This is a genomic window from Wolbachia endosymbiont (group A) of Urophora cardui (assembly GCF_964028435.1).
GTDB lineage: Bacteria > Pseudomonadota > Alphaproteobacteria > Rickettsiales > Anaplasmataceae > Wolbachia.
This window is the reverse complement of record NZ_OZ034774.1, coordinates 1-230,686: the sequence shown is the minus strand read 5'-3', so window position 1 is coordinate 230,686 and position 230,686 is coordinate 1. Positions and strand designations below refer to the sequence as shown.

202 protein-coding genes, 5 tRNA genes, 4 other RNA genes, 21 pseudogenes and 1 riboswitch (1 of these 233 cut by a window edge) are annotated in these 230,686 nt (G+C 35.2%); of the genes and pseudogenes, 117 read left to right on the top strand and 115 right to left on the bottom strand.

Annotated elements, in window-relative coordinates; translation table 11 throughout:
- The 5 genes in view from ABWU38_RS01160 to ABWU38_RS01140 are tightly spaced (at most 33 nt apart) and all read right to left on the bottom strand, a layout consistent with a single transcriptional unit that may run on beyond the window.
- Positions 1-1,106: the start of a type IV secretion system protein gene (locus ABWU38_RS01160; protein WP_265045102.1), read on the bottom strand. It extends 1,888 nt beyond the left edge of the window; only the first 1,106 of its 2,994 coding nucleotides appear in the window; its start codon is at positions 1,104-1,106; the stop codon falls past the left edge of the window.
- Positions 1,103-3,502 (bottom strand): type IV secretion system protein, encoded by a 2,400-nt coding sequence (locus ABWU38_RS01155; RefSeq protein ID WP_353272329.1) that lies wholly within the window; start codon positions 3,500-3,502, stop codon positions 1,103-1,105. The genes ABWU38_RS01160 and ABWU38_RS01155 overlap by 4 nt, the downstream gene beginning before the upstream one ends.
- 33 nt (positions 3,503-3,535) lie before the next feature.
- The gene (locus tag ABWU38_RS01150; RefSeq protein WP_353272328.1) at positions 3,536-6,088 is read right to left on the bottom strand and encodes a type IV secretion system protein; all 2,553 of its coding nucleotides are present in this window, start codon (positions 6,086-6,088) and stop codon (positions 3,536-3,538) included.
- On the bottom strand, positions 6,081-8,486 hold the full coding sequence (locus tag ABWU38_RS01145) for a VirB4 family type IV secretion/conjugal transfer ATPase (protein ID WP_264688467.1): 2,406 nt from the start codon (positions 8,484-8,486) through the stop codon (positions 6,081-6,083). The genes ABWU38_RS01150 and ABWU38_RS01145 overlap by 8 nt, the downstream gene beginning before the upstream one ends.
- Positions 8,487-8,495: 9 nt before the next feature.
- Positions 8,496-8,792, bottom strand: coding sequence for a type IV secretion system protein VirB3 (locus ABWU38_RS01140; protein WP_253307377.1), 297 nt, complete (start codon positions 8,790-8,792; stop codon positions 8,496-8,498).
- A gap of 116 nt (positions 8,793-8,908) precedes the next feature.
- Between ABWU38_RS01140 and ABWU38_RS01135 the strand changes: the two genes are divergently transcribed.
- Positions 8,909-10,444 carry a lysine--tRNA ligase gene (locus tag ABWU38_RS01135; protein ID WP_265016662.1) on the top strand — a complete coding sequence of 512 codons (1,536 nt, stop codon included), beginning with the start codon at positions 8,909-8,911 and terminating at the stop codon, positions 10,442-10,444.
- Between the two features lie 33 nt (positions 10,445-10,477).
- Here ABWU38_RS01135 and ABWU38_RS01130 read toward each other — a convergent pair whose 3' ends face one another.
- Together ABWU38_RS01130 and ABWU38_RS01125 are read right to left on the bottom strand one after the other, a co-directional pair.
- Complete coding sequence (locus tag ABWU38_RS01130; protein WP_253309168.1) at positions 10,478-11,074, bottom strand: RDD family protein; 597 nt, start codon at positions 11,072-11,074, stop codon at positions 10,478-10,480.
- A gap of 24 nt (positions 11,075-11,098) precedes the next feature.
- Positions 11,099-11,181, bottom strand: a tRNA-Leu gene (locus ABWU38_RS01125).
- Positions 11,182-11,288: 107 nt separating this feature from the next.
- Here ABWU38_RS01125 and ABWU38_RS01120 point away from each other — a divergent pair.
- Positions 11,289-12,740: a replicative DNA helicase gene (locus ABWU38_RS01120; RefSeq protein ID WP_253309169.1), complete on the top strand. Its 1,452-nt coding sequence runs from the start codon at positions 11,289-11,291 to the stop codon at positions 12,738-12,740.
- A gap of 124 nt (positions 12,741-12,864) precedes the next feature.
- On the top strand, positions 12,865-14,349 hold the full coding sequence (locus ABWU38_RS01115; RefSeq protein WP_265016661.1) for a hypothetical protein: 1,485 nt from the start codon (positions 12,865-12,867) through the stop codon (positions 14,347-14,349).
- Here ABWU38_RS01115 and metG read toward each other — a convergent pair.
- Positions 14,346-15,923, bottom strand: coding sequence for a methionine--tRNA ligase (gene metG / locus ABWU38_RS01110; RefSeq protein WP_353272327.1), 1,578 nt, complete (start codon positions 15,921-15,923; stop codon positions 14,346-14,348). The two genes, ABWU38_RS01115 and metG, sit on opposite strands and share 4 nt — an antisense overlap.
- 139 nt (positions 15,924-16,062) lie before the next feature.
- Between metG and ABWU38_RS01105 the strand changes: the two genes are divergently transcribed.
- On the top strand, positions 16,063-16,533 hold the full coding sequence (locus tag ABWU38_RS01105; RefSeq protein WP_264687938.1) for a TrbC/VirB2 family protein: 471 nt from the start codon (positions 16,063-16,065) through the stop codon (positions 16,531-16,533).
- Positions 16,534-16,558: 25 nt separating this feature from the next.
- Here ABWU38_RS01105 and ubiG read toward each other — a convergent pair whose 3' ends face one another.
- Positions 16,559-17,728: a bifunctional 2-polyprenyl-6-hydroxyphenol methylase/3-demethylubiquinol 3-O-methyltransferase UbiG gene (ubiG, locus tag ABWU38_RS01100; RefSeq protein ID WP_253309173.1), complete on the bottom strand. Its 1,170-nt coding sequence runs from the start codon at positions 17,726-17,728 to the stop codon at positions 16,559-16,561.
- 175 nt (positions 17,729-17,903) lie between these two features.
- Here ubiG and dnaG point away from each other — a divergent pair, with 175 nt between their 5' ends.
- Together dnaG and ABWU38_RS01090 are read left to right on the top strand one after the other, a co-directional pair.
- Entirely contained in the window at positions 17,904-19,652 is a 1,749-nt protein-coding gene (gene dnaG / locus ABWU38_RS01095; protein ID WP_353272326.1) for a DNA primase, read from the top strand.
- 184 nt (positions 19,653-19,836) lie between these two features.
- Positions 19,837-20,919: an efflux RND transporter periplasmic adaptor subunit gene (locus tag ABWU38_RS01090; protein WP_264687940.1), complete on the top strand. Its 1,083-nt coding sequence runs from the start codon at positions 19,837-19,839 to the stop codon at positions 20,917-20,919.
- Between the two features lie 73 nt (positions 20,920-20,992).
- Here the strand turns inward: ABWU38_RS01090 and grxD are convergent, their stop codons facing one another.
- The 3 genes from grxD to ABWU38_RS01075 form a co-directional block, all read right to left on the bottom strand.
- Entirely contained in the window at positions 20,993-21,316 is a 324-nt protein-coding gene (gene grxD, locus ABWU38_RS01085) for a Grx4 family monothiol glutaredoxin (RefSeq protein ID WP_164224629.1), read from the bottom strand.
- Between the two features lie 15 nt (positions 21,317-21,331).
- Entirely contained in the window at positions 21,332-21,550 is a 219-nt protein-coding gene (locus ABWU38_RS01080) for a BolA/IbaG family iron-sulfur metabolism protein (protein WP_253309175.1), read from the bottom strand.
- A gap of 78 nt (positions 21,551-21,628) precedes the next feature.
- The gene (locus ABWU38_RS01075; protein ID WP_253309176.1) at positions 21,629-22,951 is read right to left on the bottom strand and encodes a malic enzyme-like NAD(P)-binding protein; all 1,323 of its coding nucleotides are present in this window, start codon (positions 22,949-22,951) and stop codon (positions 21,629-21,631) included.
- Positions 22,952-23,077: 126 nt separating this feature from the next.
- On the opposite strand from ABWU38_RS01075, the gene pgsA reads away from it, so the two are divergent.
- The 11 genes from pgsA to ABWU38_RS01020 all read left to right on the top strand — a co-directional run bounded on the left by pgsA (position 23,078) and on the right by ABWU38_RS01020 (position 35,349).
- On the top strand, positions 23,078-23,620 hold the full coding sequence (gene pgsA / locus ABWU38_RS01070; protein WP_253309177.1) for a CDP-diacylglycerol--glycerol-3-phosphate 3-phosphatidyltransferase: 543 nt from the start codon (positions 23,078-23,080) through the stop codon (positions 23,618-23,620).
- Between the two features lie 100 nt (positions 23,621-23,720).
- Positions 23,721-24,719: a hypothetical protein gene (locus tag ABWU38_RS01065; protein ID WP_353272325.1), complete on the top strand. Its 999-nt coding sequence runs from the start codon at positions 23,721-23,723 to the stop codon at positions 24,717-24,719.
- Positions 24,720-24,779: 60 nt separating this feature from the next.
- A complete protein-coding gene (locus ABWU38_RS01060) occupies positions 24,780-25,487 on the top strand; it encodes an outer membrane protein assembly factor BamD (RefSeq protein ID WP_253309179.1) in 708 nt (235 codons plus the stop codon).
- Positions 25,488-25,546: 59 nt separating this feature from the next.
- Positions 25,547-26,287: a YebC/PmpR family DNA-binding transcriptional regulator gene (locus ABWU38_RS01055; protein WP_253309949.1), complete on the top strand. Its 741-nt coding sequence runs from the start codon at positions 25,547-25,549 to the stop codon at positions 26,285-26,287.
- Complete coding sequence (locus ABWU38_RS01050; RefSeq protein WP_253309180.1) at positions 26,284-27,222, top strand: M23 family metallopeptidase; 939 nt, start codon at positions 26,284-26,286, stop codon at positions 27,220-27,222. Before ABWU38_RS01055 ends, ABWU38_RS01050 begins: the two co-directional genes overlap by 4 nt.
- 7 nt (positions 27,223-27,229) lie before the next feature.
- Positions 27,230-28,075: an SPFH domain-containing protein gene (locus ABWU38_RS01045; protein WP_264688468.1), complete on the top strand. Its 846-nt coding sequence runs from the start codon at positions 27,230-27,232 to the stop codon at positions 28,073-28,075.
- Between the two features lie 76 nt (positions 28,076-28,151).
- A riboswitch (TPP riboswitch) is annotated at positions 28,152-28,254 on the top strand.
- Positions 28,243-28,485 carry a SemiSWEET family sugar transporter gene (locus ABWU38_RS01040; protein ID WP_253309181.1) on the top strand — a complete coding sequence of 81 codons (243 nt, stop codon included), beginning with the start codon at positions 28,243-28,245 and terminating at the stop codon, positions 28,483-28,485. Its footprint overlaps the riboswitch before it by 12 nt.
- A gap of 13 nt (positions 28,486-28,498) precedes the next feature.
- Positions 28,499-29,188 carry a thiamine diphosphokinase gene (locus ABWU38_RS01035; protein WP_353272324.1) on the top strand — a complete coding sequence of 230 codons (690 nt, stop codon included), beginning with the start codon at positions 28,499-28,501 and terminating at the stop codon, positions 29,186-29,188.
- A 1,310-nt stretch (positions 29,189-30,498) separates the two neighbouring features.
- Positions 30,499-31,902 (top strand): malonyl-CoA decarboxylase, encoded by a 1,404-nt coding sequence (locus tag ABWU38_RS01030; protein WP_264687944.1) that lies wholly within the window; start codon positions 30,499-30,501, stop codon positions 31,900-31,902.
- 79 nt (positions 31,903-31,981) lie between these two features.
- Positions 31,982-33,778 (top strand): translation elongation factor 4, encoded by a 1,797-nt coding sequence (lepA, locus tag ABWU38_RS01025; protein ID WP_353272323.1) that lies wholly within the window; start codon positions 31,982-31,984, stop codon positions 33,776-33,778.
- Positions 33,779-35,007: 1,229 nt separating this feature from the next.
- On the top strand, positions 35,008-35,349 hold the full coding sequence (locus tag ABWU38_RS01020; RefSeq protein WP_253309185.1) for a TrbC/VirB2 family protein: 342 nt from the start codon (positions 35,008-35,010) through the stop codon (positions 35,347-35,349).
- 43 nt (positions 35,350-35,392) lie between these two features.
- Here the strand turns inward: ABWU38_RS01020 and ABWU38_RS01015 are convergent, their stop codons facing one another.
- Positions 35,393-36,406, bottom strand: a complete 1,014-nt coding sequence (locus tag ABWU38_RS01015; protein ID WP_253309186.1) for a pyruvate dehydrogenase complex E1 component subunit beta — start codon at positions 36,404-36,406, stop codon at positions 35,393-35,395.
- A gap of 114 nt (positions 36,407-36,520) precedes the next feature.
- Between ABWU38_RS01015 and ABWU38_RS01010 the strand changes: the two genes are divergently transcribed.
- The gene (locus ABWU38_RS01010; protein WP_353272322.1) at positions 36,521-36,658 is read left to right on the top strand and encodes a hypothetical protein; all 138 of its coding nucleotides are present in this window, start codon (positions 36,521-36,523) and stop codon (positions 36,656-36,658) included.
- Positions 36,659-36,744: 86 nt separating this feature from the next.
- The gene (locus ABWU38_RS01005; RefSeq protein WP_353272271.1) at positions 36,745-37,704 is read left to right on the top strand and encodes an IS5 family transposase; all 960 of its coding nucleotides are present in this window, start codon (positions 36,745-36,747) and stop codon (positions 37,702-37,704) included.
- 131 nt (positions 37,705-37,835) lie between these two features.
- On the opposite strand, the gene ABWU38_RS01000 is transcribed toward ABWU38_RS01005, so the two are convergent.
- Entirely contained in the window at positions 37,836-37,958 is a 123-nt protein-coding gene (locus ABWU38_RS01000) for a hypothetical protein (protein ID WP_264687946.1), read from the bottom strand.
- A 292-nt stretch (positions 37,959-38,250) separates the two neighbouring features.
- Between ABWU38_RS01000 and topA the strand changes: the two genes are divergently transcribed.
- Positions 38,251-40,701 carry a type I DNA topoisomerase gene (topA, locus tag ABWU38_RS00995; protein ID WP_253309187.1) on the top strand — a complete coding sequence of 817 codons (2,451 nt, stop codon included), beginning with the start codon at positions 38,251-38,253 and terminating at the stop codon, positions 40,699-40,701.
- A 164-nt stretch (positions 40,702-40,865) separates the two neighbouring features.
- Here the strand turns inward: topA and ABWU38_RS00990 are convergent, their stop codons facing one another.
- Complete coding sequence (locus tag ABWU38_RS00990; RefSeq protein ID WP_265017441.1) at positions 40,866-41,693, bottom strand: rhodanese-related sulfurtransferase; 828 nt, start codon at positions 41,691-41,693, stop codon at positions 40,866-40,868.
- 129 nt (positions 41,694-41,822) lie between these two features.
- Between ABWU38_RS00990 and ABWU38_RS00985 the strand changes: the two genes are divergently transcribed.
- Entirely contained in the window at positions 41,823-43,421 is a 1,599-nt protein-coding gene (locus ABWU38_RS00985; protein ID WP_264687949.1) for an ABC transporter permease, read from the top strand.
- 10 nt (positions 43,422-43,431) lie between these two features.
- On the opposite strand, the pseudogene ABWU38_RS00980 reads toward ABWU38_RS00985, so the two are convergent.
- The 4 genes and pseudogenes from ABWU38_RS00980 to apaG form a co-directional block, all read right to left on the bottom strand.
- Positions 43,432-43,590: pseudogene (locus ABWU38_RS00980) on the bottom strand (transposase); the annotation flags it as partial.
- A 101-nt stretch (positions 43,591-43,691) separates the two neighbouring features.
- Entirely contained in the window at positions 43,692-45,485 is a 1,794-nt protein-coding gene (locus ABWU38_RS00975) for a reverse transcriptase/maturase family protein (RefSeq protein ID WP_253309139.1), read from the bottom strand.
- Positions 45,486-45,894: 409 nt separating this feature from the next.
- Entirely contained in the window at positions 45,895-46,761 is an 867-nt protein-coding gene (locus ABWU38_RS00970; RefSeq protein WP_353272321.1) for an Rpn family recombination-promoting nuclease/putative transposase, read from the bottom strand.
- Positions 46,762-47,092: 331 nt separating this feature from the next.
- Positions 47,093-47,494 carry a Co2+/Mg2+ efflux protein ApaG gene (apaG, locus tag ABWU38_RS00965; protein ID WP_353272320.1) on the bottom strand — a complete coding sequence of 134 codons (402 nt, stop codon included), beginning with the start codon at positions 47,492-47,494 and terminating at the stop codon, positions 47,093-47,095.
- A gap of 96 nt (positions 47,495-47,590) precedes the next feature.
- Between apaG and ABWU38_RS00960 the strand changes: the two genes are divergently transcribed.
- Complete coding sequence (locus ABWU38_RS00960; RefSeq protein ID WP_253309191.1) at positions 47,591-48,655, top strand: 5-(carboxyamino)imidazole ribonucleotide synthase; 1,065 nt, start codon at positions 47,591-47,593, stop codon at positions 48,653-48,655.
- A 714-nt stretch (positions 48,656-49,369) separates the two neighbouring features.
- Here the strand turns inward: ABWU38_RS00960 and ABWU38_RS00955 are convergent.
- From ABWU38_RS00955 to ABWU38_RS00935, 5 genes and pseudogenes are all read right to left on the bottom strand, one after another.
- Positions 49,370-49,516: pseudogene (locus ABWU38_RS00955) on the bottom strand (DnaJ domain-containing protein); the annotation flags it as partial.
- 122 nt (positions 49,517-49,638) lie between these two features.
- Positions 49,639-49,761, bottom strand: a complete 123-nt coding sequence (locus tag ABWU38_RS00950; RefSeq protein ID WP_265016654.1) for a hypothetical protein — start codon at positions 49,759-49,761, stop codon at positions 49,639-49,641.
- Positions 49,762-50,534: 773 nt separating this feature from the next.
- The gene (gene mutS, locus ABWU38_RS00945) at positions 50,535-53,048 is read right to left on the bottom strand and encodes a DNA mismatch repair protein MutS (RefSeq protein ID WP_253309115.1); all 2,514 of its coding nucleotides are present in this window, start codon (positions 53,046-53,048) and stop codon (positions 50,535-50,537) included.
- Between the two features lie 932 nt (positions 53,049-53,980).
- The gene (locus ABWU38_RS00940) at positions 53,981-54,790 is read right to left on the bottom strand and encodes an ankyrin repeat domain-containing protein (protein WP_264732319.1); all 810 of its coding nucleotides are present in this window, start codon (positions 54,788-54,790) and stop codon (positions 53,981-53,983) included.
- Positions 54,791-54,976: 186 nt separating this feature from the next.
- Positions 54,977-55,975, bottom strand: coding sequence for a Fic family protein (locus ABWU38_RS00935; RefSeq protein ID WP_353272319.1), 999 nt, complete (start codon positions 55,973-55,975; stop codon positions 54,977-54,979).
- Here ABWU38_RS00935 and ABWU38_RS00930 point away from each other — a divergent pair.
- Positions 55,961-56,095 (top strand): hypothetical protein, encoded by a 135-nt coding sequence (locus ABWU38_RS00930; RefSeq protein WP_353272318.1) that lies wholly within the window; start codon positions 55,961-55,963, stop codon positions 56,093-56,095. The two genes, ABWU38_RS00935 and ABWU38_RS00930, sit on opposite strands and share 15 nt — an antisense overlap.
- A 142-nt stretch (positions 56,096-56,237) precedes the next feature.
- On the opposite strand, the gene ABWU38_RS00925 is transcribed toward ABWU38_RS00930, so the two are convergent.
- A complete protein-coding gene (locus ABWU38_RS00925; RefSeq protein WP_353272317.1) occupies positions 56,238-56,402 on the bottom strand; it encodes a hypothetical protein in 165 nt (54 codons plus the stop codon).
- A gap of 334 nt (positions 56,403-56,736) precedes the next feature.
- Between ABWU38_RS00925 and ABWU38_RS00920 the strand changes: the two genes are divergently transcribed.
- From ABWU38_RS00920 to ABWU38_RS00905, 4 genes are all read left to right on the top strand, one after another.
- Entirely contained in the window at positions 56,737-57,423 is a 687-nt protein-coding gene (locus tag ABWU38_RS00920; RefSeq protein ID WP_253309112.1) for a TerC family protein, read from the top strand.
- Positions 57,424-57,568: 145 nt separating this feature from the next.
- Positions 57,569-57,823: a DUF1016 N-terminal domain-containing protein gene (locus tag ABWU38_RS00915; RefSeq protein ID WP_264688114.1), complete on the top strand. Its 255-nt coding sequence runs from the start codon at positions 57,569-57,571 to the stop codon at positions 57,821-57,823.
- A 16-nt stretch (positions 57,824-57,839) separates the two neighbouring features.
- Positions 57,840-60,356, top strand: a complete 2,517-nt coding sequence (locus ABWU38_RS00910) for a J domain-containing protein (protein ID WP_265045486.1) — start codon at positions 57,840-57,842, stop codon at positions 60,354-60,356.
- 371 nt (positions 60,357-60,727) lie between these two features.
- On the top strand, positions 60,728-61,465 hold the full coding sequence (locus ABWU38_RS00905; RefSeq protein WP_264688116.1) for a latrotoxin-related protein: 738 nt from the start codon (positions 60,728-60,730) through the stop codon (positions 61,463-61,465).
- Positions 61,466-61,546: 81 nt separating this feature from the next.
- Here the strand turns inward: ABWU38_RS00905 and ABWU38_RS00900 are convergent.
- The 4 genes and pseudogenes from ABWU38_RS00900 to ABWU38_RS00885 all read right to left on the bottom strand — a co-directional run.
- Positions 61,547-61,699 (bottom strand): annotated as a pseudogene (locus ABWU38_RS00900) (transposase); the annotation flags it as partial.
- Positions 61,700-61,747: 48 nt separating this feature from the next.
- The gene (locus tag ABWU38_RS00895) at positions 61,748-62,707 is read right to left on the bottom strand and encodes an IS5 family transposase (RefSeq protein ID WP_353272271.1); all 960 of its coding nucleotides are present in this window, start codon (positions 62,705-62,707) and stop codon (positions 61,748-61,750) included.
- 437 nt (positions 62,708-63,144) lie between these two features.
- Complete coding sequence (locus ABWU38_RS00890; protein WP_151808084.1) at positions 63,145-64,095, bottom strand: IS110 family transposase; 951 nt, start codon at positions 64,093-64,095, stop codon at positions 63,145-63,147.
- A 217-nt stretch (positions 64,096-64,312) separates the two neighbouring features.
- The gene (locus ABWU38_RS00885; RefSeq protein ID WP_353272316.1) at positions 64,313-65,176 is read right to left on the bottom strand and encodes a recombinase family protein; all 864 of its coding nucleotides are present in this window, start codon (positions 65,174-65,176) and stop codon (positions 64,313-64,315) included.
- 361 nt (positions 65,177-65,537) lie between these two features.
- On the opposite strand from ABWU38_RS00885, the gene ABWU38_RS00880 reads away from it, so the two are divergent.
- Entirely contained in the window at positions 65,538-66,086 is a 549-nt protein-coding gene (locus ABWU38_RS00880) for a hypothetical protein (RefSeq protein ID WP_353272315.1), read from the top strand.
- A gap of 742 nt (positions 66,087-66,828) precedes the next feature.
- On the top strand, positions 66,829-69,675 hold the full coding sequence (locus ABWU38_RS00875) for an ankyrin repeat domain-containing protein (RefSeq protein ID WP_353272314.1): 2,847 nt from the start codon (positions 66,829-66,831) through the stop codon (positions 69,673-69,675).
- 72 nt (positions 69,676-69,747) lie between these two features.
- On the opposite strand, the gene thyX is transcribed toward ABWU38_RS00875, so the two are convergent.
- The 4 genes from thyX to acpP form a co-directional block, all read right to left on the bottom strand.
- Positions 69,748-70,602 (bottom strand): FAD-dependent thymidylate synthase, encoded by an 855-nt coding sequence (gene thyX, locus ABWU38_RS00870; protein WP_265017404.1) that lies wholly within the window; start codon positions 70,600-70,602, stop codon positions 69,748-69,750.
- 9 nt (positions 70,603-70,611) lie between these two features.
- Complete coding sequence (murA, locus tag ABWU38_RS00865) at positions 70,612-71,889, bottom strand: UDP-N-acetylglucosamine 1-carboxyvinyltransferase (protein WP_353272313.1); 1,278 nt, start codon at positions 71,887-71,889, stop codon at positions 70,612-70,614.
- Positions 71,890-72,011: 122 nt separating this feature from the next.
- Positions 72,012-73,280: a beta-ketoacyl-ACP synthase II gene (gene fabF / locus ABWU38_RS00860; protein WP_253309221.1), complete on the bottom strand. Its 1,269-nt coding sequence runs from the start codon at positions 73,278-73,280 to the stop codon at positions 72,012-72,014.
- A 13-nt stretch (positions 73,281-73,293) separates the two neighbouring features.
- Entirely contained in the window at positions 73,294-73,554 is a 261-nt protein-coding gene (gene acpP / locus ABWU38_RS00855; protein WP_341811841.1) for an acyl carrier protein, read from the bottom strand.
- A gap of 145 nt (positions 73,555-73,699) precedes the next feature.
- Here acpP and ABWU38_RS00850 point away from each other — a divergent pair, with 145 nt between their 5' ends.
- Both ABWU38_RS00850 and ABWU38_RS00845 read left to right on the top strand, forming a co-directional pair.
- Positions 73,700-74,491 carry a polyprenyl synthetase family protein gene (locus ABWU38_RS00850; RefSeq protein WP_253309222.1) on the top strand — a complete coding sequence of 264 codons (792 nt, stop codon included), beginning with the start codon at positions 73,700-73,702 and terminating at the stop codon, positions 74,489-74,491.
- Positions 74,484-75,425, top strand: a complete 942-nt coding sequence (locus tag ABWU38_RS00845; RefSeq protein WP_353272312.1) for an FKBP-type peptidyl-prolyl cis-trans isomerase — start codon at positions 74,484-74,486, stop codon at positions 75,423-75,425. Before ABWU38_RS00850 ends, ABWU38_RS00845 begins: the two co-directional genes overlap by 8 nt.
- Before the next feature lie 68 nt (positions 75,426-75,493).
- Here the strand turns inward: ABWU38_RS00845 and hslU are convergent, their stop codons facing one another.
- Entirely contained in the window at positions 75,494-76,984 is a 1,491-nt protein-coding gene (gene hslU, locus ABWU38_RS00840) for an ATP-dependent protease ATPase subunit HslU (RefSeq protein WP_353272311.1), read from the bottom strand.
- Position 76,985: 1 nt separating this feature from the next.
- Positions 76,986-77,540 (bottom strand): ATP-dependent protease subunit HslV, encoded by a 555-nt coding sequence (hslV, locus tag ABWU38_RS00835; protein WP_353272310.1) that lies wholly within the window; start codon positions 77,538-77,540, stop codon positions 76,986-76,988.
- A 127-nt stretch (positions 77,541-77,667) separates the two neighbouring features.
- Here hslV and gshA point away from each other — a divergent pair, with 127 nt between their 5' ends.
- The gene (gene gshA / locus ABWU38_RS00830; protein WP_253309225.1) at positions 77,668-78,828 is read left to right on the top strand and encodes a glutamate--cysteine ligase; all 1,161 of its coding nucleotides are present in this window, start codon (positions 77,668-77,670) and stop codon (positions 78,826-78,828) included.
- A gap of 3 nt (positions 78,829-78,831) precedes the next feature.
- Here gshA and ABWU38_RS00825 read toward each other — a convergent pair whose 3' ends face one another.
- The 3 genes from ABWU38_RS00825 to ABWU38_RS00815 form a co-directional block, all read right to left on the bottom strand.
- Complete coding sequence (locus tag ABWU38_RS00825) at positions 78,832-79,653, bottom strand: hypothetical protein (protein ID WP_253309226.1); 822 nt, start codon at positions 79,651-79,653, stop codon at positions 78,832-78,834.
- A gap of 63 nt (positions 79,654-79,716) precedes the next feature.
- Complete coding sequence (gene hemH / locus ABWU38_RS00820; RefSeq protein WP_353272309.1) at positions 79,717-80,649, bottom strand: ferrochelatase; 933 nt, start codon at positions 80,647-80,649, stop codon at positions 79,717-79,719.
- Positions 80,650-81,510 carry a hypothetical protein gene (locus ABWU38_RS00815; protein ID WP_264687749.1) on the bottom strand — a complete coding sequence of 287 codons (861 nt, stop codon included), beginning with the start codon at positions 81,508-81,510 and terminating at the stop codon, positions 80,650-80,652.
- A gap of 113 nt (positions 81,511-81,623) precedes the next feature.
- Between ABWU38_RS00815 and ndk the strand changes: the two genes are divergently transcribed.
- Positions 81,624-82,043 (top strand): nucleoside-diphosphate kinase, encoded by a 420-nt coding sequence (ndk, locus tag ABWU38_RS00810; protein ID WP_253309229.1) that lies wholly within the window; start codon positions 81,624-81,626, stop codon positions 82,041-82,043.
- 932 nt (positions 82,044-82,975) lie between these two features.
- Positions 82,976-83,125 (top strand): annotated as a pseudogene (locus tag ABWU38_RS08385) (DnaJ domain-containing protein); the annotation flags it as partial.
- Positions 83,126-83,918: 793 nt separating this feature from the next.
- On the opposite strand, the gene ABWU38_RS00800 reads toward ABWU38_RS08385, so the two are convergent.
- Both ABWU38_RS00800 and ABWU38_RS00795 read right to left on the bottom strand, forming a co-directional pair.
- Complete coding sequence (locus ABWU38_RS00800) at positions 83,919-85,208, bottom strand: bifunctional folylpolyglutamate synthase/dihydrofolate synthase (protein ID WP_353272308.1); 1,290 nt, start codon at positions 85,206-85,208, stop codon at positions 83,919-83,921.
- Positions 85,205-85,795: a phospholipid-binding protein MlaC gene (locus tag ABWU38_RS00795; RefSeq protein WP_353272307.1), complete on the bottom strand. Its 591-nt coding sequence runs from the start codon at positions 85,793-85,795 to the stop codon at positions 85,205-85,207. Before ABWU38_RS00795 ends, ABWU38_RS00800 begins: the two co-directional genes overlap by 4 nt.
- Positions 85,796-85,904: 109 nt before the next feature.
- Between ABWU38_RS00795 and ssrS the strand changes: the two genes are divergently transcribed.
- The 3 genes from ssrS (at position 85,905) to ABWU38_RS00780 (ending at position 87,299) form a co-directional block, all read left to right on the top strand.
- Positions 85,905-86,066, top strand: a non-coding RNA gene (ssrS, locus tag ABWU38_RS00790) — 6S RNA.
- A gap of 19 nt (positions 86,067-86,085) precedes the next feature.
- Positions 86,086-86,547, top strand: coding sequence for a type II toxin-antitoxin system RatA family toxin (locus ABWU38_RS00785; RefSeq protein ID WP_253309233.1), 462 nt, complete (start codon positions 86,086-86,088; stop codon positions 86,545-86,547).
- A 53-nt stretch (positions 86,548-86,600) separates the two neighbouring features.
- The gene (locus ABWU38_RS00780) at positions 86,601-87,299 is read left to right on the top strand and encodes a DsbA family protein (protein WP_253309234.1); all 699 of its coding nucleotides are present in this window, start codon (positions 86,601-86,603) and stop codon (positions 87,297-87,299) included.
- A 29-nt stretch (positions 87,300-87,328) separates the two neighbouring features.
- Here the strand turns inward: ABWU38_RS00780 and ABWU38_RS00775 are convergent, their stop codons facing one another.
- The gene (locus tag ABWU38_RS00775; protein WP_253309235.1) at positions 87,329-87,607 is read right to left on the bottom strand and encodes a DUF2671 domain-containing protein; all 279 of its coding nucleotides are present in this window, start codon (positions 87,605-87,607) and stop codon (positions 87,329-87,331) included.
- Positions 87,608-87,865: 258 nt separating this feature from the next.
- On the opposite strand from ABWU38_RS00775, the gene ABWU38_RS00770 reads away from it, so the two are divergent.
- Positions 87,866-88,513 carry an O-methyltransferase gene (locus ABWU38_RS00770; protein ID WP_253309236.1) on the top strand — a complete coding sequence of 216 codons (648 nt, stop codon included), beginning with the start codon at positions 87,866-87,868 and terminating at the stop codon, positions 88,511-88,513.
- 1 nt (position 88,514) lies between these two features.
- Here the strand turns inward: ABWU38_RS00770 and ABWU38_RS00765 are convergent, their stop codons facing one another.
- Positions 88,515-89,168, bottom strand: coding sequence for a glutathione S-transferase family protein (locus tag ABWU38_RS00765; protein ID WP_064125276.1), 654 nt, complete (start codon positions 89,166-89,168; stop codon positions 88,515-88,517).
- A gap of 222 nt (positions 89,169-89,390) precedes the next feature.
- Between ABWU38_RS00765 and ffs the strand changes: the two genes are divergently transcribed.
- From ffs to ABWU38_RS00730, 7 genes are all read left to right on the top strand, one after another.
- Positions 89,391-89,480, top strand: an RNA gene (gene ffs, locus ABWU38_RS00760) — signal recognition particle sRNA small type.
- 20 nt (positions 89,481-89,500) lie between these two features.
- Positions 89,501-90,985, top strand: coding sequence for a DNA polymerase III subunit gamma/tau (dnaX, locus tag ABWU38_RS00755; protein WP_265016627.1), 1,485 nt, complete (start codon positions 89,501-89,503; stop codon positions 90,983-90,985).
- A gap of 21 nt (positions 90,986-91,006) precedes the next feature.
- Positions 91,007-91,321, top strand: a complete 315-nt coding sequence (locus ABWU38_RS00750) for a YbaB/EbfC family nucleoid-associated protein (protein ID WP_064125278.1) — start codon at positions 91,007-91,009, stop codon at positions 91,319-91,321.
- 862 nt (positions 91,322-92,183) lie between these two features.
- Positions 92,184-92,855 carry a P44/Msp2 family outer membrane protein gene (locus ABWU38_RS00745; protein WP_253309239.1) on the top strand — a complete coding sequence of 224 codons (672 nt, stop codon included), beginning with the start codon at positions 92,184-92,186 and terminating at the stop codon, positions 92,853-92,855.
- 141 nt (positions 92,856-92,996) lie between these two features.
- Entirely contained in the window at positions 92,997-93,155 is a 159-nt protein-coding gene (locus ABWU38_RS00740; protein ID WP_253309240.1) for a hypothetical protein, read from the top strand.
- A 271-nt stretch (positions 93,156-93,426) separates the two neighbouring features.
- Positions 93,427-94,662, top strand: a complete 1,236-nt coding sequence (mtaB, locus tag ABWU38_RS00735; RefSeq protein ID WP_353272306.1) for a tRNA (N(6)-L-threonylcarbamoyladenosine(37)-C(2))-methylthiotransferase MtaB — start codon at positions 93,427-93,429, stop codon at positions 94,660-94,662.
- A gap of 66 nt (positions 94,663-94,728) precedes the next feature.
- Positions 94,729-95,664: an outer membrane protein gene (locus tag ABWU38_RS00730; protein ID WP_253309242.1), complete on the top strand. Its 936-nt coding sequence runs from the start codon at positions 94,729-94,731 to the stop codon at positions 95,662-95,664.
- A 7-nt stretch (positions 95,665-95,671) separates the two neighbouring features.
- On the opposite strand, the gene ABWU38_RS00725 is transcribed toward ABWU38_RS00730, so the two are convergent.
- The gene (locus ABWU38_RS00725; protein ID WP_353272305.1) at positions 95,672-97,186 is read right to left on the bottom strand and encodes a secretion system protein; all 1,515 of its coding nucleotides are present in this window, start codon (positions 97,184-97,186) and stop codon (positions 95,672-95,674) included.
- A gap of 297 nt (positions 97,187-97,483) precedes the next feature.
- Entirely contained in the window at positions 97,484-98,857 is a 1,374-nt protein-coding gene (locus tag ABWU38_RS00720) for an ankyrin repeat domain-containing protein (RefSeq protein ID WP_264731602.1), read from the bottom strand.
- 657 nt (positions 98,858-99,514) lie between these two features.
- Between ABWU38_RS00720 and ABWU38_RS00715 the strand changes: the two genes are divergently transcribed.
- Positions 99,515-99,643 (top strand): hypothetical protein, encoded by a 129-nt coding sequence (locus ABWU38_RS00715; RefSeq protein ID WP_353272304.1) that lies wholly within the window; start codon positions 99,515-99,517, stop codon positions 99,641-99,643.
- A 166-nt stretch (positions 99,644-99,809) separates the two neighbouring features.
- Here ABWU38_RS00715 and ABWU38_RS00710 read toward each other — a convergent pair whose 3' ends face one another.
- From ABWU38_RS00710 to ABWU38_RS00700, 3 genes are all read right to left on the bottom strand, one after another.
- Positions 99,810-100,883 carry a hypothetical protein gene (locus ABWU38_RS00710; RefSeq protein WP_353272303.1) on the bottom strand — a complete coding sequence of 358 codons (1,074 nt, stop codon included), beginning with the start codon at positions 100,881-100,883 and terminating at the stop codon, positions 99,810-99,812.
- 126 nt (positions 100,884-101,009) lie between these two features.
- Complete coding sequence (locus ABWU38_RS00705; protein ID WP_264687761.1) at positions 101,010-102,566, bottom strand: penicillin-binding transpeptidase domain-containing protein; 1,557 nt, start codon at positions 102,564-102,566, stop codon at positions 101,010-101,012.
- On the bottom strand, positions 102,521-103,360 hold the full coding sequence (locus ABWU38_RS00700) for a polysaccharide deacetylase family protein (protein ID WP_265016630.1): 840 nt from the start codon (positions 103,358-103,360) through the stop codon (positions 102,521-102,523). The genes ABWU38_RS00705 and ABWU38_RS00700 overlap by 46 nt, the downstream gene beginning before the upstream one ends.
- 125 nt (positions 103,361-103,485) lie before the next feature.
- Between ABWU38_RS00700 and ABWU38_RS00695 the strand changes: the two are divergent.
- From ABWU38_RS00695 to ABWU38_RS00665, 7 genes and pseudogenes are all read left to right on the top strand, one after another.
- A pseudogene (locus tag ABWU38_RS00695) lies at positions 103,486-104,151 on the top strand (magnesium chelatase domain-containing protein); the annotation flags it as partial.
- A 327-nt stretch (positions 104,152-104,478) separates the two neighbouring features.
- Positions 104,479-105,327, top strand: a pseudogene (locus tag ABWU38_RS00690) (YifB family Mg chelatase-like AAA ATPase); the annotation flags it as partial.
- 84 nt (positions 105,328-105,411) lie between these two features.
- Positions 105,412-105,864: a hypothetical protein gene (locus tag ABWU38_RS00685; protein WP_353272302.1), complete on the top strand. Its 453-nt coding sequence runs from the start codon at positions 105,412-105,414 to the stop codon at positions 105,862-105,864.
- Positions 105,865-106,102: 238 nt separating this feature from the next.
- Positions 106,103-107,299, top strand: a complete 1,197-nt coding sequence (ftsZ, locus tag ABWU38_RS00680) for a cell division protein FtsZ (RefSeq protein WP_253309308.1) — start codon at positions 106,103-106,105, stop codon at positions 107,297-107,299.
- Positions 107,299-107,697 carry an EVE domain-containing protein gene (locus ABWU38_RS00675; RefSeq protein ID WP_253309309.1) on the top strand — a complete coding sequence of 133 codons (399 nt, stop codon included), beginning with the start codon at positions 107,299-107,301 and terminating at the stop codon, positions 107,695-107,697. Before ftsZ ends, ABWU38_RS00675 begins: the two co-directional genes overlap by 1 nt.
- On the top strand, positions 107,691-108,143 hold the full coding sequence (gene ybeY, locus ABWU38_RS00670) for an rRNA maturation RNase YbeY (RefSeq protein ID WP_253309310.1): 453 nt from the start codon (positions 107,691-107,693) through the stop codon (positions 108,141-108,143). Before ABWU38_RS00675 ends, ybeY begins: the two co-directional genes overlap by 7 nt.
- Before the next feature lie 86 nt (positions 108,144-108,229).
- On the top strand, positions 108,230-109,018 hold the full coding sequence (locus ABWU38_RS00665; RefSeq protein WP_353272301.1) for a succinate dehydrogenase iron-sulfur subunit: 789 nt from the start codon (positions 108,230-108,232) through the stop codon (positions 109,016-109,018).
- 3 nt (positions 109,019-109,021) lie between these two features.
- Here ABWU38_RS00665 and ABWU38_RS00660 read toward each other — a convergent pair whose 3' ends face one another.
- The 4 genes from ABWU38_RS00660 to ABWU38_RS00645 are packed head-to-tail and all read right to left on the bottom strand — an operon-like array spanning position 109,022 to position 112,455.
- Positions 109,022-110,158 carry a hypothetical protein gene (locus tag ABWU38_RS00660; RefSeq protein ID WP_353272300.1) on the bottom strand — a complete coding sequence of 379 codons (1,137 nt, stop codon included), beginning with the start codon at positions 110,156-110,158 and terminating at the stop codon, positions 109,022-109,024.
- 42 nt (positions 110,159-110,200) lie between these two features.
- Positions 110,201-110,980, bottom strand: a complete 780-nt coding sequence (locus ABWU38_RS00655; protein WP_253309312.1) for a GNAT family N-acetyltransferase — start codon at positions 110,978-110,980, stop codon at positions 110,201-110,203.
- Positions 110,970-111,452 carry a phosphatidylglycerophosphatase A gene (locus ABWU38_RS00650; RefSeq protein WP_265016633.1) on the bottom strand — a complete coding sequence of 161 codons (483 nt, stop codon included), beginning with the start codon at positions 111,450-111,452 and terminating at the stop codon, positions 110,970-110,972. The genes ABWU38_RS00655 and ABWU38_RS00650 overlap by 11 nt, the downstream gene beginning before the upstream one ends.
- 19 nt (positions 111,453-111,471) lie before the next feature.
- Positions 111,472-112,455: an NAD(P)H-dependent glycerol-3-phosphate dehydrogenase gene (locus ABWU38_RS00645; protein WP_253309313.1), complete on the bottom strand. Its 984-nt coding sequence runs from the start codon at positions 112,453-112,455 to the stop codon at positions 111,472-111,474.
- Positions 112,456-112,780: 325 nt separating this feature from the next.
- Between ABWU38_RS00645 and ABWU38_RS00640 the strand changes: the two genes are divergently transcribed.
- Positions 112,781-113,551 (top strand): response regulator transcription factor, encoded by a 771-nt coding sequence (locus ABWU38_RS00640; RefSeq protein ID WP_096616586.1) that lies wholly within the window; start codon positions 112,781-112,783, stop codon positions 113,549-113,551.
- A gap of 48 nt (positions 113,552-113,599) precedes the next feature.
- Here the strand turns inward: ABWU38_RS00640 and rnpB are convergent.
- The 3 genes from rnpB to ABWU38_RS00625 form a co-directional block, all read right to left on the bottom strand.
- An RNA gene (gene rnpB / locus ABWU38_RS00635) (RNase P RNA component class A) lies at positions 113,600-113,947 on the bottom strand.
- A 157-nt stretch (positions 113,948-114,104) separates the two neighbouring features.
- Entirely contained in the window at positions 114,105-116,375 is a 2,271-nt protein-coding gene (locus tag ABWU38_RS00630; RefSeq protein ID WP_353272299.1) for a hypothetical protein, read from the bottom strand.
- A 261-nt stretch (positions 116,376-116,636) separates the two neighbouring features.
- Positions 116,637-117,086, bottom strand: coding sequence for a hypothetical protein (locus ABWU38_RS00625; RefSeq protein ID WP_265016635.1), 450 nt, complete (start codon positions 117,084-117,086; stop codon positions 116,637-116,639).
- A 342-nt stretch (positions 117,087-117,428) separates the two neighbouring features.
- Here ABWU38_RS00625 and nuoE point away from each other — a divergent pair, with 342 nt between their 5' ends.
- From nuoE to ABWU38_RS00605, 4 genes are all read left to right on the top strand, one after another.
- Positions 117,429-117,929, top strand: coding sequence for an NADH-quinone oxidoreductase subunit NuoE (gene nuoE, locus ABWU38_RS00620; protein WP_253309317.1), 501 nt, complete (start codon positions 117,429-117,431; stop codon positions 117,927-117,929).
- The gene (tgt, locus tag ABWU38_RS00615; protein WP_253309318.1) at positions 117,930-119,141 is read left to right on the top strand and encodes a tRNA guanosine(34) transglycosylase Tgt; all 1,212 of its coding nucleotides are present in this window, start codon (positions 117,930-117,932) and stop codon (positions 119,139-119,141) included.
- 143 nt (positions 119,142-119,284) lie between these two features.
- On the top strand, positions 119,285-120,355 hold the full coding sequence (locus ABWU38_RS00610) for a hypothetical protein (RefSeq protein WP_353272298.1): 1,071 nt from the start codon (positions 119,285-119,287) through the stop codon (positions 120,353-120,355).
- 2 nt (positions 120,356-120,357) lie between these two features.
- On the top strand, positions 120,358-121,131 hold the full coding sequence (locus tag ABWU38_RS00605) for a hypothetical protein (protein WP_353272297.1): 774 nt from the start codon (positions 120,358-120,360) through the stop codon (positions 121,129-121,131).
- A gap of 44 nt (positions 121,132-121,175) precedes the next feature.
- Here the strand turns inward: ABWU38_RS00605 and ABWU38_RS00600 are convergent.
- Positions 121,176-121,721: pseudogene (locus ABWU38_RS00600) on the bottom strand (IS256-like element ISWpi15 family transposase); the annotation flags it as partial.
- A 223-nt stretch (positions 121,722-121,944) separates the two neighbouring features.
- Here ABWU38_RS00600 and ABWU38_RS00595 point away from each other — a divergent pair.
- Positions 121,945-122,960, top strand: a pseudogene (locus ABWU38_RS00595) (IS110 family transposase).
- 641 nt (positions 122,961-123,601) lie between these two features.
- On the opposite strand, the gene ABWU38_RS00590 reads toward ABWU38_RS00595, so the two are convergent.
- The 3 genes from ABWU38_RS00590 to ABWU38_RS00580 all read right to left on the bottom strand — a co-directional run bounded on the left by ABWU38_RS00590 (position 123,602) and on the right by ABWU38_RS00580 (position 125,926).
- The gene (locus ABWU38_RS00590; RefSeq protein WP_373457563.1) at positions 123,602-124,357 is read right to left on the bottom strand and encodes a cytochrome c1; all 756 of its coding nucleotides are present in this window, start codon (positions 124,355-124,357) and stop codon (positions 123,602-123,604) included.
- Positions 124,358-124,362: 5 nt separating this feature from the next.
- Positions 124,363-125,586, bottom strand: a complete 1,224-nt coding sequence (locus ABWU38_RS00585; RefSeq protein WP_265016691.1) for a cytochrome b — start codon at positions 125,584-125,586, stop codon at positions 124,363-124,365.
- Between the two features lie 88 nt (positions 125,587-125,674).
- Positions 125,675-125,926 carry a DnaJ domain-containing protein gene (locus tag ABWU38_RS00580; RefSeq protein ID WP_264329184.1) on the bottom strand — a complete coding sequence of 84 codons (252 nt, stop codon included), beginning with the start codon at positions 125,924-125,926 and terminating at the stop codon, positions 125,675-125,677.
- A 169-nt stretch (positions 125,927-126,095) separates the two neighbouring features.
- Here ABWU38_RS00580 and ABWU38_RS00575 point away from each other — a divergent pair, with 169 nt between their 5' ends.
- Together ABWU38_RS00575 and hisS are read left to right on the top strand one after the other, a co-directional pair.
- Positions 126,096-126,668, top strand: a complete 573-nt coding sequence (locus tag ABWU38_RS00575; protein ID WP_253309984.1) for a NifU family protein — start codon at positions 126,096-126,098, stop codon at positions 126,666-126,668.
- Positions 126,665-127,891: a histidine--tRNA ligase gene (hisS, locus tag ABWU38_RS00570; protein WP_253309703.1), complete on the top strand. Its 1,227-nt coding sequence runs from the start codon at positions 126,665-126,667 to the stop codon at positions 127,889-127,891. The genes ABWU38_RS00575 and hisS overlap by 4 nt, the downstream gene beginning before the upstream one ends.
- Before the next feature lie 20 nt (positions 127,892-127,911).
- On the opposite strand, the gene surE is transcribed toward hisS, so the two are convergent.
- From surE to rseP, 8 genes are all read right to left on the bottom strand, one after another.
- On the bottom strand, positions 127,912-128,664 hold the full coding sequence (gene surE, locus ABWU38_RS00565) for a 5'/3'-nucleotidase SurE (protein ID WP_353272296.1): 753 nt from the start codon (positions 128,662-128,664) through the stop codon (positions 127,912-127,914).
- Positions 128,665-129,510: 846 nt separating this feature from the next.
- Complete coding sequence (gene ffh / locus ABWU38_RS00560; protein ID WP_353272295.1) at positions 129,511-130,854, bottom strand: signal recognition particle protein; 1,344 nt, start codon at positions 130,852-130,854, stop codon at positions 129,511-129,513.
- Positions 130,839-132,398, bottom strand: coding sequence for a proton-conducting transporter membrane subunit (locus ABWU38_RS00555; protein WP_265016690.1), 1,560 nt, complete (start codon positions 132,396-132,398; stop codon positions 130,839-130,841). The genes ffh and ABWU38_RS00555 overlap by 16 nt, the downstream gene beginning before the upstream one ends.
- Positions 132,399-132,701: 303 nt before the next feature.
- On the bottom strand, positions 132,702-135,545 hold the full coding sequence (locus ABWU38_RS00550) for an FAD-dependent oxidoreductase (RefSeq protein ID WP_265017471.1): 2,844 nt from the start codon (positions 135,543-135,545) through the stop codon (positions 132,702-132,704).
- A gap of 29 nt (positions 135,546-135,574) precedes the next feature.
- Positions 135,575-136,015, bottom strand: a complete 441-nt coding sequence (gene fabZ / locus ABWU38_RS00545; protein WP_353272294.1) for a 3-hydroxyacyl-ACP dehydratase FabZ — start codon at positions 136,013-136,015, stop codon at positions 135,575-135,577.
- Positions 136,016-136,019: 4 nt separating this feature from the next.
- Positions 136,020-136,571 carry an OmpH family outer membrane protein gene (locus ABWU38_RS00540; protein WP_253309600.1) on the bottom strand — a complete coding sequence of 184 codons (552 nt, stop codon included), beginning with the start codon at positions 136,569-136,571 and terminating at the stop codon, positions 136,020-136,022.
- Complete coding sequence (gene bamA / locus ABWU38_RS00535; protein ID WP_253309599.1) at positions 136,572-138,908, bottom strand: outer membrane protein assembly factor BamA; 2,337 nt, start codon at positions 138,906-138,908, stop codon at positions 136,572-136,574.
- A gap of 7 nt (positions 138,909-138,915) precedes the next feature.
- A complete protein-coding gene (gene rseP, locus ABWU38_RS00530) occupies positions 138,916-140,034 on the bottom strand; it encodes an RIP metalloprotease RseP (protein WP_253309598.1) in 1,119 nt (372 codons plus the stop codon).
- A 100-nt stretch (positions 140,035-140,134) separates the two neighbouring features.
- Between rseP and ABWU38_RS00525 the strand changes: the two genes are divergently transcribed.
- Positions 140,135-140,413, top strand: coding sequence for a succinate dehydrogenase assembly factor 2 (locus ABWU38_RS00525; protein ID WP_182158663.1), 279 nt, complete (start codon positions 140,135-140,137; stop codon positions 140,411-140,413).
- On the opposite strand, the gene ABWU38_RS00520 is transcribed toward ABWU38_RS00525, so the two are convergent.
- The 3 genes from ABWU38_RS00520 to ABWU38_RS00510 all read right to left on the bottom strand — a co-directional run bounded on the left by ABWU38_RS00520 (position 140,388) and on the right by ABWU38_RS00510 (position 142,747).
- Positions 140,388-140,714 (bottom strand): cell division protein ZapA, encoded by a 327-nt coding sequence (locus tag ABWU38_RS00520; RefSeq protein WP_182183710.1) that lies wholly within the window; start codon positions 140,712-140,714, stop codon positions 140,388-140,390. The genes ABWU38_RS00525 and ABWU38_RS00520 overlap by 26 nt on opposite strands.
- Before the next feature lie 72 nt (positions 140,715-140,786).
- Positions 140,787-141,065 (bottom strand): HU family DNA-binding protein, encoded by a 279-nt coding sequence (locus ABWU38_RS00515; protein WP_010963035.1) that lies wholly within the window; start codon positions 141,063-141,065, stop codon positions 140,787-140,789.
- Positions 141,066-141,094: 29 nt separating this feature from the next.
- On the bottom strand, positions 141,095-142,747 hold the full coding sequence (locus tag ABWU38_RS00510; RefSeq protein ID WP_353272293.1) for a 30S ribosomal protein S1: 1,653 nt from the start codon (positions 142,745-142,747) through the stop codon (positions 141,095-141,097).
- A 147-nt stretch (positions 142,748-142,894) separates the two neighbouring features.
- Between ABWU38_RS00510 and trmB the strand changes: the two genes are divergently transcribed.
- Positions 142,895-143,560, top strand: coding sequence for a tRNA (guanosine(46)-N7)-methyltransferase TrmB (gene trmB / locus ABWU38_RS00505; RefSeq protein WP_253309594.1), 666 nt, complete (start codon positions 142,895-142,897; stop codon positions 143,558-143,560).
- 1,144 nt (positions 143,561-144,704) lie between these two features.
- Here trmB and ABWU38_RS00500 read toward each other — a convergent pair.
- The 8 genes from ABWU38_RS00500 to ABWU38_RS00465 all read right to left on the bottom strand — a co-directional run bounded on the left by ABWU38_RS00500 (position 144,705) and on the right by ABWU38_RS00465 (position 149,544).
- Positions 144,705-145,433 carry a putative folate metabolism gamma-glutamate ligase gene (locus ABWU38_RS00500; RefSeq protein ID WP_353272292.1) on the bottom strand — a complete coding sequence of 243 codons (729 nt, stop codon included), beginning with the start codon at positions 145,431-145,433 and terminating at the stop codon, positions 144,705-144,707.
- A 1-nt stretch (position 145,434) separates the two neighbouring features.
- The gene (locus ABWU38_RS00495; protein WP_264687902.1) at positions 145,435-145,914 is read right to left on the bottom strand and encodes a dihydrofolate reductase; all 480 of its coding nucleotides are present in this window, start codon (positions 145,912-145,914) and stop codon (positions 145,435-145,437) included.
- The gene (gene folP / locus ABWU38_RS00490; RefSeq protein WP_253309582.1) at positions 145,911-147,191 is read right to left on the bottom strand and encodes a dihydropteroate synthase; all 1,281 of its coding nucleotides are present in this window, start codon (positions 147,189-147,191) and stop codon (positions 145,911-145,913) included. The genes ABWU38_RS00495 and folP overlap by 4 nt, the downstream gene beginning before the upstream one ends.
- Complete coding sequence (locus tag ABWU38_RS00485) at positions 147,191-147,586, bottom strand: dihydroneopterin aldolase (protein WP_253309583.1); 396 nt, start codon at positions 147,584-147,586, stop codon at positions 147,191-147,193. The genes folP and ABWU38_RS00485 overlap by 1 nt, the downstream gene beginning before the upstream one ends.
- Before the next feature lie 31 nt (positions 147,587-147,617).
- Positions 147,618-148,277: a CADD family putative folate metabolism protein gene (locus ABWU38_RS00480; RefSeq protein WP_253309584.1), complete on the bottom strand. Its 660-nt coding sequence runs from the start codon at positions 148,275-148,277 to the stop codon at positions 147,618-147,620.
- Between the two features lie 78 nt (positions 148,278-148,355).
- Positions 148,356-148,432: transfer RNA gene (locus ABWU38_RS00475), tRNA-Ile, on the bottom strand.
- Positions 148,433-148,474: 42 nt separating this feature from the next.
- On the bottom strand, positions 148,475-148,798 hold the full coding sequence (trxA, locus tag ABWU38_RS00470; protein ID WP_253309585.1) for a thioredoxin: 324 nt from the start codon (positions 148,796-148,798) through the stop codon (positions 148,475-148,477).
- Between the two features lie 125 nt (positions 148,799-148,923).
- Positions 148,924-149,544: a ribonuclease D gene (locus ABWU38_RS00465; RefSeq protein WP_264687899.1), complete on the bottom strand. Its 621-nt coding sequence runs from the start codon at positions 149,542-149,544 to the stop codon at positions 148,924-148,926.
- Between the two features lie 180 nt (positions 149,545-149,724).
- Between ABWU38_RS00465 and ABWU38_RS00460 the strand changes: the two genes are divergently transcribed.
- The 6 genes and pseudogenes from ABWU38_RS00460 (at position 149,725) to ABWU38_RS00435 (ending at position 153,989) form a co-directional block, all read left to right on the top strand.
- A tRNA-Gly gene (locus ABWU38_RS00460) sits at positions 149,725-149,797 on the top strand.
- Positions 149,798-150,121: 324 nt separating this feature from the next.
- Positions 150,122-150,307 carry a hypothetical protein gene (locus ABWU38_RS00455; protein ID WP_265017467.1) on the top strand — a complete coding sequence of 62 codons (186 nt, stop codon included), beginning with the start codon at positions 150,122-150,124 and terminating at the stop codon, positions 150,305-150,307.
- 154 nt (positions 150,308-150,461) lie between these two features.
- A complete protein-coding gene (locus ABWU38_RS00450) occupies positions 150,462-151,358 on the top strand; it encodes an ankyrin repeat domain-containing protein (protein WP_353272291.1) in 897 nt (298 codons plus the stop codon).
- Positions 151,359-151,570: 212 nt separating this feature from the next.
- Complete coding sequence (locus ABWU38_RS00445) at positions 151,571-151,933, top strand: hypothetical protein (protein ID WP_353272290.1); 363 nt, start codon at positions 151,571-151,573, stop codon at positions 151,931-151,933.
- A 359-nt stretch (positions 151,934-152,292) separates the two neighbouring features.
- The gene (era, locus tag ABWU38_RS00440) at positions 152,293-153,177 is read left to right on the top strand and encodes a GTPase Era (protein ID WP_353272289.1); all 885 of its coding nucleotides are present in this window, start codon (positions 152,293-152,295) and stop codon (positions 153,175-153,177) included.
- Positions 153,170-153,989 (top strand): annotated as a pseudogene (locus ABWU38_RS00435) (3'-5' exonuclease). Before era ends, ABWU38_RS00435 begins: the two are co-directional and overlap by 8 nt.
- A 43-nt stretch (positions 153,990-154,032) precedes the next feature.
- Here ABWU38_RS00435 and ABWU38_RS00430 read toward each other — a convergent pair.
- A complete protein-coding gene (locus ABWU38_RS00430; protein WP_265016682.1) occupies positions 154,033-155,373 on the bottom strand; it encodes a lipase family protein in 1,341 nt (446 codons plus the stop codon).
- Positions 155,374-155,710: 337 nt separating this feature from the next.
- Between ABWU38_RS00430 and ABWU38_RS00425 the strand changes: the two genes are divergently transcribed.
- The 4 genes from ABWU38_RS00425 (at position 155,711) to ABWU38_RS00410 (ending at position 159,217) form a co-directional block, all read left to right on the top strand.
- Positions 155,711-157,723, top strand: a complete 2,013-nt coding sequence (locus ABWU38_RS00425; protein WP_353272288.1) for a porin — start codon at positions 155,711-155,713, stop codon at positions 157,721-157,723.
- Between the two features lie 127 nt (positions 157,724-157,850).
- On the top strand, positions 157,851-158,141 hold the full coding sequence (locus ABWU38_RS00420) for a GIY-YIG nuclease family protein (RefSeq protein ID WP_253309591.1): 291 nt from the start codon (positions 157,851-157,853) through the stop codon (positions 158,139-158,141).
- 151 nt (positions 158,142-158,292) lie between these two features.
- Positions 158,293-159,099, top strand: a complete 807-nt coding sequence (locus ABWU38_RS00415) for a DUF2163 domain-containing protein (RefSeq protein ID WP_264687893.1) — start codon at positions 158,293-158,295, stop codon at positions 159,097-159,099.
- Between the two features lie 31 nt (positions 159,100-159,130).
- Positions 159,131-159,217: transfer RNA gene (locus ABWU38_RS00410), tRNA-Ser, on the top strand.
- A gap of 260 nt (positions 159,218-159,477) precedes the next feature.
- On the opposite strand, the gene ABWU38_RS00405 is transcribed toward ABWU38_RS00410, so the two are convergent.
- Positions 159,478-160,521: a class I SAM-dependent methyltransferase gene (locus ABWU38_RS00405; protein ID WP_253309925.1), complete on the bottom strand. Its 1,044-nt coding sequence runs from the start codon at positions 160,519-160,521 to the stop codon at positions 159,478-159,480.
- Between the two features lie 101 nt (positions 160,522-160,622).
- Here ABWU38_RS00405 and ABWU38_RS00400 point away from each other — a divergent pair, with 101 nt between their 5' ends.
- A complete protein-coding gene (locus ABWU38_RS00400) occupies positions 160,623-160,994 on the top strand; it encodes a hypothetical protein (RefSeq protein ID WP_353273101.1) in 372 nt (123 codons plus the stop codon).
- Entirely contained in the window at positions 160,995-161,279 is a 285-nt protein-coding gene (locus tag ABWU38_RS00395; RefSeq protein WP_007549418.1) for a DUF2610 domain-containing protein, read from the top strand.
- Between the two features lie 6 nt (positions 161,280-161,285).
- On the opposite strand, the gene dapD is transcribed toward ABWU38_RS00395, so the two are convergent.
- Positions 161,286-162,116, bottom strand: a complete 831-nt coding sequence (gene dapD / locus ABWU38_RS00390) for a 2,3,4,5-tetrahydropyridine-2,6-dicarboxylate N-succinyltransferase (protein WP_253309923.1) — start codon at positions 162,114-162,116, stop codon at positions 161,286-161,288.
- Between the two features lie 73 nt (positions 162,117-162,189).
- Here dapD and ABWU38_RS00385 point away from each other — a divergent pair, with 73 nt between their 5' ends.
- Entirely contained in the window at positions 162,190-162,618 is a 429-nt protein-coding gene (locus tag ABWU38_RS00385; protein WP_341822958.1) for an MJ0042-type zinc finger domain-containing protein, read from the top strand.
- Positions 162,619-162,735: 117 nt separating this feature from the next.
- Positions 162,736-163,416, top strand: a complete 681-nt coding sequence (rpe, locus tag ABWU38_RS00380) for a ribulose-phosphate 3-epimerase (protein WP_353272287.1) — start codon at positions 162,736-162,738, stop codon at positions 163,414-163,416.
- Positions 163,417-163,618: 202 nt separating this feature from the next.
- Here rpe and pnp read toward each other — a convergent pair whose 3' ends face one another.
- The 3 genes from pnp to truB are packed head-to-tail and all read right to left on the bottom strand — an operon-like array spanning position 163,619 to position 167,127.
- Entirely contained in the window at positions 163,619-165,892 is a 2,274-nt protein-coding gene (gene pnp, locus ABWU38_RS00375; RefSeq protein WP_353272286.1) for a polyribonucleotide nucleotidyltransferase, read from the bottom strand.
- Between the two features lie 14 nt (positions 165,893-165,906).
- The gene (rpsO, locus tag ABWU38_RS00370) at positions 165,907-166,179 is read right to left on the bottom strand and encodes a 30S ribosomal protein S15 (RefSeq protein ID WP_353272285.1); all 273 of its coding nucleotides are present in this window, start codon (positions 166,177-166,179) and stop codon (positions 165,907-165,909) included.
- Between the two features lie 12 nt (positions 166,180-166,191).
- Complete coding sequence (gene truB, locus ABWU38_RS00365; RefSeq protein ID WP_353272812.1) at positions 166,192-167,127, bottom strand: tRNA pseudouridine(55) synthase TruB; 936 nt, start codon at positions 167,125-167,127, stop codon at positions 166,192-166,194.
- 133 nt (positions 167,128-167,260) lie between these two features.
- On the opposite strand from truB, the gene ABWU38_RS00360 reads away from it, so the two are divergent.
- Positions 167,261-167,980, top strand: coding sequence for a hypothetical protein (locus ABWU38_RS00360; RefSeq protein WP_353272284.1), 720 nt, complete (start codon positions 167,261-167,263; stop codon positions 167,978-167,980).
- 57 nt (positions 167,981-168,037) lie between these two features.
- Here ABWU38_RS00360 and ribD read toward each other — a convergent pair whose 3' ends face one another.
- Together ribD and ABWU38_RS00350 are read right to left on the bottom strand one after the other, a co-directional pair.
- A complete protein-coding gene (ribD, locus tag ABWU38_RS00355) occupies positions 168,038-169,288 on the bottom strand; it encodes a bifunctional diaminohydroxyphosphoribosylaminopyrimidine deaminase/5-amino-6-(5-phosphoribosylamino)uracil reductase RibD (protein WP_353272283.1) in 1,251 nt (416 codons plus the stop codon).
- Entirely contained in the window at positions 169,288-170,469 is a 1,182-nt protein-coding gene (locus ABWU38_RS00350; protein ID WP_264687883.1) for a deoxyguanosinetriphosphate triphosphohydrolase, read from the bottom strand. The genes ribD and ABWU38_RS00350 overlap by 1 nt, the downstream gene beginning before the upstream one ends.
- A gap of 47 nt (positions 170,470-170,516) precedes the next feature.
- Here ABWU38_RS00350 and ABWU38_RS00345 point away from each other — a divergent pair, with 47 nt between their 5' ends.
- Together ABWU38_RS00345 and ABWU38_RS00340 are read left to right on the top strand one after the other, a co-directional pair.
- Positions 170,517-170,978 (top strand): HesB/IscA family protein, encoded by a 462-nt coding sequence (locus ABWU38_RS00345; RefSeq protein ID WP_353272282.1) that lies wholly within the window; start codon positions 170,517-170,519, stop codon positions 170,976-170,978.
- A gap of 39 nt (positions 170,979-171,017) precedes the next feature.
- On the top strand, positions 171,018-171,692 hold the full coding sequence (locus tag ABWU38_RS00340) for an ABC transporter ATP-binding protein (protein WP_253309781.1): 675 nt from the start codon (positions 171,018-171,020) through the stop codon (positions 171,690-171,692).
- A gap of 246 nt (positions 171,693-171,938) precedes the next feature.
- On the opposite strand, the gene ABWU38_RS00330 is transcribed toward ABWU38_RS00340, so the two are convergent.
- Positions 171,939-172,637, bottom strand: a complete 699-nt coding sequence (locus ABWU38_RS00330) for an alpha/beta hydrolase (RefSeq protein WP_353272281.1) — start codon at positions 172,635-172,637, stop codon at positions 171,939-171,941.
- A 155-nt stretch (positions 172,638-172,792) separates the two neighbouring features.
- Between ABWU38_RS00330 and ABWU38_RS00325 the strand changes: the two genes are divergently transcribed.
- Together ABWU38_RS00325 and ABWU38_RS00320 are read left to right on the top strand one after the other, a co-directional pair.
- On the top strand, positions 172,793-173,929 hold the full coding sequence (locus ABWU38_RS00325) for a cysteine desulfurase family protein (RefSeq protein WP_353272280.1): 1,137 nt from the start codon (positions 172,793-172,795) through the stop codon (positions 173,927-173,929).
- A gap of 698 nt (positions 173,930-174,627) precedes the next feature.
- Positions 174,628-174,919, top strand: a pseudogene (locus ABWU38_RS00320) (IS4 family transposase); the annotation flags it as partial.
- Positions 174,920-175,000: 81 nt separating this feature from the next.
- Here the strand turns inward: ABWU38_RS00320 and fumC are convergent.
- The 11 genes from fumC to ssrA form a co-directional block, all read right to left on the bottom strand.
- On the bottom strand, positions 175,001-176,395 hold the full coding sequence (gene fumC, locus ABWU38_RS00315) for a class II fumarate hydratase (protein WP_253309912.1): 1,395 nt from the start codon (positions 176,393-176,395) through the stop codon (positions 175,001-175,003).
- Positions 176,396-176,737: 342 nt separating this feature from the next.
- On the bottom strand, positions 176,738-177,079 hold the full coding sequence (locus ABWU38_RS00310) for a hypothetical protein (RefSeq protein ID WP_264687880.1): 342 nt from the start codon (positions 177,077-177,079) through the stop codon (positions 176,738-176,740).
- A 111-nt stretch (positions 177,080-177,190) separates the two neighbouring features.
- Entirely contained in the window at positions 177,191-178,471 is a 1,281-nt protein-coding gene (gene ispG, locus ABWU38_RS00305) for a flavodoxin-dependent (E)-4-hydroxy-3-methylbut-2-enyl-diphosphate synthase (protein ID WP_264687879.1), read from the bottom strand.
- Between the two features lie 25 nt (positions 178,472-178,496).
- A complete protein-coding gene (locus ABWU38_RS00300; RefSeq protein WP_253309909.1) occupies positions 178,497-179,117 on the bottom strand; it encodes a TRP75-related protein in 621 nt (206 codons plus the stop codon).
- A gap of 196 nt (positions 179,118-179,313) precedes the next feature.
- Positions 179,314-179,838: a GAS domain-containing protein gene (locus tag ABWU38_RS00295; RefSeq protein WP_253309908.1), complete on the bottom strand. Its 525-nt coding sequence runs from the start codon at positions 179,836-179,838 to the stop codon at positions 179,314-179,316.
- 154 nt (positions 179,839-179,992) lie between these two features.
- Complete coding sequence (locus ABWU38_RS00290) at positions 179,993-182,116, bottom strand: FtsK/SpoIIIE family DNA translocase (RefSeq protein WP_253309907.1); 2,124 nt, start codon at positions 182,114-182,116, stop codon at positions 179,993-179,995.
- Positions 182,117-182,395: a YggT family protein gene (locus tag ABWU38_RS00285; RefSeq protein ID WP_006279515.1), complete on the bottom strand. Its 279-nt coding sequence runs from the start codon at positions 182,393-182,395 to the stop codon at positions 182,117-182,119.
- Between the two features lie 142 nt (positions 182,396-182,537).
- On the bottom strand, positions 182,538-182,849 hold the full coding sequence (locus ABWU38_RS00280; RefSeq protein WP_264687877.1) for a type II toxin-antitoxin system RelE family toxin: 312 nt from the start codon (positions 182,847-182,849) through the stop codon (positions 182,538-182,540).
- On the bottom strand, positions 182,830-183,051 hold the full coding sequence (locus ABWU38_RS00275) for a hypothetical protein (RefSeq protein WP_353272279.1): 222 nt from the start codon (positions 183,049-183,051) through the stop codon (positions 182,830-182,832). Before ABWU38_RS00275 ends, ABWU38_RS00280 begins: the two co-directional genes overlap by 20 nt.
- Positions 183,052-183,265: 214 nt before the next feature.
- Positions 183,266-183,703: a ClpXP protease specificity-enhancing factor SspB gene (locus ABWU38_RS00270; protein WP_265016675.1), complete on the bottom strand. Its 438-nt coding sequence runs from the start codon at positions 183,701-183,703 to the stop codon at positions 183,266-183,268.
- 22 nt (positions 183,704-183,725) lie between these two features.
- Positions 183,726-184,061: a transfer-messenger RNA gene (gene ssrA, locus ABWU38_RS00265) on the bottom strand.
- 311 nt (positions 184,062-184,372) lie between these two features.
- Here ssrA and ABWU38_RS08380 point away from each other — a divergent pair.
- Positions 184,373-184,560, top strand: a pseudogene (locus tag ABWU38_RS08380) (hypothetical protein); the annotation flags it as partial.
- 125 nt (positions 184,561-184,685) lie between these two features.
- Here ABWU38_RS08380 and ABWU38_RS00260 read toward each other — a convergent pair.
- On the bottom strand, positions 184,686-185,327 hold the full coding sequence (locus tag ABWU38_RS00260) for a hypothetical protein (protein WP_353272278.1): 642 nt from the start codon (positions 185,325-185,327) through the stop codon (positions 184,686-184,688).
- A gap of 211 nt (positions 185,328-185,538) precedes the next feature.
- On the opposite strand from ABWU38_RS00260, the gene ABWU38_RS00255 reads away from it, so the two are divergent.
- Positions 185,539-185,736, top strand: a complete 198-nt coding sequence (locus tag ABWU38_RS00255) for a hypothetical protein (RefSeq protein ID WP_253309883.1) — start codon at positions 185,539-185,541, stop codon at positions 185,734-185,736.
- A gap of 347 nt (positions 185,737-186,083) precedes the next feature.
- On the opposite strand, the gene ABWU38_RS00250 is transcribed toward ABWU38_RS00255, so the two are convergent.
- Positions 186,084-186,608, bottom strand: coding sequence for a hypothetical protein (locus ABWU38_RS00250; RefSeq protein ID WP_353272277.1), 525 nt, complete (start codon positions 186,606-186,608; stop codon positions 186,084-186,086).
- 9 nt (positions 186,609-186,617) lie between these two features.
- The gene (locus ABWU38_RS00245; protein ID WP_353272276.1) at positions 186,618-187,517 is read right to left on the bottom strand and encodes a DnaJ domain-containing protein; all 900 of its coding nucleotides are present in this window, start codon (positions 187,515-187,517) and stop codon (positions 186,618-186,620) included.
- Positions 187,518-187,617: 100 nt separating this feature from the next.
- Here ABWU38_RS00245 and priA point away from each other — a divergent pair, with 100 nt between their 5' ends.
- A complete protein-coding gene (gene priA / locus ABWU38_RS00240; protein WP_353272275.1) occupies positions 187,618-189,621 on the top strand; it encodes a primosomal protein N' in 2,004 nt (667 codons plus the stop codon).
- 9 nt (positions 189,622-189,630) lie between these two features.
- Here the strand turns inward: priA and petA are convergent, their stop codons facing one another.
- From petA to ABWU38_RS00220, 4 genes are all read right to left on the bottom strand, one after another.
- Positions 189,631-190,230 carry a ubiquinol-cytochrome c reductase iron-sulfur subunit gene (petA, locus tag ABWU38_RS00235; protein ID WP_353272274.1) on the bottom strand — a complete coding sequence of 200 codons (600 nt, stop codon included), beginning with the start codon at positions 190,228-190,230 and terminating at the stop codon, positions 189,631-189,633.
- Positions 190,231-190,316: 86 nt separating this feature from the next.
- Positions 190,317-193,025, bottom strand: a complete 2,709-nt coding sequence (gene gyrA, locus ABWU38_RS00230; protein ID WP_353272273.1) for a DNA gyrase subunit A — start codon at positions 193,023-193,025, stop codon at positions 190,317-190,319.
- A gap of 52 nt (positions 193,026-193,077) precedes the next feature.
- Positions 193,078-193,150: transfer RNA gene (locus ABWU38_RS00225), tRNA-Val, on the bottom strand.
- Positions 193,151-193,231: 81 nt separating this feature from the next.
- A complete protein-coding gene (locus tag ABWU38_RS00220; RefSeq protein WP_353272272.1) occupies positions 193,232-194,107 on the bottom strand; it encodes a tetratricopeptide repeat protein in 876 nt (291 codons plus the stop codon).
- Positions 194,108-194,281: 174 nt separating this feature from the next.
- Here ABWU38_RS00220 and ABWU38_RS00215 point away from each other — a divergent pair, with 174 nt between their 5' ends.
- Positions 194,282-195,241 carry an IS5 family transposase gene (locus tag ABWU38_RS00215; RefSeq protein ID WP_353272271.1) on the top strand — a complete coding sequence of 320 codons (960 nt, stop codon included), beginning with the start codon at positions 194,282-194,284 and terminating at the stop codon, positions 195,239-195,241.
- A gap of 453 nt (positions 195,242-195,694) precedes the next feature.
- Positions 195,695-196,710 (top strand): annotated as a pseudogene (locus ABWU38_RS00210) (IS110 family transposase).
- Positions 196,711-196,781: 71 nt separating this feature from the next.
- On the opposite strand, the gene ABWU38_RS00205 reads toward ABWU38_RS00210, so the two are convergent.
- The 3 genes and pseudogenes from ABWU38_RS00205 to ABWU38_RS00195 all read right to left on the bottom strand — a co-directional run.
- A complete protein-coding gene (locus tag ABWU38_RS00205) occupies positions 196,782-197,732 on the bottom strand; it encodes an IS481 family transposase (RefSeq protein WP_353272270.1) in 951 nt (316 codons plus the stop codon).
- 64 nt (positions 197,733-197,796) lie between these two features.
- A pseudogene (locus ABWU38_RS00200) lies at positions 197,797-198,330 on the bottom strand (ankyrin repeat domain-containing protein); the annotation flags it as partial.
- A gap of 168 nt (positions 198,331-198,498) precedes the next feature.
- Positions 198,499-198,867 (bottom strand): annotated as a pseudogene (locus tag ABWU38_RS00195) (phage tail protein); the annotation flags it as partial.
- A 221-nt stretch (positions 198,868-199,088) separates the two neighbouring features.
- On the opposite strand from ABWU38_RS00195, the gene ABWU38_RS00190 reads away from it, so the two are divergent.
- The 4 genes from ABWU38_RS00190 to ABWU38_RS00175 all read left to right on the top strand — a co-directional run bounded on the left by ABWU38_RS00190 (position 199,089) and on the right by ABWU38_RS00175 (position 201,692).
- Positions 199,089-200,039, top strand: coding sequence for an IS110 family transposase (locus tag ABWU38_RS00190; RefSeq protein ID WP_151808084.1), 951 nt, complete (start codon positions 199,089-199,091; stop codon positions 200,037-200,039).
- A gap of 370 nt (positions 200,040-200,409) precedes the next feature.
- Entirely contained in the window at positions 200,410-200,901 is a 492-nt protein-coding gene (locus ABWU38_RS00185) for a helix-turn-helix domain-containing protein (RefSeq protein ID WP_353272269.1), read from the top strand.
- 303 nt (positions 200,902-201,204) lie between these two features.
- The gene (locus tag ABWU38_RS00180; RefSeq protein ID WP_253309216.1) at positions 201,205-201,426 is read left to right on the top strand and encodes a hypothetical protein; all 222 of its coding nucleotides are present in this window, start codon (positions 201,205-201,207) and stop codon (positions 201,424-201,426) included.
- Positions 201,417-201,692, top strand: coding sequence for a type II toxin-antitoxin system RelE family toxin (locus tag ABWU38_RS00175; RefSeq protein WP_353272268.1), 276 nt, complete (start codon positions 201,417-201,419; stop codon positions 201,690-201,692). Before ABWU38_RS00180 ends, ABWU38_RS00175 begins: the two co-directional genes overlap by 10 nt.
- Positions 201,693-201,735: 43 nt before the next feature.
- Here ABWU38_RS00175 and ABWU38_RS00170 read toward each other — a convergent pair whose 3' ends face one another.
- Positions 201,736-202,239, bottom strand: coding sequence for a hypothetical protein (locus tag ABWU38_RS00170; RefSeq protein WP_253309214.1), 504 nt, complete (start codon positions 202,237-202,239; stop codon positions 201,736-201,738).
- A gap of 408 nt (positions 202,240-202,647) precedes the next feature.
- Between ABWU38_RS00170 and ABWU38_RS00165 the strand changes: the two are divergent.
- The 4 pseudogenes from ABWU38_RS00165 to ABWU38_RS00150 form a co-directional block, all read left to right on the top strand.
- Positions 202,648-202,925 (top strand): annotated as a pseudogene (locus tag ABWU38_RS00165) (IS630 family transposase); the annotation flags it as partial.
- A gap of 267 nt (positions 202,926-203,192) precedes the next feature.
- Positions 203,193-204,522, top strand: a pseudogene (locus ABWU38_RS00160) (IS110 family transposase).
- 14 nt (positions 204,523-204,536) lie between these two features.
- Positions 204,537-204,700, top strand: a pseudogene (locus tag ABWU38_RS00155) (helix-turn-helix domain-containing protein); the annotation flags it as partial.
- Positions 204,701-204,924: 224 nt separating this feature from the next.
- Positions 204,925-206,155 (top strand): annotated as a pseudogene (locus ABWU38_RS00150) (IS256 family transposase).
- An 85-nt stretch (positions 206,156-206,240) separates the two neighbouring features.
- Here ABWU38_RS00150 and ABWU38_RS00145 read toward each other — a convergent pair.
- Both ABWU38_RS00145 and hemE read right to left on the bottom strand, forming a co-directional pair.
- Complete coding sequence (locus ABWU38_RS00145) at positions 206,241-207,434, bottom strand: pyridoxal phosphate-dependent aminotransferase (RefSeq protein ID WP_264687845.1); 1,194 nt, start codon at positions 207,432-207,434, stop codon at positions 206,241-206,243.
- 69 nt (positions 207,435-207,503) lie between these two features.
- Positions 207,504-208,520, bottom strand: a complete 1,017-nt coding sequence (gene hemE, locus ABWU38_RS00140) for a uroporphyrinogen decarboxylase (protein ID WP_264687846.1) — start codon at positions 208,518-208,520, stop codon at positions 207,504-207,506.
- A 402-nt stretch (positions 208,521-208,922) separates the two neighbouring features.
- Here hemE and ABWU38_RS00135 point away from each other — a divergent pair, with 402 nt between their 5' ends.
- Entirely contained in the window at positions 208,923-209,741 is an 819-nt protein-coding gene (locus ABWU38_RS00135) for a transporter associated domain-containing protein (RefSeq protein WP_353272267.1), read from the top strand.
- 434 nt (positions 209,742-210,175) lie between these two features.
- Here ABWU38_RS00135 and ABWU38_RS08375 read toward each other — a convergent pair.
- A pseudogene (locus tag ABWU38_RS08375) lies at positions 210,176-210,466 on the bottom strand (hypothetical protein); the annotation flags it as partial.
- Positions 210,467-210,599: 133 nt separating this feature from the next.
- On the opposite strand from ABWU38_RS08375, the gene purM reads away from it, so the two are divergent.
- On the top strand, positions 210,600-211,637 hold the full coding sequence (gene purM, locus ABWU38_RS00125) for a phosphoribosylformylglycinamidine cyclo-ligase (protein WP_353272266.1): 1,038 nt from the start codon (positions 210,600-210,602) through the stop codon (positions 211,635-211,637).
- On the opposite strand, the gene purC is transcribed toward purM, so the two are convergent.
- The gene (gene purC / locus ABWU38_RS00120; protein ID WP_253307224.1) at positions 211,634-212,356 is read right to left on the bottom strand and encodes a phosphoribosylaminoimidazolesuccinocarboxamide synthase; all 723 of its coding nucleotides are present in this window, start codon (positions 212,354-212,356) and stop codon (positions 211,634-211,636) included. The genes purM and purC overlap by 4 nt on opposite strands.
- Positions 212,357-212,430: 74 nt before the next feature.
- Here purC and trmD point away from each other — a divergent pair, with 74 nt between their 5' ends.
- The 11 genes and pseudogenes from trmD to ABWU38_RS00065 form a co-directional block, all read left to right on the top strand.
- Positions 212,431-213,141: a tRNA (guanosine(37)-N1)-methyltransferase TrmD gene (gene trmD, locus ABWU38_RS00115; RefSeq protein ID WP_264328690.1), complete on the top strand. Its 711-nt coding sequence runs from the start codon at positions 212,431-212,433 to the stop codon at positions 213,139-213,141.
- On the top strand, positions 213,125-213,502 hold the full coding sequence (gene rplS, locus ABWU38_RS00110) for a 50S ribosomal protein L19 (protein WP_253307222.1): 378 nt from the start codon (positions 213,125-213,127) through the stop codon (positions 213,500-213,502). Before trmD ends, rplS begins: the two co-directional genes overlap by 17 nt.
- 249 nt (positions 213,503-213,751) lie before the next feature.
- On the top strand, positions 213,752-215,002 hold the full coding sequence (locus tag ABWU38_RS00105) for a PstA family ABC transporter permease (protein ID WP_253307221.1): 1,251 nt from the start codon (positions 213,752-213,754) through the stop codon (positions 215,000-215,002).
- 6 nt (positions 215,003-215,008) lie between these two features.
- Positions 215,009-215,806 carry a phosphoribosylformylglycinamidine synthase subunit PurQ gene (locus tag ABWU38_RS00100; RefSeq protein WP_264687850.1) on the top strand — a complete coding sequence of 266 codons (798 nt, stop codon included), beginning with the start codon at positions 215,009-215,011 and terminating at the stop codon, positions 215,804-215,806.
- Between the two features lie 703 nt (positions 215,807-216,509).
- Positions 216,510-216,686, top strand: coding sequence for a hypothetical protein (locus tag ABWU38_RS00095; protein WP_264687851.1), 177 nt, complete (start codon positions 216,510-216,512; stop codon positions 216,684-216,686).
- Positions 216,680-216,997 (top strand): recombinase family protein, encoded by a 318-nt coding sequence (locus ABWU38_RS00090; protein ID WP_264687852.1) that lies wholly within the window; start codon positions 216,680-216,682, stop codon positions 216,995-216,997. The genes ABWU38_RS00095 and ABWU38_RS00090 overlap by 7 nt, the downstream gene beginning before the upstream one ends.
- 345 nt (positions 216,998-217,342) lie before the next feature.
- Positions 217,343-217,954, top strand: a pseudogene (locus ABWU38_RS00085) (terminase gpA endonuclease subunit); the annotation flags it as partial.
- Positions 217,954-218,187, top strand: coding sequence for a hypothetical protein (locus ABWU38_RS00080; protein WP_353272265.1), 234 nt, complete (start codon positions 217,954-217,956; stop codon positions 218,185-218,187). The pseudogene ABWU38_RS00085 and the gene ABWU38_RS00080, both read left to right, overlap by 1 nt.
- Before the next feature lie 40 nt (positions 218,188-218,227).
- Positions 218,228-218,485 carry a hypothetical protein gene (locus ABWU38_RS00075; RefSeq protein WP_264688165.1) on the top strand — a complete coding sequence of 86 codons (258 nt, stop codon included), beginning with the start codon at positions 218,228-218,230 and terminating at the stop codon, positions 218,483-218,485.
- Entirely contained in the window at positions 218,482-218,742 is a 261-nt protein-coding gene (locus tag ABWU38_RS00070; RefSeq protein WP_253303276.1) for a type II toxin-antitoxin system RelE family toxin, read from the top strand. The genes ABWU38_RS00075 and ABWU38_RS00070 overlap by 4 nt, the downstream gene beginning before the upstream one ends.
- Before the next feature lie 80 nt (positions 218,743-218,822).
- Positions 218,823-219,525 (top strand): annotated as a pseudogene (locus tag ABWU38_RS00065) (transposase); the annotation flags it as partial.
- A 1,092-nt stretch (positions 219,526-220,617) separates the two neighbouring features.
- Here ABWU38_RS00065 and ABWU38_RS00060 read toward each other — a convergent pair.
- Both ABWU38_RS00060 and ABWU38_RS00055 read right to left on the bottom strand, forming a co-directional pair.
- On the bottom strand, positions 220,618-221,028 hold the full coding sequence (locus tag ABWU38_RS00060) for a DUF1284 domain-containing protein (RefSeq protein WP_353272264.1): 411 nt from the start codon (positions 221,026-221,028) through the stop codon (positions 220,618-220,620).
- Positions 221,025-221,552, bottom strand: a complete 528-nt coding sequence (locus tag ABWU38_RS00055) for a biotin transporter BioY (RefSeq protein ID WP_264687867.1) — start codon at positions 221,550-221,552, stop codon at positions 221,025-221,027. The genes ABWU38_RS00060 and ABWU38_RS00055 overlap by 4 nt, the downstream gene beginning before the upstream one ends.
- An 81-nt stretch (positions 221,553-221,633) precedes the next feature.
- Here ABWU38_RS00055 and ABWU38_RS00050 point away from each other — a divergent pair, with 81 nt between their 5' ends.
- The 7 genes from ABWU38_RS00050 to dnaN all read left to right on the top strand — a co-directional run bounded on the left by ABWU38_RS00050 (position 221,634) and on the right by dnaN (position 227,801).
- On the top strand, positions 221,634-222,221 hold the full coding sequence (locus ABWU38_RS00050) for a nitroreductase family protein (protein ID WP_353272263.1): 588 nt from the start codon (positions 221,634-221,636) through the stop codon (positions 222,219-222,221).
- Positions 222,202-222,990, top strand: coding sequence for a diaminopimelate epimerase (dapF, locus tag ABWU38_RS00045; RefSeq protein WP_253309959.1), 789 nt, complete (start codon positions 222,202-222,204; stop codon positions 222,988-222,990). Before ABWU38_RS00050 ends, dapF begins: the two co-directional genes overlap by 20 nt.
- A gap of 972 nt (positions 222,991-223,962) precedes the next feature.
- On the top strand, positions 223,963-224,088 hold the full coding sequence (locus tag ABWU38_RS00040) for a hypothetical protein (RefSeq protein ID WP_264732015.1): 126 nt from the start codon (positions 223,963-223,965) through the stop codon (positions 224,086-224,088).
- Between the two features lie 494 nt (positions 224,089-224,582).
- Positions 224,583-224,834 (top strand): hypothetical protein, encoded by a 252-nt coding sequence (locus ABWU38_RS00035; protein ID WP_253309417.1) that lies wholly within the window; start codon positions 224,583-224,585, stop codon positions 224,832-224,834.
- A gap of 305 nt (positions 224,835-225,139) precedes the next feature.
- Positions 225,140-226,033 (top strand): RNA polymerase factor sigma-32, encoded by an 894-nt coding sequence (locus tag ABWU38_RS00030; RefSeq protein WP_253309418.1) that lies wholly within the window; start codon positions 225,140-225,142, stop codon positions 226,031-226,033.
- Complete coding sequence (locus tag ABWU38_RS00025) at positions 226,026-226,523, top strand: invasion associated locus B family protein (RefSeq protein ID WP_353272262.1); 498 nt, start codon at positions 226,026-226,028, stop codon at positions 226,521-226,523. Before ABWU38_RS00030 ends, ABWU38_RS00025 begins: the two co-directional genes overlap by 8 nt.
- 123 nt (positions 226,524-226,646) lie before the next feature.
- Positions 226,647-227,801: a DNA polymerase III subunit beta gene (gene dnaN, locus ABWU38_RS00020; protein WP_353272261.1), complete on the top strand. Its 1,155-nt coding sequence runs from the start codon at positions 226,647-226,649 to the stop codon at positions 227,799-227,801.
- An 88-nt stretch (positions 227,802-227,889) separates the two neighbouring features.
- Here the strand turns inward: dnaN and truA are convergent, their stop codons facing one another.
- A complete protein-coding gene (gene truA, locus ABWU38_RS00015; RefSeq protein ID WP_096617503.1) occupies positions 227,890-228,627 on the bottom strand; it encodes a tRNA pseudouridine(38-40) synthase TruA in 738 nt (245 codons plus the stop codon).
- Between the two features lie 141 nt (positions 228,628-228,768).
- On the opposite strand from truA, the gene recA reads away from it, so the two are divergent.
- A complete protein-coding gene (gene recA / locus ABWU38_RS00010; RefSeq protein WP_264687864.1) occupies positions 228,769-229,836 on the top strand; it encodes a recombinase RecA in 1,068 nt (355 codons plus the stop codon).
- Positions 229,837-230,000: 164 nt separating this feature from the next.
- On the top strand, positions 230,001-230,686 hold a 686-nt coding region (locus ABWU38_RS00005; protein ID WP_353272811.1), incomplete at its 3' end, for a phosphatidylserine decarboxylase.

Here is a 230,686-nt window from a genome sequence, read left to right as displayed (position 1 = left end):
ATATCTTCTTCAGTGTTTGATGTAAAATCAACGTTAATCTGCATGGGACCCCCTTTATTTTCTTCTATCCTCTTAAGCTTATCTTCAACTCCTTTAAGGTGAGAATACATGTCACATTTATTTCCTTTATCATATTTGCTATACCTTATAGAAGAGACACAGTTCCGTTCTTTGTCTTTATATGTATAATTCCATATACCCTTCTCGGTATAGCACACGTTCTGATAGTAACAATTAAGCTCATAAGAGCTGTACTTTTTCACCTCGTTAGAATCGCAGTTTTTTCCATCACATAATTCGTTCAATCCTATTTTAGCGCGGCGTAAATCGAGTAGCGAGCCATATATCCATGGTTCGTTGTCTTGAATATAACCTTTATTAAAATGTACCTTATTATCATATGGGGTGTAACCATTGCCAACTAGCACTTTGCTTTCCTTTGCTTTTGTTTTATCAAGAGGTAAAAATTGTATTTCATTTTTTGTACCATCTTTACCATCACAAAAAAACTCTCCCCCCTGATGTACTTCACTCACTGTAGCTTTCTTATATACAGTTTCCTTACGGTCATTTTCTACAGCTTTATAACAATTATCATCAAAATTGATGCCTTTCCCTTCTGGATTGTCATAATCAATTGTTATTTTTCTGGGAACTAAGCTAAAGCTTAACCTGTCACCAGGACTTACTTTTATTCCAGTGTCTACATAACGTCTATTGCTGCCAAATTCTTTACCGCCGCACAATTCGTTTTCATTTACGCCATAATTATTAGGCACATCGTTAATATTTGCAGCTTTACTATAATTTGGTTCTGAGCCATCAGCACAAAAGCTAGCTGGCACAAGTACTTTCCTTGGATTTTTGTCTTCTTTAAAAGGGCAAAAATTTACTGATCCATCGAGGGTGAATTTGATTTCCTCACCCTTGCTAATTATCTGACCAGAATCAACCCAATGAATTTTAACTCCTTCATCTGCTTTATGAACTGGAACATCCACATTAACGCTGGTGTTTCTGCTCTGCAACCCAGGCTCAACACACTCCATAGTACAACCAGTGATTGCAAGACACAGTATCAATAATAGTGATCTTTTACTTATCATTGCTGTCTTCCTGGTTGTGGTATCTGAGGCGTTGACCTTTGAGTCCCTTGTGGTATTTGAGGTCTTGACGCACCTGACTGTTGAAAAGTACCTCCTCCTCTTCTTTGAACGCTTTGTTCATCTAACCCTACTGTTCCCATTAAGCTTTGTTGATATTCTTTTCCAGGTTCGTTTTGCACATAAGCACCAAACAACGAGTCAGATATTGCCGAAGAAGCTTTAACTAAAGCTTTCATAGCGTGTCCCAAAATAACAAAAGCCATCATAGCGGTAATATTAGGTGTATATTTGGAAGCATAACCATAGAAGATACAAGGGTTAAAAATCTTTAGGTTAATACTAAGTATACACGTAGAGCAGACTTCAAAATCAAATACTGAATATATGATATAATCCATAACCTGACTTATCAGTGATATAAAAATTAAAAGCACTACTGGATGAATCGCAAATCTTGCTAAATTTTTAACCCAGTTGTGAAACATCTGCCTAGTATACGCAAATAAAAGACAAATAATAAAAATAGGTGCTAAAGAAAGCAATAACGCAACTATTGCTATAGATGTAATAAAAGAAAATAAGGCATTAAAAATAGATAAGCTCACTGTGATTAAACCCCAAATCACCAAGCAAAAAGATACAATGCCCAAAGGGCCAGAAAATATAAGAGATACTATTAACAATACTGAATGCGATGACAGAAATCTATTTAACGGCAAATCAAGAAACTCAAAAACATTTGAAGTAGTGCCTCTGAAATTTGCTATTTCTATTAACTGTTTTGGGGTGTTAATAAAAATAGAAAATGCATTGTTATAAAAAAAATTCCAACTGCTGTCCTGCAGCAGCTGGGTAATAACTCCTATCTTTACGCATATAATTAGAAACTCATATATAGAAATATGAGTTAATCCAAAAAAGTAGTAAAGGGTATATAAGATTATGTATAATACTAACAGCGATATTATCGTAGATCTAATGATATTTGTTTTGCTTGATTTTAGAAAACTTTCGTAAAGATGCTTTACAGGACTAGTATCAGAGTGAATCGCGTTGGAGTCTTTATAGCTGGAACCAAAAAATGCAGTTTTTACTTTTTCGTCAAAAAAATTATAGATTGCACTAAAAGTTCTTGTAGGTGGCTCTTTAGTTGTTAGGTTAATGCTAAACTGACCTTCATTTTTGTAATCGCAGCCATGGTCTCTTATTCCGTAATATATGGTGCCTGTTTTGTCTTTTAACTTTTCTTTTAAGCTTTCCATGTATTGAACGTCATGAACTTGGCTAATATCCACAGATATATCCGCTTGGTCTTCACCAGGCTTATGGTCAGGGAATTTATCAGAAACACGTATATATAAGTTATTTTTTAGGCTATGGTTCTTTGTTACTCTTATGTTGAAACCACCTTTGTCATTTCTATCGTAGCAGTGCTCGTCATTTCTACTACATAAACTAAAAGTTAAACTTGGTGTTCGATGGTATTTTTCTATCTTATAATCACAGTTAGTACATATGCCACCTGTTGGAATGTATTCAAAATCTTCACCATCCATGTGAATTTTCAAAAGTGTAATGCCAGTTTTTATCTGTTTTTCTTTTAGTATTTTACTAATAGCTTCAACATCAGACCGGGATATCTCACCTTCTACACTATTGTATTCAATATATGCGCAACCTTTGTTTCCGCTGCCGGAAGGAAATTTACATATACGTCCGCAGAGTAAATTCAAAATGCGCGTATCTATTTCGCTTGCGCTGCTATCTGAAAGGCTCCTACAGTCTATATTTTCTCCTTGTTTTATAGAATTGATGATATTTTTAATCTTTTTTTCATCTTGATCTAACTTCGAAAACCAGTACTCTTTTCCATTCAACCATTGCGCATCGCCTATTATATATTTATTAGGACATATTCCATCTTGAATACTACCTTGACATTCTTCTTGATTTAAAACATGTGCAAAATGTTCCGTTTCTTGCTCGCTACACTTTTCATCGATTTTCACATACCTGATTTTTGTCTCACTCTCTTTATCTTTACACACTTTACTTCCAATAACACTAAAGCTTATCGTATCGTCTTTTTTAAGTGCAAATGGTAATGTAACGTCATTTCTCCCAGGCCTAATTGCAAAATCTGCATACTGCTTAGGACAAAAATTAACCTTACTAGGCACTATATTAATCTCTGTTACGCTTCTTATCCCATCTGAGATGTAAACACCAGAATCAACCCACTTCTGCTCTGTTGACACTATATCTAGTTTTTCACGCAAACCTGATAAATTTTCTGGCTTAATACAGTGATCCTCCCCGCATCCAGACAATAAAAAAAGTACCACAAAACTTATGCATAGCTTACCCAAGTTTTGGTTACTTAAACGTTTAAGCATCTGTTACTTACCTTAACTAGCATCACCGCCACCTTAGTTAATCTTTTCGCTGGAACCTTTACCACTATCTCCACCTCCTCCACCAGCACCACCTCTTGCCTTCTTGACAGCCGCAGCAGCAGCTTGACCAACACCTCCAGCAGCGGCTTTGGCAGCAGATAAAGCTTTGCCCACCATTTGTCCAGGTGTACTACCAGAACCGAGTAATGCTCTATGGTTACCAGCAAGTTCAGCAGCCATGTTAGGAAGAATGTTTAAAAAGTGGTAAAAGAGGAATAACACTAGACACAACTTTAATAACTCTCCGATGAGAGAGCTGCCAAACTCCATGTATTTAAAGTAGAATAGACCAAGTATGTTGCTCTTTTTAAAGCTATAATTTTGCATCATACATGCAAGAGTAGTTTCATTTTTATCACATTCACCATCCTTCAATTTGAACCACTGTTTTTTCTTACTATCTGAGGTTTCTGCTTGTTTCTTTTCATATAGCTTATCCGATTCAAATTTCAAATTTTTAAAATATATTTTATCACATGCTATGAACATAAAGGACAAAAACGCAAAAAGGATAACCGGGTATAAGCTATAGGTAATCAACTCTTTCACCCAGCCGTCAAAATATCCTTTGGTGTGTTGGAATAAAACCATAGGAATAAACAAAGGTGATAGAATAACAATTACACTTAAAGCAACTAGAGATAAAATAAATACATAGCACAGCCACAAAATAACCATCATCATCAGAACGGCCATAAATATACAGACAAGAGCTACTAAAATTTGTCCACCAGCGAAAATAATACCAATCACCGAACCTGCAACTAACAAGACAGGAGCAGCACCAAGCAAGACTGCTAACGTTGCAACACCTCCAGTACCAATTTTGCCACCAATTCCATCTAAAGGGGCACCTAAATAAAATAAAATTCTACAATCAAGCCTATCCCAAGGTGCAAGATAACTGTAAGATACCTTCTTTCCTTCACGAGTATATTCATAATCTGTACCTGCTTTATAATTACATATGCCTTTACTTTCAGATGACGCTTTTAGCACTATCTCTGACAAACCATTTGAGAGACGAGTTAATTCTCCATAATAATGAGACATGGTACTGCCTGTTGTGAAGTAAATCACTAAAGCGAATTTAATAATCAACATGTACATTTCTTGTGGGCTGCGAACTCCACCAGACATAGCTTTTATAGAGAACAGTATTAAAGCTAAAACCAAAACAGCAGTTACAGTGTTTTTCAACCTCTTTTGTGCTACAGATAAGAAACTGCCCTTGTTATGTCCATCTTTATCTTTAAGTGGGCTGCCACTTGAATCAATACCTGCAACTAAATTATCTAACGATTCCTTAATGCATTGCACTATCATAGAAGTGATGGGAATAGGAGCTAATGATTTACTTCCTGCCTGATTATAGCAAGCTTTAGAGACATACGAGCTAAAACAGCCAGCATTATCATAACCTACAAAAATTTTCCCCCCTTGTCCGTTGAGTCCTTTTTCTTTAGATCTGATAATAGTTTTATAGTCATCATTATTACCAATAGAAACTTTTTCCTCTCCTGTACCATCTTTATTTTTGAATGTCATCATAGATTTTTCACACATAGGAGCAAGTGGGTCAGGTGGCAATTCCGTGCACCCCATATCAACCCCTTGCGGCCAAGGAGTCATTTCGATACCAAGCATGCTCACACTTCCCAGCTCCACACACAACCTGCCCATTTTTCTTACTGCTTTAAATGTTGACCCATGTATGGTTTCGCTTTGCCCAGCTTTAAGAACTTTACATTTCAGCTCACCATCGACCGTCGGGGACCATGACCCATCTACATATCCAGTATCTTTTTCCCTTACATCAAAGTCTATGTATCCAGGTTTTTCTCTGGAATCAAAGTCTTTCTTGTTAAAAAGATTACCAAAAGTTAAAGGATTTCGATGACATATTTCTATATATTCACTGTATTGCACACCGTTTTTTGGCCAGTAATAACTTTCTGTACTCTCCTGAACGTTAGAATTTAAGGCTTCTTTTTCTGCTCTTTTCCCGTCATAGTCTTTTTTGTTCACGTCTTCCCGAGCTTTATCTTGCAAACAAGAAAAATATTCATCTTCTGTTTGGTAATTTTTATTGGTGCAGCCACTATAACCTGTGTCTTCTTTAAAATTTTTGTATTTTCCATCATGACCACGTGCAACTGGGTGTTTAACAAAACTATGTTCACAAACAACAAGCCCCCCTATTGCTTTCCAGACTCCAACAATTGCAGCTATCATTCCAACAATAACAAGAGCGGTAAACAAACCAGCAGAAGAGACGATTAAGATAATGCCAGTAAATATTGCGCCAACAGCAATCGCTATTCCAGCAAGTGCTGCAGCTGTTTTAAACGCCCCACAATCAGGATTAGAGGCACGACTGAAGCTGCCAGTGGAATTAAATCTGCTAACAAATTCTGTCTTGTCAGTACCACTTACTCCATCTGCAAGCACTGGATATGAGAGTAAAAAGTCTATATTTAGTAAAAATATCGCAATTAATAGCAATGACAGCTTAGTCTTAAACATTTTTTACCTTCTGATAAAATATAGGCAACCATACTTTTGGGTTGTCCCCAACTTCATTTAATATATCGTGTAACAATAGAACACTTTCTGCACGTCCGGATAATACGTTGATTATATCATCTAAGTCTTTTAAGTCTATTCTAGCTACCACAGCATTAACTCCTTGTTTCACCAAAAAGAATCTAGTACTCGGATCTGTGTGCTTAATTAATATATATTCACGTTCAGTTAACATAAAAACATCCCGATAGACACTAGTAGCTTTCAGATTTGGTAAAAAAATCTGTGTCGCTGTTTGTTGTACAAGCGTATCGCTAATAGCACTTTTACTTGCATCCTCAACACTCTGAGTAGCAAAAATCACAAAAGCATTTAGTTTTCTCAGTACCTTCAACCAGTCTTTTATCTTGGGTGCAAAAACTGGATTATCTATTAATGCCCATGCCTCATCAAGAACGATAATAGATGGAGTGCCATCAAGAGATATACTAATCCTATGAAATAAATAAATCAATACTGGTCCAAGGGCAACAGGATCTTTGAGCAAGCTAGCCATCTCAAAACCAAATACTCTTGCTCGTGAAAAATCTAGCAAATCTTCTTTATTGTCAAATATTGCAGCATGAGAACCATTATCATGCCACATAGATATTGCCCCAGCTAGAGTATCAGGACCTGCAAGTCCTAAAAACGGTACAAGGTTTCTCAAGAACCTGTCTTCTTTTCTTAATTTAAAATTTCCTTCAATTGCATCATTAATTCGTGCAATATCTTCTGAAGTAAATTTATCATTATATACCGAAATTAAAGACTTTATCCACTCCATTAAAAATGTTCTATTATCAGAGGTGTCATCAAGTTGCAAAGGATTAAAATTTGTTTTAGTTCTTGGTTCTATTACAGTATAGATACCACCAAGTGCTCTTAAGAAAATCTCTGCACCGCGATCTTTGTCAAAAAAGAATATCCTTGGAGAAAATTTTATCGCTTGAGCACATAAGAAATTCATTAAAACAGTTTTACCAGCACCAGTTGGGCCAATTATCATAGTGTGTCCAACATCCCTTATATGAAAGTTGAAAAAAAATGGAGTACCAGATGTCGTGTCGAAAACTGTAACGGCATCTCCCCAGTGGTTATTGAATTTATTACCAGTAGGATAATTATGTTGAGATGCAAATCCAGCCAAATTAAGACTACTTATTGTAGCTTTTCTCACTATATAATCGAAATTACCAGGAATTTGCGCCCAAAATGCTGGTTCAAGGTTAACTCTCTCACGGACAGGGTAAACACCGCAATTAGAAAGCTCTGATTCTACCAACGACAGAGCGTTATCCAATGATTTAGGACTTTTTTCTATACATAAAATAGTCAGGTGATGTTGACCAAATGCAATCTTACCACTCATTGCGTCATCAAGCGCTTGAGAAATTTCTGCTATTTGAGAAATAGCTTTATCTGCAGACTGTATCATTCGATTTTGCTGTATCTGCATTTTTCCAATCGCCATTTGCCTGTTTATAAATTGAAAAGATTGCGTAATTATAAACTCGTAAGGAAGTTGTAAAAACGAATCAAGCATTCCTGCAGAAGTATGATTTCCATATTCTTTGATACTAACTACTCCAGCATATTTACTCTCATTATGAGTCACAACCTGTATCATCTTACGGCCAAAGAATAACCTATGTACTGGTAAGTATCTTGATATTTCAGTTCTTAGCGGAAAAAGCGTATTTGTAACGAAGCCACAATTTACGATTCTAGATAGAAACTCCATTATTTCGCAGAACAAACCATCTGGAGTTTCTTTTACTCCAAGAATTTTAGGCGAATAATTTCTAAGGCTTGTCACTACACGATTTGTCGTTTCCTCTAAATCTTCATACGTGGCACGCATATCACTTTCCCAAGCATGTTTTGAAGTTACATGTCCGAATTTTTTTAGTAGATATGACAAAAATTCTACTCCTTTTGTGTCTGCTCTACGGATAATCGTAATGTATAGGTCATTAATAAATGATTGCCTTGTTGCGTGTTTTTCTCTCCATTTTAGATTTACGTGATTAGCGAAAAAATTCGGCAAACCTTGACTTGCAAATTCATCAGAAAAAATATTTTTTTTACGTCTGATAGTATGAAAATACAAACTAAATGCCGGAGATGAAATGCTTCTGAGCATCTGATTCCTGATATTATTTTGTATTACTAAATCCTCGTCATCGGCGGTTTCAAATGCAAAGCCACTTAGTTTTATAACCTTAACCAACCAATTTTCTTTTGTCATCAAGGTTGTGCTATTCCAATAGCAAGAATAAGGAATAAATTCAGCAGCGTGAACTTCCCTGCTCAGAGTAGATTTACTCTTTGATTGAATAGCCCTAAACCTCAGCATCACACAACATTAAGCAATATCATAAGAATTGGCTCCATGATAAAAACGATTTAAACATTTCGAGCACTTTCCTAATTTTACCATAAATAATTCAATAAACAAAGGTTCTTTTGCAGAAGCTATATAGCCAAGTCCATGTATACCTGGTAACATTAAAAGAATCACTCTCAAATCATTTGAATTAATGAAAATTAGCAGGCAAATCAGGACGTTTAATATTGCAAACATATAACTCACACCAAAGAGCATTGCAGGTCTTGTAAGACCTTTAAATAATTGATCTGTTTGTATACTACCTGTGGACATATCTTTAACCTTCTAATAATAGCTCTAACACTAATACTATATCATTATATTAAAAATCCATTGAAACTAGTAGCACTTTAAGTTAAGATACATTGATTAATAATTTAACCCAGATAATGACAAGTTGGCCATTTCAAGAAGCAGAAAAAATATTGCAAGAGTTTCCTAATAAAAAAGAAATAATATTTGAAACTGGTTATGGACCCTCTGGTTTACCCCACATAGGAACCTTTGGAGAGGTTTTCCGCACTACAGTTGTTGTAAATGCATTAAAAAAAATAGCTCCTGGTATAAAAACCAAAATCATTGCAGTTTCAGATGATATGGATGGTTTGCGAAAAATACCAGATAATGTGCCAAATCAAGAGATGCTAAGGGAGCACTTAAATAAACCATTGACTATGATACCCGATCCATTTGGCACTCATGAGAGTTATGGTCATCACATGAATTCGTTGTTGTGTAAATTTCTTGATTTGTTTGAATTTGAATACGAATTTAGGAGTGCAACAGAGTGTTATAAATCTGGCGTTTACGATGAAAAACTTTTACTCCTGCTGAAAAATTATGATAAAGTGATGGACGTAATGCTTCCATCATTTCGGGAAGAAAGGCAGCAGACTTACAGTCCATTCTTGCCGATATGCCCAAAAACTTCCCAAGTTTTACAAGTTCCAGTAATTGAAACAAATACAGATAAAGGAACAATCACGTATGAAGACCCAAACGGGGAAAAAATAGAAGTTCCAGTGACAAAAGGAAAATGTAAACTGCAATGGAAACCTGATTGGGGAATGAGGTGGGCCGCATTTGGAGTAAATTATGAAGCTCACGGAAAAGATTTAACTCCATCTGCTGTGCTTTCAAGTCAAATATGTGAAATACTTGGAGAAAAGCCACCACTTCTGTTTTGCTACGAGCTTTTCCTTGATAAAGAAGGAAAGAAAATATCAAAATCAAGAGGAAATGGCATTTCGATTGAAGAGTGGCTAACTTACGCACCAACGGAGAGTTTATCACTGTATATTTTTCAGAGTCCTAAAAAAGCTAAACGTTTATATTTTGATGTGATACCAAAATCAACCGATGAGTATCTAGAGTTTGTAAGGTGCTATAATGAGAGTAAAGAAAAAGATATAAATAATCCTGCATGGCATATTCATCAAGGTGAAGTTCCCAGTATAGAAACTTCAGGTATAAATTTTACGCTACTTTTAAACCTAGCGGCGGCTTGTAACGCTGAAAACAAAGAGATTCTCTGGGGTTTTATATCCACTTATGCACCAAGCGTCACACCAGAAAATAATAAAATGCTTGATAGACTTTCAGACTTTGCAGTAAAGTATTACCACGATTTTATCAAACCAACAAAATCATATAAAACTCCAAATGCAAAAGAGAAAGAAGCGTTACTAGATTTGAAGGACACTTTACATTCTCTATCTACAACTGTTACTGCTGAAGAAATTCAATCTCAGGTATTTTCTATTGGAAAAAAATATGATTATACCAACTTACGTGACTGGTTTCAGCTATTATATGAAACGTTACTTGGCCAAAAAACCGGTCCAAGAATGGGATCTTTCATAAAGCTTTATGGAATAGATAATACGATTTCTCTCATAGAAAGCGCTACTAAATGTATACTGTAGAGTTTACCTTCTTTCATTTGAGCTCTTTAGTTTTTAGTTCTGCCTTCTAAGGCTTTTACTCGTGACAACCACTGTGCCTGCGATCTTGTCGTGCCAAGTTTGACAGCGTTTGTTGAAATTTGACCATAAAAAGCCCAAGAATAATGGTGCAGCTGACAATATAAAGGAAAAAAATCTCTTTGTTGCTTGTCTTAGGGTCATCTTTTCGAAAGTTTGTGCATCCACAACTCTAAGCCCAAGTAATAGTTTTCCAGGTGTAGCAGCAAACCTTACCCACATATATGTTACATAGCAAAAGAGCATAATGCATTGGACTATTTGATTTAGGATTTGTAATTTTATAAGTCTACTCTGCGTTGTCTTTTCTTCTGCAGACAGTGGCGCTTGCATTTGGTATTTTGCAGCAATTTGACTTAATATTTTGCTATCCTCTGAGTTCATAAAGAGCTTATTTAAGGCTTGGCTGCAAAACTGCAAGAACAAAACGATAATAATCAAATCAAGCAATACTGATATATAGCGCCTAAGTCCTGTTACATAACATATCCCATTTTCATCTTTCTTTACCTTTTGAATAACATTTATAGAAGAAAAAATAGAAAATAAACGATTAAAAAATTTATGTAACATATATATACTTTCCAATATTTAACGTGCCCCTGGCCGGACTTGAACCAGCATGCTTTTGCAAGCAACAGATTTTGAGTCTGCCGTGTCTACCATTCCACCACAGGGGCATTAAGTTTTAATGCTATAGGCAACACGGAATTAGTCAAATTTTATATGTCTTTCAAACGAGGACTAAATATTCTACAATAATCAACAGTTACTCTCAAAACTTAAAATGAATGAATTAGCTAGTCTCCTCAGTTCAAGAAGTGTAGATAAGGAAATATGTAAATTACCGCATAATTTAGAAGCTGAACAGATGCTTATTGGTGCAATGATTCGTGATAATAGAATCTGTGATGCAGTTGAAGACACAATCACAGCAGAAAATTTCTATGATCCATTACATCAAAGTATTTTTACGCAGATATCCAAAACCAGGAAACACGGTATAGTTGCCAATGAACTAAGCCTCAAAATGTTTTTTGAGAACGACCAAGCGTTTACCGAGTGTGGTGGGGTAGAGTACTTAGCAAAGCTTGCAGCAAAGGCAAGTATTGCACTTGATATCTATAGTTTGACTAGAATAATCCGTGATACTTACTTAAGGAGATGTTTAATTAAGCTCGGGCAAGAAATAGTTGGTGATAGCTACAACTACGATATTGAAAATCCTGCACAGGCGCAAATTGAACAAGCAATGACAAAATTGTTCAACTTAGCAGTAAAAAAACAAGGTGAGAAAACATATATAAAACTTGCAAGTTCAATTAAAGACGTAGTTGAGAAGATCAGCACACTGAAAAATAATCCAGAAGCGCTGGGCGTTACAACCGGACTTCAAGATCTAAATCAGCTTCTTGGTGGCCTACAAAAATCTGATTTATTAATTTTAGCTGCAAGGCCTTCTATGGGTAAAACAGCACTGGCGCTAAACATCGCACTTAATGCTTGTAAGATGTTGCAAAAAAGAGCAGATAAACAACATTATGTAGCGTTTTTCTCACTTGAAATGTCAGCAGAACAATTAACCGCAAGGCTGATCACTATAGATTCAGGGATTAGTTATTATAAGGCATTAACCGGGAGAATTAGTGATTTTGAATTGCATGAATTTATCAATGCTAGTACAGAATTATCTGAACTGCCTTTCATCATAGATGACACCCCTGCGCTATCAATTAGTGCCCTTCGCACCAGAATACGCTTGCTGTATCAATTATATAATGTAGAAGTGGTATTCATTGATTATTTGCAGCTAATCAGAGGAACAACAAAAAGAAGTAATGAAAATAGAGTACAAGAAATCTCGGAAGTGACGCAGGGTTTGAAAGCAATTGCAAAAGAGCTGAATATTCCCGTTGTTGCACTATCTCAGCTCTCTCGTTCTGTTGAGCAGAGAGACGACAAAAAACCACAACTTTCTGATTTGCGTGATTCAGGAAGCATAGAGCAGGATGCAGATATAGTGATGTTCCTCTATAGAGAGGAATATTATGAATTGAGAAAGCAACCAAGTGAAGGAAGCAATAAACATCGAGAGTGGCAAGAAAAAATGGAAAAAATTAGAAATATTGCAGAGCTTGTTATTGCAAAGCAGAGAAATGGGCCAATTGGCAGTGTGAAGCTATATTTTGACTCTAACAGAGGTTCGTTTAAAGATTACACGGAGAGGCATAGTGTGTAGCTTGGCAGCAATCTTCTTGTTCCCAAGTTCATCAATTGTTTTTTTATGTAAAAAGTTAGCTTGACAACTTCCTTTAAATCCTTTTATATGGTATTATATTTTACAATACGTGAGGAATAATCATATGAGTAAAAACAATTTACCCTATTATATAGCTGGAACTCTGGCTGCTTTAACTTTATTAGCATCTGGAGTGTTTGCTGCAGCTCCTTATATTGGTTTCTTAGCTCCTGTTGCAGCATTAAGTGTTGGCCTGCCATTTATTATTGGTGGTGCTGTATTTTCTGCTGTAGCTATGGCACTTTCGTATAAAGCAATTAGTAAGAATAAAACTATTTCTGAGAAAGATGTTCAACTGACTGAGAAAGTAGAAGAAATATCTAAAAAAGATGCTCAACTAGCTAAAGAAGAAGATAAAGTACAGGCTCAAAAGCAAACAATTTCTGGGCAAAATGACCAACTGACTAAAAAAGAAGCGGAAGTAAAAGCTAAAGAGGAGGAAAATTCTAAGCAAAAAATTGAAATTAATAAAAAAAATGAGGAGATTGATAATCAAAAAAAAGAAATAGAAGAACTTAAACACAAGAAAACTTTTGTTCCGCAAGCAATGAAGAATATCAAAGAAGCATCTCAAGAAGTATTTGCATATGTAGCAGAAGCCTACAGTAGTGGGCGCGTTCATAGTACTATTAAGCAGCGCCGTAGTGATGTTGCGAATGACTTAAAAAATGTCGTAGGTAGTGCGAAAAATGCTTATGGCACATCAGTTGAGTATGTAAAAGGGAAATTTAATAGTGCTGGAAATAAATTAAAAAATGTTTATGGTACATCAGTTGAGTATACAAAAGGAGCACTTAACAGCGTTGGAAGCAGCTTGTACAGTAGATTTCATGGTACTAAGGTTTCTAGTTCGGAAGAGCAGTTTAAGCGTGAAGATGGATCTAAACCTAGTATGCAAGAACTAACTAGTTTGGATTACTTAGATCTTGCAGTTTCTTCCAGTGAGCAAAAGCAACGAGCTAATAGTTTGGATTATTTAAATATTGATAACGACGTTCCTAAGCAACCTGATCATTTAAGTATTGATGCTGCTAAAAGGTATTTAATGAGTCTTTCTGAGGATCAGGAGATATTTTATGATGCAGAATCTGGTGGTGAAAAAGATACTGAGACTTCTAGCCTGAAAGAGCAGTTAGATGAAAACAGTAAAGCAAAAGTTCCGTCAAGAATTTCTGATTTATGTGAGTCAGTAAAAGGAAAGTTTACCAGCTTTTGGAGTGGGGTACAAAGTATTTATAGTAAGAATGTTTATAATAGTTGTGCACTAGGTACTGATCTGTTGCATGCTCAACATAAAAACACCTTGGCTAATGTACCACAAGAAGAGGTTGTAAATAAAGAAGCTCAAAAGCCAGAAGAGCAAGCAGACCAAAAGCCAAATCTTCAAAGGGACAACAGCATAAACAATACGGAAGAAGGCGGTAAAAATAAAAGGAGTGGAGCCGCAAGAAGAAAAAGAAAACAAGCACGAGTAGAACAACCTATAGTGTATACAGTTACAACAAGTAATAAATATGATGTGTTGCTACCTGAATGCTTCCTTAGTTAAACATCAACCCTCAAAAAAACCGGCGTAGGTTTAGGCAGCGTAATGCCTGAACTTACGCACGTATCGCACAAAGATTTTAAACCTCGTTGCTCTTTCGGAATTTGCAATTGATCGAGTATCATTTCCGCTGACCTCGGGACAATTGGCTGCAATAAAGTGCCAATTATCCTGATGTATTCCAGTAGCTTATAAATTACTAAGTTCATGCGCTCTCTGTCAGTTTTGCTTAGTGTCCAGGGTGCACTTTTATCTATATAAGCATTGGCTTCAGAAGAGATGTTGATGATTAGAAGTATGATATAGTTAAACTCATACTTTGATAGGTGATTCATCACCTGATCGAGTATAGCTTTGCAACCTGGAAGACTTTCTTCACCTTTAAGTAGGCTTTGATCGATTGTTGGTACAATTCCAGAACATTGCTTGTGTAAAAATGAAATTGTTCTTTGTACTAAATTGCCTATATTGTTTGCAAGTTCTGAGTTTATGCGGCTGATCATGTTTTTCTTACTAAAGTTGCCATCCTGGCCAAAACTTGCTTCTCGAAGGAGAAAATAGCGTAGTTGATCAACACCAAACTCTTGAGCGAGGCCAATTGGATCTATGACATTACCAAGAGACTTGGATATTTTTTCTCCTTCGTTTAGCCACCAACCATGAACTGCAATTTGTTTTGGCAGTGGCAAATCTGCTGCAAGGAGAATCGCTGGCCAATACACAGCATGAAAGCGCAATATGTCTTTGCCGATTACATGAACGTTGAAAGAGTTGTCAGCTAGGTTTGCAGTGCTTGACACTGGAATCTGTATTTCTGGTTCTGCCCAAAACTTCTTATATTCTTCACCTTCAGTACTAGGGAAACCTATTGATGTAAGATAATTGGTTAATGCATCTATCCAGACATAGATTACGTGTTTGTCATTACCTGGTACTTTTATTCCCCAGTTAAAACTAGTGCGAGAGATTGAGAGGTCAATGAGCCCTGATCTTACAAACGATACCACTTCATTTTTTCTGCTCTCAGGAAAGATAAAATTTGGCTGATTTTCATATAGTTCTAGTAATTTATCCTGCCAATTCGACAAACGAAAAAAGTAGCTCTCTTCTTTTACCCATTCAACCTCAGCACCTGTTGGTGCTTTGCCATCTATCAGCTCTGATTCCTGATAAAATGCTTCATCACGAACTGAATACCAACCCGAATAGGAATCCAAATATATTTGTCCTCTCTCTTCAAGCCTATTCCATAAAGCTACCACTGCTTTTTCATGACGTTCCTCCGTAGTGCGAATAAAATCGTCATACTCAAAATTCATGAACTTAGCTAATTCTTTAAATGAAACACTCACTTCATCTGTAAATTCTTTTGGCTGCATTTCCTTTGCTTTAGCTGCTTTTTCTATTTTTTGTCCATGTTCATCTGTACCGGTGGTAAATTTGACATTTTTCCCAGCTAGTTTCATGAACCTTGCCACCACGTCACACAAGAGAGAAGTGTATGCATGACCGATATGCGGCTTATCGTTTACGTAATATATTGGCGTGGTGATGTAAAAACTCTCAAATCGATCCATGGTTTAGCATTTTGATAAAAATCAACTGAGTTAATTATAGTATTAAAAAGGCAGTAATAAATAAATATTGATTGGGTTAAGCATAATTTTTGAAAAAAGCTATTTACTGAAATTTTATTAAAATAAGAAACAATCAGGTATGATTATTGAAAGAACAATGGGAAATTTTCTTGTAATTCTATTTATAGTTTTCTATGCATTTGATGCACACGCTGATGGAGCAACAGATGTAATGTGTAATGTAATAGGTTACGTTCATGGAATAGGTGGACCAATGATTACAGTAGTAGTAATTGGTACAAGCTTGCTTGCAATATTTGGAAGAATGCCTTGGCCTTCACTTTTCTCACTTGGTATGTTTGTTGCTGTGTTTTTTGGTGCACCTAAAATTGCAACAGCGATAACAGAAAAAAACGTTTGTAATTTTCTTGAAGATCAAATGCCGGTTCGTTGTCCTTATAAAGGTCAAACGTTGGTTCAAGGAAAGTGTGTTGCTGCTCCTGGATATGAACGTGTAGGTACAAGTTATTCTTGTCGTCGCGGTTGGGCGCTAACTAATAAAGGCTACTGTATAAAAGCTGGCCAAGATCCTTCAAAGTATTGGAAGTGAAAATGGTGCTTTTATAGAGTTAAATCTAACTACTCATCAAACCACAAAGTATATAATTAATATCCACACCTTTAGTTAAATTCCACTCACGCTTTATTACGTTGTACTCCATGCCAGCCATGTTTTGCAGCGTTACATTATTTTCTCTTAAGTGATTTGCAATTTCTGACGGCTTGAGAAATTTATTCCAATTATGCGTACCCTTAGGCAGCCAATTTAATATGTACTCTGCGCCGACTATTGCAAGACAGAAGGATTTGATAGTTCTATTTATTGTGGATATAAAGATTAGCCCTTCTGGTTTCAGCAATTCTATTGCTCTTCTCATAAAGAATTCTAAATTATCTACATGCTCGACTACTTCCATCAGCAGAACCACGTCGTACTTCTTGTCATTGCTTAGCTCTTCAATGCTGGTGTGCATATATTCTACATTAAGCCCTACTTTTTTCGCATGTGACTGTGCCACTTTGATGTTTTCTTCACATACATCTATTCCCACAACGTTAATGCCAACGCGTGCCATTGACTCTGACAAAATGCCACCACCGCATCCAACATCAAGCAATGATAATTCTTTCAAATTGCATTTTTTTAACTCTTTTATTTTCTCAATAATGTAAGATACTCTAACAGGATTCATCATGTGCAATGGTTTGAATTTGCCGTTCTCATCCCACCACTGGCCTGCCATTTTAGCGAATTTTGATATTTCATCTTCGTTATAAGTTTTTGTTTTTTTTTTCTTAGAGGTTATATTACTGAGTTTATCAAGGCGTTTTTTATGTCTGCTTTCTTTTGAAAATTCTGTTTCGAGGAATTGTTTGACTATGTCTTTTGCTAATCCACTCGCAGTAAACCCTGCACCAAGACACAGTACATTTGCGTTGCCATGCTCGCGAGCTAATTTTGCGATCTCAACACTGTTACATAAAGCAGCGTAGATTCCTTCAAAACGATTTGCCACAGTACTCATGCCCAAACCTGTACCACAAATTAATATCCCATAATTTGCTTTTTTGCTTGTTATATCTTCTACAACTTTAACAGCATAGTCTGGGTAATCTACACACTTTTGCTTAGCAGTGCAGCCTTGATCTACCGCTGTGTAACCCAGGGTTTCCAGGTAGGATTTTATTTCTGATTTTAATTCATAACCAGCATGATCTGAGGCAATTGATATTATATCTGACATATAAAAAGTTGATCTTGCATAACTTAAGGATATTTATATGGGTAATTTATTTTGATCTTTCTGTCAAGCCGTTTTAATACTCCTGATCTTTCGGGAGTCCTAAAGCTTGAAATAAATTTCGAGTCAGATGTGTATAAATTCTATATAATTTTTATCCTACTACTAATTCAATAAGATGGATCACATAGATATTATAAAATCAAAATTATTATTATCTGACATAGTAGGTAAAAAAGTCAGGCTAACAAAAAGAGGAGATAGTTTTGTTGGGCTCTGTCCATTTCATAACGAAAAAACCCCATCTTTTTCGGTGAGCAATACTAAGGGGTTATATTACTGTTTTGGTTGTTCAGCTAGTGGTGATGCATTTGAATTTATTTCACAAACTGAAGGATTAAGCTTTAAAGAAGCATTGGAAAGATTAGCATCGGTTACAGGTGTTGAACTGCCCAAAAGTCTTAGTATTACAAAAGGGGACAATAAACTATTTTTAGCGCTTGATTTAGCTGCAAATTGGTTTGCACAAAAAAATCAGGGCATTGTAGATTATTTAAAGCAGCGCAAGATTTTACCTGAAATCATAGATAAATTTAAGATAGGTTATGCACCAAGCTCTGGTTTGAAAGAGTATTTAAACTCTTCAGGTATTGAAGACAAAATTTTAATTGATATTGGATTAGTAAACAAAAATTTTCATGATTATTTTTATGACCGGCTGATATTTCCTATATACAACATTGCAGGAAGAGTTATTGGTTTTGGCGGACGTGCGCTGAGTTCTGAGCAACAGCCAAAATATTTAAATAGCCCAGAGAGTCAGCTCTTCAAGAAGAGGGAGAATTTATACGGATTAAACTTTGCTTTAAGCGAAATACGTAAAAAACAGCACATATTTGTTGTTGAAGGATATATGGACACTATAGCGCTACATCAAGCGGGAATTAGTAATGCAGTTGCTCCACTTGGTACCGCAATTTCTGCAGAACAGATAAAAAACCTGTGGAGATTTGCTAAAGAAATCTCCATCTGTATGGATGGCGATAATGCCGGATATCGTGCTGCTACACGAGTTGCGGAACTTGCTCTGCCAATATTAGAGCCTGGATACACGTTAAAGTTTGTGACTTTGCCGAGTAATAAAGATCCATACGATATATGTAACGAACTGGCATACAAGAAAGAAGACGTGTTGACTGCTCTTGACCATTCAACAAAACTGCATTCTGAATATTTATGGCGTCACATAATCGATAGCAACTTTCAAAATTATGAAAAACTTGCTCCGGAAAAATATTCAATTCTTGAGCACAAGTTCATGGAATATGTAAATACTATTAGCAACAGCAGTATTAGAAGGTATTATAGAGATTATTTTTACAATAAGGCTAGTGAACTAAGAAGTAGCTTCAAAAAACAGATTTTTAATAGTAAAACTAGAGCAACAAAAGGTGAGTATCTTCATAACAAATCTCCAGAGCTAATTGAGGCAGAGCAAAATCAGGCCATAATTTTGCGTATAGCCGTAGAATTTCCTGAAATCTTGAACCTTCCTATATTTTTTGAGCAATTTTCTCATTTTGAATTTACTAATGAGATGAAAAGATTACAACAGCGTGTAATTGATGTAATAAGTAACAAAAGCAAACTTGGTAAAGAGGCTTTGTTACAAGAATTGAAACAGTTTGACGTTATAAAGTATGTATTTGAAAAAACTAGTGTACTAAAGAGCCAACTGAACGAGAGAAAATCTGCAGAAATTGTGTGGAATAATATAGTGTTACTAAAAGAATTAAATGCGTTACGAAAAGAAAGAACCGAAGCGAGGCTGAGCGGTAATCTTGACTTAGAGGAAAGGTTGATAGAACAAATAGAGCAAATAGAAAGTAATATACAAGAAATGCAAATGGAGTTTATTGAAAAGTAGGCTGCTACAGTTAATTATTTTTAGGTTGTTTGTCATTCTGCTGCTTTTTAACGGAATTTATACTGCCTCTTAGCAATAAAAAACTTACTTATTGTAGGAAAATCTTGTGTTTGTTCTCATATAAAACTATTTATGGAGTGACAATGGTGCATGTATTATACTTACATTTTTGATTCGAAAATTTATGCAGTTGTTTCTAACAAAATTAGTCAACAAATTCTATTGTTTAAAGATGAGAAATAAAGTAATCATCATTTCTAGTATTGCTTTTATTCTACTGTTTTTTATCAGCAGTGCATTTTTAAAAAAAGATCAGGCGGTTCATAGTGATAATGCAACTAGTAGCTTTTCAGTAAAAACTCAAGAATGTGCGCCGCAAAACCGCACTATATATTTAAATTTTTCTGGTACAGTAAATCCCTTACATAGAGCTAGCCTTGTCTCAAAAATAAGTGGTAAGATTATTGCTATTTATTTACCTGATGGTGAAAAGGTAAAAAGAGATGATGTAGTGTTAAAGATAGAAGATTATGACAGGATTGAGCAATCTCAGAAAGCCAAAGCTTTATTAAAGCAGCGTGAAATTGAGTATGATTCCTCTCACAAACTGAATAAAACAGGCTATGGAGCACAAATACAAGTAGAAGCAGCTTTTACTGCGTTACAAAGTGCAAAAGCTGACCTAAAAAGGCTAGAATTGGATTTAGAAAATACTGCAGTCAAATCTCCTATAGATGGTTATATTGATAAAATCAATGCAAACGAAGGGGATTTTGTTAATGCTGGGCAAAAAATAGCTGACGTGGTTGATTTCGATCAAATTCTTGTGGTGTTATACGTTTCGGAAAATGAAGTAAATAAAATAGAGCTAGGCAGCACAGCTCAAATTAGTTTACTGGACGGAAAAGAATTGGCAGGTGAAGTAAGTTTTATTAGTAAAATTGCTGAGCCTAAAACTGGGTCTTATAGGGTAGAGGTAAAGGTAATTAATAATAAAATGATATCCTTGCAGGGACTAACTGCCAACGTAAGACTACCTTCAGGCGAAAGATTTGCATATAAAGTTCCTTCTTCAGCCCTGAGCTTAAGTGACGAGGGTGCTCTTGGAATAAAGATTGTTGATGACAATAATTATGTAATATTTGTACCAATAGAAATTGTTGATCATGAGAGCGATGGGGTTTGGATAGTAGCAAATAACGAAGGTAAACCCATAAAGTTAATAGTATTGGGCCACCTATTTGTTAAGCCTGGTGATAAGGTTTAAGACATAAGATCCTTTTTCATAGCTTATACTACGTTATACCAATCCCAGCGTCTGGGCACTGGTTTCTTGGTACTTATTCCGCAATAATTTTTTTTTCCTTCAATAAATTTTGCAGTTCGCCTTTTTCGTACATCTCGCGAGTGATGTCGCAACCACCGATAAACTCTTCCTTTATATATAATTGTGGAATTGTTGGCCAATCAGAAAACTTTTTTATAGATTCACGTATTTCATCATTCTCCAACACGTTAATATACTTAAACTTCACGTTCAATTTTTTTAGGATTGACACGACGAGTCCAGAGAATCCGCATTGAGGAAAATCAGAAGTGCCTTTCATGTACAACACCACATCATTTTCCGCTATATCTTTTTTTATTTGTTCAAAACTGCTCATAAATTCACCTTATTTTTAAGTATTAGTTTCCAGTTGCAAGGCGTGTATAGACTGACCTTCCAGAGCTTTATATACCATTTTATGCTGTTCTATTTTTGTCTTTCCAAGAAAGCGCTTGGAGGTTATTTTTAAATGATAATGATCATCATCTCCAGCAAGGTCCTGAACCTTTATATCAGCGTCGGGGAACGATTGTTTGATGATCCTTTCTAATTCGTGAATTGCAATAGTCATTGATTTGCTTTAAATTACAATACTTTCATTATAAATCTAAAACGACTGGGTGCAATTGAATTATTGATTATATGGTTACTAATATTGTGAAGACAGTAGATTCAGCGTGTTAAGTGTACTAGCAAGGCGAGATTTCAATTGATTTTCATATTTACTCCAATCTTGTATTGCCTTTCTTGCAATACCTGAATCAACTGCGGCTTTTGCAACAGCAGGAGATACTATAGAAATTAATCTTGGGTCAAATGGAGTAGGTATTATATATTCACGTCCATAGCTCATTTTACGACCGCCATAGGCTGCAGATATCTCGTCAGACACTGGCTCACGGGCAAGCTTTGCTATTGCATCTGCAGCTGCAATTTTCATCTCATCATTTATTGTTGTTGCATGTACATCAAGCGCTCCTCTGAATATATAAGGAAATCCCATTACGTTGTTGACTTGATTGTTGTAATCTGACCTGCCAGTTGCGATTATTGCATCTGGCCTCACAGATTTTGCAAACTCAGGCCTTACTTCTGGATCGGGGTTGGCGAGAGCGAAAATAATCGGGTCTTTGCCCATACTCTTTAACATCTCTTCATTTAACACATCTTTTGCAGATAATCCGATGAATACATCAGCGCCTTTTATTGTATCAAGTAGAGAACGTTCGGAAGTATCAATTGCATATTTTTCCTTCCACTCATTCATGTCCTCGTTTCTACCTTTGTATATTACTCCTTGCTTATCACACAGCACTATATTTTTAGCGCCCATGGACTTTAGTATTTCTAAACATGCAATACCGGCTGCTCCAGCACCATTCATAATGATCTTAACGTCCTCTAATTTCTTTCCGACAATATCAAGAGCATTTTCTATACCAGCTGCAACAACCACTGCAGTTCCATGCTGGTCATCATGGAACACTGGAATATCCATCAGTTCATTCAGACGTTTCTCTATTATAAAACAATCGGGAGATCTTATATCCTCTAAATTTATCCCCCCCCAACTTGGCCCAAGGTACCTTACTGCATTGATGAAATCTTCTATATTTTCTGTACCAACTTCTATATCAACTGCATCAATATCAGCAAAACGCTTAAATAAAACAGCTTTGCCTTCCATGACAGGTTTTGCAGCAAGAGGACCGATATTACCAAGCCCAAGCACTGCAGTGCCATTTGAAATGACAGCTACAAAATTGCTTTTTGCCGTATAATCATAAACAACCTCAGGATTTTTAGCTATTTCAAGGCACGGAGCTGCAACGCCAGGAGAATAAGCAAGTGACAAATCATACTGGGTAGATAAAGGTTTTGTTGGCATGATTGAAATTTTACCAGGGTTACCACCTCTACTGTGATACTTAAGTGCCTCTTGTTTTGTGGTATTATCTAAATCATCGTTCATTCTTATATTTTAAGCTTGTAATTTTTAAGTATATGGAGTTTTTATAAATGTTCAATTGTAAACTATTAGCTTGTGAACTCTGTTGTACTTCTGTATAAGTTTACCTATTACGTAAGATGATATTACATGCTTAAGAAAAACGTGCCTAATTTGCTTACAATTTCTCGTGCACTTGCAATACCAGCAATAATATTAAGTTTTTATATAGAAAATAAATATGCAGGCCTGATAACAATATCAATCTTTGTGTTTGCGTGCATTACGGATTTTTTTGATGGTTACTTGGCGCGTGCGTGGAAAGTCCAATCAAAGTTTGGCAAGCTATTTGATCCAATTGCTGATAAATTAATAGTGGTTTCAACGATAATTATGCTAGTTTATAAGCAGAAGATAAATGATTTTACAATAGTACCATCGATTATCATCATCTGTAGGGAAATATTAGTTTCGGGTTTACGGGAGTTCCTTATAGCTATAAATGTTAGTCTACCTGTAAGCAAAGCTGGCAAAATTAAAACATTTTTGCAGATGGTTGCTGTAGTAGCGCTAATAATGAACGATTACGACACAACTCAATATATAGGTGCAATTTGTTTATGGGTTGCAGCTATTATAACTATGTGGTCAGGCTATAATTATATCCTAGCCGGCATCAAACAGGTTGACTGAATTTCTTGAGAAACAGTTAATATACAAAAGTAGTTAATACTTTCATAATATTGACTGAATAGTTAAAATCCTGTATAATATATTAGTTAATAGGGTTTATATGACTGATAACTTTAAGACTACGTTTTCTCCTGAAGATTTTTTTGGGGATTTTTGGCCGACAGTTGATAAGGAAGTCAAAAAAGAAAGGTCAGAACAAGAGTCATTAACACTAAAAGAAGAAGCAGAAAAAAAGAAGAAGCTTGAACAGGAGTTATTAATGCTAAAAGTAGGAGAAGCAGAAAAAAAGAAGAAGCTTGAACAAGAGCTATTAACACTAAAAAAAAGAGAGCTATATAGACAATGTGTATCATTGGTAACAATGGTTCCATTTGCATTATTTATGGCTATTGAACTGGAAAAAATATGTAGCGATCAGGTATTACTTGGCGTGATAAGTGGCGCGCTAAGCCACACTATATTACCTTCTATGGTCCTATCTCTTATTTGTACGCTATATTTAATTTACAATAATAGGAAAATAGCACAAAAAGAACGAGAGTTGGAGAATATTGAAAATGGAGAGGAAGTAAAGGAAAAAGAGCACAATATTTCTGATATAGGTCAGTGTTTGATCTATATTGAGGCTATAACAACTGCACTGATTATTGTAGGTATGATAATGGGTGAAACATCTTCACTTGAAGCAGCAGAGGATGCAATTTTATTTCTTGCCAATGCAATTGCTTTTCTTGTAACTCTTGTTTCTTATATTGATGAGCATGAAAAAAATAAGAAAAAGGAAACAGAAAAATCTAATCTTGATGAAAAATCTAGCAAGAAAACTAGCAATATGTCTGTAGCCGGATTGGCGCTTGCTGGTTCTTCTATATTTTTAATAAGAAGGATAATGTTAATGGCATTAGCATCGTCCTTAAATCCTGCTGTTGGGCCTACTTTAGGCTTGATAGGTATTGCACTTTTTATGGTTGTACAGATATTAACTACACATTCCTACAGCAAAACGCTGAAAGATCCAAAAGTGGAAGGACAAGGTAAATCGAGGAATGCAGGTAGTTCTGACCGTAGTTATAAAGAGGAAGGGCCGGCTATTGCCTAAGAAATTTATTTATTTAAGTAATATTTAGGTCTATACTTTATTTTGATCGAAAAAAATCTTATGTATAAGACTTTAATCACGTGCTTTATTTTCCTAATTTGCTCCTTTACACAATCGTATGCGGATGATCTTGAAAAAACTGAAGCTGAACTATATGAGGAAGCAGTTGAACTTTTTGACCAGAAAAAATATAAACAAGCTATTAGGGCATTTCAAAAGATAGAAGATTTGTACCCTTTCTCTTATTGGGCAAGGAAAGCAAAATTATTATCTGGGGTTTCTCACTATAATATGGGTAACTACAGTAGTGCTGCAAGTGATATGGATGATTATATATACGTTTATTCAAATGGTGAAGATTTGCCATATGTGTATTACTTAAGAGTACTATCTTATTACATGCAAATTAACAAAGTGCAGCTCGGGCAACAAGTTGCATATAAAACTTTAGAGCTAGCTACAGAGTACATTAATCTCTTTCCAGGCAGCGAATATGTAGACGAGATGAAGGAAAAAGCAAAGCTGATCACAGAGCATATATCAACAAAAGAGTACTCTATCGGTAAGTTTTACCTGAGGCGTGGTGAATATTTAGCAGCAATTAAGCGTTTCCAGAATATAGCAAGCTATAAGGATTCTAAATATTTTTCTAAGTCTATTAACTATTTAATAGCAGCCCATTCAGCTCTTGGCCTTGACTTAGAAGCTGAGCAGTATGAAAGTATGTTATTAGCAGAAAACCTGCAAGATGCCAAGCCAGAGGCTTGAAAATTTGCTTTAGCTTTTTCTATGCTTTGATATATAATTAGGTTTTTAACTATTTGAATATGGCTGGTCATTCACAATTTTCAAATATAAAACATCGGAAAGGCACTCAGGATGCAAAGCGCTCTCAAAAATTTACGAAGCTGATTAGAGAAATAACAGTTGCTGCAAAGCAAGGGCTACCCGATCCCGAACTCAACCCGCGCCTTCGCTCTGCTATATTTGCTGCACGCAAGGAAAATCTACCAAAAGATAAAATAGAAACAGCAATAAAAAATGCAACTGGTAACGTTGCTGGAGAAAATTATGAGGAAATCCAATATGAAGGTCATGGGCCTTCTGGCACTGCACTTATTGTCCATGCCTTGACTAATAACCGCAACCGTACTGCTTCTGAGGTACGTTATATATTTTCTCGCAAGGGTGGAAACTTGGGAGAAACAGGAAGTGTTAGTTACCTTTTCGATCATGTAGGCTTAATCGTCTATAAAGCAGAGGGTGTGAATTTTGATGATTTATTTAATTATGGGATCGAGTTAGAAGTATTGAATGTTGAGGAAAATGACAAAGAAGGATTACACGTTATAACTTGTGAAATAAAAGATTTTGGTAAAGTACGCGATGCCTTTTATGCAAAATTCGGAGAACCAGAACTCGCTCGTCTTTCGTGGCAACCAAAGGATCTAGTTGAAATTAGCGATAAAGAGTTGATCGATAAATTATCCACATTGGTTGAAGAATTAGAAGATAATGATGATGTACAGTATGTTGAAGGTAATTTTACTTTTGTTGATAAGCTATGAGGCTGGTAATATTTGTATTGCTTTGTATTTTACCAGCATATGCTACTGAAACATCAACAGATCTTGCACAGCCATTCCAGCATGGAATCAGAAAAAAAAAAGCTACTTTGACGACAGAAAGTGATGGAAAGTTGTTATTCATATCTAGTGACATAAAATCCTCTTTTTTTGACACGGAAGGGTTGGCGCCAAATACAGTGGTAAAATTGATCAACATATATAAAGATTTTGGTGTTGATTTTAAAAAAGACATTGTGCCGAAGAGTAAATTGGAGGTTCTTTTTGAGAGATCGCTCAGTAATCAGAAGACTGAAGAAAAGATTTTATATGCTTCACTGACAATAAACAAGAAAGCTATTAGTTTATATCATTATAAATCGCAAGACGGCAAAGAAAGGTATTTTAATAAAGAAGGAATAAGCTTAAAAAATGGCGAAATTTTTGCAAATCCTTTAAATGGAGATTATCGCATATCCTCAAAATTTGGCAATAGAAAGCATCCTGTTCGCGGTAAAATTGCTTTTCACAAAGGAGTGGATTATGCAGCTAAGCTTGGCACTCCCATATACGCTGCTGCAGAGGGTGTGGTAGAATATATAGGAAAGAATGGTGGCTATGGAAATTACATCAAAATAAAACACAAAAATGAATATTCAACCTGTTATGCGCATATAAGTAGATTTAGTGGCGATATAAAGTTAGGCTCTAAAGTAAAACAGGGGCAGGTCATTGCCTATGTTGGTAGCACTGGTGTTGCAACAGGACCCCATTTACATTACGAAGTTATATATAACGGCAAACACATCGATCCGCTTACGATAGCGCATGAAACTGAAGTAAAATTGCCTGATCATGAATTAAGAGAGTTTAAACTATTTGTAAATAAGATAAATAAAACGATCAACAGAGAGGGTTCAAGTGAAAAAGAAGTTTAAAGACAATATGGATAAGAATACGATAAACGATAGAAATTTAAGTCAACTCCGGTTTTTTCCTGTACTAATAGCGCTAGGATTAATTTTATCGCTGCTTTTTTTTGCATATGACAGCACAATTGCGCTTGGAGTTGCTGCTGTTTCAATTTTGACTTTTCTTCAAGGATTTTTTATTAATGACCCTAATGAAGCAAGAGTGATAGAGTTTTTTGGTCATTATATTGGAACTTATTTTAAGTCTGGAATATGTGTAACGCTTCCCTTTTCAAGCAAATATATAGTTTCCCTAAAATTTCAAAATATCAACACAGAAAAAATAAAAGTGAATGATGCAAATGGAAGTCCAATAGAGATTTCTGCAGTAATTGTTTGGAGAGTAAACAGCCCTGCAAAGGCGTATTATAATGTTAACAACTATCACGAATTTGTTTTTGTACAAAGTGACTCAGTAATAAGAGAATTAGCAAGCAATTATCCGTATGATAGCGAAAGCGATGAGGAATCTTTACGTAAAAATTCTGATAAAATTTCAGATGAATTGCGGTCAATGTTACAACAAAGATTAGATATTGCAGGAATTGAGATTACAGAAGCAAGAATATCGCATTTGGCGTATTCGTCCGAGATTGCACAAGCAATGTTAAGGCGTCAACAAGCACATGCTATCACTTCGGCAAGAAGGCATATAGTGCAAAATGCAATAGGAATTGTCGAGGAAGTAATAGCTCATTTTGAAAAAAACAAAAGCTTACAATTAGATGGCAAGCAAAAGGTTCAATTGATAAATAATTTGTTGGTTGCCCTAATCTCTGAGCAAGATGCACAACCGACGATTAGTTTGGATAATAATTAGCATAGAAGCCGATTGGGTTTCATGAATGCAAGTCACTATTAATTTCTTGATTAATAGACTAAATGATGTTATAAATTACACGCATTAGGGGTGCTCTAGAAAAGCTGAGAGTACATAAAGTACAACCCTTTGAACCTGATATTGTTAAAGCAAGCGTAGGAAAATGTATGTATATAAATATTGAAGAATGCTTCGGCTTCATTGCGTTAATTGCATCTCTAATTGGATTATCACCTCAAGTATATAAAGCATATATCACTAAAGTTACTCGTGATGTATCGATGCTAATGTTAGTAAACTATCTTATTTGTTCATTGTCTTGGATTGGCTATGGTCTTTACCAGAGCTCAATTTTTGTGGTGCTTAGCAATATTGCTGGATTAGTGATTAGCATAATATCAATTATTTAAAAATGTTACTACGATGCAAAACCTGCACCATGATCATGTGCTGCACTGCAGTACACAACAACAATATCGTTCTATTGTAGTGCTAAATGGAGAAATACCGAGCTCATCGTTTTTTAAACGAGATATACCTATTATTGCTGTAGATGGAGGAGCAAACAAGCTTCTATCAATTGGCGTAAAACCTGATCTTGTAGTAGGAGATTTGGGTAGCGTAAATCTGGATTTACGTGCTAATTTGAATACGATATATCTACCTGATCAAGATTATTGCGACTTTTCTAAAGCAATGGCTCACTTAAAAACAGTAAAGTTATTGCCATCAATAGTAACGGGTATTACTGGAGGAGCAATTGATCACATACTACAGAATATTAACATTTTTCTAAGTACGGGCAGTATCTTTTACACACCTTCACCTCCCATGGTAGGTTACATCCTACAAAAAAGTATTACCCATTTTTCTTTGCCGAAAGATACTAAAATATCTTTACTTGGTATACCGAGAGCTCAAATATCAACCAAAGGATTAAAATGGGAACTGCATCTTAGCAACCTTGCTTTTCCAGGAAAGAATTCTTGCTTTAATCGAAGTTTAGGCAGTAAGTTATCTATAGAAGTACACAGTGGTATATGTTTGGCGATGGTTTATTTAGAAGCAGTAGATGATGCTGCAAGACATCATGTGCGTCAAGTTAAGAAGTAAATAGACTTCTTGCATAACCCAAACTAAGTAGAAAAAAGGTATCATCCAAGTAGCTAACACTGGTTCCTTTATGACGTGTCATTCCAGTGTCAGCTACTTGAATGACAGCAGTCCTACGTCATACCGCCGCGGTATCTCTAGATCCCGCTAACAAGCAGCGGGATGACGAATTGCTTAACCGTCATACCGCCACGAACCGTCATACCGCGATTCATTCGCGGTATCTCTTAGCATAGATCCCGCTAACACGTAGCGGGATGACGAGGTTATCGTCATGCCACCGCGAACCGTCATGGCTTTGTTGCATCGCTAGCTATGATGGATTAAAGATAAAAAAGATGGAGAATATCAGTAGCTTATTATTCTGGTATTTATAACAAGAACGGTCAGTGAATACCTAAATTTGAGTAAAAGAAATTTCACTACCACTCACTAATCCGGCTAAAATTCAAGAATTTCAATGCTTTAGCTATTTTCAATAGAATTAAGTTTATTAATATAAATAATAAATTACTATTCTTAAATTTGATCAGATTGATTGCAAAAAAACAAGATTTTCAATAGGTTGCTTATAATCCTAGCTATAGTTAGCCTTTCATAAGTAGCGATGCAACAAAGCCAACCGTCATTCCGCCGCAGACCGTCATACCGCGATTCATTCGCGGTATCTCATCCGCTAACACGTAGCGGGATACTTGACCTTTACAGGGATGACGGTTGTCGTTCAGCTACAAATATTAAGAAATTTACCAAGCGGAAAAAAAGGCAAAAGAAGCCCCGTGGTGCGAGTTTTGACTCTATATTACTGTAAGTGGCGCTGTAATAATGTGCTAACGCTTAAAATAAGCGCGATTTGGCTGAATGTAGAAAAAATTTAAAAGACATGCAGCCGCTATAATTTTATGTAATCCGCCAAAAATACCCTAAGTTTTTTACTGAATTTTGTCATTGAGCCTGCAGGTCAAAAACAAGTTTTGAGTCATAAACACCCTTATTATCATAATAAGGGGGCTGGCGGAGTTTGTCAAGGAAGTTTTTTGTTTCTACTGAATGACAGTTGTGGCTTGGGAGGTAGTGCAAGAAGTCTATTGTATTACTGAATTATTAATAATTCAGTAATAGTGCCTGCTATGTAGCTAAAATTTTCCTTTAACTTAAGCTATATGTAGCTAAAATAACTTGGGTTTACCGACGATTTGACAAACGACAAATTCGTCATCACGCTGCTTGTTAGCGGGATCTAGAGATACCGCGGAGGTATGACGTAGGGAAACCTGACTTGCATTAGCCATGTATAATAAAGGGAATCTATGACAAAAGAATCATTGGTAAAAACTGATATAGTGAAAGTTGAAGACAAAAAAGCGGTAAGAAGCTTTTTTAAAATACTAGGTGGAGTGGCAGATGCTGTAAGATCGTGGATTGGTAACATCGGTCCTGATTTAAGCAACAGTCGCGATATCGATAGTTTAGTCTTGAAGATGAACGAGTGCTTAAACCCAAAGGGAGGAGAGGTTTCAGCACGTAAGAACGCTGTATCTCTTGGTAACCTGTACTTGAGCTTATCAGAGAAAGGTAAAATAAAATTTCTACAAACCCTGGCAGAAAAATTTAATCCGAATAAAGCGGAAATAGATGAGAAAATTAAAGAGTATAAGAAAAACCAAGATCCCGAGTTAAACTATAAATTTGAACAGGATTTAATAAAAATTCTTGAATCACCGCGTTCTAAAATATTGAAGCAATTTATTTCTCTACCAGAAGGCCTCAAGTTTATTGTTGATATGCGTTCTGATGTGCTTAAGCTAAAGAACCAATATAGAAGCTTGAATCCACTAGAGAATGAATTAAAAAATATACTCTATACTTGGGTTGATGTTGATCTACTCGATCTTCGTCAAATCACCTGGGATTCACCTGCATCATTGCTAGAAAAACTTATAAAATATGAAGCTGTGCATAAAATTTCCTCTTGGGATGACTTAAAAAACAGACTAGATTCTGATCGTCTCTGTTTTGCTTTCTTTCATTACAAAATACCAAACGAACCTCTAATTTTTGTAGAGGTTGCATTGGTGAATAAGATTGCAGATAGCATTCAACACCTTTTAGATGAATCAGTACCTTCAAGTGATCCAAGTAGTGCAAGCACTGCTATATTCTACTCAATATCAAATACTCAAGCAGGGTTATCTGGAATCAGCCTTGGTAATTTTTTGATCAAAAGGGTTGTAGAAAAGCTATCGCAAGAGTTTAAAAGTATAAAAACATACGCAACTCTTTCTCCAATACCTGGCTTTACGAAATGGCTAAAAAACAATCTAAACCAAGATGTCACTTTATTGGGCAAACTAAATATAAAACAATCTAGTGCAGAAATTTTAGAAAGTGCAGAGCAATTAAAAACTAACGTTGAATGTACAAATGAAACTAAACAATGCATGCTTAAACTGTGTACATATTATTTACTAAAAGTGAATAATAGTAATGGAAATGCTTATGATCCGGTGGCACATTTTCATTTAAGCAATGGCGCATCAATAAAACAATTAAACTGGATGGCGGATACTTCTGAAAAGGGTATTAGTCAGTCGGCTGGAATGATGGTGAATTATCTGTATGAGTTGCCTAAAATAGATAACAATCATGAAAACTATATGGTTAATAAAGTGATTTCCTGCTCGAAAAAAGTGTCGTCTATGTTGAAGGAGTAAATAGTCTCTTAATAAATAATTGCCCTCACAACACTTAAAATGTAAAATAGTTTTACTAATTAAGTATAGTAGGCCATAAATGAACAACATAAGAAATTTTGCAATAATAGCGCATATAGACCACGGTAAGTCAACGCTTGCTGACCGTTTAATAGAGAAATGTAACGGCCTTGAAGCAAGAGAAATGATCAATCAAATACTCGATTCAATGGATATAGAGCGTGAACGTGGCATTACAATTAAAGCACAGACGGTAAAACTCAATTATACGGCAAACGACGGTAATCAATATTGCCTAAATCTCATGGACACCCCAGGTCACGTTGATTTTTCTTATGAGGTAAGTCGAAGCTTAGCTGCATGTGAAGGTTCACTTTTAGTGGTAGATAGTAGCCAGGGTGTTGAAGCTCAGACTCTTGCAAATGTATATAAAGCTATTGACAACAATCATGAAATAATAGTTGTACTCAATAAAGTTGATCTCCCTGCTGCAGATCCAGAAAAGGTAAAACTCCAGGTTGAGGAAGTAATTGGCATTGACGCAAGTGAGTCAGTTTTAATATCAGCCAAGACTGGTCTTGGAATAAGGGATGTATTAGAAGCTATAGTGACAAAACTTCCAGCTCCTCAAGGTGATGTGAATGCTCCACTACAGGCAATTTTAGTTGATAGTTGGTATGACACTTATTTGGGAGTAGAAATTTTAGTACGAATTAAAAATGGAGTGCTAAAAAAGGGCATGAAGATTGTTATGATGTCTAATAACTCTACATACCAAGTGGACAATATCGGTATTTTTACTCCTAAAAAAGTAATGACAGGTGAACTCTCAGCAGGTGAAGTTGGTTTTATCACTGCTTCAATGAAGGAAGTTGCAGACTGTAGAGTGGGAGACACTATTACTGAAGAGAAAAGACCGTGCAGCAAGGCATTGCCTGGTTTTAAAGAAGTGCACCCTGTGGTATTTTGTAGTATTTTTCCTAATAAAACGGACGACTTTAAATATTTAAGAGAAGCACTGGAAAAATTACATTTGAATGATGCAAGTTTTACTTTTGAAGCAGAAACTTCAAATGCGCTAGGCTATGGATTTCGTTGTGGTTTTTTGGGAATATTGCATCTTGAAGTTATTCAAGAAAGGCTCGAGAGAGAATTTGATTTAGATCTAACAGCAACTGCACCGAGTGTTATATATAAGGTTACAACGCAAGGTGGTGAAGTTCTGAGCATTCATAATCCTAGTGACATGCCAGATCCAACAAAGATTGAAATGGTAGAAGAGCCGTGGATTACTGCAACTATAATGGTCCCTGACCAATATTTAGGTGAGATTCTATCATTATGTGAAGAGAGGAGGGGAGAACAGGAAGATTTATCTTACATTGGTAACACAACAACAGCATTGTTAAGATATAAGTTACCACTGTCTGAAGTTGTTTTTGACTTTTATGATCGATTAAAATCAATTTCCAAGGGGTATGCAAGTTTGGATTGGGAAATTTCCAGCTATCTGGTAAGCCAAATAGATAAATTAAGCTTTTTAATTAATGGAGAGCCCGTAGATGCACTGGCTTGTATCGCTCACAAAAGCAGAGCAGAAAAAAGGGGGCGTGAAATATGCACACGCTTGAAGGATCTAATACCACGTCAGCAATATAAAATCGCGATTCAAGCGGCAGTGGGCGGGAAAATTATTGCCAGAGAAACGATTAATCCATATAGAAAAGATGTAACAGCTAAACTCTATGGTGGAGATGTAACGCGAAGAATGAAACTACTTGAAAAGCAAAAGAAGGGTAAAAAAAGGTTGCATTCTATAGGGAACGTAAATATTCCACAGAATGCTTTTATTCAAGCTTTGAAGATAAGTGATTGATCTTAAAAGACTTCTTGTATAGTTTTTGGCAACAACCGTTAGAAACGAAAAAACTTACTTGACAAACTCCGCCAGCCTCCTTATCATGGTACTGGAGGTATTCAGTTATCTTCATCTGTGCAGATTAAACAGCAAGAAAACAACGTATTGGCGTCTTATTTTTAATTTTTTGCACTATGTGCACCTTATGTCTTCACAACATTTCTGGGTTTTTACCTATATAAGCTGAAACGCGCTTATAAGTCGTTTAAGACAGTATAGTACGCCAATTTGCAGGATTAGAGAGTGACAACTAGCTAACACGGGGTTTCTTTTGCCTTTTTTTCTGCTTAGTAAATTTCTTAACGTTTACAATTTTGTTATAAAAGTAGCTAAATTGGAGCGTTGAGAGTAAAAAACGCCAATTTATAAAGTTAATATAGATAATTAGCCAACCATGGGGTTCCTTTTGCCTTTTTTTTCGTTTGGTAAATTTCTCAAACATTTATGGCTAAAGTAATTTAGGTTCACCGACAACCGTCATCCCGCTACGTGTTAGCGGCTAAGAGATACCGTGAATAAATCACGGTATGACGTAGGATTGCTGTCATCCTGCTGCGTGTTAGCGGATGAGATACCGCGGCGGTATGACGGTCTGCGGCGGTATGACGGTTCGTGGTGGCATCTCGTCATCCCGCTACTTGTTAGCGGCTAAGAGATACCGTGAATAAATCACGGTATGACGTAGGATTGCTGTCATCCCGCTGCTTGTTAGCGGTATCTAGAGATACCGCGGCGGTATGACGGTTCGTGGCGGTATGACGGTTCGCGGTGGCATCTCGTCATCCCGCTACTTGTTAGCGGGATCTATGCTAAGAGATACCGCGAATGAATCGCGGTATGACGAGGGAGAACAGTTGCTACTTGTTAGCGCCGTGGCGGTATTACGGTTAAGCAATTCGTCATCCCGCTACGTGTTAGCGGGATCTAGAGATACCGCGGCGGTATGACATAGGACTGCTGTCATTCCAGCGCGTGACGCTGGAATCTAGAAAAAAGAAAACGGATCCCAGTGTCTGGGCACTGGGATGACATCGTTTACTATGTGATATCGTGCCATATTACAATGTTCGTGCAGTTGTGTGTCAACTACTTTTGTGGCACCGTTTGTTATTCAATCTTTATGCTAGCTTTACTAAAAATTATAGTATTTTAGGTATAATTGCAATATCTAAATTTAAGGTATAGGGATGAACCCTAGGAAAGTTTTTAATATTCTTTTTATAGTATTATTTATTTCTTTTTCTCATGTTGGGAGTGCTGCCGCTGACACTAATGCTGATACAACTGCTCAAGTAATATGTAATATTATTGGCTACGTTTGGGGAATAGGTGGACCGCTTATGACCGTAGTGATAATAGGTGCAGCTTTGCTTGCGATATTTGGTAGAATGCCATGGCCAGCTCTTTTTGCACTCGGTATATTTTGTGCTGTATTTTTCGGTGCTAAAACTATTGTGACAAAAGTAATGGGTGGTATAGGTGGAAATACTTCTTTGATGGACCAATGTGGAGTGGACAAACAGAAATAAATTCCGATAACATTTTGCCAGTAAATTGCTTTTATATATTGTATTAGAAGTTAAAAATTATTTTTTTTCTAAAACAGACCTGATGCACGGCTTCAACTATATCTTCCACTTGTGGTAATGCTTTTTTTTCTAGATTTGCAGCGTAAGGTAAGGGGATGTCCTTGCCAGTTACGCGCATAACTGGAGCATCAAGGTAGTCAAATCCTTGTTCCATAACAACGGCTGACAGCTCTGCTCCTATTCCTGCAAATGGCCATCCTTCTTCTACACTAACTAACCTATTAGTCTTCTGAATAGAGTTAATAACAGTTTGAGTGTCAAGTGGTCTTAAGGTTCTGAGGTCAATAACTTCAGCTTCTATACCTTCACCTGAAAGTAAATCTGCTGCGTTTAAAGCATCCATTAATTTCAGTGAGAAAGCAGTGATAGTTACATCCTTTCCTTCCCGTATAACAGCAGCCTTGCCTATCTCAAGTAGATAATCTTTATTTGACAGCTCAGAGTCAGAAACTTCATGTTCATGTCCGTAAGCTATTTCGTTTTCTAGAAATATTACCGGACTCAGGTCACGAATTGCAGCTTTAAGCAGACCTCTGCAATCGGAGGCAAAGTAAGGTGCTATCACTTTTAATCCCGGTATATGCGAATACCAAGATGCAAAGCATTGAGAGTGTTGTGCAGCAACTCTTGCTGCAGCACCATTTGGCCCACGAAATACTATGGGGCATCCAAGTTGTCCACCTGACATATAATTTGTTTTTGCTGCAGAATTCACGATTTGGTCGATAGCCTGCATAGAAAAATTAAAAGTCATAAATTCGACAATTGGCTTTAATCCAGCGAATGCTGCTCCAACAGCAAGGCCAGCAAATCCATGTTCGGTAATAGGCGTATCAACCACTCTATTTTCTCCAAACTCTTTCAGTAATCCTTTTGTTACTTTATAGGCACCATCATACTCTGCAACTTCTTCACCGATGATCAACACGTCAGGGTCGTTTTGCATTTCTTCTCTGATCGCTGTGCATAAAGCTTCTCTTACACTTAAGGTTGCCATTTATAAACTTTTATAGACTTTAACTAAAGTAACTATATCAGAATTACTAGGAAGCGTACAAATTAAGTTTTACAAACTGACCTTACCCAGATGATATGAATAAGTATTACTTGGTTGAAAGCAAGAGAAGATAATAACTTCTCAGAGTGGATAGGTGGCAGTTCTTTTGAGGCACTGTCTGCTCTTACATGGAGTGTAGGAAGAAGACCTCATGACCCAGATTGGCTTTGTTGCATAGCTAGTGTTGGTTGAGGTTATTGTAAGAAGAAAAGCTTTTTAATATATGGCTACTAACGCATTTTGTTGTAAAATAGGCATTTTTCAAACAAGTACAACTTATGCCACAAAAAATGAGAGTAAGTAACCAAAGAGAATATAACGAGTTTCTCAAAAAAAGAGGAAATGTTTTTCATTTTGTTAATCAAGCCATAGAAAATTGGTATGAAAATAGTCCAAAAGTTGCAGGTGGCAATAACACTTATAGTGATAAAGTTGTAATTTTAATACACATAATAGTTCATCTTTTTAGAATTGGCTTGAGACAAGCTGTAGGTTTTGTAAAAGGTTATATGGTACAAATAGGCAAAAAACTTAAGATTATCAGCTATACACAAGCTTCCAGAAGATTTAAAAAGCTTAATTTGAAGATTGATGACCATAGAAGCAATAAAGATGATCTGGAAAATGTTGAAATTGCCGTAGATAGCACTAGAGTTAGTATCTACAATAAGAACGGTGGGCATAGTAAGCTTAATATTCGAAAAAGAAAATACAGTGGTTATGGTCAAGTAAGAAAATTACATGTTGTTTTAAACATAAATGATAAGAAAGCAATAAGCATGAACTACACTAGTGGTGTTGCTGTAGACTATTTGCCGGTCTGCGATATGTTAGAAGAAGTCAGTGATAAATATAACATTTGTTCTATTCGAGCAGATGCGGCTTATGATATAAAAAGTGTGTATAAAGAATGCAGAAAATACAATATTGTGCCTATTATTCGCCCTAGGAAGGATACTAAAATTTGTTTAGCTGACTACTTATCAGAAAGAAACAAGTATATTAGTAGAATTAGGTCATATGAGAATTATGAAGATGGTATTAATGAATGGAAGAAAAAAGTTAAGTATGGAGCACGGTCTTATATTGAAGTCTTTTTCTATAGGTTGAAGCAAATATTTGGGTTTGGCTTGAAAAATAAATCAGAGGTAAATCGTGAAAAAGAGCTGTTAATTAAGTGCTACTTATTGAACAAATTTACTGATATAGGTATGGCTAAATTTAAATTAGCTGCGTAAATTCACTGTGATTTACATGCCTATCAGTGCTATGCAACAAAGCCACCCAGATTCTGCCACCGATGAGGCTCAGTCACCTTTTGATAGCCTGAAGATGGCTTTATGTTTCCTGTTTCTTTTTTCCTTTTCCTCTATAAATATATTGTTTTTATATTCAGTTTAAATATTTCACTAATTCTTTTTATCGTCATTGTTTTTTCATCAACTGCTTTGAGAACTCGTTCTCTGAGGTCTTCACTATATGGGCTTGGCATTTTTCATCTCTTTAATATGCCATTATAACTTATTCTATCCTTCAGGTAAACCTTTCTTGGGTTAGCTATAGCAGTGGGAATAGCAGTTGGAGCTTATTGTCTGGTTGCTGCTGCAATCATATACTATTGTAATAGACCTTCAAATTCACTTGAAAATAGCAAGGTCTAAGGGTTTTCTGGAAACCATGAACAACCTACTCTGTAAAATTCACAAGACCTATTAAAATATTTTTTTACTTTTCATCGTATATTTCTCAACATATTATCTTTAAATACTAAAATAATTAACAATATGGCATTATTAATAGTTGAATCACCTGCGAAAGCAAAGACAATAGGCAAATATTTAAGTAAAGAGTTCAAAGTAGCTGCATCCTTTGGACATGTGAGGGATCTTCCAGCAAAAAACGGTTCTGTCGATCCGGATAATGATTTTGCTATAAAGTATGAAACCATTGAAAAAGCAGAAAAGTATATAAAAGAGTTAGTAAAAGCAGCGAGTAAAGCATCAGATATATATCTTGCAACAGACCCAGACAGAGAAGGGGAAGCAATGGCTTGGCATGTGATAGAGACATTAAAAGAAAAGAAAGCAATCAGTAATGAAAACAACATTTATAGAGTAGTCTTTAATGAGATAACAAAGAGAGCAGTTCAAGAAGCAATAAAGAATCCACGTGAAATTAATATGGACTTAGTGCGCGCACAGCAAACACGCAGAGCTTTGGATTATCTAGTTGGATTTAGCTTGTCACCGCTGCTGTGGACAAAATTGTCGGGAAGCAAATCTGCGGGGCGAGTTCAATCTGTTGCATTAAAGCTTATATGCGAACGAGAAGATGAAATCAGTAAGTTTATAACACAGGAGTATTGGAGCATAAAGGCAGAAATGCAAAATAGCAAAGATGAGGCTTTTTTTGCTATGCTGAGTCACTATGACAATAAGAAGCTAGAAAAATTTGATATTAAAAATGAAGAAGAAGCAAAGAACTTAGTCAGGGAGATTGAATCAAGGCAATATGCTGTAAGCACAGTAGAACGCAAGCAAGTTAAGAGAAATCCGCTTCCTCCATTTATTACCTCTACTCTACAGCAAGATGCAGTGAATAAGCTGTATTTTAATGTGAAAAATGTTATGCGCATAGCGCAAAATTTATATGAAGGTATCGATATTGGTGGTGAAACTGTAGGGTTGATAACTTACATGCGTACAGATGGGTTTCATATTGCAGATGAGGCTATAAACTCAATTAGAGGGTCAATTAAGTCGTTATATGGTGATAAATATTTACCACAGTCTCCTCGTAAATATGTAAAAAAGGTCAAAAATGCTCAAGAAGCACATGAAGCAATTCGTCCAACTGATATCAATAGAACGCCGGGTAGTATTAAGGATTACTTAACGCCAGAGCAATTTAAATTGTACGATTTAATCTGGAAAAGAACCATTGCAAGTCAAATGGAATCGGCGATTCTTGATCAAGTGGTAGTTGAAATTAGTTCTACTGATCAGAAAGTGATTCTGCGAGCAAGTGGATCAAGTATATTCTTTGATGGTTTTTATAAAGTCTATCAAGATAACATGGAAGCCGAAAATGAAGGCCTGCTACCTGCCATGAAGGAAGGGGAAGCGTGTAAGCTGATTTCAGTTGAGCCAAAACAGCATTTCACTCAACCGCCACCTCGTTATAGTGAAGCAAGTATCGTTAAAAAAATGGAGGAAATCGGTATAGGCCGTCCATCAACTTATGCGACAATTATTTCGGTATTGCAGGATCGTGAGTATGTTACACTGGATAATAAAAGATTTATTCCAAGCAGTCGTGGTAAGATCGTTACCATATTTTTAGAAACTTTTTTTCAGCGTTGTGTAGAGTATGATTTCACAGCACAAATGGAAGAAAAGCTTGATTTAATCTCAAATGGACATGCAGATTGGAAAAAAGAATTGAGCCACTTTTGGGTGCCATTTTTTGGTCATGTAAATTCTGTCAAGCAAATGACACATGATGAAGTTTTCAGCGGCATTCACGATTTGGTAGTTAATTGGTTTTGTTCAGAGGAAGGAAAAGAAGAAATAGGTAAGAAATGCCCTGCTTGCTCTGATGGTATATTAAAATTGAACTTTGGGCGAGCAGGAGTGTTCCTTGGATGCTCTAACTATCCTGAATGCAACCATACAAAAGAAATTACAGGTAGTAATGACAATTTAGAATATCCAAAAAGTTTAGGTGTAGATGATATAACAGGCCAAGAGGTAGTAATTAAAAAAGGTCCTTTTGGGCTTTACCTTGAGTTTAATAGTGAGTCCAAAAAGAAAAAAACAGTTTCCATACCAAAGGATCTAAATGTTAATGATATTGATCTGAATACCGCTACTCAGTTACTTTCCTTGCCAAAAGTAATCGGAGAACACCCTGAGACCGGAAAGGAAATAAAAATAGGCCTTGGACGATTTGGGTACTATATTTTTTATGATGGTAGATATTTTTCTCTTAAAAAAAGCTCTAAAGAGGTGCTGAATACAGAATTGAGCGAAGCTGTACAAATTATTGCAAACAGTCCACGCAAAGAGTTAAAATCTCTCGGGGTTAATGAAAAAGGAAAAGAAGTTTTCATCTGCAACGGTAGGTACGGATTCTATATAAAATGCGATAGAACAAACGTTGCTTTGGGTAAGAATGCAGATATTGAAAGCATAGATTTGAAGAAGGCTTTAGAGTTGATTAAGGGTAAGAAATAGACTTCTTGCATAACCATATGCTCTTTATTGTCATTCCAGCGCGCGACGCTGGAATCTAGAAAAAAAGAACCTGGATGCCAGTGTCTGGGCACTGGCATGACACCCTTTCTGGTAGAGGTTGCTCTCAAATCACAACGTGCATACAACTGCAGCGGCATGATGTTTTATTTATTATAGCTATAACACTGAAGTTTACAATCAGAACAAACCACTTGGCCACGTGGAACTGACTTCAGCTTGTCCGTTGAAACTTGATTTGAGCAGAATATACATTTTATTGTGTTGCTTGGAGTAAGTGAGTTGTCAACAGTAATTCTATCATCAAAAACAAAACACTCACCTTCCCAATTACCATTTTTATTATAAGTTTTTTCAAGGTAAGAAAGAATGCCGCCTTTCAGGTGGTATACATTGTTAAATCCAAGATTTTTCATGTACGCTGTTGATTTTTCGCATCTAATCCCACCAGTGCAGTACATAGCTACTTTCAGGTCTTTACTCTCAGAGAAAGACTTTGCCCACTCAGGAAAATCGCGAAAACGCTGAGTATGTGGATTGATTGCATTTTTAAACTTGCCTAATTTCACTTCATACTCATTTCGTGTATCTATTACTAAAACGTCAGGTTGAGAAGTAAAATCATCCCAATGCTCTGGATCAACATATTTACCCTTAAGGGAAATATCAAGATTGCCTACACCAAGATTCACAATCTCTCTTTTTAATTTTACCTTCATCTTGCTAAATGGTTGATATTCTGCTGCACTCTCTTTCCATGTAAGGTCCCTTAGCCTATAATCAGAACGTAGAAAATCGAATATTTTATCAATCGCGTTTCTTTCACCAGATACGGTTGCATTAATACCCTCTTCTGCAAGGAGTATAGTACCCTTTAATTCAATGTTGTCGCATGCAGTTTTTATTTCGTCTTTCATGTCATAATAATTAGAGAGTTCTACAAAGTGATAGAAAGTTGCAATGACGAAGCTCATGATTATTCACTTATCAACTAAAAACATGATATACAAAATTATAAAGATATTCAATAGTACGGCTGTTAATTACTGGATATCTTCAGTTTTTACATATAACATTTTAATATCAAATATAGATCCAAATTAATGTTTTTGAGAGTATTTAAAAATATATTCTTATTTTTAGTAAGTATATTATTCGTCTGTCCTATACTATCGTTAATATCGATTCTATTTACAGAATCAGCAAATTCTGGATGGGTAATCAGCACACTTTTCCCTGAATATATACTGAGTACGCTAATTTTGATGATAGGAGTGGGGGGGATATCCTTCATATTTGGAGTGATTCCAGCATGGCTCACCACATTTTTTTCATTTCCTGGAAGTAAAATTTTTGAGATTGCTTTGTTCTTTCCGATATCGATTCCTGGATATATAGTAGCGTTCGTCTATGTAAATACACTAGAATTTTCAGGTCCGGTGCAGAGCTCATTAAGAGACATTTTAGAGTGGAGCAAAGGTGACTATTGGTTTCCTGAAATAAAATCCCTAGGTGGTGGAATATTAGTAATGGGATTTAGTTTATATCCATACGTTTATATGCTAGTCCGCTCAAGTCTAAAGAATGTTAGTAACTCAGTCACTATTGCGTCAACACTTGGGTTCTCCTCATTACAGAGCCTGTTTTCTGTCATCATACCTTCCATACGTCCATCAATTATAGCTGGGTTGTCCTTGGTACTAATGGAGGTAATTACGGATTTCGGCACACCACAGTTTCTTGCTATCGATACTTTTACGACAGGAATATATCGCACCTGGTTTTTACTGCATGATAAATATTCAACTACTGTTTTAGCAGTTGCAGAATTGATTTTCGTTGCAACACTAATAGCTATCGAAAAGAAACTACAAAAAAAAGGAATATCTTACTCTTCAATCAACGCTAATGCAGATTATCACAACAAACGGAGTGTAAGTGGCACTATACCATTGATCTTTGCTTATCTTATGTGTGTATTGCCGATATTAATAGGTTTTATTTTGCCAATGATTCCGCTCATATATTGGAGCATAGAGAAGGGGTTTTTCATATACGAAGCAAGGTTCTATAATATAATAGCAAATAGCGTTAGTTTATCATTTATCACCGCATTAATCTCAATTAGCATTGCAATAATGATTGGATATACGGCGCGTAAAAGTAAGGTAATCAATAATGTAGCACGTCTCATTTCTTTAGGCTACGCAATTCCAAATGCAATTATCGCAATTAGCATAATAATATTTTTAAGCAGAATATCTTCTTTCATTACTCAATATATTGTGGAAATTAGCTTGGTAGGAACTATTGGCGCATTAGTTTACTCATATTTATTTCGTTTTTTTGCTATATCTTTCAAGGCGGTAGAATCAGGGCTCAAAAAAACACCAAATGAAATTGAGTGGACTGCATATACCATGGGTCATGGGCCTATTTCCACATGTTTGAATGTTCATATCCCTCTCATCAAGAAGAGTATATTATCGGGATTTTTGCTCGTATTTATGGATACTATCAAGGAGCTCACAGCAACACTCATTATAAGACCATTTAGTTTTGAAACTATATCAACTAGAATATATGAACTTGTAAGCGATGAGCGCTATAGAGAAGCTGCCCCATTTTCGTTGATAATAGTTATAATAGGCTTAATCTCTACAATAACCTTATTTACACTTGATGATAAGGATAAAAAATAAACGTAACCGTTCACAGATTTCCACTTAATTCTTCAATCTCACTAATAGAAAGGCCAGTAAACTTGACAATAGTGTTGACATCAACATTATTAGCCAGCATTGCTTTTGCGACTTCAATTTTCCCTTCAATTTTCCCTTCAATTTTTCCTTTCTCTATACCTTTTTGTATAGTAGAGTGGGCAGCCAGCGAGTTACTTGTTAAGTACTTTTCCAACAACCCCTCTCCGAACCACGCATGATCGTTTCCGTATCACGTGGCTCTCCAATAATCTAACGTTTTAAGGAGTCACCATCATATTTTCCATATTGGATTTTCTTATGGCATTCATGACAAACAACAAGAGTCTTCCTCTGTCGTTCAATCATTCTCTTTTTCCATTTCGGTAGCTCAGTATTACGTTTACCTAGCAAATCAGCAAGTTTACGTACGTGATGTACTTCAATCTGCTCTTGTGATTTACATAATTCACAAGTTTGTGCCAATAGTCTTTGCTCTATTTCACTACGCTTATTCCATATTGGTATAAGGTTATCACTTATACTTACCCATTTATTCCATTTTAGTGACACAGCACCAAAGTGTGTAATTAATGGTATCTTTGATGGTAAACGATCTACTCTGACTTGGATGACTTTTCGTTTTTCACCTTCGTCGTTTTCAATCATTGCACCAAATTTTCTATAAATTTTCCTGCAAGTTGTTTTGTATTTAGATGCTAAAGTCTTTACTAATGATACTTCCATCACATACTTCAAATAACTTAGTGTGTGAAGGTTGTAGGCCATTTTGTAATATTGTACAATTCCTCGATATTCAGTTTGATACTGAGCAACAATACTGTAAGCTGTATCAAGTGTACGTTGAGGTAAATGTATAGGCTTTCCACAACGCATATATTCAGAACACTTTTTCTGCTTTATATGATGTGGTACACGTAACCCAATACTACCGTTAATACATCGTTGTGTCCGATGATCATGTTTATCATCTGCATGCAAGACGTGTATTTTATAACCTAAAAAATTGGCTTTGCTATCACACGCGTGTGTAATAAGCGTTTTATCTTCATTAAGCATAAGTTTGAGCTCCTCATTGAGGAATTTAGCAATCTCATTTTTAATTTGTTCAGCTTCATTTTTTGGTCCTGCAAACCCTACCAGAATATCATCAGCATACCTAACATACCAAAGACGTCGATAATTTAGATCACAAGAATCCTTAGATGGCATACCCTGCACTAATTGACGCAGTTGTTTTGCTTGATCCCAGTTCCCTTGTTTTCTCATCATCGATACTTGCATGGTTAACCTTAAATATTTTGGATTTGTCTTTCTTCGCTTACCTCGGTTATTTGCTGGTATTAGTATATGTTCCACATGTTTATCTAACCGATCGAGTAATATGTTACTCAAAATTGGACCAATAATAGAACCTTGTGGTACCCCACTATGACTCTTATTGTACTTCCAATTTTCCATATATCCTGCTTTTAGCAGTCGATTGATTAGCTGAATAAAACGGTTATCTTGGAAGCTTTCACTCAGTATTTTCAACAACATAGTATGATCAATTGAGTCATAACATGCACTGAGATCTCCCTCTATAAACCATTTTGTACCTCTGCCTTTTTGCATTACTGCTCTTAATGCAGTGTGGCATCCACGCTTTGGTCGAAATCCATGTGAACATTCACTAAATTTAGGCTCATAGTAGGCTTCCAATATTAATCGGATTACTTCTTGAAGTAACTTATTTGACCATGTTGGCAATCCTAACGGCCTGCGTTTACCACTCTTCTTTAAAATATAGATACGTTTTACTGGTGTCCACCGATATCGCTCATAGCGTAAATCCTCTATGATTTTATCGATTTTCTCCAAAGACATACCATCAACTGTTTCAGTTGTCACACCTTCTGTCATAGCACCTTTATTACGACAAAGTTTGCCATACGCTCGAAGGTAAAGATCACGCTGATAAAGTAGGCGATATACGTTTTTAACCGGCAAATTTCTTTGTCCACGTTCACGTATAATGTTAAGTATTGTTTCAGCTTTCCGCATCTTGCGTACCTCCCAATTTCAACATTCAATTATCTGTCACCCTTTGCCCTGTATGTGGCTTTCCCACGCTCCCCGGTGATTCGTTACTTTCACGACTACTACGATGACTCCGTAACCATAGAACTCGCGTTCCTTAGGTCATCCCATGTTCCGTCACTAAGAACTGTTCTAGATCAACTTAGGTTTTCCATTCATCCTCTTAAATAAGTTCACTACTTATCGTTCTACAGCCAGAATGTCACACAAACGAAAGTTTAATCTGTGCTTACCGTAGACATGGGGTTTTAAATGCGATACCCATGGATGTGAAGTCCCACCCCTGAAGATTAGAATTCAAGCAGTTTAGCTTTAACCATATTGATCAGGTGTTGCAAGCCGTTATCTTACACATCTTCAGATAACTCTCGCTTTACATACATGCTCTTGTCCTCCTTCCCTTTCGGGTTAAAGTTAGTTGTTCACCTCGAGGCCATTTATTCTGAACCCCGCTTAGCTCTGCTAAGTATTTCTTAATGCGTACCACGGCGCACCCTTTCTCTTCAGCAAGATCAAGTCTGTATTCAAGAATGGCTTCTTCTTTCCGTAGATCCATTATTCTTTCTTCGTAAGCTACTAAATCTTTTTCGTTCCAACGAAACTTGTCTAATTCATCATATGCTAGCTTTATTATTGGCGCTTTTTCTGCAATTTTCTTTAGATCTTCATCTGTCGTTTCTTCAGCATATTTAAAGAAAAATAGCCAACGATCTACTATGCTTTCTAGCTGTTCTACTTTGCTTTTTGTAAATTTAGGTAACTCAATAAAGACAAATTGAAAATCTTTTAAGTAATGGCCGTTGGTTTTTATATCACGTATATTATGAGTAGAGATATAACCAACTTCTTCAGGAAGTAAGTTACAATTGGAAATAGCAATAAAGAAGACTTTCTTTAAATCAATGTAGTTGCCAGATTTATCTAATTGTCTTGAGTAGGCTTTAGCGGCATATAATTGAGCGCGTTTTTCGAAGCCCTTGTCTCTAGCGAGCTGCATTTCTGCTATATATCTATTTCCATGAGAATCCTTGCAGAGAACATCAACAATACTTTGTTTATCAGAGGCAACTTCGGGATCCATAATAGTGCTAAGAAACTCAACTTCTTGTATTGCATTTATCTCAGTAAACCCTAAAATATCGTTCAAAAAGTGGATCAGGATATTCTTATTTTTTTCCGTTCCAAAGATTTTTTTGAAACACAAATCATTGCGAGGATCGAGAAATTTTGAAAGAGCCATGGCAAAAATGCTTGAAAATATTAATAATTATACACTATTATTAACAATTATTCAACCATATTTTTGAAGATAGCTATAGCTATGCTGCCGCGGTATCTCTTAGCATAGATCCCGCTAACAAGTAGCGGGATGACGAGGTTATCGTCATGCCGCCGCGGCGCTAACTAGTAGCGGAATGACGGTTTTTCAAATTGTCGGTAAATCTAAGTCAGTTTAGCTATAGGCAGCAATTTCCTGTATTTATTTTAAATTGAAGAAAGCTCAAATGAAAGATCATGTTTTGCTAAAAATCACAGAATACAGTCTGGTTACAAATAAACTATTTTGATAGTTAATGGGGTCTAGTTTTGACGTATGGACTATCCAAAGAAAAGGGTGGTATCATAACCTCAAAAATTTTTATTCTTTCTTCATTCAGAAATTCATACTTACCCTGCATTATTCCTGACGGTGCATTTAAGTATGTTCCACTTGTGTATTTAAATACCTCTCCAGATTTTATCACAGGTTGTTCTCCGATAACACCAACTCCGGCAATTTCATTTATTTTTCCCTTATAATCTATTATTTGCCAATGACGACTTAATAATTGAATAGTTGATTGGCTTTTGTTTTTTATCTTAACGTTATACATCCATATATAGCAATTTTCATAAGGAATGGATTGCTCTTCAATATAAATTGGTAAAACTGTAACTTCAACAAAGTTGGTAGTTAGTGTGTACTCTATCATTATAGAATATTCATGATAAAAAGATAGTATTTTAATTATATACTTTTTTCATAGATTTTTCAAGTATACTTTAATTAGGAAATATCAATTTATAGTATGAACGAACCAGATGCGCTTAGCAAAAAAGTAATAGGAATAATAGGTGGTGGACAATTAGGTAAAATGACTGCTATCGCTGCAACAAAACTTGGACAAAAAACACATGTTTTTGCCAGTGCTAAGGACGATCCGGCTTGCTCTGTTGCTGATGATTTCACAATAGCAGATTTCTCTGATAAGAAAGCGCTTGAATCTTTTGCACAGAGTGTGGATTTGGTCACTATTGAGTCTGAAAATATTCCATGTAGTGCAATTGATATCGATGTAAATTTTTATCCGGGTAAAAAAGCGTTACACATTGCGCAAAATAGGCTTAGAGAGAAAGATTTCATTAGAAGCTTGAGTATAAAAACTGCTGAATACAAAAGTATACAAAATTATAATGAGCTACTGAAAAGCAGTAGAACTTTTGGCTATCCAACAAGGCTGAAAACAACAGAAATGGGTTACGATGGAAAAGGGCAATATGTGCTTGAGAATGATTCTGAAGTGAAGCAATTTGCTTCCTTTGATTGGAATACAGAGTACATTCTTGAAGCAAGTGTTGATTTACTGAAAGAGGTTTCAATAGTCATTGCAAGAGATAAAAACGGTAAAGTAGCTTTTTTTCCTATAGCAGAAAATTACCACGTTGATGGAATACTTGATACTTCAACAGTGCCAGCTAAAATAGATAGCAAATTAACTCAAGAGGTACAACGAGCTGCAAAGAAAATAGCAAATGCGCTCGATGTAATAGGAATTCTGGCTATTGAATTTTTTGTTACTAAAGATAACGAATTGTTAGTTAATGAACTAGCTCCAAGACCTCACAATTCTTGCCACTGGAGCTTGGATGCATGTAACGTTAGTCAATTTGAACAGCTGGTTAGGATAATATGCGGGCTACCTATGCAGGAAGTAGTATTACGCTTTCCTTGTATGACGAAAAATATAATAGGTAACGATATATATGATTCTCATAAGTATTTGAGCAACGAAAAAGCTAGTTTAACCATATATGGAAAAAAAGAGGTTAGAGATAAGCGTAAAATGGGACATGTCAATATAGATTTAAGTTAATAGTTTTTCTACGTCATTCTGCCACAACTGTACGAACATTGTGATATGATGAGATGTTACATAGTAAACGGTGTCACTCTAGCACGTATTTGTACGAACATTGTTATTTGAGCACACCAGGAAGGATGTCATTCAAGTAGCCCCTTTGTTGTCATCTGAGTAGCCCCTTTCTCGTCATCCCGCTACGTGTTAGCGGGATCTCATTTCACTTTATGAGGGTGTCATCCAAGTAGCTGACACTGGTTTCCATCCAAGTAGCCCCTCTTGTCATCCCAGTGTCAAGCACTTGGATCCAAGATTGGATACTGAGTTGGTGAGTATAAAAGTGTTGTGTTATGGCTAACGCTGACTGGCTTTGTTGCATCGCTACTTATGAAAGGCTAACTATAGCTAGGATTATAAGCAACCTATTGAAAATCTTGTTTTTTTGCAATCAATCTGATCAAATTTAAGAATAGTAATTTATTATTTATATTAATAAACTTAATTCTATTGAAAATAGCTAAAGCATTGAAATTCTTGAATTTTAGCCGGATTAGTGAGTGGTAGTGAAATTTCTTTTACTCAAATTTAGGTATTCACTGACCGTTCTTGTTATAAATACCAGAATAATAAGCTACTGATATTCTCCATCTTTTTTATCTTTAATCCATCATAGCTAGCGATGCAACAAAGCCATTCGGACTCAGATAAAATACCACCACCACGTTGCTTTTCTGACAATTCTCGATATCTTTCTTTTTTTTTAGGTGGGAGTTTATCAGGATGATATTTCAGTGCTAATTTTTTATAAGCTTTGTTTATTTCTTCCGGAGTAGCATCTTTATTTACTTCTAGTATTTCATAGTAGTTCCTAGCCATATATACCCCAACTCACAAATAATATATATTAGCATCATATGACATAAAAATCAAGTGAACTCACCCAGGAAAAGTAGAGATGTAGACAATGCTGGAATTTCTATATACTATAGCTTCCTACTTCATACCGCCACGGCGCTAACAAGCAGCGGGATGACGGTTGTCAGGCTAGTACCTTCTCCTGTCATCCCAGTACCTTCTTCTGTCATCCCAGTGCCTTCTTCTGTCATCCAAGTAGCTAACACTGGGATCTCATTTTACTTTATGACGGTGTCGTCCTAATACCTTCCCCTGTCATCCAAGTAGCTAACACTGGGATCTCATTTTACTTTATGATGATGTTATGAAAGTAGCTGACACTGGGATCCAGAAGACTTAATTTCAACCAAATAATAAAGGCTAGATCCCAGTGTCTAGGCACTGGGATGACACCTGTAGCCCTACGTCATACCGCGATTCATTCGCGGTATCTCTTAACATAGATCCCGCTAACACGTAGCGGGATGACGGTTATCGGTGAACCTAAGTTACTTTAGCTATAAACATTAAGAAATTTACCAAACGAAAAAAAAGGCAAAAGAAGCCCTAGTCATTGTCTATTTTCAGTATTGGCGTTTTTTAAGTCTTAAACACTGCAATTTAGCTGCTTTTAAATGCAACTCACCTACACCGCAAGTGTTTAAGAAATTTACCAAGCAGGAAAAAAGGCAAAGAAAACCCAGAGTAGCTAGTATTCAAATTCTCCCTTGTCAATTTGACGTTTTTTGCTGTCTTAAACGCTTTGTAAGCGCGTTTCGGCTTATATAGGTAAAAACCTAAAAATTTTTAAAGACATGCGATGCACGTAGTGCGAAAAATTAAACATGAGACGCCAAATACCCTAAGTTTTTTGTCATTAACCTGCACAGATTGCGAAGATAAATAAATAGCTTCACTATCATGACGTGTATAACAATGTTACAAAAAATAATATCATAGGGTTCTCTCTACTTTTTCTGGGTAAGATCAGAATTTCCTCTTAAGCCTTTAGCTCCTCAAATACTTCACTTGCTCTATTTAAAACAGAATCAGGAAAACCAGCAAGTTTTGCTACATGTATTCCATATGACTCATCTGCAATGCCTTCAATTACTTCATGTAGAAAGATAACCTCTCCGTTCCACTCTCTTATTTTTACACAAAAACATTTCACGTTCTTCAAGTATTTGCTTACTTTAGTTAATTCATGATAATGAGTTGCAAAAATGGCGCGGCACTTATTTACATTGTGAATATGTTCAATCACCGCCTGAGCAATAGATAAGCCATCATACACTCCTGTGCCCCTACCAATTTCATCAAGTATCACCAAGGAACGATCTGTTGCCTGATTTACTATCGTTGCTGTTTCGATCATCTCTACCATGAAGGTAGAATAACCAGCTGTTATATTATCTGTTGCACCAACCCTGCTAAATATCTTGTCAATCACTCCAATATGCGCACTCTCTGCTGGCACAAATGACCCCATGTGAGCTAAAACTGCAATGAGAGCGTTTTGCCTCAAGAAAGTGCTTTTTCCAGCCATATTAGGACCAGTAATTAGATGTATACCAGCTAAATTGATGCTATTTGCAATGAATTTATCGTTAACTTCAACCACTGGATGTCTTCCATTGCGAATATTGAACTCTTTACTGTCATCGATAATGGGTTTTACGTAATTATTTTGCACTGCAAGCTCCGCAAAAGTGGCTCTAATATCAAGTTTTGCCAAAGCATTTGCAGCAAGAGCAATTTTTTCAGATTCTTTAGCGACTTCACTACACAGTTCACTAAAAATTTTCACTTCTAAGCTGATTGCAGCATCACGTGCCGTAAGAATTTTATTTTCTAGTTCTTTCAATTCATTAGTAGTGTAGCGCATGCTATTTGCTAAGCTTTGCCTATGAATAAATATGTCCGAAGTTATTTTGTGATTTGCTGACACTTCAACGTAATAACCAAGTATATTGTTGTGTAATATTTTGAGTGCGGCAATGCCAGTTAGGTCGCGATAAGACTCACGGAGCTTAGTTACCAACTTGTTACTGTTGTTCAATATATAAGATAACTCAGATAATTCTGAGTTGTATTTTGGATTGATAAATCCTCCTTCTTTCACGGAACTGAGGTTATTATCAAGTATAGCGCTGTTTAGAAGCTCGAATAGATCTTTATGATTACCAAGACTTTTATGTATTGTGCTTAGTTCACTCTCGTCTGATTTTACTGTCATTCCAGCGCGTGACGCTGGAATCTGCATCTGGATTCCAGTGTCAGCTACTTGGATGACATATTGTTGTGGGAGAGATCCATTTTCACCTGATTCAATTTTACATAAGAACTCAGACAACTCTAAAGTTTTTTCTAGGCCTATTTTTAATAGGTTCATATCCTTTGGTGAACCACGCCCTAGTATTAAGCGCGATAAAGACCTCTCAATATCTGGAATGTTAGATAATATTTCTCGTATTTTTCTGCGTGGCTCATGATTATTTACAAAAAATTGAGCGGTGCTGAGCCTCAAATTGATTGCCTTGGAGCAAGCAAGTGGTGAAGCGAGCATTTGTTTGAGCAGGCGTCCACCAGAGGCTGTAACTGTGTGATCAATAACTGAAATTAGTGAACCTTTCTTTTCACCAAATTGAGTTGAAAACAACTCAAGATTTCTCCTTGCTGAAGCATCAATAAGCATGAAATTTTGTTGCTTATAGGTTTTTGGGAATTCAAGCCTTGGAATGGAGCCCCTTTGTGTTACTCTGACATATTCAAGCAGTGCACCGCACGCCATGATTTCTACTTTGCTGAAATTTCCTATACTCCCAAGTTCCCTGATTTTATAAAACTCGCATAACGTTCTGTGAGATTTACTATACTCAAAAAAACTCTGTGCGTGTTGTGTAATTGATATTTTATAATTTTTTAAAATCGATCTAATTTTTTCGTCCTCAGTGAATTTTTCAGAAATTAATAATTCTCTTGGTGATATACGCAATAAATCACTATCTAGAGCTTTCAAATTCGTTAAAGTGTGAAAAAATTTTCCCGTTGATAATTCAAGCCAACTAATAGCATATTCGTCATTTTGTTCAACTATGGATGCGAGATAATTATTGCTTTTATCCTCCAGTAGCGAATCTTCTATAATTGTACCTGGAGTTACAACTCGTACTACATCACGTTTTACTATGGATTTATAGCCCCTCTTTTTTGCTTCATCAGCAGTTTCTAATTGGTCACAGATTGCTACTTTGAATCCTAAATCTATTAGCTTGTGTAGGTAAGATTCGCTACTGTGTGCTGGCACTCCACACATTGGTATTTCTTGCCCATTTGAATTGCCCCTCTTGGTTAGCACTATATTCAGCAATTTCGCAGCTTTAATAGCATCATCGAAAAACAACTCATAAAAATCTCCTAGCCTATAAAATAGCAGATGATCCTTGTATTGAGCTTTCAGGTTCAAATATTGCTCCATCACAGGGGTGTTTTTTTCTCTTACGAAGCTCATAATATTTTTTAATATATTGTATTGGTAATAAATTCAATGTTATTATAGATTATATTGCACATGTGAATAACATAAATTTTAGATAGGTGTATAGAGGGGAAAATTTAAAACAATTAAATTTCTTGGATCCAAGTAGTCAGGACACTTGGATGACACCCTCCTTGTATGTATTATAGCTAAAGTGACTTACGACAATTTGAAAAACGACAAATTCGTCATTCCGCTACTAGTTAGCGGAATCTATACCGCGCATAGCTGTACGAACATTCATTTTTGAAGGTAAATTGCACAGCAAATGGTGTCATTCCAGTGCTTGACACTGGAATCCAGCTTCTATGCAACCTCATCAAAAACATTCATTTAGTGTAAGATCAGCTACTTTCCATGCTAGTTTGCTTGTGAACAAGCAAACTTTTCTGGATCCCAGTGTCAAGCACTGGGATGACATCATAGGGGCGCTGGGATGACACCCTCCTTGTGTGTATTATAGCTAAAGTGACTTACGACAATTTGAAAAACGACACATTCGTCAGGCTTTGTTGCATCGCTAGCTATGATGGATTAAAGATAAAAAAGATGGAGAATATCAGTAGCTTATTATTCTGGTATTTATAACAAGAACGGTCAGTGAATACCTAAATTTGAGTAAAAGAAATTTCACTACCACTCACTAATCCGGCTAAAATTCAAGAATTTCAATGCTTTAGCTATTTTCAATAGAATTAAGTTTATTAATATAAATAATAAATTACTATTCTTAAATTTGATCAGATTGATTGCAAAAAAACAAGATTTTCAATAGGTTGCTTATAATCCTAGCTATAGTTAGCCTTTCATAAGTAGCGATGCAACAAAGCCATTCGTCATTCCGCTACTAGTTAGCGGAATCTATACCGCGAATGAATCGCGGTATGACGTGTTGCTTGGGTCAGCTATACGTAGGTTGTGGCCCTTCTTTTTGCACCATCAACAGATATTTCAGAGCTAACAGTGCTAATAGTTTTTTCTATCGCTTTAGCCTGTTCATAGTCTTGACTCAAAAAATACATGGCTAGCCCAACAGCTATACTAGCAACAAGAACAGGTGCTATCATTACACCTAGTATCATACCACCAGAAAGACTTACTGCAACACACACACCAGCTCCAAGTACAACACCAAGAAAACCACCAATTATTACGCCAGGCACCAAACTGCCTATCATAGCGCTTTCTTTTTTCGTATTAGCTTGTTCTTTCATACTTTTAATAAGCACTTTTTTTGTTTCTCCTTGAGCTAAATCTAAAGGAATTTTATTATCCGCGTTTTGTATCAAAGGATTTGCACTATATGTAACAAGAAGGGTGATTATTTCTTCAGTTTTCTTACCTATAACTGCATGATGTAGTAATGTATTTCCCTTTTCATCTTTAAAGTTTATATGAGTACGAAGTTCCTCATCTAGATTTCTTATTGGGTTGTTTTTTGCATATATCCTAGGTTTTATTGCTCTATCTAAGCATTGTATCACTTGTTCTAGTGATTGCTCGCCAGGATTTTGTATAAAATGAAGCAGAATTTCGTGTACTATTGCTTCCTTTGTAGTTTTTTGGTATCGTAAAGCACATGCAAATGTGTCTTTATTAATAGTTATTTCTTTGTTTTGTTTAAGGAAATCTTTTAACTTTCCAACTCTATTTATACTGTGATTTTCGCTAGCAATTATCGATTGTAAAGTTTTTCTGTTATCGTCACCAGTCATGCTATCCTCCTTGATTTGATTGCATTACTCATTAATAAATAATATAATAAATCCTGCTAAAAGTCAAGCAATTAATTAATAAGTTAATATAATTCTCCAAAAAGGAGCTCCTTACTTTTTGTTCAGCATGTCCATTGGATCAGACTCTTTAAGCTTGCTGTTTGCTGAATTTATTCATCACAATAGCTACAATGTGCTATCGAAGTTCTCTGTAATCTTAGTTGGTTCTTCTAGAATATTCAAAATATCAGTTGCACAATAAACCCGATCTCTCTTTCCTTGAGAAGTTTGTGAAACGATGCCTAAATCTTCAAGCTTTACGATTGCTCTTTGGGCTGTTGTAAATACGACACCTAAGTTTTCAACCACTTTCCTTATAGTAAAGTAAGGGTTTACAGCGAGATACCTTACAATACCACTCGCAACTCCCTCAGTTTTAGAACTAACTTCAGTTTGCCAATTTGCAATCAAAATGTTAATTCGTTCTGCTCTTGACAATGCATCCAATGATTGCAGTACTACACCATTTAAGAAATAAGAGAACCAATCATGCCACGTGCCTCTGTTGCTTATATTGTAAAGTTGGTCATAATACTCACTTTTTGTAGCTTCAAAAAATGCACTTAAGTATAACAGAGGTAATGGTAATAATTTTCTTTCGATCAGAAGTAATGTTATTAATAAACGTCCAATACGTCCATTGCCGTCCAAGAATGGGTGAATCGCTTTAAATTGATAATGACATAGAGCTATATGTATAAGTGGGGGTAATGTTCTATCATGTAAAAATTTTTCAAAAGAGTCCAAGCAACCCATCAATTCACCTGGCATTGGTGGCACATATTTTGCTGTGTCTATTGTACATCCTGGGCTTCCAATCCAATTTTGCACTCGGCGAAATTCTCCTGGAGTTGCGTGAGAACCTCTTACACCTTGCATAAGTTTTCCGTGAATTTCTTTAACCAACTGAAGCGACAGTGGAAAAGATTGTAAACGTTTTAGTCCATAATCGAGCGCTGATATATAATTGCGTACTTCTTGTAAATCATCGGGATTGCGATCTACATTAGCACCTGCTTCTTGAGCCAAAATTTCACCAAGAGTTGCTTGAGTTCCCTCGATTCTACTTGAAAGAACTGCTTCACGTGCTATAAAGGGTCGTATGAGAAGATGAGGGTTAGGCAATTTAGCTCCTTCCCTGGATGGCTTTGTTGCATCGCTACTTATGAAAGGCTAACTATAGCTAGGATTATAAGCAACCTATTGAAAATCTTGTTTTTTTGCAATCAATCTGATCAAATTTAAGAATAGTAATTTATTATTTATATTAATAAACTTAATTCTATTGAAAATAGCTAAAGCATTGAAATTCTTGAATTTTAGCCGGATTAGTGAGTGGTAGTGAAATTTCTTTTACTCAAATTTAGGTATTCACTGACCGTTCTTGTTATAAATACCAGAATAATAAGCTACTGATATTCTCCATCTTTTTTATCTTTAATCCATCATAGCTAGCGATGCAACAAAGCCCCCTGGATAACATACCCAAAATATGATCTGCTCTGGAAAGACTATTAACTAAATCATTGTCCCATTCAAATTTTGGTGGCAAGGGGTTAGGTATAAATGCCTGATAACCAGCGAATACTTTGCCTGATGGTGATCCTTTAATATATATTCATTCAACCTAGTACACTATTTTTATAGTATATATTATTTTCAAATAAAGTCAAAAATGAAAATAAGGCTTTATCTTATTTGCGTGCATGAAAATAAGAAACTCTCTTATTGTCGATTTTGCTCAAAAACAAAAATAGAAGAAGCTGCTGAACTTTATATTAGCAGTTATCCTGTTTTTCTGGAGAGCTGCTATAAAACTTCTGAGTGAAGTCACTTAATTTTTACACATCTATTGTAGAGTAAGAAGAGCCGAATTTGGGACAAAAATGCTAGCTGATGCTTGGACTTTACTGACACTTACACTACTTGAAACTATACTTAGTGTAGACAATTTAATCTTTATTTCTCTAGCAATAGATAAGGTACCAAATGCGCTGAGAGAAAGAGTGCGCCTTATGGGCCTTGGATTAGCGCTATTAATGCGTTTTGTAATACTATTTTTTACATCATCTATATTGTCAATGCAAAAACCTATATTTCACACTGCATCGCTAAATATTTCAGCAAGGGATTTACTTATGATCGCAGGGGGATTATTCCTTATTGTTAAAAGCTCTATGGAGTTATGGGATGACATCTTTGTATGTAAGAAAAATAAAAAGAAAGCAAACGTTAAATCAAAATTTTTTTTAGTTGTGCTACAAATTATATTAATAGATTTAGTTTTTTCAGTTGATTCGATATTAACTGCTATAGCATTAACTTATAACATGATAATAATTGCTACAGCATTTACATTTTCCATGCTAGCAATGCTGTTTTTATCAAGTTATACCGCCCAGTTAATCAAATCTAACCCAGGTTTAAAAGTAATTGCTATCTTATTTATTTTACTTGTCGGTGTGTACCTCATACTTCATGGATTTCATATAGAATTACCAAAAGGATATTTGTATTCTTCATTTATGTTTGCACTGCTTGTGGAAGTTATAAGCAAAATAAAGAAAACGTAGTGTGTAGACATAGCCTCACTCAAGCGAGATTTTCCTGTGGATTTAAGGTAATAAGAGGAAGTAGTAATGTTTTTTCGGGGCGAAAGTAACCTCTTGCATACATAAGTTTTTGTGCCATAATGGTTCTTTATTGAAAATAGCGTTGATGGATATCACTACTAGCTTATTAGGGGATATTAGTAATTTAATAGATAGAGCAAAGAATCATCTTGCTACACATTTCAATTCTACTCTAGTATTGTTAAATTGGGAAATTGGCTTCAGAATTGGTCAAGATATCTTAAAGCACAAACGTGCAGACTATGGCAAACGAATCATCTCCCAACTTGCAAAAGAACTTCAGATTAAATATGGACGTGGGTTTGATAGAGCTTCATTGTTTCGGATGGTGCAAATATAGGAATGGGGAGAAATTGATGAAACATGCATCCAGTTTGCCTGAGTGGCAAAAAAATGTTGTTGAGTTCTTATCTAGTCGTAGAAAGTATCGGTTATTTGGATGGGAGTTTGGTCCAATTTTATTTGATGAGTTATATAGGATAAGGGATTATCGCACAGACTATATAAGAGTTGGAGCTTTTTTCACTCCTATAGTTGCTTTTTCTGCTGGGCTTGTTTCATTTGTATCAACACGCAGGGTATATCTTGCTGCAGTAGTAACTTCTAGCCTAATAGTACTAGGGATTATAACTACACTTGCCGTTGACTATCAAATGACAAAAAGAAAGGCTGGGGTGGTAAGCCAAGAGGATTGTGTTAAATTGCTGAAAGCACTAGAGAGAATGCCGCAGTATTGGTGGTGGCCATGGAGTAAACAGATAGAGGATATTACGATCACTGAAGAACAAATAAATAGAGCAGTGAACTACAATGATTACTCGATTGCTTCACGCTTAATCTATTCCTTATTTACTAACGTTGCGTTGCATCAACTTTACGTTGCAAGGCTAAGTTATCTTTATAGTTATCATAAACTTGGAGGGAAAATGGTATTAGGGTTTGATATAATAGGTTCATGTAAAAAATTACTACAAAGCAACAATCTTATTTCTAGTGATGAAAAAGTACCTGAAACTGCACAGGAAGCATATAGGGAAGAAAATAGGTTAGAAGAGGCAAGTAGGATTGATAAATTAGTCAGGACCATATGTAGAGTTGATAACAAAGAATTGAGTTTAAGTCAGGCACTTGATTTATTGCAAAAAAAGTGGATGCCATTTTATCTTGATAAAAGCTTGGGTGGAGTGAGAAAAAAAACAAAGAGTGAAGAGGAACATAACAAATATTTTGAAAGTCTTATTAAACAATTTAGGAACTTATCATTAAAGCACCATCCAGACAAGGGAAAAGTTAAAGATGAAGAAATGCAAAAAATAATTAACCAGACTACAAAAGCTCTGAGGAATATACATTCATACATCATGCAGGATGAGACGTTTATTCTCAATAAAGACTGTTACTTATTGTATGGAATGTATAACCGCATACCATTAAGCACATTAAGTAGTGATGAAAAAGATATATCTAGAGTAGTAAAGGTGTCGTCCATAGATGGAATGTCTGCTTTGTTTGAGTTGAGTCGCTTGGCTGATCAGGAAGAAGAATTTTTGATGAGGGCAAGAAATAGGTACTTAAAAGATGCAAAGGCATCTGTTGAATTCCTTTGTGAAAAGTTGTTGGCAATAAAGAACATAACATATAAAGAAATTGAGTCTTTAAGCAACGTTATAGAAGTAAGATGGAAGGAGTTTGATAGTGCTTATAATGGGTATGTGGAGGAATATTATAAACGTTGGGTAGATTACTTAGAGTCTTTGAATGCTCGTTGTGAAAAATCTGAGTTGCTTGAGGTAATAAAGGAAGCAGTAGAAAAGTTCTTAAAAGAGAGCAAGGAACAATATGAAATGCTAGTAGGGCAATCTTATGGCGTGAATCCAGATGAGAATTTTGTACTACCTATGTTAGACTATTTTACTTTGATGGAAGCATACTATAAGTTTGCTACTAAACTACTTAAGGACAAAAAGAATTGCTATAGTCTTCAGGGTTATCGTTTCGACTCAGATGCTCTTGATAAGATAAGTTCCATACTGAAAGAAAGTAAAGATAGCAAGGAAGTTTTGAAAGAAAAAAGCAAAGAAGAGGTAGAGGGTGAATCATCGCATGAAGAGAGAATAGAGAAGAAAAATCAATTATCTTATAAAGATAACATAAAGGAGGATAAGTTATCCTACAGAGAATTACTATTTCATACAAGAGCTATGGTAAATTCCTATGTTAAGAATGATGATAATGAATTAAATGAAGAGGTAAAGAGATCCTATAAGGAATCGAAGGTAGGTAAAGTACCGACTAAAGAAGAAATAGGAAATGTAATAGTATTCATGTTAAAACGCTTAGAGGAATTATTGAGTAATAGATTTCAAAGCAAGAAAACAGCTTTCCAAAGGCAAAGAGAAGAATCTAAGCAATTGAAAGAAGAACGAGAGAAATCAGAAGAAGAATTAAGACAAGCAAAACACAAAGCAGAACTTACTGAGGAGGTAAGTGATCTTTTTACGAAAAGGTTATCTGACTTCAACATGGATAGTAAATTAGGGAAAGCAATATTGAAAGATCAAAGAAAGATTAAACGGAAGATTGTGAAGTGTATTATGGAGTACAACTTTTCTCTAGAGCAGGTGCTAGGTGCAATAATGGAAGGAATAAAGTTTAATGAAGAACGAGTTGTAAGAGAAGGCGCTGTTAGTGATGAATTGATAGAAGTAGTTATAAGAAACTTTTTGACTATTAATGAAATAGTTGAAGAAATGGTAGAGAAGGTAGTAATAGAAGTTGATAACAGTACTGTTTTGCAAGATATGCAGGCGCCAAGCTCTGTATTTAACAATGTAACTAATGAACCAATTGCAGGACCTTCTTGTAGGAGATAAGAGTTTTAAAGTTTGTGAAAAACTTGGATTTGTGGCTATTATTTTGTATGCTCTTTTTATCATAAAAAGTATTACTTTTATAAAAACACAAGTCCCTTTAGCGTCACAAAAAATTTGTTCATTTACTTTTCCAAAAATCACAAAAAAGTACCTACCTTTGTGAGAACAATTTAAATAAAAGCAGCGTTGTGAAAATAAAAACGCAAAATTGTTGCAACAAAGCCAAACAAATTAGTTCATATCTAAATGTGGCAAAAGTAGGTTAATATAGCTGACTTTATAGTATAGTAGAATTATTATATAGAAAAGTTCGAACGTATTGTTTGGTAAAGGAAAGAAACTACAAAACAATTCAAGTAGCAAACTCTTCGATGGAAGTAGAGAATGGGAACCGTAGCCGTCGTTCTATCAATCAACCTTATTTAAAACCACTTTTGTTCCAGATCCGAGGTTGGTTTGTAAACATAATGAGTCGATTATCTTTTCAAAGCGTTTCCAACAAGCAGACTCTATTATCAGCGCCTTTAGTAAATAAAGAATTTGTAAAAGGAATTGACGATAAAACTAAAGTGGTGCCAGACATTAGAAGCATTTCAGCACAATCTGATATAAATGGAAGAATACTATTAGCTGATATGTTGCTGGCCAAGAGAGGTAAAAGACAAATGTATACTTCTTCAGCAGATAAACAGATTTCTTTGCAAGAGGCACAAGGCTATTCATTAAATATCGTAGATAAGTTTGAAGCAGAACTAAAACAAGCAGCTTTTCGTTGTGGTATATCGGTACAACAATTAAAAATTAATTTTCAAGAAGTACAATTAAGTGTACTTAAGAAAGTCATAGCGGGAAACTATCATGAAATCTCAGGTATGCTGTACTCATATGCAGAAAAAGCTTGTCCAGCATTAGAGCAAAAGGAGAAATTCTCAATGTCTTTTAAAGGTAAAATCGAGCAAATGTTGCAGAAAGAAATGATGCCTTTACTGGACAAAGCAAATGTTGATCCTTCATCAGTAAGTACTAATAAAGCTGTAGCTCTATCTGGTCCTAGAACCAATTTAAATAACGTATCAATTACAACTAATTCTACTGAATTGATCAGATAGAGCCTGAGTGAAGGAAGGAGCAGGTGTTTGCATTTTTTGTGGCTACTTGCTCCTACTGTTTCTCTAACTAATGTTGATTGATCAGAAAGTCTGTTTGATTTCGTCAAGGGAAAGTCCGGTGATTTCAGCTATAACATCTATAGAGACAACGGCCTTAAGTGAATTTTTTGCCACTGCTATTTTAGCTTTCATTTCACCTTTTTCTTCGCCAATTAGGATGCCTTTTTCATGTCCGATTGGCTTTGTTGCATAGCACTGATAGGCATGTAAATCACAGTGAATTTACGCAGCTAATTTAAATTTAGCCATACCTATATCAGTAAATTTGTTCAATAAGTAGCACTTAATTAACAGCTCTTTTTCACGATTTACCTCTGATTTATTTTTCAAGCCAAACCCAAATATTTGCTTCAACCTATAGAAAAAGACTTCAATATAAGACCGTGCTCCATACTTAACTTTTTTCTTCCATTCATTAATACCATCTTCATAATTCTCATATGACCTAATTCTACTAATATACTTGTTTCTTTCTGATAAGTAGTCAGCTAAACAAATTTTAGTATCCTTCCTAGGGCGAATAATAGGCACAATATTGTATTTTCTGCATTCTTTATACACACTTTTTATATCATAAGCCGCATCTGCTCGAATAGAACAAATGTTATATTTATCACTGACTTCTTCTAACATATCGCAGACCGGCAAATAGTCTACAGCAACACCACTAGTGTAGTTCATGCTTATTGCTTTCTTATCATTTATGTTTAAAACAACATGTAATTTTCTTACTTGACCATAACCACTGTATTTTCTTTTTCGAATATTAAGCTTACTATGCCCACCGTTCTTATTGTAGATACTAACTCTAGTGCTATCTACGGCAATTTCAACATTTTCCAGATCATCTTTATTGCTTCTATGGTCATCAATCTTCAAATTAAGCTTTTTAAATCTTCTGGAAGCTTGTGTATAGCTGATAATCTTAAGTTTTTTGCCTATTTGTACCATATAACCTTTTACAAAACCTACAGCTTGTCTCAAGCCAATTCTAAAAAGATGAACTATTATGTGTATTAAAATTACAACTTTATCACTATAAGTGTTATTGCCACCTGCAACTTTTGGACTATTTTCATACCAATTTTCTATGGCTTGATTAACAAAATGAAAAACATTTCCTCTTTTTTTGAGAAACTCGTTATATTCTCTTTGGTTACTTACTCTCATTTTTTGTGGCATAAGTTGTACTTGTTTGAAAAATGCCTATTTTACAACAAAATGCGTTAGTAGCCATATATTAAAAAGCTTTTCTTCTTACAATAACCTCAACCAACACTAGCTATGCAACAAAGCCATTCGGAACAGCAGTTTGGGAATTGTGAGGGGTTCTAAACCCACAACTATACGAACATTGCAATTTCAGATTCCAGTGCCTTGACTACAAATGTTCGTATCAACTATGTTTTTTAAAATTTCTTCAATTTTGTTTTATTACAACTTTTTATTGTAATTCTACAATTCTACTCAATCATGAGGGGTATTTTGGTAATTAAAAACCTATTCATTATAGAAAAAGAATTTTATATCAAACAGCCATCACAGCAATTCCTGCTTAGATTTTGTGGTTAGTGAATATGTGCTTTAAATTTGTGTGGACGCACATATTCACTGTAGATTCAAATAGTATGTAGGCTCATTGCTTCTTTCAGTCTCGCATTAGCAATCACTATGATTTTACGCATTAGAGCTGTCATAGCCACCATCTTCTTTTTACCTTTACCAACAAGCTTGGAATAGAAGGTACCAAGCGCAGACTTAGACCTTGAAGCAGCCATTGCAGCTGTAAAAAGCTTTTCACGAACGTTGCTTCTACCACCTGTTATTCTTCGGTAACCAATAGTTTTTCCACTTTCTTTTGGATGAGGTGCAACTCCAGCAAGACTTGCAACTTCTCCTCTACCTAAGTAGCCAAGTTCCGGCATTAGACATAGAAAATCTTGAGATAATTTTGGACCTATTCCTGGAACTGTTCTAAGAATTTTTTGGCGCTTCTGTAACTCTAGATTCTCATCAATAATTTTTTGTATAGTATTGTTGAGTTCATTTACCTGACTGTTGAAAAATTCAATGGTTTTTTGACAACTTTCTTTTATATGATCGTTTTCAGGTGCTGCAAGCCTACATTTCTCTTGAGCTCTCATTTTTGTAATGTCATCACGACGTTGACAAAGTGCAGCTAAGGTTGTTTGTTCTTTTGACATAGGCACAAATAGAGATAGAGTACTATAGCGTTCAAACCCATATTGAGCAAGGGCTCTTGCATCTGATTGATCAGACTTTGCTAAAGTTCCATGAGATAGGACAAAGCTTTTTACTTTGCGAGTATTAGCTCGATGTACAGCAATATTCATGTCAATAAGAAAATGTGATAAACCAAGCTCATATTTTCCTGTATTTTCTAAAGTCACTAAAGAATTAGGTAGGATATCTGAAAATTTTTGAAACATTCGTTGCCAACCAGCAGTATCATTGTCAAATTCGACAGCGCTCTTCTGTTTGTGAACTGCAACAACATTTTTAAATTTTCCGATGTCAATGCCAATAAAATTTTGATAAGACGTAATCATAATAACCTCGATAGTTTTAATTGATTTAAGATTGTAAACGGGTGCATATTTATGTCCCACACAACTATTCAAACATATCGAGAGATGGGCTAGTGTACCTTGATCCGAACGGTTGTAATACCAATAGTTGGTCGGTCGCACACGCCCGTGATAGCCCTATTTTCTTATAAAGATAGGACTATCTTCCCTCTTATCTTCTTTATATCATATTTTTAACTTACAATAATTGAGGAGTCGGTTTACTTGGATACTGACGTTCAAATGTAATTTCCGCTTGCTTGAGTTCATTCAATGCCTGTTCCCAACGTCTTTCAAGTTCTGCAGCTACAAGACGATTGTCAGGATCAACTTGATTAAATTGTCGTTCTGCCAATCTTACTTGGTATCTTAAGCGTTCTAATTGTTGTAAATGAGCTTTATTAATTTCTTGTTCAGATTGTAGCTGCGAGTTAATAGCCTTAGTATAAGCATCTAGCTCAATTTGACTAAGTGCTGCAAAAAATTTAGGAACTACTTCATTATCAATAATATCAGCCGGTAAAAACTGACATGAAGGGGAAAGATCACGTTGGTGTTGGTAACTGCATTTATAATGGTTTCCTCCTTTATACTGTACTATCATTTTGTGTCCACATTCTCCACAATAGATTATTCCATGTAATAATGCTGCACCTGGTCTAGCTATCCCACGTGTTCTACAGCGACGGTAGTCCGCATGATTATCTTTAAGTATGATCTGAATCTTTGTAAAGGTTTCCCAATCTATGTAAGCTGGGTATTTATCTTTAATTAGAACTTTCCATTCTTCCATTGGTAGTCTTTTTGTTGTTTTATTAGCAGAAGATAGTTTGTGACGCGTAGTACAAGAACGACCATAAGCAAATGCTCCAGCATAAGCAGGGTTTTTGAGCATTGAGATAATTGCGTCAAAAGTTGGCTTTTTCCAATGCACTTCTTTAAAATTGTCATACCTAGGAATGGTAAGTTGGTTATTGTTGGACACTAATAATATGTTTTCTAAAATTTCTGATTTGAGACATTGCGGCATTTTTTTCCACACTCTATTTGGGTTACATGGCATAATTTATACTCCTTTGCTAAAGAAACAAATTCGTATAATGAATCCCATGTTAATTTACTTGTGAGAAAATCTTGCTTACTGGCTAAGTTGGTAGCAAGAAACGGGATACGCAGAATTATGTTATTACGATGAATAACAAATACATTACTACTACAATGGGCTCTTGAACTGATAAAGGATATAGGAAAAGTTCTGCCAAATAGCGGATGAGTTGGATCTGTAACTGTAATCTCTTTTTGGTTGTTGAATGGGGTATTAAGGTGGTTGATCGTGGAACATACCACCACGCTGTGCTAAGACAACACTGGGTTTTATATTTCATGTGGCGTTTGCCCTCGGTAATAATCCAAGGGCAAAGTTTATGTATATTACGCACCAAAGAGATTTGATGCGTGAAAAAATCAATGAACTGCACATTGTCCTTGAGTCTCCATTTTACCGTCAAGTCTTTCCAAACGTAAAAGTAGTTGGTCGCAAAAGTACGCGAGTAATTAGAACTAAAGAAGGAGGTTTTGTTAATGGCTTTTCAATATCAGGGCATGTAACAGGTACAGGAGCTGGGGATAGTTCTCTTGATTTTGATGAAGGTCGAAAGTACGGTGGTTGCATTATCCTTGATGATTTACATGATGCAAGCTGCGCTTATAGTCGGGTATCGCTGATCAGTGCCTGTCAAAAGTTTGAACAATGCATAACTTCAAGGCGTAATACTGCTGATACGCCATTTTTAGTGATTGGTCAAAGGATCAGTGTTTACGACATATTTGGTTATTTAGAGAAAAAATCAGAGCGACAGTTTGAGAAGATCATAATACCTGCAGTACTTGAAGATGGCACGAGTATTGATGAGAATAGATTGCCAATGCAGGAACTTAGGATCAAGGAAAAAGCAGATACCGTCACGGAATAATTAACCGTCATACCGCGATTCATTCGCGGTATCTCTTAGCATAGATCCCGCTAACACGTAGCGGGATGACGATTGTCGATGAACCTAAGTTACTTTAGCTATAAACATTAAGAAATTTACTAAACGAAGAAAAAAGGCAAAAGAAACCCCGTTGGTGGTTGGCTATTTACTATGTACTAAAATATCGGCGTTTTTTTATTCTAAAACGCTTGATTAAGAGCGATTTAGCTGCTTTTAACTTGCAACTAACCTAAATTATAAACGTTAAGAAATTTACTGAGCGGAAAAAAAGGCAAAGAAACCCCGTAGTAGCTAGCATTCAAATTCTCCCTTGTCAATTTGACGTTTTTTGCTGTCTTAAACGCTTTGTAAGCGCGTTTCGGCTTTTATAGGTAAAAACCCAGAAATTTTTAAAGACATGCGATGCACGTAGTGCGAAAAATTAAACATGAGACGCCAAATACCCTAAGTTTTTTGTCATTAACCTGCACAGATTGCGAAGATAAATAAATAGCTTCAGTTTCATGATAAGGGGGCTGGCGGAGTTTGTAAAGTAATTTTTCGTAGCTCTCATGACTTAAAAAGCTGGATTCCAGCTTCACGCGCTGAAATGACAGATTACTGTTACCTTATCTAGATACAGAAAAAAAAATCTTAATACTTAACACATTTTTCATAGTACACACCGTATGATTGATAAATAAAATAATGAATAGATTTACATAATGTTTGGAGGCTACCAATGGTCAACGACAAGATTACTTTGAACTTTGAGATAGAAAAAGGCGAACCTATAGATCGATACTACTTTTCTGCACGTATGAGGCTTACAGATGAAAGCAAAAATCTTTTGCGTGAGAAGCTTGGCAGTACAATTCAATTCGATAACCTAGATGATCACTTCAATCTTAACCATGAGAATTTTTATATCTACTACAATAAATATAGTGAGCACAATGGTAGAAGTGAGCTATACGTTAGGGATGATAACGGTAGATATTTAACTTCCAATCTTCCACTTAATCACTATGGATTCTCAATGGAACTATCATCTGATGGGGCGTCAATAGCAGATTATGGCTTTTATCCTCTTTATGCAATCTATAACCCAAATCACTATGATAAGGCAAAGGAAAAAGTATTTGATGATCACGGTGAATTGTCACCAATTGCATCAAATATGTTAGATAATTTTTTAAGCAACACAAATAGCTTAACCACACAAGAGATGTTTTTACAGTTGCAAAATGGAGCTACTGAAAAAGAGGAGAAATTGATAAGAGAGAAAAGACAAGCAGAAGAAGAATTAGATCAAAAGAATGAGAAATTAAAGGAGTTCATAGAAAAAGGTGAAATTACCTTGTTTAAAGTGGTAAAAGGTAATGACATAGGTAACGGGCGTTCAGAAGTAGTTTTACAGTTTACTGCAGAAGGTAAGGGGACAAATGAAATTACCCTTGATTCCGAAAAATTCTATATAGCAGATTATGAAGATAGTGAATTCTTGCATTGTGTTAGCTCTGATTATGACATGCTACTTGATTATGAAAATTTATTTTTCGCGCTCAATCAAAGCTTCTACTCAGACTTTGAAAGTGGGTTTTATTCAGCAGACAGCACTGATCCCTATAATTACGCTAAATATTCAAAGGAACCATATTTGAGTGGTGATCAGCTATCTGAAAAATTATCTCATGAGTTGGAGAAAGATAGTAACCAGATAGATGCAGAAGTTATGTTTAGTGATCAACCTATGAACGAAGAAGTTACAGTGAAAAGTGAAGTCAAATCTAGAAAGAAAAGGGCAGTTGAAGAAGATAATGCAGAAGATACTATAGGAAACATAAATGAAACAAATGAGGTAACCGGTGCGACGCGTTTGCACTCTGCTTCTTTATCAGGGGATTTGAATGAAGTTATCGAACTTGTAGAACATAGCGCAAATATTGACGCGAAAGATAAAGCCGGACAAACACCGCTACATCATGCTATTAAATCAGGAAATACAGAAATAGCAAAATATCTTATCGATCAAGGTGCAAATCTCAATTCTCAAGATATTTATTACGAAGGAACTGATTACTCTTGTTTTAAGACACCTTTGCACTATGCCATAAAATCGGGAAACATGGAAATAGTTGAATACTTAGTGGAACATGGTGCAAATCCTAATATTCCAGATGCTCACAATCTCAGGCCGCTCGACTATGCTATAAAGAACACAGCTTTAGTAAAATATCTTGTGGACAATGGTGCAGATATTAATGTACGTAATCCGATATTCCATTTTGTTAAGCTAGGTGACCTGGATATGGTGGAATATTTAGCTCAACATGGTGCAGATCTTAATGTCAAAAACACCTCTGCTCAAACACTACTACATTATGCTATTGAACTCAAACATACAGAGATAGCTAAATACTTAATAGATCACAATGTAGATATTAATACTCGAGATATTAGTTCTGGTAAATCTCCATTACATTTTGCTATGAGTATAAAAAACATGGAAGTGGCTAAATATCTAATAAAGCATGGTGCAGATGTTAATGTTAAAGATAGTTACGGTTTAGCACCTTTACACTTTGCTGTTAATTTAGGAAATCAAGAGATATTAGAATATTTAATAAAGAATAATGCAAATATTGAGGTTCGAGATAGTGAAGGCTGGACACCACTTATTCATGCAGTAAGGCATGGGCAATTGGACAAAGTAAAGTACCTGATAGAGAATGGAGCTGATGTTGATATTTGTGGTAATGAAGGATGGACGCTATTTGAGCATGCTGAACAATGGATAGATGATAGAAGAATATTAAAGGATGTAATCAATAATGATAGAAAATATGCAGATGCTGCAAGTTGGGAAAAGACTGGAAAAGATATGCTTGATTACCTTAAGGGAGTTACAAAAAATACTATACAGGAAGAAGAATCTAACTATATAGATCAAATGCAAGCAGATGATAGCAGCAGTTATGTTGAAGATCAACCAGCTTTGCAAAGCAATCGTGACGGTTATGCTGACATGGAAAAAGCTCTGCAGGAGAAATTGCATGGAGATGAAATACGCAAGCAAAGTAATGAGAAAGCTCAAAAAGATATGGAAACAAGAAAAGTCACTGTGGAAACTGACAGTAGCAATAATAAAATTGAAAAACAAGCAAAACCAATAGAAGACGAACAAGAAACTGTTATGGCAAGTGTGATAGAAAATATGGATAAAAATTCTGATAGTGAAGCAGAAGATTCTAACAGTATTGCAAATGCACAACATCCCTTAAAAATAAGGACAGGAAGTCCTCTTGAGGTGGGAAAGTATGAGGTGGAGCTGCAAGTGACATATGATGATATAAAGAATTTTTATGATACCGTACGTGGTAAATATCATGCTGGTGATGGATATAACTACGAGCAAGTAATGGTTTTATATAATGAAATTGTTAGGCCAGCATCGCAGCATTATGATAAACCATTTACCCTGCCTAAGGCATACATAACAGATGGTCATCTATTTGTTCAAAATAAAGATTTTGGAACTTTGGATGATTTTAATGAGATGTTCTATAGAAGTGATGAGTTAATGTGATGTAAAAAGCAAGATTCAATTTGGTGAACGAGAGTTAACTGACAGAGGAGATTGACACGTATGCCTTTATCTTTAAGATTGTTTATCAAGTATAGACATCAGCTCGTCCCATTCTCTTTTACCAATATTACTTTCTTCTCTAGTAACGTTTTCCCCTTTAATTAATTTGCGAATTATTTCTAGACCAGTTCTTGAAATACAAGCTGATTCTAGGCAATATTCAACAAAGGCATTGTAGGCCAATGGGACCCATTTTTTTATTATATCCAGCATAACTTCTGCATAAACTCTGATTTCATATTGGGCATGCTTATCAGCTCTAAGCTTCAAAAAATGAAGGAGGTTATGCAGATCTATTTTCCAATAAAATTGCGTGTAGTAATTAAGCGTTAGATTAGTTCGGGCAATTTCTCTTGCAAGCCCCTGCTCAATAAATTTTTCATAATGAGAATATACTAAATTAGAGTCGTTTGTTAGAGAATCTATTATTTCCTTTGAGGTATCCGGATCAAAAGCTTCACCGCTACCTTGTTTATTATTATCAGATTGTTTTGCAATCTGTTCTGGTTTTGGTATATAAAATTCATTGTCAAGTATTGAATATCTTGCCGAATATTCATTCACATTTGCAGTTCTATGCCTTATCCATTGCCTTGCAACAAAAATTGGAAGTTTCACGTGAAACTTAATTTCACACATTTCAAATGGAGTTGTATGATGATGTCTCATTAAATACTTTATAAGTGCTTCATCCTGACTTATCTGTTTTGTTCCCTTGCCATAAGAAACACGAGCAGCTTGAACTATAGCGCTATCAGAGCCCATATAATCCACTACTCGAATAAATCCATGGTCTAATACCTTATGTTCTTCATATAAGATTTCATCTATTTCTTTTACTGTAGTTCGTTTAGTTGCTTCATTCATAAAATATCCTCAAGATGAAATGGAAATATCAGCTTCACATGAATTGAGTTTTTCGTGCATTGCTTCATATCCTCTCCATAAATGATGCGAATTATTTATTGTAGTTTCTCCACCAGCTACCAAAGAAGCAAGTACCAAAGCTGCTGTTGACCTTAAGTCAGTGGCACACAGATTAGCTCCAGATAAGCTTTTTATTCCACTTATAGTAGCTTTGCTTTTCTCGATGCTGATATTAGCGCCTAACTTTCTCAATTCATCTGCATGTGCAAATCTGTTTTCAAAAATGTTCTCTTCAATTACTGATATCCCATCAGCGATGCACATTGCAGACATCAGTTGTGGTTGCATATCACTGGGAAAGTTGGGGTATGGATCTGTTGCAATGTTAGCAGACCTAATAGAGCAATTTTTTCTGGAAATCATAACCCCCTCATTATATAGTTCAACATTAGCCCCTATAGCCTTCAATTCATTCACAATACATCTTATATCAGATAGACTTATTCCTTCTAACTCCAACTTACCACCGGTTATTATAGCAGCTAGTGCATAGGTGCCTGCTTCTATGCGATCTGGTATTATTTTATGAACACATCCATTTAATTCTTCAACTCCTGTTATTGTGATCCTTGTATCACTAATCTCAATATTAGCACCCATTTTCTTTAGGAACTCTATTAAATCAAGAACTTCCGGCTCCGTTGCAGCATTGTTTATTATTGTCACTCCTTCTGCAAGTGTTGCTGCCATTATTACATTTTCTGTTGCACCAACGCTTATTTTCTCAAGTATAACTTCTTTTCCTTGTAGCTTTCCTTTCACTGTTGCAATTATATTACAGCCTTCAACTTCAATTTTAGCTCCCATTTCTTCTAATGCTTTGATATGCATATCAACGGGACGCTTTCCGATATTGCATCCACCAGGAAAGACTGTTGTGATTTTACCAAATCTACTGAGAATTGGACCTAGCATTAAAAGAGATGCTCGCAGCTTACTTGCAGTTTCGTGTGACATTACGTGATTGTTGATATTACTGCAATCAATTTCCAAAGTATGATTTGCTTTATAATCTTTATTGCGTGTAAAATTCACTTTCGCTCCAAGACTCTCAAGCAGCTTAGACATTAGATGCACATCAATTAAATCAGGTACATTATGCAAAATTACCGAGAAGCTACTCAATAGACTTGCTGCCATTATTGGTAAAACAGCATTTTTTGAGCCATTAATCTTGATTTTTCCGACCAGAGGTTTATGGTTACTACTTACTAATATTTTGTGCATTTAATTAAGCTAGATCTTACCAAATAAGTATAGTAAATCGACAGTAAAAGGCAAATTACAGATAATATAGCTATCACAGATCATAATGTTCGTACATTTTAGCTATTTAGCAGCAAAATTGATTACACTTGTCCAAAGATGAGCGATGCATTAGTGCCACCAAAACCAAACGAATTAGAAAGTGCATATTGAATTTTATGCTCCTGAGCTTTAAACGGTACAAAATTTAAATCACATCCTTCTGAAGGTTTATGTAAATTTAAGGTTGGCGGAATAATTCCATTATTTAACGCAAGAATACTGAATATTGCTTCAACGCTCCCTGCAGCACCAAGTAAATGTCCTATAGAAGATTTAGTTGAAGAAACAGGTATTTTATAAACGTAGTCACCAAATAACTGTTTCATTGCTATTACTTCAATTTTATCTCCAAGTGGCGTTGAAGTTCCATGTGCATTGATATATCCTACTTGATTTGGATTAATTTGCGCACTTTTTAAGGCAAGCTGCATTGCCTTAAATGCGCCTCTTCCTTCTGGATGTGGTGCTGTAATGTGGTGCGCATCTCCTGTGAGTCCGTACCCAACCAGTTCTGCATGTATTTTTGCCCCCCTTTTTTTTGCATGTTCGTATTCCTCCAGCACCAATATACCTGCTCCTTCACCCATAACAAAACCATCGCGTTCTGCATCCCATGGCCTTGAAGCTTCTTCCGGTTTATCATTGAATTTAGTTGATAATGCCTTCATAGACGCAAAACCTGCAATTCCAACTCTACACAGTGCACTTTCTGCTCCACCTGCAATCATAATATCCGCTTCACCAAGTTTTATAGTTCTTGCTGAATTTATGATTGCATGCGCACCTGTTGCACATGCGGTTACTGCTGAATCGTTTGGACCTGTAAATTCGTATTTAATAGAAATATGGCCAGATATCAAATTTATTAGACTTGCAGGGACAAAAAATGGACTGACACGTCTGGGCCCTTTTTCCTGCATGGTAATAACATTTTCCTGAATTGACGGAAGACCACCTATACCAGAGCCAATAGTTACGCCAACACGTTCTCTATCTACTTTTGAATCTTCTAAAGATGAATCTTCCACAGCTTGAATCGCTGCTGCAATGCCGTAATGAATAAAACGATCCGTTCTTTTTAGATCTTTTTCAAAAATATAACCTACAGGATTAAAGTAATTCTCAATGTTATCGGATTGCACAGGCACCTGCCCTGCAACCTTGCAAGCAAGATCAGAAGAGTCAAATCTATCTGTATTGATTGCTTTTATGCCAGACTCGCCTTTTATCAGCCTTGACCAAGTGTTGTCAACATCTGCCGCTAGTGGAGTGATTAAACCAACACCAGTGACTACTACTCTTCTGCTCATTTAACACTAACTATTAGCCTTTTTTACTATTAATGTACTCAACTATTTGCTCCATAGTTTCCATTTTTTGTGCGTCTTCATCTGGAATTTCTATTCCGAACTCTTCTTCTGCTGCCATGATGATTTCAACTGCATCTAAACTGTCTGCACCATGCTCCGAAAGCTTTGAAGAGCTGTTGAATTTCTCTACATCCTTACTAATGTGCTCTAGTATAATCTTTTTCACTTTCTCTTCTATGTCTTCTCTAGTGCTCTTTGCTAGTTCGCTATTCACATTTCTTACCAAAAAAATAACCTATTCTTTGATGTTATAAAAAATTTTTATGTTTGCAATATCTTTTATAACTGGTAAACTACAGCAAAGTTTTCTACTGCCCTAGCTGGCTAGCGTTACGTGCTAAACAATTAACAATTCAAAAATGCTAGACGAAACAACAAAAAATTTGCTTATTGTAGAAGTAAATAAACTTTTACCAGAAAATAGCGAGAATAAGCTTATATCAGCTATGCGTTATATACTCCTTGCTCCTGCAAAACATATACGCTCCTTTTTAGTCGTAGCTTCATCGCGAGTGTTTAACGCGGAAGCTAAAAAAGTAATATCAGTTGCTGCAGCAATTGAATTTGTTCATGCTTACTCTCTAATTCACGATGATTTACCGTGCATGGACAACAGTGATACTCGCAGAAGCCAGCTAAGCTGCCATAAAAAATTTGATGAAGCAACAGCAGTGCTTGCCGGAGATGCACTACTTACTCTGGCTTTTGAGGTATTGTCTTCGTTAAATGAGAAATGCTGTGAAATCATGAAAGTTCTTTCTCAGGCAATAGGAATTAGGGGAATGGTAGGAGGACAGATTTTAGATATTGGTGCAGATTTTAACAAAATAAAAGAAATTCATTTGATGAAAACCGCAAAACTATTTGCAGCTTCATGTGAAATAGGTGCTATAATAGGGAATGCTACAGATAAGCAACGTAAAGCGTTATATAACTACGGGATAAACCTAGGGCTTATCTTTCAAGCTAAGGATGATATTGAAGATTACGAACAAGATAAAACAAATAATCTAATGTCTGTACTTGGTAAAAGTGAAGTAGAGGACTATATAGACGCCCTCTTTAAACAAGGCTTGGATAATTTGAGTGCGCTTTCAGGGGATACTAATTATTTATATGATTTATTGAATCAAGTAAAGAAAGATGGTTAGAAAAATTATATTACAAATGCTTATTTCCATAGTAATGATTCTCACTTTAACCTCTGCTTTTATGTTTACTATTGTCTATATAAACAAAGGTAAACCGGGAAAAAAGGACAAGCTTTATGAGATAAGTGCCACGCATAGTGGTTTGATACAGACAATAGCACATTATCTAGTGAAGCCAATACTTGAATCAGCACTCGACCGCTATATTGAAAAGCATGGGCTAACAGAATATTTAGAAGAAATGACGCAGCAAAAGGAAGAAGATTCGATAAATTTTTATGAAATTACTGAAGGCAGTGGCAGCAAGGCTTTCTGTGGCATGGAAGTCCTATTGCAAATATATAAAATTTCTAATAATAACTCAGCAACACTCCCTAGCAAAGTTTCTGATGTTACTTTGAAAATAGGTCAAGATGACCTAAAAGAAGTGGGTTTAGGGGTGATAGGTATGAAAGAAGGCGGAGAGCGTGTAGTTACTATTGCCAATGATAACAAAATGAATTTTAATTCTTATTACGTCAAACTGATCGAAGTAAAGGATAAATATCCCGACTCAGTGAATAATCTGATGGTTTTTAATGACTTAATTAACAAGACTGGAAAACAAGTAAGGTGCGGTGATGAGATATCAGTTAAATATAGCGTAAAGGAGCATAATGGGGAATATATAGTCAAAGATCAAACAGTGCAATTTAGGGTTGGCGATAAAAAAATACCACTTGCTATAGAGCTTGGAGTTGTGGGAATGAGAGCTGGTAATAAAAGAACTATTCTTTCTCCGCCTGACCTTTTGACTATTACTGACGATATGTTAATAAAAGACATAGATTATGATGAAGAAAATATCTCAATAATTGACTTAAGCTTAGATATTAAGCAAGAGGTCGCAGCACACCATTCTACTGTTGAAAAACAGCCTAAAGAATATAGCTGAAATTTTAGGCTTACTGGCTGACCTTCTGAACACTCTCTATACTACTTAAAGTAGGCTTTTTGTTTTTCCTAAAGTATAAACTTAGATAAATCAAGCTGCTTCGAAATTGACTCAAGTTTATCTTTTACATACTTGCTGTCTATAATGAATTTTTCGCTATTTTTCTCAGAAGCAATGAAACTTATTTCATCTAAAAGCTTCTCCATGATAGTGTGAAGCCTTCTTGCGCCTATATTTTCCACTTGCCTATTAACTGTAAACGCTATTTCAGCTATGGTTTTTATACCATCATCAGTGAACTCAAGCATCACATTTTCTGTTTTCATTAAAGCTATGTACTGCTTTAACAAACTAGATTCTGGTTCCTTTAATATTCTTATTAAATCCTCTTGAGTAAGTGCCTTAAGTTCTACCCTGATCGGTAATCTGCCCTGTAATTCCGGTAAGAGGTCAGATGGTTTAGACTGATGAAAAGCACCAGATGCAATAAATAATATATAGTCTGTTTTTACATGGCCATACTTAGTTGTAACAGTTGTTCCTTCAAGTAGTGGTAACAGATCGCGTTGCACTCCTTCTCTGTTTACTTCACCTTTTACTTCTGTACGCGCTGCAATTTTGTCTATTTCATCCAAAAATACTATACCGTCATTACTAACAAGATCAATGGCTTCTTTGATTATCTTATCTTCATCGATTAGCCTTTCACTTTCTTCATTAATTAATATTTCACGCGCTTCTTTTACCTTCACCGTAATAGTTTTTGTTTTTTTGCTCCCGTTAAACATCTTGCCCACTATTTCTGTTACATTCATCACACCAACTTGCCCACCTGGCATGCCTGGTATATCGAAAGTAGGTAACATACTCTTGCTCTCTCTGACGTTAATAGAAACTTCTCCGTCCTCAAACTCTTTATTCCTCAACCTTTCTCTAAAAATTTTTTTACTCTCTTCGGTTGCATTTTCGCCTACCATAGAGGTTACTATTGTTTTCTCAGCTAAAATTAAAGCCTTGTTAGCTAAGGCTTTACGGGCTTTCTCTTTAACTAAAACTATTGCTGCATCAACTAAATCGCGTATTATCGAATCAACGTCACGTCCAACGTATCCTATTTCAGTAAACTTCGTTGCCTCAATTTTTATGAACGGTGCACCGGCAAGTTTTGCTAAGCGGCGAGCTATTTCAGTTTTACCAACCCCTGTATGACCGATCATCAATATATTCTTAGGTATGATTTCATCACGCAATGGAAATGGAACCTGATTGCGACGCCAACGATTTCTGAGCGCAATAGCAACAGCACGCTTTGCATCATCCTGTCCGATTATGAATCTATCTAATTCTTTAACTATCTTCTGTGGTGGCAGGTCATCTAACAAAACTTGAGTACTGTCATTAACTTGAATATCGCTGTCATTTGAATCAAAACCACTCTTAGTATCTTTATAGAGGTCATTTTTTTCATCATAGGTGTCACTACTACAAGGCCGCCCTTCTGAAAGGGTTATAGGCTGATTGGAAAAATTAGTGCACAAAGTTTTTTGCTTGGAAGACATATCACTCCTCTATCTTTTCAATAACTACATTATGATTTGTATAAACACATATATCGCCAGCTATCTTCATAGCCTTTTTTGCAATCTCTTCTATTGATATTCCTTTAATGTCAATTAAAGCTCTTGCTGCAGATAGAGCAAAATTTCCCCCAGAGCCAATAGCTGCGATTCCATCTTCAGGTTCAAGAACATCACCTGTTCCCGTAATTACTAATGAAATAGATTTATCTGCAACAATCATCATAGCCTCTAATTTTCTTAGATATTTATCCATTCTCCAGTCTTTTGCAAGTTCAACACATGCTCTCATTAATTGCCCTGGGTGCTTGTCAAGTTTAGATTCTAGTCTTTCAAAGAGAGTAAATGCATCGGCTGTTGCTCCAGCAAAACCGGCAATTACAGAATCACCAGAAAGACGCCTAACTTTTTTTGCTCCGGATTTTATAACAGTGTGGCCCAGTGAAACCTGTCCATCACCTATTACTACTACGCTTTTATCTTTTCTAATTGACAGTATAGTAGTTCCATACATTTTATTGTTATCGTATTGAATCATTTTTCTATTACTTTAAATAAGAATCTCATTATACTTTAATCTTTACTTTAATCTTTAGTCAAATTTGCTAAATATGTTTAATTATAGCTTATAATATAATACCTTCCTTATAACATTTAAAGTGTAGATGCAAAACATAATTCACCCAGATTTGGAAAAAAGTATAAATAATTGGTTTGAGGCAAAATTTAACGGCCTTACATTGCCATTTTATAGCTCTATAGATCTTAGAAACTCCAGCTACAAAATTGCCCCAGTGGACGCTAATTTATTTCCTGCAGGGTTCAACAATCTAAGTGAGACATCAAGAGCAACAGCAGCAAAACTAATAAAAAGTTATTTTGAAACAAAACAATATAAAAAGACTCTTATAATACCGGAGAATTACACACGAAATAAAATGTATATAGAAAACGTATTTGTTATAGAGAAAGTACTGCAGCTCGCAGGTTTTGAAACTAGAATTGGCCTCTTTCACAACGAAGCATATAATTTAATAGAACCATATGAAACTATCGTGAAAGAAAACTCTCTGCTAAAGACAACTTCAGGATTTGTGCCTGATGTTATTATACTGAATCGTGATATGACGAGCCACATTCCAGACACGCTAAAAGACGTAAAGCAAGATATAGTACCAAGCCCACTATACGGTTGGCATAGCAGACAGAAATTTAAGTATTTTGAAATCTATCAAGAATTAGCGTCCGAATTTTGTAGCGAATTTAAAATGGACCCATGGCTTATTTCTGTGCTTACAGAAAGCTGTAATGGAGTTGACTTTAATGATGATTCATCACTAGGAGCAGTAGCGACTAAAGTTGACCAAATATTATCTCTAGTGCAAAAAAAGTATGAGGAATATGAAATAAAAACACAACCTTACGTTTTTATCAAAGCAAGCAATGGCACATATGGGATGGGCATTATAACAGCAACAAGTGGAGAGGAAATATTAAATCTCAATAAAAAAAAGCGTCATAAAATGAAAAAGATAAAAGAAGGAATAGCAATCAATAGCGTTATTATACAAGAAGGTGTACCAACCATTGACATATTTAAAAGCAGTTCTGCAGAACCGCTGATATACTATATAGGAGATACTCCAACATGTTACTTATACCGATGTAATAGCAGGAAAGATGTATATTCTAGCTTGAATGCCACTGACTGTGAGTTTCATGATGTTAGCCAGGTTGTGGAAGGTAAAATTCTGTCACTTTGGAGTATTGTTGGCAAATTAGCAGTACTAGCGTTGGCAGTAGAAATAAAATCTTTTCACCTCTAACCCTTACATTCCCACAGCGTTGCCATCGGGCAGATCATTATCATCATTACCGGGCTGAATATGGTTATGGCCAGCATTATCAAGTTCAGTGGAAGGATCATCATTGACAGGTTGTTGAAACAATTTGTCAAGCTGAACTGCCAGAAATACTGCACTATATATTATGCTAACTGTTACGCTTAAGTTGAAATTATAGATTATACCATTACCTAAGTTTATTGGTATGGTTGCAGTCTCCATTCTTTTTAATATGAAGTTTAACAAACCTAATGACAAAGTTAATGTGCTGATAATAAGGTCCTTCTTACACTTAGCAGACTTTTCAGGATCCTTATTATCTAGGTATTTTCTCCATGAATAATAGTAGCTTATAGGTTCTGAAATAAACAGAAATAGGATCGTTGATGTTAAGTGAATGTGACTTATTACGTCTCCATTACCCCTAGTAAAAAAATGGATGACTTTCAACATCATCAATGCTTCTATGATGCTGCTTGCAAGATTAGCCGATTTACCCACAACTTTTGCCAGCTCTTTTTTACTCTCAGGGTTTCTGTAATCCTTAATTAGATCCTGTAGAGTAAATGCAGAATGGGCAATATATAGAATAGATGTCGGAAACTTTACTAGTCGAGCAACATTCCGTATAAGAAAGATATTGGATCTATTATTGTCAATGAACTCGCAGCAAAATTGCAGTGAAATCTTACACAATAGGGCTGTTAAACCTGTTGTGATGCAGATTACCTTCCTGAAATCATGATCATAAATATCATGCACCTTTTGTGCGAGTATGTTAGATTTCTTTTTTAGCTTGTTTGGCATGAAATAGTTAACAAAATAATAACTCCCTTTTATTCTATCACATAAAAGCCTTGAAGAAAAGCCCTATAAATCAGCTAAGCATTTTATAAACAAGGAATCAATACTGAGAGTTGGTACGCGAAAATAATATCCATCCTTGATAATTGCTTTATATTCTATATCAAGTTCAACTAGAGTTTCTGAATGCTCAGAAACAAAAGATATAGGTGATAAAACTACAGGTACACCATCAGCTTTTGTACGTGATAGCTCACTTTCAGTGCTTGGCTCTAGCCATTTTACAGGACCAATCTTACTCTGATAACATATTGACCAATCTAAGTTATTGATAGCTAACTTTTCTACTATTAACTCTACGCTTCTTTCTACCTGTGAAGCGTAAGGGTCGCCTTTTTTAATAACGCTAAGGGGCAAGCTATGAGCTGAAAATAGGACTCTTGGCTTACCAATCCTGCTGGCTAATTTGTAGTACTTGGCTATCAAGTTAGTATGAGCCTCAATAAAGTTTTCATTGTCATAATAATGATGAATTATTTTTGTATTGCATTTTAGGCCATGCTTTTTAGCATTTTTTTGCCAATTTTCGATGGATGACAAAGTTGTGGTAGTTGAATATTGAGGGTATAGTGGCAGCAAAATTACTTCATCAGGATCAAACTGTTTTACACTTTTAACAACTTCGTCAGCAAATGGATGCCAATAGCGCATGCAAATGAATACCTTGTGTACATGGTTTCTATCTTTATTTAATTTTAGTTCTAAAGCATTAGCTTGCATTTTTGTATTCTCCAGAATTGGCGATTTACCTCCGATTTCCTCGTATATTTTTCGTGCAGTATTTTCTCGTTTCGCAGATATAAACTTTGCTAAAAGAAACCGAAAGGGATTCGGTAGATTGATTATTCTCCTGTCATAAAAAAGGTTGAATAAAAAAGGACGGACCGCATTTAGTGAATCAGGCCCGCCAAGATTAAATAAGATAACTGCCTTTTTCACCTACGCACTACTACAACAAGTTACTTCTGGGGTGCCTATAAAATTAGCTACACACTCATCAAATTTAGTTATAGGCACTAAATTTCTTACACTGGCATACAATAAGTGGCCTGATCTCTTCAGGTTACTCTTGGTGGATGTGAAGTTCCAATCGAAAAATGTATCGACAAAAAGACTTGGTACCGTTTCAAGAAGTTCAACAGCAGCTAAAGATAGCATTATACAACTTTGCAGGACATTCAGAAGAACCTTGAGGGGAAAAAGTAAAACTTTAACGAAAAGAGAGGTGCTACTTGTTTCATCCAGTGGTCGCCCTGAGTTAGGCGAATTATACTCAATATGCTTTCTATTTTGATCAAAGATAGGAAATTTTATAGTATCTTTCTTAAATTGCCCATCTATTTCTTGTGTACTATGTTTGGTCCATTTTTCTAGTGACCACTCACGCACGTGAAAAGTTCTTACAAAAAAGCATGTTGTAACCATCAATGCAGCACATATAAGCGCACACTGCATAAGACTTATACTACCTACCATAGCTGGCAGCGCAAAACAAACAAATGGCACTATGATAGCCATTTCAAGAAATGGAATAGTGTTTCTTTTCATTGCAAAGGCAGCGCCTTTTTTTAGCTCCGTGTATTGATTATTACTTTTTCCTTGCTTTTGTAGAATATGGTCACACATACCATATTCTAAATAACTTAAAAAAGCCAAATTAAAAGTTAAAAACCCTTTTGCTCCACAAAAAATTGACGATTTCAAGTTATTGACCAATTTTTTAGCAGTAGATTCAGTTTCAACCAGTTGTTTGGTAGTAGATTCAGGTTTTTCATTAGTTTTTTTACAACAAGTATGCATACAATACTCCCTTGATGGTTTATTCTTAACTATAAATAAAAAACTGCTTTTATCAAATCAAAATTTACAATAAAATAAATCTATAAATATACTATTTTATATAAGGAGATAATATGGCAATTGAGAGAACACTTTCGATATTAAAACCTGATGCAGTAAAAAATAATATTACAGGCAAGATAAATTCATACATTGAAAGCTCTGGGCTCAAAATTATAGCACAAAAAATGATGTTACTGACAAAAAAACAAGCAGAGCTGTTTTATGAAATTCATAAAGATAGGTCTTTTTTTGGGGAATTGGTAGAGTTTATGACTTCTGGTCCTGTGATAGTTCAAGTTTTAGTTGGTGAAAATGCAGTAAGTAAATACAGACAAATCATGGGAGCTACCGATCCAAAGCAGGCAGATAAAGGTACAATCAGGGGTGATTTTGCTGATGACATTAGTGAAAATAGAGTTCACGGCTCGGATAGTCTAGAAAATGCTCGTAAGGAGATAGCTTTCTTTTTTGCTGAACGTGAGTTGGTGTAGTCAAATCAGATTTTCCTATATATAACTAAATTTTCTGGATCCTATGTCAAGCATACATCTGTACGAACGTTGTAATTAACAGGTGGCAAATCCAAGTAGCTGACAACATAGAAACGAAAAAATTCCTTGACAAACTCCGCCAGCCCTCTTATCATGGTACTGAAGGTATTCAGTTATCTTCATCTGTGCAGATTAAACAGCAAAAAAACAACGTAGTTGGCGTCTTATTTTTAATTTTTTGCACTATGTGCATCCTATGTCTTCACAACATTTCTAGGTTTTTGCCTATATAAGCTGAAACGCGCTTATAAGTCGTTTAAGACAGTATAGTACGCCAATTTGCAGGATTAGGGAGTGAACACTAATTACCACGGGATTTCTTTGCCTTTTTTTTCGTTTGGTAAATTTCTTAAATATTTATAGCTAAACGACAACCGTCATCCCGCTACTTGTTAGCGGCTGAGATACCGCGGCGGTATGACGGTTCGCGGCAGCATGACGACAAATTCGTCATTCCGCTGCTTGTTAGCGGCTAAGAGATACCGCGAATGAATCGCGGTATGACGGTTCGCGGTGGCATCTCGTCATCCCGCTACTTGTTAGCGGGATCTAGAGATACCGCGGCGTTATGACGTAGAAGCTATACTTTTATACTCACCAACTCAGTTTGCTTGCTTACAAGTAAACTGCAACCCTAAATGTTGGAGCACTGTCGTACACTAAGCGCTGTAATGACAATTTTAGTCGCTTCATACACTTATCATGCTAGTCATAACAGAAATAATTTTTACCAGAGATATTTATGAAATAATTGACATAGTTTGGAAATATGTATATTATAGAACATTAATAGTTAGTTAATTTGTAGGTGTAATATGGCTAGAAAGATTTTGAATGAAAATGAGTATCACGCTTTTAAGCGGTTGTTTTTAATGTTTGGTATTCAGAAGAAGGATGTGGTAAATTCTGGCATTGAGAATATTAATAAAAAGTTTAGTGAACAATATCGTAAATTATCGTTAAAATATCACCCAGATAAAAACCCAAACAATAAAGAAGCGGAGGAGAAATTTAAGGTTATTGCATTAAATAAGCCATTTTTTGAAGAATTTATAATAGAGCCGTTGGAGAAAGGTCTCAATAAAAGAAATAATTTAATAAAAGAATTACGCGGTAAGTTGTGGAGTCGCAGTTATGAAGAATTGCAAAAATACTTAGATGATAAGCACAGAAATAAACTCTATAATAAGCAGCAGTCAATTAACAATAATGTAACTGCTTATTCAAAATATTCTTCTTATTCACATCTCTTAGGAAGTCCTTTAGTATTCTTCACATCAATTGCATTTTTAATCATTAATGGTATTTCTTGTAATGTACCAATAGCAGTAGGTTTTCTTGCTCCCTTGTTAGCAGGATTTATTTTGAGTTCAGCTATCAAGAGCATTTATACTAGAAATGGAAAAGAGTTTAATAATCAGACTAATATTTTATTATTGTTTTACTTTGACCAAGAATGCGAAAATTTTTCAAAGAGTGATAGGACTAAATTAAAGTGGCTAAAAAATTCATTTATTTTGAGCAACATAATCTGTACATCTTTAATGTTTTTCGGTGTGGGATTAGATTTAGTTGCCAACGGCTTTGGTATAACTAACTCTATGATGTTATCCGGCTTATTACTTTCATTACCATTCAAGCTTTTAATTGTTACTTCACCTGTTTTCAATGCTGCAAGTAATTATATTCTCAAAAAGAGGAGCAATTTAAAGGTGATGGTCCACTTGTAGAAGTTGATGACGAACAACCAAGCAGTACTATGAGCAATCAAAGTTATTTCCCCATCGGTCAGTTAATGCTCACATATCATCAAAGTTAGTTATTCTCCATAGCGAAGTCTCTAGCTAGGAACAATGAGCCACAGATTAGTATGGTTTTGATGTTTCGGATAGAGGCTTTTAATATGTGATTTGATATTGCATCGCCAATTGATTCACATTCAACTGCTTTTATTCCTATGTTATTGGCTTTTTCCCTAATCAAATTTGTATTTGTTGCTTTAGGTTCAGACTTAACACAAACCGCACATAGTAGCTTGATATATGGCTTTAAGTGCTCTAAGAACTCTGCCACATTTCTGTTACGAGTAACACCAAAAATTATATAGATACCTTCAGCAAAATTATCTTTTACCCACTGAGATAGCACTCTAGCACCGTCATTATTGTGCGCACCATCTAAAAATAATTGCCAATCTTTCGGTAGTAGGGAAATTAAATTACCCTCTTTTATTAGCTCTAGTCGTGCAGGCCAGTAGGTACGCTGTAAACCTGAAGTGATATCCTCTTCTCCAATATCAAATCCATATTTTCCACTTAAAATACTACATGCTGCAATGGCGTTTCCTGCATTGATTATTTGGTGTTCACCCTTCAGAGATGGCAAAGGAAATTCTATTGATTGAATAGCTGATTGGAAAACCATTTTGTTGTTCTTTTTTTTGCAATTCCATTCAAGACCTCCTCTATATAGAGGAGATTTCTTATTTATTGCATGGAATTCTAGTGTACTCATCACAGACTTTTCTTGTGGTGCTATTACGCAAGGAACATTAGGTTTCATTATTCCAGCCTTTTCACCTGCTATAATTTCTACAGTAGGGCCAAGATATTCTGTATGATCAAGGGCAATGGAAGTAATTATTGTTAAAATCGGACTATCTATAACATTTGTTGCATCAAGTCTTCCGCCCATACCTACTTCAACTAAAGTAATATCGGCTTTATGACGAGAAAAAGCTAAAAAAGCTGCAATAGTTGCAGCTTCAAACAGAGTGATAGGTTGTTCTGCAATCACGGCACGGCATTCTTCTAATAAGCTATATAATTCATTATCGTCGATATAACTGCCTGCAATAACTATTCTTTCATTAAAATTCACCAAATGTGGAGAAGTGTATGCATGGACCTTATACCCTGCTGCTTGCATTATATATCTTATAAATGCTAGTGTTGAGCCTTTCCCGTTAGTCCCAGCTATATAAATTACGGGAGGCATTTTTTTCTCAGGATTGTCCAATTTATTTAGAAAGCTTTTTATGCGATCAAGAGAAAAATCCTTTGGTCTACTACCAAGCGGTTTAGGCCAATGAGGCATATATATCATGGATTGTTATTGCATTTTAATTCAGCTATAACGCTTGCTATGCCATGCGTGTCGATTTTTTCACTAAATTGAGAACGTTGATTAATAGCAATACTTATTCCACTCATTACAACATCACTTATCAAGAAAGAACTGTTATTTTTAGTAACTTTAAAATCAATATTTGTAAATTCTTTATCACCGTAAGAAAATCTTGTACCAATTAAGCAAGTTTCATCGTCAACTGCTTTTGTACTCATTATGATCATTTCACTATCATGCATGTATTTATATAAAATTTTAACGCACAAACGCGTAAGATACACTTCATACTCTCTTAAAAAATCTTCTTTTTCTTTTTGTTTAACTAAAGCCCAATGTTTTCCTATAACGAATTGCGATATTCCTTTGAGGTTAACATTATTCTGAATGACCTCCTGAAGCTTTTCGTGTACATGCCCTAGGTTTTTTCTATTTCCTTTTGTAGATATACCATCCACTTGTTGCTTCATAGTATGCACAAAAATTTTGTGATCTGTACAACTAGTGTAAGCTCTTGAAGAAATTGCAATAAAAACAATAATGATTAAAACTTTAGTAATGTTCATAAGATAAACTATAATACTTAAAATGCAAAATTTAATAAAGATTAAATAATAATCGCTGACTTTAATATACCTATAGACATGCCCTGTGTAAATCATCTATAATTCAAGTAAGGGTCTGTGCTATGCGTTATGAGTTAAGTTAAATTTCCCGAGCGATAATTTCTAGAAAAGGGAATTGCCTCTGCTGGTTTCGTTGAAACTAATATGCGATGCCCACCTTAACTTCAGGTCTCAGGAATCTACTAAGGCTGACGGTAGATACGGATCCTTTTTTGATTGGTACTAAATTTATGCTTCATCAATGCAGAGAACAAGGTACCTTCCTATGTTCGCCTAATGAAGTATTCCAAATTGTAATTGATGTTGAAAGGTATCCTGATTTTGTTCCTTGGTGCAAAGCCGTTTATATAAAAGAAAAAATTGACAACCAAATGGTTGTGGATCTTCTCGCAGTTTTTCATGGAATTAAAGGAAAGTACACATCAGAAGTAACCTTTCTTTCTCCAAGTGGAACAAATGAAGGTTGGATAAAAGCTGTATCATCAAATGGAATATTTAAACATCTATACAATGAATGGCAATTCATTCCCATAGATGAAAATAAAACTATGGTAAAGTTTTATATAGAGTTTAAGTTTAAGTCCAACTCATTTTCCACTTTATTAAACTCAGTATATAAATATACACAGAGTAAAATAATTGCTGCATTTAAAGATAGGGCTGAAAGCCTTGCTAAACAAAAGTTATCTTGACATTATTAATATAAATATGTAATTTTTTTAGTAAGTTAAGTGTTTGTATTGTAATGATTTTCAGACTATTGTTTTTACTAATTCTTATGAGTGTTAATTCTTATGCAGTTGTTAAATCCAGTAACCAACATATTCAAAAAGAAACTAATGAAATAACATCAAAGGAGTTACTATCACTATTACCTGATGATAAATTATTAGGAGATCCAAAAGCACCAATTCTAATGATAGAATATGCTTCATTAACTTGCTATCACTGCTCTCTTTTTCATAAGAATGTTTTTCCTAAAATTAAAGAGAAATATATAGACACAGGTAAGATGTTATATATATTTCGTCATTTTCCTTTGGATTACAGAGGGCTAAAGGCTGCAATGCTAAGTCATTGCTACGAAAAACAAGAAGACTACTTTAATTTTAACAAAGCTGTTTTTAACTCAATAGATTCGTGGAATTACTACAATTTAAGTGATTTGACTTTACTACAAAGAATTGCTGCACTAAGCAACTTAAAGCAAGATGCATTTAACCAATGCATTAATGATAAGAAAATTATGGATAAAATCGTAAATGATAAATCACTGGCAATCAATAAACTTGGTATCACAGCCACTCCAATATTTTTCATCAAGCTTAACGATGATGGTAAGTCATATATAGAGCATAATAAAGTTAAACATGAAGGGTATAAAGAGCTGAAATATCTTACTGATGTGATAGATAAATTATATGGAAAAGCTATAGTGAAGTAATACCACTGTAGCTTACCATATAAAAGACTCTATGCTGAGTCATTGTTTTTCACTACTGTTTGTTGTTTTTTACGCTCAAACTCTCTTTTTTTACTGTGCCAAGTGTAGTAATACATAGCGATTTTATTCTCTATTAATACTATTGTCCCATCATAAAACTGAACCATATCCATAACTTTTCTCTGAGCTTCATTAAAACGTTCTTTATACTTTTCACGATAAGCTGGATTATGTAGTAACATAACCCCTTCATTCTTGTTAGATTTTTTGTTTAACGTTTCAACTTCACTAGCAATAGTATAAGACATATAACCCCCTCTAATTGATTATAAAAATTATATTTTAAAAAGAGAAATGCGCATAAACAATCCCTTTAATTCTAGTATAATAAACAATCGATTATTATACTAGTTAACCATAGTACGATATATAATAATTTTTGTCACTTAAAATTTTATACTATGAAATAATAACTTAAAATAAATGTTTTTATTATTTTAAACTATATTATTATATTTATAAACTGTGTATGAATTAAGCTTCCCTAATTTATAATATAAAACGTAATGCGTAATAATTTTAGTATAAAATTATCATATATAAGAAATCTATTTGCAAAAGAATATAAAAAAATAGAAGAATATTGTATTCTTGAAAAAAAGCAACATATTCAGATTGGCCCTGAAGAAGGAAAGCTATTAAGTTTATTTATAAAAATCCATAAAATCAAAAGTATTGTTGAGATTGGCACGTTATACGGTTATTCGTCGATTTGCATGGCAAAAGCTCTACTGAAAGACGGTCATATATATACAATAGAAAATAATCCTCAACACTCAAGAATAGCAAAAAAAAATTTTAGTGCTTTTAATCTAAGTGATAAAATTACTCTAATAGAAGGTGATGCACTGGAAAAAATTAATGAATTATCAGCAAAGGCACCATTTGACATGATATTCATCGATGCTGACAAAAGTAGTTATCCTAAGTATTTAGATTGGGCAGAGTCATACATTAAACAAGATGGGCTAATCGTTGCAGATAACACTCTATTATTTAATACAGTATTTTTAGAATCGCCTCCAAAAGAAGTATCAGAAAAATCATGGCATGCTATGAGGGAGTTTAATAATAGATTATCAGATGAAAAGAAATATTTCTCTATATTGATTCCAACTGATGAAGGAATGACTGTAGCTTTAAAGCTAACATAAGTTAAAAATCAAGGTCAGCGTAATGTTTAGGAGGGGTTAAACCGGAAACTCTCTCTAATAATATCTCACGAAAACAAGGCTTTGATTTAACAATGGAGTACCATTCTTTTAAAATTTTACTTTTTTCCCATGGAAAACTACTTACATAATCCATTACGGAAATATGCGATGCTAAAGCAATATCAGCCAAAGTGAACTTATCAGTTGCAAGCCAAACGTTCTTGTTAATTAAGTGTTCGATGTATTCCATATGGCAAGGCAGGTTATGCTGAGCTGCATGAAGAAATCTAGAGTCAGGGCTGCGGTTAGTAATTACTTTTTCATTCATAATATACTTAGTAACTTCATTGTAAAATTTGTTGTCAAACCAATTGATTAGAGCGCGTATTTTAGACTTAATAATAGTGGATGAACCAAGTAATTTGACGTCGCTATTGTAAGTCTCTTCTATATATTCACAAATGGCATTACTATCCGCTATTACAAAGTTATTATCTATTAATACTGGTACTTGCCCAGTTGGATTGATCTCCATAAATTCATTCCGTTTTTCCCACGGATTTTCATACACTAGATCGCAGCCTAATTTTTTTTCTTTTAGAAAAGTTCTAACTTTTCGTGAAAATGGACAAAGAGGAAAATGATATAAAATCATAATATTCCTCTTTTGTTATCCCAGTACCTATAGGTTGTTATTCCAGTGTGTGACACTGAAATCCACATCTTTTTTCTCTGGATCCAAGTTGGAATGACAAGAGAAGAGTATTTTAGGTAACAGTTGTTTACTCCAAAGTAATGTTGCAAAAGGTCTAACATATAAATTATAAGACTAATATAGGATATACCTTGCTAAATAAAAAAAAAAGTATAATATTTTATAAGGTATGCAGGCAAAAACTCTGTAATTTGGTCAGATCAGAAATGAAGCAGCCATATCAGAACCTTTTTGGGTTGCATACCTATTTCTTATTTGTTTTATCAGAGGCTATGAATATAGCATTAAAACATCGTCCTAGTAGCTTTAAAGATCTAGTAGGTCAAGATATATTAGTGCGTGTATTAGAAAATGCTTTTATTTTAAACAAAATCCCACAGTCTATACTGCTCTCTGGTAGTAGTGGAGTTGGTAAAACCACCACTGCAAGGATAATAGCTTTATGTTTGAATTGTTCCCTGGGGCCAATTTTTGAACCTTGCGGATCATGTGAAAATTGTCTAGCAATAAAAAATTCAAGCCATCCAGATGTGATTGAAATTGATGCAGCAAGTCACACTAGCATTGACGATGTTAAAGTAATCCTGGGAGATATTTGCTATTCACCTATAAGCTCTAAATTCAAAGTCTACATTATAGATGAAGTACACATGTTATCCAGCAGTGCATTTAACGCATTACTTAAAACCCTAGAAGAGCCACCCTCTAGTGTAAAATTCATTTTAGCAACTACAGAAATAAAAAAGATACCAATAACTATTATTGCACGTTGTCAAAGATTTGATTTACACAACATTCCTGTAGCTAAAATAGTAGAACGTTTAAATGATGTTGCACAAAAAGAGAGTTATTCCATTGAAAAGGGGGCATTAGAGTTAATTGCACGACATTCTGGAAATTCAATGCGTAACGCCTTGTTTTTGATGAATCAAGCAGTGCTATATAGCAAAGATGGTGCAATATCCACTAAAAATGTGATAGACATACTTGGCCTAGTGGATAAAGATATTATATTCGATCTATTAGGAGCAATATTAGAAGGTGATTTACAGAAAGCTCTATCAGTGTTTGACAAGGCGATAAAAACAGCAAACCCACTTAGTATTTTTGAAGGTCTATTGCAAACAATTCAGTTAGTATGCCGTTTTTTGATTACAAAAGAAATTGATAATGCAGTTACAGAGTATGAAAAGAACAGGATAAAAGATTTAAGTATAAAGAAGTCTTTAATATTTTTTTCGAGATTGTGGAAGGTGTTGCTTAAAGGTATTCAAGATATAAAAACTTCAACATGCAACGATGTTGCTGCTGAAATGATGTTAATTAGCCTCTGTTATCTTTCTGATCTGCCTTCTCCGGAACAAGTGGTCAAAAAAATTCTTTCGCAGAATGCACAGCAGGGAAATACGCATAGTATAGGAAATGAACAGCAACAAAATTATGATTTTGACAAAGTTTTGCAACTATTAAGGCGGAGTAACCAAATTTATCTTTACAAACAACTGTGTAATAATCTACAATTAATAGATTGTAAACCTGGATATTTAAAATTAAAAGCTGTATCTAAGTTGGATAGTAATTTTTGCAATGATTTAAAAAATTACTTAAACCAGGTGACTCAGCAGGAGTGGGTTATTACAGTTGATACGGGTTATATAAATAGGGAAGTGAGTAATTTAAATTATGCACCTGCAGTTAAGGATATACTTGATACATTTAAAGGTGCAAAAGTAGTTAATATAGAAAATAAGGAGTAAGTTGTGGATTTTAGTCAAATAATGAAACAAGCGCAAGAGATGCAAAAAAAGCTTGCAGAAGCTCAAGAAAAATATGTTGGGAAAGAGTTTCAAGGTATTTCTGGTGGTGGCAAAGTTTCTGTATTAGTGGAAGTCATAAAAATAGGTAGCTATAAAGCTAAAAAGGTGAACATAGACTTAGAACTTATGAGAAATGAGGAAAAAGATATAGTAGAGGATTTAGTAACAGCAGCGTTTAATGATGCCGTTAAAAAAGCAGAAGAAGATATGGCAAATGCAACTTCTGATCTTGCAGGTATGATGGGTTTACCACCTGGGTTTAAACTTCCTTTTTGAATTTACTACTGAAGTTTCTTTTGGTGTAAGTATTTCTTTTTTAATATTTCTAACGCCAGTACTTCTTCATATAATGCACCTATAGCTAGCACAGCCCTACGTCATACCGCGGTTCATTCGCGGTATCTCATCCGCTAACATGTAGCGGGATGATGAGGTTATCGTCTGCTGCCACGAACCGTCATACCGCGATTCATTCGCGGTATCTCAGCCGCTAACACGTGGCGGAATGACAGCAGTCCTACGTCATACCGTCACGGTATCTCTAGATCCCGCTAACACGTAGCGGGATGACGGTTGTCAGGCTAGTACCTTCCCCTGTCATTCCAGTGCCCTGACTACTTGGATCCAGGAAACTTAACTTTAATGAACGTGTCAAGTAGGCTGCATAATAAGGACTAGATTCCAGTGTCAAGCACTGGAATGACATGGTGAGGCGTCATCCTGCTGCTCCTTTCTTGTCATCCCGCGCGGAATAATTAACCGTCATACCGCGATTCATTCGCGGTATCTCAGCTGCTAACACGTAGCGGAATGACAGCAAGTCCTACTCACGGTATCTCTAGATCCCGCTAACACGTGGCGGAATGACAGCAGTCCTACGTCATACCGTCACGGTATCTCATCCGCTAACAAGCAGCGGAATGACGAGGTCTTTCGATAGTAAATCTTACCTATGTTAGCTATACCAAAAAATCAAAAGTCGTGTAACTCTATTTATTCATTAATAAAATCTTTGTCTTCTCCTAAAAATTAGTTAAAATGTAGAATATTTTGTGTTATTAAGTTAGCACTTGACTTAACTTTAGTTGTTACTTAGACTGCTAAAGTGGAATTTTAATTTTTTTTTACGAGGACAATTATGCATTATAAAAAGTTTTTTTCAGCAGCCGCTTTAGCAACGTTGCTAAGTTTATCAAACTCTGCTTTCTCAGATCCTGTTGGTCCAATAAGTGATGAAGAAACTAGCTACTACGTTCGTTTGCAATACAACGGTGAAATTTTACCTCTTTTCACAAAAGTTGATGGTATTGCACATAAATCAGGCAAAGACAATAATAGTCCCTTAAAAGCATCTTTTATAGCTGGCGGTGGTGCGTTTGGTTATAAAATGGACGACATCAGGGTTGACGTTGAAGGACTTTACTCATGGTTGAATAAAGATGCAGATGTAGTAGGTGATACAGTTGCAGAAAGCTTAACAGCAATTTCAGGATTAGTTAACGTTTATTACGATGTAGCGATTGAAGACATGCCTATCACTCCATATGTTGGTGTTGGTGTTGGTGCAGCGTATATTAGCACACCTTTGGCAACTGCTGTGAGTAGTCAAAATGGTAAATTTGCTTTTGCTGGTCAAGCAAGAGCTGGTGTTAGTTACGATGTAACTCCAGAAGTCAAACTTTACGCTGGAGCTCGCTATTTCGGTTCTTATGGTGCTAACTTTGATAAAACTGACAAAGACGGCAAAGGGGAACTCAAAGTTCTTTACAGCACTGTTGGTGCAGAAGCTGGAGTAGCGTTTAATTTCTAGTCTATCTCAATCTTGTTATCCCAGTGGGTTTTTTCTTGTCATTCAAGTAGCATGACACTGGGGTGGCTTTGTTGCATAGCGTTCAGAAAAACTAGTGATTACTGACTAAATTCATTATAAAATGACGATTTAAGGATAAATATGCCACAAAAAATGAGAGTCAGTAACCAAAACGAATATAACAAGTTTCTAGAAAAAAGAGGAAATATTTTTCATGATATCAACGAAGCCATAGAAAATTGGTATGAAATTGGGCCAAAATGCAGGGTGGCAACAATATTTACAGCAACAAAGTGGTAATTTTGATACATATAATAACCCATCTGTTCAGAATAGGTTTGAGACAAACAGTCGGGTTTATAAAATGATATTTGCAACGTAATTGGTATGCCTAAATTTAAAATAGTCGCATAAAATTATTTACTCTGGAAAAAACTTACGTTGCTATGCAACAAAGCCATCCCAGTGTCTGCTGCTTGCATAGCATTTATCTACCAAAACAATCGTCATGCAAGAGACTTTGCTTGGATGTGTGATATAATTTAAATTGTAAGGTCTAAAAAATACTAGCATGAATGAAGTGATAACATTTGGTTGTCGTCTAAATTTTTACGAGAGTGAGTTAATCAAAGAAGCATTAAAAAAAGCAGAAAGAAAAAATGTTGTTGTGGTACATAGCTGTGCAGTGACAAACGAAGCAGAACGCCAAGTAAAGCAAAAAATACGTAAGATCTATAAAAACGACCCAAGTAAAGAAATTATCGTAGTTGGTTGTGCTGTTCAGTTGGATCCAGAAGTTTACAGTAGCATTCCTGGTGTAAGTAAAGTGCTCGGTAATCAAGATAAGCTAAAAGCTGAAAATTACTTACTAAATGACGATAAAATCTTAGTCAGTGATAACCAAGTAAACAAATCAGAACCTGTTCTAATTAATGGATTTGAAGATAAATCAAGGGCATTTATTGAAATTCAAAATGGTTGTAATCATAGCTGCACATTTTGCTCAATTACTGAGGCAAGAGGGAATAATCAATCTGTGCCAATAAACAGTATTATAGAGCAAATTAGGATCTTTGTAGAAAATGGATATCAAGAAGTAGTGTTTACAGGTGTTGATATTACTGACTTTGGTACAGATTTGTTTGCCAAGCCATCACTTGGTTCAATGATTAGGAGAGTTTTAAAAGATATACCAGAGTTGAAGAGGCTAAGACTTTCCTCTATCGATGTTGCTGAAGTTGACGACGAATTAATGGATTTAATAGCTAATGAGTCAAGACTTATGCCTCATTTACATTTGAGTCTACAATCTGGTAATAATTTAATACTAAAGAGAATGAAGCGTCGTCACAACAGAGAACAAGTAATAGAATTTTGTCATAAAATGAAGAGCTTGAGGCCTAATATAGCATTTGGCGCTGATATTATTGCTGGATTTCCAACAGAAACTGATGAAATGTTTCAGGATACAGTTGATTTACTGAAAAAAACAAATATAGTTTACCTACATGCTTTTCCATATTCAGAGCGGAAGAATACACCTGCTGCACGAATGCCACAAGTACCAGAGAATGTGCGTAAAGAACGAGTAAAAAATTTAAGAGAAATGAATAGAGAAATGATGAGTAGCTTTTATCAATCTTTGATAGGCACTGAACAAAGTGTTCTGGTTGAGCAAAATAATGTCGGTAGAACAGAAAATTTTGCATTAGTAAAGCTTGAATCAAAAGCTCAAGCCAAGAGTATTGTGAAAATTAATGTTAAAGGAGTGGAAAATAATTATCTAATTGGAAATATTCTTTCTTAATTTTTGTACATTAAAGAAATATATGATATAGTAGTTATACTATAAATGATAATTATGGGTTCATTTGTGATAACTAAAATATCTATTACTTTATTTTTGATTTTCATTCCATGTGTCTATTTTTTTATTACTTATATTAGTAATACACACATTGAGCAAGTACAACTCTTAAAACTAGAAACGGACAATAATGAAGATGTAATGCATTCTGAAGAGGTTACTGAGAAAAAAATACTAATAAATGATTTAAAATATCAAGAACTTGAAAGTAGTCCTACTGAACAACCTTCTATTCTCCAAGTAGCTGATCAGAAAAATATGTGGTCACGTATTGCAGATCAAGCTGATAATGAGCAGCCTACAAAAGAAAAATCAAAAAAACTTGATTTTTATGTTAGTGCTAACGGTGGTAAGGTATACCATGATAATTCAGAAACATTTGTAAAGGGTATAAAGGCAATAGGGGAGAGAGTCCTAACTTTAGTTGAAAGTCATTATGGTTTTATGATAAAAAATATAGTGGCAAATGAAATTAAAAGCATAAAAGAATTTAATGGTAAAATTGATTTCCAATGGGTTAACAGCATATCTTTAGGTTACTATGCTGGAGAAAATGGCCGAGTTGATTTTGAAGCCATGTATTCTAGAGCCAATATTGAAAATAGTAATTCTCCTCTGGTATTTGATAAATCAGCAAGTATATTTGCGTTTTTGTTAAACTTATATTATAATCCCAGCTTTCAGGATACGCAATTTGCTCCATACATCGGCCTTGGTATAGGACCAACAGTTTTTAGATTAAAAAGAATTAATGGATCACCCCAAAGTTCAATGCCACTTAATGTTCCTTGGTTTGCTTATCAAATAAAGCTTGGTATTAACTATTCAATAATCCCAGAAGTCAAAACCTTTCTCGGCTATCGTTACTTTAGCGTTCCGATACCTGTTGCAGATGACATATCCACTCATAATATTGAAGTTGGTTTGATATTTAATTTTTAGTAGTGATTTAATATATATATAAATTCTTATCTTTTCTATCTAACAAACCAAATGTTGGTACGATTGTTGCTTTTAAAAAAATGACAGTTTCTACTGTTCTAATGTTATTCGCTAGCCTTTTTGACTTCTGATGTAATGTAGCTTTAAAGCTTTGCTTATCTTCCCTATGTTCTATAAGCCCGCCGATTACCATAATTTCACCGCTCTTAATTTTTAACATAGAGTTCATTTCTCTGATTTCAACAATTGGAATGTCGCTATTTAATTTCATTTTACTCTGCTGTGCGATGTACTCTATATCTGGATCTTTAATGTAGCCGTTAATTCTTGATAAAGTTGGATGTATATCCATGAATATTTCACTAGTATCAATGTTAATGCTTGGGTGGATTATTAGCACAACACCTATTGGAACACTATTCATCTTGGTAATTAAGGTCTGATTAGAATTTCTAGTATCTTTTTGTATGTCGGAAGTAAAATAAATATGGTTTTTAGTAAATGAAATCATCGCTTGCTGATTATTTATAGCATGTACTCTGAGGCTTGAAATTACAGTTGAAGTGCCAAATTTGTCTAAATTTCTTATTAAATCTCCTAGATCACTCGCACCAAAGTTCATTGCTAGGTTAATAATGGAGTTATCTTGATTTATTATAGACTTAGTTCCATCGCGTAAGTCATTTAAGTTTATACCAGAAAGATATTTGTCATCTAACACAACTTCAACTATTTTTGCCTCTATCATTACTTGAGAAGACGCTAATTTCTTAACCTTATTAATATATTCTTCAACAGCTTTATGGATATCTTTTCTAGCATTCAAAATAATAACACCAGCTTCTCTGTTGGATGAAAGGAATTCGCCATCATCCACCCCGTTAACATCCATTATTGCATTCAAGCCTTTTTCTAATGAATTCCATAAGTCACTACTGTATTGAGACTTCATAACATTGTTAAAGTCCCTATCAGTGTGACTTCCATCACTGTTAGTAATATTGTTACTAATGACGAAACTGCTTTGAGCAGAATGTTGAATATTAATGAAGTCTGCGTAATAATTTTGCGCGTATGGCAAGTCCTGCTCAATTCTAATTACACCATTGCTTGTTGAGTAACGCAATTTGGCGCTATTTGCTATACTCTGAATTACTTCATTTATATTCTTATCTTTTAGCTTTAAAATAATATTACCTGATATTTTTGGGTCTATATCCAAGTTAACGTCAGAAAGTTTTCCTATCTCAATCAGCAAATCTTTTACTGATACTTCTTCACTAACATTAATAGAAATAAGCTGATTACTGATTGTGAGATCGGGAAACTCTATTGGTAAAGGCATAATTTCTGGTATTGCCGGTTCATTAATCTCCAAAGAGGTGTTGTATTGCTGCAACGAATAATCGTGCTCACCTATATCATGATGATCTTCGTTGCCTATATTAGTGAGATGTTGCTTAGTAGGCAGGTGTGTGCAAGAAATAATGAAGAGGAGTATTAAGCATTTAAAAATAGCCATTAGAACAGCATATAGATCTATACTAATAGATTTCTATAAAAATATTAAAAATGTATTTAATTTCGTTTTCATCGAGCAGATAATTGTCATATATTAGCTTGACCTACACTGGCTATAGCTAAACTGACTTAGATTTACCGACGATTTGAAAAACCGTCATCCCGCTACGTGTTAGCGGGATCTAGAGATACCGTGACGGTATGACGGTTCGCGGCGGTATAGTAACTCGTCATTCCGCTACTCGTTAGCGCCGTGGCGGTATAGCTATATATGTTTTTTTGTACGCCCCTCTTGTACTTAAATGTAGAGTAAGTTTTCCAGCATAGCCTTAGTTTTTTTATATATTTTACTTCTTTCTCTATATTTAATAATAGGCTTAAAAATAAATGGTAAGCCTATAATTGTTAAGCTTAGAGCTAGGGTTGAAAGTATACAACAGGCTTTGTGTTTACTATGTAGCTCTTTCAGGTAAAGCATCAAAAATCTACAAAATTTTTTGTAATTTTCTTCGATGTTTTTTTTGCTATGAGCCTTGCTAATGAATATATCTATTGCGGTATGACCGTTATTACACTTAATGTTAAGGTCTGCACCTTTTTCTGTTAACAGCTGAGCTATATCAAAATAATCCTTTTGAACAGCAAGATGTAGAGGTGCAAAACCTTGTTGCTCACAAATGTTCATATTGGCTCTAACTTCCAATAACATTTTCACAATTTTTGTATGGCCTTTTTTAACTGCCAGTAGCAAGGGAGTTCTGTTACATTTAGTAACAGCATTAATGTTTACCTTAAGCTTCAATAAGAGCTTAACTGTTTTAGTGTTACCATTATGGCTAGCTTTATGCAGCCTGGCGTTGCCATTAAAATCTTGATCATTTGCATCTATTCCTTTTGATACAAGAAATGTTACCATTTTTCTATTATTATGCTCAATAGCGCAATCTAATGCATCAAAACCATGGTTGTTTTTTGTGCAAAAAAACTCTTTAAGTTTAATTTCATCGTTACTTGCTTGCTGTCTTTTTGCAATAAGTTTAACTATTTGCATTTTGTTGTTATACGCTGCTAGGAAAAGCGTAGTGTTATTTTCTGCATCTTTGGCTTCTATATTTGCACCTTTCTTTATCAGATATTCTATAATTTCTGCTCTGCTGTCATAATGTGCAGTGCATTGATAGATAGTTAAAAACAAAGGAGTGCGAAAATTGTTATCTTCACATTCGAGATTTGCTCCGCTATCAATTAAAATTTGGACGCTTTTTTTAGAACCGTATAGTGAAGCTATATGAAGAGGAGTATAGCCCTCTTTGGCGTCTTTTTCATTAATTTTTGCGCCTTTTGTTATCAAAAAATCTATTAATTCCGTGTCATCTTGTAGTGCAGCAAGGTGCAGTGGAGTGAATCCATTTTTATCCTTGGAATTGATTGTCAGTTGATTAACAAAAAGTTTAGCAATTTTCTTGTGTCCATGCATAATGGCGTAATGCAGTGGGTTTCTATTTTCGTTGTCTACGACATTAAAATCAGCTTCGTGCTCTAGCAATGATTTTACTCCAACTAAATCGCCTTCTTTTGTGAACTTATGCAAGAGAGTGATTCCACTTGCATCTTTTGAGTTAATATCAAATCCATTTTCTACTAATTGGTTTATATCTTCCTCACGCGCCATATCACTTAAGTCTCTAATTGAACCCTTTTCGCGTTAATAATACTCCTACTTGATTAAGTTTAAATGAATCTGTGAGAAATGGCTAGGATACTATGCATTCTTGCATAACAAACTTTTGGCAGCGCGTTGGATGAAACAAAAAAACCACTTGACAAACTCCGCCAGCCCCCTTATTATGACAATAAGGGTATTTATGACTCAAAACTTGTTTTTGACCTGCAGGCTCAATGACAAAATTCAGTAAAAAACTTAGGGTATTTTTTGGCGGATTACATAAAATTATAGCGGCTGCATGTCTTTTAAATTTTTTCTACATTCAGCCAAACCGCGCTTAAACTAAGCGTCAGCACATTATTACAGCGCCACTTACAGTAATATAGAGTCAAAACTCGCTACTCGGGGCTTCTTTTGCCTTTTTTTTCATTTGGTAAATTTCTTAAATATTTGTAGCTAAAAGAGCCCAAGAGAGGTGTCATTCCAGTGCTCCTTTTTTTGTCATCCCAGTGCTCAGACATTGGGATCTAGCTAAGTTGGTGAGTATAAAAGTAGCCGTTTTATGTTAAAATACAACGTTTTGATGATTATGAAAAGGCTGGATTCCAGTGTCACGCACTGGAATGACAAGAAGAGGGCACTGGGATCTAGCTAAGTTAGTGAGTGAAAAGTAGCCGTTTTATGTTAAAATACAACGTTTTGATGATTATGAAAAGGCTGGATTCCAGTGTCACGCACTGGAATGACAAAAAAAGGAGCACTGGAATGACAAGAAAGGAGCTACTCGGATGACAGGAGAAAGGGGCACTGGAATGATACTATTATAGAGTGAACCAGTGTCTGGGCACTGCCGTCATAAAGGAACCAGTGTCAGCTACTTGGATGACACCATCCTTTTTTCTGGATCCCAGTGGGCTTTGTTGTATAGCTACTTATGAAGAGGGCAAATGGAAGAAATTCATTTGCCCTCAAACTGTGCCTTGCGATCCTTAAAAGGAAGAGTAGATAGATCTTTCACCTCACTATTCACCTCAGTCACTGTTGTTGCAGGAGGAGCTTGAGGTCCTGTTTGTAAATTAGCAGGCTTAGGAGGTATTGGTGGCTTTTCTGTATTTGGTTGGTGGCTTGGCAAAGCTGCAATTTTAGGATATTGTTGATCCACATCATCAGATCTATAACCACTCTCGGGAGTGCTTGTTCCTTTTTCATCGTCTGATTGGTGGTTTGGAGGTGTTTGATGTTCATCTTCCCATTCACTATTAAGTGTACGATTTTGATCGTCATCTTCGTCATCACTATCACTCGAATAATTTGCTTTAAATCGAGACTGAAGCTTTTTGGACAAAACATCTATAAGATTTTTTGGTTGCACATCTTCCAGTTTATTTAACCTCTCTTTCTCCCTCTTGTCAGACTCTTTCTTGTTCGTGAGTTTTGTTCCTTTTTTTATTGCCTTAAGCAAATCATTATTAGCTTTAGGCATACTAGGACCACCAGTTTCCTTTAGTTTTACATTCTTTATCCCTGCGAACATATCATCATCCTTGGTTTGCATCGTAAGCTTGGGAGCTGGTGCACCACTTGCTTGATTCAATTGCTCAGGAGTTGGCATAGGAGGAGGAGGTGGTGGTGGAGTACCAGTTAATGGAGGAATTGCTACACCAAGTGTTAGCTGATGTTGTGAAAGAGTAGGCGTACTTGACTTATTCTTCAGATCAGTACCATTTTCACACACAGATTTTTTTGTTGGTTCTGGAAATTCAGTATGTTGTTGGTCAGACTGATCAAATTCTTTTCCACTCAGATCTATTTTTTTCTCATTACCAGCTATAGAAATGGCCCGTTTAATAAGATATATCACTGAAGCCAATGCAACAACCGTAGAAACAGCAAAAATTGCTAAAGGAACTGCTGCAATGGCACCAGAACCAGAAATTGCTGTAATAACATAAGGAAGATATTGACCAGCTGTGAAACTAAATGCAGATAATGATAAAACAGCAATTAAAGGACCAAGATTTGATGTACGCATTTTTTACTTCACTTGTTAATGATAATTTAATAATAACTAGATTATCATCATTCGTCAATAGTTTATGACTAAATTAATGTTTATATTAAGATAATACACGACAAGTAATAGCCATAATATTTATAGTTACTTTTCAAGCATGTATTGAAATATCTCATTAGCCATAGCAACATCTTGGCGCGGGGCTTTGCCGTGTTCTATAAACACAGAGATTGCGTAGCGCGGGTTATGGTAAGGACCATAAGCGATAAATAACTTATGACTTTCACCCTTAGAGTTTATCTCTGGTGTACCGGTTTTGCCGGCAATTTGTATGCTGCTTAGCCCTTTTCTATAGTTAGAATTCACCACGTCAAACATAGCTTTTCGAATTATGCTAAAATGCTCATAATCTACATCAATGTCAGGGAAATTTTGCACTGTATTACTCATTTCAATGTGGGGAATTACCTCTTTTCCTGTTGCAATCCTCGCTGCAAGAACTGCAAGCTGCAGTGGTGTTGTAAGCAAATACCCTTGTCCTATAACTAAGTTGATAGTGTCACCTAAATACCACTGCGAATATAGTTTTCGTGCGCGCCAATCTCTATCGGGCAACAATCCCGGAGCTTCTTCCTTAAACGTTCCAATCAGCGACCCACCGCCAATACCAAATTTTCTGGCCATTTCCACCAGAGAGTCTACACTTATTTTTTTTCCTATGTTATAAAAGTAAGTGTTGCATGATAATGCCATTGCCTCATTTAAAGATACATACCCATGGACTTTGCTTTTCAGGCAACGAAATTTCCGCTCACCTATTTTCATATAGCCCTTACACGAGAATTTCTCTTCTGGTATTATTATCCCGTCTTTTAAACCCGCAAGCGCAACTATTACTTTAAATATTGAACCAGGTGGAATTTGATACGACAATGCACGATTCACAAGTGGTAATGAAGGAGTATTCAAGCTTTCCCAAGTCTCATTTGATAGTCTGCTAGCAAAAAGATTATTATCGTAAGAAGGTGAATTATATAGTGCTAAAATTTCTCCGTTACTTACATCAATTACCACTGCGGAGCCTTGGTGATCTTTAAATACCTTTGCGATTTTCTCTTGCAGATTAATATCAATTGTTAGCTGTATATCTTGTCCGTCTTGTTGTGGTATGCTTGATAATTCTTTTATGACGCGTTTTTTAGAATTTATTTCCTGCTCAGATTTTCCTGACTTGCCTTTCAATATATGATCATATGTATATTCAATACCGCTGATTCCTACTTCGTTTATGCCTTGCTGTCTTTTTGTATATCCAATTACATGAGAACATATTGAACCAAACGGGTAATAACGTTTATAAAGAGCAGTTACTTTTGTTTCTGACGATCTTGCTATTTTAGACTCGACTTCTGATAATGTTTGCAAATCGACCTCCTCACCAGAAGTTTTTTGCCCATCAAACAGAACAACATACGAAATTTTGTTTACCGCAAGTTCAGTGCTATTCCTATCTAAAATTTTGCCCCGCTGAGGCATAATAGTAGCGACTCTTATTCTATTACTATTAGATAGTGCTTCGTACTTTTGTCTGTTTCGTATTTGTAAATTATATAACCTATAGCTAAAAATAGCGGAAATGGTAAGCTGAATACCACCTAATATGAATGCTCTGCGGTTAAAGACTTTGTTTTTTGTCCACATAACATTCCTTCAAAACGCACTTTTTCCCCCTCTTTTATTGTTACACTTCTGGCTTTTACCGTATTACAAACCCTTTCCTCCCACTCACTTAAGGTAACAAACTTGTAACCCGATTTTTTTAGTATTTTAATAATATGAGGTAAAGCTTCAATTGTGTTTGATCTGTTATTGTGATCATGAAACAGTATAACTGCTCCATTATGTACATTACTTAAAACTCTTTCAACTAAAGCTTCTGGTTTATCACCTTGCCAATCTAGCGAATCAACTGTCCATAATATTGAATACATATTTAATTGATCAGTATTTTCAATCAGATTATCGTCATGACATCCATATGGCGGGCGAAACCATTTTACATCTTGTTTTATTGCATTTTTAATTGCTGTATTTGTCTTTTCCAATTCTTGCAATTGTTCCTCACTTGAAAGTGATGTCAACTTCCTATGCGACCAAGAGTGATTGCCTAACTCATGACCTGCTTCATGGATTTTCTTTACTATCTCATATGTTTTTTTATTTATACGTTCACCAAGCACAAAAAACGTTGCTTTTGCTTCATAGCTTTCCAGAACATTAATAATATCGTTTACTCTATTGTTGGAAGGCCCATCATCAAACGTAAGCGCAACAAACTTATCGTCGTTATTCAACAATTTTTTTATATTACTTAAATTTCTATATGATAGATCCAGATTACAACTGAGCCCACAGTATGGTAAATTAAAATTACAATCACCACAGAAAACCGCGCTTGAGTATAGCAAAAGAAAAGTTATTATCCTTATAAACATTTTGTAATCAGCAAAGTGATAGGATACTATGCACTTTTTTGCTAAGTTAAGCCATCTTTAATTGCTGTAGCCTTTACTTCATCACTTCTTTAATATATTATATTAATAATTTTATATAATATATTATGATTGCAAATATAAATACCGTTGCGCTTCAGGGAATTAGCACAGTAAATGTCAATGCACAAATTCATATGGCAAATGGTATTCCAGCTTTTAATATTGTTGGATTGCCGGATAAAACTGTTGCGGAATCCAAAGAGCGCATCAGAGCAGCGTTAAATTCAATCAATCTACTACTACCTCCAAAAAGAATTACAGTTAATCTCTCCCCTGCGGATTTGCTGAAAGAAGGCAGTCATTATGACTTGGCTATCGCTATTGGACTACTTGTTGTAATGAATGTGATACCAGTTGAAAAAGTTCAGTCTTATATAATTATGGGTGAACTGGCTCTTGATGGCAGAGTTATTCCAGTTTCAGGAGTGCTGCCAACAGCAATTAATGCAAAAAAGGCAAATAAAGGAGTAATTTGCCCAAGGGGAAATGGAGTAGAGGCTTCATGGGTAAAGAATGTTTCAATTCTAGCTATAGAGAAATTAACTGATATTATCAGACACTTTAAGGGTGAGCAATTAATTCAGCCAGTAATTTTTAATTATAGTGATGCACCCAAAGAAAAAAGATTGGTTCCCGATATGAAGGATATCAAAGGCCAAGTTGTTGCAAAAAGAGCAGCTGAAATTGCAGCAGCAGGTGGGCATAATATGCTTCTTGTTGGCCCTCCTGGTAGGCTTTGTTGCATCGCTACTTATGAAAGGCTAACTATAGCTAGAATTATAAGCAACCTATTGAAAATCTTGTTTTTTTGCAATCAATCTGATCAAATTTAAGAATAGTAATTTATTATTTATATTAATAAACTTAATTCTATTGAAAATAGCTAAAGCATTGAAATTCTTGAATTTTAGCCGGATTAGTGAGTGGTAGTGAAATTTCTTTTACTCAAATTTAGGTATTCACTGACCGTTCTTGTTATAAATACCAGAATAATAAGCTACTGATATTCTCCATCTTTTTTATCTTTAATCCATCATAGCTAGCGATGCAACAAAGCCCCTGGTACTGGAAAATCAATGCTTGCTAAGCGCTTTATAGGATTGCTGCCTGATTTGACCGAACAGGAGATGATTGATGTTAATATTATTTCCAGCATAACAAAAACTGGTAATGAAATATTCAAAGTAACTCGCCCCTTTCGTGAACCTCATCATTCATGCTCTATGCCAGCAATGATAGGGGGAGGAAAGAATGCAAAACCTGGAGAAATCACTATGGCTCACAATGGCGTGTTATTCCTTGATGAGCTACCTGAATTTCCAAGACTTGTGCTTGATTCTCTGCGCCAACCACTTGAAGATAGAAAAGTTACCGTTGCAAGGGCAAATGCTCACATAACCTACCCTGCAAATTTTCAACTGATTGCTGCGATGAACCCCTGCAGATGTGGTTACTTGGGGGATGCAAGTAGATCGTGCAACAAAGCTCCAAAGTGTGGCACAGATTACAAAAACAAAATATCAGGACCATTGCTTGATAGAATAGACATATGCATTGAAATGCCAAACGTTAGCATACTCTCTCCTGAAATCTCTGTGGAGGGAGAAAGTACTAAAATCATAAGAGAAAGAGTGATAGCAGCAAGAAAATTTCAAACTGAGCGTTATAGTAAATTGAATGTTCGTTGTAACGCAGAAGTAAGCGGTGAAGCATTTAATAAATTTACTGAACCAGATCAGGCAGGGTTAGAATTGCTAAAATACGTACTGAAAGAAAATTACATTTCCAATCGAGGCTACACACGCGTATTAAAAGTTGCAAGAACCATTGCAGATCTTGCAAAAAGTGAAGAAGTAAAAAGAGCACACATTGCTGAAGCGCTGAATTACAGAATAAGGATATATTAAAAAATTAGTTTACTTGACAGACAATTTGTTTCATTATATACTGCCCTTAATGAAATTTTAACATTCTATTTAAGGAGTAGAGTTATGGCATTAAAAGAATATAATTACGAACAAGAACATAGTGTTTTTCACGCTATTTTAGAGGGATATAAAAACCCTGATAATGGACACTGGGGAGTTACAGGTGCTGCTGGTGGGCTTGGTCAGTATATTAAGGATAATAAGTTAAGAACAGCATTATTTCCGGTTGCAGTTGCAAGTGTTGTCTTTACAGCAATGCATATGAAAGCAGGCTTTGTTAGTGCAGCAGAAGCTTCTGGGTTTCTTGCTAAGACTGCCAGCTACTTTGTTGGGACAAATCAAGCAATAGCTGCTTCATTACCTGGATTTATCGGAACAGGTGTTGCTGGTCAGATAGTTGCAGGTGCCATAATGACAATTGCTGCAGCTGCTGTTCTTTATGGAACATATCAAGTTGCCTCAAAATTAAAAGATGTTGTGGTTGAAGCATCGAACAAAGCAGAAAAAGGTGTATAATAACTTCAACAAAACAAAAAGGGATAGGTCTCTGTCCCTTTTTATAAACATTTTTTATTTTTTTGAAGTAATATCATCCAAAAATCTAGTAATTATAAAATAGCACTTATTAGTATAAATATTAAGAATAAGTAAATCCCGTTTACTGTTTACGCCTATAGAAGTGAAAAGTATTTGCATATTATTAAAAAAGCGGTAACTTACTATCAAGTGAATTCGCTAAATTTGAGTAATTTAAATGTCTATTGATCTTAGTCTGCCGGAGTTACCTATATTACACCCAAGGATTACCGTTGTGGGAGTGGGTGGTGCTGGTGGAAATGCTGTGAATAACATGATCCAATCTAATTTGCAAGGAGTGAATTTTGTTGTCGCAAATACCGACGCTCAAGCACTAGAAAAGTCGTTATGTGATAAAAAAATTCAGCTTGGCATTAATTTAACTAAGGGTCTTGGTGCTGGTGCTTTGCCTGATGTTGGGAAAGGTGCAGCAGAAGAATCAATCGATGAAATTATGGAGCATATAAAAGATAGTCATATGCTTTTCATCACAGCAGGAATGGGCGGTGGTACCGGAACCGGTGCAGCACCGGTAATTGCAAAAGCAGCCAGAGAAGCAAGAGCTGCAGTTAAGGATAGAGCGCCAAAAGAAAAAAAGATATTGACTGTTGGAGTTGTAACTAAACCGTTCGGTTTTGAAGGTGTGCGCCGCATGCGCATTGCAGAGCTTGGACTTGAAGAACTGCAAAAATACGTGGATACACTTATTGTCATTCCAAATCAGAATTTATTTAGAATTGCAAATGAAAAAACTACATTTTCTGATGCATTTAAACTTGCTGATAATGTTCTGCATATTGGCATCAGAGGAGTAACTGACTTGATGGTCATGCCAGGGCTTATTAATCTTGACTTCGCTGATATAGAAACAGTAATGAGCGAGATGGGCAAAGCGATGATCGGCACCGGAGAGGCAGAAGGAGAAGATAGAGCAATTAGTGCTGCGGAAGCTGCAATATCCAATCCATTGCTTGACAATGTATCAATGAAAGGTGCGCAAGGAATATTAATTAACATTACTGGTGGCGGAGATATGACTCTGTTTGAAGTTGATGCTGCAGCCAATAGAGTGCGTGAAGAAGTAGATGAAAATGCAAATATAATATTTGGTGCTACTTTTGATCAAGCGATGGAGGGAAGAGTTAGAGTTTCTGTTCTTGCAACTGGCATTGATGGTCGCAATAATAAGTCAGAAACTTCACCTATAAGTCAGAGCGAAGACTCAGAGAAAGAGAAATTTAAGTGGCCCTATAGTCACAGTGAAAGTACGCAAGACAAAACACTGGAAACAAAACCAACTGAACAGGTAAGCGAAGGAGCTAAATGGGGCAGCAATGTTTATGATATACCGGCTTATTTAAGAAGAAAAAAATAATGCAACTTTGGCTACTCAAGTCAGAGCCAAGTGAATATTCATGGCAAAAAATGGAAAAGGAGCAGGTAGTTGAGTGGGATGGCGTGCGCAATTATCAAGCTCAAAATTACATGAAAATTATGAAAGTAAGCGATCTTGCGTTTTTTTATCATACAGGTAAAGAGAAAGCAATACTTGGAATCGTTGAAGTATTTAAAGAGTATTATCATATTAATGATCCCAAGTTCGGATTAGTGAATGTAAAGTTTTTGAAACCTTTAAATAACCAAGTAACGTTAAATAATATAAAACAAAACCCACTTTTGAAAAATATGTCTATATTAAAACAACCACGTTTATCAATTGCCCCAGTTTCGGAAATTGAATGGAATGAAGTAATAAGGATGAGTGAATGTTAGAAGTAAATATTCTTGACAAGAAATGGTGCAGCATTATAGAAAATCCTAAAAATTTTGTATTAGGTGTCATCAATGCTTCTCTAAAAGAATTAAAAATAGACCACTATAAACCAAATATATCAATAGCTCTGGCTGATGATGATTTGCTACATCAACTTAATTTAAAATTTAGAGAAATGGATAAGCCAACTAACGTACTATCATTTCCGTGTGAACAATTGTCTAATGAGTGCGATTTAGGAGACATAGCAATTTCAATAGACACAATAAAAAGAGAATCGCATGAGTATTGTATACCTATTCTTGCTCACATTGCACACATGTTAGTGCATGGATTACTGCATTTACTTGGTCATGATCACCAAAAAAAAGATGAAGAAATTATAATGAAAAATCTAGAAAGAGAAATTTTAGCTTCGCTTGGCTACAATATGTGCGCGATTTAAAAGGAATTTAATAAAAATATAGTAGATGATAATAAAATATGTTATCTACAAAGGGTTTTAGCTATAAACAATAAAAGGTAAGTGATATGGTTCAGTTTTCTTTGCCAAAGAATTCTAAAATTAATCAAAAGGGCAAAATTTATCCTATTCCTGCTAGAGCAAAAAACATCAGAAGATTTCAAATTTACCGTTGGTCTGCTGATGACGAGAAAAACCCTAGAATAGACACATTTTTTATTGATATGGATAGTTGTAGCCCTATGGTACTTGATGCATTAATAAAAATAAAGGATGAAATAGATTCGACTTTAACTTTCAGACGTTCTTGTAGAGAAGGCATATGTGGATCTTGTGCCATGAATATTGACGGAACCAATACTCTTGCATGTACTAGATCTATACACGATATAAAAGGTGATGTAAAAATATATCCATTACCTCACATGTATGTGATAAAGGACCTAGTCTCGGACTTGAGCCAATTTTATGAGCAATACAAATCAATTAAACCTTGGTTACAAGCAGATAAGCCTGCCCTACCAAATAAAGAATACTCTCAATCTCCTGAAGATAGAAAAAAATTAGATGGCTTGTCCGACTGTATATTATGTGCTTGCTGTTCGACTGGTTGCCCAAGCTACTGGTGGAATAGTGATAAATTTTTAGGACCAGCAATACTATTACAAGCCTACAGATGGATTGCTGACAGCCGTGATAATAAGACAGGTGAAAGACTTGATGTTTTAAACGACCCATTCAAGTTGTATCGTTGTCATACAATAATGAATTGCACAAAAACTTGTCCTAAAGGACTTAATCCAGCAAGAGCAATAGCGAAAGTAAAACAGCTCATGGTAGAGAAAGAAGGAGTTTAAGTATCATCTTTTGCATTCTTCGTAAGAGAACAGCAAACCTTCCGAAGCGTAGGGTATTGTTAATACCCTGAACGCTTTTCCATTCGTGAAATGCATCGTATCATCATACGATGCAAATAATTTTTTGAATAACTCATGTCTTTGGTTACTAATAGTTTGAAAATCCTCTTTTTCTAAAAGCTTTTTAGATTCGAAGAGGTAAAGCATAACTTCATGATAAGTTGGGTAAGATGCCAAAAATTTTGGGTCAAATTGAAAGGTTTTTATGAAAGCATTATTATAAAATTTTAGCTTTTGATTCTTACTATATATTACTATAGCAACCGGCAACCTCTCAAGCAAATTTTTCTGTGTAGCTAAATAACTGTTTAATTCAGTATATAATTTCTCTGCATCACTAACATCTTTCCCATACATTACTATGCTACCAGAACCTTGTATTGGAATTTTAACAAAATCGAAAACCTTAGATTCGTTCTTGTAAGTTACGACATGCCTTCCTGGTTTTGTGCTATGAGCGCTACTGGTAATAGCAAATTTCTTAGAGCCATCTACATATTTATCATAAAACAAATTATAGAATTCTACCTTTCTATTCTTGTTATATTTTAGTATTGGAAATGGTAAAGAGTTGAAAACATTTTTATAGCTCTCCACTTCTTGTGTAAGCTTACTATTTTCTAGCTCAAGTCCGTGAGCTTTTATTTTACAGTCTGAGACATTCCTTATCCATAACAGCACACCAATCACATTGTTAGAATCATCTATTATGCTTCTACCATAACATATGCAATAAACCTCACTGTCTTTTGACTTTAAATCTAGAGTAAAAGATTTATTTATTTCCTTTGCCTCAGCAAAATTTTTAATTAAACTTTCTGATTGCTCAAAAAAATTCACAAACTCATTAAATGAGTAAAAAACAGTATTAAGCAAAATTAGTAAGTTGGGAGAGAACTTTTCTATACGCTTTTTTGCATCCCAAATATAAAACCCATCATTCACAGTATCAATTAAATTATTTATGATAACATTTCGATGTTGTAAGTTCTTAATCTTATTACTAATTTTTAATTTAGAATAAGAGAGAAAGAATAATATTAGAATCGATATTAAAACCACTTCATACAAAAAAAACATAGCACTTCTAAAACAGATGTAAAAACTTGTAACCGCTCAGAATTATGCTGAAGAGTTATATAAGTAAAGATTGCCTAACATCTGAAAGCCCAATCTCTTATAAAGGTTTACAGAAGGTTTCATACAATGTGCTACTATATATTTGCATTCAAGCTGTTTAGCTATCTTTATTCTTTCTAAAACCATTTGGGTACCTATTCCACGATTCCTGTAAATTGGTAAAACTCCATCACTATAAAAACCAGCTACACTGTCTTGAACATAAAGACCGCATGTCCCAATAATTTCACTATTTAGTGTTACAAGAAAAAATCTTAATCTTGAGTTTTTATCATCATAATTTGATAATCCGCGAAAAAATGTGCTGACAATTCCAACGCCATGATAAAAAATTTTAGAAGTGTGTAAATCTAACTGTTCTAAGAGGTCGCTACCATTTACAGCATTTAACCTCAAGTTTGGAATAACATCAGCAGGTAAAAAGTAATTTTTCATATTAAGTAAAGCTTTTTTTGGTGTGCTAACGTGTTTTATTTCACACTTTTCTAAAATATCTCTTATTTTCATATGTGAATTTATTACCCATGTTGCTTCTATATCTCTTGTTCTGAGATAATCTAGAGTTTTTTGTATAGAAAGCTCGGTACATTGATCTCCACAGAACACAAAATTAAATAATGACTCCCTAGTACCATTTATTGTAAATGTAACGTTATCAAATTCATCGTGTACTTCCCACTCAGATAAATTCGCTGTGTACAGTATATAATCCTTTAAATTTTGAACAATTAAGCTTGAATAATAAATTTTTTTATCCTGCATACATCAACAATAAACAATAAAAGGCTCCTATAAGAACACAGGCTAAAATTGCAGCTATAATGTCATCTAGCATAACACCTAAAGGACCTTTGGTATTTTTATCGATCAAATTTATAGGCCACGTTTTTATTATATCAAAAAACCTAAAAGAAAAAAAGCACAACAACAATGAAGAGCAATTCATCTCTTGGCTTAACAATATCGAAACTAAAAGTATTGTCAGCAATTGACCAACTACTTCGTCAATTACTACCTCTTTTGGATCACATGAAGTCTTGTAGTGTTTTATATAATTGCCTATAGACCATAGTCCAATCAAAAATAAAAAAAAAATAATTGCTGCACCTAAAATTCTGTCACTCAGTATCACAGGAACAATTGGATAAGAAGCTAAGCTGCCTATGGTACCTGGCATTTTTTTTACTGTGCCAGACAGCCACCATGTTGATATCAATTTATATAAAAATTTCACAATACACCAAAGTACAAAACTAATTTACAAGAACAGAAATAGTATCCTCTATAGAGGCGCTTTCATACAATAATCTATAGACCGCTTCACATATAGGCATTTTTATCTTTAGCTTTCTTGCTAAATTAAATATGGGCTCAGCAGTGCTAAAACCTTCAATCACTGACTTGCCTTCTGACAAAATCTGCTGAACATTAAAGCCATTGTCACTATTACCTATTTTAAACCCAAAAGATAGGTTTCTTGAATTCAAGGATGTGCATGTCATAATTAGGTCACCCAGACATGCCGGTCCAAGTAGTGTATTTATATCCACATTACCGTTACCAACTTTTGCTGAGTATAAAGCCTTAATTTCGCTTACACTTTTCGTAATCAATGCTGCATGAGCATTAAACCCAAGTTTACTACCTAGAACAATCCCACACGCTATAGCAAAAACGTTCTTTAACGCTGCACAAACCTGTATCCCTATAACATCGCTACTAAGGCGTAATTTAACATTTTCTTGCTGTAGTTCTGATACTAGCTTTGAACCCAATATGTTATTTCGGCATGCAAGAACCATTGAATAGGGCAATTTTCTTGCAACTTCTACAGCAAAACTAGGGCCTGAAAAAATAGCAATAGGATTGTTAGGTAAAACTTCATTTACTATTTCACTAGGTAATTTTAATGTAGACTTTTCTATTCCCTTACAAGCTAAAATTATTGCTACATCTTTTTTCAGATTACAATTATGCAATTGCTGACATACCTCCCTCAGAGATTGAGTGGGAACAGCGAGGATTGTTACTGAAGCATTAATTGTGTCTTCAATAGCCAATTTTACTGACACATTATCAGAAATTCGACAACCGGGTAGCTTGTCACTTTCTCTTTTCCCGTTGATTGATTCAAATGTAGTTTCATTGCGAGTCCACAAAATCACATCTTTCTTACTACTGAGTGAAATTGCGATTGCTGTACCCCATGCACCAGCACCTAAAATTGATATTGCCACACAATATTCCTGAAAGTATTACTTATACTTTAAAACAGTAGGATAAGTAAATTAAAAATATAACACAGACATATAGAATAGTTAAATATTTATTAACCGAAGTATTCTTTTAATAATAGTAACTTTAATTCAATATTTACTAAAAATATTATTACTACCATGGTATATCTATTATATTTTAGATCTATTTATATAACTTTGGAACAATATATTTATTATTAATTAATAAGTGTAATTTTGATCATTTGTTAATAAAGATTTGATTTATTACTTTCCTTAGTTATATATATTACTAAAATTATAAATTATTTATGGGGTGTAAAATATGCGTATATTATTAATCGAAGATGATCAAGTAAGTGCAAAGACTGTGGTTAATGCCTTAACTTCTGATGGACACTTCTGTGACGTTGTTACTTCTGCACAAGATTATAACAATAATATGGTTTCCTCAAACGGAGATTACTATGACCTAGTTATTTTAGATATACACTTGCCTGGTGATATTGACGGATATGATATATTGTTAAGACTAAGAAGTGCAAAAATCAAAGTTCCTGTCTTAATACTTTCATGTATATCCGCTGTCAATCACAAAGCTAAAGGGCTTGGGTATGGTGCAGATGATTACTTAACCAAGCCATTTCATAAAAGCGAGTTATTAGCTCGAATTAAGGCCATAGTGCGTCGTACTAAAGGCCATCCTGAATCGGTGATAAAGATTGGTAATATAAATATCAATTTTGATCACAGGATTGTTGAGGTGAAAGGTAAAACGGTTCACCTTACTAATAAAGAGTATTCTATGATAGAATTGCTAGCACTGCGTAAAGGAACAGTACTAACAAAAGAAATGTTCTTAAATCATCTTTACAATGGCTTGGATGAACCTTCAGATAACAAGATAGTTGATGTTTTTATGTGCAAATTACGTAAGAAACTTGAAAGTGCAAATGATGGAAAAAGCCACATAGAAACCGTTTGGGGCAGAGGGTATGTTCTGAAAGAGTATATTGATGATGAAGAATATTCTAATGTTAATGTAGGCGAAAGTAGTGATGGCTATCAAGCAGAACAAGTGAAGGACAACGCATGAAATGCCTACACTTAAATATAGCATGGCTTATATCGCACGTATCATGTGACGCCTAGGTGAAATATAAGCCGAGTTCTGTTTATGTAGCTATCTATCTGGAGTAAATGTTACCATTTACCTCATGCGATTTACCCGAGTAGATATGAGAAAAACATAAAATCTACTTCTATTTAATCTTGCTCCTAGTGTTGGTTACTCGACTACCAATGTTGCCATTGCCATGGTGTGCTCTTACCACACCTTTTCACCCTTACCTAAATATTTTAGGCGGTAATTTTCTGTAGCCCTATAACTGGAGTTACCTCCGGCGGGCGTTACCCGTCACTATTTTTCCTTGGAGCCCGGACTTTCCTCTGCTATGTTTATCACATAACAGCAGCTACTTATTTCACCCAGGAATTATACTTTAACATGAAAATCACAAAAGCAAAAGACAATTTCCTAACAGTCTACATATTAAAAACATTCAGACAAATAGCTAAAGGTGATATTCCGGCACATCATCGCTATCCCAAGATAAGCTTTTTTCACTTTTAGACTCCGCTTCAGTCAGTCAAGAGCTTAGTCCACCGCCTGAAGACGATGAGCTACTTCTTGACCTACTACTACTTTCTACCGATATACTGTCTAGCATTGTTTCAGATTGATACGTAGTTTGTATAGATATGTTATTATCACTGCTTGTTCTGCTATGGGTGAAAAAAATTTCTTCATTGCTGCTATTTGAATGCGATTCCAAATTAGCTAATTCTAACACATGAGCAGCATTATAATAACCGTGATATTTCTTAATACATTTATATGCTATAAATCCTATAATTCCAGCAATACCTATTGTTCCAATCAAAGATCCTCCTATCATTCCTGCCCTATTAGACCCTATAGCAAGTTGAGTAGGCTGTGGTGAAGAAGTAGGTTGAGGAAGTAAAGTCGTGGTAAATATAGGAGTTGTTGACTCTTTTGTTCTAGTACTTGGTATACTAAATACTGTTTGTATAGTTTTCTCTGAGTTTATTATTGGCACACTAGTTGACGTTGTAGCAACCGTGGTCACTTGTGAAGTAGTAGTTGTTTTTGCTACTGTTGTTGGCTTCACTGTTACTGTACTTGTTTGAGTCGTTGACTCCGTTGAAGGTTTATTCATTGTAGAAGTAGGTGTAACGGCTTCTGTTGTTGGCTCCATTGTTACTGTACTTGTTCGAGTCGTTGAAGGTTTACTCATTGTAGAAGTAGGTGTAACGGCTTCTGTTGTTGGCTCCATTGTTACTGTACTTGTTCGAGTCGTTGAAGGTTTACTCATTGTAGAAGTAGGTGTAACGGCTTCTGTTGTTGGCTCCACTGTTACTGTACTTGTTTGAGTCGTTGACTCCGTTGAAGGTTTATTCATTGTAGAAGTAGGTGCAACGGCTTCTGTTGTTGGCTCCACTGTTACTGTACTTGTTTGAGTCGTTGACTCTGTTGAAGGTTTACTTATTGTAGAAGTAGGTGCAACGGTAGTTGATGCTTCTGTTGTTAATTTGGTAGTCTTTACAGTGTCGGTTTCTGTTGTGCTAGTAATTGCAGCAGTCAGCGTTTTCTTAGAAGTCACAACCGTTTCTGTAATAGTTACAGGAGCCACGGTACTACTAGAAGTGATATCAGGTGTCAATCGACCGTTAATGATATCAACAAAATCACTGAGAGTTTTGATACTACTTGCCGGTATTATTGTTACCTTAGAAGGTTTTTCAAATCTTTGATGATTGAAAATTGCGATGTTTTCTTCACTTATTGCAGTTACAATAAAACTGTCTTGACCATTGTCTTTAACGTACAATTGCTCTATAGAATCTGCAAATTCGCAAATAGTAAAGTTCGATTTTGATCCATTCTTAACAAGACTTGTTAAATGTAACGTTTGTTTATCAGACAACCGGTCTTCTGCAAGAAAGGCAACTAGATCATTGCCTTCAGTTCGTTTCACATACTGTAAAAAGCTTATTTCATATTCTCTGGAAAGAGATAGTGCTTTATTATCTATCTGACATCTCTTACTAAGCAAACATTCATCTTTCTTGCCACTTTTTAGATCCTTAACCACTTTAGCCATATCGAACTTAAAAATATTTGTTCTTACTTCTTGATTTTCAATACTATTTTTTCTCACTTGCGAATAAAGTATCGTATTTTCATCTAGTACTAATTGCCCTGGATTATCAAATTTGAATAATTTTCTTTCTATAAGACCGTTTTTTTCACGCAAAACCTTAAATTTTCCATTTGTGTCTGATTGTAAATACCAAGAAACTAAAGTTTGATCCTTTAAGTTATGAGCAATTACAAGAACATTACCATTACCAACTTTTACTGCTTTTGGTTGAAAGTAGCTATTGTCTTCATTTGCAAGACTATCTCTATTAATGTTCTTGTATAATTTTACTTTTCCTACGTATTCAACTAAGGGAACATTAATTGAATGCTTGATTTCGTAAGTGTTGAATGTTAAGCCTTTGATGCATTTTTCTTTTTTGTTAATTTCTTCTGTAGGAAAGATAACTCCAACTTTATCTGTTTCAGCTGAATCTTCTATTAATGTGAGAGACAATTGACCTTTGAATTCATTTACTACGCTGACATTTGTACCCCATTCGTATGTTTTTGATTGATATAATGGACTAATAAGTAATTTTACTTTACTGCTCCCATTACCATTATCTTGATAGCTAAGTCCATAAGCGACTCCATCTCCTTCAATCAACCCTACGTTTGCTGGGTTAAAACCTACCGCTTCTTTAACTTCCGGTGTATTTGAGTTGATCCCGAGCAATCTTCCTAATATAGACATAATTTTATTTAAAATATTAATAAAATGCTATTATGATTACTCCTGTGTGTTAATGTCAATGAAAATTTTAACTAAAATTAAAAAATTAACGTCTTTATTTTATACTAAAAAGTAAGTATAGGCTCGAAAATGGCTAAGAAGTTTTATAGATGAAAGGAAGGTAGAGTTCTCAAAACCCTATAATCTATATTTAAAGGTAAATTTTTATTCGTTATGTCTTATGCAGATTCCGCTAACAAGTAGCGGAATCTTAAGTTTTGGCTAAATTTCTTTTTTACTCCCTAATAGGGCTTCTGCCTTTAGCTCATCTATAATTGTTTGAACCTCAGGAAGCTCCTTATGTTTTTCGTGATCTGATACATATTCTCCCTTTTTGTTGGAGGCTTTATATTCATGTTCTTGATAAAGTGAGTATAGAAATCCAACTCCAAAGATAACAATTGCTGCAAGTGCCATGTATTCAAGTGGTTTTTGCACTTTTTCTCTTAGATCGAAATATCGAGATAGCAGAATGAGAGCACAAGATCCTATTACTACTGCACCAGAACCAATTTTGTTGTACATGAAATACTTTTCATTGTAACTTTGTTCGTAATTTCTGTAAATAGTTGTGGCATGCTTTTGAAGATTTTCTTTATCTAGTGATGTGAGAAAATTTTTAAATTTCTCTTCACCAGTTTCTTTTATCCATAAATTTAATTGTTTACTCATAGTTTAACCTCATATTAATAAATATAGTTTATCATACACAACATTTATAATAAATGTCAAGGATAGTGTATTTATAAATAATATACTATAATTTCTTAAGCATTTTTTTAAAGTAGTTAGCTGTAGCTAAAATAATTGAGATTTACTAAAACAAACTTATGAAACAATTGAAGTTAGAGCATGATCAGATTTTTTAACTGGATCCTATGGCCAAGCCAAAAGAATTTACAAGTTGGGCAGTATGGGTAGTATGATACTGCAAAATGCTATTTCTCAAAAAACCAACAATTGCAATCATTGGTTCTACAGGTATAATCTGTAAAGTTTACACGAGTCTCATGAATGATAGAAAAAAAAGAGCAGTTTAGTTTTACATCAGAAAACCTTAAGAAAGCGGAAAAGTTTATAGAGATGTATCCCAAAGGTAGAGAAGGTAGTGCTGTCATGCCTTTACTATACCTGGTTCAAGAGCAATGCGGATGGGTTTCTGAATCTGCTATGCGTTATGTTGCTGATATGCTGCATATTCCACATATTCGTGTATATGAAGTGGCAAATTTTTACACCATGTATAATTTAAAACCAGTAGGCAAATATCTAATACAAATTTGTAGAACAACTCCTTGCTGGTTGTGCAATAGTGAAGAAGTTTTAAATACCTTTAAAAAAAAACTTGGAATCAATATCGGTGAGACTACTAAAGATAATTTGTTCACTTTAAAAGAAGTTGAATGCCTAGGTGCATGCGTTAATGCTCCCGTTGTGCAGATCAATAATGACTTCTATGAAAATCTTACTCCTGAGAAAGTAGAAAACATCATAACAGAACTTTCAGGCAAATAGATGAAAGAAGAATTTGCATTCAAGATAATCAAGCAATCAGGTTCTGCAAAAGTTGGAACAATTAAAACTCCAAATGGAAGCGTAGAAACACCAGCTTTTATATTCTGTGCAACAAAAGCTGCAATTAAAGCTGCAGATATCGAGAGAATTAGTGAAGCAGGTACTCAGATAATACTTTCCAACACCTATCACCTAATGCTCCAACCAGGGGAAGATACCGTAGCAAAACTTGGTGGTTTGCACAAGATGATGGGATGGAGTGGACCAATGCTCACTGATTCTGGTGGATACCAGATATTTAGCTTAGGGCACGGATCAGTTTCGGAAGAGATAAAAGGAATAAGAAAAAAACAAAAAACTCTGATCAAAATTAATGAGGATGGGGCAATTTTTCGTTCTTACATTAATGGTAAAACTTATTGCTTGACTCCTGAAAAGTCTATACAAATTCAACAGAAACTAGGTGCAGATTTAGTCTTAGATGAATGTACTCCATTTCACATAAGCAAAGAATACACAGCAAAATCAATGCTCATGAGCCACAAATGGGCTGAACGTTCTTTAAATGAATTTGAAAAAAACAATAATGGCAAGCAGGCACTGTATGGAATTAGTCAAGGCGGAGTATATCAAGATTTACGTAGAGAAAGTTGTAATTTTATTAACGATTTGCCATTTTTTGGTCAAGCAATAGGTGGATCACTTGGTCAAAGTAAAGAGCAGATGTACGATGTAGTTTCTTTCACTATGGACCATCTGAAAAAAGATAGGCCTACTCATTTGCTTGGTATTGGTGGAATTGTGGACATCTTTCGCGGAGTTAGTCTTGGAATTGATACGTTTGATTGCGTGCATCCAACCCGTTTAGCAAGGCATGGTGGTGCGCTTATTAAAGTAAAAAATAGAGATTCTATTTCTTCAAAGTGCAAAGAGCATATTAATTTGCGAAATCAACAATTCGAGCTGGACAATAACCCAATTGAAAGTGACTGCTTATGTTTTACCTGCAGAAAGCATTCAAGAGCTTATATACACCATTTACTGAAAGCTAAAGAGCTCCTGGCTTACACACTCGTTACCATTCATAACGTTTTCTTCATGAATAAGTTAATGGCATCTATAAGGCAGGCAATATTGGATGATAGGCTAGATCAAGAGAAAAATAATTGGATTAGTGAAATACCATTGCACTTTGATTTGGCCTCTCTTTAAGTCTTTTCTTTATGCCGTTGATTTTTACTTCTTGTTATATTTACTTTATTTATCACACTATTAATTAGAAAGGTTATAATAAATAATTAATCTATTAATGTTAGTCTCTACCCATATGATTTGTAAGGATTAGAGGTGAAGATATGGCTAAAGGAAATAATACCCTATTAATATTTGATTTTGATAACACTATTACTAATGGACACATGCATAATATTTTCTCCGGTAAACACTCCGGGTTCAAAAAAAGTGATTTCAATTCTGGTGCAGAATATGCAGTGAACGATACTGATATAGGAAATTTTCTAAAGAATACAGGCGGAGTAAAAAATAAGGAGACATTAAAATCTGTGTTGCAATCTGCACTTTCAAATGGAGTGAAAGTTAATATCGCATCGTATACAGGATATTCAGACGCTGTGAGAAGGGTTGTAGAGAATCATTTGGGTTTATCTAAAGAACAAGCAGGCGGTATTTCTGTATTTGGTGGGTTTCCAGGAGATTATGATAATGAGCTTCCAAAAGGTCTCAAAGAACAAAAAAATCAAGTTGGAAAAAATTTACACATCTGTAAGGCAATTGTGGAGTATAAGGATAAACATGGTGAGTTGCCAAAAACTGTCATGCTAGTTGATGATGATGTAAAAAATATTCAAAAGATTAATGAGTTTGTTGCATCAATGAGTAAAAGAGAGGAATGGCTTGAAAAAAATGGGCTGAGTATTGAAGAGATACAAAAAATCAAATTTGAAGGTGTGCGAGTACCTAAAGAGGATAAAAATGTTGGTTATCTAGGAAAGGTACAAAAGTTTATCAATACCAGTTTGATACAAGAACCAAATTATGAAAACTCAAGGGAACAAGAATCGCTATATGCTAAGATTAATAAAAGCACTGTTTCCTTAGAGAAAGAAATGGAGACAATTAAGTCTGTTCTTATTAACAATGGTTATAAATTAAGGAAAGAAGTACATAGTGTTCAAGACTTGTTTAAAGAGGAGGCGATAAGGGCACTCAAAGAGCAAGGCTATGGTGTGAGCAATAAGGACAGAAAAGAAATTGTTGTCAAAGGGAGTAAGCAAATAGATATTCAAAAGGTTCAGGAGATAATAAAAGATGCTTCGGATCGAGTAATAGAGGGATTTAAGGCATCAAAAATAGTGCCAGAGGAAAAGTATTATACCAAAATTTTGAAGATATTAAGAGTGCATTAAAAGTGCAAGCAAAGCCTATACATAAGAGTGCATCACCATCACTTCCTCAAAAAAGGAAATCAAGTGATGGTATGGTTACTGATGGTGAGAATAAAAAACAAGTATACACTGAGACTATCTCCTTAGCACAGGAATTTAAAGCAATCAAAGCTTTTTTTAAAGATTGTATTCAAGAGGTAATAAATGCTATTTGCAATTTATTTAGAAGAGAAGTGGCAACAAAAATTGAAGGGCAGGGCTATAATGTAAGTAGTAAGCAAGGAAGTAGTGAAATTACTGTCAAAGGAAGTAAGCCAATAGATGCTTCAAGAATAAACAAAGATATTATTGTCGAGTCCTTAGCTCAAATAATCGAGAAAAAAGAGAAAATCAAAGATCTTAACAATAATTATAAAGGTGATCAGCTAGGGCGAGAGATATCGAAATTATTGAACGCTGGTTTGCAAAAGGAAAATATAAACTCAAACTATAATGATGGAGAGCCTATATTCCAGACTCGTGAAGAGGCATCGAATTATCCTCCGCAAAAGAAAGACATAAACTCAAACTCTGTGAGAGGAAACTATAATGATGGAGAACCTACACATCAAACCGTTCAAGAAGCATGGAACTATCATCAGCAAAAGAAAAATAAAAACTTGAATCCTGCAAGCAGCACTACACCTCAAGGTCAAGCATCATCATCTCCTCCTAGAAGCAATATAAAAGAAGCGTGTAGTTCACAGCACATTGCTTCAATTGTAAAGCAGCCAAATCAATATAACAGAATACACTAAGCTTTAAGCAGGGAGTGTTAAATAAACTGTGTCAAACCGCATTTTTAGTTCAACTCAATTTTCAATCTGCCAGGAAAGAAAACATCAAGTTGAGAGATAGTTAATGCCCAATCATGTACAGGCATCGTCCACTTTTCCTCTGCCTTCTTTATAGCACAATATACCTGCTTATACAAGGCATTTATGCTGGTAAATGAGCCTTTGGTCTTAGTGAATTTCCTAATTTGCCTATGTAGCCCCTCTATGGGATTGGTGGTGTAGATTATCCTCCTAACTGGACCAGAATACTTAAAATAACCAGACAAGTTTTCCCAATTATTCTGCCAAGATTTTATAACCATAGGGTACTTTGTGCCCCATTTTTCATCTAATTCCAACAGATAATTCTCGGCAATTTCCTTGCTTGAAGCTTGATATACCTTCTTTAAATCGCTCAAAAAACTCTTCGCATCTTTACTGGCCACATACTTCAGTGAGTTGCGTATCTGATGCACTATACACATCTGCACTTCCGCATTAGGAAAGACACTGTTTATAGCTGCAGGAAAGCTTTTCAGCCCATCAACGCAGGCAATAAGGATATCTTCTACTTGTATCTTGTCAAAAGCATCTAATGTTTTAAGCTTAAGCATTAGGTGGAGAAGGGAGGAACTCTGTGCTTCTTCTTAGATATAAAATCTGTAGAGGAGATAAGAATTCCCTTCTCAAAAGTATAGGCTGGACGGTATCGTAGAAAGACCTGAATGGTTCTAATTCTGTATTCACAAGACTAGCCTTACTTTTCATTTTTAATGGTAACGTATGGGGTTATATATGATCAACAACTTTTTGGGCATAGATATATCAAAAGATCGCTTTGATGTTTTTCTCTCATTTATAAGCAAAAAAGGAAAGCGTGAAACTAGAAAAAGAAGCTTTAAGAACGATGGTTTCAAAGTCTACTGAATTTTCTACACAAACATAATGTAGAAAAAGTAAAAACCTGCATGGAATCTACTGGTTGTTATAGCGAAGCACTGGCTGAATTTCTACACAATGCTGGACATTTTGTAAGTGTTGTAAATCCTTATTGCATAAAATCTTATGCAAGGAGTAAGCTGATACGACAAAAGAATGATCAGACCGATGCAGAAGTTATTGCTGATTATTGCCAAAGACAGGAACCTTCTAGTTGGACACCACCTTCTCCTGAAATGAAAAAATTAAAACATCTTTATCGTTGCTCAGTTGCGTTAAAAGATGAGTTAACATTAGTAAATAACCACTTAGAAAAAAAAGAGAGACTGCCTAAAGAAGTTGCAAATGCTTGGGAAGACCTTGCAATGAATATAGCTCAAAAAATAGAAACAATAAAAAACTCCGTACGTGAACTATTAAATCAACACAAAGAATTGTTGGAAAATTTTCAACTTCTATTGACTATTCCAGGCATAGGAGAAGAATCAGCAATAGCTATTTTAGCTGAAGTTTCTGATATAGAGGTTTTTAGAGATGCCAGGCAATTGGCAGCATATACAGGAGTTATACCACGAAATATGACGTCAGGTTCCTCTGTATATGCCAAACCCAGATTAAGTAAATCCGGTTCACAAACATTACGTAAGGCACTTTTCTTTCCTGCCATAGTAGCTAAGAATCACAATCCTATCATTATGAGCTTTTGCCAAAGATTAAAGGAAAAGGGTAAGCATAATATGGCCATCGTTGGTGCTGCAATGCGTAAGCTACTCCATATCATTTTCGGTATTCTGACATCCAAAAGTGCTTTTGATCCTAACCATATCAAAAACTACAGGGCTAGGAGGTTGACTGAAGGTTTAGTACTTTAAAATCAAAAATGCTTCCTATCATCTATCTTATGTAAAGTGGTATCTTACACAAATTTATTGAATGTTGTTGGTTAGTGGATATGTTGATAAGTAAACTTCATCTGTTTTGTGCGTATAAAACTAATTTACTTATCAACATATCCACTAACTATAATCTGTGTACTGTTACACAATTGGAAGTATTTTTTGATTTTATGATGCAACTTGGGAAATTTTTATAATTTTTTTGTTGACTAACAAGACGGTATCTCCTGTCATCCGAGTAGCTGACACTGGGATCCAGGAATTTTAATTGTAAGTAATGCATTGGGTTTGGTGAGTATGGGTTTTGCGTTATAAAATGAAGCACTTTTGGTGAATTTGTAAAGAAAAATAAAGACATGAGGTGCACATAGTGCAAAAAATTAAGCATGATTTACGCCAAATACATTAAGTTTTTTTGTCATTAATCCACTGTAGAGATTGCGAAGATAAATAAATAGCTTCAGTGTTATGATAAGGGGGCTGGCGGAGTTTGTCAAGTAAGTTTTTCGTTTCTATGTTGTCAGCTACTTGCATGACACCTCTGGGCACTGCCGTCATAAAGGAACCAGTGTTAGCTACTTGGATGACAACCATTGTATTTGAGGCAAAATTGACTATCACTTCTTTTTATAGAGCTTGCTCCAAATTCTATTGTTAGTTAATACAAAAAACACTGTTAAAATTATAAAATACGCCACTACTTTTAATCCAAGTTTATGCCGGCGCTCTAATTCTGGCTCTGCTGCCCATTGTAAAAAATTTATCACATCATACGCCATATTTTCAACTGTGGCTTGTCTTGCACCATCATATTCCACCATTCCTTCAGAAAGTGGTGGCGCCATAGCTAACCTGCCTGTTGAAAAGTAAGGGTTGAAGTATAAATCATTTTCATCGTGCTCGCCGTTTTGATAGCCTGTTAACAGTGAATAGACATAATTTGCACCATCATGCCTTGCTTTAATAATTAACGATAAGTCTGGTGGAACTGCACCATTATTGCTTGCTGCAGCTGCTTCTTTTGTATCAAAAGGTGCAATAAAATAATCCGAAGGTACTCCAGGTCTATCGAACATTTCACCCAAATCGTTCGGACCATCTTTAACTTGATAAGAAGCTGCAATCTGTTTTATATCTTCTTCAGAAAAACCAACATCTTGCAAATTACGAAATGCTATCCTATTCATTGAATGACAAGCAGCACAGACTTCTTTATACACTTTATAGCCTCGTTGAATTGACTCTCTATCGAAAGATCCGGTAATTCCATCAAATTTCCAGTCCATTTTTTTATTTGGTGATGGCTTGAATTCTTCTGCATACACAAAATTAGCAAAAAACAATATGCAAAGTATAGCTAACATACTTCTCATCAGCATTACTTCATCTCCGGCACAGAATCACTTAAGGTTTTTGGTGGTTCTTTTGGCTTTTCATATTTACTAAGCAGTGGTAAAATTATTACAAAATATGCAAAATAATAAAGAGTGGATAGCCTACTCATAGTGATGTAAGGCTCTTTCACCTCTTGTCCTCCAAGCCAGGCAAGAAGTGCAAAATTTATTGCGAAAACCCAAAAAAATTTTTTGAACACTGGGCGATAAGCACCACTTTTAACTTTTGATTTATCAAGCCAAGGTAACAAAAACCAAACTAAAATAGACGCAAACATGGTAAGCACACCAGTAAGTTTATCTGGAATTGAACGTAGCATTGCATAAAAAGGTAAAAAGTACCACTCTGGCACTATATGTACCGGAGTGACCATAGAATCAGCTTCTATATAATTGTCTGGATGTCCAAGATAATTAGGAGCATAGAAAACAAATGCAAACAAAACTACAAAAAACAGACCAAAAGTTATGCAATCCTTGACTATATAATAAGGATAGAGAGGAATGGTATCCTTATCTGATTTTACCTCCACTCCACTTGGGTTACCAGAGCCAAACCTATGCAGAGCTATCACATGAAGCATAGCTAAAGCAATAATAATGAAAGGCAGAAGATAATGCAGAGCAAAAAAACGGTTAAGTGTTGGATTATCAACGGAAAAACCACCCCATAACCATATAACTATTTTATTGCCAATTAAAGGTATAGCTGAAAATAAGTTGGTTATGACTGTTGCACCCCAGAAACTCATTTGTCCCCAAGGCAATACATATCCCATAAAGGCAGTTGCCATCATTGCAAAAAATATAAATATACCAACAAACCACACCATCTCTCGTGGCCTCTTGTAAGATCCGTAATATAATCCACGCATTATATGAACATAGACTACCATAAAGAAGAGCGATGCTCCAACAGCGTGAGTGTAGCGTATTAACCACCCGTAATTCACATCTCGCATTATGCGCTCTACACTATTAAACGCATAATCAACATGCGGAGTGTAGTGCATAGCAAGAAATATACCTGTTATTATTTGTAAAATTAGCGCTATACCAGCCAAAGAGCCAAAGTTCCAAGCATAATTTAAGTTTTTTGGCACTTGGTAAGAAGCAGTGTGTTTCAAAAAAGAAAATATAGGCAATCTATATTCTATCCACCCTAATATGCCTTTTTCTTCTTCTATCGTTGTTTTTTTTTTCTGCATAACTTAAAGCTTTCTCTACCTTTAACTCGTTTTATTGTAGCAACTTATCCTTTACACACAAATAAAAAGTTTAAAGCGATATTAATTACTACCTCTTCAGCAACCTATCACGTGCCGCATTTAATTTCTGTGCAAAATACTCTGAGCCTCCTTTATCTGGATGAACTAATTTCATTAAATTTTGATATGCTTTATTAATTTCATTTTGACTTGCCTCAGGATTCAGCCCCAGTATCTTTAATGCCTCATCTTTGGACATGTTATCACCAGTGTAATTTTCAGTATAACTTCTACTGCTATTAAATTCGTTCAAAAACTTACTCAATATAGAGTTCATCATGAAACTTATGTTATTTTTTTTTGTCAGGAAAAGAAAAAATACAACAACGCTAGGCAAAACAAATGTAACTACTATGAATACTAAAAAAAGAAAAAAGATGAATGACATGTATATTTTTTTATCATTTTATGATTAAATAGTAACAATTATAATTGTCATGGTAAATAACATGTTCATCCAGATTGAAGAAACACCAAATCCAAACACACTGAAATTTCTCCCTGGATTTGCAATTCTAAACGAAGGAGAAACGGCTGATTTTTCAAATGCAGATGAAATAAAAAACTCCAAGCTAGCAGCAAATCTTTTTCAAATAGAACATGTGGTAAGAGTGTTTTTTGGTCATGATTTTATTTCAGTAACAAAATTGGGTGGAATTAATTGGGATACATTAAAAGTAGAAATTTTAACTACAATCATGGATCACTTTACTTCAGGTGGAAGAGCACTAGATAAAGAAGGAGTAAATGATAATAATATACCGGATGAAGAATTTTTTGATAAAAATGATATAGAAATTGTAAATAGAATAAAAGAATTGATGGAAAGTTATATCAAACCTGCAGTTGCTCAAGATGGTGGCGATATCAAATTTCGTGGCTATAAAGACGGGATAGTCTATGTTGAGTTACAAGGAGCTTGCTCTGGATGCCCAAGTGCTGCAATTACTTTAAAGCAAGGAGTGCAGAATATGCTGAGCTACCACATACCAGAGGTTGCAGGTATAGAGACCACACTATGACTAATCAAACGGTTAGAGGAACAAAAGATCTCCTGTTTGATGAATGGTACAAGTTTAAACACATAGAGCAAACAACAAGCAGAATCTCAAGTCTATATGGCTTTTTGCCTGCTCAAACTCCGATATTTGAATATACGGAAGTTTTCACAAAGACTTTAGGTGATAGCTCAGACATCATCACTAAAGAGATGTACACCTTTAATGATAAAGGGGGAAAGAGCATAACTTTACGTCCTGAGTTCACTGCAGCGGTTGTTAGGCTATTAATTGAAAAAAAACTGCAAACGCCGATAAAATTATTTTCAACAGGGCCTGCATTTCGTTACGAAAGACCGCAAAAGGGAAGACAGAGGCAATTTCATCAGATAAATTTTGAGGTTTTTGGTGTAGAAGATTCAAAAGCCGATGTTGAATTGATATCACTCGCTCAGCACTTACTAACTGAATTTAGCATCAATAAAAATGTAAAGCTGGAAATCAACTCTTTAGGTGATAGTGAAACAATAACTAAGTATAGAGAAGCTTTGATCTTATACTTTACAAAGTATCAAAACGATCTATCAGAAGATAGCAAAAATAGGTTGATCAAAAATCCACTCAGAATACTGGATTCTAAGGATGAGAAAGATAGATTAATAATTTCTGATGCGCCTAAAATCAGTGATCACTATACAAAAGAATCTTCATATTTCTTTGACCAGGTGTTAAATGGACTGCAAGCTCTTGGCATACCTTACACTGTAAATAGCAAATTAGTTCGAGGTCTAGACTATTATTGTCACACAGTATTTGAATTTGTCACAGAAGATTTAGGTGCACAAGGGGCAGTTTTTGCCGGTGGAAGATACGATAATTTAGTATCTTCAGTAGGTGGAAAACACACTCCAGCGATAGGATTTGCAGGAGGTATTGAACGCATAATGGAGTTAATCAATTATTCTCCGAAAGAAGAGCGACCTATTTACCTAATTCCGATCGGCAGAGAGGCTGATGAACATGCTCTAACACTTGCGAATGAATTGCGCAGAAATGGTTTATATGTAGTCTACGAATATAGCGGAGCACTTAAAAACCGAATGAAAAAAGCAAATCAAGCAAATGCTAAAGCTGCTTTAATCTTTGGCGATGAAGAATTGAGTAGTAAAACTTTAAAGATCAAAAACATGGATACAGGTGAAGAAAAAATAATTGCTCGCGATAACACAATAGAAAACATCAATTAAGAGCAATGCAAATGTTTTTCTTAGTCAGCTATAGAAGAAAATTCGTCTGCACAAGAATTTTTCATAGCATTCAATGTATCATAATCTGTAAAATCTAATTTTACTGGTGTGATAGTAATAAATCCTTTTTTTATTTTATTTACACTACCACTGCCTGAGTGCTCTCGAGACCAATTTAAGCTAAAAAAGCCATTCGAATTTTCAGTAAAAGTTAAATCCCCATCAATGTTATATTCACCTTGTTCAGCAAATTCTACTCCTTTTACTTTTTCCGTAGCAGGAAAATTTACACTCATCACTATGTTTTTAGGCCAACCAACCTTAACTAGCTTGGCAATAACCTTTGGTGCAAAAACCTTTGTATTGTGCCAGTCTATTTTATCATGATAAACTTGGCTCAGCGCAATAGAAGGTATAGACCTTGCAGCACCTTCCATTACAGCACCAATTGTTCCTGAATAACAAATATCGTCCCCGACATTTGATCCAATATTTACTCCGGACAATATTAAGTCTGGTTTTTTATTCATAACTTTATTTAGCGCAATAATGACACAATCTGCAGGAGTACCAGACACACTAAATTCCCTTTCACTATGTTGGTTTATTCCAATAGATTGTTTCACTGGATAATCAAGAGATCTTGCAGCCCCGCTTCTATCAGTATCTGGTGCCACTATCCATATTTCTGACGCAAAATTCCGTGCAATCTCTTTGAGTAATTTTATTCCTTCACTTCCAAAGCCATCATCGTTTGTTATCAATATTATCATATACAATACTCAGCTATACAGTTCCAAATTATGTAAATCACTGGCTGTAAATAAACTCATGAGGCTTTAAGTTTCTTTGCATAACTATGAACTGTAACAAAGAACCTGCTGTAAATCAATAGATTTCTTGCACAGGCTATAACTGTCATTACAATAGAAACGAAAAAACCTACTTGACAAACTCCGCCAGCCCCCTTATCATGGTACTGAAGGTATTCAGTTATCTTCATCTGTGCAGATTAAACAGCAAGAAAACAACGTAGTTGGCGTCTTATTTTTAATTTTTTGCACTATGTGCACCTTATGTCTTCACAATATTTCTAGGTTTTTACCTATATAAGCTGAAACGCGCTTATAAGTCGTTTAAGACAGTATAGTACGCCAATTTGCAGGATTAGAGAGTGAACACTAATTACCACGGGGTTTCTTTTGCCTTTTTTTCTGCTTAGTAAATTTCTTAAACATTTATGACTAAAGGTTAGTTGCATTAAAAAGCAGCTGAGTCGCGGTTATTAAACGTTTAAAACATAAAAAAACGCCAATACTGAAAATAGACAATGACTAGGGCTTCTTTTGCCTTTTTTTTTGTTTGGTAAATTTCTTAAATATTTATGGCTAAACGACAACCGTCATCCCGCTACGTGTTAGCGGGATCTCTTGTTAGCGGCTGAGATACCGCGAATGAATCGCGGTATGACATGTTGCTTGGATCAGCTATAGTATTTCTTAAAATTAATAATAAATTTCTTGGCTAGCAAGAAGCTGTAAATTTTTTTGCGAGACCTAAGCCGCTTTTGATATAGCTAAAGGTTTACTGACAATCGTCTCATTCCACTACCTGCTGACTTACTTTCTGCTTAGCATATCCATCAAATCAGATTCTTTGAGTTTACTATGGTCAACTTTACTGAACTTATTTACCACAGAGCTCATTTGATTATACTGCTTAATCAGAAGATTAACTTCAGTTACACTTGTTCCGGACCCCTTAGAAATTCTAAGTCTTCTTTTGCCATTTAAAATATCTGGATTTTGCCTTTCTTTTTCGGTCATTGAGTTTATGATGGCTATATATTTTTTCACTTTATTGTCATCTGGCACACTGCTACTTAGCTTTTTTGTGAATGAACTAGGGATGAATTTCATTATGTTGCTAATGCCATCCATTTTACTCAGAGTTTTTAACATTCCCACTAGGTCGTTTAGGTCGAATTTACCCTTTTTTACTTTCTTTTGTAACTTATCAATTTCTTCCTGACCAACAATCTCAGCAGCTTTTTCAACCAATGAGACAACATCACCCATGCTAAGTATCCTTTTTGCAATTCTATCGGGATAAAAATCATCGAGGTCACTTAATTTTTCACCACAAGCAATAAATTTAATTGGACAATCGGTGATCATTTTCATAGAAAGAGCAGCACCACCACGTGCATCACCATCAACGCGGGTGAGAATAATGCCGGTTACACCTATTACCTCATTGAATGATTTGGCAATGTTGACCGCATCCTGGCCTATCATTGCGTCGGCTACTAAAATAACTTCTGCAGGTGAAGCTATTTCCTTTACGGCTTTCAACTCATTCATCATATTATTGTCAATATGAAGCCTGCCTGCGGTGTCTAGTATTAATACATCATAATTATCGTTCTTTGCTGCTGCCAGTGCCCTTTTTGTAATTGCAATAGGCCCCTCATTTATTACTGTAGGTAAAGTTTGTACGTCTATCTGTTTACCCAGCACCTCAAGTTGTTTTTGGGCAGCCGGCCTATAAATGTCTAAAGAGGCAAGCATCACTTTTTTCTTTTGCTTTTTTAGCTTTAAAGCAAGCTTTCCTGAGGTAGTTGTTTTACCTGCACCTTGTAAGCCCACCATCATAATCACAGCAGGGGGTTTAACTGCTAGATTTAAGTCACTTTTCCCTGATCCGAGAACTGCAACTAAATTATCCTGCACAATTTTAATTATCATTTGTGCTGGAGAAACACTTTTTATGACTTTTTCCCCAATCACTTTATCTTTAATGTCGTTGATGAATTTTTTTGTAACTTCAAGTGAAACGTCAGCTTCAATTAAGGCTATGCGTATTTCACGCATGGCAAGATTAAAATCATCTTCAGAAATGATCGACTTTCCTCTTAGTTTACTAAATACAGAATTTAAACTTTCAGTTAACGATTTAAACATAATAGCGTTAGTAGAATACTCATTAAAAAGAGAGAAGAAGCTGAAACAAAACTCACTGAGTTATAACCCAGCACTTCTTTAAGTTTAGTAATATTATTAAAGTATAAACTAGTAAGTGAATTAGTCAAGTTTTGCACTACGCTGGCAAATATTTCTCTAGTTTTAGAGACTAACTGATTGAACAGCAAGACAATATAGGGTATGAAAGCTCTAAAAGTCCAATCAACATCCATTTTAAAATTTATTCTCGGGTAAAATAACTTGCGTAAAGGAATAAACAATAAAGTGGTACATAATAACAAATTAAATTGCGACAAAATATTTTTTGTGTTGTACACAAAATCGAAAATCGAAGATTTATTGTAAATAGGTAAGTAAGGATTGCCAGTGATTACGCATATAAATGCTAAAATGATCATAGTCATTTTGCTCCCCCTCTCTGCTAAAGGTTTTGACTTACTTTTTGCAATAAATAAGTAATAAAGAAACTTTAGCCCCACGCTTAAATGAAGCAGCAAATTTAGAACCTTATATAAATTTTTATACCCTTTTAAGGCAACAGTGTTCATTTCAATTTCAGCTGTGATATATGATTTACTGATAAATCCAGCGGTTCCAGGAAATGCAGCCATTGTAAGTATTGCGATTATAGCACACATGCCTTCCACTGACATCAGTTTACCTACTCCATTAAAACTAATTGTTTTTGTTCGTGAAATAATCGAATTGCTGACCACAAACAATAATGATTGATAAACAAGAGAGAAGATTATATGCAGTATCAAAATTGGTATTGCCTTTTCCGAAGGGCTGAGTAAACCTCCTGCAATAATCAGCAAGCCCATTTGTCCTACAATATTATAGCATAAAAATCTACGAATATTTTGCTCAAGAGAAGCAAATATAATGCTGTAAATTGCAGTGATGGCGCCTACAAGCGCTAATATTTCAGTACAATCTTGCCATAGGTTATAAGTGTGTAAAAGCATCACTAAAAAAGAGACTTTAGTGGTAAATAAAGAGAGATATGTAGTGCCATGTAGCGATGCAGCAGGATATGCATCAACAACCCAAAACGAAAAAGGGAAACAAGCGCAGTTTATCAATAAACCTAAAATTATCAGGTTAGTACTTTGCAGTGCCAATCCTGCTGTTAATATAACTCCAACGAAAAAGTGTACACAAGCGTACCTTATTGCAGGTCCACTATCTCTACAGCCAGCTGCGATAGTAAAAAATGCACTGACGGTCATTAATTCACAGAATATTATAACCAATATCATATGTTCAGATAAAACTGCATAAAGTGAACTAATAGTGTAAGCAGCAAAAGATAGCATCTCTGAAAAAGTCAAATTTTGTGCTGGTAGAACAGCTAAAAATGCAACTGATAAAAAAGATATTAGTATGATACGAAAAGATAAATCAAAATCTAGAATTGGGAGAGACCAATTTACTGCAATGCTCAAATTTTCAGGTAATTTTAGGACTATAACTATTAATATAGTCAGTAGGAGTAACAGTGACGATTTACAAAGTTGCACAATAATTTAAACCAATATGGTTTATGCTATCTCAATATATGAATAAAATCAATTTGCATATTAACCACTAATTAAACTAATTATCATATAATTATATCAGAGTTTAGAGGGTTATAGAGAAACCGGTCAGATTAGGTTTTTAATCTAATCTGACCGATAGCTTTAATAGTGAGGTAAGCTTTAATATAGCATTCTTAATTCACAATGCTACACTCGTGCATAATTTATTTTTAATTTGTGCACGAGCGTTAGTAAGTTATTTACTTTTTGAAATAAAATTTGGCATCACTTTAATATCCAGACTTAGTAAACCTCAGTTGGGCTTCCAGTTGGACCCATAAGAATTACTTGTTCACCTTCTTTAAAACATTTACATAAATTAGTGGAACCGCCAGTTTCAAGCACAATAGTGGAAATAATTCCTTTTTTTTTGTCTACTTCAGTGCCGGTTACGGCTATACCTTCCATAGCAAGGTTTGTATTATTGGCTTTTCTGCTATTGGTTTCAAAATTTTGCAACCTAAAGAATTGTCCAGGTTTAAAATTCTTTGCCGCAAGTGGTGCTTTGATCACTATTTCCACAACTTTGTCTGTTAAATATTGAACTTTTATAACCTTTGCAGTGAATTGCTCTTTGATTTTATTGAAAAATTCTTTGTTAGCCAGATCTTCAACGCTTGACCACGCATTTTTTTTCTGGATCTCAGTGTCAGCTACTTGGATGACATCTTTTTTGGTGAAAGTTACTCTTACATTACAACATTCATACAATTGTGCATATGACTCCGAGATTCTAGCTGGAGTGACAGAAACGAAGCTATTAACTCTATTCAAAAGCTGGGAAATAATAGGGTAGCCGTTCTTAGCACTTGCCATAGCTTTCACGACGCTGCCGCTATACGAAGGATGAAGATCACCAAAAAAGCTAATTGTTTTATTGCCTTGCTTATATACTAATATTCTGTCTTTATTCTGCATCTTAGGAGAAAATATTGGATCTATTTCTTTTCCTGATGAATTCAAATGAGTAAAATACCCATTGCTTAATTTAAAATGCTTTTTATCTTCTGTTGCAATAACTGTATTTGGCTCAGTACCTGCTGCTATAAAAATAGAACGTGCTTTCATGCATTTGATTTCGCCGGATTTTGTGTCTATTAGTTTTATTGATTCAGCATGATTATATTTATCCGTCACAACTTCAACTGGCTCTAAGTTTTCAATAAAGTAAATCCCTTCTGACAGTGCATTTTGCACCTCTTCGCTATTTAATCGATAACTTGGCGAATCTTTTAGCTCTTTTCTATATACAACTTTCACTCCCCCCAAACTCTGCATTAACTCTAATATTTTTATTTCTCTACTCTCTTTTTTTGCTAACTTTTGCTTTTCTCGGATCAATTGTGCGTGCGATATAAACTCATTCGCAATTTCGCGCTCTTCCTCTGTCCAATCTTTTTCAACATAGTCTTTTCCATATTTACCAACTAATACCTCGTAACGAAGAAGAAATTTTTCTACTTGAATTGGATAATACGCTAAAGCTTCAGTAGCAGTGTCAATTGCAGTAAGCCCAGCCCCTATTACAACTATCGGCATACGAACTTGCAGATTTGCTATAGAATCAAATTTAAGAGCGCCAGTCAGTTGTAACGACATAAGAAAGTCAGATGCCATACGCACTCCACGAGCTAGCATATTCTTTATTTTTATCATTCGAGGCTTACCTGAGCCAAGCGCCAAGGCGATGTGATCAAAACCTAGATTGAAGCTATCTTTCACGGTAATTGTGCCACCAAAACGAATGCCGCCATAAATTGCAAAATTTTCACGTCTTTCTAGTAATAACCTGATAATTTTTAAGTAATTTTTATCCCACCTAGAAGTAATGCCATATTCTGCCACTCCACCAAACCCACCTGCCGTGCGTTCACTCAATTTTTCGTGTTCAAAATCTTTAATTAGCTGGAAATTATCGATTAAAGGTTCAATCTTTAGTCCATCAATGGCGATAACGTTATGCCCATCATTCAACAAATGATGAGCTAAATTAAAACCAGCAGGACCAAGGCCTACAACTAGAACGTTTTTTCCGGTGTTTTCCCTTGGCAATGAACGCTGAAAATTTAAAGGATTCCAACGGCTGAGCAGAGAATATATTTCAAATCCGTACGGTAAACTAAGCACATCATCCAAAATCCTTGTTTCAATCATTGGCACATTCACGGGTTCTTGTTTCTGATATATGCACGAGTTCATGCAGTCATTGCATATTCTGTGCCCAGTAGCCGCACATAATGGGTTATCTATCATCACAATTGCAAGGCTTGCTATGCTGTAACCTTCGCTTTTCACCAGATTCATTTCTGATATTTTCTGTTCTAGTGGACAGCCATGCAGCTCAACTTTTAGTGGGGACTGTTTAAAAGTATTGTCGTTATTAATTAGCCCCTTTGAGCAGCTGTCCTTATTTTGCTTGTGACAGAATATGCAGTAGTGAGCGTTATCTAATGCTTTGTTCAAACTCACCTTTTTGCTTGTTAGATCAAAACCATATCGTCTTTTTACTTCATTTGAATACAGCACTTCAACTTTGTCTACTTCTTTTTTAGAAAATGGTATGAGATTTTCATGGTCAATTTTCCTATGGATACTAAAGAGTATACTCCGTTTATTTTTTACTCTCCACACTGCATATTGTGCCGCAAGTTCTATTTCTTCTTTGTGATTTTCTTTATCTTCAAACCAATGCATCACCTGCTCGGCAAAATTTTTTTCTGTTGTTGGCAAAGTGAGAAAATGACTTAGTTTGTTAGTAATATCTATATTCGCCACATTAATGTATTTCTTCAATGCGTAGCGTTGGACAAATAACCTTTTGCATTTATATATCACAGCAAAGTCATTGTGTTTTTTCTTTAGCTCTTCTATTTCTTTTTCAATGTTGAAAAGTTTTGCAATAAACTCGTCAAATAAATATGAGAGGTCTATTATTAACTGGCTATCACCAATCTGATTTTTCCTTGCTTCAATTAATGAACAAAACAAGCTTTCATCACATGATTTAATATAATTCAAAAATGTCTCATCCAATTTTATTAATCCACTGCGAGTATATAAATTTGAAAATGAGATATTAAGCTGCATTATATAGTATGCACACTGTCTTTTGTATATTACGTATTTTGTAGCATAGCTAAAATCGTTGCTTCTGCAACCTTTTCTTCACCAACACACGCAATACACTCAAATTTACATGCACTTAAACGTGCGTTTTTAACATTAGCTTGCAGAATCAGTGTGTCCCCTGGAGTGACTGGCTTTCTGAATTTTGCATTTTCAATAGACATAAAGTAAATAGCTTTGTTTTCTATTGTACCTTGACTTTCTTTACCAAGAACACATATAGCAGATGCTTGAGCTAGCGATTCAATTATCAAGACTCCTGGCATTATTGGATGACCATGGAAATGACCAATAAAAAATGGCTCATTAAAAGTCACATTTTTGATTGCTTTTATACTTTTACCAGGATCACACTCTATAACCCTATCTACTAAGAGAAACGGATAAGAATGTGGTAGTATTTTTATAATATCACTGATATTAAATTGCATAAGCCTACTCAATGCCTTTTAAAGCAAATTCAGGTATTTCCTTGTTTATATTGTTTAATACCATATCCGATAAATCAACTTCATCCATAGAGTATAAAACTTGTTTCTTTTTTGAAATAAATAGTACTAAATCTATGTTGTTTTTTTCTGCCGTTTTTTTAGCAACTTCTTTTATCTTGTTAAAAACACTCTCTACTGCATCTCTATAACTTTCTTCTAAATACAACATTTTTTCAGCGTAAGCATCTCTAGCATTTACAGTATGCTTATTAAACTGTTCTGTCTTTTCCTTTTTTGCTTCTTCTGACAAAAGTTCAAATTCTTCTTTTGATGGCTTAAGTTTTTCTAACTCACTTTCAAATTCTTGTTGTAATCTAGAATTCTGCTCCTTTATTTGTTGTTGTATGTTTCGCAGAGCAAGAGATTCATTGATAACTTTATCACTATCAATAATGGCAGCCTTTGTGTTCTGAGGTTGATATCCTGCAAACTTATACCCCACAAATAAGGAAATAATTAAGGCAATAACTGATATAAATAACTGTATATATTTCATTCAAATCCCCGCTTCAATAGAAAACTTAACATTTGGTGATGGTATTATATCATAAGATTCCTTTACTAAAGGAAACCCAAAATCTAATCTAAGTCTACCAAAAGGAGAAGGCATTGAAAAGCCAAAACCTGGTGACACTCTTATAAGCTTACTATCATTATATGGATCTTTATATTTCTCATTTTTATCATCTAAGCCAAAAAGTGTTGCATAGTCAACAAATAATGAGCCTTTGATACCAGCATAGTCATATAGTTTGGGTAGTGGAAAATCTACTTGCTGTGTTAAATTAAAATAAGTTTTGCCTCCCAATGAGCTTTTATTTTTGTCTTCTGCTCTTGGTCCAATGCCGGAAAGGTCAAACCCTCTAATCTCATTACCCCCTTTAAAAAAGTGCTGGCCAATGTTTAGATCTTCATCGGTATAAGAAAAAATATGACCTGCTGCCATCTTAAAGCGTAGTATTATGCTATCGTCAATTTTACTTAATATAGGATGCGTGTAAAAAGACAAGAACTCAGATTTTAGGAAGTTTACATTCCCTCCCAATCCTGAAATATCCTGACTTAAGCGCAGTAAATACCCTTCTTTTGGAGTATAGAGGTTATCCAGTTTATTATACGCTAATGTGTATCCTACTGATGAAATCTGATGTTCACCTTCTTGCCCCTTTATTATATCAGAGATGTCATTGTCTTTTCCATCCTTATTATCCATATGTATACGGTTATACTTGTAAGAGTAGCGAATGGAATTAGTTAAGTTTTCTATAACTTTGTATGATAATTTTGTTGAAAACCCCATGTCACAACTGTCGAAGCTAGTGTGTGGTTTATCTTGTTTTTCATAAAATACGCCCACACCTAGTGATGTATCAGAATCGTTAAAATTATTTTCAACAACCTCTACATTAGTAGAAAGTGAATATTGATTTTTCTCAAGAGCAAAAGAGAGCTCTTTACCACTACCAAATAAATTACGATCTGTGAAATCAGTTTTTACAAATGCTCCACCAGGAAAGGACATACCTCCTGCTAAAGATAATGAAGCAGTTCTTTTTTCTTTAACATTTAAGTCAAGATTTACTGCATTGTCATTAACTGCGTAACTATTTACTTTCACTGTTTCAAAAAAATCACTACTAATTAGTTTTTTACGTGATTTTTGAATCTCAGATATATTGTATGCATCACCTTCTGCAACACTTAGCTTACTTCTGATCACTTTATCTAAAGTGCGATCGTTACCATCAATTGTAATTTGATTTATATAAATCTTTTTACCCGGCAGCACTCTGTAGGTCACATCTACAACATTGTCACGTTGTGCATACTCTGGATTAACTTTTGCAAATATATATCCTTTCTCATTTAAATACTTGTTTATTTTTTCTACTGTATTATTAATTTTAACTCTATTAAATATCTTATCGTTTTCCTCTGTTATAAAGTCCAATATTTCTTCTTTTAGGCTTAAATCCTGAATTTCAGTTTCAATATTAACCTCATTATTTCCAAACAAATATTGCTGTCCTTCGTCAATCAAAAAAGTCAATTCTATCTGATTGTTATTATCAATCTCAACAATCGGTTGAATATTATTTTGAATATATCCCTTAGACGAATAAAAACGATCGAGCAATTCTGTGTTAATCAATAAATATTGTGGTGAATAACGAGTTCCGCCCTTAAACATGGCTCTAAATAACTTACTAAATATGTCATTACTATGCACTTTAATAGCTTGCTCTAGCTCGTTTTCAGAAAAGTTTTTGTTACCTATAAATCTTATATCCTTAATTTTAGAGGTTTTACCTTCTTTTATTTTAAAAATTAGATTGACCCTATTACTATCAAGCTTATTCAGCTCATATGCAACGTTAACACCAACCTTACCGTTATTTCTATAAGTAGTGATTAAATTCATTAAATCGTTTTGCAATTTTGTTTCAGTGAAAATAGTTAGCGATTTTGATTGAATTACATTATTTAGCAGCTCTTTGCTGTTAAATAATTTATTACCCTTTAATATTATCTTGTTAATTAGTGGATTTTCTTGAATTTTTACTACTAAATTTTTTTTATCATCGATATAAGCGTTAACACTAGCAAACAACTTTGTTTTATATAAACCTTTTATAATCGAATCTATATCATCGTCGTCTACATAGCTACCAGGTTCTAACTTTATATAAAACCCTATTGTTTGATTGCTTACTCGCTCATTGCCAATGCATTTGATATCTTTTATCTGTACTTTTTCCTTATTTTCTAAAGCAACAAGTAGAGCGGGAAAGGAGATAAAAATTACTATTAGTATGTAAAATAGCTTTTTCATATTTATTTTAAAAAAGACTCCTAATATCATTCGAAATTGCAATTGCCATCAGCAAGAACAAAATGAAAGCACCAAAGGTAGCCTCATATTTTTGATATTTCAAACTTAAATCTCTACGTATAACTGCTTCTATAATATAACGAAATAAATGCCCACCATCCAGTAGCGGAATTGGTAGCAAGTTAATCGCAGCTAAATTAGCTGAAATAATTGCCATGAGATACACAACCATAATAAATCCTTTTTTGGCTGATTGCCCTGAATATTTTGCAATTTTTATTGGTCCACCTATTTCACTTGCACTTCTCTTACCAACGATAATTTGAAAGATAGCTTTGATCGTTAAGCACATAGTGTGGTAAGTTTCACTTACTGATAAGCTCACAGCCCCAAGAAAAGATGACTGCTTTAATGTATTGACTGAAATAATCCCTATAGTTTCTCTTTCTATTATGTTGCCAAAAACATCTCTACTCTCAATTGTCAATGGAGTCAGGCTAGTTCTACGCTCCTCATTATTTCTGCTATATTTAATTTCCATTCTCGTCTTGGGGTGCGACATTATCACACGTGAAATATCTTCAAAGTATTTTATTTTATGTTCATTGATTTGTGTAATAGTGTCACCTGGTAATAGGCCAGCTTGTTTGGCTGCACTTCCTTCAATTACATCCCTAATCACCGGTGGAGTGCGGTAATAACCTGCCGTGCTAAAAAATATTGTAAAAGCTATAACAGCAAGTATCATATTTGCAAAAGGTCCTGCAAAAACCACTGCTGCTTTTTTATACCGCGGTTTTGTATGAAATGAATACAACTTTTCTTCTTCAGTTAATTCTTTTTGATCAGCTGGGACACTCGCTGCATTAGTATCCCCTAACATTTTAACATAACCACCCAATGGAACAGCGCTTAGTTTCCATCTAGTTCCAGACTTATCGTTAAAACCAAAAATTTCAGGACCAAAACCTATAGAAAAAGATTCAACTTTAACTTTGCATGCTTTGGCAACAACATAATGCCCATATTCATGCACAAACACTATAACAGAAATGATTAAGGCAAATGACAAAAAACAATATATTCCATCGCTAAATTGATGAATAAGATTAGAAATTAATTCCACCTGTATATTTAGATCTTAAACAAATGTTAAGTATATTAAAACGCGCCTCGCTTGACAAGTATTTAGTTTAACTTTTAAATTAAAAAAAAGTTTAATTGTAATGACAGATACCTCACTACTCAGAAGAAAATTGATGTATAGAAGCTGGCATAGGGGTTGCAAAGAAACCGATATACTTTTAGGGCATTTCGCATTGAAATATCTTGATAAATTTTCCTTGAGCGAACTAATCGAATACGAAAAAATAGTTGATCTTGATGATTACGAATTATATTGTTACATAACTCGTAAGACAAACCTCCCTCCTGGCTTAAATAGTCAGATAGTCAATTTAATTGCTTGCTTTATTGAAGCTAATCCTTTATGCACTCAAGATTAGTGATAATCTTATTTACCTTATCTAGTACCTCAATATATTCTATTCTTTTCTCGTTTCTATACTTTTCGCGCTCTTGATTTGCTTCATCCAACCGCTTTGTTAATTCTAAAATTTTATCCTCAAGAATTAGCGCTGCAAGTAAGAAATTTAATGCATCCGAACCCTTACCTCCAGTTTTTTGAGATACAGAACCAACTAGCTTGTCAAAACTATTAGCAAGACGTAATAAATGGCTCTTTTTCCCACTTTCGCAAGATATTTTGTATGTGTTATTACGTATAACTATTTCTACTACTTGCATATGGTGCTAAAAATTTCTATCGTACAGTATAAACTCAAACCCCTACTTTCATCTTATTTATGGTATAAATTTTTATTCATTTATCAAATCAGATAATTTTTTACTGCTACGAAAATATGTTTTAAAGTATTGATTCTTTGTAAACTTCTGTAACATTAAATGGCTTGTTTCTTTCAAGTTATAACTTCTAACTGAAAAAGAACCAAACCCCCTAATTTCAACTCTATTATGATGCTTCAATGTGCTTGAAAGTATCCCAAAAAATCTATCAACTATAGCTGCTATAACAATCTTATCTAAAAAAGGATGTCTTTTTGCTACCCTCGCTATTATATCAGACTTTGTTGCCATTTATATGAAGCCAAAATAAGTAAACCTTATCACTTAGCAGATAATACTATGTTATATTCTTCAACACCCAATACTTCAACTTCTATTTTTTCTGATATAGAGAACTTTTTATTTTCCGGTAAATGCTCTTGATCTATTAGAAGGGTTACATCGTTCTCAACTTCAACGACCAGTCCATTATCTTCTCTCTTACCTACAATAACCTGTATTTTATCGCCTACCTTAACTTTCTTTATCAGTTCTTCAAGAGGATCATACTCTATTTGTTTTATTCCAAGATAAATTCTTGCCCGATTCACGTTAGCCCTTATTACTTTTGCTTCTATTTTATCACCTACATTATACTTCTTTATCTCATCTGAGCTATTTTTAGACCAACTTAAATCTTTCACATATATTGTCCCTTCTACGTTCTCATCTATTTCAGAATCATTGAAAGCAACAGATACATATGAGCCGGTATTATTCTTCACTTCACCAGAAACAATAGAACCAGGAGGATATTTCTTGATAAATACTTGCCAAGGGTTGTCTACACACCTTTTCATGCTTAAACTCATCCTACTCTTAGCAATGTCAATACTGAGAATTTTTACATATACTTCTTGTCCCCTTGTTACAAGACTACTAACTGGTAAATTACTCTTAACCCAAGTTATTTCTGACGAGTGCACTAAACCTTCAATTCCAGGTCTAAGCTCAACAAACAATCCATAATCTTCTATGCTTGTTACATAACCCTTATGCACACTATCAACTGGATATTTTGACTCTGCATCTTGCCAAGGGCTATCTTCTAGCTGCTTCACACCCAAGGAAATTTTAGCATTTTCCTTATCTATTTTTATAATTTTAACTTTTATAGTCTGGCCACAAGCAAAAACTGCAGATGGATGACTCACTCTACTCCAAGAGATATCTGTAATATGTAGCAATCCATCTATAACTCCCACTACATCTGATTCATGAATACCGACAAATACACCGTAATGAGTGATGCTTTTTATTTTTCCTTCTATTATATCGCCTTCATTTAAAGATTCTAAAAATTTAATTTTTTCACCAGCGTGCAATTTTTCTAACACCAGCTTTCTTGATACTACAATATTACCTTGCTTCTTATCCATTTTAAGCACGATGAACTTTTGTTCAGTTTCAATAAGGTGCTTCGCGTCTTTTACTTGCTTCAAATCCACATGACTCAGCGGTAAAAAAGCGCTTATTCCGTCACCAAGATCAACAATAAAACCACATTTAATTGAGAGTTTAATAACTCCGCTTACTTCAGCTCTTGTAACTGTATCTTCTTCCAACTTATTCCATTTCTCGTCTCTAATTGCTTTTTCACGGCTAAGAACAACATTACCATGATAATCTTCAATTCTTTCCACATAAACTCTAATTTTCGAGCCAATAATGATCTCATCATTACAACCGAGTTCCTTGATCAGAATTCTCCCGTCAGACTTTAAACCAATATCAACCACAACGTCGTTAGGGTTTATTCTTGTAATTACACCTTCTACCACATCTCCTTCTTTAATTTTGTTAACAAAAGAATCTTCAAACAAGGCATTATCTTGATCCTCAAATTGGCCTTGACATATCTCTTCTATAAACTTGTTTGATGATAGCTTTCTGATAGTAACCGGTAGATTTACAACTGGATCATTATTATTCATGCAATGTGACCTTTAATTTAAACTTTATTAGAACTCATATATTATATAATATTAATAATTATTGACAAGTAATTTTTCGTTAATTCATTTCGAGAATTGTTTAAGCTATATAAAATATAGTGAGAAAATTATATATGTATCAAGAATATGCTATTTAAGAATAGCAAGTGGATTAGATCGTTCTCCAGAAGGTCCAGGTTAAAACCGGATGTTGATGAAATATTGGAAAAATATTCTATTCAAAACAGCAAGGAATCTATAGAGAAGATTGTAAATTCACGAAAAAGAATATGGGTAGAAATAGGCTTTGGCAACGGTGAAAATATGCTTTACCAGGTGCTCAATGAACCTGATCTATTATTTATAGGATGTGAGCCCTACTTAAAGGGGGTTTCTCGCTTGCTAACAAACATAGAAATACAAAACATAAAAAACATTTTAATATGGACAGAAGATGCAAGAGAATTGATTGCAAATTTTCCTGACAACAGTGTTGAAAGATTCTTTATTCTCTTTCCAGATCCATGGCCAAAAAGAAGTCACAATAAAAGACGATTAATTAATACGGAATTTTTAAATTTATTAGCAAAAAAAATACTTATAACAGGGGAAATATTCATTGCAACCGATCATCAGGACTATGCAGAGTGGATAGCATCACATATAAAGCAGTGTAACTCTTTAATCTATAGGGAAGACGATTTCACAAGTTATACTCTTACAAAATACCACAAAAGAGCGCTCAAAGATCAGCGTAAAGTAAGGTTCTTTAAAGTAAGTGTTATTAATAATTTGCAGACTATGGATCAATAGAGTTTTTGCATATCTCTTTTACGTTAACTATAGATTAAAAATAATAAAAAAAGAGGGAGAAATAGAGTAAATTCCTTTAACTACTTCTCCTTATGAAGGAATAGACTTCTTGCATAACCCAAACTAATACCAATTCTCATTGTTGACCAGTCAAATAGGAGACATTGGTATGACTACTTGGATCCAGCCTTTCCATCCAAGACGGCAGTGCCCTGACTACTTGAATCCAGAAAAAAGAATGGTGTCATGAAAGTAGCTGACACTGGCTTCCATCCAAGAGGGTGTCATCCAAGTAGCCCTTTGTTGTCATCCGAGTAGCCCCTTTCTCGTCATGCCGCCGCGAACCGTCATACCGTCACGGTATCTCTTAGCCGCTAACAAGCAGCGGGATGACGAGTTACTATACCGCCGCGGTATCTCTTAGCCGCTAATAAGCAGCGGGATGACGAGCTTATCGTTATGCCGCCGCGAACCGTCATACCGTCACGGTATCTCTTAGCATAGATCCCGCTAACACGTAGCGGGATGACGAGCTTATCGTCATGCCGCCACGAACCGTCATACCGCGATTCATTCGCGGTATCTCGGCATAGATTCCGCTAACACGTAGCGGTATGACGGTTGTCGTTTAACTATAAATATTAAGAAATTTACCAAACAAAAAAAAGGCAAAAGAAGCCCTAGTCATTGTCTACTTTCAGTATTGGCGTTTTTTAAGTCTTAAACACTGCAATTTAGCTGCTTTTAAATGCAACTCACCTTTGTTTAAATGTTTAAGAAATTTACTAAGCAGAAAAAAAGGCAAAAGAAACCCCGTGTTAGCTAGTTGTCACTCTCTAATCCTGCAAATTGGCGTACTATACTGTCTTAAACGACTTATAAGCGCGTTTCAGCTTATATAGGTAAAAACCCAGAAATGTTGTGAAGACATAAGGTGCACATAGTGCAAAAAATTAAAAATAAGACGCCAACTACGTTGTTTTCTTGCTGTTTAATCTGCACAGATGAAGATAACTGAATACCTTCACTATCATAATAAGGGGGCTGGCGAAGGGTGTCAAGTAAGTTTTTTCGTTTCTATTCCCAATAAAAGTTCGTTATATGGTTATGCAAGAAGTCTAATAGCAGATTTTTAAGTTTCTCTTTAACTCTTTAACCAGCGGGCTCCCATGAGGAGAGGAGAGTAAAGATCTTTTTTCATAGATATCTTAACACTTTTTTCTTCTTTTGTAGTTGGCGGACGAGTAAGAAAGTGAACCTTTGGTGCACCACTAATTATTGCCATTGGTGTTTGCTCTGCCCCTTCTCCCATAACTAAAACAGCAGATGTTGCCAGTGCATCAAGAAGATTGACTTGTGTTACTTGCAGTGATTGATTATAAAGATCTGGCTTGCCTATATAGGAATAAAGTGGTTCAAATCCACACCAACCAAGAGCAACGCCCGTAATCCCACGACGCATAGGTGTTACATTACTATCTGTAATCAAAATACCAAGATGTTTTATGCAGTGTTTTGTCTTGAGATAATTCCATATTGACAGAGCTGTTTTCTGAACATCTTTTGGATATAGAATATATACCTCATTACCATTTGATTCATCAATACCAGCAGATGGAATTAAGATATTATCTTTAATCGTTAAACAGATACTGTGAGCCACATCAACAACTGCATCAGCTTCCCTTTTGATTAGCTCTTCTTTAGAACAAGCAGTTTTGCAAACCACTTGTTTTTGACAAATGGAAATGCTTTTTGATGTGATAGCAAGAACAACTTCCTCTTTTAACAAATTTGAAACATAGCGATCAAGAACTGCTTCTAATAACTCGCCGCATTCAATACGATGGGTGTAAATTGCTTCAACATGCATATTAACGTGTTAGCCTGCATATAGTATAATCTTTTGTTTGAGCAAGAGCGGTTTTATACCATCCATCAAGAAGTGTTAAGTTGAAATATACATCACCTTTATAAAGTCTGTGAATTTCTGTTATGATAAACTCTGAGATTAGATCATACTCCAAAAAAAGGTGCGCTATTTGTGCTCCACCAATCATAAAGACTTTAGAACTACTTTGGATTGACAAAAACTCTTGCATAGAAGAAATAATAGTGCACTTTATACCTCTATTAAAACAAGAACTTAACTTGTTACGAGAAAAAACAACAGGGATACGATCCTTCAATATGTTTTGGGGTACTATTTCAAATGTTTTTCTTCCCATAACAATAACTTGTTTGTCAGTCACCTGACGAAAATGATCTAACTCACTTGGATAATGCCAGGGCAATCCATTATTTATTCCAATTACCCCCTTGGGATCAACAGCCATAATTCCGATAACTATCATCCCTGTAAAGCAGCTTGAGCTGCAAAAAATCGCATGTGATCACGCACATTATGCACTCGAAGGAAATCAACCTTGTTGTGCAATGCAGATGATAAAGCAATTGTTTCTAAATCTCGGTTAAAGACAGGTTCTGTAGAAAAAGAAGAAATAAATGACTTTCTAGAATGGCCAACCAGAACTTTGCAGCCAAAATTTTGTAACGTTTCTATACTGCGTAAAATCTGGATATTCTGGTACATAGATTTGCCAAAACCAATACCAGGATCAATAATGATCGAGCTTTGATCAAAACCTAGAGCTAGTAATCTATTAATGTTCCTTTCTGCCCAATTATTTATGTTATCAATTGGATCAATGTCACTTGGGATAATGTTGTCTCTATGTGGTGGTATGGAAAGTGAGTGCATAATAACGATGCCACATCCACTGCTAGCAATTGCTTTTAAGGTATTATCATCTAGATCTCCCTTCTGATCGTTTACCCAGGCAATGTTGTAGTGCTCCAAAACGTTCAAAATAACATCTGGCCAGAAACTATCAATGCTGACTTTAATATCGCCAGCTTTCATATAATCGCTAAGATTATCAAGTACTGGCTTTAGACGTGCATACTCTTCCTCTGGGATCTGCATTAAAGATCCAGGTCTTGTTGATTGAGCACCAAGTTCAACTATGCTTGCACCATCTGATAACAGCCGCAGTGCCTGCTTGGTTGCTTGATCTGAATCATAATAAAGACCACCATCTGAAAATGAATCAGGAGTAATATTGACAATACCTACAAGCTCTGGCGAAAGCGTAAAACTCCTTAAAAAGCAATCCTTAATGTTAGGGTTAACAGTACCAAACGTTTTGTTAACTACTGCCATGGGGCTCAGCATTGCCATCAAGTGAAGCAAAAATGGTCTGTTTATCAATTCTGGGTGAGGAATTCTAAGGTAGGGTGTATCGAGCGTTAGATCATCCCATAACAAAATATCCAAATCAATAACGCGAGGTGCCCACTTTTCATAGACCTGCGAACGGCCAATATCACACTCAATTTGTTTTAGACCTTTTAATAGCTCTTCGGGAGAAGAAGAACAACTTCCATAGACAATCATGTTGAGAAATGGCTTATCCCACTCAGGTGGAGCACCGTTTGGTAAAATGGCCTTAGTTTCTAGAATGATCGAAGACTTTAAATCTTTAAAATAGCGTTCCTTTAGTAACTGAGCAGCCCTTTGTAAATGGGAAAAGCGATTTCCTATATTTGAGCCAATAGAAATATAGATCATTAGTTATCTTCCTGTTCTTGTAATGTATTACAATAAGTAAAGAGAACACCTCCATGCACACCGGGAACGGGTGGTGCAACTTTGTGAGTAGTCACTCTTATGGAAGAAATAATATGTTTTTTTTGCACCAAAAGATTATTAATGGCTCTGTATATATCATGGGTTAAGTGCTCGATTAAATTGAATTGCTTGCTTTGAACGAGAGATTGAATACTCTGAACTACCTCCAAGTAGCATATAGTATCCTCAAGCCGGTCAGTTGTAAGTCCTAAAGGGGGGGATTTAAAGGTAAAATCAATATTAACACTAACTAATTGAGAATGAAACTTCTCTTCTGCACTACATCCTAAATGAACCCAAAGCCGCAGGTCAGATATAAGAAGATTACATTGCATTTTAATATCACTGAGTTTAATCTACTTACAATTAATGACACACACTAGCGTTCATCATCCCGTCAAGAAAACCCCACAAGAGTTTTGCTCCTTTTTTAGCGCCTTGCATGGCTTTCTCTTGCTCTTCTTCGCTTAAGTCTGCAATAAGATTTGCACATTCCTCAGAATGCCATTCATCAGCATGCATATGAACCGTAAAAAATTGAAGAGAACGCTCATCACTTATTGAATAGTGTTTTTTTAAACCTTCAATTTTAGACTTAGAAACCTCTGGAGTTTGACGTTCATAAGCATAAAGTGCACCCAAACCGGAAGCAAAGTCTGATCGTACAATATCAAAGTAACCATCAACTAACTCCTGTGTCTCTTTAATCTGTGCATCCTTATGGAGATCAGACCGTGTTACACCAAGCCCTTCAGCAAAACGTTTCCATAACTCTGGGTGATTTTCATCACCTTGTTCTTCTTCTATCAAATTACCAAGCAAAACCTGTCGCATTTTTAGATCTGGGCACAAAAAATGTATACCACTGATATAACGAGGAAACGCAGCAACGTGGTGATAATATTCTTTAGCATAGGTTTGTAAAGCTTGCAAGCTTAAGCTTCCTGTATTCCATGATTGGTAGAATGGATGATTTAGTAAGTGCAACTCATCTAACTTATTATTCAAAGATTTAGTAAATTCCATTATTTCCTCTATTATATCAACATATAATTCATATACTATAGTTTTCTCATTGTTACGATCATGCTAAGATCAACACAATGGTGGGATTGGTAGGACTCGAACCTACGACCAATTCGTTATGAGCGAACTGCTCTAACCGACTGAGCTACAATCCCTTTTATCAATATTTATAATACACACAAAAGCAAATTTGTCTATTAGCTTATTTCACTATCAACCCAACTTAGCAAATCATTTGTTGCACCAATTTTGCGTGCAATTTCCTTACCATCTTGAAATATGATTAAAGTGGGTATAGATTGCACTCCATACTTACTTGGCACTTCAGTCCCTTCATCTATGTCGAACTTGCAGATCTTAATCTTGCCTTTTCTGTCTTTAGCCAACTGTTCAATACGCGGCATTAGACTTTTACATGGCCCACACCATTCTGCCCAAAAGTCTATCAGAACAAACCCTTTATAGTCAGTGACTTCAGATTTGAAATTTTGATCATTTACTGATATAATGTCATCACTCATAAAATACCTAAACTTAGAACGATTGCTTGTAAAATATAGCGCATCAATCAACAGTTAATCAACTAAATTCTTCTGAAAAATTGCCCTAAAGTGTCTTGCACAAACAAAAAACTTCTCACAAATGGTTATATCTGATGATTAAAGATATCCACGTTTTCCCAACCCATTAAGTCTAACTCAATGCGAGTAGGAAGAAATTCAAAGCACTTTTGGGCCAATTCTTTTCTATTTTCACGTTCCAACATTAAATCTAGCTTTTCCTTTATCTTATGGAGATACAAAACATCAGATGCAGCATAATTTTTTTGTTTGTCTGTCAAATTTTCATTTCCCCAATCAGAAGATTGCTGCTGCTTATTTAATTTGGTATCAAGTAGTTCTAAGCACAATTCTTTTAAGCTATGATTATCTGTGTAAGTGCGAACTAAACGTGAAGCTATTTTTGTGCAATAGCACGGAAGTGCCCAAATTTCCAAGTAATAACGTATTATGCTTACATCAAATCGCGCGAAGTGAAATATTTTAGTTATATTTTTATCCTCTAATATTTTTCTCAAATTTGGCGCTGTGTAATCGTTCTTGAGTTGAACTAAGTGAACGTTGCCATCATTAAAAGAGAGCTGCACAAGGCATAATCTATCTCTGCTATGAAGTAGCCCCATTGCCTCGGTATCAACAGCTATAGAACTTATATCATCTGGTATTGAACTAGCTGGCAAGTCGTCTTTATATAAAAATATTCCCATAAAATTAATACATTTTTTGGCACAATTGAAAACCTATGATAATCAAAAATGAGCCTTAAGTATACGAAAAGATCATAGAAGGAACCACGCAAATTTATGGGCTCTCACATTTTTCGTGTACACGGGGTTTACAAATCGCTGTATATGCCTATAATTAAGTAAATTTAGGTTAATTTAATTGCGGGAGTAGCTCAGTTGGTAGAGCGCAACCTTGCCAAGGTTGAGGTCGAGGGTTCGAACCCCTTCTCCCGCTCTTTACTTTCAAAATCATTTCGTCAAAAATCCCTTGACATATTTCGCCAGCGCCCTTATTATGACAATAAGGGTATTTATGACTCAAAACTTGTTTTTGACCTGCAGGCTCAATGACAAAATTCAGTAAAAAACTTAGGGTATTTATTGGCGGATTACATAAAATTACAGCGGCTGCATGTCTTTTTTATTTTTTCTACATTCAGCCAAATCGCGCTTATTTTAAGCGTTAGCACATTATTACAGCGCCACTTACAGTAATATAGAGTCAAAACTCGCTACTCGGGGCTTCTTTTGCCTTTTTTTTCATTTGGTAAATTTCTTAATGTTTATAGCTCAAAGAGAGGTGTCATTCCAGCACTTGATGCTGGAATCCAGGAATTTTATCAAGTATAAAAGTTATGTTAAAATGCACCATTTATGGAAAACTAGATCCCAGTGTCTGGGCACTGGGATGACGAGAAAGGAGCACTGGAATGACATCATAGGGGCCGCTGGGATGACATCATAGGGGCGCTGGGATGACACCCTTTCCTAGATGGAGATAAATTACAATGTTTGTACAGTTATGGGATTGCGCAGTGGATGCAGTTTAACATAAAAAGCTTTGCTTTTTGAAATTTTGGGTTATACTTAGCTTAAGATATTCCAGTAGGAGGTTTATTGTGAATAGAAAGGAAGCTTTAAAAATATTAGGCTTTAGTCCAAGTGATAATCCAAGTGAATACGAAATTAGAAAAGCATATAGAAAATTAGCTCTTGAATATCATCCTGATAAACATTCAGGTGAGAGTAAGGATGTGCAAAAACAAAACGAGGAGAAATTTAAAGAATTAGGTGTTGCATATAACCTTTTCACTGGAAAAGATACGGAAGAAGTTACAAAACTGACTGATGAAAATTTAGATGAAATTAATTCTCCTGAAGATTTAAAGTTTTATCTATATGAGGCTATCTCAGAGGGAAATACAGCATTTCTGAAAAAACTTTTTTCCAAGTTCAAGAGCAGTAAAGATGGAAAATTTGGTGATTATATTAATGATAATATATATGCCTATCCAGCACTGATACTTGCTATAAAAGAAGGAGGGAACATTGAAATTATAAAGCTATTCTTGGAAAATGGTGCTAATTGTGACACGCAGGACAAACAAGGTTGTACTGCGTTACACAAGGCCTGTAATAAATGTTATAATGAAATCATAGAATTACTCCTGGAGCGTGGTGCTGACCCTAATAAAAGAGATCAAGAAGGTAAATCACCACTTCATTATGCTATTTATAGTTGTTGTGGCATTGCTCGTCATAAAGCTGTGGAATTACTTTTGGGTAAAGGCGCTCATCTTAATATGCAAGATAATCAAGGTAAGGCACCACTGCACTATTTGTGCAGTGGACATTTTTTCGGCGGTAGCGTTGAAATTGCGAAATTACTTCTAAAAAAAGGGGCCGATCCAGGTTGGCTTTGTTGCATCGTTACTTATGAAAGGCTAACTATAGCTAGGATTATAAGCAACCTATTGAAAATCTTGTTTTTTTGCAATCAATCTGATCAAATTTAAGAATAGTAATTTATTATTTATATTAATAAACTTAATTCTATTGAAAATAGCTAAAGCATTGAAATTCTTGAATTTTAGCCGGATTAGTGAGTGGTAGTGAAATTTCTTTTACTCAAATTTAGGTATTCACTGACCGTTCTTGTTATAAATACCAGAATAATAAGCTACTGATATTCTCCATCTTTTTTATCTTTAATCCATCATAGCTAGCGATGCAACAAAGCCATCCAGGTTTGAAGGATAAAGATGGCAAAAAACCAGTGGACTGTGTTGCTGGTGCTAGCAGTGATGCTGGAGAAATGTTTGGTGCTATTAATTATGAGAAAGCATTCTGGATTGGGTGTGCTACGCTATTAACTACAGCAGGTAGTATTGCCTTGATTTCTGGGGTTGCAGACGCGTACATAGGTAAAGTTTGGTGTTCTACTCTTGCAGTAGGTATGGCTGCTGTTGCATTATGTAGTGCGTGCTGTGCAATAAAAATTATGTTCTTTTCAAGACCCTCAACTGAGTTTACTGAAGCTAGGGCAGAGTTTCTTAATAGTCAATCACCAAATCCAGCAGGTGCAGCTTAATAATTATAGCTAAAGTAATCTAGGTTTACCGTCATTCCGCTACTTGTTAGCGGAATCTATGCTGGGATACCGCGAATGAATCGCGGTATGACGGTTAAGTAATTCGTCATCCCGCTACGTGTTAGCGGCTAAGAGATACCACGGCGGTATGACGTAGAATTGCTGTCATCCCGCTGCTTGTTAGCGGATGAAATACCGTGACAGTATGACGGTTCGCGGCGGTATGACGTAGGATTGCTGTCATTCCGCTACGTGTTAGCGGGATCTAGAGATACCGTGACGGTATGACGTAGGGGTTGCCGAGAACTTGTCATTCCAGTGCTTGACACTGGCATCCAGTTTTCTTTATAATTTCCTTTGTGAAAGAACAAAAGTGCTTATTTGTAACCATAGCTGGCTTACCAAATGCTGGGAAGTCTACATTAATTAACAGCATCATAGGCAAGAAAATTGCAATTGTTACACCCAAAGTGCAAACAACAAGGACGCAAATAAGGGGTATTGCAACATGCAACAACACACAAATTGTCTTTACTGACTCCCCAGGAATTTTCTCAGCAGAAACAAAACTTGAAAAAGCTTTAGTCAAATCTGCATGGTCAGCAATCAAGGGTGATGACATCACTTTGTTACTTGTTGATGTAAGCAATTATTTGAAAAATATAGAAAGAATTAAGACTATATTTACGTGGCTGCAGCGCACAAAAGGCAGATGCATTTTGGTTATCAATAAAACTGATTTGGTAAAAAGGCCAGAACTCAAGATGGCGCATGAGCATCTGAATTTGCTTTATAAATTTGAAAAAGTTTTTACGATATCAGCATTAAAGAATGATGGACTTTCTGATTTGATGAATTACTTGTCTGAAGTTGCACCGGTGAGCCCTTGGTTTTATGAAGAAGATCAAATAACCGATTCCTCGACAAATTTTTTATCAGCAGAAATTACGAGAGAAAAATTATTCTTGAACTTGCGTGAAGAATTGCCATACTCTACAGCTGTTATAACTGAACAATTTGAGGAAAAAAAAGATAAGAGTTTAGTCATCAAACAGATCATATTCGTGTTGAAAGATAGTCATAAAAAAATAGTGCTAGGGAAAGATGGCAGTAATATTAAAAAAATTAATATCGAAGCACGTGCTGAACTAGAAAAATTATTTGAGTGCAAGGTTCACCTCTTTTTGTTCGTAAAAGTGCGACCTTGGATCGACCGTCCTGAGGAGTATATAGGCAATGCTTAATTCTTTGTTAGTATTTGATATTGAAACTATACCAGATGTAAATTCCTGCAAAAATTTACTCAATATTAGTGATGATAGTAGTGTAGAAGAGAAAAGGGATGCATTAACAAAATACCACCTGGAAATAACAAACGGGCAAAACTCTTTTCTGCGTCAGCCCTTCCACCAAATTGTAGTTATCAGTTTTTTACTTTGCAATATAAGCCACCAGAGCGGTTATGAGGTGTTCACACTGCAAGAAATAAGATCTGGAGGCACACTAAATTCCAGTGAAAAGGAGCTAGTGAAAGGATTTTTTAACTACATATCAGAGAAAAAGCCAAGATTAGTTTCGTTCAACGGACGCACTTTTGATATACCAGTACTGAAGTATCGTGCTATGGTCCATGGCATTCAAGCAGAATACTTTCATAAAGCTGGTGATAAGTGGAATAGTTACAATCAGAGATATAGTAGTGATTGGCATTGTGACTTACTTGAAACCCTCTCTGATTTTGGAGCCTCTGCAAGAGTAAAAATGAACGAAGTTTGTGCAGCATTTAACCTTCCTGGCAAGATTGGAGTTGATGGGTCACAAGTTATGGGCTTATATGATAGCGGCAAGATACAAGAGATTCGAGATTATTGTGAAACAGATGTGATTAACACTTATTTGATTTACTTGAGGTTCATGCATCATCAGGGAAGGATTACTACTGAAAGCTACAACAAAAGCGTGGAAGAGCTGCTTTTAGAGTGCGAAAAAAAAGAACATCTAAAAAAATTTAAAGAGGAATGGTTGTGGTGGAAATTTTTATATTGAATTTAAATGAATAGATGTTATGGAGCAATCTAATAATTGCTCCATAGTAATAGTTATAAACTCCTTGCAGTAGACAAGTAATTCTCATATGCTATCTTGCTTTGCACAACTTCTGCTTGTTCAATCTGAGAAGAATTTTTATTTTTTACTTCTTCGAAAAAATTTGACCCACCAAAAATATAATTTACTGCATTGGCAGCGTAATATTGAGCATTACCTAAAACTGCAGAGTTAATTCGATTTAATATCCTAACAGGATAGTAAAAGAGAGATACGTTATTATTTGATCGAAAATCACTTTCATCCATCCTATAAACGGCCTCATGATAACCATCTATTCCATGCAAATAACTTACTAGACTAGAATATCTTTCTGGTGTCGATACTCTTAATTGTGCACCTACGTGAGCATAACCAAACGAACCAGGGCACAATGCTGGCACTGGATCTCGCTGATGGTGAGTGACCCTTATGGTTTTTTCCTGAAGAGCGTCATTATAAATTTCACTGGCAGTCAGGTCAAAAACCCTTGGATCAGCAAAAGTTGCAACATGAACATCTTCAGCGCCTTCTGTTTTGTTGAGGCATAAAGCAGCTATCTTAGCAATAGCTCCTCCCATACTGTGACCTGTGAGATTGATTTTAAAATCTTTGATTTCTGATCCTTGTTTTTCAGCATGAGATTTCAAAATGCCATAAAGATTAGGCCATGAATCTGTAAATGAATTATAAAAACCACGATGAATTCTTCCACCGTCAGGTAAAAGTTCTGAAGTAGTAAAAGATGCATTTAGATCAGTGATTGCATCATTTAAGCCACGAGTACCGTGGTAAGCTATTGTTATTTCTTCACCTTTTATGAAAACATACCCAGCATCTTCTTCGAAACTATTACCAAATGGAATGATTTTATAACCTTCGCTAAAAAGTTCAGCTCTAGTTTTATACATTTTTTTAAATTCAAAAATAATATCCTCAGAAGGATTAGTTTCTTTGTGCATTCTCCCATCTGCTTCAATAGCTATAAAATCTTCCTCACTTACATTTTTACAAGTTAATATATGATGTTTTTTTTCATCTAACTTGTCGTCACTATCACCATAGCTTATTTTACAGAAATTACTCATTTCCAATAATTTCTCTTTATCAAACCCTGCAATTTCTGCGATACTTTCATCTATCTGGTAAGCAGAAGGTAAAGAATGTGGTTCATTTGGGTCAGCAGGATTTATAAATTCATAATCTTCAATGATCTCAAACTCATCATCCACCTTATATTTGCCGTTATCTGCTAAGATGGAGCTTGATTGTTCAACATCACCTAATTGTGAATCTATACTACTTGCACTAGTACCTGTGGTGCTAAACCAATTGCGTAAAAAACTAAAATCCATAACTACCTCAATCTACTATCAGCTAAACAATTTATTTAACTATAATGTAGATTGATATTATTGTCAATAGTATTTTCTATAATCTTTCTATTGCTAGAATAAAAAAATTTTACTTCCATAGAATAAATAGTAGAGTTATAATGCACTAGCAAGCAAAAAATATTAACCTTTGTGCTAAATTTTGGTTAATATAAACGTTAGGCATATTAAAAAAGTTGTTTTTAAGGTGTTGCACTTTACTTTTGTTTTCGCTATAAGATTGCTTTAAGTTGAATTTTCAACATTTTTATATATTTACATTTAAGACAATGATTTCGAAATTTTTTGGGGGCACTTCATGAAAAAATCTATTTATACTAGAACTGCTCTAGTTTCTTTATTAACTTTATGTTCTTTCAGCAGTTTTGCAGCTGACTTTCCTGATGAGAGTATGAAGGAAATAAAAAAGCAAGAGAGCACAAAAACTTCTGGAAAAACAGAAGTTATGAAAACATCAAATAAAAAACTGAAAGAAAAGATGGACAGAATATGTAATGCTGATCCAAGAAAAAAAGCTGAAGAGCTTAAGAAAAAAGAGGAGCTAAGATTAGCAGCCGAGCAGAAGAAAAAAGAGGAGATCAGGCTAGCAAATGAGAAAAAAGCAAAGCTTATAGAGGATTCAAAAGCGAAAGCTCTAAATGCTAAGAATTCTAATATAGAAAAAGGTAAAGTTTCAAAAACTAAGGCTTCTAAAACTAAGAATGCTAAAATTAAAGCTAAAGATGTAAAGAAGGATGTAAAAGTTGTTAACAAAAATACAGAGGAAAAAGGTAAGGCAAGTCCTGTTGTTTCAGTTGGTGGAGTTGATATTATCGACACCAACCAAGGAAAAGATGGCTTAAGAATAACTTTTGGTGGTGTTGTTGATGCTCAAAGCTATGGCAAAGCAGGGCCAAGTGGTGAAGAGTATAAACGTTACAACGTTATGCCAAACAGATCTATAGAGTATTATACTGCCCCTCAGGATAAGATACAAGGAGCAAATCCCGTATTCCCTAGTGGAATAGGAAATATTGGTGATTACAGCAACGATATGGGTATGACTGCTGATGCGATATTACACCTCAGAGCAGAAAATAAAAATGAAGATTTAGGTCTTCTTTATGGTGCTGACGTGCAATTTCACGTCCCAGTTACAGAAGGCAAAGGGGCTTCACAGGGTGTTTACGCTGCAAGGAGCAGGAGTGCACATGTATTTTTAAATTCAAAACATGGTGATCTAAAGCTTGGTTATCAATTTGGTCCTGAGGCTCTGATGAGACTTGATGCAACAAGAATTGCAACTGTTGACGGAGCTGCAGATAGTGACTGGTTCAGAAAAGTGAACTTAGAAGGAAGCGCTGCGAGCTTTCCATTTTATGTAACACCACGTCTTTACACTGAAAGTTTTTCGAGTGAAAGTGAAAAATTCTCTTTCCGCATGGCAGGGAAATACAACAAAGATGTTATGACTACACTGCCATTTAGAGTTGCTTACTACTCACCAAATTATATGGGCGCAAGATTTGGTATCAGCTACTCACCTCGTTATGATAGTAGCTTGTTTACTGTAAAAGAAACAGTTCCTTTCAAGGATAGTACAGATAATGATAAAATAAAACATAAGGAAGAGATAAAACATGTCGGTCCAGACTATGAGCACATAATAAGTGCTGGTGCATCATATGAATATGACTTTGATAAATATAAGGTGAAAGTTAAAACTTCTGCAGTTGGTGAGTATGGTCAAGCGAAAAAACCAAGTAAAGATAAGCATCTTTATAAGGAATTTGTAGAGTACAATGACCTTATGGGTGTTAATTTGGGTGTAAGCGCTGATTATAAGATTAATGAGGATCAAGGCATAAAATTTGCTGCCTCTTTTGCATATCTGGGCAAATCTGGTCAACCAAAAGGTATTGAAATACTGACAAAAGATGCTAATAATAAAATTGAAAAATATGAACTGCTTCCTGATGCTAACAAAAGAATGGAAGGGCTGAAAGCTCAATTTGGTGAAGATAGTATGGACACCATGTATTGGACTGTAGGAGCTGGCTATCAATATGAGAATATCTACACAAGTTTGACGTACTTTGGTAGCAGAATGAATGATGGAGATATGCTTCACGATGGCGCACTTGGCATTCAATATGATCTATCTCCTGCATGCAGTAAGAGCAAATTTGTTCCTTACGCAGCTCTCCATTATTTTATGACTAACGAGAAACAAAACGCAAATCATAAGATTACAAAAGCAGGTAGTACCACAGAAGAGGCACCTTCTAACCAAGGAATTCTCCTTCTTACTGGTGTGAAGTTTTCTTTCTAACCAGCTAGTACACACCACAATTTAATGTGGTGTGTATCTTATTTGTTAGTGTTTATTTGTCAATCAAATAAACATATAGTGTCCTCTCTCCTGTCATCCCAGTGCGTGACACTGGGATCTAAGTTATATGCAAAATTATTACGTTTACATACTTGCAAGCAAGAATAATCGAACTTTATATACAGGTATAACATCAAATCTGATTAAACGAATCTGGGAACATAAGAGTAAAGTTATTTCTGGCTTTACATCAAAATACAATGTACATAAATTAGTTCATTTTGAAGAATTTCAAGATATAAATTCAGCTCTTAATAGAGAAAGACTGTTAAAAAGTTGGAAAAGAAAATGGAAGACTGATTTGATCGAAAAAGAAAATCCAAATTGGGTAGATTTATATGATAACATAGTCAGGTAAAATTAGATCCCAGTGTCACGCACTGGGATGACACCCTATGGTTACTGGAATGACACTCTATAGCTACTCAGATGACGGGAAAAGAACACACTGGCTTATCTACTAGCCGTATAGCTACTTTCAAATTCAATCAATTAAACAGGAGGCCCCTATGCAAACCACACTAAAAAATCATTTAGCTGGAGAATTACTTACCACTGCTACGTGCTGGAAATTAACGCTTGCAGGTGGAGAAGTAATGGGATTCACTGACTATGATGAAGATTTAAATATTAATAATATACTCTATAAATCTTCAAGTGGATTTACAGCCAGTAGTATAATATTAAACAGCGATTTAAAAACTGATAATCTAGAAATTGAAGGGATATTAAATAGTGGTGATATTAAAGAAGAAGATGTTTTATCAGGAAAGTACGACTTTGCAAATATTGAAATATTTCTTGTGAATTATAAAGACTTGACCCAGGGAACAATGAATCTACATTCAGGAACTTTTGGTAAAGTGACATTAAGTAGTGGAAGATTTATTGTTGAAATTAGAGGGCTCTCAGCAAAGCTTGAGAGAAGCATAGCAGAATTATACTCTCCTGCATGCAGAGCACAATTTTGCGATGATAAATGCAAAGCCGATACTAAAAAATTTAGTAAAATAAGTACAATCACTAAAGTAATAGACGAAAGAAGATTTGAAGACACGAATTTAGCTGAGAGTGATGAATATTATAAGCACGGAGTAGTAAAATTCTTTGGCTCAACAGCATTTGAAGGTGTAGTAAAAGAATATAAAAATAAAGTAGTTACGTTGTTTACTTCGCCTCCATACCAAATTTCTGCTGGGGATAAATATTCAATACTCGCAGGTTGCGATAAAACATTTCCAACTTGCAGAAGCAAGTTTAACAATACTGTAAATTTTCGTGGTGAACCCTATATACCAGGTTTTTATATTGTTTAGCAGCACAATTTTCAATATTATGAATATGCATGGAAAGGTGGCTGAGTGGTCTAAAGCACACGCTTGGAAAGCGTGCACATATGAAAATATGTCGGGGGTTCGAATCCCCCCTTTTCCGCATATTACTTCTAGAATGGTATAAAACCCTCGGTCGCGCGCGCAACTCTATTCCTATAGTGAGTAGCTCCCTCTTATCTCATTTATATCATATTTTTAACTTACCCAATAACATAAATTACTTTAGCTATGCTATAGCTAAAGTGACTTAGGTTTACCTACAATTTGAAAAACAACAAATTCGTCATTCCGCTACTAGTTAGCGGCTGAGATACCGCGAATGAATCGCGGTATTACGTAGGGAAACCTTTCTTGGGCTAGCTATATCAATAGCATTGCTTTAAAAAGAGTGCCCATATTTTCAGTCAACCTTAAGAATTCACTAAAGATCCTATTCCTTTGTTCATCACTTGCGCTTTTCATTAAAGCCTGGGTTCTTTCTTTTATGCCAAAAAGATATAAAAATTCTCTTTGAGTTAAAATCTCGCAATCTACGTGTTTTAATGAATCTTTTAATGCTTGAAAGTTCACAAGTGCAGTAATATCACTATTACCAACATTCTCAAGAAAATTAGCATACTTATGTTGTTTTATCGATTGCAAAGTGCTCTTATACGCGGGGTATACATAACCGTAATCTATAATCAAAGCAGCTCCTTTATTATTATGTATCTTCTTCTCAAGTTTTTTTAATATTTCAACCCCAGTTGAACATATTTCCACCACTGCACCATCGAAACTCCCTGTCATGCAAGTAGCTGACACTGGAATCCATGATTCTTTTTTTCTGGATTCCAGTGTCACGCACTGGCATGACACCAAGAGACTGCCATCATCTTGTTTTGTCACCCTATTTTCATACCACCCCTCATCACGATATACAAACTGATCTATCGGAAGAGCGTCAAAGAACTCATTTGCTAAAAAAATGGTTGGTTGTTCTGGTAGGTTGTCAATATCTTTGTGCCAATTAACACCTAAGCCTTTTAATTTTTCCTTTTGTATCTTCCGTAAAGTAGGGCTTATTTCAACTAAGTGGATCAACATTGAATTAAAAAAGCTGCTGTATTTTTTAGTGACTCTTATTATATCGTGAATGAGTGTTCCTTTGCCTGGCCCAAGTTCAACTAGAGAAAATTTTGATGGCTTTCCTAATTTTTCCCATGTATGCATTATCCAAACTGCAATTACTTCACCAAATAATTGGCTGATCTCAGGTGCAGTAGTAAAATCACCATCCTTACCAAGTGGTAATCTACTCGTATAATAGCCGTATTTTTCATGGTACAAAACGGCATTCATGAAATCACTGATGGATATTGATCCTTGACTTTTGTCAATTAATTCGTGTATATAAGTGAGCATGTTATTAATAAATGTTTAACTATAGCGTGCCATAATATAAAATAGTAGAGTATTTATATATATAGTATAAACTTAAGTTTGTGAGTAATAGTGCTTCAGTTATGGACGACAAAAACACCGATTATGTTGCCCTTATACCTCAAGATGATAGTATTGAATACAAATTTGAAGAAGCTGTCAATTTTATAGAAAACAAGGTTATAAATGCTGATGGACTAACTTTAGCGGAAGTGTTTCAAGTGCTAGTTCAAATGCTAGATGGTGATCTAGAATTGGTAAAAAAAGTACTAGCATATGCTAATATTATGGCAAAGCATGGAATGAAGGTAGCAAAAGAGTCGCAATTAAGCAGAGCTGATGTTCGCCGAGCTTTGGAAGGTAAAGAAAGTGTTGTCAATAGACAAGATTTTATAAAGAAACCACCTCTTCCACCTGCTATAAAATCGACCAAAAAGAAAAGTAGAGGTCTTTAGATGGCTGAATCTATAAAAAAATTTACTGTACAATGTGACTTCAAAGGACAAAGTTCACCTTTTGCAATATATATAGGAAATCCAAAAAGTGATGCTCATCCAATTCATCATCAAGATTCCTGGCTTGTAAAAGAACGTGGAGGGAATATCCCTAATAAAGTAAAAGAAAGTCTACAAAAATTATATAAACTATCTCAAGAAAATGGAGTCTCTTTCTCAGAGTTATGTGCGTATGCCATTACTGTGGTTAGTAATAATGATAAAAAAAGTGACGACAAGCAGTGAAATAGTTTAATCCCTCAATATTTCATTTATAGAGGTTTTCGATCTCGTCTTTTCATCCACTTTTTTTACTATAACTGCACAATAGGTTGAAATGTTATTTTTAGATGGAATAGACCCTGGTACCACTACAGAATAAGGTGGCACTTCGCCATAAAATACCTCGCTAGTTTCTCTATCAATAATCTTTGTTGATGCTCCAATAAACACACCCATGCCAAGGACTGATCCTTCTCTCACTACCACACCCTCGGCTACCTCGCTACGTGCTCCAATAAAGCAATTATCTTCTATAATGACAGGTGAAGCTTGAATAGGCTCAAGGACTCCACCTATTCCCACTCCACCGGAAATATGGCAGTTTTTTCCTATTTGCGCACAGCTACCAATCGTTGACCAGGTATCTATCATTGTTCCTGAATCAACATATGCACCAACGTTGATAAAACTTGGCATTAGAACAACATTTGTACCTATATAAGCAGATCGGCGGACAAAACACCCAGGAACTGCTCTAATTTTTAACTGGCGAAATTTCTCCTCATTCCATTCACTAAATTTGTTACCGATCTTGTCAAACCAGCAATTGGTATTGTCTATTATTTTGTTTTCTTCAGTGAGAAAATGTAATAATATTGCCTGCTTTATCCACTTATGTACTACCCATTCTCCACTTGATAGCTTTTCTGCTACTCTAATTTTGCCACTATCAAGGAGCTCAATTACCTCTTTAATTGCTATTCTTGCTGTTTCCTTTAGGTTACAGTCATTAAATTTTTCTCTATTTTTCCAAATATTTTCTATCTCACTTTGTGTTTTTTTTAGTTGCAAACCTTCCATTTGTTATATATATTAATATTAAATTTATAGCTCTGTATCATTTGAGCTTGTTACCACTTTATATGTAAGTGCTATGAAAATACAATGTAATAGTTGTACTAAAACTTACTTAGTATCTTCTGAGCAAATTGGTGCATTTGGAAGAAAGGTAAAGTGTATGAACTGCAATCATATATGGCATGAACATCTAGAAGAAGCGTCAAACAAATCGCACTCTGCTAATATACAGGAAAAAAAAATTAGTGGAAGGAATTTTTTACAAAATCTAGCATTTACCACTCTAGCTTTTGCAACAGCTACAGGGTTATGCGTCGTAATTGCTAATGGCATCTTTCCTAGAGAGATGAACAAAGCATACAAAACGATCAGTTCATATAAGGATTCAATAAGCTATAAATTAGGGTACAAAAAAGAACAAACAGAAAATCCAAATGTAAAAAAACTTGTTGTAAATAAGTTTTATCAAGACTACCTTTTTTTATCTAATTTAAGATCTAGTTAAATAGGCATAAATCATCGCCGATATCGGTATCCAGTTCCTATAGCTACTCAGATGATGCAAATAGTATTAGGGTGACAGAGTCTTAAAAATAAGTTATTTTTTAGTAAAAAACAGCTCATGAGTATTAAAATTGCACCTTCTATACTTTCAGCAGACTTTGCAAAATTAGGAGAAGAAGTAAGAAAAATTAGCGATTTAGGTGTAGATTACATACACATAGACGTTATGGATGGGAATTTCGTTCCAAATATTACAATTGGTCCTAGCGTTGTCTCTGCAATACGTAAATATAGCAATCTTCCTTTTGATGTGCATTTAATGGTCAAATCTCCTGGTAACCACATTGAAAGCTTTATAAATGCTGGTGCTGATATTATCACTGTACATGCAGAAGCAGAGATACACCTTGAGAGGTTGATAAGAAAGATAAAGTCATACAAAAATGTAAACGACGCAAAAAAAACGATTCAAGCTGGAGTCTCAATTGTTCCTTCAACTTCCCCAAGTGTGCTTGAATACATAATACATAAGCTAGATATTGTGCTGATTATGACAGTCAACCCTGGCTTTGGAGGGCAGGAATTTATTCATTCACAGTTGAACAAGATATCTACTATAAAAAAAATGATACAGGAGCGTAATCTTAAAACACAAATTTCAGTAGATGGTGGAATTAACTTTTCTAACGCAACTGATATAATAAAAGCAGGTGCTGATATTTTAGTTGCGGGATCGGCGATATTCAAGGCTGAAGATATTAAGAAGGCCGTAAATGATCTTAAAAATCCATCGTGGTAATCCTATATAGCTAGTGCAGCCCTACGTCATACCGCGATTCATTCGCGGTATCTCAGCCGCTAACACGTAGCGGAATGTTGGCAAACCTAAGATCTTTAGCTAGTTAACACAAATTATTTCTATTATCTACCAATTTGAAAAAGTCTCTGGTCCAAGTAGTCAAGCTACTTGGATGACAAGAGGTAACGCAAGAAGTTTACTTTTAATAAAAGCCTGATGATGAATCATTATTACCAAATTTCGGCTTATTTCTGTTGCTGAAACCAGAACGAGGACGAGAAGGCTTCTTATGGTAACTTCCTCCAGGTTTTCTATTAAATGAATTATTGTAATAATTATCCCTGTCATTTGGACCATCTTTCCTTTCCTCGTTGTAAAGCTCACCTTCAAAAAACTCTCCCGTCTCTTGATCAACTCGACGTCTTGACAACTTTGGACACCCACCTTTTTCGAAGTCAATTACTAGTGCTTTGAAAGTATCATCTTGTTTAAGTATGCTCTCTATAGAATCTATGTGTTCATTAGCTACTTCACTTATGTGCATTTTTCCTTTTCTGCCATTAAGAAATTCAAGCTCTACAATAGACTTCTCTATTTTTACAACTTTGACATCAACTATAGAACCTTGTTCTAGTTCTGTTATTGAATCAATCATCATACTCTTTGCAATTTCAGCTTCAGTGCCACTCGTGGCAAAAACAGAAACTTTACCATCATCTCCTATTTCAATTTTTGCATTACTTCTTTCACACACACTGCGTATATTTTTTCCTTTAGCACCAATAGCTGCAGAAATTTTGTCTTTATCTATGTAAAATGATAACATCCTTGGTGCATGGTCTTTGACGTCATCACTGTGTTCTGAAATCACTGCATTCATTTTTTCTAAAATATGTAATCTTCCAGCTTTTGCCTGTTCTAAAGATTTTTCAACAATTTCAAAGCTTATACCAGAAATTTTCATATCCATTTGTAGTGCCGTAACCCCTTCACTAGTTCCTGCTACTTTAAAGTCCATATCACCAAGATAATCTTCATCACCCAATATATCGGAAAGTATCACATACTCGTCTTTATCTTTAATAAGGCCCATAGCAACTCCAGCAACAGGGGCCTTTATTGGCACACCCGTATCCATTAAAGCAAGAGAAGTCCCACAAACTGTTGCCATAGAAGAAGAACCATCAGACTCCAAAATTTCGGACACTACTCTTATTGTATAAGGAAATTCAGATTTATCGGGTAAAACAGGATGAATTGCTTTCCAAGCAAGTTTGCCATGACCGATTTCTCTTCTTCCTGGTGCACGTACAGCAGAAGTTTCTCCAACAGCAAATGAGGGAAAGTTATAATGCAACATGAAATGCTCACGTCTATCCCCTTCAATATCATCCACAATTTGCTCATCTTGAGTAGTACCAAGAGCAGTAACAACCAATGCCTGAGTGTTGCCTCTTGTAAACAGCGCAGAACCGTGAGTTCTGGACAGAATATCAACTTCAACTTCTATCTGACGTATCTCATCATGCTTACGACCGTCTATCCTTACACCTTTCTTCCTAATTATTTCACGTACTAAAGATCTTTCAAAGTTTTTTACTGCATACGTAATTAACTTTTCATCTTTTCCAGTCTCTTTAAGAGTATTCAATATATTCTCTCTGACCGCTTCTAGAGCTTGAACTCGCTCTTGTTTTACTGTTTGCGAATATGCTTTTTCAAAATCTTTACCGTATTTTTCGAGCTCTTGTGTTATATCTGATGTATCAACAGGAGCAAAGCTTTCAGGCTTATTGCCAACTGTATCAGCAAACTCTTTTATGAGCTTAATGACAGGTTTAAGGTGTTCATGGCCAAATTTTATTGCATTAAAAACATTTTCTTCAGAGAGCTCTTTCACTTCTGACTCAACCATTAAAATCGAATTTTCATCACCAGACAAAAACAGATCCAAGCTGCTTGCTTTCATCTCTTGAACAGAAGGGTTGAGTATATAGTTATTATTTTCATCACAACCAACTATCACTCCAGCTATAGTAAAGTGAAAAGGAACACCAGAAATCGCAAGAGCTGCAACAGCACCAATCAATGCTGGCACTTCAGGAGGATTGACTGTATCATAAGTTAATAGATTACACATCACACTAATTTCATCATGAAATCCTTCTGGAAAGAGTGGCCTTACACTCCTATCTATTACTCTTGAGATTAAAGTTTCTCTATCAGATGGCTTGCCTTCCCTTTTAAAAAAACCACCAGGGATCTTACCCATGGCATAGCTTTTTGCGATAAACTGCACATTTAAAGGTAGGAAATCAACGCTTTCTTCCTTCTTTTTACGTACAACAGTTACTAAAACAGAAGTATCACCGTAATTTACAACTACTGAACCATGAGCTTGGCGTGCTATTTTTCCTGTTTCTAAAGATAAGGTACGACCACCCCACTCTATAGATTTTTTTATAATTTTAAACATACTAAATTCCTCGATTATTTTCTAATGCCTAACTCCTCTATTAATTCCTGGTAGGCTTCATTACCAAATTTACGCTTTATATAATTTAAGTGCTTGCGTCTTCTACCTATCAATATAAGTAAACCACGCTTAGAGTGATGGTCATGCTTGTGCACTTTAAAATGCTCAGTTAAGTTACTGATCCTCTCGGTCAAAATTGCACATTGTACAAAAGATGAACCTGTATCATCCTCTTTAATCGCATATATATTTATCAAACTCTTTTTCTTTTCGGATGTTATCGACATCTAAACCTCATTTTAAATATTAAAAACACGAATAGGTTTCACACAACCATAAATAAAACTGCAGATTGCAATAGGTACACTACCCACTATCGTACAACAAATATCATAATTCTTTAAATTACGCAAGTTATTTAATACAACTTCCTGACCTTTTCTGATTTTCCCCGCATCTTCTGGGGAAATTTCAATTTTGAACATCGATTTTAAAGCCGATTCAATGGGAATGATGAAACTTTTTGCATTACTCCCTGTACCTTTTATTACTCCAGTATCACCTTTTGTTATCGGAGAGTAAGTTATTGTGTTTCTTTCAGCGAGCTGTTCAATTGTCACTGATTCGTTTTCTCTAAAGTCACCTACCATAGTTCTTCTTAATTTCGTAATGTGTCCAAAACAATTTAATGCAATGCCAAGATCCCGAGCAATTGATCTCACATATACACCACTACCGCACATCATAGAAAAATTTGCACTATTATTTATGGTGTCCACAGATATCAATTTCAGCTCATGTATTTTGACTTGTCGGGGTTTTATATTTACCTTTTGCCCACTTCTTGCCAATTTATACGCCCTTGCTCCTTTAATTTTTATTGCTGAAAATTGAGGAGGAGTCTGCTTGATCTCACCAATAAAATTTTTAATTGCACAATTTATTTGATTATATTCGGGTTTTATATCGCTAGTTCTAATGATATCACCACCCAAATCATCCGTTGTTCTTTGTTCGCCCCATTTTATTGTAAAATCGTATGCCTTTAAGTCACAAGATAAATACGGTACAGTTTTTGTTGCCTCGCCAAGAGCAATTGGCAACACACCTGAAGCTAAAGGATCAAGTGTTCCCAGATGACCAGCTTTCTTAATTCCAAAGATCTTTTTAACTTGGGTTACAGCTTGTGCAGAACTAATTCCTATTGGTTTATCGAGATTCAGCCAGCCGTGTATCATATGTGAATTATATACAGCTGATGACAGTTTAGGAAGCAGCTTGAAATATATACTTTAAATAATAATGTAAAAAATAGCTTGACTAACATGCATCTATTAACACATACTTAATCCTTTTAAGGGGACTATTATGACTATAAATACAAATAAAAGCATATTGAAGTGGGAAAACACTGCACATATAACAAAAATGAGTATTGAAGGTTTAGTTGCACTTGCATCTTTAGCGGGAACAATAACGGCAATATTAATTGCTACTAAAGTAATTGCTGGACCTGCATCTTTAGCACTTGTTGCTAGCCCTGCTGGAATTGCAGTTCTATTTATTGCCGCTGTATATTTTGCCGCAGCAGCTTATGCTTCATATCAGCAAATGCAGAAGAATGAAGAAATAGGAGTGAACGGTACAAATGGTAAGGATGGTAAAGATGCAAACTTTGCTACTCTTGTCAAAGATGTGGTAAAGAGTGGTACGATTGTTGAAGAAACAGTTAAAAAAGACGGCGGTAACGATGTTCAGCAATTATTCCTGACACTTCCAATTGCTGATTACAAAGAACTAGCAAAAAATAATGAACCAGTTCACATATTATTAGCAGATGGGAAAGTTGTTAAGCTTGCACACGTAGCTCCTGAAAATAATGCTACTGAATATAAGGTGCAAATAACTAAAGTTGCTGAAAAAACAACTGTTGCTGACATGAAAGCAGCGTTAGGTATGACTACTGATTCTAAGCCATCAAAAGTTGCGGTGAGTAATGAAGCTTTGGAAGCTTTAAAAGGTAAAGTAGCAACTAACTTAGCAGATGTTGCATTAGAAAATGCTATATCAAACGCTAAAAAAGTTTAAAGTTAATGAAAGAAGAGGTAGAGGTGGTTCTGCCTCTTTTTTTTCATTTGAGAAGAGTTACGGTAATCTATCCCACATCTCAACTACATCCTTACTAAACTCTATTATCTCTACTTTTTTAAATTGGTAACAGTTGTTGGTGGATTGAATTCCTAAATTCCCTATAAAGGGGATGGCATCATTACCTAAAATTTTACCACTGCGGCAGATTATCAGCCTGTCGATTAAACTATGCTTCAGTAGCTCTGTGATTAACACTCCTCCACCTTCAACTAATAGCCTTGTTATACCAATTTCTGAAACAAGTTTTGATGCCATGTCTTTTAGGCAGACTTTATCGATAATGTCAGGCTCCGATGTCATTCCAGCGCGTGACGCTGGAATCCAGTTTTCATTATGCAATTGCTTGAAGTTTTCTGGATCCCAGTGTCTGGGCACTGGGATGACAGGAGAAGGCGTTAGAATGACAGGAGAGTGTGTTGGGGTGACATCTGGAATAACAGGAGGTTTGTGATTTGAATTGACTATCAAATAATTAATGTTTTTTATTTTTCTCTCTATTTCTCTGTTTGTAATCACCCAAGTTATTATTTTATCTGCAGTCTTTGCAATATTATGCTCTTCCTGCAATTTTTCCTGGCTATCAATAATTAGCCTTATTGGCGATCTACTTCCGAGTTCTGGTAATCTGCAAGTTAAGAGTGGATTATCGTTAATAAGAGTATTGCTGCCAATCATAATTGCATCATATTTTGCTCTGAGCTCATGCACCCAATTTCTCGTATCTTCACTTGTTATCCATTTGCTATCGCCTGTAAATGTTGCGATTTTTCCGTCAAGAGTTGTTGCAATTTTGCAAGCTATAAATGGTCTATGAAATTCTTTAGTGGTGAAAAAACCGACATTCAGTTCTTCTGCCTCTTTTTGCATAATACCTTGCTCAACTTCAATTCCTGCTTCTTTCAGAGCTTTAATGCCTCCACCTGAAACTCTGCTATCTGGGTCAATAGTTGCAATTACTACCCTTTTTATTCCAGCTCTTATGATTTCCGCAGTACATGGTCCTGTAACTCCAAAGTGGCAACATGGCTCGAGCGTGATATACATAGTTGCACCATGGGTTAAACCTTCTGCACTTTGCAAAGCAACCACTTCTGCATGTGGGCGCCCACCTACTCCTGTATATCCCTCACCAATGATTATACCATCTTTTACAATAACACACCCGACAGTAGGATTTGACGCAACATTCCCAAGATTTTTTTCTGCAAGCCTTAATGCAATTGACATGAAATGATCATCAGTCATTAGAAAGAAGTCATTTCATATGAAGTGTCGAATATTCTCCTGTGCTCATGTATAGCAAATCTATCTGTCATTCCCGAGATATAGTCGCATATTACTATTGAACGCTGGGATTCACAAGCAAGTTTGCTCCACTCTGTGGGAAGTAATCTTGGATTTTCATAAAAACATTGAAAAAGTTCCTGTATTATGCGTTTCGCTTTGTTCATCGTTCTACTCAGTTTATAGCTTCTGTATATTTTCTCCATGTTGAATCTTTTCATTTCTTTTGTAGCATTCGCAACTTCTGGTGAAAATGTGACTAGCATTTTATTTAGACTTCTTACGTCTTCTACACTTTTTATTTTATGATCTTCAATATTTCTTTCAGTCTGAGAAACAACATCACTTATCATAGTTCCTATAGTTCCACTCAGTGATTCATGTATGAGTTTGCTCTGAGGTAATTCTGAATATCTGCTCCTTATGTCTTTAAACATTTTTTCAATTAAAGGAACATTCAGCAAATCTTCGATGGTTACTAAATTTGCTCTGAGTGCATCATCAAGATCGTGAACACTGTAAGCAATATCATCGGCAATTGAAGCAACTTGCGCTTCAATGCTTGAAAATTCCTCAAGTTTTAGATCATATTTTTCATTATATTCTAATAACAGCTGATTATTTGTAGAAGACTCCGCGTTTTGACCAAGCAAGGGACCATTATGTTTTGCAACCCCTTCAATCACCTCCCAACTTAGATTCATACCATCAAAATCAGCATGTTTTTGTTCAAGATAAGTTAAAATTCTTATAGCTTGAACATTATGATCAAATTCATACTTCTCACTATCAACTTGAACTAGAGCATCCTCACCTGTGTGACCAAATGGGGGATGACCAAGGTCATGTGCAAGCGCTATGCATTCAGTGATGTCCTCATCTAAGCTGAGCCTGCGTGCGATGGATCTTGCAATTTGTGCAACTTCAAGGCTATGAGTCAGCCGAGTGCGATAGTAATCGTGCTCGTAATTGATAAAAACTTGTGTTTTGTACCCCAATTTCCTAAACGCATTAGAGTGAACAATGCGATCCCTATCACGCTGAAAGCAGCTGCGATTCTCATCTTCTGGCTCTTTGAAGTATCTCCCTTTTGTTTTGCTTGGAAAGCATGCATAACTTAATAGAAAATTATTGTTTGACATGTAAAATTTCTACTATAATAAATTATCAATAATAAACGGTGGTTACTATGTCAACAAATTACAACATCAACTTAACTGATAATGCACTAAAAAAAATCCACTTTCTTGCAGAGCAGGAAGGGGATAAGAGTTCCGTTTTGCGGGTTGCAGTTTCAGGCGGTGGATGTTCTGGCTTCAAATACAATTTTCTTATGGATCAAATGAATAAAAATCTATCTTTGGATGATGAAGATGATGATTACGATGATGAGTTTGATGACGAAGACGAAGATGATGACTATGAAGAAAGCGAGGACTATAGAAGCCACTCCAATTTTAGCGAAAAAGGTAAAGATATAGTAATTAATGATGAAAATGGAAACCCTGTATTAATGGTTGATAATTGTTCAGCAAAATTTTTAAATAACTCAGTTATAGATTATACTGAGGATCTCAATGGTTCTGGTTTTCAAATAAAGAATACCCTTGCTAAGTCTCAATGTGGTTGTGGTAACAGTTTTTCGGTTTAATTATTACCAAAATTTAGATGCCTTCTGGGTCTTTTAAACATGGGTGATAATGTAGCTCTAGAACTAACTTCTGTAGATAAAAGCTTCAAGGACAATTCTGCTGTTGTAAAAGACATCAACCTAAGTGTCACAAGAGGGCAAGTAGTAGCGCTGATTGGCAATTCAGGTGCAGGAAAAACAACTATATTGCAAATCGCAGGCTTGTTGGACAAGCCAACTTCAGGTATAGTTACGATAGATGGAATAAATTGCACACAAGCCAATAATAAGCATAAAACCCATGTAAGAAGAAATTTTCTTAGTTTTGTTTATCAATTTCACTATTTGTTACAAGAGTTATCGGTGTTGGAAAATATTATGCTTCCTCAACTTATTGCAGGAAAAAGCAAAGCTGAAGCAAAAAAAAATTCGCAAGCAATGTTGGAAAAATTTGGTTTGGAAAACAAAGCAAGTAGCATGGTATCTGAAGTTTCGGGTGGGGAAAGGCAGAGAGTTGCAATTGCAAGAAGCATTGTAAATTCTCCAAAGCTTTTACTTGCAGATGAGCCAACAGGAAATTTAGATCCAACAAATTCTTTTAACGTGTTTTTACTGCTACATTCATACGTAAAGGAAAATAACAGCTCTATGCTTATAGTAACGCACAATCATCTCCTTGCAGAAAAGGCAGACTGCATTTTCCAATTGAGAGATCGATCATTAGTGAAGTTGTGAATAGGAAAAATAGCACAATTTAAAACTACCTATGCCTTATACTTATCTAACCAATGATCATTAACAGAGTACAACTCGCATGAAACGCTTTCATTGCTTTTTATACACGGACTTTTTAACTTACGCTGTTTACTTAGGGAACACCCCGATAACATAAACACAGCTAAAACAAAAAATAATAGCTTTTTAAACATAACAAAACCTTTTCATTTATATTACTACACTCATTTCTCTTGTTTGTAAAGGTTAGGCATATTCTTTTACCCTTACCTCTTTTTTGACCTTTTGAGAAGAAATAGCTGCACTGTTTAAGCGCAGTTTTATATAACCATCTACGATTTGAGTCACTTCCTCTTCTTTATCCCTTAGAAAGTGATTAGTATCGTCTATTATATGGTATTTCATGTGATCACTTTTTACTGAATTTATTAACCTTTTTGCTAATTCTGTTACATCGCTTTCTTCTGAGATTGTATCGTTACTGCTTTGTATTATAAGCCCAGAAACTGGACAGGGAGAAAGAAAAGAAAAATCGTACTTAGTTACCGGAAGAGAAAGAGCAATAAAACCCACTATCTCAGGGCGACGCATTGTTAGCTGCATAGCCACCCATGCTCCAAAAGAAAAACCAGCGATCCAAATTGGAACGTTGCTAGGATTATGTTCCTGAAGCCAATCAATAGCTACCGCAGCGTCAGTTAATTCTCCTATACCCTTATCAAAAGTTCCGGTAGATTTTCCCACACCACGAAAGTTAATTTTCAATGCAGAAAAATTGTTATCGATAAAAGACGTATATATAACATGTACAATTTTACTACCCATATTACCACCATATTGAGGGTGATGATGTAAAACCAGCACAACCGGCGCGTTGGCATCTTTGCTTTGGTGGTATTCACCTTCTATCTTTCTTGTTGCATTATTCAAAAAAACTTCTACCACGGTAACTCCTAATAAAAACCTGCTTGACAGGTATTGATGACATGAATTATTAATTATGTATTAATTTCGCTGTTTTTGCAATAAATTTTTTATCGTGTTAAAGCTAACGTACATAGTTATGGCTATAGTTGATGGTAAACTTATTTAAGTGACAGATGAGTCCATTCTCTTTAGAAAATAGTGGTTACGTATATGCTGATTACAATGCAACTGCTCCAATTAGTGAGAATGTAAAAAAAAGTATATTTGAGGTCTTGTTAAAACAAACGCTCAATCCATCATCACTACATAAAAGAGGACAAGAAGCGAGGAAGATTCTTCAGGATGCAAGAGATAACATACGTGATGCTCTTGGTGTTCCAAGTGATAAAGAAATAGTTTTTACGTCTGGTGCGACTGAAGCGAATAACCTTGTTATGAGAGGAATAGCAGGCTATCTGCATGTAATTTCAGCTATAGAGCATCCTTCAATTCTTAATTCTGCATGTAATCCATATATAATACCCGTTAATCAGGAGGGCATTGTTGACTTTTTAGAGCTAGAAAAAATTCTAAGCGAACTTAAAGGAAACAAAGCAATAGTTTCAGTTATGATGGCAAATAACGAAACCGGAGTTATTCAGCCTGTTAAGGAAATAGCTGAAATAGCACACAAATTTGGAGCAATTTGCCACACTGACACTGCTCAAAGTGTTGGAAAAATTAAAGTTAATATGGAAGATTTAGGAGTGGATTTACTCACTTTATCCGCCCATAAATTTGGCGGTATAGCAGGCAGTGGAGTTTTAATATTCAATAAAGAACTTGCGATAGAACCTATTATAATAGGTGGTGGACAAGAGAAGGGATTTCGTGGTGGTACGGAAAATATTGTTGCGATTGCAGGCCTTTCTGCTGCACTGCAAAATATTCCAGACCTTCTATTAAAAATGGATGAAGTAAAGGAGCTACGTGATCAATTAGAGTGTGAATTATTAAATCTTGCCAGTGATATAAGAATCTTCGGTAAAAACTCTAAGAGGCTGCCAAACACAAGTTTTATTTATATGCCAGGAGTAAAGAGTGATGTGCAGCTCATGCATTTTGACTTGAATCATATTGCAGTTAGTAATGGTTCTGCATGTTCTTCTGGAAAAGTTGAGCCTTCCCATGTTTTGCTTGCAATGGGGGCAACAAAAGAGCAAGCAGAGTGTTCAATTAGAATCAGTATAGGTCCAGAAACTAAACCACAAGACATAAAAAAAATAGTGGATTGTTGGTATAATATCTACAAGAAGAACACCTTGGTATAGATAATACGTGGTATCATGCAGGGAGCTATAAATTAGATGTAAAAACTTACTTGACACCCTTCGCCAGCCCCCTTATCATAACAGTGAAGCTATTTATTTATCTTCGCAATCTCTGCAGTGGATTAATGACAAAAAACTTAATGTATTTGGCGTAAATCATGCTTAATTTTTGCACTATGTGCACCTCATGTCTTTATAAAACTTCTAGGTTTCTACCTATATAAGCTGAAACGCGCTTATAAAGCGTTTAAGACAGTAAAAGACGTCAAATAGACAAGGGAGAATTTGAATACTAGCTACCCTGGGGTTTTTTTGCCTTTTTTTTCCGCTCAGTAAATTTCTTAACGTTTATAATTTAGGTTAATCGCATTTAAAAGCGGCTGAATCGTAGCGTTTAGAATAAAAAACGCCAATATTTTGAAGTACATATAAATAACTAGTCACCAACGGGGCTTCTTTTGCCTTTTTTTTCGTTTGGTAAATTTCTTAATATTTATGGCTTAGGTTAGTTACAAATTAAGAGCAATATTCACGGAAATGGTGTCATTCCAGTGCTTGACACTGGGCACTTTAGACAATGTTACAAAAATAATATCATAGAATTCAATAGGATAATTCCTGGTGTACAGTCCCAGAGTGTGATGGTATGATAAAATATGAGAAAACAATACCATCAAAGGAGGAATTATGGGACCATACACCTAGAGGCTGTATTACAAGAATTTTGGGCGAACTTAGTTATGTGTAATATATTATCGCTTCATATGTGTGATGCACAAGGGCCTTGGAACCCAGATCAAATTACTGAGTATCGTTTAAATTTTTCAGTTTTGTTTGGTGTAATGAGCAGAAACTCTATCAAGTACTTATTGCACCAAAAAACTTTCAAGCCCTTTTTAAGCATGCGTGCTAAAGTTAAAATTCGACCAGGGCAGCCACAATAAGGTAGATAAGCCCAAACGCCATCATGTTTTTAGGAGAGTTTGCTAATGGAGGCTCTTAAGTTGACGCCATTGGCTGAACGGATACCTCTTAACTTGACGCGTATGGTTTATTTAACACTCCCAACGGTTACAAATAATTCACCATTTCTTCTGGTTTCACTATCCTTTCAAACTCCTCCTCAGTGAGCAGTTGAAGTTTTGCTGCTGCTTCTTTTAGAGTGATATTTTCTTTATAAGCAAGCTTCGCTATTTTTGCTGCATTGTCATACCCTATATGCGTATTTAATATAGTGACCAACATTAACGACTGATTCAGTAAATCTTTTATCCTCTCTTCATTTGCCTTAATACCAACTACACATTTTTCTGTAAAATTTAAACTTGCATCAGCTAAAAGTCTTATAGACTGCAAAACATTGTAAATTATCACTGGCTTAAACACATTCAATTCAAAATGACCGTTTGAACCACTAATGGTCACAGCAACATGATTTCCCATAACTTGAGTGCACACCATAGTTACTGCTTCACACTGAGTTGGATTCACTTTACCTGGCATAATTGAAGAACCAGGCTCATTTTCCGGTAACATTATTTCCCCAATTCCACATCTTGGACCAGAACCAAGCAACCTTATATCATTTGCAATTTTCATTAAACTGACTGCTACTGTATTGAGTGTTCCACTGAGCTCAACTAAAGCATCGTTTGCTGCTAGCGCTTCAAATTTATTGCCTGCTGAAGTAAATGGAAGATTAGTAATTTCTGCAACTTTGCTTGAAAAACCTTCAGCAAAACCCTTTTTAGTATTGAGTCCTGTGCCAACCGCAGTGCCACCTTGTGCAAGCTCGTATATACCACTTAAAGTTAATTTTACTCTCTCTATCCCCTTTTTAATCTGGGCTGCATAGCCAGAAAACTCCTGTCCCAGTGTTAGGGGCGTTGCATCTTGTAAGTGAGTACGTCCTACTTTTATTATATTTTTAAATTCCTGAACCTTATTATCCAGCACCTTATGCAATTTTTCAAGATTTGGAATAAGCAAGCAGTTTATTTGCTCTGCTGCTGCTATATGCATTGCTGTTGGAAAGGTGTCATTTGATGACTGACCATAATTCACATGGTCGTTTGGATGTATCGGAGATTTACTACCCAAATTACCACCTAAAATCTCTATTGCGCGATTGCTGATCACTTCATTCATATTCATATTAGTCTGCGTTCCGGATCCGGTTTGCCAAACAACAAGCGGAAATTCATTATTAAATTTGCCATCTATTACTTCCCTTGCGGCTGCGCAGATTGCGTCCCCTACCTTATTATCTATGCTACCCTGCTTCATGTTAACACGTGCTGCTGCAAGTTTTACTATTGCTAATGCTTTAATCAGAGGCTCTGGCATTTTTTCTGTGCCAATCTTAAAATTTTCTAAAGAACGTTGAGTCTGCGCTCCCCAGTAATGTTCACTTGGTACTTTTACTTCCCCTAAGCTGTCTGATTCTATTCTCGTTTTTCTATCCATATTTTCCTTCTTAGCGTCATGCAAACTGGTTCACTACATAATTTTTTCATGTCTACTTCTTGGTTAATTAAATCATACTAGATCCAAGTAGTCAAGTGTGACCTTACCCAGAAAAAGTAGAGAGAAAGTTAAGACGTTTTTGGAGTAAAATAAAACGTTTTTTCAAAATATGGCAAATAGTTTATTCTCTTTGTAAAAAACATTCCAAACTTTCTCTCCACTTTTTCTGGGTAAGGTCAGTTCAGCTATAGGCAGCAGTTTTCTGTATTTACTTTAAATTGAAGAAAGCTCAAATGAAAGATCGTGTTTTGCTAAAAATCACAGAATGCAGTCTGGTTACAATTATTTATCACTAGTGCCTAAAGTGATCTCCTTTATCCTCTCATCTGCTAGTATTTTTAATTCCTCACCGTATCTATAATAATTTCGCTTTATAACGTGTAACTCATCAGCAGAAGAAGAATCTAATTTAGGGTAATATTCGTAATCGCAATTTTCTTCGATGTCCTCAATGCTTATAGATGATGCTAAAAGTGGAAATAGAATTAATAGTAAAGTTAGTAGGATTCTTGTACACCACGTCCTGGGTAGCGCGTGACCAGAGAAAAAAAGATATGGATCCAAGTAGTCAGGGCACTGGGATGACAGAAGATAGTGCAAGAAATTTCGTAAAAAGCTTTTCATACCAACTATTTAAACTCAATTGTGTTATAAATATATTAATAGCGAAAAAAGAAAAACAAGGTTTAATTTTCTTTTTTATTTGCGATTTATCTATTAATTAACCGTGAAAGGTTACGTGTAATGCTCCTTCACATAATTATCAATAATTACCTTAAATTCTTCAGAGACATTATCACCTTGTAAAGTTTTGAAATATTTGCCGTCTTTGTAGACTGCTGAAACAGGTTTTTCTCCATATCCAGGCAAGCTGATTCCCAAATTTGCGTGTTTGCTTTCTCCAGGACCATTTACTATGCATCCCATAACAGCAATGCTCATATGCTCTACACCTGGATTTTTTTTCTTCCACATCGGCATATGAGTTTTTATATAGCCATTCACCTCTTCAGTTAATATACGAAAACGATCGCTACTCGTGCGCCCACAACCAGGACATGAATTAACCTGAGGGTTAAAGTGTCGCAAGCCTATAGACTGCAATATTTCCTGACACACCACCACTTCATTAGTACGCGATTCACCAGGACGTTGAGTCAAAGAAGCCCGTATTGTATCTCCAATGCCATTTTGCAATAAATAAGTAAGCCCTGCTGCGGTATTTACCACACCTTTATTGCCCATACCAGCTTCAGTTAAACCCAAATGTAGTGCATAATTGGAAGATTTTGCAAGTGCCATATAAACTAAAATTAAATCTTGTACTTTGCTAACTTTACATGAAATGATTATTTTGTTTGAATTTAGACCAATTTCTTCAGCTTTTTTTGCACTATCAAGAGCAGACATTACAAGTGCTTTGCGCAGTATAACGTCAGAAGGCCTTGAATTACTAAGCGAAGAGTTTTCATCCATCAATTTTTGCAAAAGGTATTTATCAAGACTACCCCAATTTACTCCAATTCTAACCGGAAGATTGTGCATTATTGCATACTCTATAACCCTTTCAAACTTCTCATCACGTTTGTCGCCAAAGCCTATATTGCCTGGGTTTATCCTAATTTTACCCAGCATTTTGATGTTGTCTGGATAATCTTGAACTAATTTATCTAGCTCATACTGACCACATCCTACCAATATTTTACCGTCAAAACCTTCTTTATTTATCTCTTCTACTATATAAGGTATTGCCCTTGCTACTTCCTCTGAATTCAAGGCAATTCGCACCAATTCTGAACCTGTACGCGCTAGTTCTGTTATCTCTTTTGCATAATGTTTTGCGCTACTTTTTATATTATCAGAATCTATATGCACGCCAAGCGCCATAGATTGTACAACTATAGGATTATTTCCACCTATCTTTACTTTTCCAACTTCCACAACATGAGTTTTGTGCCTGGAAATCGGCAATAATTCATATGCATCATCATTCAATATCAGGTCTTTATCTAGCATATTATTAATGGCCAATATTGTGATACTATTTTACTGTGTCAGCTACGCTGCCAAATGAACTCGAACCATTCAAACTATAAGCATCTACGTTATCCAAATTAGCAATAGAATCATGTGAGCACGTTTTTCTTGATGGATTTTCTTTTATAGTGACATTTATAGGAGAAACTTTTTTTTCTCGTGTTGAAGTAACTTTCTTCCCTTCTTGTTGTTCACTTTCATGCTGCTCGCTTTCATACTGGGAAACTGGCTCTTGATCTATAAATACAGCACCCTTTAAACGTGCGATATTAATACCATGCTGATTTATCATAGCGCTCTCTTCATCGTCGACTATGCACGCTTCCATGTCATTTGGCTCATTATCAAGACTAGCAATTTTTTTCTCTTTTAATTTTTTGATTAGATCTTCTTTATTTATAGCTCGATCTTGTGACTTTTTTTTCTTGAGCAATTCCCTACGCTTCTCATACAGTTTATATGACTCAGCAAAATCCTCATCTGTATGAAAGTTTGCACCACCAGGGTTACCAGGAGGTATGTATCTCTTACTGAGCTTAGATTTAGCTTCAGCACTATGCACAGTAAAAAAGCTAGAAACCAAAAACATTAATATAAACAAAACTTTAGAAAAAACCCTAAGCATATGGTGCTATAGTAAATATCGTGTTTTAAAAGATAGCAATTAACAAACTTTAAGTAAACCAGAATCTTTACTAACTTTACAATACAAATATTTTTCTAAAAAGTGATATACTTACTATCAAAAACCTACATAGGCTAAGAGAAGAGTAAGGTGCTACAAGTTGCGTAACACCTTCTCAAGAAGAGTGTTATGCAACTTAGTCTGGCATTTGCATATGCTTCTTTTCATTGCCATCGATAGCATCTACATTATTAAGTTTTGCGTCTGGTGTATCTTTAGACAAGTTCTTTTCTTTCTCCCTTTCACACTTAACTCCCTGATAGATACAGAATGCAACAAAAGAAGTTATCGCTATTGCGGCAACAGCACTGACTATGGCACAAATTAGTAGTGTTTTTTCTTGATCTGCTACTGCTTCTGTGAGTGTTTCCACTTTTTCTTCTAAACCTGTGAAGTTTTCTTGCAAGCCTGTAAACTTTTCTTGCAAACCATTGAATTTATCTGATAGATCTGTTGACAAACCGTCAAATTTACCTGACAACTCTGTAAATCTTTCTGATAAACCACCGAATTTATCTGACAGTTCTGTTACTTGTTCTGGCAAACCTTTGAAGTTTCCTAATAGCTTCTCTAGTTCTTCTACTTGTTCCTGCAATTTTGTTATGTCTGTTATGTCATTGCCAGACAAACTATACCAAGCATTACTCAAAATATTTGACATTTTTACCCCCTAATTAATTAATATATTACTATTGTACGTTCTCAGTACTTAAATTAGTATTAAATCAATTGTCATTATGTATTGATCTTTTAATAATTTTGTTTTACTTGCTTTTTGAAAGTGCAAAAACTTAAGTTAATGTATTACAAGGTTGCTATTCAACCAATATCTCTCTCTTTCCTGAGTAATTTGGAGAGCTGACAATTCCTTCTTTTTCCATTCTTTCAACAATATTTGCAGCTCTGTTATAGCCTATTCTAAGTTGTCGCTGAATGTAACTGGTTGAAACTTTTTGATCTCTTTGAATGATGGCCACTGCTTGATTGTAGAGGTCGTTTTCTTCATCCTCTGTTTCACCTTCTGATTCCACAGAAGAATTTTCATCTTCTTTGGTGATTTCCTCCATATAATTTGGCTCACCTTGCATTTTTAGATGATCAACTATATCTTGCACCTCATTATCACTTACAAATGGGCCGTGAACTCGAATGATCTTACCACCAGAGGCCATATAGAGCATATCACCCATACCGAGCAATTGTTCAGCTCCTTGTTCGCCAAGTATTGTACGGCTATCTATCTTAGAAGTAACAGCAAAACTGATTCTCGTTGGAAAGTTCGCCTTTATCACACCTGTGATCACATCCACAGATGGGCGTTGTGTTGCCATTATGATGTGTATTCCTGCAGCACGAGCCATCTGAGCTAAACGTTGAATAGAGCACTCTATCTCTTTGCCAGCAACAAGCATCAAATCTGCCATTTCATCCACGATCACTACAATATACGGAAATGTCTCCATCTTGATTGGTATTTTTTCAAACAAAGGTTTGCCTGTTGTTGAGTTAAAGCCAATCTGCACAACGCGCTCCAATTCTATTCCACTATTCATCGCTTCTGTGATTTTTTGGTTATAGTTTATTACATTGCGTACATTTAAATACGACATCATGCGATAGCGATTTTCCATTTCTTTCACTATCCACTTAAGAGCGATAACAGCCTTTTTTGGCTCTGTTACTACTGGCGCCATTAGGTGCGGTATTGCATCATATATTGAAAGCTCAAGCATTTTTGGGTCGATCATTATCATCTTACATTCATCAGGACTTAATCGATAAACGAGCGAAAGAATCATAGTGTTAATCGCAACTGATTTACCCGACCCTGTGGTTCCAGCAACGAGCAAGTGGGGCATTTTAGTCAGATCTGCAATAACTGGTTTTCCACTTATTTCTTTGCCAAGGGCAATTGGGAGATTTAAGTTTGCATTCTGGTATTCTGGTGATTCAAGCAAATCACGCAGCATTACAATTTCTCGTTCCTTGTTCGGCAACTCTATTCCCATAGCATTTTGCCCACGAATTATTGAAATACGTGCAGAGAGTGCACTCATCGAACGTGCAATGTCATCTGCAAGGCCAATTACTCTTGCAGATTTCGTACCAGCTTGTGGTTCAAGTTTGTATAAAGTCACAACCGGCCCATAGCATACACTGATAATTTTTCCTTGCACGCCAAAATCACTCAGGACTTGTTCCAGCAGAGATAAATTTTTATTGCTCTCCATTTCATTCAGCTGCTTTCTCTGCAAAGACTCCTCTGCTTTAGAAAGTAAATGAATGCTTGGAAACTCGAACTCACTGGAAGGTTTAAAAATTTCTTCGGTAGCTTTTTTCTGTCTTTCTTTTGGTTGTTGTTTAGTAGTGATTTTAGTTCTATGTTTTTCTTCTACTACTAATGGTGCAACTGAATATTCAGCAGTTTTATGTGATCTGAAGAATGGAACATTTACAAATAAGCAAGCTATTTTTTTACATAAGAAGAATAGAGAGTAAATTGCTCTCTTCCAACCAACCGATCCTACAAGACCTATTGATGTTACTATCACAAATACATAAAATGGGCAGTTATTAACGAGTGCATTCCCTATTATTCCACTGTGTCTGTACCTTGCAGTGATGCCTAGCGAAAGTTGTGGTAATATAGCACATACCCCTAAATTGATTAATATTAAATAGAGAATTTTCAGCAGTATTTTTGCTGGCCTGAAGATCAGCAAGTAAACTATGGTTGTAGCTATTGTAACACTAGTTAATCCAAGAAATTGAACCAATATATCAGCTAAATATGAACCTACTATTCCACCTAAATTTGTCACTTCCTTATTTGTAGCCGTGTTTAAGGAAGGATCTTTATAGTTGTAGCTAAAAACTGATATATATACATATATTAAAAGGGATAGATATATTGCTGATTTTAGATATTTTTTTAACATCTACCTAAAGTAGTAAGCTACTGTATATTTTACAAAGTGAATTGTTATTAGCAATATCATTATAGATAAATCTAATCCATTGAACGGTGGTATATATCTTCTAATAATCTTTAGTGGTGGATATGTCAATTGGTTCAAGATGTGCATTATGCTACTGACAGTTTCATTATATATGTTCACCATATTAAGTTTAACCAGCCAGTTTAAGACAACCCAACATATTAGAATGAAGCTATAAAGATCAAGTAACGTGTTGAGTAGATATATAATTGGATGCATGCATATCTATTACACGAAAGTTATAATAAAGACAAGTATTTAGCCTTTTCAAACTCAAAATGTTGTTTTTGCTGAACCAAAAAAAACTTCATTTTTTGAGCTGCACCTAAGGTAGGAGGAAGGAGGGCTGTATAAAATATATTTAATGTTTCAGTAGGTCCAATATTGCCTGCTTGTAAATATTGTCCCTGTGTCCTATTGAAACAATAATTACTATACGTTTTGCAGTATTTACACGATAGACAATACGGTAATCATCAGCAACTTTTATTCTTCTATGTCCCTTTAATCTCTTGCGTAGCAACACACCGTTACCAATAGGATCAATCTCAAGATACTTTTTTATTGCGTCTTTAATACTTGGCTTTACATCTTTCGGCAAGAAAGGCAAATTTCTTTTAAGAACATGCTTTAGATATTTAATGGTGTATCGCTTATTTCCAGATGTCTTCACTATCCTCTACTTCTTCTGCATCATCAGCATTTAACTCCCTAATAATTTTGGAAAATGCAATATCTTCCGCTTCAAGTTCGATTGCTTCCTTGACTAGCTTTTCTGTTAATTTTTGAACAGACTGCTTAGTGGCTCTAGCTAGTTCAACAAGATGCTGCGAAGTTTTTGGGTCAAAAGTTACACTAATTCCTGAATCTGCCATAAGTTTTACCGAAGCCTACTACCACAACTATTTTACAACATTTTTCTGAATTTTTCAATAAAGAAAGTTGATGATATGTAAGAAAAATTTTGCCACCTGCGTTAATAAACAATTAAAGATTTAGCATATTTGTCTACGATAGTATTCCTCTATTCTATTACTTAAGTTAGACCACTTTTTTCTATTAATATTTTTTGTTTACAAAGATGAGCAATTACTCATCACGCAGTTGATCTATGGATATAATACTACCGTTTGATAATTTTTCAGTACATTTTTCACTTTTGTATTCTTTATCAGAATCGATACTGATTTTGTCAAATATTAAAACATCTCCTGAAATTTTATCACGAAACTCACTAATAGCAAAAAACGGTATAGTAATTCGCTCTTGTTTTCCTTGAAAACTCAAACTGACGCTAAATTTATCCTCAGAAACTTTTAAATCATAGAATTGATGCTGTAATATAATAAGCATTTGAGTGGGGTATGACTTTTTCAAATGATCTGGCATGGTTACACCATTAAAATATGTGAAAAATAATATTTCTAAATGAGGGATAAAACCATTACCTGATATAACATCTAAAGTCTTTTTGATAACTTGAAACTTAGCAGAATTAAGCAATTTTTTGTAATCTGTTTGCTCCATATAACTTTCACATACATAAATTTTTGGGGAACTTCTTTTACCCGGCGTTCCCTGAACCGTGCTTATAGCAATGAAGTTATAGTGCTTAAATTAAGCAGCTATTGCAACATTGTCTTCAGCAGCAAAATTATCGTTTGCATTTAAATTATGAACTCTTAGCGGTGGTGTCTAACCGAGCAAAACTACCATCTTTACTATGCATGTCGATCCTTATTCGCCCCCATATAAATTAAAAATATGGTGGAGGCGCCGAGTACTGCCCTCGGGTCCAATACACCTATTACAGGGTGATTTTATTGCTATAGTACACAAAATGTACATAGCTATTATATAGCAACATTAAATAAATGTCAAGATATTATGACCTTAAGTTGATTTATTGCTAAGACAAAATTAAGATTTCCAGTAAAAAATTCTGTGACCTTACCCAGAAAAAGTGGAGAGAAAGTTAAGAAAATTTTTTACAAAAAGAATAATGAATCACAATGTTCAGGAATGCAATAATTAATAGCAGAATGCCTACGCTGTTTTTTGTAAAAATTTCTATGTATTCAAATATAGCAGTTCTAGCTTGTTGAACAGAGTGCTTAGGTCCAAAGTGTGATGGTATGATACATAAGAAATTGCCATCGAAGGAGGAATTATGGTTACACCTTTACAACTTTGTTATATTACGCAAAAAGACTCAAAACTCTCAAAACCTTATGAATTTATATGTAACCAGTGGACACAAGCATCCTGAATTATTTATACTAAATCCATACCATCACACTTTGGACCTAGTTCCTTATTCATTCTCACAATCCGTGAACGGTTACAAATACTGGAGTTTACCCTTTTTCTTGTTATTTTTTTAATCTATAGTTAGCATTCAAAACCATATTCGAAAAGTATCTCATATATTTCCAGATTTTTTCAATGCTGTTTATTTCATCCTCAACATTGTCTCTACCTTTATGAACTAAGTTACAATTTAGCAGCATTAAAAATTATAATGTATTCCTACCTCCAGAGTTGCATCTGGTATTTGTAATGCTTTTATACCACTTAGTTGCCCGCCTGCAGCAATACCAACTGCACCAACTATCTGTGGAGCAATTTCATAATCAACACCGACCTTCAGTTTATAGGAAATAGAACCCAGTATTTTATCTACTACAGATGCCTCCTCTGCAGCAGCTCCAGTAACCTCACCTGCACTCGAAGTAGTGGTAGCTCCTGGATCTTGAGGTTTTGAATCTTTGCTTTTACCACCTTCACCAAAGCCAAAAGGTATTACTTGTAAGTATCCTCCTAAACCTCCACTGACATATAGTTTAACGGGATCAATATCAAGGTCAGGGTAATAACGATAATTTGCCAATAAGCTAGCCCCTATTTTCCTTGTATCCTTATTAGCAATATCACTCATGTTAGCAAGAACCTCAAGTTCAAACTTAGAGTTTTTGTCATGATGATAACCAAAAACAACGCTAGGTTTCATTACAAAGCCACCACCCCATCCAGCACCAAAGTTTAAACCTGCATAGTACTGATCTTCTGACTTGCTTGCACTATTATTAGCTGCACCTGCTAGAGATGAAGTAAGCAACACAGCCAAAACGCATAATCTCTTCATTTTCATATAACTCCTCATACAAAAAAATATATAATGCATAAGTATATATCCTTTATATTAAAAAAGATATAACCGCATGTCAAAAAAAGTATACCTACAAAGTAAAGGATGTGCTACTCGGATGTATCCGTTCAGCAGAATGGCAAAATAGGTAGACAAGCTAACGTATTTGTTAAGTTATGTGTAAACAGGAGGTTATGAGAAACTTGTAATAAAGTTGTATAACATAGCTGTTCATAGAGCTCACCCAAATCGGGCATATGCATTTGCAAAAGCCTGCAATCACTTTGCAAAAACCGATAAATTAGATGCAAAACTGTTGGAAAAATATGCTGAATTCATCGCAAAAAACGATGGGGTAAAAGACTTACTATTACCCACAAATAAAAACATAGTATTGTATTTACTCAAATAATTTAATTTTATTAACCTGAAAGCTTATTGGATTAAAATTATTAAACTAAGAGTTATAATTTTAGCAACTAAAAGCTGTAAATTGCACCATATAAACAGTTATTTCAAGCAAAAGTTATGCCATTAAGAGCTATGCAACAAACATTTATATTTGTGGGTAATAGTAAGATCTAAATCCGATAGAGCATTGTTGGCACACCATCAAAAGTCGCCTCAGACCTCTAATGCATCAATGTACAGACTTACACCTTTTAGTTGGTAATACCATTTTAGACGTTTATCATTCGTTTTAGAAAATACTATAGAATCCAGAAAAAAAACATGCCTAGACGAGCTATTTGAATGACATTAGTTGTTAGTTATGCAGCTAACAGCTTCACTATTACAACATTTGTTTACTGTTATGTCTGTAAGATACCCTACTATACCACCTAATGCTGCACCTGCAATTCCTAATAATACAGCAGTTGCAACTACTCCAATAGCAACAATCTCAGGTATAATTCCTATTGCAGCTAGTGTGGCTCCTACAGCACCAAATAATAATGCTAAGCCTATAACTCTTGGGGAAATTCCTGAAGCTTGTTTTTGTGGAGAATGATGATTCTTATTATCTGTTATAGGTGGCTGAGCACTTTGCTTTTCCACTGTATGTAAGTTATTGTTAGTTGCTTTTTCTTTGTGTTCATTAAATAATTTTACAAGCTTACTTTTCTTTTTAAAGTCGGCCCAACATGATGCACTGGCGTTTGACTCCCCCTTTTCTTCTTGACCACAAAATTTAGGGTCAGCGTCTGCCTTCAATAGTAATTTTGCAATTTCAATATCATGATCAGTTTCCACACTATCACTGTAAGCAATACATTGTAACATCTTACTTTTTTACCTATTAGATGCATACGGTAAAAGCATTTCTACTGTACTCTGACTATATTTTGTAATATTGCCGATAATTAACTTTTCTTCTACAGAACCTACACCAATTTCAGCACCGTGTTCAAACAGTACCTTAACAACATCATTTTTGCTTTTTTCTAGAGCATAATACAGCGGTGTAAATTCAGATACACTACATGTATTAGGATCTGCTCCATGCTTTAGAAGCATACTTATGACATCAAGATTACCTAGATCACATGCAATATATAAAGGGGTGCCAATACCTTCCATCAAAATATTAACATCTATTGCGTTAAGTTGTGAGCATAGCTCGACACTGCTATTATGAGCTGATATTGAATTGTTAGCGCTATACTTTGATAAAACTTCTTCAAGTAGCTCTATCCAACCTGATTCAAAATTGCTGCAGGAATTTTTTACAATGTAGTGCAATATTGACTCCCCAGTCCATGAATCAAAAGGTCTGGTTTGTGAATTGATATTTTTGACTTTTTCTAACAAAATTTTTGTCTTGGCTAGATCTTTATCATCAAGAGCCTTAAATAAATCAACCTCTTCTTCACTTAGATGTGAGCCGTAGCGCTCTCTAAGAAATTCTTTTGCCCAGTTTTCAAAATATTCAGCCAAGTTGTCAATCCAATCATCATTAGGCTGTTTGCTAATGAATTCTTCAGTCATCTCGCCTATTGATATTTTATATGCTACTGATATTTCTTTAAACTTTTCTGTTGCTGTCTTTTGCTCTTCTTGGCTTTTATCTGACCATTTGTCGGGATGCCATTTCAATGCAAGCTTGCAATATGCCTTCCTAATCTCTTTTGTGCTTGCACTCTCTGACAATCCTAATACTTTGAATGCCTCTTTACGTATTTTTGGAATCATACTCACTCCCCCAATCAAATTAATTTAGTATAATACTATACCAGTTTAATCCACAAAAATCAAACGAATATTTTCAAAACAGTGCTAAACTTAGGCTGCTATGACAAGAACAGTTGATGTATTACTACCACTTCCAATTGATCAGTTATTTTCGTATGCAATTGAGGAAAATACTGAGATTTTACTTGGAGATTACGTAGTGGTGCCATTTGGCAAAAAACGCTTGATCGGAATAGTTTGGAAATATAGTGACAAGAGTGGTCGAGCATTAAAATTTATTGAGCAAAAAATCGATTTACCAAATATTAGACCAAAATTGATTACATTTGCAGAGTGGGTTGCGCAATACAACTTAATACCTATTGGTATGCTTGCCAAAGTGATAATGGGAGGAGTGTTAAAAGTAAACCAAATAGATAAATTGGTTTGTGCTAAGCAGAAGCAGGAAATAAGTGAAATAAGTTGCCAATTAAACCCTGAACAGCAGATAGCTAGCGATAAAATAATAAGCAGTTTGAATGAGTATTCAGTGACTTTGCTTGACGGTGAGACAGGATCTGGAAAAACGGAAGTTTACTTATCCGCAATTGCAAAATTGGTAGAAACTGTAAACAGTGCACAAATTTTAATCCTCTTGCCTGAAATTGTTTTAACTTCACAATTGGTAAATCGTGTTCGCGGTCAGATATCAAAAAACTTAGCTGAATGGCACTCAGGGCTCACTCCAAAAACTCGCCGGAATAATTGGCTCAATATAGCAAGTGGAAATGCGCAGATAATTATTGGTGCACGGTCAGCGCTTTTTTTGCCTTATAAAAACCTAAAATTGATTATCATTGATGAAGAGCACGACTCATCTTTTAAACAAGAACAGGGAATTATATATAATGCTCGAGATATGGCGATAATCTTAGCCAAATTTGAAAATATTCCGATTATTTTATCATCAGCAACTCCACTGCTTGAAACGATTCATCATGTTAAAAGCGGGAATTATAATCATGTAAAGCTAACCAAGCGATTCGGTGGTGCAGAATTGCCACTCATTAAAGTAGTAGATATGAGGAACAACAAGCAATGGATCTCCTCTGAGCTTTTTGAAAGCATCAAACAAACCATAGAGAAAAAACAGCAGGTTATGCTCTTTTTAAACCGCCGAGGGTATGCACAACTGGCAGTTTGTAAAAAGTGTGGATATAAAATTTCCTGCTTAAATTGTGCTGTTTGGCTTACATATCACAAGAAAAAAAATGCTCTTTTGTGCCATCATTGCTCTTATCAATTAAAACTCCCAGAAAAATGCTCTGATTGCCAGAGTGAACAGTCATTTTCCCTTTATGGCGTAGGAATTGAAAGGTTACTTGAAGAAATGGTGAAATTAATACCAAACGCAAAAACTGCGATGATAAGCAGCGATCAGAAGTCGGTTAGTAACGTAATTGACTTGGTACTGAAAGAAGAGGTGAACATTATAATCGGCACACAAATAATTGCTAAGGGGCACAATTTTCCTAAATTAACTTTGGTTGGAGTAATGAATGCAGATTTGAGTCTCGAAAATTCTGATTTAAGAGCAGCAGAAAAGACGTATCAATTGTTGCACCAAGTTGCAGGCAGGTCAGGAAGGTTCAATGAAAAAGGAATGGTAATAGTGCAAACCAATAATCCTGAAAGTTCAATAATAAAAGCATTGCTACATCAAAAAAGGGACTCATTTTATGAAATTGAACTTAAGTCAAGAAGCGAAGCCAAAATGCCACCATTTAGCAGATTAATAGCGCTTATAATTTGTGGTAAGAATCAGATTGCGACACAAAAAGCAGCGAATGAAATAGTAAAATCTCTTCTCTGTCATACAAGTAGCTCAACTACTTGTATTCAGGAAAAAAATGTAAGTGCAGACAAAAAGGAATTTGAAATTCTTGGTCCATCACCAGCAGCAATAAATTTCTTAAATAATAAGTATCGGTATAGGGTGTTGCTAAAAATACACAATAAGCACAGTCTATCTATACAAAAGAAGCTGAAATGTTGGATTAAAAATTGTAACTTGAATTCGAGTATTGCAGTGATAATAGATGTTGATCCTGTGAGTTTTTTTTAACGAGTTCCGTTAAGCCTTCTTGCCAATTACCACAACATTCTCACTGGGAAAAAAATAATCAGGTACAACCATATTTTTTGGTGCAGGTCCCCCAATTACTCGGCCTGATGTGTCATAATATGAACCGTGGCAAGGGCAGAACCAACCGTTACCATCTTTTGTAGCGTGATCAATCGGCACACACCCAAGATGTGTACATATTCCGATCATGATTAACCATTCATCTTTTCCTTCGTATACTCTCTGCTCATCTAATTGAGGATCCCTCAAGCTCTTCACATTCACAGCTCTTGCAGCCTCAATTTCTTGCTTTGTGCGTCTACGAATGAATACTGGTTTACCTTGCCACTTTACTTTTACTCCGTGTCCTTCCTGAATTCCAGACAAATTCACCTCCACTGTGGAAGTTGCTAAAACTTCAGCAGAAGGATTCATAGACTTAATCAGTGGCCAAAGTCCACTTGCAGCTCCTATACCTGCCATAGCGCATGTAGTTAATGTTATAAAATCTCTCCTACTCTTATTTTTAGTAAGATCTTTAACAGGAGGTGTTTTTTTATCCTCTTTATTTGCCAGTGGTTTTTTATTTTTAGTTAAATTTTTGTCCATTGATCTCTACTTAGCCATAAGTATATATTTTAAATTAAATACTGCGTATTAATCAACAAAAACTTGCGCTTTTTGTTTAACCTGTACTACAGTTGAGAAGAGATAGAGTTTTCAACTTCAGAAATACTATCTTCAGTGGAATCAGGATCTTCAATTTTCGCTACTGACACCACCTTTTCTCTACTCTCTGTTTTAAACAGAGTGACTCCTTGAGTGCTACGTCCTGCAATTCTGATATCATTTACTGAAATACGAATTAACTTTCCTTTATCTGTAATAAGCATGATATTATCACCCTGCTCAACTGGAAAACTAGCAACAACATTACCGTTTCTGTTGGTAGTAAGAATATTGGTGATACCAACACCACCCCTGTTAGTTATTCTATACTCATACGCAGAAGTTCTTTTACCAAAGCCATTTTCGGTAATAGTTAATATAAACTCCTCATTCACTGCAAGTTTTAAGAACAATTCGTTATCTATTCCTAAATCATTCAAAGTCTTTTCCAATTTAGAATCAATGGAGTTATTAATTGCAGTCCCCAGTCTTTTTGCAAGTGGAACTTTTAAGTAAAGTTCTTTTGTTTCTGTTGCTACACCTATCCCATTTAATATGGTCATGGATATCACGCTGTCATTCTTTGCAAGTTTGATACCTCTTACGCCATCTGAATTGCGACTTTTAAATTGACGCACATCACTTACAACAAATCTGATACTTTTGCCGAATCTTGTTGAAAGAAAAACATGATCAATTTCATTGCATACTTTAACTGATATTAACTTATCTCCTTCATCGAGCTTGATTGCTATTTTTCCATTGCTTGGAATATAGTGAAAATCCGCTAAAGAGTTGCGCCTTATGTTCCTATGAGCAGTAGCAAAAACTATGTTTTGATTTTCGTCATTTTCACTTGGTAATGGCATTATATTAGTTATAGTTTCACCATCGCTAAGCGGGAATATATTAACAAGTGCTCTTCCACGTGCAGTTGGCTCTGCAAGAGGTAACTTATAAACTTTTAATCTATAAACTCGGCCAATATTAGAAAAGAATAAAAGGCTAGTGTGGGTATTCCCAACAAATAATTTTGTGGTTACATCCTCTTCTTTTAATCCTTGTCCTAGCTTTCCTTTTCCACCACGACGCTGAGTTCTATAATGAGAAAGCTTCACACGCTTGATATAACCATTCATAGTTACGGTTATCACCATATCCTCTTGTGGAATTAGATCTTCAGCTTCAATGTCCGTATCTGATTCCTCTATTGAAGTTTTTCGCGGCACAGCAAATCTGTTCTTTATTTCTTGTAGATTGTTTTTTATTTCTTTCATCAACTTCTCTCCTGAGCCAAGAAAAGCGATATATTCTTTTATCAGGTTGATCATTGAACTTAGCTCAGCTTCTAATTTGTCTTTTTCAAGGCCTGTTAAACGTTGCAATTTCATGTCAAGAATAGCTTTCGTTTGCAGCTCAGTTAATCTATACACTCCGTCTTTCAAAAAGCTTGTGCTGTCTGAGATTAATCCAATAATTGTGTTTATCTCAGCTGAAGTTTTCCATTCTTTATTTAAAAGTTCTCTACTTGCTTCCGCAGGATCTTTTGCACCACGGATGATTTTTATCACTTCATCTATGCTCAAGACCGCAATGTAGAGCCCTATATATATATGAGCTTTTTCCCTCGTTTTTCTTAGACGAAATTCTGTTCTCCTGATTAATACTTCTTTTCTAAAATCAACAAAAGCAGCTATGATTTCTTTTAATGACATCAAAGCAGGCCTGTTGTTGTTGAGGACTAAAGTGTTAACACTAAAACTACTTCTTAGTGGAGTTAGTCCCAATATTTGATTAAGTATAAAACTTGCTTCAGCATTTCTTCTGAGGTCAATTACTACTCTAATACCAGACTTATCAGACTCATCCCTAATTTCTGTTATGCCATCAATTCTTTTTTCTTTTACAAGCTCACCTATCTTCTCAATTAATTTTACTTTATTTACCTGGTAAGGTATTTCATCAATCACTATTGCTTGCCTATCTTGTGGCAGGTCTTCCATGTGAGTCTTGCCTTGCACAACAATTGATCCACGACCCGTTGCAAATGCTGATCTTATTCCAGACCTTCCAAGAATCGTTCCCCCAGTTGGGAAATCCGGCCCTGGCATCACTTCAAGTAACTCATCCAAAGTAACTTCAGGATTATCTATATATAACATACAAGCATCTATTATTTCTCCAAGGTTATGAGAAGGAATATTGGTTGCCATACCAACTGCAACACCGCTTGCACCATTTACCAATAGATTCGGAAATTCTGCAGGCAGTACAACAGGCTCTGTTTCATTTCCATCATAGTTTAGCCTAAAATCAACTGTATCTTCGTCAATATCATTTAGTAAGAAGTGCGACACTTTGTGAAGCCTTGCTTCTGTATATCGCATCGAAGCGGGTGGATCTCCGTCTATCGAACCAAAGTTACCTTGTCCATCAACAAGTGGTAAAAGAAGAGAGAAATCTTGGGCCATTCTAACCAAGGAATCGTAAATAGCTGCATCACCATGTGGGTGATATTTCCCCATTATATCCCCTACTATACGAGCCGCCTTTTTATATGGCTTACCAGCATCGTATCCAGCCCTTGACATTGCATATAATATGCGCCTATGAACAGGTTTAAATCCATCTCGCACGTCAGGTATAGCCCGGCTTATGATAACGCTCATTGCGTAGGAGAGATAAGAATCTTCCAGCTCTTTTACTATTGAGATTGGTACTATATTATCCTGCATTTTCTATATTTTGATTGAAGTAATTAATAATATTAACATTCAGTTAAGCAAATGGGCAATGACAGACTTGAACTGCCGACCTCCTCGGTGTAAACGAGATGCTCTACCAGCTGAGCTAATTGCCCCTTTAGATGTAATTCTATAGCTCAATATTATTATTGTAAACAAAAATAGCGATAAATTAGATTTAGGTAAGCTATAAGCTTTTATGAAATCTTTGGGTGCGTGCTGTGGAGTTTTATAAATTTTAGTCTTGCTGTCACTTTGTATAAAGGTATTTTTTCACTCACATCTTTCGAAGTTGTAGCCATGTTCAACAACTTTAAGTAGAATATTGTAGCATTTTTAAAATCTGAAAGTTTATCTAGAATAACAGCTAAATTATAGGTATAAAAAATATTGTTTTCATCAAGGGAAATAGCAGTTGTCATATACTCTTTACCTTTTACATAATCCTCCTTTTTCATATAAATCAGACCTAAATTTGCTAATAAAGGAGCATAATTTTTATGTATATCATACAATTTCAACATTTCACTCAACGCCAGATCAGGATCATATTGTGAGATTATCGTCAGAAAATTTTTTAATATGTAAGGGTTACTAGGGTATTCTTTTAACAGTCTTGTGTAAATCTCTACAGCTTTTTTGTATTCTTTATTAGCGTAATAAATATTTCCCAATCCAATTAAAGCATTTTTATGATAAGGAAACTTTGTGATGATCTGATTAAGGAGAGAAATAGCTGTTTCATTATCTCCTGACTCAAAGGAATCTTTTGCTTTTTTTAAAGTAGAGTATATGTCAAAACTCTTGCCAGAATTCTGCGCAATTTTGATATTAAATTTGTCACTTTTTCTCTCAATAACATCAAGATCTTTATACTTTTTATCAGCTTTTATATGCTTGACAACACTATCAAAGGCCTTCTGTATCTCCAAATTTTCACTAGCATAGGTAACAGAAGACCTCCATAAAATCACAACGCAAATTAACATGCAGACAAACATAGATCCTAGTGTTGTGGCATTGGCTGCAGTGTGTAACCAGTAAACCTTATTTCTTTGAGCTATGCGTAACACATTACAAATTCATAAATGCTAAATTACCTATCTCATACAATAATAAAGATATTATTAATGGCTTTGTTGCATAGCTAGTGTTGGTTGAGGTTATTGTAAGAAGAAAAGCTTTTTAATATATGGCTACTAACGCATTTTGTTGTAAAATAGGCATTTTTCAAACAAGTACAACTTATGCCACAAAAAATGAGAGTAAGTAACCAAAGAGAATATAACGAGTTTCTCAAAAAAAGAGGAAATGTTTTTCATTTTGTTAATCAAGCCATAGAAAATTGGTATGAAAATAGTCCAAAAGTTGCAGGTGGCAATAACACTTATAGTGATAAAGTTGTAATTTTAATACACATAATAGTTCATCTTTTTAGAATTGGCTTGAGACAAGCTGTAGGTTTTGTAAAAGGTTATATGGTACAAATAGGCAAAAAACTTAAGATTATCAGCTATACACAAGCTTCCAGAAGATTTAAAAAGCTTAATTTGAAGATTGATGACCATAGAAGCAATAAAGATGATCTGGAAAATGTTGAAATTGCCGTAGATAGCACTAGAGTTAGTATCTACAATAAGAACGGTGGGCATAGTAAGCTTAATATTCGAAAAAGAAAATACAGTGGTTATGGTCAAGTAAGAAAATTACATGTTGTTTTAAACATAAATGATAAGAAAGCAATAAGCATGAACTACACTAGTGGTGTTGCTGTAGACTATTTGCCGGTCTGCGATATGTTAGAAGAAGTCAGTGATAAATATAACATTTGTTCTATTCGAGCAGATGCGGCTTATGATATAAAAAGTGTGTATAAAGAATGCAGAAAATACAATATTGTGCCTATTATTCGCCCTAGGAAGGATACTAAAATTTGTTTAGCTGACTACTTATCAGAAAGAAACAAGTATATTAGTAGAATTAGGTCATATGAGAATTATGAAGATGGTATTAATGAATGGAAGAAAAAAGTTAAGTATGGAGCACGGTCTTATATTGAAGTCTTTTTCTATAGGTTGAAGCAAATATTTGGGTTTGGCTTGAAAAATAAATCAGAGGTAAATCGTGAAAAAGAGCTGTTAATTAAGTGCTACTTATTGAACAAATTTACTGATATAGGTATGGCTAAATTTAAATTAGCTGCGTAAATTCACTGTGATTTACATGCCTATCAGTGCTATGCAACAAAGCCATTATTAATTAGCGATGCTGCGTAGAATGCACTTATCTTTTGTCTTCCATATTTCGCTCTATTAGACTTCTTGCATAACCCAAACTTAAGTAGAAAAAAGGCAAATAGTTATTATGGCTCTAAGTTTACCGACGATAAGAACCGTCATTCAAGTAGCTCCTCCCTGCTATCTAAGTAGCCTTCTACTTGTATCTTGTCAAAAGCATCTAATGTTTTAAGCTTAAGCATTAGGTGGAGAAGGGAGGAACTCTGTGCTTCTTCTTAGATATAAAATCTGTAGAGGAGATAAGAATTCCCTTCTCAAAAGTATAGGCTGGACGGTATCGTAGAAAGACCTGAATGGTTCTAATTCTGTATTCACAAGACTAGCCTTACTTTTCATTTTTAATGGTAACGTATGGGGTTATATATGATCAACAACTTTTTGGGCATAGATATATCAAAAGATCGCTTTGATGTTTTTCTCTCATTTATAAGCAAAAAAGGAAAGCGTGAAACTAGAAAAAGAAGCTTTAAGAACGATGGTTTCAAAGTCTACTGAATTTTCTACACAAACATAATGTAGAAAAAGTAAAAACCTGCATGGAATCTACTGGTTGTTATAGCGAAGCACTGGCTGAATTTCTACACAATGCTGGACATTTTGTAAGTGTTGTAAATCCTTATTGCATAAAATCTTATGCAAGGAGTAAGCTGATACGACAAAAGAATGATCAGACCGATGCAGAAGTTATTGCTGATTATTGCCAAAGACAGGAACCTTCTAGTTGGACACCACCTTCTCCTGAAATGAAAAAATTAAAACATCTTTATCGTTGCTCAGTTGCGTTAAAAGATGAGTTAACATTAGTAAATAACCACTTAGAAAAAAAAGAGAGACTGCCTAAAGAAGTTGCAAATGCTTGGGAAGACCTTGCAATGAATATAGCTCAAAAAATAGAAACAATAAAAAACTCCGTACGTGAACTATTAAATCAACACAAAGAATTGTTGGAAAATTTTCAACTTCTATTGACTATTCCAGGCATAGGAGAAGAATCAGCAATAGCTATTTTAGCTGAAGTTTCTGATATAGAGGTTTTTAGAGATGCCAGGCAATTGGCAGCATATACAGGAGTTATACCACGAAATATGACGTCAGGTTCCTCTGTATATGCCAAACCCAGATTAAGTAAATCCGGTTCACAAACATTACGTAAGGCACTTTTCTTTCCTGCCATAGTAGCTAAGAATCACAATCCTATCATTATGAGCTTTTGCCAAAGATTAAAGGAAAAGGGTAAGCATAATATGGCCATCGTTGGTGCTGCAATGCGTAAGCTACTCCATATCATTTTCGGTATTCTGACATCCAAAAGTGCTTTTGATCCTAACCATATCAAAAACTACAGGGCTAGGAGGTTGACTGAAGGTTTAGTACTTTAAAATCAAAAATGCTTCCTATCATCTATCTTATGTAAAGTGGTATCTTACACAAATTTATTGAATGTTGTTGGTTAGTTGTATGGTCCCAGAGTGTGATGGTGTGGATTTAGTATAAATAATTCTGGAGACTGTGTCCACTGATAACATATAAATTCATAAGGAGTAAGACCCTTAAGAGTTTTGAGTCTCTTTGCATAATTATAAGCCATAACAAAGTTATAAAGGTGTTCTTTAAGTTGCTGGTGCGATTGATAGTAATACTTCTTAACTGTAGCATCCTTTAAAGTTTTATTCATACGCTCAACTTGCCCATTTGTCCAAGGATGGCTAACTTTTGTCAAACGATGTTCAATAACATTCTCTTCGCAAACTCTATTAAATATGTGTTGGAAAGCATACTTATGACGCTTCTGGTTTGTAAATTGTATACCGTTATCTGTCAAAATAGTATGGATTTTATACGGTAAAATTCTAATCAAATTACGTAAGAACTCAGCAGCTATGGGTTTTGTAGCACTGTTACGCAACTCAACATAGGTAAATTTGGATGTCCTATCAATAGCAACAAACAAATGTAATTTGCCCTCCTCAGTTCTAACTTCAGCAATATCAATATGAAAGTAACCGATAGGATATTGTTTGAATTTCTTTTTTGACTTAACTTCTCCATCAACAGTTGGTAATCTGCTAATGTTGTGTCTTTGTAAACAACGATGCAAGCTAGAGCGAGTCAAATGCGGAATTGTAGACTGCAGAGCGTAAAGGCAATCATCTAGTGGCAGTAGTGTATACTTGCGAAATGTAACTATTATAGCTTCCTCTTCTAGCGTTAAAACAGTCGATCTTGGACGCTTTGGACCCATATCAGCATCTTTCGTAAATGAACGTTTTCTCCACTTAATAATAGTTTTTGGATTAAGGTTATAATGCTTGGAGAGTTTTGCTATGCTCTCTTTTCTATTTTGTATTGCTCTACGAATCGTCTGTGTTGTTTTGGCGCACCCATGTAATATTTGTCCCATAACTCCTCCTTTGATGGTATTTTTTTCTCATATTTTATCATACCATCACACTCTGGGACTGTACAACTAGCCCCTCTATTCCATAGCACGTCAGTTCTCTACTTTTTGTTATTCCTCCTTTTTCTCTCAAAAATTTACTCGCCTTTTCACTCTCTTTGCTATCACATAGACGATACTTTTCACTTTCCCAGATGTAATACATTGGCGTTGCGCCGTACTTATTCAGTTGATTAACTTCAGCTCCAGCCTTTACCAGCTCTTTTATTATTTCAACTCCTGCTCCTCCCATCTTGCACGCAGAGTGGAGTGGCGTACATCCAGTGACATATTGAGTGGCATTTACTTCTGCTCCCGACCTTAGCAGCACTTTTACATTTTCTAAACTCTTTGCGAATACTGCACATTGTAGAGGTGTATAACCATTTTTATCTCTTGCATTTACCTCTGCTCCTTTTTTTATTAATAATCTCACTGTTTTGTAATCAGAGATTTCTACTGCTTGATGCAAGATCGTCTCTCCTTCTTCATTTCTTTTATTAATGTCTTTAAATCCGTTACTTGATACTTCTTTAAAAAACTTACTCTTGCTAAAACTCATTTCATACCTCACAAAATTAGCTTTTCTAGCGCCAGACAAATTTCTTATATTTACCTGCTGCTATTCAAGTCATGTCCTTTTTAGCATAAGAAAGCAAGTCCTTTTCTTTTTATTTCATACACTTTAAACTATTGTTAATATAATATATGAGGATCTAAATATAAGTATTTAACTTATTACACATATTGCTTGACTATTTTTCCAATTTCTGTGCAAATGTCGATGTTCGTGCCATTTCAGTACTCCTGGATAAAACACTAAAATATGCTTTTCTAATTCGTGTATTGAATCTTTTTGCTCTAAATCGTTTTTATAGTAAATGTTGTGTTCTGCTAAAACATATTTTGTAATCTTCTGATCAGTATAATTTTCCACTTTGTAGTTGCGAGTAATACTGAATCTTTCTAAAATTGGCTTGTGTTTTAAATTCCAAAATTGCTCAGATAGTTTGCTACTCCCTAGTAAAAACTTTTTTCCCCTCTCTTCTACGCTACTAACTGGAAAACATGTGTTTATTTCTCCTAAGCTCCAACTATTGTAAGTTAAAAATATGATATAAAGAAGATAAGAGGGAAGATAGTCCTATCTTTATAAGAAAATAGGGCTATCACGGGCGTGTGCGACCGACCAACTATTGGTATTACAACCGTTCGGATCAAGGTACACTAGCCCATCTCTCGATATGTTTGAATAGTTGTGTGGGACATAAATATGCACCCGTTTACAATCTTAAATCAATTAAAACTATCGAGGTTATTATGATTACGTCTTATCAAAATTTTATTGGCATTGACATCGGAAAATTTAAAAATGTTGTTGCAGTTCACAAACAGAAGAGCGCTGTCGAATTTGACAATGATACTGCTGGTTGGCAACGAATGTTTCAAAAATTTTCAGATATCCTACCTAATTCTTTAGTGACTTTAGAAAATACAGGAAAATATGAGCTTGGTTTATCACATTTTCTTATTGACATGAATATTGCTGTACATCGAGCTAATACTCGCAAAGTAAAAAGCTTTGTCCTATCTCATGGAACTTTAGCAAAGTCTGATCAATCAGATGCAAGAGCCCTTGCTCAATATGGGTTTGAACGCTATAGTACTCTATCTCTATTTGTGCCTATGTCAAAAGAACAAACAACCTTAGCTGCACTTTGTCAACGTCGTGATGACATTACAAAAATGAGAGCTCAAGAGAAATGTAGGCTTGCAGCACCTGAAAACGACCATATAAAAGAAAGTTGTCAAAAAACCATTGAATTTTTCAACAGTCAGGTAAATGAACTCAACAATACTATACAAAAAATTATTGATGAGAATCTAGAGTTACAGAAGCGCCAAAAAATTCTTAGAACAGTTCCAGGAATAGGTCCAAAATTATCTCAAGATTTTCTATGTCTAATGCCGGAACTTGGCTACTTAGGTAGAGGAGAAGTTGCAAGTCTTGCTGGAGTTGCACCTCATCCAAAAGAAAGTGGAAAAACTATTGGTTACCGAAGAATAACAGGTGGTAGAAGCAACGTTCGTGAAAAGCTTTTTACAGCTGCAATGGCTGCTTCAAGGTCTAAGTCTGCGCTTGGTACCTTCTATTCCAAGCTTGTTGGTAAAGGTAAAAAGAAGATGGTGGCTATGACAGCTCTAATGCGTAAAATCATAGTGATTGCTAATGCGAGACTGAAAGAAGCAATGAGCCTACATACTATTTGAATCTACAGTGAATATGTGCGTCCACACAAATTTAAAGCACATATTCACTAACCACAAAATCTAAGCAGGAATTGCTGTGATGGCTGTTTGATATAAAATTCTTTTTCTATAATGAATAGGTTTTTAATTACCAAAATACCCCTCATGATTGAGTAGAATTGTAGAATTACAATAAAAAGTTGTAATAAAACAAAATTGAAGAAATTTTAAAAAACATAGTTGATACGAGGAACTGAAAACAATATTTTTAGATGTAGGTAAGAAACTACCAGAAATTTGGCATAAGTCAGTTCTATCACGTCAGCAAAGAAAATCTTTTATTCGTTGTCTGATTGATAAGGTAGTAGCACACCGAATCAGGCGTGATTGCTTGCAGATACGTATTGTATGGCATGGTAGAGAAACTACCACTTTCCATGTTCCTATTCCAGTAAGCTCCTTTCGTGCATTGACTACTGCAACAGAAATGGAGCAATCTATAATAAAGTTAAGTAAAGAGGGTAAAACGGATATAGAAATTGCCAAGTACTTAGAAACACAAGGGTATCGTTCTCCCTCACAATCAAAGAATATTGTTTTAGAAAATACAGTAAAAAATATTCGGTTAAAAAATAATATTATGCGAAAAAAGGAGCAATCACATCCCATTAAAGTGCCTGGCTACCTTACTATTTCACAAATTGCAAAAATCCTTGAAGTTTCCAGGCAGTGGCTTTATGATAGAATAAGGAGAGGTAAAATAAAAATACAAAAAGACTATAGCAAAACCAGAGGCAAGTATTTATTTGAAGATACACCAGAAACTGTTAGAACCCTTATGGATTTTAAAAATGGTAAACTCAACAACCCAAATTTTTTATAGGAGTATCAATATGTATAATCGCACCATTGACTGTGTGCTTTTTCAAACACCAAGCGATTAATGCTGCTGAACAGCACCCACAAATAGTTTTTGCTGCCATCTTTTCTTTTTAAATTTAATCTGATATTAAACACTCGCAGCATGCCTTGAAACGCAAAGAAACCAAAATCTTTGCGGCATAAAATAATATCCTCCTGAGATAGCATTTTTCATCCTTTAAACTAATTCCAGCATACACTAATTTATTGAAAAATTAAAAAAAATGTTGTAAAATTGTTACAGTAGTAGATTTTGGTAAAACTTATGGCAGACTTAAACGCTAATATAGTTCTCAGTAAAGAAACTTTACTGCACCTTGCCGAGCTAGCTGAGCTCACTAAGCAGCCTGCTCAAGAATTAGCAGAGAAACTACTCAAAGAAGCAATTGAGCTTGAAATCGAGGATTTTTTAGTGTCTAAAATTTCTGATGAGCGTGATGTTGAAGGCGCAGAAACAGTTGATTTTGAAGATATTAAGTGGGACTAGAACGTTATAAAATTAAGTCTCTAAAGAGCGTTACTGAAAGGGATTTACCAAATCTTCCAAAGACAATAAGGCTAAGAGTTCAAAAGGCTATAAAAGAACGACTTACAGTCGATCCAATAAATCTTGGTGAACCACTACATCATAGCTTAAAAGGGCTCAGAAGGTTAAGAGTAGGTGACTATCGCGTGGTCTACAGGATAGATCAATCAGAACGTACAGTGGTTATCACAGAGATAGGACATAGAGATACTATTTACAAGAGATAAGTACATTCTTTTCTTTATTGAAAAAATAAAATGCTGTAGTTGGCTATATTGCAGCCTTACCCGCAACCTGACCAAAATTATCTAACATTTGATTCATAGCTATCCAACGATCATTTAAAGATTTTCCGTAAGAAGTGTAACCACCACCTAGATTTTGGCCAATTTGTGCACCAAGTCCATGTGCTCCGATAAGACTTTGCAGCCCTCCTAAAGATGAACCGATAAAGTCATTCAAGCCACGCGACGCAAGTTCAGAGTTTAAACTTGCAACTTTAGATAGACCATAGCTTGATTGATCAAGCCTACTTGCTCTTAATTGGTTGCCAATCATTTGATTGCTAATAAACTGCTGGTAAGGATTGCCTTGATATTGCGATGCTATTTGATTAATAAATCCTCCTGGACCATCTTTTCCTAAGCCCCCAAGACTATCCATGAATTTATTGTACCGACCATACAATTCTTTTTGTACTCCGATATTATTTTCAAATTGGCGATTAGCTTTAGAACTACCAAAAAGAAAGTCAAATAAATCTCCTAATACCAATTCCCGCTAGGCTTTGTTGCATCGCTAGCTATGATGGATTAAAGATAAAAAAGATGGAGAATATCAGTAGCTTATTATTCTGGTATTTATAACAAGAACGGTCAGTGAATACCTAAATTTGAGTAAAAGAAATTTCACTACCACTCACTAATCCGGCTAAAATTCAAGAATTTCAATGCTTTAGCTATTTTCAATAGAATTAAGTTTATTAATATAAATAATAAATTACTATTCTTAAATTTGATCAGATTGATTGCAAAAAAACAAGATTTTCAATAGGTTGCTTATAATCCTAGCTATAGTTAGCCTTTCATAAGTAGCGATGCAACAAAGCCCCCGCTATACAAGTAACGGATAGACAATAATGGAAAAAAGCCATACTGGAGTAAGTAAAATAGCGAGGTTTAAATGGCATTAAGATCAAAATTATTGGATGAAAAAGTGAGCAAAAGAAATGCTGAAGAAAGTAAGAAATAATGCATATGTTGCAAAAAAACTAAATGCTGTAATTGCAGCAAAAAAGCATAGTATAACAGCCGTAGCAAAAATATGTTGCATTTCAAGAAAGGCACTTACTGCATGACCTAAAATTTGGCAGAGAAGAAAAATTATTTGCTCCACCTCAACGCCGTAGAAAAACTATATTGAACCAAAGCCAACTTGAACAAGTTGAAGCATGGATACAAGCATCGAACAGACGAAATCTGTCAAATCAGAAAGAAACACACAAATTTAAGTTTTTAGTAGTTTTCAAGTATAGTTGTACAGGGAGCGCCTCTGCAGTTATGACCGACATTTTCAATGGTGCCTAAGTGCCCGTATGCAAGCATGGTTTTGGAAGGAACGGTCAAATCATTGATGGAGTCATTTAGACTACCTCGGTTAGGAGATTGTACTATCAACCGTTCCAAGCTGAAGCGTTTCCCTATTACAAATTATATGTAGGAGTTACCATGAAAAAAGCAAAAAGTAAATTAGAAATAGTGAATCCTAATGCAGCAGGAATAGACATTGGTTCAGCTGTACACTATGTGTGTGTACCTGAAGGAAGAGATGAACAACGCGTTCAGAAATTTGGCTGCTTTACTGAAGACCTTCATAACTTAGCACAGTGGTTGAAAAAGTGTAAAGTTACAACAGTAGCTATGGAATCAACAGGAGTATACTGGATTCCTTTATTTCAAATACTTGAGTCATACAAATTCGAGGTAAAATGCACGGCATGTAAAGAATGTACCTGGTAGGAAGTCTGACGTTCAAGATTGCCAATGGCTCCAACAACTGCATAGCTACGGACTGCTTCATGGATCGTTTAGGCCAGATAATCAGATGTGTGTATTGCGCAGTTACGTGCGGCAACGCAAAAATCTCACTGAAAGTGCATCTACACATATTCTGCGTATGCAGAAGGCATTAATTCAAATGAATATACAATTACACAAGGTTATTAGTCATATTACTGGGATAACTGGTATGAAAATCATTGAAGCTATAATTGAAGGCGAAAGAGATTCTGAAAAATTAGCAGAATTCAGGGACGTGCGAATGAAAAATGATCAGTCTACTATTGCAAAAGCGTTAGCTGGTGACTATAGAGAGGAACACTTATTCACGCTAAAGCAAGAATTTGAATTATATAATATTTATCAAGAAAAAATAGCAGAATGTGATAGAAATATTGAAGCCTATTATAAAACGTTTGAAACAAAGTCTTGTGAAAGCAAACAGCTAAGTAAGCAAAAGAATAAAAATAGCAAAAGTAAGCCAAGCTTTGCTTTGTATGAGGAACTGCACCGAATAACTGGTATGGATTTCACTAAAATTCCTGGATTTGATGTATTAAGTATACAAACCATAATTTCAGAAGTTGGTATAAACCATAGTAAATGGCCAACAGAAAAGCACTTTTCGTCGTGGTTGGGACTCAGTCCTGCTAATAAAGTTACAGGGGAAAAAGTGTTTAACACAAGAACACGTAAAGTCATTAACCGTGCTGCGAATGCTTTGCGAATAGCTGCTCATTCTGTAGGAAATAGTAAAAGTGCGTTGGGTGCATACTACAGAAGATTGAAAAAACGACTAGGAGCACCAAAAGCAATAACAGCTACTGCAAGAAAAATGGCATGCATATTTTATAGTATGCTCAAATACGGACAGGAATATGTAGAAAAAGGAATGGAATACTATGAAACACACTATAAAGATAGAACTGTAAAAAATTTGATCAAAAAAGCGAGCGAATTTGGCTACATATTAGTTCAACAAGAAGAGTTAGTTGAGTGAGTTTCTTAGGAGAAAATCCCAACATTACCATTAAAGAAACGAGAATAAGAATTCAGGAAAAGTTTGGTTTAGCAAGTCTACAGTACACCGTAATATGCAAAGAATGAAATTCTCATATATCACACCAAGACCAGTGCATAACGGACAAGATAAAAGTAAACAAGAGGAGTTTAAAAAAAAATCTTAATGAAACTATAGTATTTTCTAAAACGAATGATAAACGTCTAAAATGGTATTACCAACTAAAAGGTGTAAGTCTGTACATTGATGCATTAGAGGTCTGAGGCGACTTTTGATGGTGTGCCAACAATGCTCTATCGGATTTAGATCGGGAGTGTTAAATAAACTGTGTCAAACCGAAAAAAAAGTAATAAATTGATATAAAAAAATGGAGGTTTGACAATGAGTCAGAAAGTAGTAAACAGAACTACCGGTTTGGTAGATTATAAAGAATTAGAAACAAATATCCTGTTGTCTATACGAGAAGGAAGACCGTTGACAGGAAGAGATGGAGCATTAACACCGTTTATAAAAAAGTTGCTGGAGGTAAGCCTGGAAGGTGAAATAGAAAACCACTTGTCGGCTGAAAGCGAAGAGAATAATCGAAGAAATGGGAGGAATGCAAAGACTTTACGTACAAGCGCAGGGTCATTTGAGCTTTTGACGCCAAGAGATAGGGAAGGAAGTTTCGAACCACAAATAGTCAAAAAAAGGCAAACAAACTTACATCCAGAGCTTGAAACGAAGATTTTGAGCACATTTGCCAGTGGTATGGGCTATAGAGATATAGTGTCACATGTTGAGGAAATTTATGATCACAAAATATCGGTGGCAGAGATATCAAGTATTACTGACAAATTGCTACCAGTAATCAACGAATGGCATAGTCGCCCGCTGCAGTCTGTATATCCGATAGTTTTCATGGTTTTTTAAAGTCAAAGAGGACGGGCATTGCGTAAGTAAATGCATGTATAACATATTAGGCATAGATCAAAATGGCAAAAAAGAAGTATTAGGTTTTTATTTGGCTGAAAGTGAAGGAGCTAACTTCTGGTTGGGAGTGCTAAATGACCTCAAAGAAAGAGGAGTAGAAGATATCCTTATTGCCTGCGTTGATGGGCTGAAAAGCTTTCCTGCAGCTATAAACAGTGTCTTTCCTAATGCGGAAGTGCAGATGTGTATAGTGCATCAGATACGCAACTCACTGAAGTATGTGGCCAGTAAAGATGCGAAGAGTTTTTTGAGCGATTTAAAGAAGGTATATCAAGCTTCAAGCAAGGAAATTGCCGAGAATTATCTGTTGGAATTAGATGAAAAATGGGACACAAAGTACCCTATGGTTATAAAATCTTGGCAGAATAATTGGGAAAACTTGTCTGGTTATTTTAAGTATTCTGGTCCAGTTAGGAGGATAATCTACACCACCAATCCCATAGAGGGGCTACATAGGCAAATTAGGAAATTCACTAAGACCAAAGGCTCATTTACCAGCATAAATGCCTTGTATAAGCAGGTATATTGTGCTATAAAGAAGGCAGAGGAAAAGTGGACGATGCCTGTACATGATTGGGCATTAACTATCTCTCAACTTGATGTTTTCTTTCCTGGCAGATTGAAAATTGAGTTGAACTAAAAATGCGGTTTGACACAGTTTATTTAATACTCCCTTAGTGAATATTTTTGACGCGGTGAAATGGGTAATTTATGGATAGTCTATTTCATTTTAACTCCTGGCACGCTTTAGTAATACTATCACATCCAATTTCTAATTGTTCCTGAGAGGTTGCATAAGAAATTCTGATAAAATTTTCTAGACCAAACGCAATTCCTGGAACCACAGCAACTAAATGATCCTCTAGCAGGTATTCAGTGAAATCAAGATCATTATTTATTACTTTACCACTTTTTGTACTCTTACTGAGCAATCCTTCACACGAGACAAATAAATAAAATGCGCCTTGCGGAATGGATGCTGATAATCCCGGAGCAGAATTTAGCTTTTTCACCATAAAATCTCTACGACTCTTAAAAATCCTTGTTCTTTCTTTCAAAAAACTATGGTCACCGTTTAATGCTGCTGCTGCTGCTGCTTGTGCTATCGAATTTGGGTTAGAAGTGCTCTGAGACTGCAGCGTAGAGATAGCTTTTACTACATCACTTCTACCTGCAATATACCCTATTCTCCAGCCTGTCATTGCATAGGCTTTTGACACTCCATTGACTACAAAAACTCTGTTGTAAAGCTTTGGCTCAACCTGAGTGATAGTAAAAAACTTTTCGTCGTATATTATATGCTCATAAATATCATCTGTAACGACATTCACATGTGGATATTCAAGCAATATTTGTGCTATGTCTTTCAATTCATCATATGTGTACACAACTCCTGCAGGATTGTTCGGTGAGTTAAGAATTAACCATTTAGTTTTTTTAGTTATCCTGCTTTTCAATAATTCCGCTGTCAGTTTAAAATTTTGTTTGCATTCCACTACAACTGGTAAGCCCCCAAAAAGATTTACCATATCAACATATGAAACCCAATAAGGAGCTGGAATAATAACTTCATCTCCAGAGTTAATTGTTGCCATAAACAAATTGAATAACACCTGCTTAGCGCCAGTACCAACACAGATTTGGTTAAACGTGTACTCGAGGTTATTATCCCTTCTTAACTTATTAATTATTGCTTCTTTCAGCTCACGCGTTCCATCAACAGCAGTATACTTAGTTTTACCTTCACTTATTGCTTGAATAGCTGCTTTTTTTATATGATCTGGAGTATCAAAATCCGGTTCTCCTGCAGCTAAAACACAGATCTTTTTTCCTTTATTTTTCAACTTATTTGCCTTATCAGTTACAGCAATCGTAGGTGATGGTTTTATTAGGGACATTCTTTTTGCAAGGTCTGACATATCTTACTGAAGCTAAATTCAAATGATAAACCCTGTACAGCAAAAAAGCTAGGAATTTTGTGTATTGTATTAGTAGCTTTTTACCAAATTCACCAACGCAGTGATATTTTCAACTGGAGTATCAGGGAGTACTCCATGTCCGAGATTAAATATGAAGGGTGAATCTCTAAAGCAATCTATTATACGTTTTGCTTCTTTTATTGCTTCCGTTTTATTATAGGCTAAAAGATTAGGATCAAGATTTCCTTGTAGAGGGATTTTTAGATTCGCTTTCGCCCATTCTATTGGGACATTATAATCTATACTTACTGCAGATACACCTGTTTGTTCGCAGTAATCCTTATAAAGATTTCCAGCAGACCTTGGAAATCCTATTATTGGAAAATCAGAAAATCTATCCTTTATTGCCAAGGTAATTCTCTTTGTTGGTTCGATAACATATTCTTTAAACAATGGTTCCGATAATGCACCAGCATTACTGTCAAATAGCTGAATAACATCTGCTCCAAATTCTATCTGTTTAATTAGATAAATAATCGTTGCTTCCGTTATTCGTTCAATTATTTCCTTCAAATACGAAGGGTAAAAATTTAATACTTTGGAAAAAGTTTTGCTGCTTCCACCTTCTATGATATATGAAGCTACTGTCCATGGGCCACCAGCAAATCCTATAAGAGACTTTTTTTTTGATAGCTGACTTCTGACTTTCTTTATAGCGTTTAGAATTGGTAAAATTTTAGCTTCAATGTCTTGTGGACTTTTCAATTCTTTAGGATTCTTTATAGGTTTTATTCTCGGGCCCACATTGCGCAGGAAATTCACGTCACAACCCAAAACATCAGCTATTATTAAAATGTCTGAAAAAATTATCGCCGCATCCACGTCAAATCTTGTCACTGGCTGTAACGTCAATTCTGTCACTAAATCTGTGTTGTAGCATATCTCCATAAAATTATTCATATTTTCCACTGCTTTGCGGTACTCAGGAAGAGACCTGCCAGCCTGACGCATTAGCCAAATAGGCACTCTTTCACCTGGCTCATTTTGTTTGATAACTTCTACTATTGTTGTTTTGCTGCTTTCCAATCTATTTTATCTATTTTTCTGTATACTAAAGTATAGTAGTAATAATAGTTCTATCAACAACTTGTTACTAACTTAAAATTCAGTAAAAATTGGCGTTGTTTAATTTGTGGATAAATATGTTAACAACTTCTATATGCTATTGATTTTCTGTTATGATTTATGTGTATAAGTAAGATGTTCAGAGTGTTAGTAATTTTCTTTTATGGAAAACATTTTACCATCATGCATTGTTACATAACTATGTATATGTCGTTGAAAAAACTGTTGATCAATTGTTGGTATTTTATATCAACAAATAATTCACAAATTAATTTGACATTATTCACATGCTTATTAAACATTTAATAACAGTTTTCTTGATAAATCTGATCTGAAAACGTTTTTGCCATTACAGGGAATAAATTGAGTAAAAAAGGAACCTTAGTAGAAAAAATAGCATATAGAATTTTTCTCTTCCTTTTCAAAAAAGCTTCTGTGTTGAAAAAGTGTGCGACTGAAGCATTAATGAAAGATCTGCCAGACCTTAATATATTTAATGGTCTATTAAAATTCCGCGATTGTGGTATAATGGATATAATGACTCCACGTACAGAGATATGCGCAGTAGACATTGAGTCAAGCGAGCGTGAAATAATAAAGAAGATAAAAAACACTTGCCACACTAAAATACCAATTTATAGAAATAACTTTGATAACGTAATAGGCTTTTTTTATGTAAAAGATGTTATTTTTAATAGGGATAAAAATTTTAATCTGAGAAATATTATACAAAGCGTAATATTTGTTCCGCCCTCGATGAAGACAACTAATCTTTTTGTTAGGATGAAATCTTCTAAGTCATACTTAGCTATTGTATTGGATGAATATGGTGGAACTGATGGTTTAATTTCAATGACCGATCTTATAGAGGAGCTAATACCAAACATTGATAGTGAGAACGAAATAAATTCAGAATATACCATTACTGAATTGTCTCAAAATAAGTTTGAAGTGTCAGCAAGGGTTCTTATAAAGGATATAGAAGAGGATCTAAAAATAGAATTACGTGACCCTGAAGAAGACTATGTTACACTTAGTGGTTTGATTCTTTCGATTGCTGGTAAAGTGCCTTCTGTAGATGAAGTCATTAAATATAAAAATGGTATGAAGTTTATCATCAAAGATGCAAATGAGCGCTACATTAATAAAATAGTACTAGACTTAAGTGATTACAAAAATTAGATTTGGTACCCCTTGTCGGGGAATGTCTTGCCTTGAAACGAAGAAAAAGTTGTAATAACCAAATATGCAACTCAAGGTATAGTTAAACCTATCTCCAGCAAATTATTTTCGCAAGTACAATGCATTTCAGTTTTATAGTACTCTAATAATAAAGAGGTCATATAGATATTAATATCTTTTGTATTTAAATTAGTGTCATTTTTTTTGATTAATTTGTCTACTAATGATTTGCTTATTGGTTTGTGTTCATTTAGAATTTTTATAGTTAATAGCATTTTATCTTCTGTTTGACTCAGTAAAACAGACACTAGTTCAACTTCCGCCACTGCGCTGGCTATAGTTAGCACCATATTAGAAATTATCTTATTTATCTTTTCAATTAAATCTTCCTTATTTTTTGCAGAGTATGCGTCTATTTTCCACGTAAGCTTTACTTTTTTTTTTAATAAATAATTTTCGATATTAGATTTGGTCTGATCAAAGCTGTAATTATCTGCTGAAGAAGAATATGCCTGCTTCATAACTTTATGTTTATATATTAAATCATCGGAGCTTTCTTTAAGAAACGACAATGCTTCCTTCTGCGCATCAGCATCGTTCTTATCTATTACTTCAAGCTCTTCTAAGCCAAACATTATTCCATTCATAGAGTTAGCAAAGTCATGAAGCAGCCGTCCTGATAGCAGCTCCGTTATTAACAGTATGTTTTTGATGTTTTTGTTCATTGGATAATTATAAATGATTTAAGTTACCCTATATTGGTAAACATATAATAGTCAATTAAGAGAAAGTTTCGTTGCACTTTTTATATCAAGGCATTAATATAGTATTAACAATTTTAAAATTTATAGAAGGATTATGAATACTTATATCAGATCAGGAATAGATCTTGAACTATATAATAAGTTAATAAAAGAAGTCAAGCCTATTGCTCAAGAAACTACTAGAGAAGAAGTAATCAGCGAAATAGGTTCATTTTCTGCGTTGTTTGATTTTGCTGCACTAAGTAAGAAATATGACCATCCAGTACTTGTTTCCTCAACTGATGGAGTAGGTACGAAACTATTGATAGCTCAAGAAGTGAATAGGCATGATACTATAGGTATAGATTTAGTTGCAATGTGTGTAAATGACTTACTTGCACAAGGAGCAACGCCTTTATTTTTCCTTGATTACTTTGCAACAGGTGTTTTGAGCAAGGACGTTTTATTATCTGTGGTCCAAGGCATTGCAAAGGGGTGCAAGCAAGCTAAAATAGCATTGGTTGGTGGGGAAACTGCAGAAATGCCTGGAATGTATGATAATAATCACTATGACCTTGCAGGGTTTGTGGTTGGTGTAGTTGATCGAAAGCAAATTCTTCCAAACTGTAGCATGATGAAAGTAGGTGATTATATAGTTGGCTTAGAGTCAGGTGGAATTCACTCAAATGGGTTTTCTTTGGTGCGCCATATTTTCAAAGGCTTAGGTATAAATTATAACGACTCATCTCCATGGAATAATCAGCTTTGGAAAGAAGTGTTGCTCGAACCAACAAAAATATATGTTGATTCTTTGTTGCCTATTATGCCAAAGGTAAAAGGCATTGCACATATAACAGGTGGTGGCTTGATAGATAATATTCCGCGGATTCTTCCAAAAAACTTATTTGCAAACATAGACATTAATTCCTGGAAATGGCCAGATATATTTTTATGGCTAACAAAGGAGGGTAAAATAGAGAAGAAAGAAATGCTAAAAACATTTAATTGTGGTATTGGCATGGTATTGATCGTAAGTCCTGAGAATATGCAAAACGTGAAAAATCATTTCCAAAAACGTGGAGAAAAAATTGAAATTATTGGAAAACTTGATGAGGCATGTAACCCTCCACTTGATAGAGTAGTATTTAGTTAGTCTAACTTTACTGACAGTCTTTTTGCAACTTCTAGGTACGCTTCCTTTAAATCTCCTAAATTCAAACGAAAGACGTCTTTATCTAGCTTTTTATAAGTATTTTTATCCCATAACCTGCAGTTATCAGGGCTGATTTCATCGGCTAAAATGATTTTAGTACTGTCATTTATTAATCTGCCAAATTCTAACTTGAGATCAACTAAATATATACTTGCATTTGAAAATAGGTGGACTAAGATTTCGTTGATTTTTAAAGTTGTAGTTTTAACTTCATCCATTTCTTTGCTAGATAGCCAATCAAAATACAGTATGTGATTTTCATTCACCATTGGGTCGGCTAGGTCATCATTTTTGTAAAAAAACTCGATTATAGGAGATGTAAGTGCCTCACCTTCTTTGATATTAAAACGTTTGCAAAAGCTGCCAGCTGCAACATTTCTAACTACCACCTCAAGAGGTATTATCTTGAGCTTTTTGACTAGCTGTTCTCTTTCGTTTAGAGTTTTTATAAAGTGCGTGCTAGTTCCTGCTTCTTCAAGCTTTTCCATGATAAAAGCACTAACATGATTATTAATTATTCCTTTGCCCTCAATAATTTCATATTTTTTCTTATTGAATGCTGTAACATCATCTTTAAAGTGCTGTATAACAGTTGATGAGTCTTCAGTTTCAATAATGGCTTTCGCTTTACCTTCGTATATTGTTTTATTCAGTGACATGCTTAATTTAACTATATATTATATCAATTTACTGTTCTTAGAGTATAGCTCCAAATAACTTAAAATAAACCTTAATGGCATTCAATGTTACAATATTAACCATATTTCCAGAAATGTTCCCCGGGTTTTTGAACTATTCTCTTGCCGGAAAAGCGTTAGAAAAAAAAATATGGAACCTTGAAGTAATAAATATTCGTTCTTTTGCGAAAGATAAACATTCAACTGTGGATGATGTTCCATATGGAGGTGGAGCAGGAATGGTTATGCGTTCTGATGTAGTTGGTGATGCAGTAGATAGTATGCTCTCTGTTCATAAAAACACTAAGTTTATTTACATGACTCCATCTGGAACTAAGTTTAATCAGAATATTGCCAGAGAATTATTAGAGTTTCCTCATATAACAATATTGTGTGGTCGATTTGAAGGTATTGACCAAAGGATAATTGATGCGTATACTCCTTATGAATTAAGTATCGGAGATTATATACTTTCAGGAGGTGAGCCAGCTGCGATGGTGGTTCTCGATGCATGCATTAGACTTCTTCCAGGTGTAGTAAATAATTCCGATAGTATTATTGAAGAAAGTTTTAGTTATGATGGTGGTATGCTTGAATATCCTCAATATACTAGACCTGAGCAGTGGAAGGGATATAAAGTACCTGAGGTTTTGTTATCTGGCAATCACAAAAAAATAAGTGATTGGAGGCAGAAGCAGTCTCATGTTATAACAAAAAAGCGTAGGCCTGAATTATTGAATGGAGAGATAAATGACAAATTTACTTAAAAAATTTAACGAACAGCAAATGCAAGTGTTAGCTAAAGAAATACCAGAATTTCGTCCTGGTGATGATTTAAAGGTCACTTTTAAAGTAGTTGACGGTGCAAGTGAACGTATACAGATATTTGGAGGTGTATGTATATCAAAAAGGAACCGCGGGTTGCATTCTTCTTTTGCAGTCAGAAAAGTGAGCCATGGAGAAAGTATAGTGTCTCAATTTTTTGTTTATTCTCCTGCACTGGTTTCAGTGCAAGTGACAAGAAAAGGAAAGGTTCGTAGAGCAAAACTGTATTATCTATGCAAACTATTTGGAAAAGCTGCAAGGATCAAAGAGCGTACTACTTATGTTAAAAAGAAATCTAAGTAGATACAATAGGGAGTGATGTCAATTGTGTCATCCCAGCACTTCCCCAGTGTCATCCAAGTAGCTGATACTGGGATCTACCTTATTCTATATCATGGATGTTATTTTTAGCATGGAGTCTGTTACCAATTGCCTGATTTGTAAATATTTTTATAACTGGATTCCAGTGTCAAGCACTGGAATGACATCAACGTTTATTAAACTGGACGTTTGTACAGCTGTGGGCTTGACGATAGGATCCAGGGAAAATAAATGAGTATAAAGAAAAAATTCCTTAAATTACTTCAGTCAAGGCGTGTACATGCTCGTATAAAAAGGAAAAATAAAAAGAACAGAGCGTTACGCTTTTGCTCTTTCACGGCACTAGTTATCTCACTTGGCTGTCCTGTGTGTATATTGTTGAGTATATTAGTTAACTCTTACAGTGCCTTAACAGTAACGAAAATTTTATTGCCAATTGAAATAAGTGCTGATCTTACTTTAACAAATAATCCTAGTGATTTGCGGTATAAGTCCATTGGCTTACTCAACGATTCTTTACGTAAGGTGTTTAAAGGAACTGATTTTAAAGACAGTGACGAAATTTTAAGTCGTAATTCTTACAAAGAACTAGAGAAATTTTTTCGTAAGAAAGTAAAAGATAGTGGTGAATATGAGATCTGGTTTACCGCGTCAAGTATAATTAATTCAATAAATAAAGATAAACATTTGAATGATCGTTATGCTAAATTACTTGATTGGCTAAAAGAAAAGAGGAGAGTGAAAAAATTTTTTAATAAGTCTTTATTCCTTAAATCTGACTCTCGTGAACCTGAGAATGCAGGGATTTTAGGGGCATTTATCGGTTCATTAATGACAATTATAGTGTGCCTAGCATTAGCATTACCAATAGGAATTATGTCGGGCATCTGTCTTTACGAATTTATGCCTAAAAATAGGCTAATGACTAATATTGTAGAAATTAGCATGAATAATCTTGCTGCAGTGCCTTCAATAATATTTGGTGTAGTGGGCTTAACTCTCTATCTTGGCATATTTGGGCTACCGCGCTCTTCACCACTTGTTGGTGGAATGACTCTTTCATTTATGATGTTACCTAATATTATAATTGCAACAAAAAATGCCTTTGCGAATGTTCCTATTACGATAAAAGATGCAGCGTTTGCGCTCGGTGCGCCTCACATCAAGGTGATATTAGATCACTCTTTACCGATTGCGTTACCAAGAATAATACATGGTACTGTGCTTGCAATTGCAAGGATTTTAGGTGAATCTTCCCCTTTACTTATGATAGGTATGGTGGCATTTATTGCTGATACACCTACGTCCTTTTTCGATCCGGCGACTGTTCTGCCTGTGCAAATATACATATGGTCAAGTAGTCCTGAAATTGCATTTATTGAACTTGCTGCTATTGCAATTATAGCTTTATTATTGGTGTTATTTGCGTTAAATTTAGTAGCAAATTTTGTAAAAAAGAAATTCGAATTTTTTAATTTTTAGCAATTCATGAAAATCACAGTCCTATCTGGTTATGGCTTAAATTGCGAAAAAGAAACCGCATTTGCATTTATGGAATGCAGCAGAAAACTTGGTATTAGTAATATTGAAGTAAAAATCGTTCACATTAATGATATCATAGATAATCCAAGTGAACTGAAATTAAGCAATATACTTGCAATTCCAGGAGGTTTTTCCTATGGTGATAACACTGGTGCTGGTAATGCGTTTGCTTTACGTATTAAAAACAACTTGTTGGATGAGTTTCAAGAGTTTTTATCTCAGGACAAGCTGATTATAGGAATATGTAATGGTTGTCAGATATTAGTAAAATTAATTCCAGAGTTCTCTAGTCTAGCTTTAATCCATAATGATATAGGCAATTATCAATGCCGTTGGATTAGAGTGGGAGTTAATCCGCAGAGTAATTCTGTTTGGCTACGGGGCCTGAGTGAACTATATCTCCCTATTGCTCATGGGGAAGGCAAATTTTTTATGGATCAAGATATTTTGAACCAATTGATTGAGAGCAATTCCACCGCATTACGTTACATTGATGAAAATGGCAACTATGCTAACCTACAATTTCCTTACAATCCGAACGGATCTACATACGACCTAGCAGCTTTATCAGATAAAAGTGGAAGAGTGCTAGCTTTAATGCCCCATCCAGAGAGGGGAATATTTTTTACTCAGCAAGATAATTGGCCTCTTGAAAAAGAAAAGAGCAAGCGTTTAGGTATTGCTGTGCCAAAATATGGTGATGGAATGCTTATATTTGAAAATGCACTAAAGTATTTTTGTTAAAATTTATTGGTAGGGGTTTATGGTCGAAATTATCCCCTGATATTGCAAAAAATTACTTTACAAGTTTCGCCAGTCCCCTTATTATGATAATAAGGGTATTTATGACTCAAAACTTGTTTTTGACCTGCAGGCTCAATGACAAAATTCAGTAAAAAACTCAGGGTATTTATTGGCGGATTACATAAAATTATAGCGGCTGCATGTCTTTTTTATTTTTTCTACATTCAGCCAAATCGCGCTTATTTTAAGCGTTAGCACATTATTACAGCGCCACTTACAGTAATATAGAGTCAAAACTCGCACCACGGGAGTTCTTTGCCTTTTTTTATTTGGTAAATTTCTTAATGTTTGTAGCTAAAGCAACTTAAGAGACCGAAAATGGTGTCATTCCAGCGCTTGACGCTGGAATCTAGTCTTTATTATGCAGCCACTTATTTAAAGTTAAGTTTTCTGGATCCAAGTAGTCAGGGCACTGGGATGACACCTTGACGATTTGAAGAATCGTCATCCCGCTACTTGTTAGCGGCTAAGAGATACCGCGGCGGTATGACGTAGGGACTCCGCCAACAATATTGGAAGAAATCTGAAACTTGAGAAAACTATTTCCCGAAAGCTTCTACAAAAAGAACAGAGAGTTGAATTTATTTATAGAGCTAGTGATCAAATAACCATATGTCTCGATGAATAATAAATGGGAGAGCTAATGGGCAACAAGAAATTAATAGTTTGTATTCGTTGTAGTTATGAAGTGAATAGATTAGCAGAGTTGTATCTATTAGATGCATATGAAAAATTAGTGTTAAGTAAACCAATAAAAGTGAGCAAAAAGGAAGAAAACTCTGAATGTAAGAAAGTAGATTTGAGGAGGGTTAAATGGTAACAGTTAGATTATATGCAAGAGTTTCTTCAGGGAGACAAGCACAAGAAGGTACAATAGCAAGTCAAATTGCTGCTATAGAGAATCAAATTAGTATGGACGGACATAAATTATTAAATGAATATAAATTTATTGATAATGGTTCTAATATAATCCGTCCTGGTTTAGAAAAATTACGTGATAAAATAGCAGAAGGTAGCATTGATAAGGTTTATATTCATTCTCCTGATCGTTTATCTCGCAAGTATGCATATCAGATGGTATTACTTGAAGAGTTCAAGAAACTAGGAGTAGAAGTCATTTTTTTTAATTAGCGATAATCCAGAATGGCTTTGTTGCATCGCTACTTATGAAAGGCTAACTATAGCTAGGATTATAAGCAACCTATTGAAAATCTTGTTTTTTTGCAATCAATCTGATCAAATTTAAGAATAGTAATTTATTATTTATATTAATAAACTTAATTCTATTGAAAATAGCTAAAGCATTGAAATTCTTGAATTTTAGCCGGATTAGTGAGTGGTAGTGAAATTTCTTTTACTCAAATTTAGGTATTCACTGACCGTTCTTGTTATAAATACCAGAATAATAAGCTACTGATATTCTCCATCTTTTTTATCTTTAATCCATCATAGCTAGCGATGCAACAAAGCCATCCGGGAGGAGAAGAAGTATGGGGAAAACTTTCGGAGCTACTCAATCATCATTTTATCGGTGAAAATGGGCTTGAATACATGATAAGTATGATGGCGGTAGATGCTGGATATGCAACACAAGAAGTATACAACTGGGTAAGAGGTCACCAGGGCTCTGGGAGGGTAATGGCAGTGAAAGGTGCAAACAAAGCGCTAGTGCCACTTAGCAGCCCAAGTAGAGTAGATGTAACAGTTAGCGGACAAAAGCTAAAGAGAGGAATGAAGCTGTGGCCAGTTGGAGTATCGATATTAAAGTCCGAGCTTTTTCAGCTACTTAATGTTTTAACAGAAGGGGCGCGGGGGTATTGTCATTTTCCCGAATATCCACCTGAATATTTTAAGCAGCTAACCGCAGAGCAACTAATTACCAAGGTAGTAAAAGGATATACCAAACAAGAGTGGCAAAAGATAAGAGACCGAAATGAAGTACTAGATTGCCGAATTTACGCAAGAGCAGCGTCTATTGCCCTGGGGATTGATCGTTGGCCAGAGAGTAAATGGGAAAGTTTAGCAGGTGAAAAAGCTAAAAAGTCAAAGAGAGTGAGAAGAAGTCAATGGTTGAGTGAGAAAAGTTGATGTACAACCAAGAATATTTAACTCAAGTAGAAGAAGCGATAAAGAAGCTACAGAGCGGAGAGAGAGTAGTATCAATTGCGTACAGCGATCATGTGGTTAGGTATGGGGAAGTTCAGATAAAAGATCTATTGGATTTAAGACAACGAATCAAAGCAGAGTTAAAAGTTGCAGGTGTGAAGCCAAAGAGAAAGATTGTTATTTCAACGAGTAAGGGGATTGACAAAATTGTGTAAAAATGTTATAGTCTATAGTTGATGTTTTCTGGTTAATCATATGGCTCAAAGTCAAAAAAAGCTCAATATTAATGTAAGTTTCGAGGGTGAATTTGCTCAGTATCTTACAGAGGTCGCAAAAGCATGGAATAAAACTATACCAGAAGTTTTAGTGTGTCTTGTGAAAGAAGAATTTGAAGCAGAGAAAGAGATGGCTGAAATTATAAAAGAACGTGATGTGCCAGATGCAAAGACGGTCAGAAGTGAGGATGTCGATTGGGATAAAATATTATCTGCAAAGACAATTAAAGATGAGTGAAATACAATATTATCTATTCAGAAAAGGTTCTTGAGAGAGATTTCCTTACTTTACCACCAACAATAAGATCAAGAATTAGAAGAGCTATAGACGAGCGGCTTACAATTGATCCAATTAATCTTGGTAAACCATTAAGTGGTAGATTAGTAGGAAGTAAAAGATTAAGAGTAGGCGATTATCGGATTATTTATAAAGTAGATAAATTAGAGAACACAGTAATCATCACAGAAATAGGACACAGAAGTACCATTTATTAAGAGGTAAAGGGAGTGTTAAATAAACTGTGTCAAACCGAAAAAAAAGTAATAAATTGATATAAAAAAATGGAGGTTTGACAATGAGTCAGAAAGTAGTAAACAGAACTACCGGTTTGGTAGATTATAAAGAATTAGAAACAAATATCCTGTTGTCTATACGAGAAGGAAGACCGTTGACAGGAAGAGATGGAGCATTAACACCGTTTATAAAAAAGTTGCTGGAGGTAAGCCTGGAAGGTGAAATAGAAAACCACTTGTCGGCTGAAAGCGAAGAGAATAATCGAAGAAATGGGAGGAATGCAAAGACTTTACGTACAAGCGCAGGGTCATTTGAGCTTTTGACGCCAAGAGATAGGGAAGGAAGTTTCGAACCACAAATAGTCAAAAAAAGGCAAACAAACTTACATCCAGAGCTTGAAACGAAGATTTTGAGCACATTTGCCAGTGGTATGGGCTATAGAGATATAGTGTCACATGTTGAGGAAATTTATGATCACAAAATATCGGTGGCAGAGATATCAAGTATTACTGACAAATTGCTACCAGTAATCAACGAATGGCGTAGTCGCCCGCTGCAGTCTGTATATCCGATAGTTTTCATGGTTTTTTAAAGTCAAAGAGGACGGGCATTGCGTAAGTAAATGCATGTATAACATATTAGGCATAGATCAAAATGGCAAAAAAGAAGTATTAGGTTTTTATTTGGCTGAAAGTGAAGGAGCTAACTTCTGGTTGGGAGTGCTAAATGACCTCAAAGAAAGAGGAGATACCGTCTTGTTAGTCAACAAAAAAATTATAAAAATTTCCCAAGTTGCATCATAAAATCAAAAAATACTTCCAATTGTGTAACAGTACACAGATTATAGTTAGTGGATATGTTGATAAGTAAATTAGTTTTATACGCACAAAACAGATGAAGTTTACTTATCAACATATCCACTAACTATAATCTGTGTACTGTTACACAATTGGAAGTATTTTTTGATTTTATGATGCAACTTGGGAAATTTTTATAATTTTTTTGTTGACTAACAAGACGGTATCTCCTGTCATCCCAGCACCTTCTTCCTGTTATCTGAGTAGCTGACACTGTACGAACATTGTCTATCAGGAAGGTGTCATGCAAGTAGCTGACACTGGTTCTTTTATGAAGGTGTCATTCTAGTCTGGAATCCAGGAAACTTAATTGCAAGTAATGCATTGGGTTTGGTGAGTATAAAAGTGTTGTGTTATGGCTAACGCTGGCTAGGTTTTCCTGCATCATACCGCCGCGGTATCTCTAGATCCCGCTAACAAGTAGCGGGATGACGATTGTCAGGGTGTCATTCCAGCGCCCCTATAATGTCATCCCAGTACTCCTATAATGTCATCCCAGTGCTCCTATAATGTCATCCCAGTGCGTGACACTGGGATCTCATTTCACTCTATAATAGCAGTGCTCCTTTCTTGTCATCCCAGTACTGATTAGCTATAAAATTTAAGAAGATATTTAAGAAATTTACCAAGCGGAAAAAAAGGCAAAAGAAGCCCCGTGGTGCGAGTTTTGACTCTATATTACTGTAAGTGGCGCTGTAATAATGTGCTAACGCTTAAAATAAGCGCGATTTGGCTGAATGTAGAAAAAATTTAAAAGACATGCAGCCGCTATAATTTTATGTAATCCGCCAATAAATACCCTGAGTTTTTACTGAATTTTGTCATTGAGCCTGCAGGTCAAAAACAAGTTTTGAGTCATGAATACCCTTATTATTATAATAAGGGGGCTGGCGGAGTTTGTCAAGCAAGTTTTTTTTCTACTGAATGACAGTTGTGGCTTGGGAGGTAGTGCAAGAAGTCTATTTCCACAAAAATGCTTCAATTTATCTTAACATTTTGTCAACTACCTTTATAGGAACGACAATTTAAAAGGGCATTTTTACATATTCCATATGGCTGCCAGTTGCACCCCTCACATGCGTAATCAAATTTCTTTAAAGACATTTTCTCTCTAATCTTTTTTACCGCCTCATTCCAAGTTAAAGTCTCGCCAATTTTTATTCCTAAAATTCCCATATGCCTTCTATCTAGCTCTAAAACTTTAGCTTGTTCGGTGCATTTACCTTGTTTAGTCTGGTTTGGGCAAGCACTACAAATACTATCAAGATTGCCAACTACTTTGATTTGAGTGTTAGGATCACTCATTACTTTGCTTGCTATCTTTTTATAATTTTCTACAAAACCCTGAGAATACCCATATCCCAGAAACGCGAGGGTGCACATGAAATGATGAGGACGAAACCTTATCACTTTTTCAAATACTGCAAAACCGCTACGAGTAGAAAAATTTTTACCAAACCAGGAAGGATAAATGGTAAAACACCCACCATTATTGCTTGTCCCAGACCCAAGTAAACAGCAAGCCAACTAACACCACAAATAAAGATTACAACTGTACCAGCCAGACAACTTAAAGAATTGCGCGCGAGTAATTCACATTTAAGGCTTAAGAGTTCATTTACTTCACCCATCACTATGACAGCAGCTAAAAAGCCAATTAAATATCCACCTGTTGGTCCGAGAAAAATGTGATAACCACCAGAAAAATTCGCAAAAACAGGAAATCCTGCTGCACCAAGTGATAGATATGTAAGCACAGAATAGAATGCTGTTCTGCGGTTAAATTTAAGCCCAATAAGCATTACTCCTAAAGTTTGCAATGTGATAGGCACAGGCTGCAATGGTACGCTTATTTGAGCCATCAAGAATAAAAGTAAAACGCAAGACAATATTTCAGCCAGTGTTGATCTACTGCTAGATTGTGTTATAAACATACCTTCCCAATAAAAATAACTTATAAAATATAATATATATAAGAGGTTTTGCAATTTAAATTTTGCTTATATTGTGCTACAATGAATTATTTATGCACTATTAAATTAAAAATGATAAGTAAACAAGATCTATTATCGTTGATGAAAGTAAGACACAGCGGACGTTCATACGATACTACAAGAGCAATATCTCAGGAAGACATGGATATTTTAATGGAAGCTGTAAGGCTGACTCCCTCATGTTTTGGTGATGAACCTTGGAGATATGTGATATGCAACAAACAGAACAATCAAAGCGCATGGGAAAAGCTGCTAAATTGTCTTGATGAATCTAATCAAAAATGGGCAAAAGATGCACAAGTGTTAATCATATCTTTCAGTGCTAAAAACTTCCGTAAACGAGGTAAAGGAGAAAATCTTTGGGCTAGTCATGATACTGGTGCAGCAAATTATGCACTTATGCTACAGGCTGCATCTGTGAACTTAATGGCTCATCAAATGGGTGGATTTGATAGAGATAAAATAGTAGAAAGATTCAACATATCCGATGATTTTAATGTAATGTCAGTGATAGCGGTTGGTTACGAAGAAGAGGGTGCTGAAACAAGTAAGAAAAAAAGAAGACCAATAGAAGAAATATTTTTTTATGATGAGTGGCCAAGGTCCTAAAAATTTTATCAAGATGCACGGTACTGGCAATAATTTTGTTATCATAGACTCACGTTCAACAAACAATTTAGACTGGAACTATAGACAAATTGCTGATCAAAGCAGTTGTGATCAAGTGATAATTATAACAATGTCTAATGCTGCAGACTGCTTTATACATATCTATAATGCTGATGGTAGTCGAGCTGAAATGTGCGGAAACGCAGCACGCTGTGTTGGATATTTGATAATGTCAGAAAAAGGTACTGAGTATATCACTATTGAGCTGGTAAACAAACGCATTTTAGAGTGTTTTAAAGTTGGTGATAAATCCATAAAGGTTAACATGGGTAAACCTTTGCTAAAATGGCATGAAATTCCCTTGTCTACTGAGTGTGACACTCTTCACTTACCTATAGAGCTTGAAATGCTAAAAGATCCTGTTGCAGTAAATATTGGTAACCCTCATATAGTTTTTTTTGTTGATAACATAAGTGAAATACCATTGCGAAATTTAGGACCAAAGCTAGAAAATCACGTACTATTTCCTCAGAAAATTAATATTAGTATTGCACAAGTTGAAAAGTCTGGAGAAATAGCTTTAAGAGTTTGGGAAAGAGGTACAGGCATTACTGCATCATGCGGTAGTGCAGCCTGTGCAGCACTTGTTGCATCCACACTACGTGGATATCTGACTGCCCAACAGACTTCAGTAGATTTACCAGGAGGTAAGTTATTAATCGAATGGGCAAATAACGTATTCATGACCGGTGATATAGGATTTTTGTGATCGTTGTTTTCACAATGCAAAACTACTTGACAAACTCCGCCAGCCCCCTTATTATGATAGTGAAGGTATTCAGTTATCTTCATCTGTGCAGATTAAACAGCAAGAAAACAACGTAGTTGGCGTCTTATTTTTAATTTTTTGCACTATGTGCACCTTATGTCTTCACAACATTTCTGGGTTTTTACCTATATAAGCTGAAACGCGCTTATAAGTCGTTTAAGACAGTATAGTACGCCAATTTGCAGGATTAGAGAGTGACAACTAGCTAACACGGGATTTCTTTTGCCTTTTTTTCTGCTTAGTAAATTTCTTAAACATTTGAACTAAGGTGAGCTGCACTTAAAAGCAGCTAAATTGCAGTGTTTAAGACTTAAAAAAACGCCAATACAGAAAATAGACAATAACCAGGGCTTCTTTTGCCTTTTTTTTCGTTTGGTAAATTTCTTAACGTTTGTAGCTAAAAGAGCCCAAGAGAGGTGTCATCCCGCTGCTTGTTAGCGGGATCTATGTTAAGAGATACCGCGAATGAATCGCGGTATGACGTAGGACTGCTGTCATCCCAGTGCCCAGACACTGGGATCCAGCTAAGTTAGTGAGTGTAAACAGTAGCCAACCTTACGTTAAAACACAACGTTCTTGATGAGATTGCATAAAAACTGGATTCCTTACATCATAGAGGCACTGCCATTATAGAGTGAACCAGTGTCTGGGCACTGGGATGACAAAAAAAGGGGCTACTTGGATGACAAAAAAGAGGCACTGGGATGACACCCTGACAATCGTCATCCCGCTGCTTGTTAGCGGGATCTGCTGAGATACCGTGGCGGCATGACGCAGAGCTCACGTTAGCTATACTTTTATACTCACCAACTCAGTATCCAATCTGGATCCCAGTGGGCTTTGTTGCATAGCAGCAGAAAAGCTAGTGATTACTGACTAAATTCATTATAAAATGACGATTTAAGGATAAATATGCCACAAAAAATGAGAGTCAGTAACCATAGAGAATATAACAAATTTCTAGAAAAAAGAGGAAATATTTTTCATTATATCAACGAAGCCATAGAAAATTGGTATGAAATTGGGCCAAAAATGTAGGGTGGCAACAATATTTACAGCAACAAAGTGGTAATTTTGATACATATAATAACCCATCTATTCAGAATAGGTTTGAGTGGGATTTTTAGAGGGATACATTGAACAAATAGGAAAAAATTTGCAGCTATTCACAAGCATCAAAAGAAACTTGATATTAAGATCAATGATTGCAGAGTTGATAAAAATAACATGGAAGATATCGAAATTGCTATAGACAGTACAGGAATTAGTATATACAACAACACACAGCAAAGAGAATAGCAAAGATAGAGAGTACCGCGGCTATAAACAAGTAAGAAAATTGCACATAATGTTGAGCAAACAAGTCATAGCTACAAAATACAGTAATGGCGTTTACTCTGATCACTATGGAGCATTGGGGAAATTTGATGTTAAATATGCTATAAAAGCTCTATAAGCTGTGTAATCAATATGGCATAAAAACGAAAATTCCTCCGAAAAACAACGCAGCAGAGCATCCAAAATTGGATTATATGCTTGATAGAAATGCCGCTATTCAGTTAATGAAATTACATGGTGAGAATGGTATAAAAAGATGGAAAGAAGAAGTAAATTACGGAAAAAGATCGTATATTGAAGGATTTTTCTCAAGGTTGAAGCGAATATTTGGGTTTAGTTTTAAGAATAAATCTGAGACAAATAGAGAGAAGAAACTGCTTATTAAATGCTACTTAATGAACAAATTTACTGCAATTGGTATGCCTAAATTTGAAATAGTCGCATAAAATTATTTACTCTGGAAAAAACTTACGTTGCTATGCAACAAAGCCCACTGGGATCTAGAAAAAAGAAATGTGGATTCCAGTGTCAAGGCACTGGAATAACACCACTTACTAAGTATTTAAACTATAATGTTCATCATTACACGCTGGCAGGATGTCATATATAGTGTTACCCAGGTAGCTGTGCTGGGGCTTATCGTCTTTAAGATCCCAATTAGATAGAAGGTTTATACTTTTTTCAAATCAAAGCTTGAATTTTTGCTTGAAAATCAATATATTATATATATGAAGTTTTAATTTAAGTTGTTATGTTGACCCCAATGGCAAGCTTATGTGTTGATAGCAGAACCAATCTCATGCAATATATTGCTAGAGTGCAAAAATTTCCTATGCTGTCTCAAGAGGAAGAGGTACGATTAGCAAAAAATTGGAACCAATATAAGGATATTTCTTCTGCTCATAAATTGATTACCAGCCATTTGAATTTGGTAGTGAAAATTGCAATGAAATTCAAAAATTATGGACTATTGTTGATGGATCTGGTCATGGAAGGGAATATGGGTTTAATGCATGCAGTAAAAAAGTTTAATCCTGATTTAGGGTTTCGTTTTTCAACTTATGCAGTGTGGTGGATTGAAGCTTCAATAAAAGACTTTATATTGAAATCTTGGTCGTTCGTGAAAATAGGCACAACGCAAGCACAAAGAAGATTATTTTTTAGTTTACGTAAAATAAAAAAAAGAATTTTACAGTATACAAACAGAGAGACTTTAAGCAATGAAGAAATAAAAGCAATATCTAATGAGCTTTCTGTATCCGAAGGAGATGTTCTGCAGATGAATTACCGTTTGGCTTGTAAGGATCAGTCGCTAAACGATTGCATAAAAATAGGTGATGACTCTAAAAGGGAGTTGCAAGATATGATCCCATGTAACTTGGTCAGTCAAGAAGTAACCTATCAGAATCATGAAGAAAAAGAATTAAAAGAAACAATTTTAAACAATGCACTAGCAAGCCTTAACGAAAGGGCAAGAGACATTTTTATCAGTAGATATTTGTCTGAAAACACTCAAACTCTAGATGAACTTAGTAAAAAATATTGTGTTTCAAGAGAAAGAATAAGACAGTTGGCTGAGCAGGCGATGGCTAAGGTAAAACAATATATACAATCAGAAAGTTTGAAATTTGGTTTGCATGCGTAGTTTTTTTATATTTCTAATATTTTTTTCAATAGGCGCTTTTGCATCGGTTAGTGATGTGCAATTGAAGGAAAAATACAAAGACTGGCTTGTATATACTACATCAGAAGATGGAGAGAAAGTGTGTTACATTGTATCTTACCCTAAGACAAAAAGCGAGCATTATACAACCAATCGCAAGCCGTATGTAATGGTCAGTTATGTTGATAAAAAAGCAGATGAGGTAAGCGTTACCTCTGGTTTTCAGTATGATAAGGAGCCTGTAGCTCTCAATATCGACAAAAAAATTAAATATACACTGCCTATAATACAGGGAAGTTTTGCGTGGGCAGAGCATACAAAAATAGATCAAGATCTCATTCTAAAAATGAAGCAGGGATTATCAATGGTAGTTAATGGAAAAACAAAAACAGTGACCATTGATGATACTTATTCCCTACTTGGTTTTCAAAAAGCGTATCAAAAAATGCATGATTTATGTCATACAAAGTAAATCATTGTAACAAAATACCCAGCTATAGTATAAACTGGACTACTCTTTCAATGGAAATATAAATAGCACTTTACTTTATATAGGATGTGGATATCATTTAAAATATATTTTTGAGAGTTAGCAATGTCAGAGGTTGCAGGTGTAGATACAGAAATCAAAAAAAATTCTGTGTGCGAGCAGATGCGTTTTAGCGTGAGCCGTACAAGTCTTTTAAATACATTATCCAGAGTAAGTGGAGTGGTTGAAAGGCGTAATGCAATAGATGTTTTGGCATGTATAAATATCAAAGCACAACACGGCAGCATAAAATTAATGGCAACTGATCTTGACATTTCAATGTTTGCCTCACTTGCTGCAACCGTATTAACAGAAGGAGAAGTAAAAATTTCAGCGCATACTTTACATGACATAGTGAAGAAGTTACCCGCTGATTTGGATGTCAATTTTGAAGTAAACAACCAAAGAAAATTATTGATGTCTTGCGGAAATGCAAACTTTTCTTTACCGAATGTAGTTTCAAGCAGCTTTCCTGCTCTTGAAGAAGACAATTATAAACATGATTTTATTCTACTAAATACGGACCTGATAGACTTATTAACTAAAACAAAATTTGCTGTATCACTAGATGATACAAGGTATAATTTAAATGGAATATATCTACATACAGACGAGCAGTTTCTGTACTGCGTTGCAACTGATGGTCACCGTTTATCATGTATAAAGAGACCAAAGCCTGGGAACATCAATGGCGAATTTGGTGTGATCATTCCACGTAAAACTGTTATGGAGCTGTTAAAAATATTGGACGACTGTAGTGAAATTAATGTAAAACTCTCAGACAGAAAAATCAAGTTTACATGCGGTGAATATATTCTAATATCAAAATTAATAGATGGGACTTTTCCAAATTATAAAGCAGTTATTCCAGCATCTCAAGATAAGCATATGATTATTGAAAGTAAAAAACTTTCAGATGTTATAGATCGAGTTTCCGTTGTTGTATCTGATAAAGTAAAATCCATTAAATTCTCACTACAAGAAAAGCTGCTGACTCTGCATTCAAACTCTCAAGAGTGCAATGATGCAACTGAATCCATAGAAGTGGACTACAATGAAGCCCCTATAGAAATAGGGTTTAACTCGCGTTATTTACTTGATGTTCTATCCTGCATAAAAAATAAATGTAAGTTTAGCTTAGCCGATGGTAATAGTGCTACAATTATCACTGATGAAGACGATTCAAGTGTATTATATGTAGTGATGCCAATGAGAACTTAAACTTGTCATCCCGCTTCTTGTTAGCAGGATCTGGAGATACCGTGGCGGTATGACACTTATTTCACTAAGAACGTTACTTTTTATTAAATTAGTAATCTATCTTTACCAAATATAAGCCAAAAGGTGGTGCAGTAACTCCAGCTGCATTTCTTTTGCATTGGTTTAATATATTTAGCATTTCTTGTGGATTAGTTCTATTTTTTCCAAATTCAACTAAAGTACCCACAATGATCCTCACTTGGTTATGTAAAAAGGAAATAGCAGATATTTTGATGTGTATATGATTCCCATTTTGTATTATATCGATATCATCAATTGTTCTCATCGGATTTGCGGCTTGACAATCTTTTGAACGAAAACTTGAAAAGTCATGTTTTCCAAGTAGATGTTTAGCAGCTTCACGCATAATATTTACATCAAGTGGGTTAAACACTTGCCATACATAACCTGTCTCCAGAGCGGCAGGAGCATAGCGATTAACTATTCTGTATTCGTAATATCTTTTTTTTGCTGAAAACCGTGCGTGAAACGCATCATCTACAACTTCTGCATTCAGTACAACTATGGGAATTGATTTTAAATGATAATTTATTGCGTTTCTTATTCTATAAAGCTCAAATTCCTTTTCCATATCAAAATGAGCAATTTGTCCTAAAGCATGAACCCCTGCATCAGTCCTGCCACCGCAGTACAAAGTAACTTTCTCACCACTAAAATTAAATATAGCATTTTCTATGGCTTCCTGGATTGAATTAGCAGAATGTTGCTGCTTCTGCCAGCCAGAGAAACTACTACCATTGTATTCTATCGTTATTTTGTATCGCACTGCAGAGTCTATCTAACTTTCTATCTTAATATAATTTAGGTAGCTAATTTTTCTACGATAACGTTCTTCGTTATTAAAAAACCCTTGGCAGGTTGTTCACGTTTGATTATCATGGAAGTTATACAAGTTAATAAATGATCCATGGCAAACAACTCAGAAGAAAGAAATAATGATAAGCAAAAAGCATTAGATAACGCAATAAGCCAGATTGAAAAAGCATTTGGTAAAGGTGCAATAATGAAGTTGAAGCAAAACCCTGTAGAGAAAATAGACACAATATCCACAGGATCAATTGCGCTTGATTCGGCTCTAGGTGTTGGAGGTCTGCCAAAAGGACGTATAATTGAAATATTTGGTCCCGAGAGTTCTGGTAAAACCACTCTTGCCTTGCACGTGATTGCTGAAGCACAAAAAAAAGGAGGATCATGCGCATTTATCGATGCAGAACATGCATTGGATGTCTTATATGCTCGTAAACTTGGGGTAAGCACTGATGATTTAGTAATTTCGCAACCAGACACTGGGGAACAAGCATTACACATTGTTGAGTACTTAGTGTGTTCTGGTGCGGTTGATGTGATAGTTATTGACTCTGTTGCAGCGTTAACTCCAAGAGCTGAAATTGAAGGTGATATGGGTGATCAACATATGGGGCTGCAAGCAAGGCTTCTAAGTCACGGGCTACGAAAGCTAACCTCTGCCGTTTCAAAAGCGAACTGTATATTGATATTTATTAATCAAATTCGTATGAAAATAGGAGTAGTGTATGGAAATCCTGAAACTACCACGGGTGGAAATGCATTAAAATTCTATACTTCTGTAAGGCTTGACATAAGAAAAGTTGGTGTAATAAAAGACAAAGAAAATATTACAGGCAATGAAACAAGAGTTAAAGTTGTAAAAAATAAAGTTGCTCCTCCATTTAGAGAAGCGAAATTTGATATAATGTACAATGAAGGTATATCAAAACTCGGAGAAATAATAGATATGGGAGCAAAGCTTGGTGTGCTTGAAAAAGCAGGTGCTTACTATTCATATAACAATACACGTCTTGGACAAGGAAGAGAGAATGTAAAAACTTACCTAAAAACAAACAAAGAAGTCGCAAATGAAATAGAAATGAAAATCAGAGATTTACTCAGAAATCATGATAATTCTATTATAATAGACGAGGATAGTGAGCAACTTTTAGAAGAATCAGTGTTCTGATCTAAACTTAGTTTGTGTTGGATGGGTTGTTACAGTATGACGGTGTGTGCTAATCTGTAATGTTACCTTGTATCAAGAGGACTTTGCTGAAGCAGTTAAAAAAAGCTTTTCATGAGAAATTATAAATGATAAATTGTTAACAATAGGTTATTGTGAATAAGATTATGTGTTTTAGTTTACCTAATATAAACAGGGAAGGTTATTTATTTATAGTCGTTGCCTTTATAGTAACGTGTATAGCATTCTCTATATCTTGGGGGTTTGGTGTTACGTGCTTGTTTCCGACATTATTGTGTACTTATTTCTTTCGCGATCCAACAAGAGCTGTGCCAAACAACAAGGATCTTATATTAAGTCCTGCTGATGGTGTGATTTCAAAAATTGAAGAAGTTAATTATCCTTTATCGGCAGAAAATGGAGAAGAGAAGAAGTTCACGCTTGTTAGCATATTTTTAAGTGTTTTGAACGTCCATGTGAACCGTATACCAATATCTGGTACGATAAAGGAAATGAATTATAAAAAAGGCAAGTTTGTATCCGCAATGAGCAATAGGTCTAGTAATGAAAATGAAAAGCAGGTTATTGTGATTGAATACGAAAAGGGAAAAGAAATTATTGTGGAGCAAATAGCTGGATTAATTGCACGTCGTATCGTTTGTAATTTAGGAGTATCCCAGAATGTGAAAGCAGGTGAAAGGTTTGGAATTATAAGATTTGGTAGTAGAGTGAATATTTATGTTCCTGCTGATATAGAAGTCAGAGTTTCAGAAGGGCAAACTGTTATTGGTGGTGAAACAATTATAGCAAACTTAAATAAGGAAAACGTTCAAGAGAAGCTTACTTTTGACGT

What these genes read in the sequence shown, in the direction of transcription:
- ABWU38_RS00685 (WP_353272302.1), top strand. Translation starts at nt 105,412, where the DNA reads ATGGCATTAAAAGAATATAATTACGAACAAGAACATAGTGTTTTTCAC.
- hisS (WP_253309703.1), top strand. Translation starts at nt 126,665, where the DNA reads ATGACTAATCAAACGGTTAGAGGAACAAAAGATCTCCTGTTTGATGAA.
- rplS (WP_253307222.1), top strand. Translation starts at nt 213,125, where the DNA reads ATGACAAATTTACTTAAAAAATTTAACGAACAGCAAATGCAAGTGTTA.
- ABWU38_RS00920 (WP_253309112.1), top strand. Translation starts at nt 56,737, where the DNA reads ATGCTAGCTGATGCTTGGACTTTACTGACACTTACACTACTTGAAACT.
- folP (WP_253309582.1), bottom strand. Translation starts at nt 147,191, where the DNA reads ATGATCTATATTTCTATTGGCTCAAATATAGGAAATCGCTTTTCCCAT.
- ABWU38_RS00815 (WP_264687749.1), bottom strand. Translation starts at nt 81,510, where the DNA reads ATGCATACTTGTTGTAAAAAAACTAATGAAAAACCTGAATCTACTACC.
- ABWU38_RS00035 (WP_253309417.1), top strand. Translation starts at nt 224,583, where the DNA reads ATGCTTGATAGAAATGCCGCTATTCAGTTAATGAAATTACATGGTGAG.
- ABWU38_RS00290 (WP_253309907.1), bottom strand. Translation starts at nt 182,116, where the DNA reads ATGTTAAAAAAATATCTAAAATCAGCAATATATCTATCCCTTTTAATA.
- ABWU38_RS00540 (WP_253309600.1), bottom strand. Translation starts at nt 136,571, where the DNA reads ATGAAATATATACAGTTATTTATATCAGTTATTGCCTTAATTATTTCC.
- ABWU38_RS00295 (WP_253309908.1), bottom strand. Translation starts at nt 179,838, where the DNA reads ATGTCAAATATTTTGAGTAATGCTTGGTATAGTTTGTCTGGCAATGAC.
- ABWU38_RS01075 (WP_253309176.1), bottom strand. Translation starts at nt 22,951, where the DNA reads ATGAACGATGATTTAGATAATACCACAAAACAAGAGGCACTTAAGTAT.
- recA (WP_264687864.1), top strand. Translation starts at nt 228,769, where the DNA reads ATGGCAAACAACTCAGAAGAAAGAAATAATGATAAGCAAAAAGCATTA.
- ffh (WP_353272295.1), bottom strand. Translation starts at nt 130,854, where the DNA reads ATGTTTAAATCGTTAACTGAAAGTTTAAATTCTGTATTTAGTAAACTA.
- ABWU38_RS00510 (WP_353272293.1), bottom strand. Translation starts at nt 142,747, where the DNA reads ATGAATAATAATGATCCAGTTGTAAATCTACCGGTTACTATCAGAAAG.
- ybeY (WP_253309310.1), top strand. Translation starts at nt 107,691, where the DNA reads ATGTTAGAAGTAAATATTCTTGACAAGAAATGGTGCAGCATTATAGAA.
- ABWU38_RS00885 (WP_353272316.1), bottom strand. Translation starts at nt 65,176, where the DNA reads ATGCCATGTAACCCAAATAGAGTGTGGAAAAAAATGCCGCAATGTCTC.
- ABWU38_RS00415 (WP_264687893.1), top strand. Translation starts at nt 158,293, where the DNA reads ATGCAAACCACACTAAAAAATCATTTAGCTGGAGAATTACTTACCACT.
- ABWU38_RS00090 (WP_264687852.1), top strand. Translation starts at nt 216,680, where the DNA reads ATGGTAACAGTTAGATTATATGCAAGAGTTTCTTCAGGGAGACAAGCA.
- ABWU38_RS00700 (WP_265016630.1), bottom strand. Translation starts at nt 103,360, where the DNA reads ATGTTTATAAGGATAATAACTTTTCTTTTGCTATACTCAAGCGCGGTT.
- ABWU38_RS01035 (WP_353272324.1), top strand. Translation starts at nt 28,499, where the DNA reads ATGCAAAACCTGCACCATGATCATGTGCTGCACTGCAGTACACAACAA.
- ABWU38_RS00055 (WP_264687867.1), bottom strand. Translation starts at nt 221,552, where the DNA reads ATGTTTATAACACAATCTAGCAGTAGATCAACACTGGCTGAAATATTG.
- ABWU38_RS00025 (WP_353272262.1), top strand. Translation starts at nt 226,026, where the DNA reads ATGCGTAGTTTTTTTATATTTCTAATATTTTTTTCAATAGGCGCTTTT.
- ABWU38_RS00030 (WP_253309418.1), top strand. Translation starts at nt 225,140, where the DNA reads ATGTTGACCCCAATGGCAAGCTTATGTGTTGATAGCAGAACCAATCTC.
- ABWU38_RS00285 (WP_006279515.1), bottom strand. Translation starts at nt 182,395, where the DNA reads ATGCATCCAATTATATATCTACTCAACACGTTACTTGATCTTTATAGC.
- grxD (WP_164224629.1), bottom strand. Translation starts at nt 21,316, where the DNA reads ATGAGCAGTTTTGAACAAATAAAAAAAGATATAGCGGAAAATGATGTG.
- ABWU38_RS00455 (WP_265017467.1), top strand. Translation starts at nt 150,122, where the DNA reads ATGTTTATAGCTCAAAGAGAGGTGTCATTCCAGCACTTGATGCTGGAA.
- purC (WP_253307224.1), bottom strand. Translation starts at nt 212,356, where the DNA reads ATGTCACTGAATAAAACAATATACGAAGGTAAAGCGAAAGCCATTATT.
- ABWU38_RS00775 (WP_253309235.1), bottom strand. Translation starts at nt 87,607, where the DNA reads ATGTCTTATACTATTGCTAGTGAAGTTGAAACGTTAAACAAAAAATCT.
- ABWU38_RS00205 (WP_353272270.1), bottom strand. Translation starts at nt 197,732, where the DNA reads ATGGGACAAATATTACATGGGTGCGCCAAAACAACACAGACGATTCGT.
- ABWU38_RS01050 (WP_253309180.1), top strand. Translation starts at nt 26,284, where the DNA reads ATGAGGCTGGTAATATTTGTATTGCTTTGTATTTTACCAGCATATGCT.
- rpsO (WP_353272285.1), bottom strand. Translation starts at nt 166,179, where the DNA reads ATGTCGATAACATCCGAAAAGAAAAAGAGTTTGATAAATATATATGCG.
- hslU (WP_353272311.1), bottom strand. Translation starts at nt 76,984, where the DNA reads ATGTCTTCCAAGCAAAAAACTTTGTGCACTAATTTTTCCAATCAGCCT.
- ABWU38_RS00190 (WP_151808084.1), top strand. Translation starts at nt 199,089, where the DNA reads ATGATTACGTCTTATCAAAATTTTATTGGCATTGACATCGGAAAATTT.
- ABWU38_RS01080 (WP_253309175.1), bottom strand. Translation starts at nt 21,550, where the DNA reads ATGACTATTGCAATTCACGAATTAGAAAGGATCATCAAACAATCGTTC.
- ABWU38_RS00915 (WP_264688114.1), top strand. Translation starts at nt 57,569, where the DNA reads ATGGATATCACTACTAGCTTATTAGGGGATATTAGTAATTTAATAGAT.
- ABWU38_RS00180 (WP_253309216.1), top strand. Translation starts at nt 201,205, where the DNA reads ATGGCAGACTTAAACGCTAATATAGTTCTCAGTAAAGAAACTTTACTG.
- ABWU38_RS00395 (WP_007549418.1), top strand. Translation starts at nt 160,995, where the DNA reads ATGGCTGAATCTATAAAAAAATTTACTGTACAATGTGACTTCAAAGGA.
- ABWU38_RS01030 (WP_264687944.1), top strand. Translation starts at nt 30,499, where the DNA reads ATGACAAAAGAATCATTGGTAAAAACTGATATAGTGAAAGTTGAAGAC.
- ABWU38_RS01140 (WP_253307377.1), bottom strand. Translation starts at nt 8,792, where the DNA reads ATGTCCACAGGTAGTATACAAACAGATCAATTATTTAAAGGTCTTACA.
- ABWU38_RS00550 (WP_265017471.1), bottom strand. Translation starts at nt 135,545, where the DNA reads ATGCAGCTTAATATCTCATTTTCAAATTTATATACTCGCAGTGGATTA.
- ABWU38_RS00960 (WP_253309191.1), top strand. Translation starts at nt 47,591, where the DNA reads ATGAACGAACCAGATGCGCTTAGCAAAAAAGTAATAGGAATAATAGGT.
- ABWU38_RS00325 (WP_353272280.1), top strand. Translation starts at nt 172,793, where the DNA reads ATGAGTCCATTCTCTTTAGAAAATAGTGGTTACGTATATGCTGATTAC.
- priA (WP_353272275.1), top strand. Translation starts at nt 187,618, where the DNA reads ATGACAAGAACAGTTGATGTATTACTACCACTTCCAATTGATCAGTTA.
- ABWU38_RS01055 (WP_253309949.1), top strand. Translation starts at nt 25,547, where the DNA reads ATGGCTGGTCATTCACAATTTTCAAATATAAAACATCGGAAAGGCACT.
- ABWU38_RS00825 (WP_253309226.1), bottom strand. Translation starts at nt 79,653, where the DNA reads ATGCCAAACAAGCTAAAAAAGAAATCTAACATACTCGCACAAAAGGTG.
- ABWU38_RS01020 (WP_253309185.1), top strand. Translation starts at nt 35,008, where the DNA reads ATGAACCCTAGGAAAGTTTTTAATATTCTTTTTATAGTATTATTTATT.
- ABWU38_RS00975 (WP_253309139.1), bottom strand. Translation starts at nt 45,485, where the DNA reads ATGCGGAAAGCTGAAACAATACTTAACATTATACGTGAACGTGGACAA.
- ABWU38_RS00625 (WP_265016635.1), bottom strand. Translation starts at nt 117,086, where the DNA reads ATGAGTAAACAATTAAATTTATGGATAAAAGAAACTGGTGAAGAGAAA.
- ABWU38_RS00910 (WP_265045486.1), top strand. Translation starts at nt 57,840, where the DNA reads ATGAAACATGCATCCAGTTTGCCTGAGTGGCAAAAAAATGTTGTTGAG.
- ABWU38_RS00765 (WP_064125276.1), bottom strand. Translation starts at nt 89,168, where the DNA reads ATGATTTTATATCATTTTCCTCTTTGTCCATTTTCACGAAAAGTTAGA.
- ABWU38_RS00705 (WP_264687761.1), bottom strand. Translation starts at nt 102,566, where the DNA reads ATGTGGACAAAAAACAAAGTCTTTAACCGCAGAGCATTCATATTAGGT.
- ABWU38_RS00260 (WP_353272278.1), bottom strand. Translation starts at nt 185,327, where the DNA reads ATGAAAATGAAGAGATTATGCGTTTTGGCTGTGTTGCTTACTTCATCT.
- ABWU38_RS01150 (WP_353272328.1), bottom strand. Translation starts at nt 6,088, where the DNA reads ATGTTTAAGACTAAGCTGTCATTGCTATTAATTGCGATATTTTTACTA.
- ABWU38_RS01130 (WP_253309168.1), bottom strand. Translation starts at nt 11,074, where the DNA reads ATGTTACATAAATTTTTTAATCGTTTATTTTCTATTTTTTCTTCTATA.
- fabZ (WP_353272294.1), bottom strand. Translation starts at nt 136,015, where the DNA reads ATGCAATTTAATATCAGTGATATTATAAAAATACTACCACATTCTTAT.
- ABWU38_RS00500 (WP_353272292.1), bottom strand. Translation starts at nt 145,433, where the DNA reads ATGCATGTTGAAGCAATTTACACCCATCGTATTGAATGCGGCGAGTTA.
- apaG (WP_353272320.1), bottom strand. Translation starts at nt 47,494, where the DNA reads ATGATAGAGTACACACTAACTACCAACTTTGTTGAAGTTACAGTTTTA.
- ABWU38_RS01155 (WP_353272329.1), bottom strand. Translation starts at nt 3,502, where the DNA reads ATGCTTAAACGTTTAAGTAACCAAAACTTGGGTAAGCTATGCATAAGT.
- ABWU38_RS00780 (WP_253309234.1), top strand. Translation starts at nt 86,601, where the DNA reads ATGATTTTCAGACTATTGTTTTTACTAATTCTTATGAGTGTTAATTCT.
- gshA (WP_253309225.1), top strand. Translation starts at nt 77,668, where the DNA reads ATGCAAAACATAATTCACCCAGATTTGGAAAAAAGTATAAATAATTGG.
- ABWU38_RS00095 (WP_264687851.1), top strand. Translation starts at nt 216,510, where the DNA reads ATGGGCAACAAGAAATTAATAGTTTGTATTCGTTGTAGTTATGAAGTG.
- ABWU38_RS00890 (WP_151808084.1), bottom strand. Translation starts at nt 64,095, where the DNA reads ATGATTACGTCTTATCAAAATTTTATTGGCATTGACATCGGAAAATTT.
- dnaX (WP_265016627.1), top strand. Translation starts at nt 89,501, where the DNA reads ATGAATATAGCATTAAAACATCGTCCTAGTAGCTTTAAAGATCTAGTA.
- mtaB (WP_353272306.1), top strand. Translation starts at nt 93,427, where the DNA reads ATGAATGAAGTGATAACATTTGGTTGTCGTCTAAATTTTTACGAGAGT.
- ribD (WP_353272283.1), bottom strand. Translation starts at nt 169,288, where the DNA reads ATGACTGATGATCATTTCATGTCAATTGCATTAAGGCTTGCAGAAAAA.
- ABWU38_RS00480 (WP_253309584.1), bottom strand. Translation starts at nt 148,277, where the DNA reads ATGGAATTTACTAAATCTTTGAATAATAAGTTAGATGAGTTGCACTTA.
- purM (WP_353272266.1), top strand. Translation starts at nt 210,600, where the DNA reads ATGAATACTTATATCAGATCAGGAATAGATCTTGAACTATATAATAAG.
- ubiG (WP_253309173.1), bottom strand. Translation starts at nt 17,728, where the DNA reads ATGTCAGATATAATATCAATTGCCTCAGATCATGCTGGTTATGAATTA.
- fumC (WP_253309912.1), bottom strand. Translation starts at nt 176,395, where the DNA reads ATGGATAGAAAAACGAGAATAGAATCAGACAGCTTAGGGGAAGTAAAA.
- ABWU38_RS00580 (WP_264329184.1), bottom strand. Translation starts at nt 125,926, where the DNA reads ATGATGAACTCTATATTGAGTAAGTTTTTGAACGAATTTAATAGCAGT.
- hslV (WP_353272310.1), bottom strand. Translation starts at nt 77,540, where the DNA reads ATGATTCAATACGATAACAATAAAATGTATGGAACTACTATACTGTCA.
- ABWU38_RS00270 (WP_265016675.1), bottom strand. Translation starts at nt 183,703, where the DNA reads ATGGAGCAAACAGATTACAAAAAATTGCTTAATTCTGCTAAGTTTCAA.
- lepA (WP_353272323.1), top strand. Translation starts at nt 31,982, where the DNA reads ATGAACAACATAAGAAATTTTGCAATAATAGCGCATATAGACCACGGT.
- dapF (WP_253309959.1), top strand. Translation starts at nt 222,202, where the DNA reads ATGAGTGGCCAAGGTCCTAAAAATTTTATCAAGATGCACGGTACTGGC.
- ABWU38_RS00525 (WP_182158663.1), top strand. Translation starts at nt 140,135, where the DNA reads ATGACAGATACCTCACTACTCAGAAGAAAATTGATGTATAGAAGCTGG.
- ABWU38_RS00495 (WP_264687902.1), bottom strand. Translation starts at nt 145,914, where the DNA reads ATGATAGTTATCGGAATTATGGCTGTTGATCCCAAGGGGGTAATTGGA.
- ABWU38_RS00940 (WP_264732319.1), bottom strand. Translation starts at nt 54,790, where the DNA reads ATGACTGGTGACGATAACAGAAAAACTTTACAATCGATAATTGCTAGC.
- ABWU38_RS00145 (WP_264687845.1), bottom strand. Translation starts at nt 207,434, where the DNA reads ATGTCAGACCTTGCAAAAAGAATGTCCCTAATAAAACCATCACCTACG.
- ABWU38_RS01000 (WP_264687946.1), bottom strand. Translation starts at nt 37,958, where the DNA reads ATGCCAAGCCCATATAGTGAAGACCTCAGAGAACGAGTTCTCAAAGCA.
- ABWU38_RS01135 (WP_265016662.1), top strand. Translation starts at nt 8,909, where the DNA reads ATGACAAGTTGGCCATTTCAAGAAGCAGAAAAAATATTGCAAGAGTTT.
- ndk (WP_253309229.1), top strand. Translation starts at nt 81,624, where the DNA reads ATGGCAATTGAGAGAACACTTTCGATATTAAAACCTGATGCAGTAAAA.
- ABWU38_RS01145 (WP_264688467.1), bottom strand. Translation starts at nt 8,486, where the DNA reads ATGCTGAGGTTTAGGGCTATTCAATCAAAGAGTAAATCTACTCTGAGC.
- ABWU38_RS01045 (WP_264688468.1), top strand. Translation starts at nt 27,230, where the DNA reads ATGGATAAGAATACGATAAACGATAGAAATTTAAGTCAACTCCGGTTT.
- ABWU38_RS00345 (WP_353272282.1), top strand. Translation starts at nt 170,517, where the DNA reads ATGTCAACAAATTACAACATCAACTTAACTGATAATGCACTAAAAAAA.
- ABWU38_RS00655 (WP_253309312.1), bottom strand. Translation starts at nt 110,980, where the DNA reads ATGCAGGATAAAAAAATTTATTATTCAAGCTTAATTGTTCAAAATTTA.
- ABWU38_RS00800 (WP_353272308.1), bottom strand. Translation starts at nt 85,208, where the DNA reads ATGATATATATGCCTCATTGGCCTAAACCGCTTGGTAGTAGACCAAAG.
- petA (WP_353272274.1), bottom strand. Translation starts at nt 190,230, where the DNA reads ATGGACAAAAATTTAACTAAAAATAAAAAACCACTGGCAAATAAAGAG.
- thyX (WP_265017404.1), bottom strand. Translation starts at nt 70,602, where the DNA reads ATGAATGAAGCAACTAAACGAACTACAGTAAAAGAAATAGATGAAATC.
- ABWU38_RS00405 (WP_253309925.1), bottom strand. Translation starts at nt 160,521, where the DNA reads ATGCTCACTTATATACACGAATTAATTGACAAAAGTCAAGGATCAATA.
- ABWU38_RS00880 (WP_353272315.1), top strand. Translation starts at nt 65,538, where the DNA reads ATGTATATTACGCACCAAAGAGATTTGATGCGTGAAAAAATCAATGAA.
- rpe (WP_353272287.1), top strand. Translation starts at nt 162,736, where the DNA reads ATGAGTATTAAAATTGCACCTTCTATACTTTCAGCAGACTTTGCAAAA.
- dnaG (WP_353272326.1), top strand. Translation starts at nt 17,904, where the DNA reads ATGGATCACATAGATATTATAAAATCAAAATTATTATTATCTGACATA.
- ABWU38_RS00590 (WP_373457563.1), bottom strand. Translation starts at nt 124,357, where the DNA reads ATGAGAAGTATGTTAGCTATACTTTGCATATTGTTTTTTGCTAATTTT.
- ABWU38_RS00795 (WP_353272307.1), bottom strand. Translation starts at nt 85,795, where the DNA reads ATGAACATTACTAAAGTTTTAATCATTATTGTTTTTATTGCAATTTCT.
- dapD (WP_253309923.1), bottom strand. Translation starts at nt 162,116, where the DNA reads ATGGAAGGTTTGCAACTAAAAAAAACACAAAGTGAGATAGAAAATATT.
- ABWU38_RS00400 (WP_353273101.1), top strand. Translation starts at nt 160,623, where the DNA reads ATGGACGACAAAAACACCGATTATGTTGCCCTTATACCTCAAGATGAT.
- ABWU38_RS00930 (WP_353272318.1), top strand. Translation starts at nt 55,961, where the DNA reads ATGAGGGTTAGGCAATTTAGCTCCTTCCCTGGATGGCTTTGTTGCATC.
- ABWU38_RS00420 (WP_253309591.1), top strand. Translation starts at nt 157,851, where the DNA reads ATGCAAAATTATTACGTTTACATACTTGCAAGCAAGAATAATCGAACT.
- ABWU38_RS00245 (WP_353272276.1), bottom strand. Translation starts at nt 187,517, where the DNA reads ATGATTCCAAAAATACGTAAAGAGGCATTCAAAGTATTAGGATTGTCA.
- bamA (WP_253309599.1), bottom strand. Translation starts at nt 138,908, where the DNA reads ATGAAAAAGCTATTTTACATACTAATAGTAATTTTTATCTCCTTTCCC.
- ABWU38_RS01015 (WP_253309186.1), bottom strand. Translation starts at nt 36,406, where the DNA reads ATGGCAACCTTAAGTGTAAGAGAAGCTTTATGCACAGCGATCAGAGAA.
- ABWU38_RS00275 (WP_353272279.1), bottom strand. Translation starts at nt 183,051, where the DNA reads ATGGCAGATTCAGGAATTAGTGTAACTTTTGACCCAAAAACTTCGCAG.
- ABWU38_RS01065 (WP_353272325.1), top strand. Translation starts at nt 23,721, where the DNA reads ATGACTGATAACTTTAAGACTACGTTTTCTCCTGAAGATTTTTTTGGG.
- ABWU38_RS00660 (WP_353272300.1), bottom strand. Translation starts at nt 110,158, where the DNA reads ATGTTTTTTTTGTATGAAGTGGTTTTAATATCGATTCTAATATTATTC.
- ABWU38_RS00750 (WP_064125278.1), top strand. Translation starts at nt 91,007, where the DNA reads ATGAAACAAGCGCAAGAGATGCAAAAAAAGCTTGCAGAAGCTCAAGAA.
- pnp (WP_353272286.1), bottom strand. Translation starts at nt 165,892, where the DNA reads ATGTTTAAAATTATAAAAAAATCTATAGAGTGGGGTGGTCGTACCTTA.
- ABWU38_RS00310 (WP_264687880.1), bottom strand. Translation starts at nt 177,079, where the DNA reads ATGAAAAGCTTTTTACGAAATTTCTTGCACTATCTTCTGTCATCCCAG.
- ABWU38_RS00350 (WP_264687883.1), bottom strand. Translation starts at nt 170,469, where the DNA reads ATGTCAAACAATAATTTTCTATTAAGTTATGCATGCTTTCCAAGCAAA.
- ABWU38_RS00515 (WP_010963035.1), bottom strand. Translation starts at nt 141,065, where the DNA reads ATGGCAACAAAGTCTGATATAATAGCGAGGGTAGCAAAAAGACATCCT.
- ABWU38_RS00850 (WP_253309222.1), top strand. Translation starts at nt 73,700, where the DNA reads ATGCTAGACGAAACAACAAAAAATTTGCTTATTGTAGAAGTAAATAAA.
- ABWU38_RS00050 (WP_353272263.1), top strand. Translation starts at nt 221,634, where the DNA reads ATGAATTATTTATGCACTATTAAATTAAAAATGATAAGTAAACAAGAT.
- ABWU38_RS00740 (WP_253309240.1), top strand. Translation starts at nt 92,997, where the DNA reads ATGCCACAAAAAATGAGAGTCAGTAACCAAAACGAATATAACAAGTTT.
- murA (WP_353272313.1), bottom strand. Translation starts at nt 71,889, where the DNA reads ATGCACAAAATATTAGTAAGTAGTAACCATAAACCTCTGGTCGGAAAA.
- ABWU38_RS01060 (WP_253309179.1), top strand. Translation starts at nt 24,780, where the DNA reads ATGTATAAGACTTTAATCACGTGCTTTATTTTCCTAATTTGCTCCTTT.
- ABWU38_RS00520 (WP_182183710.1), bottom strand. Translation starts at nt 140,714, where the DNA reads ATGCAAGTAGTAGAAATAGTTATACGTAATAACACATACAAAATATCT.
- surE (WP_353272296.1), bottom strand. Translation starts at nt 128,664, where the DNA reads ATGATAATATTGATAACAAACGATGATGGCTTTGGAAGTGAAGGAATA.
- mutS (WP_253309115.1), bottom strand. Translation starts at nt 53,048, where the DNA reads ATGAGCTTCGTAAGAGAAAAAAACACCCCTGTGATGGAGCAATATTTG.
- ABWU38_RS00905 (WP_264688116.1), top strand. Translation starts at nt 60,728, where the DNA reads ATGGAAGTAGAGAATGGGAACCGTAGCCGTCGTTCTATCAATCAACCT.
- ABWU38_RS00785 (WP_253309233.1), top strand. Translation starts at nt 86,086, where the DNA reads ATGCTTCATCAATGCAGAGAACAAGGTACCTTCCTATGTTCGCCTAAT.
- ABWU38_RS00665 (WP_353272301.1), top strand. Translation starts at nt 108,230, where the DNA reads ATGGTTCAGTTTTCTTTGCCAAAGAATTCTAAAATTAATCAAAAGGGC.
- ABWU38_RS00895 (WP_353272271.1), bottom strand. Translation starts at nt 62,707, where the DNA reads ATGCCACAAAAAATGAGAGTAAGTAACCAAAGAGAATATAACGAGTTT.
- ABWU38_RS00725 (WP_353272305.1), bottom strand. Translation starts at nt 97,186, where the DNA reads ATGGCTATTTTTAAATGCTTAATACTCCTCTTCATTATTTCTTGCACA.
- ABWU38_RS00250 (WP_353272277.1), bottom strand. Translation starts at nt 186,608, where the DNA reads ATGTTACAATGTATTGCTTACAGTGATAGTGTGGAAACTGATCATGAT.
- ABWU38_RS01005 (WP_353272271.1), top strand. Translation starts at nt 36,745, where the DNA reads ATGCCACAAAAAATGAGAGTAAGTAACCAAAGAGAATATAACGAGTTT.
- ABWU38_RS00630 (WP_353272299.1), bottom strand. Translation starts at nt 116,375, where the DNA reads ATGTCTATATTAGGAAGATTGCTCGGGATCAACTCAAATACACCGGAA.
- ABWU38_RS00080 (WP_353272265.1), top strand. Translation starts at nt 217,954, where the DNA reads ATGTACAACCAAGAATATTTAACTCAAGTAGAAGAAGCGATAAAGAAG.
- ABWU38_RS00465 (WP_264687899.1), bottom strand. Translation starts at nt 149,544, where the DNA reads ATGGGAATATTTTTATATAAAGACGACTTGCCAGCTAGTTCAATACCA.
- ABWU38_RS00745 (WP_253309239.1), top strand. Translation starts at nt 92,184, where the DNA reads ATGCATTATAAAAAGTTTTTTTCAGCAGCCGCTTTAGCAACGTTGCTA.
- ABWU38_RS00445 (WP_353272290.1), top strand. Translation starts at nt 151,571, where the DNA reads ATGCAACAAAGCCATCCAGGTTTGAAGGATAAAGATGGCAAAAAACCA.
- ABWU38_RS00675 (WP_253309309.1), top strand. Translation starts at nt 107,299, where the DNA reads ATGCAACTTTGGCTACTCAAGTCAGAGCCAAGTGAATATTCATGGCAA.
- gyrA (WP_353272273.1), bottom strand. Translation starts at nt 193,025, where the DNA reads ATGCAGGATAATATAGTACCAATCTCAATAGTAAAAGAGCTGGAAGAT.
- trmB (WP_253309594.1), top strand. Translation starts at nt 142,895, where the DNA reads ATGCTATTTAAGAATAGCAAGTGGATTAGATCGTTCTCCAGAAGGTCC.
- ABWU38_RS00105 (WP_253307221.1), top strand. Translation starts at nt 213,752, where the DNA reads ATGAGTATAAAGAAAAAATTCCTTAAATTACTTCAGTCAAGGCGTGTA.
- ABWU38_RS00215 (WP_353272271.1), top strand. Translation starts at nt 194,282, where the DNA reads ATGCCACAAAAAATGAGAGTAAGTAACCAAAGAGAATATAACGAGTTT.
- metG (WP_353272327.1), bottom strand. Translation starts at nt 15,923, where the DNA reads ATGGATCGATTTGAGAGTTTTTACATCACCACGCCAATATATTACGTA.
- ABWU38_RS00430 (WP_265016682.1), bottom strand. Translation starts at nt 155,373, where the DNA reads ATGGATTTTAGTTTTTTACGCAATTGGTTTAGCACCACAGGTACTAGT.
- ABWU38_RS00300 (WP_253309909.1), bottom strand. Translation starts at nt 179,117, where the DNA reads ATGCTTAGGGTTTTTTCTAAAGTTTTGTTTATATTAATGTTTTTGGTT.
- trmD (WP_264328690.1), top strand. Translation starts at nt 212,431, where the DNA reads ATGGCATTCAATGTTACAATATTAACCATATTTCCAGAAATGTTCCCC.
- trxA (WP_253309585.1), bottom strand. Translation starts at nt 148,798, where the DNA reads ATGAGTGATGACATTATATCAGTAAATGATCAAAATTTCAAATCTGAA.
- ABWU38_RS00640 (WP_096616586.1), top strand. Translation starts at nt 112,781, where the DNA reads ATGCGTATATTATTAATCGAAGATGATCAAGTAAGTGCAAAGACTGTG.
- tgt (WP_253309318.1), top strand. Translation starts at nt 117,930, where the DNA reads ATGAAAGAAGAATTTGCATTCAAGATAATCAAGCAATCAGGTTCTGCA.
- ABWU38_RS00875 (WP_353272314.1), top strand. Translation starts at nt 66,829, where the DNA reads ATGGTCAACGACAAGATTACTTTGAACTTTGAGATAGAAAAAGGCGAA.
- ABWU38_RS00425 (WP_353272288.1), top strand. Translation starts at nt 155,711, where the DNA reads ATGAAAAAATCTATTTATACTAGAACTGCTCTAGTTTCTTTATTAACT.
- ABWU38_RS01105 (WP_264687938.1), top strand. Translation starts at nt 16,063, where the DNA reads ATGATTATTGAAAGAACAATGGGAAATTTTCTTGTAATTCTATTTATA.
- topA (WP_253309187.1), top strand. Translation starts at nt 38,251, where the DNA reads ATGGCATTATTAATAGTTGAATCACCTGCGAAAGCAAAGACAATAGGC.
- ABWU38_RS00040 (WP_264732015.1), top strand. Translation starts at nt 223,963, where the DNA reads ATGCCACAAAAAATGAGAGTCAGTAACCATAGAGAATATAACAAATTT.
- ABWU38_RS00575 (WP_253309984.1), top strand. Translation starts at nt 126,096, where the DNA reads ATGTTCATCCAGATTGAAGAAACACCAAATCCAAACACACTGAAATTT.
- ABWU38_RS00075 (WP_264688165.1), top strand. Translation starts at nt 218,228, where the DNA reads ATGGCTCAAAGTCAAAAAAAGCTCAATATTAATGTAAGTTTCGAGGGT.
- ABWU38_RS00610 (WP_353272298.1), top strand. Translation starts at nt 119,285, where the DNA reads ATGGCTAAAGGAAATAATACCCTATTAATATTTGATTTTGATAACACT.
- ABWU38_RS00845 (WP_353272312.1), top strand. Translation starts at nt 74,484, where the DNA reads ATGGTTAGAAAAATTATATTACAAATGCTTATTTCCATAGTAATGATT.
- ABWU38_RS00585 (WP_265016691.1), bottom strand. Translation starts at nt 125,586, where the DNA reads ATGCAGAAAAAAAAAACAACGATAGAAGAAGAAAAAGGCATATTAGGG.
- ABWU38_RS00710 (WP_353272303.1), bottom strand. Translation starts at nt 100,883, where the DNA reads ATGCGTACATCAAATCTTGGTCCTTTAATTGCTGTTTTATCATTATCT.
- ABWU38_RS00990 (WP_265017441.1), bottom strand. Translation starts at nt 41,693, where the DNA reads ATGAGCTTCGTCATTGCAACTTTCTATCACTTTGTAGAACTCTCTAAT.
- ABWU38_RS00720 (WP_264731602.1), bottom strand. Translation starts at nt 98,857, where the DNA reads ATGGCGCGTGAGGAAGATATAAACCAATTAGTAGAAAATGGATTTGAT.
- ABWU38_RS00100 (WP_264687850.1), top strand. Translation starts at nt 215,009, where the DNA reads ATGAAAATCACAGTCCTATCTGGTTATGGCTTAAATTGCGAAAAAGAA.
- ABWU38_RS01120 (WP_253309169.1), top strand. Translation starts at nt 11,289, where the DNA reads ATGAATGAATTAGCTAGTCTCCTCAGTTCAAGAAGTGTAGATAAGGAA.
- ABWU38_RS00340 (WP_253309781.1), top strand. Translation starts at nt 171,018, where the DNA reads ATGGGTGATAATGTAGCTCTAGAACTAACTTCTGTAGATAAAAGCTTC.
- ABWU38_RS00360 (WP_353272284.1), top strand. Translation starts at nt 167,261, where the DNA reads ATGACTATAAATACAAATAAAAGCATATTGAAGTGGGAAAACACTGCA.
- ispG (WP_264687879.1), bottom strand. Translation starts at nt 178,471, where the DNA reads ATGCTAGATAAAGACCTGATATTGAATGATGATGCATATGAATTATTG.
- ABWU38_RS00385 (WP_341822958.1), top strand. Translation starts at nt 162,190, where the DNA reads ATGAAAATACAATGTAATAGTTGTACTAAAACTTACTTAGTATCTTCT.
- ABWU38_RS00770 (WP_253309236.1), top strand. Translation starts at nt 87,866, where the DNA reads ATGCGTAATAATTTTAGTATAAAATTATCATATATAAGAAATCTATTT.
- nuoE (WP_253309317.1), top strand. Translation starts at nt 117,429, where the DNA reads ATGATAGAAAAAAAAGAGCAGTTTAGTTTTACATCAGAAAACCTTAAG.
- ABWU38_RS01040 (WP_253309181.1), top strand. Translation starts at nt 28,243, where the DNA reads ATGTATATAAATATTGAAGAATGCTTCGGCTTCATTGCGTTAATTGCA.
- fabF (WP_253309221.1), bottom strand. Translation starts at nt 73,280, where the DNA reads ATGAGCAGAAGAGTAGTAGTCACTGGTGTTGGTTTAATCACTCCACTA.
- ABWU38_RS00485 (WP_253309583.1), bottom strand. Translation starts at nt 147,586, where the DNA reads ATGCAATGTAATCTTCTTATATCTGACCTGCGGCTTTGGGTTCATTTA.
- ABWU38_RS01090 (WP_264687940.1), top strand. Translation starts at nt 19,837, where the DNA reads ATGCAGTTGTTTCTAACAAAATTAGTCAACAAATTCTATTGTTTAAAG.
- ABWU38_RS00970 (WP_353272321.1), bottom strand. Translation starts at nt 46,761, where the DNA reads ATGGCTCTTTCAAAATTTCTCGATCCTCGCAATGATTTGTGTTTCAAA.
- ABWU38_RS00985 (WP_264687949.1), top strand. Translation starts at nt 41,823, where the DNA reads ATGTTTTTGAGAGTATTTAAAAATATATTCTTATTTTTAGTAAGTATA.
- ftsZ (WP_253309308.1), top strand. Translation starts at nt 106,103, where the DNA reads ATGTCTATTGATCTTAGTCTGCCGGAGTTACCTATATTACACCCAAGG.
- dnaN (WP_353272261.1), top strand. Translation starts at nt 226,647, where the DNA reads ATGTCAGAGGTTGCAGGTGTAGATACAGAAATCAAAAAAAATTCTGTG.
- ABWU38_RS01115 (WP_265016661.1), top strand. Translation starts at nt 12,865, where the DNA reads ATGAGTAAAAACAATTTACCCTATTATATAGCTGGAACTCTGGCTGCT.
- pgsA (WP_253309177.1), top strand. Translation starts at nt 23,078, where the DNA reads ATGCTTAAGAAAAACGTGCCTAATTTGCTTACAATTTCTCGTGCACTT.